Origin of the sequence: Aquariibacter albus, assembly GCF_014145335.1 — a bacterium.
Lineage (GTDB): Bacteria > Pseudomonadota > Gammaproteobacteria > Burkholderiales > Burkholderiaceae_C > Aquariibacter > Aquariibacter albus.
The window spans coordinates 55,987-236,642 of sequence record NZ_JACIVI010000002.1; the positions used below are offsets into that span (position 1 = coordinate 55,987).

The 180,656-nt window shown below is 72.4% G+C and carries 162 protein-coding genes, 1 tRNA gene, 2 pseudogenes and 2 riboswitches (1 of these 167 running past the window's edge); of the genes and pseudogenes, 74 read left to right on the forward strand and 91 right to left on the reverse strand.

The window, feature by feature from the left end:
• The 3 genes in view from H4F90_RS07745 to rsmA are tightly spaced (at most 17 nt apart) and all read left to right on the forward strand, a layout consistent with a single transcriptional unit that may run on beyond the window.
• On the forward strand, positions 1-1,113 hold the 3' portion of the coding sequence (locus H4F90_RS07745; protein ID WP_182663224.1) for an LPS-assembly protein LptD. The gene continues 1,392 nt to the left of window position 1, outside the view; the window shows 1,113 of its 2,505 coding nt (coding positions 1,393-2,505); its start codon lies off the left edge, out of view; its stop codon occupies positions 1,111-1,113.
• The gene (locus tag H4F90_RS07750) at positions 1,110-2,459 is read left to right on the forward strand and encodes a peptidylprolyl isomerase (protein ID WP_182663226.1); all 1,350 of its coding nucleotides are present in this window, start codon (positions 1,110-1,112) and stop codon (positions 2,457-2,459) included. The genes H4F90_RS07745 and H4F90_RS07750 overlap by 4 nt, the downstream gene beginning before the upstream one ends.
• Positions 2,460-2,476: 17 nt before the next feature.
• Positions 2,477-3,241: a 16S rRNA (adenine(1518)-N(6)/adenine(1519)-N(6))-dimethyltransferase RsmA gene (rsmA, locus tag H4F90_RS07755; protein WP_182663228.1), complete on the forward strand. Its 765-nt coding sequence runs from the start codon at positions 2,477-2,479 to the stop codon at positions 3,239-3,241.
• 235 nt (positions 3,242-3,476) lie between these two features.
• On the opposite strand, the pseudogene H4F90_RS07760 reads toward rsmA, so the two are convergent.
• The 3 genes and pseudogenes from H4F90_RS07760 to H4F90_RS07770 form a co-directional block, all read right to left on the reverse strand.
• A pseudogene (locus H4F90_RS07760) lies at positions 3,477-3,866 on the reverse strand (barstar family protein); the annotation flags it as partial.
• Between the two features lie 37 nt (positions 3,867-3,903).
• Positions 3,904-4,305: a ribonuclease domain-containing protein gene (locus H4F90_RS07765; protein WP_182663232.1), complete on the reverse strand. Its 402-nt coding sequence runs from the start codon at positions 4,303-4,305 to the stop codon at positions 3,904-3,906.
• Positions 4,306-4,511: 206 nt separating this feature from the next.
• On the reverse strand, positions 4,512-6,812 hold the full coding sequence (locus tag H4F90_RS07770) for an NADP-dependent malic enzyme (RefSeq protein ID WP_182663234.1): 2,301 nt from the start codon (positions 6,810-6,812) through the stop codon (positions 4,512-4,514).
• Between the two features lie 229 nt (positions 6,813-7,041).
• On the opposite strand from H4F90_RS07770, the gene H4F90_RS07775 reads away from it, so the two are divergent.
• The 6 genes from H4F90_RS07775 (at position 7,042) to H4F90_RS15575 (ending at position 14,475) form a co-directional block, all read left to right on the forward strand.
• Positions 7,042-9,219: a sensor histidine kinase gene (locus H4F90_RS07775; protein ID WP_182663236.1), complete on the forward strand. Its 2,178-nt coding sequence runs from the start codon at positions 7,042-7,044 to the stop codon at positions 9,217-9,219.
• 20 nt (positions 9,220-9,239) lie between these two features.
• Positions 9,240-9,908 (forward strand): response regulator transcription factor, encoded by a 669-nt coding sequence (locus H4F90_RS07780; RefSeq protein WP_182663238.1) that lies wholly within the window; start codon positions 9,240-9,242, stop codon positions 9,906-9,908.
• A 31-nt stretch (positions 9,909-9,939) separates the two neighbouring features.
• On the forward strand, positions 9,940-10,953 hold the full coding sequence (gene thiL / locus H4F90_RS07785) for a thiamine-phosphate kinase (protein ID WP_182663240.1): 1,014 nt from the start codon (positions 9,940-9,942) through the stop codon (positions 10,951-10,953).
• Between the two features lie 27 nt (positions 10,954-10,980).
• Positions 10,981-12,300: an OmpP1/FadL family transporter gene (locus H4F90_RS07790; RefSeq protein WP_182663242.1), complete on the forward strand. Its 1,320-nt coding sequence runs from the start codon at positions 10,981-10,983 to the stop codon at positions 12,298-12,300.
• A 62-nt stretch (positions 12,301-12,362) separates the two neighbouring features.
• Positions 12,363-12,926 carry a phosphatidylglycerophosphatase A family protein gene (locus tag H4F90_RS07795; RefSeq protein WP_182663244.1) on the forward strand — a complete coding sequence of 188 codons (564 nt, stop codon included), beginning with the start codon at positions 12,363-12,365 and terminating at the stop codon, positions 12,924-12,926.
• 4 nt (positions 12,927-12,930) lie between these two features.
• Positions 12,931-14,475: a nicotinamide-nucleotide amidohydrolase family protein gene (locus H4F90_RS15575; RefSeq protein WP_182663246.1), complete on the forward strand. Its 1,545-nt coding sequence runs from the start codon at positions 12,931-12,933 to the stop codon at positions 14,473-14,475.
• A 21-nt stretch (positions 14,476-14,496) separates the two neighbouring features.
• Here the strand turns inward: H4F90_RS15575 and holA are convergent, their stop codons facing one another.
• The 7 genes from holA to H4F90_RS07835 form a co-directional block, all read right to left on the reverse strand.
• Positions 14,497-15,570, reverse strand: coding sequence for a DNA polymerase III subunit delta (gene holA / locus H4F90_RS07805; RefSeq protein ID WP_182663248.1), 1,074 nt, complete (start codon positions 15,568-15,570; stop codon positions 14,497-14,499).
• A 24-nt stretch (positions 15,571-15,594) separates the two neighbouring features.
• Positions 15,595-16,152 (reverse strand): LPS-assembly lipoprotein LptE, encoded by a 558-nt coding sequence (locus H4F90_RS07810; protein WP_182663250.1) that lies wholly within the window; start codon positions 16,150-16,152, stop codon positions 15,595-15,597.
• Between the two features lie 16 nt (positions 16,153-16,168).
• The gene (leuS, locus tag H4F90_RS07815) at positions 16,169-18,883 is read right to left on the reverse strand and encodes a leucine--tRNA ligase (protein WP_182663252.1); all 2,715 of its coding nucleotides are present in this window, start codon (positions 18,881-18,883) and stop codon (positions 16,169-16,171) included.
• A gap of 109 nt (positions 18,884-18,992) precedes the next feature.
• Entirely contained in the window at positions 18,993-19,409 is a 417-nt protein-coding gene (locus H4F90_RS07820; RefSeq protein ID WP_182663254.1) for an ExbD/TolR family protein, read from the reverse strand.
• A 13-nt stretch (positions 19,410-19,422) separates the two neighbouring features.
• Positions 19,423-20,115, reverse strand: a complete 693-nt coding sequence (locus tag H4F90_RS07825; protein ID WP_182663256.1) for a MotA/TolQ/ExbB proton channel family protein — start codon at positions 20,113-20,115, stop codon at positions 19,423-19,425.
• Positions 20,116-20,132: 17 nt separating this feature from the next.
• Complete coding sequence (gene dapB, locus H4F90_RS07830; RefSeq protein WP_182663258.1) at positions 20,133-20,945, reverse strand: 4-hydroxy-tetrahydrodipicolinate reductase; 813 nt, start codon at positions 20,943-20,945, stop codon at positions 20,133-20,135.
• Positions 20,946-20,952: 7 nt separating this feature from the next.
• Positions 20,953-21,525: an outer membrane protein assembly factor BamE gene (locus H4F90_RS07835; RefSeq protein ID WP_235972111.1), complete on the reverse strand. Its 573-nt coding sequence runs from the start codon at positions 21,523-21,525 to the stop codon at positions 20,953-20,955.
• Between the two features lie 135 nt (positions 21,526-21,660).
• On the opposite strand from H4F90_RS07835, the gene fur reads away from it, so the two are divergent.
• Complete coding sequence (gene fur, locus H4F90_RS07840; RefSeq protein ID WP_182663260.1) at positions 21,661-22,101, forward strand: ferric iron uptake transcriptional regulator; 441 nt, start codon at positions 21,661-21,663, stop codon at positions 22,099-22,101.
• A gap of 13 nt (positions 22,102-22,114) precedes the next feature.
• On the opposite strand, the gene hprK is transcribed toward fur, so the two are convergent.
• The 3 genes from hprK to hpf all read right to left on the reverse strand — a co-directional run bounded on the left by hprK (position 22,115) and on the right by hpf (position 24,119).
• Positions 22,115-23,065, reverse strand: coding sequence for an HPr(Ser) kinase/phosphatase (hprK, locus tag H4F90_RS07845; RefSeq protein ID WP_182663262.1), 951 nt, complete (start codon positions 23,063-23,065; stop codon positions 22,115-22,117).
• A gap of 27 nt (positions 23,066-23,092) precedes the next feature.
• Positions 23,093-23,563 (reverse strand): PTS sugar transporter subunit IIA, encoded by a 471-nt coding sequence (locus H4F90_RS07850; protein ID WP_182663264.1) that lies wholly within the window; start codon positions 23,561-23,563, stop codon positions 23,093-23,095.
• A 211-nt stretch (positions 23,564-23,774) separates the two neighbouring features.
• Positions 23,775-24,119 (reverse strand): ribosome hibernation-promoting factor, HPF/YfiA family, encoded by a 345-nt coding sequence (gene hpf, locus H4F90_RS07855; RefSeq protein ID WP_182663266.1) that lies wholly within the window; start codon positions 24,117-24,119, stop codon positions 23,775-23,777.
• Positions 24,120-24,460: 341 nt separating this feature from the next.
• On the opposite strand from hpf, the gene corA reads away from it, so the two are divergent.
• From corA to H4F90_RS07870, 3 genes are all read left to right on the forward strand, one after another.
• Entirely contained in the window at positions 24,461-25,429 is a 969-nt protein-coding gene (corA, locus tag H4F90_RS07860; protein WP_182663268.1) for a magnesium/cobalt transporter CorA, read from the forward strand.
• Between the two features lie 178 nt (positions 25,430-25,607).
• Entirely contained in the window at positions 25,608-25,823 is a 216-nt protein-coding gene (locus tag H4F90_RS07865) for a hypothetical protein (protein WP_182663270.1), read from the forward strand.
• On the forward strand, positions 25,820-27,004 hold the full coding sequence (locus H4F90_RS07870) for an MFS transporter (protein ID WP_182663272.1): 1,185 nt from the start codon (positions 25,820-25,822) through the stop codon (positions 27,002-27,004). Before H4F90_RS07865 ends, H4F90_RS07870 begins: the two co-directional genes overlap by 4 nt.
• Positions 27,005-27,030: 26 nt before the next feature.
• On the opposite strand, the gene H4F90_RS07875 is transcribed toward H4F90_RS07870, so the two are convergent.
• The 10 genes from H4F90_RS07875 to H4F90_RS07920 form a co-directional block, all read right to left on the reverse strand.
• Positions 27,031-28,068, reverse strand: coding sequence for an NAD(P)/FAD-dependent oxidoreductase (locus H4F90_RS07875; protein ID WP_182663274.1), 1,038 nt, complete (start codon positions 28,066-28,068; stop codon positions 27,031-27,033).
• A gap of 13 nt (positions 28,069-28,081) precedes the next feature.
• Entirely contained in the window at positions 28,082-28,525 is a 444-nt protein-coding gene (locus H4F90_RS07880) for a nuclear transport factor 2 family protein (protein WP_182663276.1), read from the reverse strand.
• A gap of 4 nt (positions 28,526-28,529) precedes the next feature.
• The gene (locus H4F90_RS07885) at positions 28,530-29,318 is read right to left on the reverse strand and encodes an SDR family NAD(P)-dependent oxidoreductase (RefSeq protein ID WP_182663278.1); all 789 of its coding nucleotides are present in this window, start codon (positions 29,316-29,318) and stop codon (positions 28,530-28,532) included.
• A gap of 61 nt (positions 29,319-29,379) precedes the next feature.
• On the reverse strand, positions 29,380-29,961 hold the full coding sequence (locus H4F90_RS07890; protein ID WP_182663280.1) for a DUF3833 domain-containing protein: 582 nt from the start codon (positions 29,959-29,961) through the stop codon (positions 29,380-29,382).
• Positions 29,958-31,292: an MFS transporter gene (locus tag H4F90_RS07895; protein ID WP_182663282.1), complete on the reverse strand. Its 1,335-nt coding sequence runs from the start codon at positions 31,290-31,292 to the stop codon at positions 29,958-29,960. The genes H4F90_RS07890 and H4F90_RS07895 overlap by 4 nt, the downstream gene beginning before the upstream one ends.
• A 124-nt stretch (positions 31,293-31,416) precedes the next feature.
• On the reverse strand, positions 31,417-32,007 hold the full coding sequence (locus tag H4F90_RS07900; protein WP_182663284.1) for a chalcone isomerase family protein: 591 nt from the start codon (positions 32,005-32,007) through the stop codon (positions 31,417-31,419).
• Positions 32,008-32,011: 4 nt separating this feature from the next.
• Positions 32,012-33,271 (reverse strand): SAM-dependent methyltransferase, encoded by a 1,260-nt coding sequence (locus tag H4F90_RS07905; RefSeq protein WP_182663286.1) that lies wholly within the window; start codon positions 33,269-33,271, stop codon positions 32,012-32,014.
• Between the two features lie 26 nt (positions 33,272-33,297).
• Positions 33,298-34,152 (reverse strand): DUF1365 domain-containing protein, encoded by an 855-nt coding sequence (locus H4F90_RS07910; protein WP_182663288.1) that lies wholly within the window; start codon positions 34,150-34,152, stop codon positions 33,298-33,300.
• A 1-nt stretch (position 34,153) separates the two neighbouring features.
• Complete coding sequence (locus H4F90_RS07915) at positions 34,154-35,503, reverse strand: NAD(P)/FAD-dependent oxidoreductase (protein ID WP_182663290.1); 1,350 nt, start codon at positions 35,501-35,503, stop codon at positions 34,154-34,156.
• A 315-nt stretch (positions 35,504-35,818) separates the two neighbouring features.
• Positions 35,819-36,382 carry a glutathione peroxidase gene (locus tag H4F90_RS07920; RefSeq protein ID WP_235972112.1) on the reverse strand — a complete coding sequence of 188 codons (564 nt, stop codon included), beginning with the start codon at positions 36,380-36,382 and terminating at the stop codon, positions 35,819-35,821.
• A gap of 191 nt (positions 36,383-36,573) precedes the next feature.
• On the opposite strand from H4F90_RS07920, the gene H4F90_RS07925 reads away from it, so the two are divergent.
• The 5 genes from H4F90_RS07925 (at position 36,574) to rfaE2 (ending at position 40,707) form a co-directional block, all read left to right on the forward strand.
• Entirely contained in the window at positions 36,574-37,512 is a 939-nt protein-coding gene (locus H4F90_RS07925; protein WP_182663294.1) for a MerR family transcriptional regulator, read from the forward strand.
• Positions 37,503-37,679, forward strand: a complete 177-nt coding sequence (locus H4F90_RS07930; RefSeq protein ID WP_220486120.1) for a DUF2256 domain-containing protein — start codon at positions 37,503-37,505, stop codon at positions 37,677-37,679. The genes H4F90_RS07925 and H4F90_RS07930 overlap by 10 nt, the downstream gene beginning before the upstream one ends.
• A gap of 2 nt (positions 37,680-37,681) precedes the next feature.
• Positions 37,682-39,235, forward strand: coding sequence for a cryptochrome/photolyase family protein (locus H4F90_RS07935; protein WP_182663847.1), 1,554 nt, complete (start codon positions 37,682-37,684; stop codon positions 39,233-39,235).
• Between the two features lie 83 nt (positions 39,236-39,318).
• Complete coding sequence (locus H4F90_RS07940; protein WP_182663298.1) at positions 39,319-40,185, forward strand: ferritin family protein; 867 nt, start codon at positions 39,319-39,321, stop codon at positions 40,183-40,185.
• A gap of 27 nt (positions 40,186-40,212) precedes the next feature.
• A complete protein-coding gene (rfaE2, locus tag H4F90_RS07945) occupies positions 40,213-40,707 on the forward strand; it encodes a D-glycero-beta-D-manno-heptose 1-phosphate adenylyltransferase (RefSeq protein WP_182663300.1) in 495 nt (164 codons plus the stop codon).
• An 18-nt stretch (positions 40,708-40,725) separates the two neighbouring features.
• Here rfaE2 and rrtA read toward each other — a convergent pair whose 3' ends face one another.
• Entirely contained in the window at positions 40,726-41,439 is a 714-nt protein-coding gene (rrtA, locus tag H4F90_RS07950; RefSeq protein WP_182663302.1) for a rhombosortase, read from the reverse strand.
• Complete coding sequence (locus H4F90_RS07955) at positions 41,436-44,342, reverse strand: [protein-PII] uridylyltransferase family protein (protein WP_182663304.1); 2,907 nt, start codon at positions 44,340-44,342, stop codon at positions 41,436-41,438. The genes rrtA and H4F90_RS07955 overlap by 4 nt, the downstream gene beginning before the upstream one ends.
• A 194-nt stretch (positions 44,343-44,536) precedes the next feature.
• Here H4F90_RS07955 and H4F90_RS07960 point away from each other — a divergent pair, with 194 nt between their 5' ends.
• Complete coding sequence (locus tag H4F90_RS07960; protein WP_182663306.1) at positions 44,537-48,895, forward strand: YhdP family protein; 4,359 nt, start codon at positions 44,537-44,539, stop codon at positions 48,893-48,895.
• On the forward strand, positions 48,892-49,737 hold the full coding sequence (locus H4F90_RS07965; RefSeq protein WP_182663308.1) for a carbon-nitrogen hydrolase family protein: 846 nt from the start codon (positions 48,892-48,894) through the stop codon (positions 49,735-49,737). Before H4F90_RS07960 ends, H4F90_RS07965 begins: the two co-directional genes overlap by 4 nt.
• A gap of 22 nt (positions 49,738-49,759) precedes the next feature.
• On the opposite strand, the gene H4F90_RS07970 is transcribed toward H4F90_RS07965, so the two are convergent.
• The 9 genes from H4F90_RS07970 to purE all read right to left on the reverse strand — a co-directional run bounded on the left by H4F90_RS07970 (position 49,760) and on the right by purE (position 58,612).
• Positions 49,760-50,278 (reverse strand): cupin domain-containing protein, encoded by a 519-nt coding sequence (locus tag H4F90_RS07970; protein ID WP_220486109.1) that lies wholly within the window; start codon positions 50,276-50,278, stop codon positions 49,760-49,762.
• A 52-nt stretch (positions 50,279-50,330) separates the two neighbouring features.
• On the reverse strand, positions 50,331-51,098 hold the full coding sequence (locus H4F90_RS07975) for an SDR family oxidoreductase (RefSeq protein WP_182663310.1): 768 nt from the start codon (positions 51,096-51,098) through the stop codon (positions 50,331-50,333).
• 140 nt (positions 51,099-51,238) lie between these two features.
• Positions 51,239-52,882 carry a chaperonin GroEL gene (gene groL / locus H4F90_RS07980; protein ID WP_182663312.1) on the reverse strand — a complete coding sequence of 548 codons (1,644 nt, stop codon included), beginning with the start codon at positions 52,880-52,882 and terminating at the stop codon, positions 51,239-51,241.
• A gap of 70 nt (positions 52,883-52,952) precedes the next feature.
• Positions 52,953-53,243 (reverse strand): co-chaperone GroES, encoded by a 291-nt coding sequence (groES, locus tag H4F90_RS07985; protein ID WP_182663314.1) that lies wholly within the window; start codon positions 53,241-53,243, stop codon positions 52,953-52,955.
• A 242-nt stretch (positions 53,244-53,485) separates the two neighbouring features.
• Positions 53,486-54,688, reverse strand: a complete 1,203-nt coding sequence (gene ribA, locus H4F90_RS07990; RefSeq protein WP_182663316.1) for a GTP cyclohydrolase II — start codon at positions 54,686-54,688, stop codon at positions 53,486-53,488.
• Between the two features lie 61 nt (positions 54,689-54,749).
• On the reverse strand, positions 54,750-55,730 hold the full coding sequence (locus H4F90_RS07995) for an SGNH/GDSL hydrolase family protein (protein WP_182663318.1): 981 nt from the start codon (positions 55,728-55,730) through the stop codon (positions 54,750-54,752).
• 50 nt (positions 55,731-55,780) lie between these two features.
• Positions 55,781-56,791, reverse strand: coding sequence for an L-threonylcarbamoyladenylate synthase (locus H4F90_RS08000; protein ID WP_407926174.1), 1,011 nt, complete (start codon positions 56,789-56,791; stop codon positions 55,781-55,783).
• Positions 56,792-56,820: 29 nt separating this feature from the next.
• On the reverse strand, positions 56,821-58,011 hold the full coding sequence (locus H4F90_RS08005) for a 5-(carboxyamino)imidazole ribonucleotide synthase (protein ID WP_182663320.1): 1,191 nt from the start codon (positions 58,009-58,011) through the stop codon (positions 56,821-56,823).
• A 70-nt stretch (positions 58,012-58,081) separates the two neighbouring features.
• Positions 58,082-58,612 carry a 5-(carboxyamino)imidazole ribonucleotide mutase gene (purE, locus tag H4F90_RS08010; RefSeq protein ID WP_182663322.1) on the reverse strand — a complete coding sequence of 177 codons (531 nt, stop codon included), beginning with the start codon at positions 58,610-58,612 and terminating at the stop codon, positions 58,082-58,084.
• A gap of 159 nt (positions 58,613-58,771) precedes the next feature.
• Here purE and H4F90_RS08015 point away from each other — a divergent pair, with 159 nt between their 5' ends.
• Positions 58,772-59,716: a tetratricopeptide repeat protein gene (locus tag H4F90_RS08015; protein WP_182663325.1), complete on the forward strand. Its 945-nt coding sequence runs from the start codon at positions 58,772-58,774 to the stop codon at positions 59,714-59,716.
• 28 nt (positions 59,717-59,744) lie between these two features.
• Here the strand turns inward: H4F90_RS08015 and H4F90_RS08020 are convergent, their stop codons facing one another.
• The 3 genes from H4F90_RS08020 to fba are packed head-to-tail and all read right to left on the reverse strand — an operon-like array spanning position 59,745 to position 62,876.
• Positions 59,745-60,872 carry a hypothetical protein gene (locus tag H4F90_RS08020; protein ID WP_182663327.1) on the reverse strand — a complete coding sequence of 376 codons (1,128 nt, stop codon included), beginning with the start codon at positions 60,870-60,872 and terminating at the stop codon, positions 59,745-59,747.
• Positions 60,873-60,882: 10 nt separating this feature from the next.
• Positions 60,883-61,791, reverse strand: coding sequence for a phosphoribosylaminoimidazolesuccinocarboxamide synthase (locus tag H4F90_RS08025; RefSeq protein WP_182663853.1), 909 nt, complete (start codon positions 61,789-61,791; stop codon positions 60,883-60,885).
• Between the two features lie 20 nt (positions 61,792-61,811).
• Positions 61,812-62,876: a class II fructose-bisphosphate aldolase gene (gene fba, locus H4F90_RS08030; protein WP_182663329.1), complete on the reverse strand. Its 1,065-nt coding sequence runs from the start codon at positions 62,874-62,876 to the stop codon at positions 61,812-61,814.
• Between the two features lie 263 nt (positions 62,877-63,139).
• Here fba and H4F90_RS08035 point away from each other — a divergent pair, with 263 nt between their 5' ends.
• Entirely contained in the window at positions 63,140-64,462 is a 1,323-nt protein-coding gene (locus H4F90_RS08035; RefSeq protein ID WP_182663331.1) for a hypothetical protein, read from the forward strand.
• A 16-nt stretch (positions 64,463-64,478) separates the two neighbouring features.
• Here H4F90_RS08035 and pyk read toward each other — a convergent pair whose 3' ends face one another.
• The 7 genes from pyk to H4F90_RS08070 all read right to left on the reverse strand — a co-directional run bounded on the left by pyk (position 64,479) and on the right by H4F90_RS08070 (position 70,222).
• Positions 64,479-65,909 (reverse strand): pyruvate kinase, encoded by a 1,431-nt coding sequence (gene pyk / locus H4F90_RS08040; RefSeq protein WP_182663333.1) that lies wholly within the window; start codon positions 65,907-65,909, stop codon positions 64,479-64,481.
• 97 nt (positions 65,910-66,006) lie between these two features.
• On the reverse strand, positions 66,007-67,200 hold the full coding sequence (locus H4F90_RS08045; protein WP_182663336.1) for a phosphoglycerate kinase: 1,194 nt from the start codon (positions 67,198-67,200) through the stop codon (positions 66,007-66,009).
• Between the two features lie 57 nt (positions 67,201-67,257).
• Positions 67,258-67,617, reverse strand: a complete 360-nt coding sequence (locus tag H4F90_RS08050) for an AzlD domain-containing protein (protein WP_182663338.1) — start codon at positions 67,615-67,617, stop codon at positions 67,258-67,260.
• 7 nt (positions 67,618-67,624) lie between these two features.
• Entirely contained in the window at positions 67,625-68,407 is a 783-nt protein-coding gene (locus H4F90_RS08055) for an AzlC family ABC transporter permease (protein ID WP_182663340.1), read from the reverse strand.
• A gap of 84 nt (positions 68,408-68,491) precedes the next feature.
• The gene (locus H4F90_RS08060) at positions 68,492-68,926 is read right to left on the reverse strand and encodes a hypothetical protein (RefSeq protein ID WP_235972113.1); all 435 of its coding nucleotides are present in this window, start codon (positions 68,924-68,926) and stop codon (positions 68,492-68,494) included.
• A 98-nt stretch (positions 68,927-69,024) separates the two neighbouring features.
• Positions 69,025-69,483 carry an outer membrane lipoprotein gene (locus H4F90_RS08065; RefSeq protein WP_182663342.1) on the reverse strand — a complete coding sequence of 153 codons (459 nt, stop codon included), beginning with the start codon at positions 69,481-69,483 and terminating at the stop codon, positions 69,025-69,027.
• 181 nt (positions 69,484-69,664) lie between these two features.
• Positions 69,665-70,222: an HNH endonuclease gene (locus H4F90_RS08070; RefSeq protein WP_182663344.1), complete on the reverse strand. Its 558-nt coding sequence runs from the start codon at positions 70,220-70,222 to the stop codon at positions 69,665-69,667.
• A gap of 188 nt (positions 70,223-70,410) precedes the next feature.
• Here H4F90_RS08070 and H4F90_RS08075 point away from each other — a divergent pair, with 188 nt between their 5' ends.
• From H4F90_RS08075 to H4F90_RS08115, 9 genes are all read left to right on the forward strand, one after another.
• Positions 70,411-71,046: a TetR/AcrR family transcriptional regulator gene (locus H4F90_RS08075; RefSeq protein WP_182663346.1), complete on the forward strand. Its 636-nt coding sequence runs from the start codon at positions 70,411-70,413 to the stop codon at positions 71,044-71,046.
• Between the two features lie 54 nt (positions 71,047-71,100).
• Positions 71,101-72,903 (forward strand): acyl-CoA dehydrogenase C-terminal domain-containing protein, encoded by a 1,803-nt coding sequence (locus H4F90_RS08080; RefSeq protein ID WP_182663348.1) that lies wholly within the window; start codon positions 71,101-71,103, stop codon positions 72,901-72,903.
• Between the two features lie 38 nt (positions 72,904-72,941).
• A complete protein-coding gene (locus tag H4F90_RS08085) occupies positions 72,942-73,385 on the forward strand; it encodes a DUF2147 domain-containing protein (protein WP_182663350.1) in 444 nt (147 codons plus the stop codon).
• A gap of 35 nt (positions 73,386-73,420) precedes the next feature.
• Positions 73,421-75,829: a 3-hydroxyacyl-CoA dehydrogenase/enoyl-CoA hydratase family protein gene (locus H4F90_RS08090; RefSeq protein WP_182663352.1), complete on the forward strand. Its 2,409-nt coding sequence runs from the start codon at positions 73,421-73,423 to the stop codon at positions 75,827-75,829.
• A gap of 140 nt (positions 75,830-75,969) precedes the next feature.
• Entirely contained in the window at positions 75,970-77,196 is a 1,227-nt protein-coding gene (locus tag H4F90_RS08095; RefSeq protein WP_182663355.1) for an acetyl-CoA C-acyltransferase, read from the forward strand.
• Between the two features lie 97 nt (positions 77,197-77,293).
• Positions 77,294-78,058: an enoyl-CoA hydratase gene (locus H4F90_RS08100; RefSeq protein WP_182663357.1), complete on the forward strand. Its 765-nt coding sequence runs from the start codon at positions 77,294-77,296 to the stop codon at positions 78,056-78,058.
• A gap of 50 nt (positions 78,059-78,108) precedes the next feature.
• The gene (gene radA / locus H4F90_RS08105; protein ID WP_182663359.1) at positions 78,109-79,476 is read left to right on the forward strand and encodes a DNA repair protein RadA; all 1,368 of its coding nucleotides are present in this window, start codon (positions 78,109-78,111) and stop codon (positions 79,474-79,476) included.
• A gap of 51 nt (positions 79,477-79,527) precedes the next feature.
• A complete protein-coding gene (locus H4F90_RS08110; protein ID WP_182663361.1) occupies positions 79,528-79,983 on the forward strand; it encodes a hypothetical protein in 456 nt (151 codons plus the stop codon).
• A 40-nt stretch (positions 79,984-80,023) separates the two neighbouring features.
• Positions 80,024-80,935, forward strand: a complete 912-nt coding sequence (locus H4F90_RS08115; protein WP_182663362.1) for an esterase/lipase family protein — start codon at positions 80,024-80,026, stop codon at positions 80,933-80,935.
• A gap of 46 nt (positions 80,936-80,981) precedes the next feature.
• Here H4F90_RS08115 and H4F90_RS08120 read toward each other — a convergent pair whose 3' ends face one another.
• A complete protein-coding gene (locus H4F90_RS08120; RefSeq protein WP_182663364.1) occupies positions 80,982-82,070 on the reverse strand; it encodes a substrate-binding domain-containing protein in 1,089 nt (362 codons plus the stop codon).
• A gap of 154 nt (positions 82,071-82,224) precedes the next feature.
• On the opposite strand from H4F90_RS08120, the gene H4F90_RS08125 reads away from it, so the two are divergent.
• The 6 genes and pseudogenes from H4F90_RS08125 to H4F90_RS08150 all read left to right on the forward strand — a co-directional run bounded on the left by H4F90_RS08125 (position 82,225) and on the right by H4F90_RS08150 (position 90,280).
• On the forward strand, positions 82,225-83,946 hold the full coding sequence (locus tag H4F90_RS08125) for an NADH-ubiquinone oxidoreductase-F iron-sulfur binding region domain-containing protein (protein ID WP_182663366.1): 1,722 nt from the start codon (positions 82,225-82,227) through the stop codon (positions 83,944-83,946).
• Positions 83,943-86,834 carry a formate dehydrogenase subunit alpha gene (fdhF, locus tag H4F90_RS08130; RefSeq protein ID WP_182663368.1) on the forward strand — a complete coding sequence of 964 codons (2,892 nt, stop codon included), beginning with the start codon at positions 83,943-83,945 and terminating at the stop codon, positions 86,832-86,834. The genes H4F90_RS08125 and fdhF overlap by 4 nt, the downstream gene beginning before the upstream one ends.
• 471 nt (positions 86,835-87,305) lie before the next feature.
• Positions 87,306-88,211, forward strand: a pseudogene (locus tag H4F90_RS08135) (methyl-accepting chemotaxis protein); the annotation flags it as partial.
• Between the two features lie 226 nt (positions 88,212-88,437).
• On the forward strand, positions 88,438-89,292 hold the full coding sequence (locus tag H4F90_RS08140) for a PEP-CTERM sorting domain-containing protein (protein WP_182663371.1): 855 nt from the start codon (positions 88,438-88,440) through the stop codon (positions 89,290-89,292).
• Positions 89,289-89,570: a DUF1840 family protein gene (locus H4F90_RS08145; RefSeq protein ID WP_235972114.1), complete on the forward strand. Its 282-nt coding sequence runs from the start codon at positions 89,289-89,291 to the stop codon at positions 89,568-89,570. Before H4F90_RS08140 ends, H4F90_RS08145 begins: the two co-directional genes overlap by 4 nt.
• A gap of 2 nt (positions 89,571-89,572) precedes the next feature.
• Complete coding sequence (locus H4F90_RS08150; protein WP_182663375.1) at positions 89,573-90,280, forward strand: histidine phosphatase family protein; 708 nt, start codon at positions 89,573-89,575, stop codon at positions 90,278-90,280.
• Positions 90,281-90,302: 22 nt separating this feature from the next.
• On the opposite strand, the gene ruvB is transcribed toward H4F90_RS08150, so the two are convergent.
• The 10 genes from ruvB to H4F90_RS08200 all read right to left on the reverse strand — a co-directional run bounded on the left by ruvB (position 90,303) and on the right by H4F90_RS08200 (position 99,824).
• Positions 90,303-91,373: a Holliday junction branch migration DNA helicase RuvB gene (gene ruvB, locus H4F90_RS08155; protein ID WP_182663377.1), complete on the reverse strand. Its 1,071-nt coding sequence runs from the start codon at positions 91,371-91,373 to the stop codon at positions 90,303-90,305.
• A 30-nt stretch (positions 91,374-91,403) separates the two neighbouring features.
• On the reverse strand, positions 91,404-92,207 hold the full coding sequence (locus H4F90_RS08160) for a general secretion pathway protein GspB (RefSeq protein ID WP_182663379.1): 804 nt from the start codon (positions 92,205-92,207) through the stop codon (positions 91,404-91,406).
• Positions 92,208-92,224: 17 nt separating this feature from the next.
• Positions 92,225-93,877, reverse strand: coding sequence for an ExeA family protein (locus H4F90_RS08165; RefSeq protein ID WP_182663382.1), 1,653 nt, complete (start codon positions 93,875-93,877; stop codon positions 92,225-92,227).
• A 28-nt stretch (positions 93,878-93,905) separates the two neighbouring features.
• On the reverse strand, positions 93,906-94,562 hold the full coding sequence (gene pth / locus H4F90_RS08170) for an aminoacyl-tRNA hydrolase (RefSeq protein ID WP_182663385.1): 657 nt from the start codon (positions 94,560-94,562) through the stop codon (positions 93,906-93,908).
• A 106-nt stretch (positions 94,563-94,668) separates the two neighbouring features.
• Positions 94,669-95,283 (reverse strand): 50S ribosomal protein L25/general stress protein Ctc, encoded by a 615-nt coding sequence (locus H4F90_RS08175; protein ID WP_182663387.1) that lies wholly within the window; start codon positions 95,281-95,283, stop codon positions 94,669-94,671.
• A gap of 94 nt (positions 95,284-95,377) precedes the next feature.
• Positions 95,378-96,340, reverse strand: coding sequence for a ribose-phosphate pyrophosphokinase (locus H4F90_RS08180; protein WP_182663389.1), 963 nt, complete (start codon positions 96,338-96,340; stop codon positions 95,378-95,380).
• 86 nt (positions 96,341-96,426) lie between these two features.
• A tRNA-Gln gene (locus H4F90_RS08185) sits at positions 96,427-96,503 on the reverse strand.
• 71 nt (positions 96,504-96,574) lie between these two features.
• On the reverse strand, positions 96,575-97,432 hold the full coding sequence (gene ispE / locus H4F90_RS08190; RefSeq protein WP_220486124.1) for a 4-(cytidine 5'-diphospho)-2-C-methyl-D-erythritol kinase: 858 nt from the start codon (positions 97,430-97,432) through the stop codon (positions 96,575-96,577).
• Between the two features lie 2 nt (positions 97,433-97,434).
• Positions 97,435-97,983, reverse strand: coding sequence for an outer membrane lipoprotein LolB (locus H4F90_RS08195; protein ID WP_182663393.1), 549 nt, complete (start codon positions 97,981-97,983; stop codon positions 97,435-97,437).
• Positions 97,980-99,824, reverse strand: coding sequence for a tetratricopeptide repeat protein (locus tag H4F90_RS08200; RefSeq protein ID WP_182663395.1), 1,845 nt, complete (start codon positions 99,822-99,824; stop codon positions 97,980-97,982). Before H4F90_RS08200 ends, H4F90_RS08195 begins: the two co-directional genes overlap by 4 nt.
• Before the next feature lie 52 nt (positions 99,825-99,876).
• Here H4F90_RS08200 and mutM point away from each other — a divergent pair, with 52 nt between their 5' ends.
• Positions 99,877-100,713 (forward strand): bifunctional DNA-formamidopyrimidine glycosylase/DNA-(apurinic or apyrimidinic site) lyase, encoded by an 837-nt coding sequence (gene mutM, locus H4F90_RS08205; RefSeq protein ID WP_182663397.1) that lies wholly within the window; start codon positions 99,877-99,879, stop codon positions 100,711-100,713.
• 29 nt (positions 100,714-100,742) lie between these two features.
• On the forward strand, positions 100,743-101,858 hold the full coding sequence (gene mutY / locus H4F90_RS08210) for an A/G-specific adenine glycosylase (RefSeq protein ID WP_182663399.1): 1,116 nt from the start codon (positions 100,743-100,745) through the stop codon (positions 101,856-101,858).
• A gap of 8 nt (positions 101,859-101,866) precedes the next feature.
• On the opposite strand, the gene ruvA is transcribed toward mutY, so the two are convergent.
• From ruvA to H4F90_RS08225, 3 genes are read right to left on the reverse strand one after another with little or no spacing between them, the layout of a single operon-like run.
• Positions 101,867-102,460 (reverse strand): Holliday junction branch migration protein RuvA, encoded by a 594-nt coding sequence (gene ruvA, locus H4F90_RS08215; RefSeq protein WP_182663401.1) that lies wholly within the window; start codon positions 102,458-102,460, stop codon positions 101,867-101,869.
• A 49-nt stretch (positions 102,461-102,509) separates the two neighbouring features.
• Positions 102,510-103,169, reverse strand: coding sequence for a response regulator (locus tag H4F90_RS08220; RefSeq protein WP_182663856.1), 660 nt, complete (start codon positions 103,167-103,169; stop codon positions 102,510-102,512).
• 58 nt (positions 103,170-103,227) lie between these two features.
• The gene (locus H4F90_RS08225; RefSeq protein ID WP_182663404.1) at positions 103,228-105,000 is read right to left on the reverse strand and encodes a sensor histidine kinase; all 1,773 of its coding nucleotides are present in this window, start codon (positions 104,998-105,000) and stop codon (positions 103,228-103,230) included.
• Between the two features lie 248 nt (positions 105,001-105,248).
• Between H4F90_RS08225 and H4F90_RS08230 the strand changes: the two genes are divergently transcribed.
• The 6 genes from H4F90_RS08230 (at position 105,249) to H4F90_RS08255 (ending at position 110,999) form a co-directional block, all read left to right on the forward strand.
• Positions 105,249-106,211 (forward strand): PhoH family protein, encoded by a 963-nt coding sequence (locus tag H4F90_RS08230; protein WP_182663406.1) that lies wholly within the window; start codon positions 105,249-105,251, stop codon positions 106,209-106,211.
• Positions 106,212-106,223: 12 nt separating this feature from the next.
• Complete coding sequence (gene ybeY, locus H4F90_RS08235) at positions 106,224-106,703, forward strand: rRNA maturation RNase YbeY (RefSeq protein ID WP_182663408.1); 480 nt, start codon at positions 106,224-106,226, stop codon at positions 106,701-106,703.
• A gap of 105 nt (positions 106,704-106,808) precedes the next feature.
• A riboswitch (S-adenosyl-L-homocysteine riboswitch) is annotated at positions 106,809-106,900 on the forward strand.
• A gap of 86 nt (positions 106,901-106,986) precedes the next feature.
• On the forward strand, positions 106,987-108,423 hold the full coding sequence (gene ahcY, locus H4F90_RS08240) for an adenosylhomocysteinase (RefSeq protein ID WP_182663410.1): 1,437 nt from the start codon (positions 106,987-106,989) through the stop codon (positions 108,421-108,423).
• Positions 108,424-108,592: 169 nt separating this feature from the next.
• The gene (locus H4F90_RS08245; RefSeq protein ID WP_182663412.1) at positions 108,593-109,378 is read left to right on the forward strand and encodes a TlyA family RNA methyltransferase; all 786 of its coding nucleotides are present in this window, start codon (positions 108,593-108,595) and stop codon (positions 109,376-109,378) included.
• Positions 109,375-110,232, forward strand: a complete 858-nt coding sequence (gene metF / locus H4F90_RS08250; protein ID WP_182663414.1) for a methylenetetrahydrofolate reductase [NAD(P)H] — start codon at positions 109,375-109,377, stop codon at positions 110,230-110,232. Before H4F90_RS08245 ends, metF begins: the two co-directional genes overlap by 4 nt.
• Before the next feature lie 152 nt (positions 110,233-110,384).
• Positions 110,385-110,999, forward strand: a complete 615-nt coding sequence (locus H4F90_RS08255; protein ID WP_182663416.1) for an OmpW/AlkL family protein — start codon at positions 110,385-110,387, stop codon at positions 110,997-110,999.
• A 10-nt stretch (positions 111,000-111,009) separates the two neighbouring features.
• Here H4F90_RS08255 and H4F90_RS08260 read toward each other — a convergent pair whose 3' ends face one another.
• Both H4F90_RS08260 and H4F90_RS08265 read right to left on the reverse strand, forming a co-directional pair.
• Positions 111,010-111,849: a PPK2 family polyphosphate kinase gene (locus H4F90_RS08260; protein WP_328700864.1), complete on the reverse strand. Its 840-nt coding sequence runs from the start codon at positions 111,847-111,849 to the stop codon at positions 111,010-111,012.
• Positions 111,846-112,466: a 5-formyltetrahydrofolate cyclo-ligase gene (locus tag H4F90_RS08265; protein WP_407926175.1), complete on the reverse strand. Its 621-nt coding sequence runs from the start codon at positions 112,464-112,466 to the stop codon at positions 111,846-111,848. The genes H4F90_RS08260 and H4F90_RS08265 overlap by 4 nt, the downstream gene beginning before the upstream one ends.
• A gap of 184 nt (positions 112,467-112,650) precedes the next feature.
• On the opposite strand from H4F90_RS08265, the gene H4F90_RS08270 reads away from it, so the two are divergent.
• The 3 genes from H4F90_RS08270 to H4F90_RS08280 all read left to right on the forward strand — a co-directional run bounded on the left by H4F90_RS08270 (position 112,651) and on the right by H4F90_RS08280 (position 117,004).
• Positions 112,651-114,726 (forward strand): lytic transglycosylase domain-containing protein, encoded by a 2,076-nt coding sequence (locus H4F90_RS08270; RefSeq protein ID WP_182663420.1) that lies wholly within the window; start codon positions 112,651-112,653, stop codon positions 114,724-114,726.
• Positions 114,727-114,806: 80 nt separating this feature from the next.
• Positions 114,807-115,763, forward strand: coding sequence for a complex I NDUFA9 subunit family protein (locus H4F90_RS08275; protein ID WP_182663422.1), 957 nt, complete (start codon positions 114,807-114,809; stop codon positions 115,761-115,763).
• Between the two features lie 14 nt (positions 115,764-115,777).
• Positions 115,778-117,004 carry a multifunctional CCA addition/repair protein gene (locus H4F90_RS08280; RefSeq protein WP_182663860.1) on the forward strand — a complete coding sequence of 409 codons (1,227 nt, stop codon included), beginning with the start codon at positions 115,778-115,780 and terminating at the stop codon, positions 117,002-117,004.
• Positions 117,005-117,020: 16 nt separating this feature from the next.
• Here H4F90_RS08280 and H4F90_RS08285 read toward each other — a convergent pair whose 3' ends face one another.
• Positions 117,021-117,398: a hypothetical protein gene (locus tag H4F90_RS08285; RefSeq protein ID WP_182663424.1), complete on the reverse strand. Its 378-nt coding sequence runs from the start codon at positions 117,396-117,398 to the stop codon at positions 117,021-117,023.
• 71 nt (positions 117,399-117,469) lie between these two features.
• Entirely contained in the window at positions 117,470-117,850 is a 381-nt protein-coding gene (locus H4F90_RS08290; RefSeq protein WP_182663426.1) for a PEP-CTERM sorting domain-containing protein, read from the reverse strand.
• Between the two features lie 306 nt (positions 117,851-118,156).
• Here H4F90_RS08290 and arsS point away from each other — a divergent pair, with 306 nt between their 5' ends.
• From arsS to H4F90_RS08330, 8 genes are read left to right on the forward strand one after another with little or no spacing between them, the layout of a single operon-like run.
• Entirely contained in the window at positions 118,157-119,119 is a 963-nt protein-coding gene (gene arsS, locus H4F90_RS08295) for an arsenosugar biosynthesis radical SAM (seleno)protein ArsS (RefSeq protein ID WP_182663428.1), read from the forward strand.
• Complete coding sequence (locus tag H4F90_RS08300) at positions 119,116-121,329, forward strand: FAD-dependent oxidoreductase (RefSeq protein ID WP_182663430.1); 2,214 nt, start codon at positions 119,116-119,118, stop codon at positions 121,327-121,329. Before arsS ends, H4F90_RS08300 begins: the two co-directional genes overlap by 4 nt.
• Positions 121,326-122,228 carry a DUF547 domain-containing protein gene (locus H4F90_RS08305; RefSeq protein ID WP_182663439.1) on the forward strand — a complete coding sequence of 301 codons (903 nt, stop codon included), beginning with the start codon at positions 121,326-121,328 and terminating at the stop codon, positions 122,226-122,228. Before H4F90_RS08300 ends, H4F90_RS08305 begins: the two co-directional genes overlap by 4 nt.
• Complete coding sequence (locus H4F90_RS08310) at positions 122,225-122,935, forward strand: TIGR04283 family arsenosugar biosynthesis glycosyltransferase (RefSeq protein ID WP_182663441.1); 711 nt, start codon at positions 122,225-122,227, stop codon at positions 122,933-122,935. The genes H4F90_RS08305 and H4F90_RS08310 overlap by 4 nt, the downstream gene beginning before the upstream one ends.
• Positions 122,936-122,957: 22 nt before the next feature.
• Complete coding sequence (locus H4F90_RS08315) at positions 122,958-123,596, forward strand: TIGR04282 family arsenosugar biosynthesis glycosyltransferase (protein WP_182663443.1); 639 nt, start codon at positions 122,958-122,960, stop codon at positions 123,594-123,596.
• Positions 123,593-124,717, forward strand: a complete 1,125-nt coding sequence (locus tag H4F90_RS08320) for an FAD-dependent oxidoreductase (protein WP_182663445.1) — start codon at positions 123,593-123,595, stop codon at positions 124,715-124,717. Before H4F90_RS08315 ends, H4F90_RS08320 begins: the two co-directional genes overlap by 4 nt.
• Positions 124,718-124,737: 20 nt before the next feature.
• A complete protein-coding gene (locus tag H4F90_RS08325; RefSeq protein WP_182663447.1) occupies positions 124,738-125,583 on the forward strand; it encodes an MTAP family purine nucleoside phosphorylase in 846 nt (281 codons plus the stop codon).
• Positions 125,580-126,350 (forward strand): DUF3047 domain-containing protein, encoded by a 771-nt coding sequence (locus H4F90_RS08330; RefSeq protein ID WP_182663449.1) that lies wholly within the window; start codon positions 125,580-125,582, stop codon positions 126,348-126,350. The genes H4F90_RS08325 and H4F90_RS08330 overlap by 4 nt, the downstream gene beginning before the upstream one ends.
• Before the next feature lie 153 nt (positions 126,351-126,503).
• Here H4F90_RS08330 and H4F90_RS08335 read toward each other — a convergent pair whose 3' ends face one another.
• The 17 genes from H4F90_RS08335 to H4F90_RS08415 form a co-directional block, all read right to left on the reverse strand.
• On the reverse strand, positions 126,504-127,481 hold the full coding sequence (locus H4F90_RS08335; protein WP_182663451.1) for an HpcH/HpaI aldolase/citrate lyase family protein: 978 nt from the start codon (positions 127,479-127,481) through the stop codon (positions 126,504-126,506).
• A 90-nt stretch (positions 127,482-127,571) separates the two neighbouring features.
• Positions 127,572-130,310 carry a phosphoenolpyruvate carboxylase gene (locus H4F90_RS08340; RefSeq protein WP_182663453.1) on the reverse strand — a complete coding sequence of 913 codons (2,739 nt, stop codon included), beginning with the start codon at positions 130,308-130,310 and terminating at the stop codon, positions 127,572-127,574.
• A gap of 143 nt (positions 130,311-130,453) precedes the next feature.
• Positions 130,454-131,344 (reverse strand): succinate--CoA ligase subunit alpha, encoded by an 891-nt coding sequence (gene sucD / locus H4F90_RS08345; RefSeq protein WP_182663455.1) that lies wholly within the window; start codon positions 131,342-131,344, stop codon positions 130,454-130,456.
• A gap of 14 nt (positions 131,345-131,358) precedes the next feature.
• Complete coding sequence (locus H4F90_RS08350) at positions 131,359-132,528, reverse strand: malate--CoA ligase subunit beta (RefSeq protein ID WP_182663457.1); 1,170 nt, start codon at positions 132,526-132,528, stop codon at positions 131,359-131,361.
• 162 nt (positions 132,529-132,690) lie between these two features.
• On the reverse strand, positions 132,691-133,329 hold the full coding sequence (gene fchA, locus H4F90_RS08355) for a methenyltetrahydrofolate cyclohydrolase (RefSeq protein WP_182663459.1): 639 nt from the start codon (positions 133,327-133,329) through the stop codon (positions 132,691-132,693).
• A 115-nt stretch (positions 133,330-133,444) separates the two neighbouring features.
• Positions 133,445-134,320, reverse strand: a complete 876-nt coding sequence (locus H4F90_RS08360; protein ID WP_182663461.1) for an NADP-dependent methylenetetrahydromethanopterin/methylenetetrahydrofolate dehydrogenase — start codon at positions 134,318-134,320, stop codon at positions 133,445-133,447.
• A gap of 120 nt (positions 134,321-134,440) precedes the next feature.
• A complete protein-coding gene (locus tag H4F90_RS08365; RefSeq protein WP_182663463.1) occupies positions 134,441-135,394 on the reverse strand; it encodes a D-2-hydroxyacid dehydrogenase in 954 nt (317 codons plus the stop codon).
• Positions 135,391-136,608: an aminotransferase class V-fold PLP-dependent enzyme gene (locus H4F90_RS08370; protein WP_182663464.1), complete on the reverse strand. Its 1,218-nt coding sequence runs from the start codon at positions 136,606-136,608 to the stop codon at positions 135,391-135,393. Before H4F90_RS08370 ends, H4F90_RS08365 begins: the two co-directional genes overlap by 4 nt.
• Positions 136,609-136,977: 369 nt before the next feature.
• Complete coding sequence (folC, locus tag H4F90_RS08375) at positions 136,978-138,387, reverse strand: bifunctional tetrahydrofolate synthase/dihydrofolate synthase (RefSeq protein ID WP_235972115.1); 1,410 nt, start codon at positions 138,385-138,387, stop codon at positions 136,978-136,980.
• Positions 138,388-138,418: 31 nt separating this feature from the next.
• Positions 138,419-140,098 (reverse strand): formate--tetrahydrofolate ligase, encoded by a 1,680-nt coding sequence (locus H4F90_RS08380; protein ID WP_182663466.1) that lies wholly within the window; start codon positions 140,096-140,098, stop codon positions 138,419-138,421.
• A gap of 106 nt (positions 140,099-140,204) precedes the next feature.
• Complete coding sequence (locus tag H4F90_RS08385; RefSeq protein WP_182663468.1) at positions 140,205-141,473, reverse strand: glycerate kinase type-2 family protein; 1,269 nt, start codon at positions 141,471-141,473, stop codon at positions 140,205-140,207.
• Between the two features lie 136 nt (positions 141,474-141,609).
• A complete protein-coding gene (locus tag H4F90_RS08390) occupies positions 141,610-142,374 on the reverse strand; it encodes a fumarylacetoacetate hydrolase family protein (protein WP_182663470.1) in 765 nt (254 codons plus the stop codon).
• Positions 142,375-142,384: 10 nt separating this feature from the next.
• Positions 142,385-143,392, reverse strand: a complete 1,008-nt coding sequence (locus tag H4F90_RS08395) for a 2-dehydropantoate 2-reductase (RefSeq protein WP_182663472.1) — start codon at positions 143,390-143,392, stop codon at positions 142,385-142,387.
• 3 nt (positions 143,393-143,395) lie between these two features.
• A complete protein-coding gene (locus tag H4F90_RS08400) occupies positions 143,396-144,910 on the reverse strand; it encodes a tripartite tricarboxylate transporter permease (RefSeq protein WP_182663474.1) in 1,515 nt (504 codons plus the stop codon).
• 31 nt (positions 144,911-144,941) lie between these two features.
• Positions 144,942-145,448 (reverse strand): tripartite tricarboxylate transporter TctB family protein, encoded by a 507-nt coding sequence (locus H4F90_RS08405; RefSeq protein ID WP_182663476.1) that lies wholly within the window; start codon positions 145,446-145,448, stop codon positions 144,942-144,944.
• 117 nt (positions 145,449-145,565) lie between these two features.
• Entirely contained in the window at positions 145,566-146,555 is a 990-nt protein-coding gene (locus tag H4F90_RS08410; RefSeq protein ID WP_182663478.1) for a Bug family tripartite tricarboxylate transporter substrate binding protein, read from the reverse strand.
• 75 nt (positions 146,556-146,630) lie between these two features.
• Complete coding sequence (locus tag H4F90_RS08415; protein WP_220486111.1) at positions 146,631-148,154, reverse strand: acyl--CoA ligase; 1,524 nt, start codon at positions 148,152-148,154, stop codon at positions 146,631-146,633.
• Positions 148,155-148,520: 366 nt separating this feature from the next.
• Here H4F90_RS08415 and H4F90_RS08420 point away from each other — a divergent pair, with 366 nt between their 5' ends.
• Both H4F90_RS08420 and H4F90_RS08425 read left to right on the forward strand, forming a co-directional pair.
• A complete protein-coding gene (locus H4F90_RS08420; RefSeq protein ID WP_182663482.1) occupies positions 148,521-149,132 on the forward strand; it encodes an IMPACT family protein in 612 nt (203 codons plus the stop codon).
• A gap of 77 nt (positions 149,133-149,209) precedes the next feature.
• A complete protein-coding gene (locus H4F90_RS08425; protein ID WP_182663484.1) occupies positions 149,210-149,668 on the forward strand; it encodes a DUF4864 domain-containing protein in 459 nt (152 codons plus the stop codon).
• A gap of 19 nt (positions 149,669-149,687) precedes the next feature.
• Here the strand turns inward: H4F90_RS08425 and H4F90_RS08430 are convergent, their stop codons facing one another.
• Complete coding sequence (locus H4F90_RS08430; RefSeq protein ID WP_182663486.1) at positions 149,688-150,980, reverse strand: FAD-dependent monooxygenase; 1,293 nt, start codon at positions 150,978-150,980, stop codon at positions 149,688-149,690.
• A 227-nt stretch (positions 150,981-151,207) separates the two neighbouring features.
• On the opposite strand from H4F90_RS08430, the gene H4F90_RS08435 reads away from it, so the two are divergent.
• Positions 151,208-152,305, forward strand: coding sequence for a tartrate dehydrogenase (locus H4F90_RS08435; RefSeq protein WP_182663488.1), 1,098 nt, complete (start codon positions 151,208-151,210; stop codon positions 152,303-152,305).
• Between the two features lie 19 nt (positions 152,306-152,324).
• On the opposite strand, the gene H4F90_RS08440 is transcribed toward H4F90_RS08435, so the two are convergent.
• Positions 152,325-152,654 (reverse strand): hypothetical protein, encoded by a 330-nt coding sequence (locus H4F90_RS08440; protein ID WP_182663490.1) that lies wholly within the window; start codon positions 152,652-152,654, stop codon positions 152,325-152,327.
• A gap of 98 nt (positions 152,655-152,752) precedes the next feature.
• Positions 152,753-153,463: a DUF4197 domain-containing protein gene (locus tag H4F90_RS08445; RefSeq protein WP_407926176.1), complete on the reverse strand. Its 711-nt coding sequence runs from the start codon at positions 153,461-153,463 to the stop codon at positions 152,753-152,755.
• A gap of 90 nt (positions 153,464-153,553) precedes the next feature.
• Between H4F90_RS08445 and H4F90_RS08450 the strand changes: the two genes are divergently transcribed.
• Entirely contained in the window at positions 153,554-154,048 is a 495-nt protein-coding gene (locus H4F90_RS08450; RefSeq protein ID WP_182663493.1) for a TlpA disulfide reductase family protein, read from the forward strand.
• Positions 154,049-154,063: 15 nt separating this feature from the next.
• Here H4F90_RS08450 and H4F90_RS08455 read toward each other — a convergent pair whose 3' ends face one another.
• The 3 genes from H4F90_RS08455 to H4F90_RS08465 form a co-directional block, all read right to left on the reverse strand.
• Positions 154,064-155,200 (reverse strand): HPP family protein, encoded by a 1,137-nt coding sequence (locus H4F90_RS08455; protein WP_182663495.1) that lies wholly within the window; start codon positions 155,198-155,200, stop codon positions 154,064-154,066.
• A gap of 77 nt (positions 155,201-155,277) precedes the next feature.
• A complete protein-coding gene (gene lipA, locus H4F90_RS08460; RefSeq protein WP_182663497.1) occupies positions 155,278-156,258 on the reverse strand; it encodes a lipoyl synthase in 981 nt (326 codons plus the stop codon).
• A 13-nt stretch (positions 156,259-156,271) separates the two neighbouring features.
• Complete coding sequence (locus H4F90_RS08465) at positions 156,272-158,284, reverse strand: sigma-54-dependent Fis family transcriptional regulator (protein ID WP_182663499.1); 2,013 nt, start codon at positions 158,282-158,284, stop codon at positions 156,272-156,274.
• A 453-nt stretch (positions 158,285-158,737) separates the two neighbouring features.
• Between H4F90_RS08465 and H4F90_RS08470 the strand changes: the two genes are divergently transcribed.
• The 14 genes from H4F90_RS08470 to H4F90_RS08535 all read left to right on the forward strand — a co-directional run bounded on the left by H4F90_RS08470 (position 158,738) and on the right by H4F90_RS08535 (position 173,564).
• Positions 158,738-159,781, forward strand: coding sequence for an FAD-dependent oxidoreductase (locus H4F90_RS08470; protein WP_182663501.1), 1,044 nt, complete (start codon positions 158,738-158,740; stop codon positions 159,779-159,781).
• Positions 159,782-159,868: 87 nt separating this feature from the next.
• Positions 159,869-160,474 (forward strand): thioredoxin domain-containing protein, encoded by a 606-nt coding sequence (locus H4F90_RS08475; RefSeq protein WP_182663503.1) that lies wholly within the window; start codon positions 159,869-159,871, stop codon positions 160,472-160,474.
• A 128-nt stretch (positions 160,475-160,602) separates the two neighbouring features.
• On the forward strand, positions 160,603-161,658 hold the full coding sequence (locus H4F90_RS08480) for an ATP-NAD kinase family protein (RefSeq protein WP_182663504.1): 1,056 nt from the start codon (positions 160,603-160,605) through the stop codon (positions 161,656-161,658).
• A gap of 23 nt (positions 161,659-161,681) precedes the next feature.
• Positions 161,682-162,665 (forward strand): thiamine pyrophosphate-dependent dehydrogenase E1 component subunit alpha, encoded by a 984-nt coding sequence (locus tag H4F90_RS08485; protein ID WP_182663506.1) that lies wholly within the window; start codon positions 161,682-161,684, stop codon positions 162,663-162,665.
• Between the two features lie 35 nt (positions 162,666-162,700).
• Entirely contained in the window at positions 162,701-163,717 is a 1,017-nt protein-coding gene (locus tag H4F90_RS08490; protein ID WP_182663508.1) for an alpha-ketoacid dehydrogenase subunit beta, read from the forward strand.
• Positions 163,717-164,823, forward strand: a complete 1,107-nt coding sequence (locus H4F90_RS08495) for an acetoin dehydrogenase dihydrolipoyllysine-residue acetyltransferase subunit (protein ID WP_182663510.1) — start codon at positions 163,717-163,719, stop codon at positions 164,821-164,823. Before H4F90_RS08490 ends, H4F90_RS08495 begins: the two co-directional genes overlap by 1 nt.
• Complete coding sequence (locus tag H4F90_RS08500; RefSeq protein ID WP_182663512.1) at positions 164,810-165,580, forward strand: lipoyl protein ligase domain-containing protein; 771 nt, start codon at positions 164,810-164,812, stop codon at positions 165,578-165,580. The genes H4F90_RS08495 and H4F90_RS08500 overlap by 14 nt, the downstream gene beginning before the upstream one ends.
• Positions 165,581-166,019: 439 nt before the next feature.
• On the forward strand, positions 166,020-167,975 hold the full coding sequence (locus H4F90_RS08505) for a pyrroloquinoline quinone-dependent dehydrogenase (RefSeq protein WP_182663514.1): 1,956 nt from the start codon (positions 166,020-166,022) through the stop codon (positions 167,973-167,975).
• 78 nt (positions 167,976-168,053) lie between these two features.
• Positions 168,054-168,428, forward strand: coding sequence for a c-type cytochrome (locus H4F90_RS08510; RefSeq protein ID WP_182663516.1), 375 nt, complete (start codon positions 168,054-168,056; stop codon positions 168,426-168,428).
• A gap of 327 nt (positions 168,429-168,755) precedes the next feature.
• Entirely contained in the window at positions 168,756-169,886 is a 1,131-nt protein-coding gene (locus H4F90_RS08515; protein WP_182663518.1) for a porin, read from the forward strand.
• Between the two features lie 66 nt (positions 169,887-169,952).
• Positions 169,953-171,686, forward strand: coding sequence for a methanol/ethanol family PQQ-dependent dehydrogenase (locus H4F90_RS08520; protein WP_182663520.1), 1,734 nt, complete (start codon positions 169,953-169,955; stop codon positions 171,684-171,686).
• A 29-nt stretch (positions 171,687-171,715) separates the two neighbouring features.
• Positions 171,716-172,546 carry a type 2 periplasmic-binding domain-containing protein gene (locus H4F90_RS08525; RefSeq protein ID WP_182663522.1) on the forward strand — a complete coding sequence of 277 codons (831 nt, stop codon included), beginning with the start codon at positions 171,716-171,718 and terminating at the stop codon, positions 172,544-172,546.
• On the forward strand, positions 172,543-172,980 hold the full coding sequence (locus tag H4F90_RS08530) for a c-type cytochrome (RefSeq protein ID WP_182663524.1): 438 nt from the start codon (positions 172,543-172,545) through the stop codon (positions 172,978-172,980). Before H4F90_RS08525 ends, H4F90_RS08530 begins: the two co-directional genes overlap by 4 nt.
• Positions 172,981-173,048: 68 nt before the next feature.
• Positions 173,049-173,564, forward strand: a complete 516-nt coding sequence (locus tag H4F90_RS08535) for a GlcG/HbpS family heme-binding protein (protein ID WP_182663527.1) — start codon at positions 173,049-173,051, stop codon at positions 173,562-173,564.
• Between the two features lie 93 nt (positions 173,565-173,657).
• Here H4F90_RS08535 and H4F90_RS15750 read toward each other — a convergent pair whose 3' ends face one another.
• The 6 genes from H4F90_RS15750 to lipA (H4F90_RS08565) all read right to left on the reverse strand — a co-directional run.
• Positions 173,658-175,313 (reverse strand): bifunctional hydroxymethylpyrimidine kinase/phosphomethylpyrimidine kinase, encoded by a 1,656-nt coding sequence (locus tag H4F90_RS15750; protein WP_182663529.1) that lies wholly within the window; start codon positions 175,311-175,313, stop codon positions 173,658-173,660.
• On the reverse strand, positions 175,310-176,137 hold the full coding sequence (locus H4F90_RS08545) for a thiazole synthase (RefSeq protein WP_182663531.1): 828 nt from the start codon (positions 176,135-176,137) through the stop codon (positions 175,310-175,312). The genes H4F90_RS15750 and H4F90_RS08545 overlap by 4 nt, the downstream gene beginning before the upstream one ends.
• A gap of 37 nt (positions 176,138-176,174) precedes the next feature.
• A complete protein-coding gene (gene thiS / locus H4F90_RS08550) occupies positions 176,175-176,396 on the reverse strand; it encodes a sulfur carrier protein ThiS (RefSeq protein WP_182663533.1) in 222 nt (73 codons plus the stop codon).
• A complete protein-coding gene (locus H4F90_RS08555; protein WP_182663535.1) occupies positions 176,393-177,490 on the reverse strand; it encodes an FAD-dependent oxidoreductase in 1,098 nt (365 codons plus the stop codon). The genes thiS and H4F90_RS08555 overlap by 4 nt, the downstream gene beginning before the upstream one ends.
• 3 nt (positions 177,491-177,493) lie before the next feature.
• On the reverse strand, positions 177,494-179,380 hold the full coding sequence (gene thiC / locus H4F90_RS08560) for a phosphomethylpyrimidine synthase ThiC (RefSeq protein WP_182663537.1): 1,887 nt from the start codon (positions 179,378-179,380) through the stop codon (positions 177,494-177,496).
• 77 nt (positions 179,381-179,457) lie between these two features.
• Positions 179,458-179,563, reverse strand: a riboswitch (TPP riboswitch).
• 152 nt (positions 179,564-179,715) lie between these two features.
• Positions 179,716-180,656, reverse strand: a 941-nt coding sequence (gene lipA, locus H4F90_RS08565; protein WP_182663539.1) for a lipoyl synthase, incomplete at its 5' end; no start/stop codon positions are given.

The window sequence follows — 180,656 nt, forward strand, 5'->3', positions numbered from 1 at the left end:
GGCAGCCTGGCCCGGCCCTTCCGGCCCCTCGGCGTGAGCGGCTGGACGGTGACGCCGCGGCTGACGCTCAACAGCGCCAGCTACAACCTGGACGATCCGCTGGCCAATGGCCGCAGCAGTGCCTCCCGCACCCTGCCGACGGCCTCGCTCGACAGCGCCTGGGTCTTCGAGCGCGAGGCCAGCTACTTCGGCCGCGCCTTCCTGCAGACCCTTGAGCCGCGCCTGCTCTACGTCCGCACCCCCTACCGGCGCCAGGACCAGCTGCCGAACTTCGACAGCGCAGCCAACGACTTCAACATCACGTCGATCTTTGCCGAGAGCAGCTTCTCGGGCATCGACCGGGTCAGCGATGCGAACCAGCTCACCGCTGGCGTGACCAGCCGTTTCCTCGACCCCGCCACCGGGGCCGAGGCCCTGCGCCTGGGCGTCGTCCAGCGCGTGCTGTTCTCGGACCAGCGCGTCACGCCCGATGGCAATCCCATCACCCAGCGCCTGTCGGACGTCCTGCTGCTGGGCAGCACCAGCCTCGTGCCGCGCTGGTGGCTGGACGGCAACCTGCAGTACAGCACCCAGAACGACCGGGTGCAGCGCCAGGTCCTCGGCGTGCGCTATTCGCCGGGTCCGCTGCGCACGATCAATGCGGCCTACCGCTTCACCCGCGACGCGACCGACCAGCTCGAGGTCGGCTGGCAGTGGCCGCTGAACGCGCCGGGCCGCGAGCATGCGCAGATCCTGCTGGACCGCGAGCGCGATGCGGCCGAGCGGGGGGAGCCGATCGGCCTGTCGCGCTTCGGCACCGGCCGCAGCGGCGCGGGATGCGCAGGCGCCTGGTACACCGTCGGCAACCTGAAGTACAGCCGGCGCGACGACCGCCTGACCGACGCCATCGTCGGCTTCGAGTACGACTCGGGCTGCTGGATCGCCCGCATCGTGGCCGAACGCCTGTCGACCGGCCGCACCGAGGCCACCACCCGCCTGCTGCTTCAGCTCGAACTGGTCGGCCTGTCCCGCCTGGGCTCCAACCCCCTCTACGTGCTGCGCAACAACATTCCGGGCTACCGGCCGCTGCGCGACGAAGGCGCTTCCATCGGCAGCCTGCCGCTCACGCAATGACCCCTTTCCGTCCGGCGTCCATCGTGTCCATCTTTCGCCTTCCTTCCCTGCGTGCGCTGCGGCGCGCCGGTGCCGGCGCGGCCGGTGTGCTGCTGGCCGGCCTCGCGGCCGCCCAGACCGCGCCCGCCCCCCAGCTGAGCGACTACATCGTGGCCGTGGTCGGCCGCGAGCTGGTGACGAATGCCGAGATCCAGCGCCGGGTCGTCGCCCTCGAGCGCGAAGCCCAGCGCGCGGGCCAGGCCCTGCCGCCGGCCGCAGAACTGCGCAGCCAGGTGCTCGAGCAGATGATCCAGGAGCGCGCCCAGCTCGCCCATGCCCGCGAGAGCGGCGTGCGCGTCAGCGACGAGGAACTCGACCGCGCGCTGGCCAATATCGCGGCCTCCAACCGCCTCAGCCCGCAGCAGCTGCGCGAGCGCCTGCAGCAGGAAGGCACCGACCCCCTCCGCTTCCGCAGCCAGCTGCGCGACCAGATGCTGGTCGAGCGCGTGCGCGAGCGCGAGGTTCAGGGCCGCATCCGGGTCAGCGACGCCGAGATCGACCGCTACCTCGAGCAGCGCCAGGCCGAGTCGGTGCCGGAGTACCACATCGCCCAGATCCTGGTCCCGGTGCCTGAGGGGGCATCCGAGTCCGAGATCGCGCAGCGTCGCGCCGTCGCCGAGCGTGCGCTGGCCCGTGCCAAGGCCGGCGAGCCTTTCGCGACCCTGGTCGACGAGTACTCCGGCGGCAGCAAGGCCAATGGCGGTTCCCTGGGCGGCCTGCGCACGGCCGATCGCCTGCCCGACCTCTTCGTCGAGGCCGTCAAGCCCCTGCGCAGTGGCGCCCTGGTCCCGGCCGTGCTGCGCTCCGGGGCCGGCTTCCATGTGCTGAAGCTGGTCGAACGCAGCGAGGGGGGGCTCAGCGTGCAGCAGAGCCATGCCCGCCACATCCTGCTGCGCACCAGCCCGCAGCTCGGTCGCGACAAGGCCGTGGCCCGCCTGCGCGAGCTGAAGGGGCAGATCGAATCCGGCCGCCTGCCCTTCGCCCAGGCTGCGCGCGAGGTGTCCGAGGACAGCAGCGCCCCGCAGGGCGGCGACCTCGGCTGGGCCTCGCCCGGCCAGTTCGTGCCCGAGTTCGAGCAGGTGATGGATCGCCTGCCGATCGGCGCGGTGTCCGATCCGGTGGTCTCGCGCTTCGGCGTGCACCTGATCGAGGTGGTCGAGCGTCGCCGCGTGCCGGTGGACCGTCGCCAGTTGCGCGAGGCGGCCCGCAATGCGGCGCGCGAGCAGAAGTACGAGCCGGCCTACGAGGAGTGGGCCCGCGACATCCGCGCCCGCGCCTACGTCGAGATGCGCGAGCCGCCGCGCTGAGGCTGCCCGTCGCCCCGATGAAGCACATTCCGCGCAAGCGCTTCGGCCAGCATTTCCTGGCCGACTTCGGCGTGCTGCACGCCATCGTCGAGGCCATCGACCCACAGCCCGGCGAGCATCTGGTCGAGATCGGCCCAGGCCTCGGTGCAATGACCGATCCGCTGGTCGCACGCTGCGGCCGGCTGACCGTGATCGAGCTGGACCGCGACCTGGCCGCCCGCCTGCGCCGCCGGCCCGAGCTGGAGGTGGTCGAGTCCGACGTGCTGAAGGTCGATGTGGCCGCCCTGGCCGCCGGCCGCCGGCTGCGCATCGTCGGCAACCTGCCGTACAACATCTCCACGCCCATCCTCTTCCACCTGCTGGATGCCGTGGAGGTGGTCGTCGACCAGCACTTCATGCTGCAGAAGGAGGTCGTCGACCGCATGGCTGCCGCGCCCGGCAGCAAGGACTACGGCCGGCTCAGCGTGATGCTGCAGTGGCGCTACGCGATCGAGTCCGTGCTGGACGTGCCGCCCGAGGCCTTCGACCCGCCGCCGCGGGTCGACTCCGCCGTGGTCCGCATGCAACCGCTGAGCGCCCCGGCCGGGGTGGATGCCCGCCGCCTGGGCGCACTGGTCACCGCGGCCTTCTCCCAGCGCCGCAAGCTGCTGCGCCACAGCCTGGGCCGCTGGCTGGAGACCCAGGCCTACCCGGGCGACTTCGACCTGCAGCGCCGCGCCGAGGAGGTTCCGGTGGCCGAGTACCTGGCCCTGGCGGCGGCCCTGCCGCCCGCGGCCGATTGAAAGGCCGACGGGCCCCGCAGGGCCCGTCGTGCACGGCGGCCGGGCGCGACGCGCGCCCGGGTCCTCAGGCGGCGTCCAGCCAGCAGGCGGTGTCGAAGGCGCTGCTCATCAGCGGCATGTTCATGCCGAAGTTGTTCGCGTTCGACTTGCCCGGCGCCTTGGTCGGCTTGGCCTCCGGCGCGGGCACTTCGATCGCACGTTCGCCGACCGGCGCGCTGTCCTGCCGGGTGACCGCGAAGGAGTAGAAGCAGCGGAAGGCAATCTTGCGCTCGGCCCAGAAATCGGCCGCCTCGCGGAACACGTCGAGCAGCTGCTCGCGGGCTTCGCGGTCGAAGCGGGCATGGTCGGGCAGCTGGTCGAGCACCACCACGAAGCCCGGCTGTGTGCCGGCCTTGTGCACGATGTCGGTCATGCAGTCGTAGAGCGCGTCCAGGTTCTTCCCGAAATGCACCGGGAAGAGGAAGGAGGTCGCCAGCGTCTCCAGCACCTCCTGCTTGCTCTGGGCCTGCGCGAGGTTGGCGTAGAGGAAATGCTGGCCCAGGTCCTGGGCAGCCTGCATCAGCTCGTCCACGCGGAAGGCGCGGATCGCCTGGACGATATTGGGTCGGACGGTTTGCAAGAGCATGGTCACGTTCCCCCTCGGTGGCGGCGGATGCCTGGGCTCACTGCGCGACGAGGCGGAAGCTCGCGTAGTGGTCGTCGGTGTAGTAGCAAGCCTCGGGCAGGGTCGGGGGGCGACCACCGCACACCAGGCGTCGGGCCCCGCGATCGCGGGATCCCGGGGTGCGTACCGTGTATTCGCGATAGTGACCGCGCGGGCGGTCCGGCAGCAGGCGCTCGCGGTTGCCGAAGACGCTGCCGTCCTTGTCGTAGGGGAAGGGTCCGCCGGCCAGGATCAGCCGGTGGGTCTGGCGCGCCTCGGGCGGGAGCTGGGCCAGCAGGACCGTGCCGGCCGGAGCCGTCTGGGTCGTCGAGGCTGAATCCCCCCGGCCGAGGGCCGGGTGCCCGGAGAGGCCGCCCCACAGGGCGCCTGCACCGATCGCCACGGTCGCTGCGACACGCATCCAGCCGCTGAGGCGGGTGGAGCGACCGGAGCGACGGCCGGGAGGGCCGGAGATCAGCACGGGTTATCCCTGAGAACGAAAGGCGCGCATGGTATCGAATCGGCCCCGAAAGCTCAAGTCGACTGCATCAAATGGAGGCAGTTCGAGAAGGCCTTTACGGCCTGGAACCCGCTGCCTCGCCCTCCCGGGCGAGGCAGGACGGGACCTCAGCGCGCGGCGTTGGCGTCGGCCACGGTGAGGGCCGTCATGTTGACGATGCGCCGCACGGTCGCCGAGGGGGTCAGCACATGCACCGGCTTGGCTGCACCCAGCAGGACCGGGCCGATGGCGATGCCGCCGCCGGCCGCCGACTTCAGCAGGTTGTAGCTGATGTTGGCCGCATCGATGTTCGGCAGCACCAGCAGGTTGGCCTCGCCGCTCAGGCGGCTGTCGGGCACCAGCTCGTCGCGGCAGGAGGCGTCGAGCGCGGCGTCGCCATGCATCTCGCCGTCGATTTCCAGCCAGGGGGCGCGGGCACGCACCAGGCCCAGCGTCTCGCGCATCTTCAGGGCCGACGGGGCATTGCTGGAGCCGAAGTTGGAGTGGCTCAGCAGCGCGGCCTTGGGCAGCAGGCCGAAGCGCCGCATCTCCTCGGCGGCCATCACGGTGATCTCGCTGAGCTCCTCGGCGCTCGGGTCCAGGTTGACATGGGTGTCGACCAGGAAGATCTGCCGGTTCGGCAGGATCAAGCCGTTCATGCACGCGTAGGTGTTCACGCCCGCCCGCTTGCCGATCACTTGATCGATGAACTGCAGGTGCATGGCGGTGCTGCCCCAGGTGCCGCAGATCATCCCGTCGACCTCGCCCTTGTGCAGCAGCATCGCGCCGATCAGGGTCAGGCGGCGGCGCATCTCGATCTTCGCGAACTGCGCCGTCACGCCGTGGCGGGCCTGCATGCGGTGGTAGGTCTGCCAGTAGTCGCGGTAGCGCTCGTCGTGTTCGGTGTTGACGATGTCGTAATCGCGGCCCGCTTCCAGCCGCAGGCCGAAACGCTCGACGCGCTGGGCAATGACCGCCGGCCGGCCGATCAGCGTCGGCCGGGCGATGCCCTCGTCGACCACCACCTGGGCGGCGCGCAGGATGCGCTCCTCCTCGCCCTCGGCGTAGGCCACGCGCTTGTGCTGCGCGCGCTTGGCCAGGTTGAAGATCGGCTTCATCGCCGTGCCGGACGCATAGACGAAGGTCTGCAGCTTCTCGCGGTAGGCCTCCAGGTCGGCGATCGGCCGGGCCGCCACGCCGCTGTCGGCTGCGGCCTGGGCCACGGCCGGCGCGATCTTCATCATCAGCCGCGGGTCGAAGGGCTTGGGGATGAGGTACTCGGGCCCGAAGCTCAGGTTCGCGCCGGCGTAGGCCGCGGCCACCACCTCGCTCTGCTCCGCCTGGGCCAGCTCGGCGATGGCATGGACCGCCGCGATCTCCATCTCCACCGTGATCGTCGTCGCGCCGCTGTCGAGCGCGCCGCGGAAGATGTAGGGGAAGCACAGGACGTTGTTGACCTGGTTCGGGTAGTCGGTGCGGCCGGTGGCCATCACCGCATCGTCGCGAACCGCCTTCACGTCCTCGGGCGAGATCTCCGGGTTGGGGTTGGCCAGGGCGAAGATCAGCGGCTTGGCGGCCATCTTGGCGACCATGTCCTGCTTGAGCACGCCGCCGGCCGACAGGCCCAGGAAGATGTCGGCGCCCTCGATCACCTCGCCCAGGGTGCGCAGCTCGGTGGGCTGGGCGAATTCGGCCTTGTCCGGATCCATCAGCTCGGTGCGACCCTCGAACACCACGCCCTTCAAGTCGGTCACCCAGATGTTCTCGCGCGGCAGGCCCAGCTTGACCAGCAGGTTGAGGCAGGCCAGGGCCGCGGCGCCGGCGCCCGAGGCGACCAGTTTGACCTTGCGGATGTCCTTGCCGACGACCTTCAGGCCGTTGATCATCGCCGCGCCCACCACGATGGCCGTGCCGTGCTGGTCGTCGTGGAAGACGGGGATCTTCATCCGCTCGCGCAGCTTGCGCTCGACGTAGAAGCAGTCCGGCGCCTTGATGTCTTCCAGGTTGATGCCGCCGAAGGTCGGCTCCAGCGCGGCGATCGCATCGACCAGCTTGTCGAGGTTGTCCTTCTCGGCCAGCTCCAGGTCGAAGACGTCGATGCCGGCGAACTTCTTGAACAGGACGGCCTTGCCCTCCATCACCGGCTTGGCGGCCAGCGGGCCGATGTCGCCCAGGCCCAGCACCGCGGTGCCGTTGGTGACCACCGCCACCAAGTTGCCCCGGGCGGTGTAGCGGAAGGCGGTGGCCGGGTCGGCGGCGATCTCCTCGCAGGCGAAGGCCACCCCGGGCGAGTAGGCCAGGGCCAGGTCGCGCTGGTTGACGAGCTGCTTGGTCGCGGCGATGGCGAGCTTCCCCGGCACCGGGAACTCGTGGTATTCGAGGGCGGCCTGGCGCAGCTGGTCGCGCTTCTCGTCTTGGGGGCTGGACATGGGGAAGGTCTCCGGTCGGGATCGCGCGGGCGGGCGGGCTGGCGGGCGGAAAGGCTTGGGCAGGGCGGGTCGCCCTCTTGCCGCAGACCGGGCATTGTCCGCCCGGGCCGAGGCCCGCCCGGACGGGGCAGGCAGCGTGCCCGCAGTGTTTCCCAGCGCGGGGGGCAAGCTCATGCGCGAAACTGCGTAGCACTTTTGCGTTGGGGGTCCGAATACTGGGGCCCTGACCATGACCCGCGCCCGGCCCTTCACCCCCCCGACCGATGGCCCGCCTCCGGCCGCGCCCTGGCCCACCGGCCCCGGCCTTGCCGCGGCCCGGCCGCGCGCCTGGCGCCGGGCCCTGCCCTGGGTCGTGCTCGTCACCCTGCTCGGCATTGCCCAGACCCTGCTGATCGTGCTGAGCCTGCAGGCCGAGAGCACCCGCCTGCAGGAGGAATCCGAGCGCACCGCGGTCGCCGTCGCGGCCGACCTGCGGCTGCGCTTCGGTCGCCATCAGCAGGCCTTGCAGGCCCTGTCCTGGTCCGAGACCCTTGCGCCGGACGACGGCCCCGGCTCGCCCCGCGCCCTGCTGCGCGATCGTCGCGACATGCTGCGCATCGAGCAGCGCGATGCCCGCCTCGCGCTGCGGCAGGTGCTCGACAGCCCCTTCCGCGGCGTGCTGTTCGCGCCCGCCGGCAGCGAGCGCATGACCGACGGCCTGCTGCCGCGCGCCCAGCTCGACCTGGAACTGCAGCTGGCTTGCACCAGCGCGCGCCGCCTGATGCTGCCGCGCTGGTCGCGCAGCTACTTCGTGCCGCAGCCTGGTGGCCTGGGCCTGGAGGTGATCGATCTCTGCCTGCCGCTGGTCGGCCGCGACGACGACCCCGGCGGCTACGTGATCGCCACCGTCGCGCTCGGCCTGGCCATCGAGGAGGCGGTGCCGCCGGCCACGCTGCGCACCCACGAGCTGGCCCTGGTGGAGGGCGATGGCACCCGTCTCGTGCGCGTGGGCGGCCCGCGCGGCGCCGGGGTCTACCTGGCCGAGCGCCTGCTCGATCTGCCGGGCCTGGGTCTGGCGCTGCGGGTCGACACCGACCGCCGCGGCCCGCCCCTGATTCCCAACCTGTCGACCGGCCTGGTGATCGGCCTGTCGCTGGCGCTGGCCGCCGTCGTCGCCCTGCTGGTGCGCGATGTGCGACGCCGCGCGGCGGCCGAGCAGCGCCTGGCCGAGGAGCTCGCGCTGCGTCGCGCCATGGAGGACTCGCTCGTCACCGGCCTGCGGGCGCGCGACCTGCAGGGGCGCATCACCTACGTGAACCCGGCCTTCTGCGCGATGGTCGGCTTCCCCGCCCACGAACTGGTCGGCCAGCTGCACCCGCCCTACTGGCCGCCCGAGCAGCGCAGCCTCTACCAGGCCCGCTGGAGCGAGCGCCTGACCGGCCAGCTGCCGCCGCGCGAGGGTTTCGAGACCCTCTTCATGCGCGCCGACGGCGAGCGCTTCCCCGTGCTGGTCTTCGAGGCGCCGCTGGTCGATGCCCAAGGCCGCCAGGCCGGCTGGATGAGTGCCGTGCTCGACGTCTCGGCCCAGCGCCGCGCCGAGGAGCTGGCCCGCCAGCAGCAGGACAAGCTGCAGACGGCCGCCCGCCTGGCCACCGTCGGCGAGATCGCCACCCTGCTCAGCCACGAGCTGAACCAGCCGCTGGCGGCCATTGCCAGCTACGCGACCGGCTCGCTGAACCTGCTGGGCGGCCCGCCGCCCGCCGGCCCCCCCGAGGCGGCCGATGCCGCGACCCCGCCCGATGCCCCGACCTTCGGGATGATCCGCGAGGCCGTGCAGCGCATCGCCGAGCAGGCCGAGCGCGCCGGCCGCGTGATCAAGAGCGTGCATGACGTCGTCCGTCGCCGCGAGCAGCCGCGCGAGGCCCTGCCCGCGGCCGGCCTGTTCGAGGCCGTGCTGCCCCTGATCCACCTGCAGGCCCGCAAGAGCGGCACCCGGATCGCGCTCGACCTGCCGCGCCGCCTGCCCGAGGTGCGCTGCGACCGGACGATGATCGAGCAGGTGCTGCTGAACCTGACCCGCAATGCCGTGCATGCCATGGAGGCGGCCACCCCGCCCGAGCAGCGTGAACTGACCCTGCGCGTGCGCGAGGAGGCCGCCGCCGTGCGCTTCGAGGTCATCGACCGCGGCCCCGGCATCCCCGACGAGGTGGCGGCCCAGCTCTTCACCCCCTTCTTCACCACCAAGGCCGAGGGCATGGGCCTGGGCCTGAACTTCTGCCGCACCGTCATCGAGCAGCACGGTGGCACGCTGCGCCATGCCCCGGCCCCGGTGGCCGGCGCCGGACCGCGGGCCGTCCCGGGCTTGCGTGGCAGCTGTTTCTCGTTCACCCTGCCGCGCGTCGCGGCGCCGGAATCCTCCACGCCATGAACGTCGCGTCCCCCTCCGCCATGCGCTCCCCTTCGCCCGCCGCGGCGGCGCCGATCACCGGCCTGCCGGTGGTCCATCTGGTCGACGACGAACCCGTGGTCCGCGAGGCCCTGGGCTGGCTGCTGCGCACCCGTCGCCTGCTGAGCGAGGCCCACCCCTCGGCCGAGGCCTTCGAGCGCATGCTGCTGAGCCGCGGCGACCGCGCCTACGCCGATCCGGCCTGCCTGCTGCTGGACATCCGCATGCCGGGGCTCAGCGGCATCGAGCTCTTCGATCGCCTGGTCGCGCGCGGCGTGCTGCCGCTGATGCCGGTGATCTTCCTGACCGGCCACGGCGACGTGCCGACCGCGGTGGCCGCCATCCAGCGCGGCGCCTTCGACTTCGTCGAAAAGCCCTTCTCCGACAACGCCCTGGTCGATCGCATCGAACGCGCCCTGGAGGCCAGCCGCAGCGCGCTCGAAGCCCGCCAGCGCCGCGTGCACTGGGCCGCCCGGGAGGCCGAGCTGACCGAGCGCGAGCGCGAGGTCATGCGCCTGGTCGTCGACGGCCGGCCGAACAAGCTGATCGCCGATGCCCTGGCCATCAGCGTGCGGACGGTGGAGGTGCACCGCGCCCGCGTCTTCGAGAAGCTCGGCGTCCGCTCGGCCGTCGAACTGGCCAACATGCTGCGCGAGTCGGCCGCGGGCTGAGGGCCGGCCTGCGGCGGCCGACAATCCGCCCATGTCTGCTGCCGTCCCCTCGCCGCCGCCCGGCGAATTCGACCTGATCGCGCGCTGCTTCCACCGCCACCGTGCGCCGCGTCCCGGCGTGCCGCTGGGGCCGGGTGACGACTGCGCGCTGCTCGCGCCGCGGCCCGGCATGCAGCTGGCCGTGTCCACCGACATGCTGGTCGAGGGCCGGCATTTCCTCTCCACCGTCGCGCCCGAGGCCCTGGGCCACAAGGCCCTGGCCGTCAACCTCAGCGACCTGGCGGCCTGCGGCGCCACCCCCCTGGCCTGCACCCTGGCGATCGCCATGCCGCGCGGCGACGCCGACTGGTTGGGCCGCTTCGCCGACGGCCTCTATGCCCTGGCCGACCGCCACGGCATCGCCCTGGCCGGCGGGGACATGACGGCCGGCCCGCTGAACCTCAGCCTCACCGTCATCGGCGAGGTGCCCACCGGCCAGGCCCTGCTGCGCCACGGCGCGCGGCCCGGCGACACCTTGTGGGTCAGCGGCCGGCTCGGCGATGCGCGGCTGGCGCTGGAAGGCTTCCGCGGCACGGTCAGGCTGCCGGGCGAGGTCTTCGACCGGGTCCGCTTGGCCATGGAGCGGCCCGAGCCGCGGGTGGCCCTGGGCCAGGCCCTGCGCGGCGTGGCCAGCGCGGCGCTGGACCTGTCCGACGGCCTGCTGGGTGACGTGCGCCACCTGCTGGCCCGCAGCGCCGAGGCCCTGGGCCGGCCGCAGCCGCTGGGCCTGCGGCTGGATGCCGACGCGCTGCCGCGCAGCGCCGAGCTGGCCGCCCAGCCCCTGGCCCTGCAGCGTCTGTGCACCCTGGCCGGCGGGGACGACTACGAGCTGGCCTTCACCGCCCCGGCCGGCGCCGAGGCGGCCGTGCGCGAGGCCGCGGCTCAGGCGGGCGTGAGCGTCACCCCGGTCGGCCGCATCGAGGACGAGACCGGCCTGCGCTGCGTCGACGCCGCGGGCCGCCCGGTCGCGGCCGATTACCTCGCCTTCGACCATTTCCGCGGCTGAGGCCGCCCGCACCCTCCGATCCCCGCCATGTCCCTCCGTGCCCGCCTCTCCCCCGGCCTGCTCGCGCTGGCCCTGGCCGCGCTGCCCGCCGCCGCCACCAACGGCTACTTCGCCCATGGCTACGGCCTGAAGGCCAAGGGCATGGGCGGCACGGCCACCGCGCTTGCGCAGGACGCCTTCGGCGGCGCGAACAACCCGGCCTCCTTCGCCTTCGTCGGCGCGCGCTTCGATGTCGGTGGCGATGTCTTCCGTCCGGTGCGCGATGCCGAGCGCGAAGGGGCGGTCGGCCTGCCCCTCGGGCTCTTCCAGCTCGACGGCGCGAGCCGCAGCCGCCGCGAGACCTTCCTGATCCCCGAGTTCGGCCTGAGCCGGCCGATCAACGACCGGCTGGCCTTCGGCCTCAGCGTCTACGGCAATGGCGGCCTGAACACCACCTACGCGCAGGGCCGCTACAGCTGCGTGCTGACCGGCTTCTCGAACAACCAGCTCTGCGGCCAGGGTGGCCTGGGGGTGGACCTGATCCAGCTCGTCGTCGCGCCCTCGCTGGCCTGGCGATTCGCCGAGCAGCAGGCCTTCGGGGTTTCGCTGCTGCTGACGGCGCAGCAGTTCCAGGCCCAGGGCCTGCAGGCCTTCGACAACACCATTCCGCTCTTCGACTTCACCAGCCGCAAGGGCAAGGTCACCAACCGCGGCAAGGACCGCAGCTACGGCGCCGGCCTGCGCGTGGGCTACCTCGGCCGCTTCTTCGACGAGCGCCTGAGCTTTGGCGCGTCCTATGCCACCCGCACGCGGATGAGCCGCTTCACGAAGTACGAGGGCCTGTTCGCCGAGCAGGGCGATTTCGACATCCCGTCGAACTGGAGCCTGGGCCTGGCCTACAAGTTCGCCCCGCGCTGGACGCTGGCCCTGGACGTGAACCGCATCCGCTTCAGCGAAGTCCGCTCGGTCGGCAACCCCAGCGCCGCGCCGGCCCTGCTCGGCGAGGCCGGCGGGCCTGGCTTCGGCTGGCGCGACGTCGAGGTGATCAAGCTCGGCCTGGCCTGGCAGGCCACGCCCGACCTGGTGCTGCGCGCAGGGGTGAACGTCGGCGACAACCCGATCCGCAGCGCCGACGTGACCTTCAACATCCTCGCCCCCGGCGTGGTCCGCAAGCACTTCACCCTGGGCTTCACCCAGCGCCTGGACGCGGCCAGCGAGCTGACCGGCACCTTCATGGTCGCGCCGCGCGAATCGGTGCGCGGCACCTCCTTCTTCGACCAGGCCTTCGGGGTGCCCGGCATCGGCGGCGAGGAGACGATCCGCATGCGCCAGCTCTCGCTGGGCCTGGCCTACGGCCGCAGCTTCTGAGCCGCGCGCTGCGCAGCGGCTCCTCCCGGCCCGCGATCTCGACGTCCTGCCCCCTTGTTCCCATGTCTGATGCTTCCCTGCCCCCGATCGCACCGCGCCGTGCCGACGCCCGCTTCCTGCGCGGCCATCCGGCGCGCTGGATCGCGCTGGGCTTCGGCGCGGGGCTCAGCCCGCTCGCGCCGGGCACGGTCGGCACGCTCTGGGCCTGGCTCAGCTTCCTGGTGCTGGATGTCTGGCTCGACGAGGCGGCCTGGGGCCTGCTGATCGCCGCCGGCCTGGGGGGCGGCTGGTGGGCCTGCACCCGCTGTGCGCAGCACCTCGGCACGGCCGACCCGGGCGCCATCGTCTGGGACGAGGTCATCGCCTTCTGGATCGTGCTGTGGCTGCTGACGCCGGCCGGCCTGCTGGAACAGACCCTGGCCTTCGCCCTGTTCCGCTTCTTCGATGCCGCCAAGCCCGGTCCGGTGCGCTGGGCCGACGGCCTGTTCAAGCGCCGCGGCCTGGGCGCCGGCGGCCAGGCGCCCCGCATCGGCTGGGCCCAGGGTTTCGGCATCGTCTTCGACGACCTGGTGGCCGCGCTCTGCACCCTGGTCGTGCTGGCGCTGCTGCGCTTCGCCGGGGTCTGAGCCCATGGACGCCCCGGACCCGGGCCGGCCCGCCCTGCTCGATGCGCTGGCCGAGGCCCTGCGCGCGCGCGGCCTGCGCCTGAGCACGGCCGAGAGCTGCACCGGTGGCCTGATCGCCGCCGCCTGCACCGAGCAGCCCGGCTCCAGCGACTGGTTCGATCGCGGGGTGGTCTCGTACAGCAATGCCGCCAAGACCGAGCTCCTCGGCGTGCCGGCGGACCTGATCGAGGCCGAGGGCGCCGTCAGCGAGCCGGTGGCCCGCGCCATGGCCGAAGGCGTGCTGCAGCGCAGCGCCGCCGACCTGGCCCTGGCCGTCACCGGCATCGCCGGCCCCGGCGGTGCGCGCCCCGGCAAGCCGGTCGGCACCGTCTGGCTGGCCTGGGCCTGGCGCGTCGCCGGCACGCCGTGCAGCGCCGCCCTGCGCCTGCAGCTGCCCGGCGACCGCCGTGCCGTGCGCGAAGCCACGCGGCAGGAGGCCCTGGTCCGTGCGCTGGACTGGGCCCATGCACAGCCGCGGCCGTCCGGCGAGGGGGGCGGTACCGCGCCGGCCCATGCCACCGCCGTCGTGCCACGCCCCGAAGCCCCCGTGGCCCTGCTGGCCGGGCGCTTCACCGCCGTCGAGCAGGCCGTCTGGGCCGAGGCCCTGCAGGCCGAGCTGGCCACGCTCGACCCGCCCTGGCGCCTGGTGAGCGATCCGGCCCAGGGCCCGGCCGAGGCGATCCGCCTGGCCTTCGTCGCCAATCCGCCGCCGGGTGTGCTGGCCGGCCTGCCGGCGCTGGCGGCGGTGCAGTCGCTGTGGGCCGGGGTGGACCGGCTGCTCGCCGATCCCAGCCTGCCCGCCGGCCTGCCGCTGGCACGCATGGTCGATCCGGCGATGAGCGCCGCCATGGCCGAGACGGCGCTCTGGGCCGTGCTGGCCCTGCAGCGCGGCTTCTTCGACTACGCGGCCCAGCAGCGTGCCGCGCAGTGGCGGCCGCTGCCGCAGCGGCGGGCCGACGAGACCACGGTGCTTCTGCTCGGCCTGGGCCAGATGGGCCGGGCCGTGGCCTGCGCCCTCGCCCCGCTCGGCCACCGCCTGCTGGGCTGGCGGCGCAGCGCCGAGGCGCCGCGGCCAGCCGGCCTGCCGCCGGGCCTGCGGCTGCAGCCGGGCGAAGCCGGCCTGCGCGCCGCCCTGGCCGAGGCGGACCTCGTCCTCAATCTGCTGCCGCTGACGCCCGCCACCCAGGGCTTCTTCGACGCGGCCCGCCTGGCGCAGATGCGGCCCGGCGCCGCCCTGATCCACCTGGCGCGCGGGGCCCAGCTGGTCGAGCCGGACCTGCTGGCGGCCCTCGACACCGGCCGCCTGCGCCACGCCGTGCTCGATGTCTTCGCGACCGAACCGCTGCCGGGCGACCATCCCTTCTGGCGGCATCCGCGCGTGACCGTGCTCCCGCATGTCGCTGCGCTGACCGACCCGCGCAGCGCGGCCCGGATCGCCGCCGCCAATGCCCAGGCCCTGGCCGAAGGCCGGCCGCTGGCCCACCGGGTGGACCGCGACCGCGGCTACTGAGGCGCCGCGGCGGCCGGCCGCTCAGCCGCGCCGCGGCGCGGCAGCCCGTGCCGGCGCGGCCAGCGGCAGGGCCAGGCTCAGCGCCAGTTGCTCCAGCGCGGCCCAGGGCGAGGCGGGCCAGCCCGGCTGCGGCAGGCCCTTGACGATGCCGTCGCAGCGGTGCGCATCGGCCAGGGCGGCGTCGAGCCGGGCCGCGTCCAGCCGCGGCAGGGCGCGCTCGTAGAGCGCCTCCTTCGGGCCCCAGATGCGCTGCTCGCGCAGCACCGCCGCCAGCGGCTGGCCGGCATCCAGGGCCAGTCGGCAGCGGCGCAGCGCACGGATGTCGTCGGCGATCGCCCAGTGCACCAGCACGGCCGCCTCGCCCTCGGCCTCCAGCCCGGCCAGCATGCGGCGCAGGCGTGCGATCTGGCCGCCGAGCAGGGCCTCGCCGAGCTTGAAGATGTCGTAGCGCGCGACCGGCAGCACCGCGGCCTCGATCTGCGCGGCCGACAGGGTGCCGGGCGGATGCAGCAGCGCGAGCTTGCGGATCTCCTGCGCGGCGGCCAGCAGATGGCCCTCCACCCGGTCGGCGAAGCGGGCCAGGGCCTGCTCGCCCTCGGGGCCGGGCGCGACATGCTGGCCCTGCGCGGCCAGGCGCCGCGCCAGCCAGGCCGGCAGCGCGGCGCGGCCGACCGGCTCGACCTTCACCACCACCCCTGCCGCCTCCAGCGCGCCGAACCAGGCGCTGTTCATCTGCATGCGGTCCAGGCGCGGCAGGCTGACGAGGGTCAGCGTGTCCTCCGGCAGCCGCGCGGCATGGGCCTGCAGCGCGGCGCTGCCGTCCTTGCCGGGCTTGCCCGAGGGGATGCGGATCTCGATCAGGCGCTTGTCCGCGAACAGGCTCATGGCCTGCGCCCCGCCGAGGATGCCGGACCAGTCGACATGCGCGCCGGCCACGGTGTGCACCTCGCGCTCGGTGTGGCCGGCCGCGCGGGCCGCGGCCCGGATCGCGTCGGCGGCCTCCAGGGCCAGCAGCGGCTCGTCGCCGTGCACGGTGTAGAGCGGTGCCAGGCCGCGCTGCAGATGCGCGGCCAGCTGATCGGCGCGGACCTGCATGGCCGGGGCCTGAAGCCGCGCGCCTCAGCGCGCCGCGGAGGCCGGCGGTGCCGGCAGGCGCAGCACCGCCAGACGGCGCAGCACCTGGGCCGAGATGTCGTCCTCCATCGCGCGGTAGAGCAGGCTCTCTTCCTGCTCCTTGGCCAGCGCGCTGCTCTCGTTGAAGCTCATGTCGCGGGTCTGCACCAGCTCGGCATCGGGGGCCAGCAGGCGGCCGTCCGGCGTGCGCAGGCGGAAGGCCAGCCGGCTGCGCAGCGTGAACTCGCGCACCTGGCCGGACGAGGTCTGCGCCGCGACCACCCGCTCGCGCTGGGCGAGCAGCACCTCGATCACCACCTGCGCCTGGCTGGCCGCGTCCACGATGCGGCTGCGGCCGTCGGCTTCGATGTCGCGCTTGAGGGTCAGCGCCAGCTGCGTGCCGCGCTCGCGGAAACCCTCCAGCGCGATCCGCTCGAAGGGCAGGCCGGTGGCTGCCCCGCGCAGCTGGAAGCCGCAGGCCGAGGCCAGCAGGGCCAGGGCGGCAGCCGGGCCGGCGCGCAGCAGGCGGCGGCGGGTGAGGGGGGCGGGGGCAGCTGCGGACATCGTGGGGCCTTCGACTTCAGACGACCAGGTTGACGAGGCGGCCGGGCACGACGACCACCTTCTTCGGCGGCTTGCCCTCGGTGAACTTCAGCGCGTCGGGCGAGGCCAGGGCGGCGGCCTCGATGGCGGCCTTGTCGGCGCCGGCCGGCACGCGGATCGCGCCGCGCAGCTTGCCATTGACCTGCAGCACCAGCTCGATCTCGTCCTGCACCAGCGCGGCTTCGTCGACGGCCGGCCAGGGGGCGTCGAGCAGCTCGCCGATCGCCGCCGCGTAGCCCAGCTGCTGCCACAGCGCGTGCGTGAGGTGGGGGCAGGCCGGGTAGAGCGCGCGCAGCAGCACGGAGACGGCCTCGCACAGCACGGCGGCATCGCCGTCGGATGCGTCCGGCGCATAGGCGTCGAGCGCATTCAGCAGCTTCATGCAGCCCGAGACCACGGTGTTGTACTGCATGCGCTCGTAGTCGTGGCTGACCTGGCGCAGCACCAGGTGCAGCTCGCGGCGCAGGGCCTTGGCCTCGGCGCGCAGCGGCGCGGCGGACAGGTCCGAGGCCGTCGCGCGGACCAGCGTGGCGGCCTGCTTCTGCGCGTAGGACCAGACGCGCTTGAGGAAGCGGTGCGCGCCCTCGACCGCCGACTCGTTCCACTCCAGCGTCTGCTCGGGCGGTGCCGCGAACATCACGAAGAGGCGGGCGGTGTCGGCGCCATAGCGGTCGATCAGCTCCTGCGGGTCCACGCCGTTGTTCTTCGACTTGGACATCGTGCCGACGCCCTGGTAGTCGATGGCGGTGCCGGCGGGCAGGCCGTCCTTGTCGGCCTTGAGCCGCGCGCCGACCACCTTGCCGCCGGCGTCCTGCACAGGCTCGACCTCGTGCGGCCAGAAGTACTCGATGCCGCCCTGCTCGGTGCGGCGCGAGTAGATGTGGTTGAGCACCATGCCCTGGGTGAGCAGCTTCCTGAAGGGCTCGCTCACGCGCACCAGCTTCAGGTCGCGCATCACCTTGGTCCAGAAGCGCGCGTAGAGCAGGTGCAGGATCGCGTGCTCGATGCCGCCGATGTACTGGTCCATCGGCATCCAGTGCTGCGCGCCGGCGCCGACCATGGCCTGGTCGTTCGCCGGATCGCAGTACCGCATGAAGTACCAGGACGAATCGACGAAGGTGTCCATCGTGTCCGTCTCGCGCCGCGCCGCGGCGCCGCACACCGGGCAGGTGACGCCGGCGTGGAAGCCCTCGTGCTTGTGCAGCGGGTTGCCGCTGCCGTCGGGGATGCAGTCCTCCGGCAGCACGACGGGCAGGTCCTGCTCGGGCACCGGCACCGCGCCGTGCTCGGGGCAGTGGATGATGGGGATGGGCGTGCCCCAGTAGCGCTGGCGGCTGATGCCCCAGTCGCGCAGGCGCCAGGTGATCTTCTTCTCGCCCAGGCCTTTCGCGGCGAGCAGTTCGGCGACGCGGTCGACGGCGGCCTTGTGATCCAGGCCGTCCAGCTCGCCCGAGTTCACGCAGACGCCGCGCTGCTTGTCGCCATACCCCTCGGCCCAGGCGGCGTCGCTGAAGGTCTCGCCCGGCACGGCGACGACCTGCTTGATGCCCAGCCCGTACTTCTTGGCAAACGCGAAGTCCCGCTCGTCATGCGCGGGCACGCCCATCACCGCGCCGTCGCCATAGCCCATCAGCACGTAGTTGCCGACCCAGACCGGCACCTCGGCGCCGGTCAGCGGGTGGGTGACGACCAGGCCGGTCGGCACGCCCTTCTTCTCCTGCGTGGCGAGTTCGGCCTCGGTGGTGCCCCCGGCCTTGCATTCGGCGATGAAGGCGGCCACCTCGGGGCGGCCCTGCGCGGCATGCAGGGCCAGCGGATGCTCGGGCGCGACGGCGCAGAAGCTGACGCCCATGATCGTGTCGGCGCGCGTCGTGAACACGTAGAGCCGCCCGCCGCCGATCGGCGCGCCGTCGGCGCCGGCGAGGGTGTGCGGGAAGGCGAAGCGCACGCCGCTGCTCTTGCCGATCCAGTTCTCCTGCATCAGCCGCACGCGCTCGGGCCAGCCGCTCAGGTAATTGGGATCTTCGGGGTCGGTGACGGCCGAGAGCAGCTCCTCGGCGTAGTCGGTGATCTTCAGGTAGTAACCGGGGATCTCGCGCTTCTCGACCAGCGCGCCGCTGCGCCAGCCGCGGCCGTCGATGACCTGCTCATTGGCCAGCACGGTCTGGTCGACCGGGTCCCAGTTGACGACCTGGGTGCGGCGCTCGCAGATGCCGGCCTCCAGCATCTTCAGGAAGAGCCACTGGTTCCACCGGTAGTAGGACGGCTGGCAGGTGGCGAGCTCGCGCGACCAGTCGATGGCCAGGCCCATGGCCTGCATCTGGCCCTTCATGTGGGCGATGTTGGCGTAGGTCCAGGCGGCCGGCGGCACCTTGTTCTTCATGGCCGCGTTCTCGGCCGGCAGGCCGAAGGCGTCCCAGCCCATGGGCATCAGCACGTTCATGCCCTTCATCCGCAGCTGGCGGGCGAGCATGTCGTTGATGGTGTAGTTGCGCACATGCCCCATGTGCAGCTTGCCGCTGGGGTAGGGCAGCATGGAGCAGGCGTAGAACTTCGGCTTGGCCGTGTCCTCGGTGACGCGGTAGGCATCGCGCGCGGCCCAGTGTGCGCGGGCGGCGGCCTCGACGGCCTGCGGGTCGTAGCGGCTGCCGTCGGCAGCGGAATCGGCGGGGGCTTGCGGGACGGCGCTCATGCGGCAGGGGGCGCGGACGCGCCCTCGAGGAAACGGGGGAACAGCGGGGAAACCGCGGGGGAAAGCGGTCGCGGATTCTAGGTGGCGGGTCCGCGGCCGCCCGATCCCCTCAGGGCTGGGCCTGGGTGATGAAGGCGATGCGGCTGAGGCCGGCGGCCTGCAGCGCGGCGATCAGGCGGGCCACCTCGCCGTAGGCCACCTCGCGGTCGGCCTGCAGATGCACCTCGGTCGCGGGGTCGCGCGCGGCCACGGCCCGCAGGCGCGCACCGAGCAGGGCGGGGGCGACGGTCTCTTCGCCGATGCGCAGCACGCCGGCGGCGTCCAGCCGCAGCTTCAGCGCCCCGGCCTGCGGCGGCGCGGCCGGGGCATCGGCCTGCGGCAGCCGCAGGCCCAGGCGTCCGGTGAGCAAGGGCGCGCTCACGAGGAAGATGACCAGCAGCACCAGCATGACGTCGATCAGCGGCGTCATGTTGATGTCGCTCATCGGCCGGGCCGGTGCGCGGCGTTCGAGGCGGCCGAAGGGCATGGGACGGCGCGGCTCAGGCCTGCGCGGCGCCGCCCGGCCCCGCCGCGAGGTCGCGTGCGCCGGGGCGACCGAGGCGCCAGGCGCGCAGGTCGTGGGCCCAGCCTTCCAGCTCGGCCTCGCAGGCGGCCAGGCGCTGGCCGAAGATGTTGTAGGCCAGCACGGCCGGGATGGCCACGGCCAGGCCCGCGGCGGTCATCACCAGGGCTTCCCCGACCGGCCCGGCGACGGCATCGATGCCCTGCACCTCGCTGCCGGCCAGGCCCAGCAGGGCCTTGGTCACGCCCCAGACGGTGCCGAACAGGCCGACGAAGGGGGCCGTGGCGCCGATCGAGGCCAGCACGACCTGGCCGGTCTGCAGACGGCCCAGGACGGCGTGCAGCGTGTCGCGCAGGCGGCGGGTCAGGCGGTCTTCGGCGGGCGCCTCGGCCGCCAGGCTGCCGGGGCCTTCGTCAAGCAGGGCCGCCTCGAGCAGCGCGGGCAGCAGGGCCTCGCGGTCCAGCGCCTGCAGCCGCTGGCGGGCCTGGGCGAGATCGGTGGCCGCCCAGAAGGCCGGCAGGGCCTGCGCCAGGTCGCGCCGCACGCGGCCCAGCACGCGACCGCGCCAGAGGATCAGCACCCAGGAGGCGACCGACATCGCGAGCAGCATCAGGGCCACCGCCTGGCCGACGGGATCGCCCTCCTGCCACAGGCCGCTCAGGCTGTTCATGGTCGCGCCCGGACGGCTCAGCCGAGGCCGAGCACGGCCTCCATGTCGAACAGGCCGGCGTCGCGACCGGCCAGGAAGCGCACCGCGCGCAGGCTGCCCTGGGCGTAGGTGGCCCGGCTGCTGGACTTGTGGCTGATCTCGATGCGCTCGCCGGTGCCGAGGAACATGACGGTGTGATCGCCAACGACGTCGCCGCCGCGCACGGTGGCGAAGCCGAGGGTGGACGGGTCGCGCTCGCCGGTCACGCCTTCGCGGCCGTAGATGGCGCAGGTCTTCAGGTCGCGGCCCAGCGCCTCGGCGATGACTTCGCCCATCTTCAGCGCGGTGCCGCTGGGCGCATCGACCTTGTGGCGATGGTGGGCTTCGACGATCTCGATGTCGTAGCCCTGGCTCAGGGCCTTGGCGGCCTGCTGCAGCAGCTTGAGCACGACGTTCACGCCGACGCTCATGTTCGGCGCCATGACGATGGCGATCTCCCGCGCGGCCGCGGCAATCTCGGCCTTGCCGGCCTCGTCGAAGCCCGTGGTGCCGATCACCAGGGCGACGCCATGGCGGCGGCAGGCCTGCAGATGGACCAGTGTCCCGGCGGGGCGGGTGAAGTCGATCAGCGCGTCGGCCCCGGCCAGCGCGGCATCGAGGTCGGCGGTGATGGTCACGCCGCTGGTCTGGCCGAGGAAGGCCGTCGCGTCCTGGCCGAGGGCCGGGCTGCCCGCGACGTCGAGGGCGCCGGCCAGCAGGCAGTCGTCAGCCGCCAGCACGGCTTCGATCAGCATGCGACCCATGCGGCCGGAGGCGCCGGCAATGGCGATGCGGTGGGGACCTTGGCTCATCGGGGATTCAGGGCTGTTCCAGCGGGGGGAAGGTACGGGTCGGGCCGCTGGCGGGCTTGGCCGGCGCCAGCGTGGCGGCGGCGGCCGGCGCGGCGGCCTTCGGCGCGGGCAGGGCCCGCAGCTGGGCCTCGCTCAGCTCCAGCACCGGCGGCTTGCCGGAGACCTTGCCGGTGTCGATGCTCTCGACGAAGTCGCGCTCGCTCGGCAGCTCGTCGGATTCGAGGCTCTCCAGCGCATCGCCGCGGAAGATCGCGGTCACCCGGCGCTGCTGGTAGGCGGTGCCGGCGCGGCGGATGGTGAACACATAGTCCCAGCGGTTCTCGTGGAAGGCGTCGGCGATCAGCGGCGAGCCCAGCAGTTCACGCACCTGGCTGCGGCTCATGCCGGTGCGTACGCGCTCGACCATCTCGCGGGTCACGACATTGCCCTGCACCACGTCGATCCGGTAGGGCGTGATCACGCCGAGCACACGGTCGCTCATCCGCGGCCCGGTGGGGGTCAGGCCGCAGCCGGTCAGCACCAGGCCGAGGCCGGCCAGCATCAGCGTCTGCCCGCAGGCTCGGAGTCGGGGATTGCTCATCGCAGGAGGGCCCGCAGGCCAGGGAGACGGTCGCCGCCGCAGGGCAGGATCCGCAAGCCACGGCGCCACCCAGGGGGCGGCCCGATATCATCGATTCATTCTAGAGGAGCCCCCCGGGGCGTCATGGAGGCCCCGATGAATCACGCCGACGAACTCAAGAGCAGCGGGCTCAAGGCCACGCTGCCCCGCATCAAGATCCTGGAGGTCTTCCAGACCTCGCCGGTGCGCCACCTGACGGCCGAGGATGTCTACAAGGCCCTGCTGAACGAGGGCGCCGACATCGGCCTGGCCACGGTCTACCGCGTGCTGATGCAGTTCGAGCAGGCCGGCCTGCTCTCGCGCAACCACTTCGAGAGCGGCAAGGCGGTCTTCGAGCTCAACGAAGGTCAGCACCACGACCATCTGGTCTGCCTGGACTGCGGCGCGGTCGAGGAGTTCTACGACGCGCAGATCGAGCTGCGCCAGCGCGAGGTGGCCGAGTCGCGCGGTTTCCGCCTCCAGGAACATGCCCTGGCCCTCTACGCCCATTGCGACAAGAGCGACTGCGCCCGGCGCCGCGAGCGCGGCGGCCGCTGAAGCGCGCGCGGGTTCAGAGCCCGCGTTCCATGGCCGCCTGGTGGCGGGCGATGAACTCGCGGTAGGTGTCGATGCCGCGCAGCTGCAGCACGGTGTTGCGCACGGCGGCCTCGACCAGCACCGCCAGGTTGCGGCCCGCATCCACCGCGATCACCACCTTGCGCACCGGCACGCCCAGCACCGTCTCGTAGAGCGGCTCGTTGGGCAGCCGCTCGAACTCGCGGTCCATGGTCTCCAGCCGCACCAGGTGGACGATCAGCTTGAGCCGCATCTTCCGGCGCACCGCCGTCTCGCCGAAGATGGCCTTGATGTCGAGCAGGCCGATGCCGCGCACCTCCAGCAGGTTCATCAGCAGGGGCGGGCAGCGGCCCTCGATGGCAGTCTGGGAGATGCGGAACAGGTCGACCGCGTCATCGGCCACCAGGCCGTGGCCGCGTGAGATCAGCTCCAGGCCCAGTTCGCTCTTGCCCAGGCCGGACTCGCCGGTCAGCATCACGCCCAGGCCCAGGATGTCGAGGAAGACACCGTGGCGCGTCGTGCGCTCGGCGAAGTGCTGGGCCAGGAAGGTGCGCAGCACGTCGATCACGTGGCCGGCGGATTCCGCCGTCACGAACAGCGGGATCTCCGCGCGCTCGCACATGGCCACCAGGCGGTCGGGCGGCGTGACGCCGTCGGCCACGATCAGCACCGGCGGCTCCAGCGTGACGATGCGCGAGATGCGCCGCTCCTGGTCTTCCGCGCTGCTGTGGCCGAGGTAGCGGGCTTCGCGCAGGCCGACGATCTGCACCCGGTAGGGATGCAGGTAGTTCAGGTAGCCGACCAGGTCCGCCGCCGACTGCGCATCGCGCACCGCGATCTCGTCGAAGCGGCGCTCGGGATGGGCATGGCCGGCGATCCATTCCCAGCGAAGCGAGGCCCGGTGCGTCTCGAACAGCGCCTCCGCGCTGATGACATCGGCTTTCATGGCCCCGATCCTAGCGGGGCCGGCCGCTCAGGCCACCGTCTTCAGCGGCGCCCAGCCGTCGATGAGGGCATGCACCGCGACGGCCTCGGCTTCGGTTTTCAGGCGCTCACGCAGCTCGCGGTCGGACAGCAGCTCGGCAATCTCCGAGAGGATCTCCAGGTGCCGCTGGGTCGCGGCCTCCGGCACCAGCAGGAAGATCAGCAGGGTGACGGGCTCGTCGTCCGGCGCGTCGAAGGGGATGGGCTGGCGTGTGCGCAGCACCGCCGCGAGCGGGTTCTTCAGGCCCTTAATGCGACCGTGCGGGATGGCCACCCCATGGCCGAGGCCGGTGGACCCGAGACGCTCGCGGGCGAAGAGGTTGTCCGTCACGGTCGCGCGGGCGATCGCGTGGCGGTTCTCGAACAGCAGTCCGGCCTGCTCGAAGACGCGCTTCTTGCTGGTGGCGTCCACATCCACCAGCACATTGCTGATGGGCAGGATGGTCGAGAGACGGTTCATCGAAACGACGCGGCGGTTTTGACGCTGAAGCTGGGCCGACGCTGCTGCAAAAAGTGGAAACGATTATAGAAACGCGCCGACATCCTGCCGGCCGCGTGTCGGTTGCGCTCCGGCAACGGCGCGTGCAGCGGGCTTCGGACACGAAAACGGCCCCCGCAGGGGCCGTGCTGTTCGGTGCGCCGGCCCGTCGGAGGGCGCGGCGCGGCGGCGATCAGGCCACGCCGGAAAGCTGCTGCTTCTTGATCGATTCGTGGTGATGGTCCTGCAGGCGATCCTTGTGGCGGATCACCTGGCGGTCCAGCTTGTCCATCAGCTCGTCGATCGCGGCGTACAGGTCGGCATGGGCGGATTCGACATAGATGTCGCGTCCCTTGACATGCAGATTGACCTCGGCCTTCTGGCGGCGCTCCTTCTCCTTCAGCTTCTCCACGCTCAGAACCACGGTGACATCGACCACCTGGTCGAAGTGGCGGGTGATCCGGTCCAGCTTGGTCATCACGTACTCACGCAAGGACGGAGTCACCTCGAGATGGTGTCCGCTGATCGTCAGATTCATGGGAACTCCTTTCACGGGAAGGACGGAGGCTGATCGGCCCCCGGGGCCTGCAAGACCGGATGTCTGCAGGCTTGAGCCCAGACTACGCCTGCGGCTCTCGCCTGACAAGCCGATGTCCAGCCGCCGCCGGTGGACGCCCCGCCGCCGCACGGGACCCGGTGCGATACTGCACGCTGTTCCGACGCTACGGAGTCACCTTGGATCTTCCCTCGCATCCTCGGTGACCGCCGCTCCGACCGCAGGCACATGGCCCAGGGAGCGCGCGGTCGCCCCCTGACCGGCCCCCGCCGGGCTTCGCCCGCCGGCCGTGCCCGTTCCATCCGTTTGGTCGGAGCTCCCCCATGCTGAATGTCTTCACGCTGGCCCACGGCCGGCTGTTCCAGGAAGAGATCGAGAGCGCCGAGGCGCTGGCCCATGTCGAGCCCGTGTGGGTGGACCTGGAGAACCCCAGCCCCGAGGAAAAGGGCTGGATCGCCGGCCGCTTCGGTCTCGTCATCCCCGAGAACATCGTCGACGACGACCTCGAGGAATCGGCGCGCTTCTACGAGGACGACGAAGGCCAGCTGCACCTGCGGACGGACTTCCTGCTCGACGACGACGAAGAGCGCGGCTCGCGCAACGTCCGCGTCGCCTTCATCCTGCACCGCAAGGTGCTGTTCTCCGTCCATGCGGAGGACCTGCCGGTCTTCCGGCTGCTGCGCCTGCGCGCGCGACGCATCCCGGCGCTGATCGAGGACGCGAAAGATGTGCTGCTCAAGCTCTACGACGCCGACACCGAGTACTCGGCCGATGCGCTCGAGGGCGTCTACGACGCGCTGGAGCAGGTCTCGCAGCGCGTGCTGCGCTCCGCCGTCAACGACGAGGCCGCGGCCGAGGCCCTGGCCGCCATCGCCCGCCAGGAAGACCTGAACTCGCGCATCCGCCGCAATGTGATGGACACCCGCCGCGCGATCAGCTTCATGATGCGCAGCCGCATGCTGGGCGCCGAGCAGTTCGAGGAAGCCCGCCAGATCCTTCGCGACATCGACAGCCTCGACAGCCACACCGCCTTCCTCTTCGACAAGATCAACTTCCTGATGGATGCCACCGTCGGCTTCATCAACATCAATCAGAACAAGATCATCAAGATCTTCTCGGTGGCCAGCGTCGCCTTCCTGCCGCCGACCCTGATCGCCAGCATCTACGGCATGAACTTCAAGGTGCTGCCCGAGCTGGACTGGTCGCTCGGCTACCCCTGGGCCCTGGGCCTGATGGTCGCGAGCGCCATCGCCCCCTTCCTCTACTTCAAGAAGCGCGGGTGGTTGGGGTGAGGCCCGCGGCTCCAAGCCGGCTGGTGCCGGCTTGGACGGGCCGAACCGCCCGAGCGCTGCGAGGGCGTGGGGTGGGCCCGGGCGTCCCGCCCGGGCCTGGGGTGCGCATCGCTCCCCGCCGGTCCCGCCAGACTCGACCCCGGCCCCTGGACTCCGGCCTCCAATCCCGACCCGGCCCATGCCCCTCCGCACCCAACTCCGCCTCCTCGCCGCCGCCGCCCTGATCGTGCTGTGCGTCTTCCTGCTCTGGCTGCGCCATGCCGAGAGCCTCTGCCTGGCGCAGGGCGCCCGCTGGGCCGAGGGTGAGTGCCACTTCGACGAGCGTGAGCCGAGCCGGGCCGTGCCGCTCGGCCGCGTGCCCTTCCCCCCCGCCCCCGCGGCCTCCCGGTCGTGAGCCCACGCCCGCCCCTCGCGCCGCCCCGCACGCAGCGCACCGTGCTGCGCGTGGTGGCCGCGGTGCTGCTGCTGGTGCTGATGTTCAGCCTGGTCGGCCCAGTGCTGGCGGTGCGTTTGCAGGCGCAGGGCCACAGCGCAGCGGCCATCGGCTTCGTGCTGATGCTGCCTTTCGCGACCGTGGCCTGCGCGCTGCCGCTGCTGCCCCGGTTCTTTGCCCGCTTCGGCCTGGGCCCGATGCTGCGCGCCGGCCTGGCCCTGGAGACCCTGGCCACCGGGCTCTATCTGCTCAGCCCCGACTTCCGCTGGGTCTGCGCCGCCGGCGTGCTCTGCGGCCTGGGCGCAGCGGCGGCCTGGAACGGCACCGAAGCCCTGATCGCCCACCATGCGCCGCCGGCCGCCCGCGGCCGCTGGACCGGGCTGTACCAGACGGCCCTGGGCGGCGCCCTGGCGCTCGGCCCCTTTCTGCCCGGCCTGCTCGGCCTGGGCACGCAGGGCGCGCTGGGCCTGGCCCTGGCGGGGCAGATGGGGGCGGTGCTCATCTGCCTGGGCCCCGCCGTCGATGCCCTGGAGGCCGGCCCGCCTGGCGCGCCGGCGCATGGCAGTGGCTGGGCACTCCGGCAGCGGCCGGGCCTGGTCTGGTGTGCGCTGGTGGGCGGGGTCTTCGAAGCTGGCCTGGCCGCGCTCTCGGCGGCCCAGGGCGCGGCCCTGGGCTGGACGCTGGGCGCGGCCACGGCGCTTGCCGGGGTGCTGGGCATGGGCAGTTTCCTGCTGCAGTACCCGGCCGGGCATGCGGCCGATCGCTTCGGCGCCCGGCCCCTGCTGGCCGGTGCCGCCGCGCTGCTGCTGCTGGCGACCCTGCCGCTGGCCTTGGGCGCCCCGGCCGAGCCCTGGCTGTGGCCGGCGGTGGCGGCCTGGGGCGGGGTCGGCGGTGCGCTCTACACCCTGACCATGATCCGCACCGCCCAGGCCTTTGCCCGCCAGTCGGCCCTGGCCGGCACGGCGGCGGTGATCGGGGGCTACACGGTCGGCGGCGCGGTCGGCCCGCTGATCAGCGGCAGCCTGCTCGACCGGGCCGGCCTGCCCGGCCTGGCCAGTGGCCTCTGCCTCCTCGCCCTCAGCGTGGCCGTGCTCGCCTGGCGGGAGCGGCCGGCGGCCGCGGGGGACGGTCCGGCGGGCTGAGCGCGCGACAGACCGGGACGATCCCCTCAGCGCCCCAGCACGCGATCGGCCAGGGCCTGGGCGCTGAGCCAGGCCCGCTCCAGGCCGTCGAGCGGCAGGTCGGCCAGGGAGGTGCCCTGCCAGCCGTCGCCGCAACTGCCCAGGCCGCGCGCGGCCGACCAGCCGCAAGGTCCCGCGGCGGGCTGCAGCATCTGGGCGTAGCGCCAGCGGTGGACGACGGCATGCACCGGCGTCGCGTCCGGGGCCGCATCGCCCAGGGCCTCCCTCAGGGCCTGCAGCATGGGCGCGAGCAGGGCCTCGGCCGGCGTGTCGATGGCGCTCAGACTCCAGTCGGCCCGGGCGTGGGCGGTCCAGCGCGTCGGAGCGCAGCCGACGGCGCCTGCGTCGAAGGCGTCCTGGCGGAAGGCCAGGGCCAGCGGACCCGCGGCGGGTCGCAGCAGGCGTGGCCCGCCGGGCTGGGCGGCGGGCCAGGCCGCCATCAGGGTGATGCAGGCGGCGCTCGGGCAGGCGGCGAGCGCCGCGGCCTGGGCCGGGTCGTGCGGCTGCAGCAGGGGCACGGCCTGCTCGGCCGGCACGGCCAGCAGCACGGCCTCGAAGCGGGCGTCGCCCAGCGCGGCGCGCGCGGTCTCTTCGGCAAGCACGAGCTGCCAGCCCGCGGCCTCGCGCTGCAGGCCGCGCACGGTGGCTTCGGTCAGCAGCCGCAGGCCGCGGCCGACGAGTCGCTCGCGCAGGGCCTGGGGCCAGGCGTTCATGAAGGGGGCGCCGCGCCAGGCGGGTCGGCCGGAGGGCTCGGGGTCGAGCAGGCGCTGGCCGGCCGGCGCCGCCTGCAGCAGGCCTTGGGCCGCGGCCTCCGCCACGGCGGCCCGGAAGGCCGGCGTGCGGGCCTGGAAGGCCGCCGCCCCATGGTCGAAGGGGCCCACCGGGCTGCGCCGCGTCGCGCAGCGGCCGCCGGGGCCGCGGCTCTTCTCGAGCAGGGTGACCTGCAGGCCGGCGTCCAGCAGGCGGGCTGCGACCTGCAGGCCGGCCAGGCCGGCACCGACCACGGCGATCGTCTGGGGCGTCATGGGCCGCGATCCTTCAGCGATTGGCCTGGCGCTTGAGCCAGCGCATCAGCGCGCCGACGCCGGGCAGCTTCTCGTAGAGCTCTTCGGCCGCGTCCCAGTAGTCGCGGTGCAGCGCGATGCGGCCGTCCGGCGCGAACCGCAGGTGGCTGCCGCCATGCACGGTCTGAAGCGCCGGGCTGAAGCGGCGGAAGTGGAAGAGGAAATCCCAGACCAGGAAGCACTGGTCGCCCTGGACGATGGCTTCGCGCACGATGAAGCGCGGTTCGCGCAGCGCGACGAACATGTGCGTGAAGATCGCGCGGATGGCGGCTTGGCCCTGCACCTGGTTGAAGGGGTCCTTGAAGACCGCATCGGGCGCGTAGAGCGCGTCGAGGCGCTCGACATCGCCCGGCTGCAGGGCTTCGAAGGCCGCGATCACGCGGTGCACGCGTGGATCCGCGCAATCGGCGACGGGCATGGCTTCAGCCTCCGGTGGCGCGGCGCACGGCCGCGAAATAGGCGCCGTCGCCCAGCAGGCCCAGGACCTTCAGCACGCGGGTGAAGCGCTTGGGGAAGTGGATTTCGAAGCGGCCCCGGGCCCAGCCGTGCAGGATGGCCTCGGCGGCCTGCTCGGGGGTCAGCAGCGCGGGCATCGCGAAGGTGTTCTGCGCCGTCAGCGGCGTTTCGACGAAGCCCGGATTCACCAGCGAGACGCCCAGGCCGCGCGCATGCAGGTCCAGGTAGAGCACCTGCGCCAGGTTGATCAGCGCCGCCTTGGTCGGCCCGTAGGCCAGGGCCTTGGGCAGGCCGCGGTAGCCGGCCACGCTGGCCACCAGGCTGAGATGGCCGCTGCCCTGGGCCAGCAGCGTGGGGAGCAGCGCATCGATCATGTGCAGCGCCCCCGTCACGTTGATCTGCTGGTGCTTGAGCATCTCGTCGAGGTCGAAGGCCGTCGCGCGCTGCGGCTTGTAGTGGCCGGCGCAGTACATCGCCAGGTCCAGCGTGCCGCGCGGTCCGGAGGCCGCCAGGCGCCTGAGGGCCTGTGCGGCCATGGCCATGGCCGCGCGGTCGGTGGCGTCGAAGGGCAGCGCGACCGCGCCGGGATGCTGGCGGACGAACTCGTCCAGCGCCTCGTGGCGGCGTGCGGAGACCACGACGCGCGCGCCGCGCGCATGCAGCGCGCTGGCCGTGGCGCGGCCGATGCCGCTGGAGGCACCGACCAGCCAGACGAGGCGGTCGCTCCAGTCGCTCAGGCAGGGATTCAGGCTCATCGAAGGCTCCGGGGTACGGCGATCGGGTTCGATGCGAAAGGCCGGGGGACGGGGGGCAGGCTCAGCGCGCAGCCGGCTTGTGGAAGGCGAGGGTGACCTCGCCGAGGCGGATGCCGAACTTGCTCATCACCGCCTTGTTCAGCATGACCTGGTCGTCGATCAGGTACATCCAGTCGTCGAACTGAACCTCGTAGACCGTGCCGTCGACCGGCAGCTTGAGCGTGTAGCGCCACTGCAGGGCATTGCCTGCGGCGCGGCCCTCGGCCTCGCCCTTCACGTCGGCGGCGGTGCCGGTGTAGCGGCCGCCGCCGTGGTCGATCACGGTCCAGACGCGGCGTTCGGTGCTGCCGTCGCTGTAGGCGAAGCGCTCGTCCAGCGTGCCGCGCGGGCCGTCCCAGCGGCAGTCCATCGTCACCACGAAGCGGCGCTTGACCTTGCCGCCGCGGTCGGTGAACACGCCGTGGGCCAGCACCCGGCCGTCGAAGTAGCGCTTCAGGTCGAGCACCGGGGTCTCGGCGGCGTGGTCCGCCGGGCTCGGCGCACTCGCGCAGCCGGCCAGGCTGCCCAGGCCGATCAGGCCCAGGCTGCCCAGGCATCGCAGGGTGGCGCGCCGGTCGGGCGCAGGGGGCAGCGTGCGGTTCATGGGGCGGGACGCTTCTCGTCGAGTCGGATCAGGCGCTGCAGCGCGGCCGCGGCCAGCAGCTTCAGCAGGCAGGGGAGCAGGCAATAGGCCAGGGTCAAGGCGCCCAGGGCGGCGGGCTCGCGGGCGCCGGGCGCATAGCCCAGCAGCCCCAGCAGCGGCAGGGCCAGGCCGGCCGCCAGGGCCAGGTTCAGCTTGGTTGCGAAGGCCCACCAGCCGAAGTAGGCGCCTTCGGCCCGGTCGCCGTGGCCGGCGCGCTGGATCAGGCCGGCCAGCAGGGCGGCGGGCAGGGTCAGGTCGGCCCCCAGGGCCAGGCCGCTGGCCAGGCAGACGATCAGGAAGGCCGTGGTGTCGCCCGCGCCCAGCAGGGCCGCACCCGAGAAGGCGGCGATCGCCAGCCCCATGCTGAGCTGCCAGGCCCGCGCCAGGCCGAGACGGGCAACGGCCCGCACCCAGGCCGGGATGCTCAGCGCGCCGGCCAGGAAGTAGGCCGCCAGGAAGGCCGGCTCCCAGGCCGGGGCCTGCAGCCGGTCGCGGATGAAGAAGAGCACCAGCGTGGCCGGCAGGGCACTGGCGATGCCATTGAGCACGAAGACCTGCATCAGGCGCCGGAAGGCCGGCACCCGCCAGGGCAGGCCCAGCGGCACCATCTGCGTCGAAGCGGCGCGCCGTGCCTGCGGCTGCGGTGCGCGTGCCAGCAGCCCGATGCCCAGGGCCAGGGCCAGCAGGAAAACGGCCGTCATGGCCTGCAGGCCGGCCAGGCTGGGCAGCACACTGGCGACCACCACGCCGATCAGGGCGGCGCCCTCGCGCCAGGCCACCACCCGTGCGCGGCCCGGCGCGTCGCCGCCCAGGCGGGCACCCCAGGCGTTGTGGATCACGCCGACCGTGCTGTAGCCCAGGTAGGCCAGCACCAGCATGGCCGCGGCCCAGGCCAGCAGCGCGCTCCGGCCCTGGACCGGCGGAAAGAAGAGCCCGGTGAAGGCCGCGCCCAGGACGAAGGCCGCCAGGGCCGCGACGGTCCAGGCCCGCCGGGGCGACTGCGCGAACAGGCGGTCCGCCGCGCGGCCGATCCAGGGGTCGGCCAGGGCATCGACCAGCCGGGTCGCCAGCAGCAAGCCCCCCAGCAGGCCCAGCGGCATGCCGAAGGCCGCCGCGTAGTGGTTGGGCAGCAGCACGTAGAGCGGCAGCGCGACGAAGGCCAGCGGCAGGCCGAGCAGGCCGTAGCGCAGACCGGCGGCCGCGCCGTGCAGGGCGGCGCCTCCGGCCGGCACGGCCGCCGTCCGCGCCGGAGGGCGGTCGGACAGCGCAGGGGTGCGGGCGGGGGCGCTCATGGCGGATCGGGTGGCGTGGACGGTGTGGCGGGTGGGCGCTGAAGTCAGGGCGAGCGGGCCCGTGCAGGCGGGGCAGGATGAGCCGCCCCCGGGGCAAGCCGCCGCAAGGCGGATCGTGCCAGGCTCAGGCCTTGAGCCCGAGCAGCCTGGCCCTCAAGCCGGGCTGGGAGGTGGTGGGTGCGAGCCAGATGCCGAAGAACAGCCGGGCGAACTCCGCGTCGCGCAGCGTGGCGCGCGGCTTGCCGTTGAAGGCGAAGGCGGCCGCCTCGCCCGGGCGGTACAGGCCGGTCAGGCGATCGCCGTCCTGCACGTCGGGGAAGGCCTCGTTCATGAAGCGCAGCCAGGTGGCGGACTGCTCGGCGCTGAAGGCGCCGATGCGGCGCATTTCCTCGATCGAGCGCTCGGCGATCTTCGCCCCGTCCAGACTGCGCGCGTAGCGCAGCACCAGGGCCAGCGGCTGGCGGGCGTAGTCGGTGTCGCCCGCCGCCAGGCTGGGGCCGGCCCACAGCTCGGCGTCGTAGATGTGCAGGCCGAAGTAGCGCAGCCGCCCCTGGCCGACGAGCCGGGCCTCCGGCACTTCGCCCGCCACCTCGGGCGGTGCCGCGCCAGCGGCCTGCAGCCCCAGCGGGCCGGACAGCACGAGCCCGCCCAGCGCCCGCAGCAAGGCGCGGCGATGCGTCGTGCCGGATGCGCGGAGGCGGTGGGTGGGCGCCATGGCCTCAGCTCGGCTTGCGCAGCGTGAACTGCACGACGTCGGTGTTGCCCATCGCGAAGGCCGCCTCGCAGTAGGCCAGGTAGAACTCCCAGATCCGCATGAAGCGGGTGTCGAAGCCCAGGCGCCGCACCCGGCCGTCCTGGCCGAGGAAGGCTTCGCGCCAGCGCCGGAGCGTCTCGGCGTAGTCGGGCCCGAAGGCGAGCCGGCGCTCGACCTGCAGGCCGTGCTTGCCCGCCATCGCCTCGAACTGGCTGATGCTCGGCAGCAGGCCGCCGGGGAAGATGTACTGCTGGATGAAGTCCGTGCTCTTGACGTAGCGGTCGAAGAGGTCGTCGCGGATGGTGATGGTCTGGATGCAGGCCCGTCCGCCCGGCTTGAGCTGGCGCTGCACGGTGTCGAAGTAGCTGTCCCAGTACTCGCGGCCGACGGCTTCGAACATCTCGATCGAGACCACCGCGTCGTAGGGCCCGTCGTCGATGTCGCGGTAGTCCTGGTAGCGCAGCCGGGCACGTTCGCCCAGGCCGGCGGCCTGCATGCGGGCCTGGCCCCAGGCGAGCTGCTCGCGCGAGATGGTCACGCCGTGCAGCGTGGCGCCGAATTCGGTGGCGGCCACCTCGGCCAGGCCGCCCCAGCCGCAGCCGATCTCCAGCACGCGGCGCTGCGGCCCGGCCTGCACCTCGCGCAGCGCGCGCCGCACCTTGGCGCGCTGGGCCTCAGCCAGGGGCCGGTCCAGATCGCCTTCGAACAGCGCGCTGGAGTAGCTCATGGTTTCGTCCAGCCACAGGCTGTAGAAGCCATTGCCCAGGTCATAGTGGGCGTGGATGTTCTTCTCGCTGCCGGCCTTGGTGTTGCGGTTCAGCAGGTGCTTGAGGCGATAGAGCAGCGCGCCCCACCAGGAGCCGTAGACCACCGACTCGATCGCATCCCGGTTGGCGATGAAGACCTTGAGCAGCGCGGCCAGGTCGGGCGTGGTCCAGCGGCCGTCGATGTAGGCCTCGGCGAAGCCGATGTCGCCCGACTTCAGCGCGGCGCCGCAGGCCGACCAATCCAGCAGGCGCAGCGCGCCGTGGCGCTCGCGGGTGCTGGGATGCGGCTCGCCGAAGCGCAGCAGGCTGCCATCGGGCAGCTGCACGTCGAGCGTGCCGTGCTGGAGCTTCTGCAGCAGGCCGAAGACGACGCGGGCCGCGGCGGGCGCGCCCGCCGGGAGGGCGCTGAGGCTTCCGAAGGCCGGGGCGGTGGCGGAGGGGTCGTGGAGGATGCTCATCGGCAGGGTCCGGATCGGGTGGGCGCTCAGGAATGCAGCGGGGCGGCCTGGGCCGCGGCCGCGGGCCGGGTGTCCTCCAGGGCGCGGCCCTGGCTGAGGAAGCGGGCCGGCGCCTCGGGCTTGCGGAAGAAGGGCACGCGCTTGCGCCACAGCTTGAGGGCTTGCCAGTGGATGCGCGCCATCACGCCCAGCGTCATCAGCGGATGGCCCCAGAAGGCCCGGCGCAGGCTGGACGCATCCAGGGGCTGCAGGCGGCCGCTGAGGCAGGTTTCGAGCAGGGGGCCTTCGGCATCGTCATGGTCGACGCAGGCGATCAGATGCTCGGCGCCCTGGCGCTGCGCCGCCCGGCCGGTGCGCAGGAAGCGGAAGCGGTAGCGTCCCTCGACCTTGCAGAAGGGCGAGACATGGAAGACCTTGGCCGCCTGCAGCTCGCGGCCCCAGCCGAGTTCGGGCCCGTGCAGCAGGTAGGCGTGACGCTCGCCGAAGGTGTTGTTGACCTCGGCGAGCACGGCAGCCAGGCTGCCGTCGGCCCGGTGCGCGTACCAGAAGCTCACCGGCTTGAAGACGTAGCCGAGCACGCGCGGGTAGGTCTGCAGCCAGACCTCGCCATCGACCGCGTCGAGGCCGGCTTCGGCCAGCAGGCCTTCGAACCAGGCCAAGGCGTCAGGGCCACCCACGCCGTGGTCGGCGTCGTGGAAGCTGATCGGCGCCAAGCGGTTGCGCGCCAGCGCGGCATCGGGCTGCGCACGCAGGCTGCGCAGCGGCAGCACCAGGCTGTAGGTGGGGTAGCTGAAGGCGTGCGCCTGCGGCCGCAGCCGACGGTGCTTGACCCAGCCGAAGGCGATCTGCGGCCGGGCGGTCGAGGGCGTGCCCGCGTCCATGTCAGGCGGCTTGCACTTCGCGGGGAGGCTCGGTCGCCGCGAGGCCGGCAGGGTCGAGCAGCTGTCGGGCAACGGCCAGGCCGGACTTCAAGCCGTCTTCGTGGAAGCCGTAGCCGGTCCAGGCGCCGCAGTACCAGGTGTTGCGCCGCCCCTGCAGGGCCGGCAGCTGGCCCTGGGCCTGCACGGCGGCAAGGTCGAAGACCGGGTGGGCGTAGTCGTACTCCCCGATCACCTGCAGCGGCTCGCGCACCGGGTTCAGGGAGACGATCACCGGCTGCGCGAAGGGCAGCGGTTGCAGCTTGTTCAGCAGGTAGTGCAGGCAGACCGCAGCCTGCTCGCGCGGGCGGCTGCGGGCGCGCTCGTAGTTCCACGCCGCCCAGGCCTTGCGCCGCTCCGGCAGCACCGCCGTGTCGGTGTGCAGCACGGCACGGTTGCGGTGGTAGCGGATGGCCCCGAGCACGCGGCGCTCCTCGGCGCTCGGGTCGGCCAGCAGGGCCAGGGCCTGGTCGCTGTGACAGGCCATCACGACATGGTCGAAGTCTTCGCTGCCCTGCTGCGTCCAGAGCCGAACGCCGCCGGGCACGCGGGCGACCTTCTCGACAGGGGTGCCGAGCCGGGCGTCCGGCAGGCGGGCCAGCATGCGCTGGACATAGTGCTTGGCACCGCCGCGGACGGTGAACCATTGCGGCCGCTTCGTCACCTGGATCAAGCCGTGGTTGTGGCAGAAGCGGATCATCGTGCCGATGGGGAAGCGCAGCATCTGGTCGGTCGGGCAGGACCAGATGCAGCCGATCATCGGCAGGAAATACCAGTCGCGGAACGGCGCGTCGAAGCCCTCGCTGTCGAGGAAGTCGCCGATAGGCCGCGCCATCTCGGCATCCTCACCGCGCTCGGCCAGGGCCGTGCAGAGCTGGTTGAAACGCAGGATCTCGCGCAGCATGCGCCAGAAGGCAGGCCGCACCAGGTTGCTGCGCTGGGCAAAGACGGTGTCGAGGTCGCTGCCGTTCCACTCGAGCGCGCGGCCGGGCCCGAAGGCATCCGGCACGCGCACGGAGAAGGACATGTCCGACGCTGCGGTCGCCACGTCCAGCTGCGCGAACAACTGGATGAGGTTCGGGTAGGTCCGCTCGTTGTAGACCAGGAAGCCGGTGTCGACCCCATGGCTGACCATCTGGCCCCGGGCGTCCGGCAGGCGGACGTCGACGGTGTGGGTGTGGCCGCCGAAGTAGTCGCCGGCTTCGAACAGCGTGACCCGTGTCTCGGCCGAGCGGCCTGGCTCGGCCAGCGTCCAGGCGGCCGACAGACCGGCGATGCCGGAGCCGATGACGGCGATGCGCCGGGCGGGCCTCAAGCGCGGGCTCCGGCAAGCGGGAAGGAAAGTGCCGCGAAGCAGCTCCGAGCGAAGGAGGGAGGGAGGAGGGAGGAGGAGAAACGCTCGGAACAGGCAGGAGCCCTGACGGCCCCCGGGCTTCGCGACGGAAAACGAATCAGCGGACTCGGCACCGTGCCGACCGCATCGGAGTGCCCGCTTCGTTCGGACGGGCTCCGGAAAAGTTCCTCGTCCGCCCGGGCAAGGGGTCGCGCGGTGCGGGGGCAGGGCGAGGACATGCGGTAAAGGCTCACGGCGTCAGGGGTTGCTGTGACTTGTTGGTCTTACTATAACCAATCAGTCTCGTTTTGCATCAAGTAGTTTTTCCAATTGGGTCACAAAGCCCGGATCCATCGGCTCGACGCGCGTCGACACCCCCTGCACCGTGCTGCCGTCCCGGGCGATCAGGTACTTGTGGAAGTTCCAGGACGGCGCGCCGCCGCCGCGCCGGGCCAGCTCCTGGTAGAAGGGATCGGCCTGCGAGCCGCGGACCGACAGCGGCCCCAGCATCGGGAAGCGCACGCCGTAGGTGCTCTGGCAAAAGCTGGCGATGGCCTCGCGACTGGCCAGCTCCTGCCGGAAGTCATGCGAGGGAACCCCGATCACCACGAGGCCGCGGCTTGCGTAGCGCTGTTGCAGGGCTTCGAGCTGCTCGAACTGCGGCGTGTAGCCGCAGCGGCTGGCGGTGTTCACGACCAGCAGCACCTTGCCGGCGTACCGGCAAAGGTCCTGCGGCTGTTCGTCCTGCAGCCGCGGCAGCTTGCGGTCCAGCAGGGCCGGACAGGCGGCCGGGGCGGCGAGGGCCGCCCCGCTGGCCAGCAGGGCCAGGCCGGCAAGCAGGCCTCGACCGCGACGCCGCAAGGGGGTCTCCGGCCGGGATGGGGTTCCCGTGTTGACAGCAAGGTCGGTCATTTGTCTTGGGCAAAGGTGGGAAAGTGGCCGCTACTATGCGTCTCCAACGCTCTTTCAAGTCTTTGTCCAGGTCAGGACAATGCAAGCATCCCGGATTTCAACAGGGCATCACCCGATCCGGGCGAGCCAGGGTGCCCGTCATGGCTGAGCGCGGCGACATCCCGCCCTTGAGCCTGTCGATCGCGGCGGTCGAGCGCGACACCGGCCTGTCCAAGGACACCCTGCGCGTCTGGGAGCGGCGCTATGGGTTTCCCGTGCCCGCGCGCGACGGCACCGGCGAGCGTGCCTACCCCCTGGACCAGGTCGAGAAGCTGCGCGTGATCAAGCGTCTCATGGACGCCGGCCACCGGCCCGGTCGCATCGTGCCCCTGCCGATCGAGGATCTGCAGCTGCTGGCCGACAGTGGTTCCGGCAGCCCCCAGCGGCCCGGTGAACTGCACCTTGCGCCGGATCTGCGGCCCTATGTCGAGCTGATTCGCGGTCACGACGTGGACCGTCTGCGCCGCCAGCTCTCGCAGGCCCAGGCCCGGCTCGGCCTGGGCAGTTTCGTGCTGGAGCTCCTGGCCCCGCTCAACACCCTGGTGGGCGACACCTGGATGCGCGGTCACCTGGAGATCTTCGAGGAGCACCTCTACACCGAGTCCGTGCACGTGGTGCTGCGCCAGGGCATCGCCAGCGTGCCGCAGCCTGAGGCTGGCAGTGCCCGCCCGCGCGTGCTGCTGACCACGGTGCCCAATGAACCGCACAGCCTCGGCCTGCTGATGGCCGAGGCCCTCTTCCTGCTGGACGGCGCGCGCTGCGTCAGCCTGGGCACCCAGACCCCGATCTGGGACATCGTGCTGGCGGCCACCGCCCACCGCGCCGACATCGTCGCCTTGAGTTTCACGGCCGCGCAGAACCCGAATGTCGTTGTCGACGGCCTGGCCGAGCTGCGCGAGAAGTTGCCCAAGTCGACGGAGATCTGGGCCGGCGGCGCGGCACCCGTGCTGCACCGGCGGCCGACCCCCGGGGTGCAGGCCCTGGCCGCGCTGAGCGACATCGCCCCCGAGCTGCGCCGCTGGCGCCGCACCTGGCTGTGAGCGCCGGATTCCGCGGCAACAAAGCCGCGCTGCCGAGCAAACCCTGCCAGCACTGCAAGCGGCCGATGAGCTGGCGCAAGGCCTGGGCGAAGAACTGGGACGAGGTGAAGTACTGCTCCGAGCGCTGCCGCGGCGAGGCCCGTCGCGCACCCGGGGTCCGGCCGTGAGCCTGCGCCATCTCGTGCTGGTCCTCGGCGACCAGCTCAACCTGGACAGCGCGGCCTTCGAGGGCTTCGATCCCGCCCAGGATCGCGTGCTCATGATCGAAGCCCGCGGCGAGGCCGACGGCGTCTGCTGGAGCCACAAGGCGCGCATCGCGCTCTTCCTGAGCGCGATGCGCCACACCGCCGAAGCGATCCGCGCCCGCGGCTGGCCGCTGCGCTACCTGCGGCTCGACGAGGCCGTCGGCGCGGCCGACGAGACCCCGCTGGCCGCCCGCCTGGCCGCGGTGCTGGCCGAGCAGCCGCCCGAGGGCCTGCTCGTCGTCGAGCCCGGCGAATGGCGACTGGCCCGGGCCATCGAGTCCGTGGCCGCCGCGGCCGGGGTGCCGCTGCGGCCGCGGCCCGACCGCCACTTCCTCTGCAGCCGGGCCGACTTCGCCCGCTGGGCCCAGCCCATGAAGGGCAGCCTGCGGATGGAGTTCTTCTACCGCGAGCAACGCCGCCGCCATCGGGTGCTGCTCGATGCCGAGGGCCAGCCCGAGGGCGGGGCCTGGAACTTCGATGCCGACAACCGCAGCGCCTACCCCAAGAGCGGCCCGGGTACGATTCCGCCGCCGGCCGGCTTCGCGCCCGATGCCCTGACGCGCGAGGTCTTCGACCTGGTCGAGCGCGTCTTCCCCGGGCACCCCGGCCGCCTCGAGCACTTCGCCTGGCCGGTCACCCGCGAGCAGGCGCTGGAGGCGCTGGATCGCTTCATCGCGCATCGGCTCGCCCATTTCGGGCCCTACCAGGACGCCATGTGGGAGGCCACGCCCTTCGGCTGGCATTCCCTGCTGTCGACCAGCCTGAACCTCAAGCTGCTCGACCCGCGCGAGGTGATCGCCGCGGCCGAGGCCGCCTACCGCGCCGGCCGCGCGCCGCTGGCCGGGGTGGAAGGTTTCATCCGCCAGATCCTGGGCTGGCGCGAGTTCATCCGCGGCGTCTACTGGCGCTTCATGCCGGAGCTCGCCGAGGCCAACCACTTCGCCCACCATCGGCCGCTGCCGCGCTGGTGGTGGACCGGCGACACGCAGATGGCCTGCGCGCGCGACGTGATCCGCCAGACCCTGGACCACGGCTACGCCCACCACATCCAGCGCCTGATGGTCACCGGCCTCTTCGGCCTGCTGGCCGGGCTGGACCCCCAGGCCGTCGCGGCCTGGTACCTGGCGGTCTATGTGGATGCGGTCGAATGGGTCGAACTGCCGAACGTGGCCGGCATGGCCCTGTTCGCCGACGGCGGCCGCTTCACCAGCAAGCCCTACCTGGCTTCGGGCGCCTACATCCAGCGCCAGAGCAACCACTGCACCGGCTGCCGCTACCGCCCCGAGCGCAAGACCGGACCGGACGCCTGCCCCTACACCGTGCTGTACTGGGCCTTCCTCGACCGGCACGAAGCCGCGCTGGCCGGCAACGCCCGGACGGCGCTCATGGTCAAGAACCTGCAGCGCCTGGACGCTGCCCAGCGGGCGGACCTGCGCGCATCGGCCGAGGGCGTGCTGGCCCGGCTCGACGAGCTCTAGGCTTCCCGGCCGGGGCGGCGGGGCTTTGTGGCCGGTCTGTCATGCGGCCCGCCTAAAATTCAGGCAGCCGCGAAGGACACGTCATGCTCTACCCCGAACTTTTCAAGCAGCTCGAAGCCGTCCGCTGGAACATGGACACCGACATCCCCTGGGACCGCTTCGATGCCAGCCAGCTCAGCGACGAGCAGGCCCAGACCATCAAGATGAACGCGATCACCGAGTGGGCGGCGCTGCCGGCCACCGAGATGTTCCTGCGCGACAACAAGGACGACAGCGACTTCAGTGCCTTCATGTCGGTCTGGTTCTTCGAAGAGCAGAAGCACTCGCTGGTGCTGATGGAGTACCTGAAGCGCTTCCGGCCCGACCTGGTGCCGACCGAGCAGGAGCTGCACGATGTGCGCTTCGACTTCGACCCCGCGCCGGCGCTCGAGACCCTGATGCTGCACTTCTGCGGCGAGATCCGCCTGAACCACTGGTACCGCCGCGCGGCCGAGTGGCACACCGAACCGGTGATCAAGGCCATCTACGAAACCCTGGCCCGCGACGAAGCGCGCCACGGCGGCGCCTACCTGCGCTACATGAGGCGCGCCATGCAGAAGTTCGGCGACGAGGCCAAGGCGGCCTTTGCCAAGGTGGGCGTGCTGATGGCCAGCGCGCGGCGCACGGCCCAGGCCCTGCACCCGACCAATCTGCACGTCAGCGAAAAGCTCTTCCCGCGCGACACCATCCAGAGCCGCCTGCCCGACCCGGAATGGCTGGAGCAGTGGCTGGACAAGCAGATCCAGTTCGATGCGGTCTGGGAGAACAAGGTCGTCGAGCGCATCCTGCACAACCTCAGCCTGCTGATGGAGCGCAGCTTCTCGACCGTGCAGGAGCTCAACCGCTTCCGCAAGGAAATGAGCCAGCGTGTCGCCGCCGCGACGCCGGGTGCGGCCCAGCCGACCGCCTGAAGCGACGGGCGGGACACAATCCGCGGCATGCCTGACCTTGCCGCCCCGCCGCCCGATTTCCTCGACAAGCTCTGCCCGCGCGAGGAGCTGCCCGCGCGGCTCGCGGCCCTGCCGCGGCCGGTCGTCTTCACCAACGGCGTCTTCGACATCCTGCACCGCGGCCATGTGCAGTACCTGGCCCAGGCCCGGGCGCTCGGCGCCAGCCTGGTGATGGGCCTCAACAGCGATGCGTCGGCCCGCCTGCTGGGCAAGGGCCCGGACCGGCCGATCAACGGCGAGGCCGATCGCGCCACCGTGCTGGCCGCGCTCGAGAGCATCAGCCTCGTCACCCTGTTCGACGAGCCGACGCCGCTGGCGCTGCTGGCCGTCGTCCGCCCCGACCTCTACGTCAAGGGGGGCGACTACGACATCGAGACCCTGGCCGAGACCGCCCTGGTCCGCAGCTGGGGGGGCGAAGCCCGGGCCCTGCCCTTCCTCGAAGGCCGCTCGACCACCTCGCTGATCCGCCGCATCCGCGGCTGAGCCTGGCGCGCGGCGTGCTCAGCGCCGCATCGTCGCCAGCAGCAGGGCCAGCACCGCGCCCAGGCCCGCGCCCCAGGCGTGGGCGGCAACGACGACCGGGAAGTCCCACTCGCTGCTGTCGCTCATCGGGCCGCGCCACGGCATTTCCAGCCCGATCTTCAGCAGCAGTCCCACGGCCAGCGCGAGGCCGATGCGGCGCAGTGCGCGAGGCTGTTCCAGGCCGGTGATCATGCGCACCGCCATCACCGCCACGCCCGCGTGCAGCACCCCGGACAAGCCCGCGTAGTGCTGCAGCAGCGGCGCGTGCACCAGCAGGGCCAGGTGCGTGGCCGGCCAGGCCAGGCTCCAGGCCACCACCGCACCGCGGTTCACCCGTCCGGCCCAGCCGAGGGCGGCGACCATCAGGCCCCCGATCAGGTTGGCGCTGAGGTGGTCCGGGGTCAGGTGCACCCAGGCCGCGCTCCACAGGCGCCAGGGCTCGGCCAGCACGACCGGAGCCTGCCAGGCCAGGGTGGCGTCGGACAGCCGGTCCAGCCGCGGCGAGCCGCCGATCAGCAGCGCCGGCAGCAGCAGCAGCGCGGACATCATCAGCCACAGCGTCAGCGCCGCCCGCGCGCCGCCATCGCGCCGCGGCAGCGGCTCCTGGGACGCCGGGCCCGCCGTGCGCGGCCGGAAATGCGCGGTGATGCCGGCGCCCCGGCGCCGGGCCGGGGCAGGGACCGGCGGGCTCATGCGGAGGCGGTCCCGGGCGCGGGGTCGAACACCGCGCGGACGAGGGCGCGGACGGCCTGCTGTTCGCCGGCCAGATCGCGGGCCTCGAAGCGGGTCGGGGCTTCGTCAAGCCGGGCCCGGTGCTGCACCTGCCGCAGCCGGCGGTAGGCGGCTGCGGCCGCCTCGCCCACCCCGCGCGGCAGCAGGCCGGCGGCCTCGGCGCGATGCAGCAGGGCGATGTTGCCGGCGTCGTCCTGCAGCGGCCCATGCCGCGCGCTGTGCGCAAGCACCAGGTACTGCACCGCGAACTCCACGTCCATCATGCCGCCCGGGCTGTGCTTGAGGTCGTAGCGCCCCGTCGGCACCGGGTGGGCGGCCTGCACGCGGTCGCGCATCGCGGTGATCTCGCCGGCCAGGGCCTGCGCATCACGCGGCGCGGTGATCACGCTGCGCCGGACGGCTTCGACCCGCGCGGCCAGGCCCGGGTCGCCCGCACACCAGCGGGCGCGGGTGATGGCCTGGTGCTCCCAGGTCCAGGCGGTGTTGCTGCCGCGCTGGGTCTGGTAGCGCTCGAAGGCTTCGACCGAGGTCACCAGCAGACCGGAGTTGCCGTTGGGCCGCAGCGCGGTGTCGATGTCGAAGAGCTCGCCCTCGGCCGTGCGCAGCGTCAGCCAGGTGATGAGCTTGCGGACGAAGGCGGCATAGACCTCGGCGGCGGTGTCGGCATCGGGTTCGTCCGCCGGGTCGAACAGGAAGACGACGTCGAGGTCGCTGCCGTAGCCCAGCTCCTTGCCGCCGAGCTTGCCGTAGGCGACCACCGCGAAGCGCGGGCGCTCGGGCCGGGCCAGCCGCAGCCGCGGCTTGAAGATCTGCCAGCTCCAGCGGATGGCCACATCCAGCGTCGCGTCGGCCAGGGCGGAGAGGTCGTCGGCGACCTGCTCGATGCTCAGCAGGCCCTCGACATCGCGCACCAGGGTGCGGAAGACCTCGGCATGGTGGGCGCGCCGCAGGGTGTCGAGCAGGGCCTCCTCGCTGGCCTCGCCCCCGCGCGTCCAGGCCTCGTGGCGGTCCTGCATCTCGCGCAGGAAGGCGCCGCGGTCGAAGCGGCCGGCCATCAGGCGCGGGTCGGCCAGTTCGTCGATCACGCCCGGATGCTTCATCAGGTAGCGCATCGGCCAGCGCGCCAGGCCCAGCAGGCGCAGCAACCGGGTCAGCACCTCGGGCCGTTCGGACAGCAGGGCGAGGTAGCTTTCGCGGCGCAGCAGCGGCTCGATCCAGTCGACGAAGCGCAGCACCGCCGACTCGGGGATGGTGGCCTGCGGCGTCGCCACCAGGGTGGCGCGCTCGCCCTCGGTGGCCTCGGTCTCGCGGACCGCTGCGGGTTCCGGGCCGCTGACGCTGGGGCAGATCTCGGCCGTGCCGCTGCTGCCGACGCAGCGCGCCGCCCGCGCGATCAGCGTGGCCAGGCGCAGCTTGCTTTCGTCGCGCAGCAGGGCCACGCGCGGGCTGGCGGCAAAGCTGCGCACGCGTTCGGCCAGCGCCGTCGGCAGCTTCTCGGCGAAGCCCGGCGCGTCGACCGGCAGCGGCGGCCCGCCGCAGTTGCGGCAGCCGCCTGCACTGCCGCCCGCAGCGGGGCTACGGCCGTCGTGCAGCAGGGCGTCGAATTCGTTGGCGACGAACTCGCGGTGCGCGACCAGGCCTTCCAGCAGCTCGCAGGCGTCCGCCGTGCAGCGCAGGCCCATGCTGCGGCCGATCCAGGCCAGGTCCTCGTCCACGGTCGGCAGCAGCTGGGTCTGCTGGTCGTCCAGGTACTGGATGCGGTGCTCGACGCGGCGCAGGAAGGTGTAGGCCTCGCCCAGGCGGCGCGCGGTCTCGGCCGGCATCAGGCCGACGGTGACGAGGCGCTCCAGCGCACTGAGCGTGCTGCGCGTGCGCAGCTCGGGAAACTGCCCGCCGCGCACGACCTGCAGCAGCTGCACGATGAACTCGATCTCGCGGATGCCGCCGCGCGAGAGCTTCACATCGTTGGCCCGCTGGGGCCGCCCGGCGGCACGGCGCGCGGCCTCGTCGCGCACCTTGCGGTGCAGCTGCCGCAGGCCTTCGAACACGCCGTAGTCCAGGTAGCGCCGGAAGACGAAGGGCACGACGACCTCGCGCAGGGCGAGCGGACCATCGCCGCAGTCGGCCACGGCCGGCGCGACCACCCGGCTCTTCAGCCAGGCGAAGCGCTCCCATTCGCGACCCTGCACGAGGAAGTACTCCTCCAGCATCGCCAGGCTGACGACGGCCGGGCCCGAGTTGCCGTTGGGCCGCAGCGCGAGGTCGACGCGGAACACGAAGCCGTCCTCGGTCGTCTCGCCGATCAGGGTGTAGAGCTGGCGCGCCACCGAGGCGTAGTACTCGTGGTGGCTCAGCACGCCCCCCCCGTCGGCGCGGCCGGCGGTCTGGCCGTCCTCGTCGTAGACGTAGATGAGGTCGATGTCGCTGGAGACGTTCAGCTCGCGGCCGCCGAGCTTGCCCATGCCGATCACCCAGAAGGCCGAGCGGCTGCCGTCGGCACGGCGCGGTGCGCCATGGCGTGCGTCGTGGTCGGCCAGGGCCCGGGCCAGCGCACGCTGCAGCGCGACCTCGGCCAGCGTGCTCATGGTCTGGGTCACGGCCTGCAGCGGGGCGTCCTGCTCGGTGTCCAGCACCACCAGGCGTTCGAGCACCAGCTGGCGGGTGATGCGCAGTGCGGCGGCCAGGCCATGACCGGCCGCCAGGAGCCGGTCGATCAGGGCATGCAGGGTCTCGGCCTCGGGCCAGCCCGGCGGAAGCTGGTGCCGCAGCGCCTCGTAGCGGCGATGGATGCGCTGCACGAAGCGCGAGTGCAGGGCCAGGCCGTCACGTGCAAGGGGCTCGGCGGCAGGGTGGGTGAAGCCCATGGGGCGTTCAGCTCTGTGCTAGGGTGATTGGGCTCAGGGAGACCGCCGTCGGGCGGACCCGGCGGCCCGCAGGACGGGGCAGGGCGGGCCGGCCCCGGGCCGGCGCCTCGGCCCGAGCCCAGCAGGATTCAGGCCGCTGGGCGGCCGGATGGCCCCGGTGATCTGCCCACTGCCTGAGGCGCCCTCTCTCCGTCATGCCTTCCGCTCCGACTGTCCCTGCCGATTCGCCCGAAAAGAAGCCGCCGAAGGTCCGGTTTCGCACCGGGCCGGCCCGACTGGGGCGCTGGCTGCTGGGGCTCCTCATCCTCGTCGCCAGTGTGCTGGGCCTGCTCTGGCTTGTGCTCCAGTGGGGCATTCTGCCCCGGATCGACCATTGGCGACCCTGGGTGGAGCAGCGCGCCACCGAGGCCCTCGGCCGGCCGCTGCGCATCGGCGCGATCAGCACCCAGGGTGGCCGCGCCTGGCACCAGGAGCTGCGCATCGAGCGCCTGCAGCTCTTCGACGCGCAGGGCCAGGTGGCGCTGGAACTGCCGGCGCTGCGCGCGACCGTCTCGCCCACGTCCCTGCTGCACTGGCCGCCGCGGCTGAGCTCGCTGGAGCTGGAGGCGCCGCGGCTCGACGTCCGCCGCGACCGCGCCGGCCGCCTGTGGATCGGCGGTCTCGCCCTGAGCGACGCCCGCCCGGCCCCCGCCGCACCGGCCGACGACCGTCTGGCCGACTGGCTGCTGCGCCAGCCCCTGCTGCGCATCGTCGGGGGCCAGCTGCGCTGGCTGGACGAGCTGCGCGCCGCCCCGCCGCTCAGCCTCGACCGGGTCGACCTGCAGTGGCACAACGGCGTGCGCCACCATGCGCTGCGCATCGATGCCAGCCCGCCGGCCGACTGGGGCGAGCGCTTCAGCCTGCGTGCCGACTGGACCCGCCCCCTGCTGCTGCCGCTGGGCCATGTCGGCGAGTCCGGCCGCCTGCTCGCCTCGCCGGCCGACTGGCGTCACTGGCGCGGCAGCCTCTACGCCGAGTTGCCGCGGGCCGATGTGCAGCAGCTCTCGCGCCATCTCAGCCTGCCCGTGGACCTGCAGCGCGGCGATGGCGCGCTGCGCGCCTGGCTCGATTTCGCCGACGGCCGGGCGGAGGACCTGACGCTCGACCTCGCCCTCGATGCCGTCACCCTGCGCCTCGCACCCGATCGGGCCGCGCTGGACCTGCGGCGCGTCCGCGGCCGCCTGCGCGCGGTCGATGGTCCGACCGGCGGCCGCCTGCGCCTGGAGGACTTCGCCTTCGACACCGCCGAAGGCGAGGCCTGGCCGGCCAGCACCACCGCCCTGGACTGGCGCTATGCCGCGGCTACGCCGGTGGCAGCGGCTTCCGCCGCGGCGGCGGAGGGTGCGGCATCGGCCCCGGCGCCGGATCTGCTGTTCTTCGGCCAGCGCCCGCTCGCCGGCGGCAGCCTCACGCTGAGCCAGGTCGACCTGGCCCAGCTGCGCGGCCTGGCCGAGCGCCTGCCGCTGCCGGCGAACTGGCAGGCCTTGTTGGCCGAGCTGGCGCCCGAAGGCCAGCTGCGGGGCCTGGACCTGCGCTGGGACGGTCGCCTCGCGGCCCCCGAGCACCTGCAGGTCGAGGGCAGCGTCGAGGGGCTGGCCTTGGCCGCCCGCGCGCTGCCCACCGACCCGATCGGCCGTGCCCTGCTCGCCGAAGGCCACTGGCTCGGCCGCCCCGGCCTGCGCGGCCTGCGCGGCCAGTTCAAGGCCACCGAGCGAGGCGGGCAGGCCCGGCTGTCGATGCGCGAGGGCCGGATCGAGCTGCCCGGGGTCTTCCCCGAGCCTGTGCTGCCCCTGCCCCAGCTGGAGGCCCGTCTCGACTGGCAGCGCGAACCGGCCGGCTGGCGGGTGGATTTCGGGGAAGTCGATCTCGCCACGCCCGACTGGCAGGGTCGCTTCAATGGCCGCTGGCACCGGGCCGACGTCGAGACCGGTCCCGGCCATCTCGAACTCGATGGGCGCATCGACAAGGTCGCCATCGAGCGCGTGCCCCGCTACCTGCCGCTGGTGCTGCTGCCCGAGCTGCGCCGCTACCTGCAGGACGCCATGCTCGGCGGCCAGGGCGAGAACGTCCGCCTGCGCCTGGCCGGGCCGCTGCTGCACTTTCCCTTCACCGACGCCGAGGGCAAGCCGGCGGGCGGCGAGTTCCGCGTCAGCGCCACCCTGCGCGAGGCCCGTTTCGATTACGTGCCCTGGGACCTGTGGATGGGCGCCGGCCCCGGTCTGGGGCCGAAGCGGCGCTGGCCGGCGCTGGCGGCGATCGACGGCGAGCTGCGCGTCGACGGGCGGCAGTTCAGCGTACGCAAGGCGCGCGCGCGGCTGGCCGATCCGGCCCTGGGCCAGATCGCGCTGGAGGGCGGGGAGATCGAGATCCCCCGGCTCGGCCCCGAGTCCCGGCTGGGCGTGAAGGCCAAGGTCCGCGGCCCGGCGGCGGAGTGGCTGCGCTTCGTGGCGGCCACCCCGATCGGCGACTGGCTCGGCGGCAGCCTGGCCGAGGCCACGGCCGGTGGCGAGCTGGGCGGCGACTTCGCCCTTCAGCTCCCGCTGCACGACGTGGCCCAGGCCAGCGTGCGCGGCCAGCTTCAGTTCGCCGGCGGCAGCCTGCGCCTGCGACCCGAGTTGCCGATGCTCCAGGCCCTGCGTGGCGGCCTGGGCTTCACCGAGCAGGGCTTCACCCTGCAGGGCGCGGCCGGCCGCGCCCTGGGCGGTGAGCTCAGTGCGGAAGGCGGCCTGCCGCCCGGCGGTCGCGCGCGCATCGTGCTGCAGGGCAGTGCCACGGCCGAGGGCCTGCGCCGGGCGCCCGAGCTGGGCGTCTGGTCGCGCCTGGCCAGCCGCCTCGACGGCCAGACCGCCTGGCGCACCCAGCTGGCCTGGGGTCCGGCCGGCCTGGACTGGGAGATCCAGAGCAATCTGCTCGGCCTCGCCGCCCAGCTGCCGGCCCCGCTGGACAAGCGGGCCGACCAGGTCTGGCCGCTGCGCGTGCGCAGCCGGCCGCTGGAGGGCGTGAGCCCCGCGCAGGACTGGCTCAGCGTGGACCTGGGACCCGCCGGGGCCCCGCCCCGGCTGCAGGCCCGGCTGCTGCGCGAGACCGATGCCCAGGGCCGCAGCGAGCTGCGTCGCAGCGCCTTCGGCCTGGGGGGGGCGGCCCCCGAGCCGCGCCCCCGGGGCATCGCCGAGCTGCGTATCGACCGCCTGGTGCTTGACGAATGGCAGGCCGTGCAGCGCCTGCTCAGCGGCACGGAGACCGTGCAGGTCGCGGGCGGCCTGCTGCCGGCCCAGGCCCTGCCGCCGCTGGAGGCGCCGCCCGGCAAGCCGATGGGGGCCGGGCCGGCCCCGGCCGCCGGCCTGTCGGGCCTGGATCGTCCCCCGGCCCAGATCGAGCTGCGCGCCGGCGAACTCGCCTGGGGCGCGCGCCGGCTCAGCGGCCTCAAGCTTTCGATGAGCCAGGGCGCCGGGGCAGGTGAGGACAGTGGCTGGCGCGCACGCATCGACGCCGACCAGGCCAGCGGCAGCCTGGCCTGGCGGCCCGAGCAGGGCCCGACCGGCCGGCTGCAGGCCCGCTTCGAGCGCCTGCTGCTGCCGCAGGCCGAGGCCCAGGCCGTCAGCGAGCTGCTTGGCGACGCGCCGGCCGAGGGGCGCGAGGCCTTGCCCGCGGTCGATCTGGTCGCCGAGGACTTCGTGCTGCGCGGCAAGCCGCTGGGGCGCCTGGAGATCCAGGCCTCGCAGCGTGCGGCCGAGAGCAGCTGGCGGCTCGACCGCCTGAGCCTGGCCACGCCCGAGGCGCGTCTGGAGGCCCAGGGCGAATGGAGCCTGGCCCGGCCCGGCGGTGGCGGCCGCCGCACCGAGCTGCAGCTCGATCTGGACGCGCGCGACGGCGGCCGCCTGCTGGCCCGCCTCGGCCAGGGCGAGGTGCTGCGTGGCGGCAGCGCGAAGCTGGTCGGCCGGCTCGGCTGGCGGGGCTCGCCGCTGGATTTCGACCACGCCAGCCTCGACGGCGAGCTCAAGCTCACCGTCGGCCGCGGCCAGTTCCTGCGCGCCGAGCCCGGCGTCGGTCGCCTGCTCGGCGTGCTCAGCCTGCAGTCGCTGCCGCGCCGCCTGCTGCTCGACTTTCGCGATGTCTTCGCCGAGGGTTTCAGCTTCGATGCGATGGACGGCCACGTCAGCATCCGCCAGGGCATCGCCAGCACGCGCAACCTGCGCACCCGGGGCCCGCAGGCCCTGGTGCTGACCGAGGGCGAGGCCGACCTGGCCCGCGAGACCCAGGACCTGCGCGTCTGGGTGGTGCCCGAGTTCAATGCCGGCGCGGCCTCGCTGGCCTATGCGGCGATCAACCCGGCGGTCGGCCTCGGGTCCTTCCTGGCCCAGTGGTTCCTGCGCCGGCCACTGGCCGAGGCCGGCACCCGCGCCTTCCACGTGACCGGCGGCTGGGCCGATCCGCAGGTCGAACGCCTTGAACAGGCCCCGCCCACGCCGCAGGCCGGTGCGTCGGACCCCCCTACGTCGCGGAGCACGCCATGAAGATCGCCGCCCTGCAGCTCTGCGCCGGCCCGCGCCGGGACGAGAACCTCGCCCGCGCCCGGGCCCTGATTGCCGAGGCCGCCGCGGCCGGCGCCGAACTGGTCGCCCTGCCCGAGTATTTCTGCCTGATGGGCTGGCGCGACCAGGACAAGCTCGACATCGCCGAGCCCCCCGGCGAGGGACCGATCCAGGCCATGCTGGCCGAGGCCGCGCGCACGCACGGCCTGTGGCTGGTCGGCGGCAGCCTGCCCCTGCGCGAGGGGCTGCCGGCTGCACCCGGCGAGCCGCCGCGCCGTGCCCGCAACACCACCCTGGTCCACGGCCCCGACGGCCGGCAGGTGGCGCGCTATGACAAGGTCCACCTCTTCCGCTTCGACGACGGCGAGCGCCGCTACGACGAGTCGGCCACCCTGGAGTCCGGCGACGCACCGGTGGCCTTCACCGCCACCGACCGGCGCGGCCGGGCCTGGCGCATCGGCCTGTCGATCTGCTACGACCTGCGCTTCCCCGAGCACTACCGAGCGCTGATGCAGCCCGCCCCCTGCGATCTGTTGCTCGTGCCGGCGGCCTTCACCGTGCCCACCGGCCGCGCGCATTGGGAGTTGCTGCTGCGCGCCCGCGCGGTCGAGAACCAGTGCTACGTGCTCGCCCCCGCCCAGGCCGGCCGCCACGAGAACGGCCGCAGCACCTGGGGCCACAGCCTGGCGGTCGACCCCTGGGGCGACGTGCTGGGCTCGCTCGGGGCCGAGGGCGAGGGCCTGCTGCTGGCCGAGCTGTCGGCCGAGCGCATCGCCGAGGTCCGGCGGCAATTACCGGCCCTGGACCACCGCCGGCTCGGCTGAGCCGCGGCGGCGGCCTGGATCTTCAGCGCGCCGCGGCGGCGGCCGGCGGCGGTGCCAGGAAGCGCGTGGCCGTCGGCCCGGCGCCGTGTTCCTGGTAGCGCACGGCGCCTTCGCGCGCCCACACCCAGTGCGGCACGCCGGCCGGCGCGAGCAGGGAAGAGCCGGCCGGCACGGCCACGGCCTGTGCCGGATCCGCCGTCGCGCCGAAGCCCACCCAGAGCGTGCCCTCCAGCACCGTGGTCAGGCGCGCATCGGGATGGGTGTGCGGCGGCAGGCGGGCGCCGGCCTCCAGTTCGACGCGCAGGGCATACAGGCCGGGCGCGGCCTCGGCCCCGCTCACCCAGCGCGCGCGGATGGCCGGCTGGCCCGGCGGCGAGAAGGCCGGCAGGGCGGCCGGATCGATCACCTGCGGCCGGGGGGGCTCCGCCGCGGCACCCTCGTCGGCCCGCAGGCCGGCGGGCGCCAGCAGGGCGAGGATCAGCAGGCGGGTCCCCAAGCCGCGCGACAGGGGAAGGGGGAAGGACGGCATCGAGGCGGGCATCGGGAGCACGGGAAATCGGGTGGGAGGGGGCGTGTTCAGGCCGGGGGGCGACTCAGCGGCCCCCCGCCACGTCGAGCACGCTGCCGGTCACGTAGGAAGCCGCTTCGGACAGCAGCCACAGCACCGCTTCGGCCACCTCCTCGGGCTGGCCGCCGCGGCCCAGGGGCACGGCGGACTGCAGGCGGGCGATGCGGCCGGGCTCGCCGCCGCTGGCATGGATCTCGGTGTCGATGAGGCCCGGGGCCACGGCATTCACGCGGATGCCCTCGGCGCCGACCTCGCGCGCCAGGCCCAGGGTCAGCGTGTCCACCGCGGCCTTGGCCGCCGCGTAGTCCACGTACTCGTTCGCGGCGCCCAGCCGGGCTGCGCGCGAGGACAGGTTGACGATGGCCCCGCCGCGCCCGCCGTGGCGGGTCGAGAGGCGCCGCACCGCTTCGCGCGCGCACAGGAAACTGCCGACCACATTCGCGCCCAGCACCCGCTGAAGGCGCGCCGCGTCCATCTGCTCGACCCGGGCCTGGCGTTCGAGCAGGCCCGCGTTGTTGACCAGGCCGTCGAGCCGGCCGAAGTGCGCATCGACGGCCGCGAACAGGGCCAGCACCTCGGCCTCGACTGCGACATCGGCCTGCTGGGCGAAGACCTCGGCCCCGGCGGCGCTCAGCTCGTCGACCAGCGCCCGGGCCGCCGCTTCGCGCTCGCGCCAGCTGAAGGCCACGGCCCAGCCCCGCGCGACCGCGCCGCGGACCACGGCGGCCCCGATGCCGCGCGAGCCGCCGGTCACCAGCAGCACGGGGCGGTCTGAGCGGGGGGAGAGCTTCATGCCGCGATGGTCGGTGGCGGCGGCGGAAAAGGAAAGGGCTCCCCGAGGGGAGCCCTTCTGAAGCGACATCCACCCGGGACAGGGCCCCGGGGTGCAAGTCGGCACGGTGCCCGGCGCGGGCCGGGCACTCCGTGTCCGACTTACATGTCCATGCCCATGCCGCCCATGCCGCCCATGCCCGGAGCGCCGCCGGCCGGGGCCTCGTCCTTCGGGGCTTCGGCGACCATGCATTCGGTGGTCAGCATCAGGCTGGCGACCGAGGCGGCGTTCTGCAGCGCGGTGCGGGTGACCTTGGTGGGATCCAGGATGCCCATCTCGATCATGTCGCCGTAGGTGTCGTTGGCGGCATTGAAACCGTAGTTGCCCGAGCCGTTCAGCACGGCGTTGACGACCACGCTGGGTTCGCCACCGGCGTTGTAGACGATCTCGCGCAGCGGGGCTTCGATGGCCTTCAGGACCAGCTTGATGCCGGCGTCCTGGTCGGCGTTGGCGCCTTCGATCTTGCCGGCAGCTTGCTTGGCACGCAGCAGGGCGACGCCGCCACCGGCGACGATGCCTTCTTCCACGGCGGCACGGGTGGCGTGCAGCGCGTCTTCGACGCGGGCCTTCTTTTCCTTCATCTCGACTTCGGTGGCGGCACCGACCTTGATGACGGCCACGCCGCCGGCCAGCTTGGCCACGCGCTCTTGCAGCTTCTCGCGGTCGTAGTCGCTGGTGGCTTCCTCGATCTGGATGCGGATCTGCTTGACGCGGGCTTCGATGTCCGCGGCAGCGCCGGCGCCGTCGATGATGGTGGTGTTTTCCTTGCCCACTTCGACGCGCTTGGCCTGGCCCAGGTCGGCCAGCGTGACCTTCTCCAGCGTCAGGCCGACTTCCTCGGCGATGACCTTGCCGCCGGTCAGGATGGCAATGTCTTCCAGCATGGCCTTGCGGCGGTCGCCGAAGCCCGGGGCCTTGACGGCGACGACCTTCAGGATGCCGCGGATGGTGTTGACCACCAGGGTGGCCAGCGCTTCACCGTCCACTTCTTCCGCAATGATCAGCAGCGGACGGCCGGCCTTGGCGACCTGTTCCAGCGTCGGCAGCAGGTCACGGATGTTGCTGATCTTCTTGTCGAAGAGCAGGACGAAGGGGTTGTCGAGGATCGCGGCCTGCTTCTCGGGGTTGTTGATGAAGTAGGGCGACAGGTAGCCGCGGTCGAACTGCATGCCTTCGACGACGTCCAGCTCGTTGTTCAGGCTCTTGCCGTCCTCGACGGTGATCACGCCTTCCTTGCCGACCTTGTCCATCGCGCTGGCGATGATCTGGCCGACGTCGCTGTCGCTGTTGGCCGAGATGGTGCCGACCTGGGCGATTTCCTTGCTGGTCGTGGTGGCCTTCGAAGCCTTCTTCAGCTCGGCGACCAGGGCCTGGACGGCCTTGTCGATGCCGCGCTTCAGGTCCATCGGGTTCATGCCGGCGGCCACGTACTTCATGCCTTCGCGCACGATGGCCTGGGCCAGCACGGTGGCGGTGGTGGTGCCGTCACCGGCGTTGTCCGAGGTCTTGGAAGCGACTTCCTTGACCATCTGGGCGCCCATGTTCTGGAGCTTGTCCTTGAGCTCGATCTCCTTGGCCACCGAGACACCGTCCTTGGTGACGGTGGGGGCGCCGAAGGAGCGCTCCAGGACCACGTTGCGGCCCTTGGGGCCCAGGGTGACCTTGACCGCGTTGGCCAGGATGTTCACGCCTTCGACCATGCGGGCGCGGGCGTCGCCGCCGAAGATGACGTCTTTAGCTGCCATGTTGGATCTCCGAATTCAGTGTGTGGGATGGGTCGTGAGCGGCGCGGAAGCGGAAGGCTTGCGGCGCGGCTTACTTTTCGACGACGGCGAAGAGGTCCTCTTCGCGCATCACCAGCAGTTCTTCGCCATCGACCTTGACGGTCTGGCCCGAGTACTTGCCGAACAGCACGCGGTCGCCGACCTTGATGTTCAGGGCGACGAAATCGCCCTTGTCATTGCGCTTGCCCGGGCCGACGGCCAGGACTTCGCCCTGGTCCGGCTTCTCGGCCGCGTTGTCGGGGATGAAGATGCCCGAGGCGGTCTTGGTTTCTTGTTCGAGGCGCTTGACGATCACGCGGTCGTGCAGGGGACGAAGCTTCATGGTGGCTCCTCTACGGAAGTCGTGGTGGACGCGGCGGCGCGATGAACGGACCACCGCAAGGCAAGAGAGGCTGCGGCGGCTCGGGGGCCCCCGGCAGCGTTAGCACTCATGCTGGATGAGTGCTAGCAAATGGATTATAGGGACGGGTCCCGGGCTTTCAAGAGGGGGTCTTCCGCCCTGCGTCCCGCGTGGCGCGGCCCCCGGGGCCTGCGGGCGCGGCCGCCGCCGGCCGGCGGCGCCGCTCAGGCCTGCTCGTCGTCGCGCAGGTGGCCGGCGCGGTCGCGCTTGGTGGCGAGGTAGCGGGCGTTGTGCGGATTGCTGGGCACGACCAGGGGCAGCCGGTCGACCACGTCGATGCCGGCGGCGCGCAGGGCCTCGATCTTGGCCGGGTTGTTGGTCAGCAGCCGGATGCGGGCGATGCCCAGCGCGTCGAGCATGGCCGCGGCGGCCTGGAAGTCGCGCTCGTCGGCGCGGAAGCCGAGGTAGCGGTCGGCATCCAGCGTGTCCAGGCCGGTGTCCTGCAGGCGGTAGGCCCTGAGCTTGCTGGCCAGGCCGGTGCCGCGGCCCTCCTGGGCCAGGTAGAGCAGCACGCCGCCGTCTTCGGCCAGGCGCTCGATCGCACCCTGCAGCTGGTCGCCGCAGTCGCAGCGCAGGCTGCCGAGCAGGTCGCCGGTGAAGCAGGAGGAGTGCAGCCGCACCGGCACCGGCTGGCTGCGATCGGGCTGGCCGACGACCAGGGCGAGATGCTCGGTCTCGCCGTGCAGTTCCCGGAACAGCACCAGGGTGCAGTCCTCGTGCGCGGTGATCGGCACATGGGCATCGCTCAGCCGGCGCAGCAGCGCACGGGGCGCACCGCGTGCGGCTTCGATGTCCTGCGGGGCGATCTCGACCAGGCCGTCCGCCACGGCGGCGTCCAGCGTGTCGGCGGGCAGGGCCAGGCGCAGCAGGGCCGGGCTCAGCGGGCCGAGCTTGGCCAGGCGCAGGGCGGCCTGCTCCGCGGCGTCGGCGGGCTGGGCGCTGGCCAGGAAGGCGCGCCGGCGCTCGGCCGGCCAGTCCAGGCCCCAGGCGCCCCCGGGGGCCTGGTCGGGCCGGGCCTGCACGGCCGCCAGGGCCTGCAGGCCGGCGAGGTCCAGTTCCGTCGGCACCGGCAGGTGGGCGGCCTCGGCATCGCCGCGCTGGCTCAGGGCCTGCAGCCGTTCGGCACTCAGCAGCAGACGCAGGGCCCCGCGGCCGCTCTGCCAGCGCGACCAGCCCGCCGCCCCCAGGGTTTCGACCGCGGCGATCAGCAGGCCGGGCTGGCCCGGGCCGGCCCGGAGGGCCAGCGGCCGGCCGTGCTGGAGCTCGGTGCGGGCGCGGTCCATCCGCAGCGCGCGGCGCTCGACGGCATCGAAAGACCAGCCGGGCAGCGACGGGGCGGGGGAGGCGGAGGGCGGAGGAACGCTCATCGGTCAGACGCGCCCGGCCGTCCCGCCCCTGGGGCAGCCGGCAGCCGGGGGGCGGGGAAGGTCAGAAGGGGTTGGTGCGCACGCGGTTGATCGCGCGCAGGCCGACGATGTCATGCGCCGTCACGCCGAAGTGGCGGTCGCTGGCCCAGAGATGGTTGGTCTCGGTCGCGCCGCCGATCAGCGTGGTGTTGTAGCAATCGGGCAGCGCCGGCGTGCAGGCGGCCACGGTGGCGTTGCCGCCGCTGCCGAGGTTGCCGGGGCGGTCGGCCAGCAGGCCGACGCGGTCGCCGATGTCGACCAGGCCGATCAGGCGGCCGTCGTTGATCACCGTCGCGCGCAGGCCGGTGTTGAAGGCTTCGGTGAGGCTGCGCAGCACGGTCTGCGGGTTGAAGGCCGAGGACGTGCGGCTGCGGCCCCAGGGCGTCAGGTCCAGGTTCGGCAGGGTGCCGAACAGCACGCGCACGTCGGCCGTGGCGAGGCGGTTGATCTGGCGGGCCACCCGGTTGCCGAGTTCGCGGGCGGTGGCCTCGGCGGCGGTGGCCTGGGCCGCCGTGCTCAGCGTGCCGTAGAGCGCGATCAGGTCGTTCTGGCCGGTGTAGACCGTGGCCAGGTCGCCCGTTGCGACCGTGGTGCCGGCCAGGAAGGTGTTGACCTTGGCTTCAAGGTCCGCCACGCCGCTGTTGGCCGTGGCGAGGATGACGCCACGCGGGCTGGCTTCCTCGGCGACCGGCAGCGGGCAGCCGCTGAAGCCGATGCCCAGCTCGCGGCCGAGCTGCTGGATCCAGATCGGGTTGTCGAGGCAGTTGACGGTCACGCCGTCGGTGTTGCGCGTGTTGACGGTGTAGCGCAGGCCGTTGCGGCTGCTGCTCGAGCCGGTGACGATGACATTGGTCTCGTCGCCGAAGACGAACAGCCGCTGGGCGTCGAAGCGCTCCACCAGGCTGCCGCCGCCGCCACAGGCGACCAGCAGTGCCGCACCGGCCGTGGCAAGGGTGGCGACGAGCCCGGTGCGCGCGCGGCGCAGGGGGGTGTTGGCTTGCATGGGGGTCTCCAGCGGAAAAAGGGGGGCCGGGGCGGGGGGGGCGTTTGGGGTCAGGCGGCGGCGCGCCGCAGGCGGTCGCGCACGCCCGCCCATTCAGCGTGGTCTGGTGGGGTTTCGACCCAGATCGCCGGCGGGTGGCCTGCGTCCAGGCGGCGCAGGTCGGCGAACAGGGCCTGGGCGGCCGCAGCCGCTTCGGCCGGCATCCGCAGCCCGGGAAGTTCCGCGGGCAGGGCGAGACCGGCGCGAGCATAAACCGCGGGCGCCGGTCCGCCCGGGGACAGGGCGTCGAGCGCGGCTTGCAGCTGGGCGCGCGACATCAGCTGGACACGGGCGCGCGGGGCGTAGTGCTGCTCCAGCGTGCCGGAAGCGCGCGGCGCGGCGGCATCCGGGGGCTGCACGGCCTCGCCGGCGACGGCGGCCACGGCGTCGGCCCCCAGCATGCCGGGGCGCAGCAGCACCGGCCGGCCGCGCGACAGATCGATGATGGTCGACTCGATGCCGACCGCGCAGTCCCCGCCGTCCAGGACCAGCAGGGCCTCCGGACCGAGGCCGGCGAATTCGTCCAGCACGTGGGCTGCGCGGGTCGGGCTGATGCGGCCGAAGCGGTTCGCGCTGGGCGCGGCCACGCCCGGCACGCCGCGTGCGGCCGCGGCGCGCAGCAGCGCGCGGGCCACCGGATGGTCGGGGCAGCGCAGACCCAGGCTGTCCTGGCCGCCCGCTGCGGCCTCGGCCAGTCCGGGGCGACGCGGCAGGATCAGGGTCAGCGGGCCGGGCCAGAAGGCCTTGGCCAGGCGCTGCGCGAGCGGCGGCCAGTCGCGGGTGAAGGCCGCGGCCTCCTCCGGTTCGGCCACATGGACGATCAGCGGATGGTCGGCGGGCCGGCCCTTGGCCGCATAGATGGCGGCGACGGCTGCGGCATCGTCGGCCCGCGCGCCCAGGCCATAGACGGTCTCGGTCGGGAAGGCGACCAGGCCGCCGGCGGCCAGGCGCGCGGCCGCTTCGGCCACGGCCTCGGCGGACGCGCCGGCGCGCAGCAGGGGGCCGGGGGCAGCGGCGTTCACGGCAGGCGACAGGGCGGGGGCGGGACGGCTCAGAAGGCCGGCAGGCCCAGCAGCGTCGCCGCCTGCTGCGCGGCGGCGCGGGCCTCGGCCGCGGTGGCGGCGGTGAAGGTCAGGTGGCCCATCTTGCGGCCCTTGCGGGCGCTGGACTTGCCGTAGAGGTGCAGGTGCGCGCCCGGCAGGGCCAGCACGCCGGCCCAGTCGGGCGTACGTTCGCGGCCCTCGGCATCGAACCAGAGGTCGCCGAGCAGGTTCAGCATCACGGCCGGCGAGTGCAGGCGCGGCGCGACCAGCGGCAGGCCGGTCATGCAGCGCACCTGCAGCTCGAACTGCGACACGTCGCAGCTGTCGATGCTGTGGTGGCCGGAGTTGTGCGGCCGCGGCGCCATCTCGTTGGCCACCAGCTGGCCGCCCTGGAGCACGAAGAACTCGACGCACAGCACGCCGACGTAGCGCAGCCCGTCGGCGATCTTGGCCGCGGCGGCCACCGCCTCCTCGGCCAGGGCGGCGGAAACGCCGGGCGCCGGCACCTCGGTCACGGCCAGGATGCCGTCCCGGTGCAGGTTGCGCTGCACCGGCAGGTGCACGACGCGGCCGTGCGCGTCGCGGGCCAGCACCACGCTGATCTCGAAGTCCAGCGCGAGCATCTGTTCGAGCACGCAGGGCACGCCCTTCAGCGTGGCCCAGGCGGCCTCCAGCTCGGCGCGGTCGCGCACGCGGATCTGGCCCTTGCCGTCGTAGCCCAGGCGGGCGGTCTTGAGGATGCCGGGCAGCAGGCCGTCGGGCACGGCGGCGAGCTGGGCGGGCGTCTCGATCAGGGCGTGCGGCGCACAGGGCACGCCGCAGCGCACGATGTGGGCCTTCTCCTTGGCGCGGTCCTGGCACACGGCCACCGCCTCGGCATCCGGTGCGGTCGGCAGGTGGGCACCCAGGGTGTAGAGCGCGCCGGCCGGCACGTTCTCGAACTCGGTGGTGATCGCCGCACAGCGCTTGAGCATCTGGGCCAGGCCCTGCTCGTCCAGGTAGTCGGCCTGCACATGCACGTGCGAGACCAGGCCGGCCGGGCTGGCCACGTCCGGATCCATCACCGCGGTGAAGTAGCCCAGGCGCTGCGCGGCGTGCGCGAACATGCGGCCGAGCTGGCCGCCGCCCATCACGCCCAGGGTGCTCGACTGCGCGCCGACATCGGCGGCCGCAGGCAGGAGGGTCTTGGAAATCGGCATTCGGGGACTCGCAATCGGGATCTGCGGGGCCGGCGTGTCGCGCGGACCCCGGGGGCGCAGGGGGGCGGATTCAGGCCGGCGGCAGGGTCATGGCCTCGGCGGCGGCGGTCTGGCGGGTGCGGAAGGCGTCCAGCCGGGCGGCCAGCTCCGGGTCCTCGCTGGCCAGCATCGCGACGGCGAACAGCGCGGCATTGGCCGCGCCGGCCACGCCGATCGCGAAGGTGGCCACCGGCACGCCCTTGGGCATCTGCACGATGCTGTGCAGCGAGTCGACGCCCTGCAGGTGCTTGCTCGGCACCGGCACGCCGAGCACCGGCACCGGGGTCTTGGCCGCCAGCATGCCCGGCAGGTGGGCAGCGCCGCCGGCCCCGGCGATGATGGCCTTCAGGCCGCGCGGGCGGGCCGATTCGGCATAGCTGAAGAGCGTGTCGGGCATGCGGTGGGCCGAGACGACGCGTGCCTCATGGGCCACGCCGAACTCGGTGAGAATCGCGACCGCGTGCTGCATCACGTCCCAATCGCTGCTGGAGCCCATGACCACGCCCACCGTCACCGCAGGATCGGCGGCGGGCGGGATGGGGGAGACGGCGGACGGGACCATGGCTCGGAGACTCCTCGACGCGACCGGGCGAGGGCCCGGCATCAGCAGCGGCCCGGCGCCCAGCGCGCCCGACCGACCCGCGATTGTAGGGAGCGCCCCTTTCCCGGCGGGTCGGGCCTCCGCCCCACCCCGCGCCGACCCCGCCTCACCCCGGACACCATGATCGACATCACCCTCGAGAATTTCCAGGCCGAGCTGATCGAGGCCTCGCTCGCCACCCCCGTGCTGCTCGACATCTGGGCGCCCTGGTGCGCCCCCTGCAAGGCCCTGGGCCCGGTGCTCGAAAAGCTGGAACGCGACTACGCCGGCCGCTTCACCCTGGGCAAGCTCGACAGCGACCAGGAGCCCGAGATCGCCGGCCAGCTCAGCCAGGCCTTCGGCGTGCGCTCGATTCCCTTCTGCGTGATGTTCGTCGGCGGCCAGCCGGTCGACGGCTTCGTGGGGGCACTGCCCGAGGCGCAGATCCGTGAATTCCTCGACAAGCATGTGCCGCCCGGCCCCGCGACGGTCGAGGACGCGCGGCCGACCACGGCCGAGGCCCTGCTCGACGACGAGCCCGGCCCCGCGGCCGAGGCCGATCGGCTGTCCGTCGCGGTGGCTGCCGAGCCCGGCAACGACAAGCTGCGCGCCGACTGGGTCTTCAAGCTGATCGAGGCCGGTCGCCTGGCCGAGGCCCGCCAGGCCCTGGCGCCGCTGCAGCCCAAGCTGGCCTTCGATGCGCGTGCTGCCGCCCTGGCCCTCTGCCTGGAGGCGCATGAGGCCGCGCCCGCCGCTGACCCCGAGGCCCTGGCCGCGGCCATCGCCGCCAACCGCCGCGACTTCGCCGCACGCCATGCGCTGGCCCAGTTTCATTGGGCGGCCGGTCGGCCGACCGCGGCGATGGACGAACTGCTCGAGATCCTGCTGCGCGACAAGACCTGGAACGGTGAACTGGCGCGTCGCAGCTATGTCGCCATCCTGGAGCTGCTGAGCAAGCCGGCACCCGCGCCGACGGCTGCGGCGCCGGCGGCCGGCGCGCTGGAGATCGCCGGCCGTGCGGCCGTGACGCCGGCCGATCCCTTGCTCGACCAATACCGCCGCAAGCTGTCGATGGCCCTGTTCTGACCCGCCGGCCGGCCAGGCCGGCCGTGCCTCACATCACCGTCTGTCGCAGCGCGGCATCCAGGGCCTTGAGCACCCGGGCCTGGTTCTCGCCGAAGCGGGCCAGCTCCATTTGCGCCTCGGCCTCGTGCTGCTGCGCGAGTTCGACCTCGCCCAGGATGGCGCGCAGTCGGGCCAGGCGGCCGAGCACCACGGTGCGGTCGTCCTGCGCGCAGTCATGCTCGGCGAGCGCGGTGGCCGAGCGCGTCGCCAGGCGGCGCGCGTCCCCGGCATCGCCCAGCTGCAGCCGGCACCAGGCCCAGTCGCCCAGCAGCAGGGCCAGGTAGCGCTGCACGCCGTCCAGGCTGTTCTCGACCTCCAGGTGGGCGGAGAACAGGGCATCGGCCTCGGCCCAGCGCCCCTGGGTCGTCAGCAGCTGGGCTTCCAGCAGCGGCGTGAGCTGCTGCAGGGCCTGGGCGCCGGTGCGGCGGTCGAAGTGCTCGCTGGACTGGGCGCTCAGCACCGCCTGGCGGATCGCGTCCGAGCTTTCCGGCATGGGCGTGCCGAAGATCGAGGCCATGCGGCACTGATTGCCGCTGGTCCAGGCGCGCGCATACATCAGCGCGCTCAGGGTCTGCACGTCGCCGTCCGCGCTCGCGTGCTGCTGGGCCCGCTGGTACCAGGGCTGGGCCAGGTCGACGCGGAAGGCGTAGTGGTAGTTCAGCGCGATCAGCATGGCCACCCGCGCCCGCACGCTGTGCTGTTGCGGGCTGGACTCCTGCAGGGCCTGGCTGAGCAGGCGCACCATCGGCTCGATCTCGTCGTCCACGAAGGCCATCTGTGCCAGCCAGATCGCGCTCAGCGCGATCAGCGGCCGCAGCCGGGCCTGGTGCGCGAGGTCCATGGCCTGGGAAAAGGCCGCGCGGTGGCTGGTGTCGGCGCCGCGGTAGTAGCCCAGCGTGCCCTCCAGCAGCTTCAACCAGACGGCCAGGCCAGGGGCCGGATGACGCAGGGCCTCGGCCCCGAGCGCCTCGCGTTCCGCGGCGGCGCCCTCCAGGTCCCCGTGACGGGCCAGCAGGCAGGCCCGCTCGGCCCGCAGCATCGCGCAGGTCACCGGGTCCCGGGCCTGGAGGATCTCGGTCTCCAGCCGCTGCTGCAGCCGCGAGGTCGGGGCCGTCATCGTGCCTCGCTCAGCGCGGACCGGTCAGCCGTTCCAGGGCCTCGCGGTAGGTGGCCGCCGTGGCTTCGGCCACCGCTGCCGGAAGCGCGGGCGCCGGGGCGCGCTTGTTCCAGGGCTGGCCGTCGATGCGCACCGATTCGAGCCAGTCGCGCACACCCTGCTTGTCGTAGCTCGGCGGGTTGCTGCCCTCGGCGTAGCTGGCCAGGGGCCAGAAGCGCGAGGAGTCGGGCGTCAGCACCTCGTCCATCAGGGTCAGGGTGCCGTGCTCGTCCAGGCCGAACTCGAACTTGGTGTCGGCAATGATGATGCCGCGGGTCAGCGCGTAGTCGGCCGCCTCGCGGTAGAGCTGGATGGCGACACGCCGCACTTCCTCGGCCCGCTCGCGGCCGATCAGGCCGGCCATGGTGTCGAAGTCGATGTTCTCGTCGTGGTCGCCCACCGCCGCCTTGGTCGCCGGGGTGAAGATGGGCTCGGGCAGCTTGCTGGCGTTGCGCAGGCCGGCCGGCAGCTTCACGCCGCACACGGCGCCGCCCTGCTGGTATTCCTTCCAGCCCGAGCCGGCCAGGTAGCCGCGCACCACGGCCTCGACCGGCAGCGGCTTCAGGCGCTTGACCAGCATCGAGCGGCCGCGCACCTGGGCCACCTCGTCGGCCGCCACCACCGCTTCCGGCGCTTCGCCGGTCAGGTGGTTGGGCACGACATGGCCGAGCTTGTCGAACCAGAACAGGGCCATCTGCGTGAGCAGCGCGCCCTTGCCCGGAATGGGCTGGTCGAGGATCACGTCGAAGGCGCTGAGCCGGTCGCTCGCCACCATCAGGATGCGGTCGTTGCCGACCGCGTAGTTGTCACGCACCTTGCCGCGCGCCAGCAGCGGCAGCGAATGCAGGGTGGAGGCGTGGACGGTGGTCGAGTCGGACAGGCTCACGCGCAGCGCTCCGGTCAGGCAACGACCTGGGCCAGCTCGCCGCGGGCGTAGGCGGCGGCGATGTCGACCAGGCTGCGAGCCTTGATCTTGCCGGCCTGGCCTTCGCAGCCGAACTCCAGGTAGCGCGCCTTGCAGACGGCCTTGGCCGCTTCGCGGGCCGGCTTCAGCCATTCACGGGCGTCGAACTTGTCCGGGTACTCGGCCATGAACTTGCGCACCGCGCCGGTCATCGCCATGCGGATGTCGGTGTCGATGTTGATCTTGCGCACGCCGTGCTTGATGGCTTCCTGGATCTCGGCCACCGGCACGCCGTAGGTCTGCTTCATCTTGCCGCCGTACTGGTTGATGATGGCCAGCAGCTCCTGCGGCACGCTGGACGAGCCGTGCATCACCAGGTGGGTGTTGGGGATGCGGGCGTGGATTTCCTTCACGCGGCTGATCGCCAGGATGTCGCCGGTGGGCGGGCGGCTGAACTTGTAGGCGCCGTGGCTGGTGCCGATGGCGATGGCCAGCGCGTCGAGCTGGGTGGCCTTCACGAACTGGGCGGCCTCTTCCGGGTCGGTCAGCATCTGGCTGTGGTCCAGCTTGCCTTCGGCGCCGATGCCGTCTTCCTCGCCGGCCTCGCCGGTTTCCAGGTTGCCCAGGCAACCCAGTTCGCCTTCCACGGTGACACCGACCTTGTGCGCCATCTCGACGACCTTGCGGGTCACCTCGACGTTGTAGTCGAAAGAGGCCGGGGTCTTGCCGTCTTCCTGCAGCGAGCCGTCCATCATCACCGAGCCGAAGCCCAGATCGATCGCGCCGGCACAGACCTTCGGCGAGGTGCCGTGGTCCTGGTGCATGACCAGCGGGATCTCCGGATAGGCCTCGACGGCGGCCTGGATCAGGTGCTTGATGAAGGGCTCACCCGCGTACTTCCGTGCGCCGGCGCTGGCCTGCAGGATCACCGGCGCGCCGACTTCGGCGGCCGCGGCCATCACGGCCTGGACTTGTTCCAGGTTGTTCACGTTGAAGGCCGGGATGCCATAGCCGTTTTCGGCGGCATGGTCCAGCAGCTGGCGCATCGAGACGAGAGGCATGAGGACTCCGGAAGTCGAAAGAAAACGAAAGGGAATTGGACGGAGACGGGGATCCGCGGGATTTTAGGCGGCCCGCCCCCGGCTCACGGGCCCCGCCGGGGCGGGGGCGACGACGGCCACCCGTCCCGGGGGAGAGCCCCTGCCCACATTCCAACCGGCGCCGCTGAGGAGGGCCTGACGGCCCCCCCAAAAGGTCGGGTCCGGGAACCCGCCGCGCCTCGGTCCGCTCCTGACCTCTGTCCTCGCTTCTAAGGAGCCCCGCTGTGAACGATGTATCCGCCCCGGCGCTGCCCGACCCCCTCGAGGCCTGGCGTGCGCCCGGCCCTTTCGCCCCCCCACCCCCTGCGCTTGGCGATGAAGCGCCGCAGGCTGCCGTCCACCGGCTGGACCGCTGGGCCCTGCGCCTGGGCGCCGGCCTCTGGGGCCTGCTCTTGCTGGGCACGGCCGGTGGCGTGCTGCTGCCCCTGGCCCTGGGCCTGCTGATCGTGGCCCTGCGCCGCAGTGCGCGGCTGGACCGTGCGGCCCGCGAGGGGCTGCGGGTCGATGCGCACACCCTGCCGGCCCTGCATGCACGCTGGCAGGCCCTGGCCGGTCCCGGCAGTCTGCGCCGGCCGCAGCCGGCCCTCTGGCTGCTGCCGGCCGTGGCGCCCGAGCCCGGGGCCACCTGCCCCGCAGCCCAGGTGCTGCGGGGGCCCGACGGCGGTGCGGTGCTCCTGCCGCGCGCCCTGCTCGAGGTGCTCGCCGACGATCCACAGGCCCTCGATTTCCAGCTCGGCCGGGCGCTCGCCTGCCTTCGCCACGCGTCTCCCTGGGCCGAGCTGCTGCGCCTGCCGGCGCGTGTCTTGCCGCTCCTCGGCCCGGCCCTCGACCGCGAGCGCGAAGCCGCCGCCGACCGTGCCGGCCTGCGCGCGGCCGGCGGCGACCCTGCGGCCGCTGCGCGCGCCCTGCTGCGGCCGGTGCTGGGCGCGACGGCGCCCGCCGTGGTCCGGCCCGGCGCCTCCGGGCCGGCGCCGGGCTTGCTCGCGGCCTACCAGGCCCTGCGCGCGCCCGGCCGCCCGCTGAGCGCCCGCGTGGCGGCTTTGCAGCAGGATGAGGAGCTCGTGCCTGCCGCAGTCCAGCCGCTGGCCTGGGCCCTGGCCCTGTTCACGCCGCATCCGGGCCGGGCACCGGCCTGGGCCAGTCTGGCCGTCGGCGCGGCCGCCTTGCTGCTGCTGGCGGCCGCGCAGCCGGTGCTTGAGGACCGGGGCGTGCGCCAGCGCCTGGCGGTCGCGCACGAGGCGGCCAAGCCGGTGGCGGCGGCCGTCAGTGCCTACCACCGCCGCCATGGCCAGGGGCCCGCCGGCCTGGGCACGCTGGGCCTGCCCGCGGAGCTGCCGGGCGGCCTGGGCCGGATCGAGCTCGATGCCGTCAGCCTGGTGCTGACCCTCCGCACCCCCGACGGCGTGCTGCTGCTGGAGCCGCGCCTTCGCACCGCCCAGGGCCTGCGCTGGTTCTGCGTGCCTGGCCCCGGTCTGGCGCTGCGCCAGGCGCCGGCCGAATGCCGCGGCGAGGGCCCGGTCTGGCCGGCCACGCCGCCCGGCCGCTGAACCCCGGGGACCGGCCTCAGGCCACCCGCATCACCTTGAGCATGTTGGTGCCGCCGGGGCGGCCCATGGGTTCGCCGATGGTGATGGCGTAGGTGTCGCCCGAGCTCAGCAGCCCGCGCTCGACCAGGATCTGCTCGGCCTGGGCCAGGGCCTGGTCGCGGTCGGTGCAGGCTTCCATCAGGATGGGCTGCACATTGCGGAAGAGCGCCATGCGGCGCTGGCTGGCGAGCTGCGAGGTCAGCGCGACGATCGGCACCTTGATCTTGTGCCGGCTCATCCAGAGCGCGGTCGAGCCGGATTCGGTCAGCGCGACGATGGCCCGGCAGTCCAGGTGCTCGGCGGTGAACAGCGCGCCCATGGCGATGCTCTGGTCGATGCGGGTGTAGTGGCGCTGGCTGAAGTCGGTGTCGAGCTGCGCCTCCTCGGCGCGCTCGGCCTCGGCGGCGATGGCGGCCATCTGCTCGATGGTCTCGAGCGGGAACTTGCCGGCCGCCGTCTCGGCGCTCAGCATGACCGCGTCGGTGCCGTCGAGCACGGCATTGGCCACGTCGCTGACCTCAGCCCGCGTCGGCACCGGGTTGACGATCATCGACTCCATCATCTGCGTCGCGGTGATGACCAGCTTGTCCAGCGCGCGGGCGCGCTTGATCATCTTCTTCTGCAGGGCCGGCACGGCCGCGTTGCCGACCTCGACCGCCAGGTCGCCGCGGGCGACCATGATCCCGTCGCTGGCCTTGAGGATCTCGTCGAGCAGCGGAATCGCCTCGCTGCGCTCGATCTTCGCGATCAGGGCCACGCGGTGGTCGATGGGTTCGCCGGCCACGTCGGCGAGCTGGCGGGCCAGGATCATGTCGGAGGCGCTCTTGGGAAAGCTGACCGCCAGGTAGTCGCAGCGGATCGCCACCGCCGTCTTCAGGTCCTCCATGTCCTTGGCCGTCAGGGCCGGCGCGGTCAGGCCACCGCCGAGCTTGTTGATGCCCTTGTTGTTCGACAGCTCGCCGCCGACCTTCACCACCGTGTGCACGGCCTCGCCGACCACCCGCTCGACCCCCAGCACGATCAGGCCGTCGTTCAGCAGCAGGGTGTCGCCGGCCTTCACGTCGCGCGGCAGGTTCTTGTAGTCCAGGCCCACGGCCTGCACATCGCCCGGCACCTTGCGGCCGGCGTCCAGCACGAAGGCGGCGCCCCGCTCCAGCATGACCTTGCCCTCGGCGAACTTGCCGACACGGATCTTCGGCCCCTGCAGGTCTGCCATGATGGCCACCTCCTTGCCGACGCGCTGCGCGGCTTCGCGCACCAGGCGGGCCCGGTCGATGTGATCCTGCGCCGTGCCGTGCGAGAAGTTCAGCCGCACGATGTCCACCCCCCCGCGCAACATGCTCTCAAGCACTTCGGGCGAGGACGAGGCAGGGCCGAGGGTGGCGACGATCTTGGTGGCGCGGGTCATGGGGCTTGTCTCCGTTCTTCGATGTTCTGTCCGCGGGCCAGGGGGGCGATCGATCCTCCGGCCGGCCCGCGGCGGGCCGGAGGACATGCGCATGGCTTCAGCCGGCCGCGCGCTTCTCCAGGATCTCGAAGGCCGGCAGGGTCTTGCCCTCCAGCACCTCCAGGAAGGCGCCGCCGCCGGTCGAGATGTAGCCGATGTCGCGCTCGATGCCGTACTTGGCGATGGCCGCCAGCGTGTCGCCGCCGCCGGCGATGCTGAAGGCCGAGGAGTGGGCGATGGCCGCGGCCAGGGTGCGCGTGCCGCCGCTGAACTGGTCGTACTCGAACACGCCGACCGGGCCGTTCCAGACCACCGTGCCGGCGCGGGCGATGATGCCCGCCAGCTCGGCCGCCGTCTTGGGGCCGATGTCGAGGATCAGGTCGCTGGGCTGCACCGCGTCGGCGGCCACCTTGTTCGCGCGCGCCAGCGCCGAGAACTCGTCGGCCACCACCACGTCGACCGGGATCGGCACCGCGGCGCCGCGCTCGCTCATCATCGCGATGATGGCCTTGGCGTCCTCGACCAGGTCGGGCTCGGCCAGGCTCTTGCCGATCGGGTGGCCCGCGGCGAGCAGGAAGGTGTTGGCAATGCCGCCCCCCACGATCAGCTGGTCGACCTTGCCGGCCAGCGACTTCAGGATCGACAGCTTGGTCGACACCTTGCTGCCGGCGACGATGGCCACCAGCGGCCGGGCGGGCTCGGCCAGGGCCTTGTTGATCGCATCGATCTCGGCGGCCAGCAGCGGTCCGGCGCAGGCCACCGGCGCGTACTGGGCGATGCCGTAGGTGCTGCCCTCGGCGCGGTGCGCGGTGCCGAAGGCGTCGTGCACGAAGATGTCGCAGAGCGCGGCCATCTTGCGGGCCAGCTCCTCGTTGTTCTTCTTCTCGCCCTTGTTCAGGCGGCAGTTCTCCAGCAGCACGACCTCGCCGGGCTTGACCTCGACGCCGTCGATCCACTTGGCCACCAGCGGCACCGGACGGCCCAGCAGCTCGGCCAGCCGCTCGGCCACCGGGGCGAGCGAATCCTCGGGCTTGAACTCGCCCTCGGTCGGGCGGCCGAGGTGGCTGGTCACCATCACCGCGGCACCGGCATCCAGCGCCTGCTGGATGCAGGGCACGCTGGCGCGGATGCGGGTGTCCTCGGTGATGCGGCCGGCCTCGTCCTGCGGCACGTTCAGGTCGGCGCGGATGAAGACACGGCGGCCGGCCACGCGGCCTTCGGCGATCAGGTCGGTGAAGCGAAGCACATTCATCGGAGAACCTCTTTCGATTGGATGGAAGGGATGGAGGGAAGAAAAGGGAAGGGGCGGCTAGCTGCCGAGGCCGAAACCCAGGCGCAGCAGCAGCATCACGGCCATGCCGACCACGATGGTGCCGAGCAGGCCGCCGCGCAGCAGGAACCACAGGGCCGCAGCCAGCGCCGCCCAGAGCTGGGGCTCGCGCCAGGGCTCGGCGACCCACTGCCCCTGGCGCATCAGCACTTCGGGCAGCACCACCGCGGCCAGCGCGGCCACCGGCGCATAGCGCAGGCCGCGCTGCACGCGGTCGGGCAGACGCAGCTCGCGCTCGGAGAGAAAGAAGAAGCCGCGCGTGATCACCGTGATCAGCGTCAGGCCCCCGAAGGCCAGCAGGGCCTCGCCCAGGCTCAGCAGATGCACGGAGCTGTTCATGTCCGAGTCATTGCGGCCCCGGCCCGGCGGGGCGGGATACCAGACGCTCGGCCAGCAGGCCCAGGGCCACGGCCGCGAAGATGGCCGTGACGATGTTCAGCCGGAAGGGCAGGGCATGGGCCGCGACGGCCGCCAGGCCCGCGGCCCCGGCGGCCAGGCCGGTGGCCCAGTCGCGCACCAGGCCCATCAGGAGACCGAACAGGGCCAGCGTCCCGGCGAATCCCAGGCCCCATTCGGACGGGATGCGGTCGGCCAGCAGGATGCCGGTGATCGACGCGCCCTGCCAGAACAGGTAGTTGGTGAGCGCGGTGCCGGCGAAGTAGGCGCGGGCTTCGTCCCGCGCGGCCGGATCCTCGGGCCGGATCGGCCGGCGTTCGAGCTGCTGCATGCACAGCACGTAGTTCACGTCGCCGGCGAGGTAGGCCGCCAGCAGCCGGAGGCGCAAGGGCAGGCCGAGAAAGATCGGCCGCCAGCCGGCGCTGAAGATCACGAAGCGCAGGTTCACGCACAGCGCGGTGGCCCAAAGCACCCCCAGCGGCGCACCGGCCGCCAGCAGCGGCAGGGCTGCGAGCTGCGCGCTGCCGGCAAAGACGGTCAGGCTCATCAGCAGGGCCAGCGGCACGCCCAGGCCGCCCTTGACCATCGCCACCCCGGTGACCAGCGCCCAGGCGGCGATGCCGAGTTGCGGGGTCACCATGTCGCGGATGCCGGCGCGCAAGGCCGGGTGGCGCCATCCCCCGGCCCAGGGCAGCGACCCGGTCGCGACGGGAGGGGCGGCGTGCGGCGGCATCCCGTCATTGTCCCATCGGGCCCGCCCGCCTTCCGCCGCGCCCGGGCGGAAGGGGCGGGCGTCGAGGGGCTGCCCTGCGGCGGTTCAGGACGCGTGACGGCTGGCCTTGCTGCCCTGGGCGTCCGGGCGCTCGTCCGGCGCCGCCGGCCCTTCGCCCGCAGCGCCGGGCTCGGCCCGCGCTGTCTCGGCCTGTCGGCTGCCCGGGCGCGGCAGGGTCGGTGCGACGGCCTCGATCTTGTTCTCGCGCATGTACTCGTCCATCTCGCGCCAGCCGGCAAAGACGGCCGCCCGCTGGGCCTTGGGGTTCAGCACGAAGCAGTCCTCCAGCGCCCGGCCGGCATGCCGGCAGGCGCTGCCGATGGCCTGGCCGTCGGCCGCCTTGGCCTGATGCTGCTGTTCGGGCGATTCGATGCCCAGCCACTGGCAGCCCCCCAGCAGCAGGCTCGCGCCGAGCAGCGCGAGGCCGGCCGCGCCGGGGCGGCGCAGGCTGCGGACAGAAGGCGTGGGGAGGGGGGGCATGGGCGGTGCGCAAGCTCAGGGGGTTCCTGGCTATCGGCCGCCCCGCCGGAGGCTTGAGGGGGCTGCCGCGTGGGCGGGGGCGCCACGCGGCAGGGGGCTCAGTTCGGCGTGCGCGACACGCGGGTCGTGCCGCCGCTGCTCACCAGCACCACCCGGTCGCCGGGCTTGAAGTTCTCTTCGCCCTGGGCCTGCACGATCGCGCGGCGCTCGCCGTTCTTCAGCTGCACGATCAGCTCGACGGCGGTCTCGCGGGTGCCGAAGCGTTCGGCCGCATTGCCGGCCACGGCACCGACGACCGCCCCCAGCACGCCGACGGCCACCGATTCACGCCGTCCGCCGACCGAGCTGCCGGCCACGCCGCCGATCACCGCCCCGGTGGCGGCGCCGACGCCCGACTGGCTGCCCTCCACCGTCACCGGTCGGCTGCTGATGATCGTGGCGTCCTGCACCGAGGACAGGCGTTGCGCATCGCCGCGCTGGACCACGTCCGGGCTGGTGGTCGAGCAGGCGGCCAGGCTGAGGGCCAGCACGGAGGCGAGCAGGAGGGGGTGACGCATGACAGGTTCCGATCGTGGGTGTTCTGGACAGCCGTTCAACGCGATGCGGGCCGGGTCGGCTGACGGTGCGCGTTGCGAGACCCGGGTGCGACCCGGGTCGATCGGCGAAGTTTCCGTCCGTCGGACCGGCGGCGCGACGGATCGAAGCGCAAAGAAGTGTGAAAGCCGCCGCGTCGGCCGCTCAGCCATGCAGCCGGCTGTTGCGGGGCACGCTGGCGAGCAGGAACTCCATCTGGTCGCTCAGGATGCGGCGGCCGCGCAGGATCATGTCCTCGTGCAGGCTGGGCACGTAAGGCAGGTAGAGCAGGCTCATGCGGGCCTCCTCCGGCATCCGATTGCCCTTGCGGCCGTTGCAGGCCTTGCAGGCGGTGATGCAGTTCATCCAGCTGTCGGCGCCGCCGCGGGAGGTCGGCACGATGTGCTCGCGGGTCAGGTCGTCCAGGCTGAAGTGGCCGCCGCAGTAGGCGCAGATTTGCCGGTCGCGCAGGAAGAGCTTGGGATTGGAGAGCGCCGGGGTGTTGCGCCAGGCCCGACTGGGCACCGCGCCGCGCACGGCGACGATGGCATGCACCTCGATCCGCGATTGCCGGCCACTGCTGCGCTGGATGCCGCCGCGCAGCGCCAGCACCGCCGGCCCCAGTGTCCAGGCGACGGCATCGCTGGCGTAGAGCGTGGCCGCCTCTCGCACATTGATCCAGGCCTGGGGCCGACCGGACACATCGAGCTGTAGCACATCCATCGGGAGCACTCCAATCCCTTGGAGGATAGACGAAGCACCGTGACGGCCTCAAGCGCCGGGGTCAAGCCCGAGCGCTCCGGGTGGGCCCGGCCCCGCAAATCAGGGGCGGCAAGAAATTTCAGCGACAGATCGGCTGGACTCGGGTAAAAATAGAACGATCGTTCGTTTTATTGCGGCCCGTCCTCGCCATGTCCTCCAGCAGCCCGATCTCTGCCGCCAGCCGTGCCTACGGTCCGCCCAAGGGCCAGCAGACCCGCCTGGTCATCCTGGAGGCGGCGCTCGGCCTCGCCTCCCAGATCGGTCTGGAGGGCTTGTCGATCGGCGCCTTGGCCGAGGTCACGCAGATGAGCAAGTCCGGCGTCTTCGCGCACTTCGGTTCACGCGAGGAGCTGCAGATTTCGGTGATCCGGGAGTACCACCGCCGCTTCGCCGAGGAGATCTTCCAGCCGGCCTTGCGCGAGCCGCGCGGCCTGCCCCGGCTGCGCGCGCTCTTCGACCGCTGGGTGCAGCGGGTGGCCGTCGAGGTCGATTCGGGCTGCATCTACATCAGCGCGGCTGTCGAGTTCGACGACCGGCCCGGCCCGGTCCGCGAGGCCCTGGTCGGCATGGTCCGCACCTGGCACGAGGCCCTGATCCGCGCCGCACGCCTGGCCATCGCGGAAGGCCATCTCCGCGCCGACACCGAGCCCGAGCAGCTGCTGTTCGAGCTGCACGGCTTGATTCTCGCCCTGCACCACGACGCCCGGCTCCTGCACAGCCCGGGCTCGGTCGAGCGCGCCCGGCGCGGTTTCGCCCGTCTCATCGCTTCGCATGCCGCGGCCTGAGCCGGTGGCCTGCTTCTTCCCGCCTGTTCCAACCCGCCCCCACGGAGGCCTGTCATGCCGACCTACACCCCCCCGCTGCGCGACATGCAGTTCGTCCTGCACGAGGTGCTGGATGTCACCGCGGCCCTGCAGGCCATGCCGGCCCATGCCGAGATCGACGCCGACACGGTCAATGCCGTGCTGGAAGAAGGCGGCAAGTTCGCTGCCGGCGTGATCCAGCCGCTCAATGCCCCGGGCGATGCCGAGGGCTGCACGCTCGACAAGGCCACCCACACCGTGCATGCGCCGCAGGGTTTCAAGGAAGCCTATGCGCAGTACGTGGCTGGCGGCTGGCCGGCCCTGAGCTGCGACCCGGCCTACGGGGGCCAGGGCCTGCCGGTGACGCTCAACCAGTGCCTCTACGAGATGCTCAACAGCGCCAACCAGGCCTGGACCATGTACCCCGGTCTGACCCACGGTGCCTATGAGTGCCTGCATGCCCACGGCACGCCGGAGCAGCAGGCCCTGTACCTGCCCAAGCTCACCAGCGGCCACTGGACCGGCACCATGTGCCTGACCGAGCCGCACTGCGGCACCGACCTCGGCCTGCTGCGCAGCAAGGCCGAGCCGCTGGCCGACGGCAGCTACCGCATCACCGGACAGAAGATCTTCATCAGCGCCGGCGACCACGAGCTGGCCGAGAACATCATCCACCTTGTGCTGGCCCGCCTGCCCGACGCGCCGGCCGGCAGCAAGGGCATCAGCCTTTTCGTCGTGCCCAAGTTCCTGGTGCATGCGGATGGCTCGCTGGGCGCCCGCAACGCCATCGTCTGCACCGGCCTCGAACACAAGATGGGCATCCACGGCAACGCCACCTGCCAGATGGCGCTCGACGGCGCGCTCGGCACCCTGGTGGGTGAGCCGAACAAGGGCCTGGCCGCGATGTTCGTGATGATGAATGCTGCCCGCCTGGGCGTGGGCATGCAGTCGCTGGGCCTGACCGAGGTCGCCTACCAGAACGCCGTCGCCTACGCCAAGGACCGCCTGCAGATGCGCAGCCTGACGGGCGCCAAGGCGGCCGACAAGCCGGCCGACCCGATCATCGTGCACCCGGACGTGCGCAAGATGCTGCTGACGGCGCGCGCCTATGCCGAGGGTGGCCGTGCGCTGGCCGTCTACACCGCGCTTCAGCTCGACCATGAGCTGAGCCATCCCGACGAAGACGTGCGCCGCGCCGCCGCCGACGAAGTCGCCCTGCTGACCCCCATCGTCAAGGCCTTCCTGACCGACAACGCCTGGCTGGCCACCAGCCACTGCCTGCAGGTCTACGGCGGTCACGGCTACATCCGCGAGTGGGGCATGGAGCAGTTCGTGCGCGACGCGCGCATCAACATGATCTACGAGGGCACCAACACCATCCAGAGCCTGGACCTGCTGGGCCGCAAGGTGCTGGGCGATGGCGGCAAGAAGCTCAAGGCCTTCGGCCGCAAGGTGGCCGCCTTCGTCGAGGACGAGGGCGTCGACGAGGCCATGCAGGAATTCGTGAACCCGCTGGCCGATCTGGGCGACAAGGTCACCAAGCTCAGCACCGAGCTGGGCTTCAAGGGCATGGGCAATGCGGACGAGGTCGGCGCCGCGGCGGTCGACTACCTGCGGGTCTGCGGCCACCTGGTCTTTGCCTACTTCTTCGCGCGCATGGCCAAGGTCGCGCTGGCCAAGCAGGCCGACCCCGCCACCGCCGGCGACCCCTTCTACACCGCCAAGCTGGCCACCGCCCGCTTCTACTTCGCCAAGCTGCTGCCCGAGACGGCCAGCCTGATCCGCAGTGCCCGTGCCGGCAGCGCCTCGCTGATGGCGCTGGACGAAGCCCTGTTCTGAGTCCCGCCGCACGACGGCCCCCCGAGAGGAGACAGTCCATGATCCGCCCCCTGATGATCAGCCTCGCGCTGCTCGCGTGCAGCGGCCTTGCCGCCGCCCAGTCCACCCCCGTCGGCCTGTGGAAGTCGGTCGACGACAAGACCGGCAAGGAGCGCTCGCTGGTGCGCATCGCCGAGACCGGCGGCCATCTGGTCGGCCGCATCGAGAAGCGCCTGGACCCGACCGCCAAGCCCGATGCGGTCTGCGGCAAGTGCAGCGACGACCGCAAGGACAAGCCCATGGACGGCCTGGAGGTCATCCGTGGCGTGCAGGCCGCCGGCGACGGCAAGGTCTGGACCGGTGGCCAGATCCTCGACCCCGAGGAGGGCAAGACTTACCAGGTCAAGCTGACCCCGGTCGAGGGGGGCAGCAAGCTGGAGGTGCGCGGCTTCATCGGCTTCTCCCTGCTCGGCCGCACCCAGACCTGGCTGCGCGTCGAGTGAGCGCCGTCCCATCCCCTTTTCCGCTGGAGCAAGCCATGCCCCGATTCCCCATCCGCCAGGTGGCCGTGCTCGGCGCCGGCGTGATGGGCGCGCAGATCGCCGCCCATCTGGTCAATGTCCGCGTGCCGGTCGTGCTCTTCGACCTGCCGGCCAAGGAGGGCCCGAAGTCGGGCATCGCCCTGGGCGCCATCGAGAAGCTCAAGAAGCTCAAGCCCGCGCCGCTGGGCCTGGCGGCCGAGGCCGGCCGCATCCGCGCGGCCAACTACGAGGACGACCTTGCCCTGCTCGGCCAATGCGATCTGGTGATCGAGGCCATCGCCGAGCGCATGGACTGGAAGCGCGACCTTTACGCGCGCATCGCCGACCACGTCGCGCCGCACGCCATCCTGGCCAGCAACACCTCGGGCCTGTCGATCAATGCGCTGGCGCAGGCCCTGCCCGAGGCGCTGCGCCCGCGTTTCTGCGGCGTGCACTTCTTCAACCCGCCGCGCTACATGGCGCTGCTGGAGCTGATCCCCACCGCCGGCACCCAGCCCGAGGTGCTGGACGCGCTGGAGAGCTTCGCCACCACCTTCCTCGGCAAGAGCGTGCTGCGCGCCAGGGACACGCCCAACTTCATCGCCAATCGCGTCGGCGTGGCCGGCATGCTGGCCACGATCAAGGAAGCCGAGACCTACGGCCTGACGTATGACGTGGTCGACGACCTGACCGGCAAGAAGCTCGGTCGTGCCAGCAGCGGCACCTTCCGCACCGCCGACGTGGTGGGCCTGGACACCTTGGCCCACGTCATCAAGACGCTGCAGGACAACCTGGCCGACGACCCCTTCCACCCGAGCTACGCCACCCCCGAGGTCGTGGCCGGCCTGATCGCCCAGGGGGCCCTGGGCCAGAAGAGCGGCGCCGGCTTCTACAAGAAGGACGGCAAGGCCATCCTGCGCCTGGACCCGGCCCAGGCCAGCTACGTGCCGGCCGGCGGCAAGGCCGACGAGCTGGTCGCCCGCATCCTCAAGAAGGCTCCGGCCGAGCGCCTGAAGCTGCTGCGCGAAAGCAAGAACCCGCAGGCCCAGTTCCTGTGGGCGCTGCTCCGCGACGGCTTCCACTACGCCGCCGTGCACCTGGGCACCATCGCCGAGACCGCGCGCGACGTGGACTTCGCCCTGCGCTGGGGCTTCGGCCACCAGCAAGGCCCCTTCGAGCTCTGGCAGCAGGCTGGCTGGACCCAGGTGGCGGCCTGGGTGGCGGCCGACATCGAGGCCGGCCTGGCCCTGTCCAAGGCCCCGCTGCCGGCCTGGGTGACGAGTGGCCCGGTCGCCGAGCGCGGTGGCGTGCACCAGCCCGAGGGCTCCTGGAGCCCCAGCGCCGGCGCCTTCGTGCCGCCGCGCAGCCTGCCCGTCTACGACCGCCAGGCTTTCCCCGAGACGGTGGCCGGCAGCGGTTTCCTCCCGGCGCTCCAGAGCGGCACCGAGGTCTTCAAGAACGAGGAGCTGCGCGTCTGGACGCTGGACGGCGAGGTGCTGATCGCCAGCATCACCGCCAAGCTGCACCTCATCAGCCCCACCGTCACCGCCGGCCTGATGCAGGCGGTCGAGATCGCCGAGCGCGAATTCCAGGGCCTGGTGATCTGGTCGCCCGACGAGATGTTCTCGGCCGGCGCCAACCTCGAAGCCCTGATGCCCGTCTTCATGAAGCACGGCAGCAAGGGCATCGATCCGGAGGAGAAGAAGCTGCAGGACCTGATGCTGCGCCTGCGCTACGCCCAGGTGCCGGTGGTGGCCGCGATCCGCGGCATCGCCCTGGGCGGCGGCTGCGAACTGCTGGTGCACTGCGCCCGGCGCGTGGCGGCGATGGAGAGCTACATCGGCCTGGTCGAGGTCGGCGTGGGCCTGCTGCCCGGCGCGGGCGGACTCACCTACATCGCCCGCCGCGCGGCCGAGCGGGCGTTGGCCGTGCACGGCAGCGTCACCCCGGGCACCGACCTGCTGCCCTTCCTGAAGACCGGTTTCGAGGCCGCGGCCATGGCCAAGGTCGGCACCAGCGCGCTGGAAAGCCGCGAGCTGGGCTACCTGCTGGACAGCGACCTGATCGTGCCGCACAAGGACGAGCTGCTCTTCGTGGCCAGCCAGCAGGTGCGCGCCCTGGCCTCGGCCGGCTACCGCCCGCCGGTGGCCCAGCCCTTCCCGGTGGCCGGCCGCAGCACCCTGGCCACGATCCGCGGCCAGCTGGCCAACCTGCGCGACGGCGGGATGATCAGCGCCCACGACCAGCACATCGCCACCCTGATCGCCGAGGTGCTGTGCGGTGGCGACGTGGACCCGGGCAGCCTTGTCACCGAGGCCTACCTGCTGACCCTGGAGCGCCAGCGCTTCTGCAAGCTGCTGGACCATCCCAAGACCCAGGAACGGATCATGGGCATGCTGAGCACCGGCAAGCCGGTCCGGAACTGACCCACCCCCGAAGCGCCTGCGGCGCTCCCCCTCCAAGGGGGCGCCGCGGGCGGACCGGCGGAGCCGGATCCGCCGCGGCCGCTGGAAGCCCTTTTCCGCGAGATGCACAGCCGGGTTGAAGCCCCGGCGAGGAGCTCACGATGAAACAACTGCAAGACGCCTACATCGTCGCCGCCACCCGCACCCCGATCGGCAAGGCCGGCCGCGGCGCCTTCCGCAGCATGCGGCCCGACGACCTGCTGGTCGCCGCGCTGCAGGGCGCCCTGCGCCAGGTGCCGACGCTGGACCCGAAGGCCATCGAGGACGCCGTGATCGGCTGCGCCATGCCCGAGGCCGAGCAGGGCCTCAACATGGCCCGCCTGGCGGTGATGCTGGCCGGCCTGCCGCACTCGGTCGGCGGCGTCACCGTCAACCGCTTCTGCGCCAGCGGCCTGACCGCCATCCAGATGGCCGCCGACCGCATCCGCGTCGGCGAGGCCGACCTGATGATCGCCGGCGGCGCCGAGAGCATGAGCCTGGTGCCCATGAGCGGCCACAAGCCCTCCTTCAATCCGGCCGTGTTCGAGAAGGACGAGAACCTCGGCCTGGCCTACGGCATGGGCATGACGGCCGAGAAGGTGGCCCAGCAGTGGAAGGTCAGCCGCGAGGCGCAGGACGCCTTCGCCCTGGCCAGCCACGAGAAGGCGCTGAAGGCCCAGGCCGCTGGCGAGTTCGCCGACGAGATCACGCCCATCGAGGTGGTCGAGCGCCTGCCCAATCTGGCCGAGGGCAGCGTCACCGTGCGCACCCGCAGCGTGAGCCTGGACGAAGGCCCGCGCGCCGACACCACGCTGGCCGGCCTGGCCAAGCTCAAGCCGGCCTTTGCTGCGCCCAAGGACCCGAGCGGTCAGGCCACCGGCCTGGGCAGCGTCACGGCCGGCAACAGCTCGCAGACCAGCGACGGCGCCGGCGCCCTGATCCTGGCCAGCGAGGCCGCGATCAAGACCCACGGCCTGACCCCGCTGGCCCGCTTCGTCGGCTACGCCAACAAGGGCGTGCCGCCGGAGATCATGGGCATCGGCCCCATCGAGGCCATCCCCGCGGTGCTCCAGCGCGCCGGCCTGACGCAGGACCAGCTCGACTGGATCGAACTGAACGAGGCCTTCGCCGCGCAGTCCCTGGCGGTGCTGGACACGCTCAAGCTCGACCCGGCCAAGGTCAACCCCCTGGGCGGCGCCATCGCCCTGGGCCACCCGCTGGGCGCCACCGGCGCGATCCGCGCGGCCACCGTCATCCACGCCCTGCGCCGCCATCAGCTCAAGTACGGCATGGTGACCATGTGCATCGGCACCGGCCAGGGGGCGGCGGGCATCTTCGAGCGCGTCTGAACCCCGGCGCCCGGCCCGGCCGGGCGACACTCCGTCCCCCCCAGCCCGCCCCGCGCGGGCTTTCCGTTTCCGCCCGGCCCGGGCCCAAGGACCCTCCATGAGCGAGCTGCTGCGCCACACCGAAGACGGCGTCCTCACCCTGACGCTGAACCGACTCGACAAGAAGAACGCGCTGAATGCGGCCCTCTATGCCGCCCTGGCCGACGCGCTGGACGAAGCGGCCGCTGCGGCCGACACCCGCGTCGTGCTGATCCAGGGGCATGAGCAGGTCTTCTGCGCCGGCAACGACCTGTCCGACTTCCTGCAATCGCCCGAGATCGGCAGCGACACGCCGGTGCTGCGCTTCCTGCACGCCCTCGCCACCTTCCCCAAGCCGCTGATCGCTGCGGTGGCCGGCCCGGCGGTGGGCGTGGGCACGACGATGCTGCTGCACTGCGACCTGGTCTACGCCGGCGACAACGCCGTCTTCAGCCTGCCCTTCGTCAACCTGGGCCTCTGCCCGGAGGCGGCCTCCAGCCTGCTGCTGCCGCGGCTCTGGGGCCACCCGCGCGCCGCCGAGGCCCTGCTGCTGGCCGAACCCTTCGGCGCCGAGCAGGCCTTCGAGCGCGGCCTGGTCAACCGCATCGTGCCGCCCAATGAGCTGAATGCCTTCGCCGCCGTGATGGCGCGCAAGCTGGCCGCCAAGCCCCTGGCCTCGCTGGTCGAGACCAAGAGTCTGCTGAAGGCCGCCGACGCGCCGGCGGTGCAGCAGCGCCTGGCCGAAGAGATCGCCGTCTTCGGCCGCATGCTCAAGGAGCCGGCCGCGAAGGAGGCCTTCACCGCCTTCCTCGAAAAGCGCAAGCCCGACTTCAGCCGCTGCTGAGTCCCGGTCCGGCCGCTGCCCCGGGGGTCCCCGGGCCGACAATGGCGCGCATGGCCCGCGACAAGACCGTCTACACCTGCCGCGAATGCGGCGGCCAGAGCCCGAAGTGGCTCGGCCAGTGCCCACACTGCAAGGCCTGGAACACCCTGGACGAGGGCCCGGCCGAGCCGGCCGCCGGCGCCCCGCGCAACCGCTACCAGGGCCTGGCCGCAGCCCAGCCGGTGCGTGCCCTGGCCGAGATCGAGGCCAGCGAGGTCGATCGCCGTCCGACCGGCCTGGGCGAGCTGGACCGTGTCCTCGGCGGGGGCATCGTCGAAGGCGGCGTGGTGCTGATCGGCGGCGACCCGGGCATCGGCAAGAGCACCCTGCTGCTGCAGGCCGTCGACGCGCTTTCGGCCGGCTGGCCGGTGCTCTACGTGAGCGGCGAGGAATCCGGCGCCCAGGTCGCCCTGCGCGCCCGCCGCCTCGGCCTGGCCGGCACGGCGGTGCAGGTGCTGGCCGAGATCCAGCTGGAGAAGATCCTCGCGACGCTGGAGCAGCTGCAGCCGCGCTTCTGCGTGATCGACTCGATCCAGACCGTGTTCTCCGACGCGCTCAGTTCGGCGCCCGGCTCGGTCGCCCAGGTGCGCGAATGCGCGGCCCAGCTCACCCGCGCGGCCAAGGCCAGCGGCTGCGCCATCGTGCTGGTCGGCCACGTGACCAAGGAAGGCGCGCTGGCCGGCCCGCGCGTGCTGGAGCACATGGTCGACACCGTGCTGTATTTCGAGGGCGACACGCACAGCAGCTTCCGCCTGATCCGCGCGATCAAGAACCGCTTCGGCGCGGTCAACGAGATCGGCGTCTTCGCGATGACGGACAAAGGTCTCAAGGGCGTCAGCAACCCGAGCGCCATCTTCCTCTCGACCCAGGGCGAGCCGGTGCCCGGCGCCTGCGTGCTGGTCACGCTGGAGGGCACGCGGCCGCTGCTGGTCGAGATCCAGGCCCTGGTCGACAGCGGCGGCCCCAGCCCGCGGCGCCTGAGCGTGGGCCTGGACCGTGACCGCCTGGCCATGCTGCTGGCCGTGCTGCACCGCCATGCCGGCGTGGCCTGCATGGACCAGGACGTGTTCGTCAACGCCGTCGGCGGCGTGCGCATCGCCGAGCCGGCGGCCGACCTGGCCGTGCTGCTCGCCATCCAGGGCAGCCTGCGCGGCAAGGCCCTGCCGCGCGGCCTGATCGCCTTCGGCGAAGTCGGCCTGGCCGGCGAGGTGCGGCCCGCGCCGCGTGGCCAGGACCGGCTGCGCGAGGCGGCCAAGCTCGGCTTCACCGCCGCCGTCGTGCCGCAGGCCAATGTGCCGCGCCAACCCATCGAGGGCCTGAGCGTGCACGGCGTCGAGCGTGTCGAGCAGGCCATCGAGCTGGCGCGCAGCCTGGGCTGAGCGGCCGGGTCGCCAGTCCTCCTTCCTCATGTTTCCAGGAGCCCCGTTTCCATGAACCCCCGCATCGGCTGGCTGCTGGCCGCCCTGTTCAGCGTGCTCGCCATCGTCCAGTTCGGCTGGCAGGGCGCGGTCTTCGCGACCACCCTGGTCGTGTTCTGGCTGCTGCTGCAGTTCAGCCGCACCGTGCGGGCGCTGAAGGTGGCGTCCGGCCGGCCGGTGGGTCGCATCGTCAGCGCCACCGAGCTGCTGCCGCGCCTGCGCCCCGGCCTGCCGCTGGCCGACCTGCTGCTGCGCACCCGCAGCCTGGGCGCCAAGGCCGACTGGCCGGTCGCCGCCGGCGAGTCGGCCGGGCCGGAGGGCCCGCTGCCGCCCGGCGCCGGTGTCTACCTGTGGACCGATGCCTCCGGCCACCGTCTGCGTGTGGCGCTGGAGAAGGGCCGGGTCAGCCGCTGGCGGCTGGAGCCGGCAGGCGAGGGGGCCGAGACCGCCGCCCCGCCCGCGGCCTGAGGCGTCGGCGGGCTGGGTCGGGCCGTCCGAGGGGGCTTCCGTGATCGCCCGTCTGCTGCGTCTTGCCCTGGCCCTGCTGCTGCTGGCCATGCTGGCGCTCGCCCTCGGCGGCCTGGCCGCGGGGCGGCCGCTGGCCGGGCTGGTGGCGGCCCTGGCCCTGCCCCTGGGCCTGCTTCTGCTCGGGCTCGGGGCCTATGGGCTGGAGATGATGCTGGCCGCGGCCGTCCACGGCGACGATCCCTGGCCGCGCCCGCGTGCCATCGACCGACTGCGGGCCGTCCTGGGCGAGCTGGGCCTCGCCCTGCCGACCTTTCTCTGGCACCAGGCCTTCCGCGCTGCGGCCTGGCCCGACCGCCCCGGCCTGGCCGGCCAGCGCGGCGTGGTGCTGGTGCACGGCCATGTCTGCAACCGCGGCTTCTGGAACCGCTGGCTCGCGCGCCTCGCGGCCGAGGGCCGGCCGGTGCTGGCCGTCACGCTGGAGCCGCCCCTGGCCGGTGTCGAGGCCGGCGTGCCCTGCCTCGAAGCCGCGGTGGCCCGGTTGGAGGCCGCCACCGGCCGCCCGCCGCTGCTGGTCGCGCACAGCATGGGGGGCCTGGTGTGGCGCGCGTGGCGCGTGGCCGCGCCCGGCAATGCCGCGCGGCTGGCCGGGGTGATGACGATCGGCACGCCGCACCACGGCACCTGGCTGGCCCGGCTGGGCCTCAGCCGCAATGCCCGCGACATGCGGCCCGGCAGCGACTGGCTGCAGGCGCTGGCCGCCGCCGAGGCCCGCCTGCCCGAGCCGCCGGGTGCGCGCTGCTGCTGCGTGCTGGGCACGGCCGACAACGTCGTTTTCCCCCCGGCCTCCGCCGTGCTGGCCGGCGCCGAGACCCTGCACCTGCCGGCCACCGCGCACATCGCGCTGGTCCATCACCCGGCCTGCCTGGCTTGGCTGCGCGCGCGGCTGGACTGAGCGGGTGTGAGCGAAGGGCTGAGCCGGCCGCTGCGGCGCGCCCGGCTCAGCGTCCGCCGAAGGCCTCGTCGACGCGCAGCACCCGGCCGGTCTCGGCTGCTTCGTAGCCCGCCATGGCCGCCACGGTGGCCCGGTAGGCCGGGCTGCCGAGCAGGGCCAGCAGGCTGCGCATCGCGGGCTGCTCCAGGGCCTCGGCGCGCACCGCGAAGAAGTAGCGCTCGCGCAGCAGCGGCAGGAAGGTCAGGCCGAAGCGCTGGGCCGCGGTCTGCACCCCCAGGCCGACATCGGCCATGCCGCTGGCGATGAAGGCGGCCACGGCCGCATGCGTGAATTCCGTGCTCTCCCAACCGCGCAGCGCGGCCGGTGTGAGGCCGTGCTTGTCGATCAGCAGCTCGGTCAGCATGCGGGTGCCGGAGCCCTGGGGCCGGTTGACGAAGCGCAGGTCCTCGCGGCCCAGGTCCTCGACGCCACGCACGCGCTTGGGGTTGCCGGGCGCGACGAACAGGCCCTGCCAGCGCACGGCCAGATGCACGAGGCGGTGCTCCTCGTCGCGCAGCCAGGCGCGGTAGCGCTGGGCGGCGCGGGCCTCGAAGTCGCCGATCGGCACGTGGAAGCCGGCCAGGTCGCATTCGCCGCGTGACAGGGCGGCGACGGCCTCGATGCTGTGGCGGTAGCGCAGCTCGACCGACTGCGGCACGGCTTCGAGCTGCTCGACCAGCGCCGCCACCGCGAAGCCGTGGCTGGCATGCAGGCGCAGCGGCTGCGGTGCGCGCGGCAGGCTGCGCTCGATCTCGGTCTCCAGCTCGGAGGCCAGGCTGTCGAGCAGCGGCGTCAGCCGGGCCTGCACGCGGCGCTGGGCCCAGATCAGCTTCTCGGCCAGGGGACTGAGGGTGGAGCCGCGGCCGCGGCCGGCGTCGATCAGCGGATGGCCGAACAGGGCCTCGGCGGCCTTCACCTGGCCCCAGGCGTGGCGGTAGGACACGCCCAGGCTGCGTGCGGCCTGGGCGATCGCGCCGGTTTCCTGCACGGCCGCCAGCAGGGCCAGCAGGCTGGCGATGTCCAGGCCGGCCAGGTCCTCGCCGCTGCCGTTGCCGCCGGGGCTGATCGACCACTGGGGCCGGATGTGAACGCGCATGCCTGTCCTTCGATGTGGAAGTGCCTTGCATATTTTGCAGGCCCTGGATGGCTAATCTTTCAGGGTTCGCAGGGGCAAGCCGTCCCGCATCAAATATGTTGAATCAAGCGCATGCTGGCGGCAGCTTCTGCTGAAGCCTGCGCGGAGACCGTCGATGAACGCCCCCGTCATTCCCATCCTGCCGGTCGGCAAGGCCCGTGCGCCACGCAGCTCCGGCCCCCGGCCGGTCCCGGCCCAGGCCCTGGCCGACGTTCGCGAGGCCCTGGGCCCTGACGCCGATCTGGGCCGCCGCGACCTGCTGATCGAGCATCTGCATGCCATCAACGACCGCCACCGCCAGCTGCGCAGCGACCACCTCGCCGCCCTGGCCGAGCTGATGCGCTTGTCGGTGACCGAGGTGCACGAGGTCGCGAGCTTCTATCACCACTTCGAGGTCGTGCGTCCCGGCGCCGACGGCCACTACCCGGTGGCTGCCGCGCTCACCGTGCGCGTCTGCGACGGCCTGGCCTGCGAGATGGCTGGCGCGCAGGAGCTGCTGGCCCGCTTGCCCGAGATCCTCGGCCGCGAGGTGCGCGTGATCGCCGCGCCCTGCATCGGCCGTTGCGAGCAGGCCCCGGCCGTGGCCGTGCACCAGCATCCCATCGCGAAGGCCACGGTCGAATCGGTGCAGGCGGCTGTGCAGGCGGGGGCCACCACCCACGAGCCCGCGCCCTACCAGGACCTGGCCGCCTACCGTGCCGCCGGCGGCTACACCTTGCTGGCCGAATGCCTGACGGGCGTGCGCGACGTCGAATCCGTCCTCCAGACCCTCGAACATTCCGGCCTGCGCGGCCTGGGCGGCGCGGGCTTCCCGGCCGGCCGCAAGTGGCGCATCGTGCGCGGCGCGCCCGGCCCGCGCCTGATGGCGGTCAACATCGACGAGGGCGAGCCCGGCACCTTCAAGGACCGGACCTACCTGGAGCAGCATCCGCACCTCTTCCTCGAAGGCCTGCTGATCGCCGCCTGGGCGGTCGGCATCGAGGCCTGCTACATCTACCTGCGCGACGAATACCACGGCTGCCGCGCCCTGCTCGAACGCGAACTGGCCGCGCTGAAGGCCGCGCCGCCGCTGCCGGAAGGCCATGCCCTGCCGGCGATCGAATTGCGCCGCGGGGCCGGGGCCTACATCTGCGGCGAAGAGTCCGCGATGATCGAATCCATCGAGGGCAAGCGCGGCATGCCGCGGCTGCGGCCGCCCTATGTGGCGCAGGTGGGCCTCTTCGGCCGGCCCACGCTGGAGCACAACTTCGAGACGCTCTACTGGGTGCCCACGCTGCTGCAGCGCGGCGCCGCGTGGTTTGCCGGCCAGGGCCGCCACGGCCGCAAGGGTCTGCGCAGCTTCTCGGTCAGCGGCCGGGTCGCGAAGCCCGGCGTGCACCTGGCGCCGGCCGGTATCACCCTGCAGGAGCTGGTCGACGAGTACTGCGGCGGCATGCTGCCCGGCCACACGCTCTACGCCTACCTGCCGGGCGGCGCCTCGGGCGGCATCCTGCCGGCCTCGATGGCCGACATCCCGCTGGACTTCGACACCCTGCAGCCGCACGGCTGCTTCATCGGCTCGGCCGCGGTGATGGTGCTGTCCGACCAGGACCGCGTGACCGATGCCGCACGCAATCTGATGGCCTTCTTCGAGCACGAGAGCTGCGGCCAGTGCACCCCCTGTCGCGCCGGCACGGCCAAGGTGCGCGAGCTGATCGCCCAGCCCGTCTGGGACCGCGAGCTGATCGCCGACCTGTCCCAGGTCATGCGCGACGCCTCCATCTGCGGCCTGGGCCAGGCCGCGCCCAACCCGGTGGACTGCGTCATCAAGTACTTCCCGCAGGAGCTGTCCGCATGAACGCCCGCACCCCCGACACCGTGCTGAGCGAAGCCCTGCCCACGGTCGAGTTCAGCCTGAACGGCCAGACCGTGCAGGCCAAGGAAGGCCAGACGATCTGGGCCGTCGCCCAGGCCCAGGGCGTGACCATCCCGCACCTCTGCCACAAGGAAGGCCTGGCCCCCGCCGGCAACTGCCGCGCCTGCGTGGTGGAGGTGGCGGGCGAACGCACCCTGGCCGCGTCCTGCTGCCGCGCCGTGGCGCCCGGCATGAAGGTCGAGACCGAGAGCCCGCGTGCGCTCAAGTCGCGCGCCCTGGTGCTGGAGCTGCTGCTCAGCGATGCCGGCGCCACGACCGATGTGCACACCCAGGCCTCCGAGCTGAGCGCCTGGGCCGCCAGGGTCGGCGTGACGGAAAGCCGCTTCCCGGCCCGCAACCCGCACTATGCGGCGCCCGACCTCAGCCACGCCGCCATCGCCGTGAACCTGGATGCCTGCATCCAGTGCACCCGCTGCCTGCGCGCCTGCCGCGACATCCAGGGCAATGACGTGATCGGCCTGGCCCTGCGCGGCCCGCACGCCAAGATCAGCTTCGATGCCGATGCGCCGCTGGGCGAATCGTCCTGCGTCGCCTGCGGCGAATGCGTGCAGGCCTGCCCCACCGGCGCGCTGATGCCGGCGCGCGGCGCCGGCCTGGCCACCATCACGAAGGAGGTCGATTCGGTCTGCCCCTTCTGCGGCGTCGGCTGCCAGCTGCGCCTGCACGTGGGCCCGGCCCAGGAGAGCGCGCCCGAGGGGCCGCAGAAGGTGCACTACGTGACCGGCCTGGACGGCCCGGCCAACCACGGCCGCCTGTGCGTGAAGGGCCGCTACGGTTTCGACTACATCCACCATCCGCGCCGCCTAAGCACCCCGCTGATCCGCCGCGAGGGCGTGAAGAAGGACCCGGCCGACATCGACCGCGTCAAGTCCGGCGAGGTGGCGCTGGAGGCCCTGTTCCGCCCCGCGAGCTGGGATGAGGCGCTGGACTTCGCCGCCGGCGGCCTGAAGGCGATCCGCGACGAGGCCCTGGCCGCCGGCCTGCGTGGCCGCGCCATCCCCCTGGCCGGCTTCGGCTCGGCCAAGGGCAGCAACGAGGAGGCCTACCTCTTCCAGAAGCTGGTCCGCCAGGGCTTCGCGACCAACAACGTCGACCACTGCACCCGGCTCTGCCACGCCAGTTCGGTGGCGGCGCTGCTGGAAGGCGTGGGCTCGGGCGCGGTCAGCAATCCGGTGGCCGATGTCGAGCAGGCCGGGCTGATCTTCCTGATCGGCGCCAACCCGGTGGTCAACCACCCGGTGGCCGCGACCTGGATCAAGAACGCGGTCGACCGCGGGGCCAAGCTGGTCATCGCCGATCCGCGCCGCAATGCCCTCAGCCGCCGCGCCACCTGGCACCTGGCCTTCCGCCCGGACACCGACGTGGCCCTGCTCAACGGCCTGCTGCACGTGATCATCGCCGAGGGCCTGGTCGACGCCGGCTTCATCGCCGAGCGCGTGCGCGGCTACGAGGCGCTGCAGGCCGCGGTGGCCGAAGCCACGCCCGAGCGCATGGCCGAGATCTGCGGCATCGATGCCGACACGATCCGCGCCGTGGCCCGCGCCTTCGCCACCAGCAAGGGCTCCATGATCCTGTGGGGCATGGGGGTCAGCCAGCATGTGCACGGCACCGACAACGCGCGCGGCCTGATCGCCCTCTCGATGATCACCGGCCAGATCGGCCGGCCCGGCACCGGCCTGCATCCCCTGCGCGGCCAGAACAATGTGCAGGGTGCCTCGGATGCGGGCCTGATCCCCATGATGCTGCCCAACTACCAGCGCGTGGCCGAAGCCGGCGTGCGCGCCAGCTTCGAGCAGCTCTGGGGCGAGGGCCTGCTGCCGCGGCTGGAGGCCGAGCCCGGCCTGACCGTGGTCGAGATCATGCATGCCGCCAGCGCGGGCAGGATCCGCGGCATCTACGTGGAGGGCGAGAACCCGGCGATGTCCGACCCGGATCTCAACCATGCGCGCGCGGCCCTGGCCAGCCTGCAGCACCTGGTGGTGCAGGACATCTTCGCGACCGAGACCGCCCTCCTGGCCGACGTGATCCTGCCCGCCTCGGCCCATGCCGAGAAGTGGGGCAGCTACACCAACACCGACCGCCTGATCCAGCCCGGCCGTCCGGCCACCCGGCCGCCCGGCGAGGCCCGCCAGGACCTCTGGGCCATCGAGCAGATCGGCCGCCGCCTGGGCCTGCCCTGGGCCTACTGGACCGCCGCCGATGGCGATGGCCAGGCCGCGGCCGAGGCCCCGGTGGCCCGCGTCTACGAGGAAATGCGCCAGGCCATGGAGCCGCTGGCCGGTGTGCCATGGAGCCGTCTGGTGCGCGAGAACGCGGTCATGACCCCGGCCGCGCGCGAGGATGCGCCCGGCGAGGCCATCGTCTTCATCGACCGCTTCCCGACCGACGACGGCCGGGCCCACCTGGTGCCCACCACCTTCGCCGCCGGCCCCGAGACCCGCGACGCCGACTACCCCCTGGTGCTGACCACCGGCCGCGTGCTGGAGCACTGGCACACCGGCGCGATGACCCGCCACGCCAGCATGCTGGAGGCCATCGCCCCGGCGCCGCTGGTGCAGATGCACCCGCTGGATGCCGAGCCGCTGGGCATCGCCGACGGCGCAGCCATCCGCATGGCCACCCGCCACGGCGAGGTGCAGGCCGTGGCCGTGCTCACGCCCGAGGTGCAGCGCGGCCAGGTCTTCATGGCCTTCGCCTACTGGGAGGCCGCCGCCAACCGCCTGACCGGCGACGCGCTGGATGCCGTCGCCAAGATCCCGGGCTTCAAGGTGACGGCGGTGCAGGTGCAGCCGGTGGCGGCTGCCCGCTGAACCCGGGGCCGGGGTGGGTGGGCCGCACGCGCCCGTCCGCCCCCGGGCAAACCCCTGAAGACGACATCTGCGCGGGCTGCGCGGCTCAAGTCTGCCGATGGTCCGGTCGATGAGCCGCCTACGCTTCACGCGTCCCCGTCCCCCTGCGGCCGATGCGTTCCGGGGGGGCAGGTCCGTCGTCTTCACCATCCGGACTGCCGCCGCGGCAGGGGGAGCCCCGCCATGTTTCATCTGCATCACTACCGCCTGACCGTCCGCATCGGTTCGGGCTTCCTGATCCTGACCCTGCTTTTCGCCCTGCTCGGCGGCCTGGGCCTGCTGGCCCTCGGCCGCATGGAGGCGGCCTTGCTGGCCGGCCAGACGGCCGCGGGCGTCGAGCTGGCCGCCACGCTGCGGCCGCTGATCGCGGGCGTGCTGGCGCTGGCCATGCTGACCGCCCTGGGCATGGCCTGGGCGACCCATGTCAGCTTCAGCCGTCCGGTGGAGCGGGTGGTGCAGGTCGTCAGCCGCATCGCCGGCGGCGACCTGGCCAGCCGCATCGAGGCCCAGGGCCGCGACGAGTTCGCCTGGCTCAACCACGAGTTGAACGCGATGCGCAAGAAACTGCAGCAGGCGCTCAGCGAGGTGCGCAGCTCCGCCGAGCAGGTCGAGGCCGCGTCCAGCGAGATCGCCTCGGGCAACAACGACCTCTCGGCCCGCACCGAGACCCAGGCCGGCAGCCTGCAGCAGACCGCCAGCTCGATGATGCAGCTCACCGGCACCGTCAAGCAGAACGCCGACAGCGCCCGCCAGGCCAATGAGCTGGTGATGGCCGCCAGCGACGTGGCCAGCCGCGGCGGCCAGGTCATGAGCCAGGTCGTCGCCACCATGCAGGCCATCAATGGCAGCGCGCAGAAGATCAACGACATCATCGGCGTGATCGACGGCATCGCCTTCCAGACCAACATCCTGGCGCTCAACGCCGCGGTGGAGGCGGCCCGGGCCGGCGAGCAGGGCCGTGGCTTCGCGGTTGTCGCTGGCGAGGTGCGCAACCTGGCCCAGCGCAGCGCGCAGGCGGCCAAGGAGATCAAGACCCTGATCGGCGACTCGGTCGACCGCGCCAGCGACGGCGCCCGCCAGGTCGACGAGGCCGGCGCGACCATGCAGGAGATCCTGCGCAGCGTGCAGAAGGTCACCGCGATCATGGGCGAGATCCGCCATGCCAGCGAGGAGCAGTCGGCCGGCATCCAGCAGATCAACCAGGCCATCGACCAGATGGACGGCGTGACCCAGCAGAACGCCGCGCTGGTCGAGCAGGCCGCGGCGGCCGCCGGCTCCCTGCGCGAGCAGGCCCAGAAGCTCACCGGCACCGTCGCCGTCTTCCGCCTGGCGGCCTGAGCGGCCCGTCCCGGGGGACAGGACCCGGGGCATTGGCCCCAGGGCTGGGGTAAATGCCCCAGCCGACTCCCCCGGCGCGACCCGCGGACAGCGCGGCCGCCGCCCGGTCGGCGGGGCCGGTCCCCTGGGCGCCCGCCGCGGCCCTGGGCCGATGCCGCAGCCGGGGGCGGCCCGGGCCGTGCGCCTGCATCTTGCGACATCGGGGCATCCCGTCCCGGAGTCCATCATGCCCCTGATCCTTTCCAAGACGCCCGCACGCGCCGGCCGACGCGTCCAGCCCCTGCCGGGCCGCGCCCTGCTCGCCGCCCTGGGCCTGAGCCTGGCGGCCCTGGCCCTGCAGGTCCAGGCAGCGCCGATCGCCAGCCTCTCGGCCACCAGCGACTGCCCGGCCCTGGCTGCGGGCTGCAACCTGTCGACCATCGACGAGATTCCCTTCGGCAGCCTGATCATCCAGGCGCCGGGCAGCCCCGGCGACCGCAATCTGGACGTGTTCGCCCTCGACCTGGACCTCTCGCTGAGCGCCACGCCCGATGCCCAGGCCCTGATCGACAGCGACCAGGCCAACTTCACCGTCTCGATCTCGGCCGCGCTGCAGACGACCGACCCGATGGCCCCCGAGACCTACTTCAGCAGCTTCGCCTACACCGTGTCCGCCTTCCCCGGCGCCCCGGCCTTCACCTCGGCCAATGTCTTCACCGTGGCCACCCAGGGCAGCACCGTGCAGACCGATTTCGTCGACCTGGCGCCGCTGGGCACGCTCAGCCTGCCGCTGCGCATCGAGCTGCCGGCCCTGTTCGGCCAGCTCGCCGGGACCGACTACCAGGTCGATGCCTCGGTCTTCGTCCAGTCGGCCACGCCCGGCCTGAGCCTGACGGCCAAGCTGGCCCTGCTGGGCTTCCAGGCACCTGCCGCGCCGGTGCCCGAGCCGGGCCGCTGGGCCCTGATGCTGCTGGGCCTGGTCGCGCTGATGGCCGTCCCGAAGCGGGCGGCGCTGCGCCGCACAATCGACGGTTTCCGGACCGCCGAGGAGCCCGCATGCTCTATGTCTTCAAATCCGCCGCGACCGCTGACCTGCGGATGACCCAGGCCCATGGCGAGGGGGTGCTGCGCGCCCTAGGCCGCGAGCCCGCTCCCCAGGGCATCGTGCTGCCCGAGCAGGTGCCGGCGGCCCTGGCGGCGCTGGATGCCGCGATCCTCGGCGAGGAAGCCGCCTTCGCCGCGCTGGAAGACGCGGCCCGGGCCGAGGACAGGCCGCTGCCGACACGCCCCGCGGTCATGCTGCGCCAGCGCGCCTGGCCGCTGCGCCAGGCGCTCGAACGGGCCGCCGCGGCGGGCAAGCCGCTGGTGTGGGGGGTCTGAGCATGAGCGCCCGTGAACGCTGCGAGACCGAGCGCAAGCCGCGCCCTCCGGTGCCTGGCGAGGCCTGCCGGGTGCTCGTCATCCGCCATGGCGAGACCGACTGGAATGTCGGCAACCGCATCCAGGGCCAGCTCGACATCGGTCTGAATGCACAGGGCCGCTGGCAGGCGGCCCGGCTGGCCGAGGCCCTGGCCGACGAGCCCCTCGACGCGATCTACGCCAGCGACCTGCAGCGTGCCTGGCACACGGCCGAGGCCCTGGCCGCCGTCGGCCAGCCCCTGCCGCAGGCCGAGCCCGGCCTGCGCGAGCGCCATTTCGGCGTCTTTCAGGGCCTGGCCTGGGACGAGATCGCCCAGCAGCATCCCGAGGCGCACCGCCGCTGGAAGGCCCGCGACCCGGCCTTCGGCCCCCAGGACGGCGAGACCTTGAACAGCTTCTATGCGCGCGTGGTCGGCGTGGCCGAGCGCCTGCTGGCCCGGCACCCGGGACAGACCGTGGCCCTGGTGGCCCACGGCGGCGTGCTGGACTGCCTCTACCGCGCTGCCGCCCGGGTGGCGCTGGAGGCGCCACGCAGCTGGACCCTGCCCAACACCGGGGTCGGCCGCCTGCTGCACAGCCCGGAGGGCCTGGCCCTGGTCGGCTGGGCCGACACCCGCCACCTCGACGACCAGGTCGGCGCGGACGACGCGACGGTCGGCCCCGCGGCCTGAGGCCGCGCGGGCGGCGCCGGTCTCAGGCGCCGCCGCCCTCGGCGAACAGGCCACCGGTCGCGGCCGGCGGCGTCAGGCCCAGGTGGCGCCAGGCCGCGAGCGTGGCCACCCGGCCACGCGGCGTGCGCTGCAGATAGCCCTGCTGGATCAGGTAGGGCTCGATCACATCCTCGATCGTGCCGCTCTCCTCGCCGATGGCCGCGGCCACGTTGTCCAGGCCGACCGGCCCGCCGTCGAAGCGGTGGATCACTGCCTCCAGCAGCTTGCGGTCCATCAGGTCGAAGCCCTGCGGGTCCACGTCGAGCATGGCCAGGGCCTTGTCGGCCAGCGGCGCGTCGATCCGGCCGTCGCCCTTGACCTCGGCGTAGTCCCGCACCCGGCGCAGCAGGCGGTTGGCGATGCGCGGCGTGCCGCGGCTGCGGCGCGCGATCTCCTGCGCGCCAGCCGCATCGATCGGCGCATTCAGCAGGCCGGCCGAGCGGGTGACGATGCGCGCGAGCTCCTTGGGCGTGTAGAACTCCAGCCGCGCGACGATGCCGAAGCGGTCGCGCAGCGGGTTGGTCAGCATGCCGGCGCGGGTGGTGGCGCCCACCAGGGTGAAGGGCTGCAGGTCGAGCTTGATGCTGCGTGCGGCCGGGCCCTCGCCGATCATGATGTCGATCTGGTAGTCCTCCAGCGCCGGGTAGAGGATTTCCTCGACCACCGGGCTCAGGCGGTGGATTTCGTCGATGAACAGGACGTCGTTGGCCTCCAGATTGGTCAGGATGGCCGCCAGGTCCTTGGGCTTCTCGAGCACCGGGCCGCTGGTCTGGCGCAGCTTCACCCCCAGCTCGGCCGCGATGATGTGGCTCAGCGTGGTCTTGCCCAGGCCCGGGGGGCCGAACAGCAGCACATGGTCCAGGGCCTCGCCGCGCTTGCGGGCGGCGTCGATGAAGATCTCCAGCTGCTCGCGGGCCTTGGCCTGGCCCACATAGTCCTGAAGCAGGCGCGGGCGCAGCGCGCGCTCCAGCGCTTCCTCCTGCCGCGAGGCCGGGGCCGGCGTGATCAGGCGCCCGGCCGGGGCCGGCGCAAAGTCGTCGGTGTGGATGCTCACGAGGGTTCCGGGTGGCGAGACTGCAGTGTCTCAGGGCCGCAGCGCATGCACGCCGCCCTGCCAGCGCAGCAGCACGGCGCCGGGCTCGATGCGCTCGATGCGCACGCCTTCGGCCACCGGCTCGCCTTCGTGCCGGATCTGGCCGTTGACGATCAGCAGGCGGCTGGCCGGATCCTCCGCATGCACCACGCCATCGATGCGCTGGCCCTGCAGGGCCGCCTGCAGGCCGGCGGGCTGCTCGCGCAAGGGCCGGGGGACCGGGCTCGGGGCGGGGGCGCTGTCGGCCACCGGGGCCGGCGGCACGGCGGCACGGGCCCCCGGGCGGGCGGCCGGTTCGTCCGCTTCAGCACCCCGGGGGCGGGAGGCGGGCGGGCGCGGACTCGGTCGGTTGGCCAGCCGGGGCGGGGCATCGGCCACCTCGCCGGGGGGCCGGATGGGGGGGGCGGCGCGCGGCACGGCTGGCGGTGGCGCGGGGGGCAGCTCGAAGGGCAGGGCCTGGAAGCCGACGCCGGCCCCGGCCACGGTGCCGGGCGGGCGGGCGGGCGGCTCGAGGGTTTCCGCTGGGGCGGGCCGGGCCACGCCGGGCGACGGGGCTGGCGGCGGCGGGGACGCGGCCTGCTGCGGGGCGGGGCTCGGCGCGGGCCAGAGGGCCCAGGCGAGCGCACCGGCCAGCAGGGCACCGCCCAGACTGGCCAGCAGCAGAAGGGGGCGGCGCCCCCGCTCGTCCCCGGCCGCGGGCGGCGGGGCGAGGCGGGTCACGGCCTCTCGGCTGGGGGCCTGGCCGCGCTGGCGTTCGGCATCGGCGCGGCGCAGGGCATCGAGGATGGTGGACATGTCGAGGGGCTCCGGCCTCAGGCGCCGGGGCGGCGGTCGAGCCGGGGCTCGGGGGCGCCCAGGGCGCGGTTCAGGTGCATCAGGGTCAGCGGGCCGACCAGGCCATCGACCGGCAGGCCGTGCTGGCGCTGGAAGGCGCGGATCCGCTCCCGCAGGCTGCTGCCCGCCGGCAGGCCGCCGCCCTGCGCAGGGCCCAGCCGGGCGAAGGCGCGCTCCAGCAAGGCTTCGTCGACCGCCCGGCCGGGCCCGCGGTAGCCTGGGGTCGGTCGCCACAGGGTCAGGAAGACCAGGCGGCCGGCCGAGGCCAGGCGGGGGGCGGGCAGGATGCGGGGACCGGCGGCATCCTCGACGTCGGCCCCGGCGGGCGACCAGCCGCGCAGCAGCACGGGCTGGCTGCTGCGGCCCTCGGCGTCGCGCCAGTCGAGCAGGCCCGGTCGGTCCAGGCGGCGCAGGGTGTCGGCCCGCAGTTCCAGGCGCTGGCAGCGCAGGCCGTGGGCGGCTGCGGCCTCGCAGGGCTCGGGTCCGACCAGGCTTTTGGCAGGCAGACCCCAGCGCCGGGCGAGGGCGGCCCACAGCGCATCTTGGGGCGACACCGCGGCGGGGGCGGAGGCCGCCCTGGCGGCTGCGCTCGCTTCGCCGGGCGCGGCGGCCGGGGCCGAATCGGGGGCCTGCGGCGCCGAGGTCCCCGCCGGGGTGGTGGGAGCCTCGCGGGCGGCAACGGGCGGGGGCGGGGCGGCCACGGGGGCGGCGACAGGGTCGGCCGGCCCGAAGCTGCGGCCCAGGCCCCAGCCCAGGGCCAGCGTCAGCAGCAGGCCGAGCCCGGTGAGCAGCCGCCGCCGGCTCGGGCGGCGTGCGGGGCGGGCCAGCGCCTCCTCGGCCGCTTGCGCCACGGTCCGACGATCGACCCGCGACCGGTCCGCCGCGTAGGCGGCCAGCAGCGCGCGGTCGGCCAGCAGGTTGATGCGGCGTGGCACGCCGCCACTGCGGCGGTGGATCAGCCGCAGGGCCTCGGCGTCGAAGGGGCTGCCGCCGCGTGCGCCGGCGATGGCCAGGCGGTGGGCGATGTAGTGCCGCGTCTCGGCCTCGGTCAGCGGGCCGAGGTGGTAGCGGGCGATCACGCGCTGCGCGAGCTGCTCCAGCTCGGGCCGCGCCAGCAGCTCGCGCAGCTCGGGCTGGCCGATCAGCACGATCTGCAGGAGCTTGCGTTCGCGCGTCTCCAGATTGGTGAGCAGCCGCAGCTGTTCCAGCACCGCGGCGTCGAGGTTCTGGGCCTCGTCGATCACCAGCACGGCCTGGCGGCCGGCGGCATGGCCTTCGAGCAGGAAGGCATTCAGCGGGTCGACGCAGCCCTTGACCGTGGCCTCGCCCGCGGGCGGATGCGGCAGGCCGAATTCCTCGCAGACCGTGGTCAGCAGTTCGACGACGCTGAGCTTGGGGTTGAAGATGTAGGCGACCCGGCAGTGCGCCGGCATCTGTTCGAGGAAGGCGCGGCAGACGGTGGTCTTGCCCGCGCCGATCTCCCCGCTGAGCAGCACGACGCCGCCGCCGCTGTCCAGGCCGTAGAGCAGGTGGGCCAGGGCCTCGCGGTGGTGGTCGCTGAGGTAGAGGAAGCGCGGATCGGGGGCGATCGAGAAGGGCGGGTGCTCAAGCCCGAAATGGCGCGCGTACATGGGCCCGAGCATAGCGAGCCCGCGCGACTCAGCCCGCCGGGCCCTCGCCGGCCTCAGGGCCCTTGCCGGCGGCCGGCCGCGGCGGCTTGGGCCGGGGCGGCTTGCTGGTGTGCAGCAGCTGGGTGGCCTTGGCCATGTCCCCCCCGAGCAGGGCCGGCAGGGCCAGGGTCGCGCGGATCACCGAGGCTTCGATGGCCTCGCGCTGCGGCGAGGGCGGCTTGCCGAGCACATAGCCCGCCACCGCGGCCTTGTCGCCGGGGTGGCCGATGCCGATGCGCAGCCGCCAGTAGTCGCCCGTGCCCAGCTGGGCGTGGAGGTCGCGCAGGCCGTTGTGCCCGGCATGGCCGCCGCCGAACTTGAGCTTGAGCTCGCCGGGCGGCAGGTCCAGCTCGTCGTGGGCCACCAGGATCTCGGCCGGGGCGATCTTGAAGAAGCGAGCCAGCGCGCCGACCGACTTGCCCGAGAGGTTCATGAAGGTCATCGGCGCGAGCAGCCAGACCGGGCCTTCGAGGCCCGGCAGCGGCCGGGCCACCCGCGCGACATTGCCGAAGTAGCCGCGCTCGGGCACCAAGTGGGCCTTGAGCTCGCGCGCCACCGCGTCCAGCCACCAGAAGCCGGCGTTGTGGCGGGTGGCCTCGTACTCGGGGCCGGGGTTGCCCAGGCCGACCAGCAGGCGGATCGTCATCGGAGGACCTTTCAGGGGAGGGCGGTGGGCCGCAAAGCAAGAAGCCCCGGCGGGCCGGGGCTTCTGGTGGGGCGAAGGATCGCAAGGGCCCGCAGGCCGCTGTCGATTACTTCTTGCCCTTCTTCTTCTCCGGGGCCGGGGCGGCGGCCACGACGATGACTTCCTCGACCGGCTCGACCACCGACAGGATCGGGGGGTTCTTCTTGCCGTGGGTCAGGACCTTGGCATCGGCCGGCAGCTTGACGTCCTCGACGTGCAGGGTCTGGCCCTTGACCACGTTCGACACATCGACTTCCAGGAACTCGGGCAGCTTCTCGGCCAGGCACTCGATCTGGAGCTCGTGGACGATGGGGTTCAGCGTGCACTTGTCCAGCTTCACGGCCGGCGAGTTCTCGCCACCGACGAAGTGCAGCGGCACCTTCTTCTTGAGGCGGGTGGTCGCATCGACGCGCTGGAAGTCCACGTGCAGGATCAGCGGCTTGAAGGGGTGGTACTGCACGTTGCGCAGCAGCACCTTGGTGGTGGCGCCGGCCAGTTCCATGTCCAGGATGGACGAGTGGAAGGATTCCCTCTTCAGCGCGTGGAACAGCGCGTTGTGGTCCAGCTCGATGGTGGCGGGCTCGCCGGCACCGTAGACGATGCCGGGGGTGCGGCCGGTGTTGCGCAGGCGGCGGCTCGCTCCGGTCCCCTGCTTCTCGCGCGCGAAGGCAACGAAGTTCATGGTGATGCTCCAGTGTGGAAGGGGGCCCGCGACCAGGTCCCCCGGGTGATGCGACGGCGCGGCAGGCTGCCGTGCCGTCGCGGATGCAGCCGGATCAGAAGTTGTTGTTCTGTTCCGAGAAAAGGGAGGTCACCGACTCGCCGTCGGTGATGCGGCGGATGGTCTCGGCGAAGAGGAAGGCCACCGAGAGCTGGCGGATCTTGGTCGTGCCCAGGGCCTCGGGACGCAGCGGGATGGTGTTGGTGATCACCACCTCGTCGAGCTGCGACCCCTTGATGCGCTCGATGGCCGCGCCCGAGAAGACCGGGTGCGTGCAATAGGCCAGCACGCTCTTGGCGCCACGGCTCTTCAGCACCTCGGCGGCCTTCACCAGCGTGCCGGCCGTGTCGATCATGTCGTCCATGATCACGCAGTTGCGGCCCTGGATGTCACCGATCACATGCATGACTTCGGACACATTGGCGGCCGGCCGGCGCTTGTCGATGATGGCGAGATCGGTTTCGAGCTGCTTGGCCAGCGCACGGGCACGCACCACGCCGCCGACGTCCGGCGAGACGACGATCAGGTTCTCGTACTGCCGGCTGCGCAGGTCGGACAGCAGGACCGGCGAGGCGTAGATGTTGTCGACGGGGATGTCGAAGAAGCCCTGGATCTGGTCGGCGTGCAGGTCCATCGTCAGCACGCGGTTCACGCCGACGACTTCGAGCATGTTGGCGACGACCTTCGCGCTGATCGGCACGCGGGTCGAGCGCGGGCGCCGATCCTGGCGAGCGTAGCCGTAGTAGGGAATCACCGCGGTGATCCGGCCCGCCGAGGCGCGCTTGAGCGCATCGACCATGATGCAAAGCTCCATCAGGTGCTCATTGGTCGGCGCGCAGGTGGGCTGCACGACGAAGACCTCGCGGCCACGCACGTTCTGCTGGATCTCGACCGTGACTTCGCCGTCGGAGAAATGGCCGACCGCCGCCCGGCCCAGCTCCAGGCCCAGGTGGCGAGCGATCTCCTGCGCGAGCGCCGGATTCGCGTTGCCGGTGAAGATCACGGTGTTCGAGAGCATCGCTTCTCCGATCGGTGCGGGTGAGACCACATCTAGGCCCTCAGCAACGACAAAGCGCCCCGAAGGGCGCCGTGTCGGATGAACTCTGGCAGGGGAGGAAGGACTCGAACCCTCGCATGTCGGAATCAAAATCCGATGCCTTGACCAACTTGGCGACTCCCCTACACCGGTCCGCGCTTGCGCGTGAACCTGAAACTGTCGCCGGCCTGGAACCTGTCCCGTGCGACCGGCGGCTTACACCGCGAAGTCGGACAAGGGATGACGCTCCAGTCCCCGGCCCAGCCACCCTGTCCACCCCTCCGGCAGCGATCTGAGCTGCTGCCGGGCCTGGATTGCCTGGGCTTCTGAACCGATTTCCGCAAACACCGCGCTGCCTGAACCTGTCATGCGGCTGTGATCACCGCACCGGGCTGCAAGCGCCACGGCTTCCTGCACTTGAGGGCTGTAGGCCGTCGCCGGCTGCTGCAGATCGTTGTGCTTGAACCCGTCGGGGTCTGCAAGAAAGTCCAAGAGTGTAGCCGGTTTCGTGTCTCGGCCCAAGAGGGGGCTCGCAAAAATTGCGGCGGTCGGCACGGCGATGGGGGGTTTAAGCAACAGCCAGCGCTGGGGTCGCAGGTCGACCGGCTGCAGCGCCTCACCAATGCCTTCGACCCAGGCGTTGCGGCCGCCGATGAAGAAGGGCACATCCGCGCCGAGTCCCAGGGCCAGCCTGGCCAGCCTTGCGCGCGGCCAGTGCAGGCCCCAGAGCTGGTTCAGGCCCAGCAGCACGGTGGCGGCATCGGAGCTGCCGCCACCGAGGCCGGCGCCCCAGGGCACGTGCTTCTCGATCGTGATGTCGACGCCGCGCCGCGTGCCGCTGGCCTGCTGCAGGGCCCGCGCGGCACGCAGGCAGAGGTCGTCGGCCGGGAGGGCCGGGCCGAGGTCATGGCGCTGCAGGCGGCCATCGTCGCGGGTCTCCAGATGCAGCAGGTCGCACCAGTCCACCAGTGCAAAGACCGACTGGAGCAGGTGGTAGCCGTCCTCGCGCCGGCCCGTCACGTGCAGGAACAGGTTGAGCTTGGCCGGAGCCGGGAGGTCCAGGAGGGTGCGCAGGCTCACGGGGCGGTGTCGGTGTCCAGCCGCACGCGCAGACGCAGCAGCGGCGGGTCGATGCGTTGCAGTTCGATCCGGCCCTCGGCCTGGCGGCTCAGGTCGATGCGCCAGCCCAGCTGCCGGAATCCGCCGGGCACCGGCTCGCTGAGGCCGAGCCGGCTCGGCCGGCCACGCAGCCAGTCGGGCAAGGCCTCCAGCGGCACCGACTCGCCCAGCGCATGCCGCGCGAGGTCGTCGAGGTCGTCGTAGTCGTGCTCGCCCTGGGCATCGCGCAGCCAGACACGGCCCGGTCGCCAGCGTGCCTCGGCCAGGCGGCTGCCCAGCGGGCTGTTCAGGATGAAGAGGCCCTGGTCCGAGCCGCCCTCCAGCGCAAAGCTGGCGCTCAGGGACTGAGGCGGCTCCCCTTCGCTGAGCAGCGCGAAGCGGCCGCTCAGGCTCTGCGGGGCGGTCAGCCGTGGCGGGCTCGCACAGCCGGCCAGGGCCGTGGCGGCCAGCAGGGCGAGCAGGCGCCGCCGGGGGCCATGGCCCCGCACATCGCGTCGGGGCCTCACAGGCGGATCTTCAGGCGCTGCAGGGTCTCCTGCAGCACTTCGTTGGCGGCATCGCGCTGCTGCACCTCCCGCCAGACGCGCGCGGCCTCGTCCTTCCTGCCCATCACCCACAGCACTTCACCCAGGTGGGCGCCGATCTCGGGATCGGGCCGCGAGGCGTAGGCCGTCTGCAGCGCTTCCAGCGCCTCCTGATGGCGGCCCATGCGGTAGGCCACCCAGCCCAGGCTGTCGAGCAGGTAGGGCTCGCCGGGGGCCAGTTCCAGCGCCCGCTGGATCAGGGCACGGGCCTCGGGCAGCCGCACATTGCGATCGGCCAGCGTGTAGCCCAGCGCGTTGTAGGCATGGTGATGCTGGGGTTGGAGCTGGATGACCTTGCGCAGCAGGACCTCCATCTCCTCGTAGCGCTGGCGCTTCTCCGCCAGCATGGCGCGCTCGTAGAGCACGTCGACATCGTTCGGGAACAGTTCCTCGGCCCCTTGCAGCACCGCGTCGGCCTGCCCCCAGCGCTTGGCCTCGCGCAGCAGGGTGGCCTCGGCCATCAGCTTGCCGCGAGCGGCCTCCGGCGTGTCGGCCGGCAGATCCTGGAGCAGCCGGCGTGCGCCGTCGACGTCGCCGCGCTGGGCCATCAGCGTCGCGCGCCGGCTCTGCAGCAGCAGGGCCGGCGCCTCCTCGATGCGGTCCAGCCAAGCCTCCGCGGCGCGGAGGTCGCCGCGCTTCTCGGCGGCCTGCGACAGCACCATCATGGCCTGGCTTCGCTGCCGGCGCAGCTCGCTCTGGGGATCGGGCCGGCCGTCGGGGCGGTCGGCGTCGTCGGCCTCGACGGTGTCCGGATGGCCGCTGGCAAGCGCCCCTGCGCGCTCGCTGCGAACGAGGAACTCCCCCAGCGTCTGCTCGGATTCCGTGTACTGGCGCAGCTCGAACTGCAGCGCACCCAGGGTCAGCCAGGCCTCGGTGAGGTCGGGCGCCTCACGGGTCACGGTCTGCAGCAGGCCCAGGGCTTCGCCATGACGTTCCTGGCCCGCGAGGCCGCGGGCGTAGATGAGCCGAACCGCGTTCAGGGTCGAGCCGCCGGCCGGGCCCTGGGCCTTGAGGTAGCGCTGCACCATCGGCTCGGCCACCGGCTGGGCCTTGCTCATCAGCTCGAGGGCCAGCAGCACGGCCGCCTCGCTCTGGGGTTGGACTTGCTGGGCCGATTGCAGGGCAGCCAGGCTCTCGTCGACCCGCTCGGCAGCCAGGCGAGCGCGAGCCAGCGCGACCCAGGCCGCGGCCGCGACGGCCGGATCGGCGTCCTTCTGATAAGGCGCGACGACGCGCTCGACCACCCCGACGATGGCCTCCGGCTTCGCACCGCGGCCGAGCGTGCGGGGCAGGGCGAGCAGGCCCCCGGCGCGGTCCGCCGGCGGGATCAGGCCCAGCAGGGTCTTCAGCGGCTCGACGGTGTCGCCCACCCGGTTCAGCGCAATCAGCAACTGCACCTCGTAGCGGAGTGCATCGAGCGACTTCGGCGCCGCAACCCGCCAGGCCTGGACGGCGCTGAGCGCCTGGTCGCCCGCCCGTGCTTCCACGGCGATGTCGGTGGCGCGGCGGAACAGGGCCTCCTCCTTGCTGCGCCGTGCGGCGTCGAGCAGCAGCTGGTAGGCCGCCCCGGGGTTCTGGGCCCGCAGCTCGAGCTCGCCGATCAGGATCAGGTGGAAGAGCTCGCCGCTGAGCGCCGAGTTCTGGGCGGTGGACGGCTTGGTGCTTGTGCCAGCCCAGGCCGGCATCAGCCCGGACGCGGCCCCCACCCCCAGCGTGGCACCGGCCATCAGCAAGGCAAGGACGGGACGGCGCAGCTTCTGCATGGGGACTCCAAGGGTTCCAAATCGATTCTAGGTGGGCCGGGATAATCCCCCGATGCCCGAGTTGCCCGAGGTCGAGACCACCCGCCGAAGCCTGCTCGGCGCCCTGCCCGGGGCCCGGATCGAGGCTGTCCGCCTGGGCCTGCCCCTGCGCTGGCCGCTGGGCTGCGCGGCACAGGAACTGGTCGGTCGCAGGCTGCTGGACGTGCGGCGGCGCGGCAAGTACCTCTGGCTGCCGCTGGCCGTCCCCCCCGGCGCGGTGGAGGACGGCTTGTTGATCCATCTCGGCATGTCCGGTTCACTGGCCTTCGGCGCGCTGCCGCCCTCCGGGCCCTGGGACCATGTCGAGATCGCCACCGACCGCGGCCTGCTGCGCCTGACCGACCCGCGCCGCTTCGGCTCGGTCTGCTGGTCGCCGGCGATCGACCGGGGCCTGGCCGGCGAGCGCCTGGCCGACCTGGGCATCGAGCCCTTCGACCCCGGCTTCGGCGGTGCGCTGCTGCGCGCGCGCTGGAAGGACAAGCGGGTCGCCGTCAAGCAGGCCCTGCTGGCCGGCGATGCGGTCGTCGGCGTGGGCAACATCTATGCAAGCGAGGCCCTGTTCGCCGCCGGCATCGACCCGCGCACGCCCGCCGGCCGCCTCGGCCCGCTGCGCTGCGAGCGCCTGGCCGGCGCGGTGCGGGCCGTGCTCGGCCGCGCGCTGGACCTGGGCGGCAGCACGCTACGCGATTTCAAGGACGCGCACGGCATGGACGGCGCTTTCCAGGACGAGGCCCAGGTCTACGGCCGCGAGGGCCAGCCCTGCACCCGCTGCGGCCCGGCCCGGCGCGTGCTGCGCATCGTGCAGGGCCAGCGGGCCACCTACTTCTGCCGCGGCTGCCAGCGGCCCTGAGCCGCGCGCCGCCCGGCCCGAGCCTGTCCATGTCCAAAGACCGCCCCGCCGTCGGCCGCCTGCGCGAAGCCGCCGCTCCCTTCGAGCCGACCGTCAGGGCGGACTGGCCGGCCACCGTCGTCGCCTGGCAGCGCCGCCACGGCCGCCATGCCCTGCCCTGGCAGGCCACGCGCGATCCCTACCGCGTCTGGCTGTCGGAAGTCATGCTGCAGCAGACCCAGGTCAAGACCGTGCTGGCCTACTACGGCCGTTTCCTGCAGCGTTTCCCGGACGTGCAGGCCCTGGCCGCCGCGCCGCTCGACGAGGTGCTGGCCGCCTGGGCCGGCCTGGGCTACTACCGCCGTGCGCGCCTGCTGCATGCTGGCGCGCAGGCCGTGGTCGCCGAGCATGGGGGCTGCTTTCCCGCCACCGCCGCGGGCCTGCAGGCCCTGCCGGGCATCGGCCGTTCGACGGCCGCGGCCATTGCCGCCTTCTGTTTCGGCGAGCGGGCCGCCATCCTGGATGGCAATGTCAAGCGCGTGCTGGCGCGCGCCTTCGGCCTGGGCGAGCCGCTGCAGGGGGCCGCGGCTGAACGCCGGCTCTGGGCCCGCGCGGAGGCCCTGCTGCCGGACGCCGCGGAGGACATGCCGGCCTACACCCAGGGCCTGATGGATCTGGGCGCCACCGTCTGCACGCCACGCTCGCCGGCCTGCGTTCTCTGCCCGCTGGCCGATCGCTGCGTGGCCCGTGCCGAGGGCCGGCCCGAGGCTTATCCCCTGCGCGGCCCACGCCTGCAGCGCGGTCGCCGCGAGCACCACTGGCTGTGGCTTGTTGCACCCGACGGCGCGGTCTGGATGCAGCAGCGCCCTGCCGCGGGGGTGTGGGCGGGGCTCTGGACCCTGCCGCTCATCGAGGGCGAAATGGGGCTTCAGCAGCAGATCGAGGCCCTGGCGGCAGGCCTGGGCCTCGATCTGCAGGTCGAGCTGCAACCCACGCTGCAGCATGCGCTGACCCATTTCGATTGGGTGCTGCATCCGCGCCGCCTGCTGCTGCCGGCCCGGCCGGCGGCCCTGCCAGAAGGCCTGCTGCCCGGCCGCTGGCAGCCGCCTTCGGCCTGGGCCGGCCTGGCCCTGCCGGCCCCCCTGAAGAAGCTGCTCGGTGCCTGAGCCCGGCCTCAGCCGGCCAGGCTGCGCAGTGCGCGGCGGATGCCGTCGGCCACGCTGCTGCCCGCGGGCAGGGCCTTCACGGCGGCCTGGGCTTCGCGCTCGCTGTAGCCCAGCGCGATCAGGGCCTGCAGGATGTCGGCCTGGGCCTCGGCCGAGCCGTCGCCGCTTGCGGCCGGGCTGCCTGCGGGCAGGTCCAGCGCCGGGGCGATCTTGCCCTTGAGCTCCAGCAGCAGGCGCTCCGCCGTCTTCTTGCCGATGCCCGGCACCTTGACCAGGCGGCTCGCATCCTGGCGGGCCACGGCCTGGGCCAGGTCCTCGACCGACAGGCCCGAGAGCAGCGCCAGCGCCATCTTCGGCCCGACGCCGCTGATTCGGATCAGCTGGCGGAAGCTGCTGCGCTCGGCTTCGCTGAGGAAGCCGAACAGCAGCTGCGCGTCCTCGCGGACGATGAAATGGGTGCGCAGCGTCACCGGCTCGCCCAGGCCGGGCAGCAGGTAGAAGCTGGACATGGGCACGTCGACCTCGTAGCCGACGCCCTGCACCTCGACGAGCACCTGCGGCGGCGTCTTGGCCAGCAGCAGGCCGCGGAGCTGGCCGATCATGAGGACACTCCCCCGGCAGGCGGCCGGCGGCGGACAGGGGCCGCGCGCATCAGCGGCGGAACAGGCCCAGGCGCTGCGCCTCCAGCGCGGCCTCGGCGCGCGAACTCACGTTGAGCTTGCGGTAGATCTGCTTCACGTAGTCGGCGATGGTGTGGCGCGACAGGCCCAGCTGCACGCCGATCTCGGGCAGCGTGAAGCCCTTGGCCACGCGCAGCAGCACCTCGGTCTCGCGCTCGGTCAAGGACACATTCGGCATCGGGTTGGCCGCCTGCGTGACCGCGCTCTGGGCCTGCTTGGTGAAGTACTGGATCACCCGCCGGGCAATCGACGGCGACAGGGGCGGCTCGCCCTGGGCGATGCGCTGCAGCTGTTCGGCGATCTGCTGGCGGGACTGCTCCTTCAGGATGTAGCCGAAGGCGCCGGCCTGCAGGGCGGGAAAGAGGTGCTCGTCGTCGTCGTGGATGGTGACGACCACCGAGCGCGCGTCGGGCTGCACGTCGCGCAGCACGCCGACCACGTCCGTGCCCGAGCCATCGGGCAGGCCCAGGTCGATCAGTGCCAGCTCGAACCGGTGCGTGCCGATGAGCATGCGCGCGTCATGCACGCGGGCGGCCTCGCTGATGACCGCGTCGGGGTAGACCTGGGCGACCAGCGCCTTCATCCAGGCACGGATCTCCGGCAGGTCTTCAAGCAGCAGGATGCGGTGCACGGTGTCCATGCGCCTGACTCTAGCAGCCGGGGCCGGCGCCGCGGCCGCCCCGTGCATCTCACAGGGGGATGGTGAGACGGATCGCGGTGCCGTAGCCCGGCCCGGTCTCGAACAGGCACTGCCCCTGCATCTGCTTGGCGCGGTTCTTCATGCTGCTGATGCCGTGGCCGCGGTCGAGGGGGCCATCCATCTCGGCCGGCATGCCGCGGCCGTTGTCATGGATGACGATGTGCAGGTCCGCATCCAGGCTGCAGCGCACCTTGCACAGCGAGGCACCGCTGTGCTTGATGATGTTGCTGACCGCCTCGCGCAGGATGCGGGTGGTCTGCACATAGGTCCGGGCCGACAGCGTACGCGGCAGCTCGGGCTCGTCGCCGACCCAGTCCATCTCGATGCCGGCCTCGCCGAGCCGGCCGACCGTCTCGGAGCGCCAGTCGGCCAGCGCATCGCCGAGCTGCACCGGCTTGCCGGCCAGGCCCCGCACCGAGAGCCGCATTTCCTCCAGGGCTTCGCGTGCGAGTGTGGAGATGCGCTCGTCGCCGCTGGTGTGGACGATGGTCAGCAGCTTGGCCCCCAGGTCGTCGTGCAGGTCGCCGGCGATGCGCTTGCGCTCGCGCTGGGCCATCTGCTCGGCGCGCTGGTCCGCCTCGATCGCATGCTGTCGCTCGGCATCAACGACCGCCTCACGGATACGTTGTTCAACGCTCCGGCGGGTCTCGTCCAGTGCGCGCACGACGGTCAAGAAGTTGGTGGTCCCGTGCATGACCAGGGCCAGCAGCAGCGGCGGCAACGCCAAGTGCACCGGTTGCACGGTGGGCACGCTCAAGACCCGGTCCTGGATGCCGACCTCGATCAGCAGCGCGGCGACCAGTGTCCCCAGGCCCAGGGCCAGGCCGAGGAAATCCCGTCCCTGCACCAGCCAGCTGGCCCGCAGGCAGATCACTGCCGCCCCGATCACCTCTGCGACCAGCAGCGCATATGCGGCGGCGGCCACCGCAAATCGATGCTGGGGTCCGGCAATCGCGAAGGCGATGGGGACCAGCAGTACCTGCAGCCACAGCAGGCCGTCGCGTCGAGACGGTCCGATGCCGGCGTGGCGCAGAAGAAACTGCACGCCGCAGACGCCCACCGGTACGTAGGCGCAGGTCCAGGCAGTTTCGGACCACAGCAGCGGCATTCCGGACTCGGTCCAGCCCGGTCGCGCGCTCACCACAGCCGCCCCAATCCCGACCAAGCCGAGGTACGTGGCTGCGGGCAGGCGCTGGGCCCAGCCCACACCGAAGAGGAAAACCCCCGTGAGCAATAACATCAGCGCGACGGACTGGCCCAGCGTGACGTTCCAGAACATCTGGCGATCCCGCAGCTCTGCCATCAGATTCTGCGGGCCGAGGTACATCTCCGACAGGCCCCCCGCGCGCTGACGCGCCGTTACCTCGCCCAGCGCGTAGCCAGCGACCGCGATGTCCAGCCGGTTGCCGCGCTCGCGTAGCAAGGCAGGCGGCAGGCTGACCAGCTGCGCGCGATAGCACAGCATCGTGTAGGGTTCTTGCAGGTCGCCTCCCTGATGAAGCAGCGTGCCGTTCAGCCAGATGGAGTAGGTCGAGCACACCCGAGGGATGTAAACAGCGGGTAGCTTCGGCAGGATGCCAGCCAGCGAGGGCAGGTCGATCCGGTACCACGCCGTGCCGCTGTGCCCGGGACGGCTGCCGGCCCATTCGTCAGGCAGCTCGACGGCCGCGTAACGAGCCTCGGCGGGGGGCGGCGAGTTACCCGGCCAGCGCACGCCCTCCCCGGGGCCATGGGGCACGGTCAGCGATTCGGCCGCCTTCAAGGAAATTAGGGGTTCGGATCGGAATGTCCCTGGCCGGCTCCCGCCCCCAGGGGCTGCGTGTGCAAGCTGTGCGAGGGTGAGTAACAGGACCATCGCCAGCCCTGCAAGTCCTCGGCGCGTCCCGCAGGCGGCATGCCGCAGCGGGCACCTGGGGCCGGAAGGAAGACGCACGGACATCACCACATTGTGCCCACCGCCCGTACTGCCGGACGCCGACAATTGGCTTCCGTTTCCGTTCATACCCCCCCGTGATCCTGCGCCACGCCTTCATCCCCCCGGACAACACCCGGCTGGCCCACCTCTGCGGCCCGCTCGACGAGCATCTGCGCCGCATCGAGTCCGCGCTGGGCGTGCGGATCAGCCGGCGCAACGAGAGCTTCCGCGTCGAAGGCCCGCGTGCGGCGGCCGAATCGGCGGTGGCCCTGCTGCAGAGCTTCTACCCGCGCGCGGCCCGCCCGATTCCCCCGGAGGCGCTGCAGCTGGCCCTGGTCTCGGCCCAGCGCGGCGAGGCCGCGCCCGACCCGGCCGAGGATCCGGACGCCCTGGTGCTGCGCACCCGCCGCAGCGATCTGGCCGGCCGCACGCCCAACCAGATCCTCTACTTGCGCAACATCCTGGCGCACGACCTCAGCTTCGGCATCGGCCCGGCTGGCACCGGCAAGACCTTCCTGGCGGTGGCCTGCGCGGTCGATGCGCTGGAGCGCAACCAGGTCCAGCGCATCGTGCTGACCCGCCCGGCCGTCGAGGCCGGCGAGCGCCTGGGCTTCCTGCCGGGCGATCTCGCGCAGAAGGTCGATCCCTACCTGCGGCCGCTCTACGACGCGCTCTACGACCTGATGGGCTTCGAGCGGGTGAGCAAGGCCTTCGAGAAGGGCACGATCGAGATCGCCCCGCTGGCCTTCATGCGCGGCCGCACGCTCAACCATGCCTTCGTCATCCTCGACGAGGCGCAGAACACCACGCCCGAGCAGATGAAGATGTTCCTGACCCGGCTGGGCTTCGGCAGCAAGGCCGTGGTCACCGGCGACGTCAGCCAGATCGACCTGCCCAAGGGCACCGAGAGCGGCCTGATCGAGGCCGAGCGCGTGCTGCGTCGCGTGCGCGGCCTGGCCTTCACCCGCTTCGGCTCGGCCGATGTCGTGCGCCACCCCCTGGTCGCGCGCATCGTCGAGGCCTATGAATCCGAGGGCCGGCTCGGCCCTGCCGTCTGAGCATTGCCCCCCATGCCCCGTCCGCCTGCCCGCCCGCCGCTGCAGCTCTCGCTGCAGTTCGCCGATGCCCGTCACCGCGCGCTGCTGCCGCGCCACCTGGTGCAGCGCTGCCTGCGCGCGGCGTTGGAGGCGCCCGCCGCGCTGACGGTGCGCATCGTGGATGCCGAGGAGGGCCAGGCCCTGAACCGCGACTACCGCGGCAAGGACTACGCGACCAACGTCCTGACCTTCGCCTATGGCGAGGACGAGGTGGATCCGGACGGCCCGGCCCTGAGCGCCGACCTGATCCTCTGTGCGCCGGTCGTCGAAGCCGAGGCCGCCGCCGCCGGCCGGCCACTGCTTGCGCACTACGCGCACCTGCTCGTCCATGGCGCCCTGCATGCCCAGGGCTGGGACCACGAAGTCGAGGCCGAGGCCGAGGCCATGGAGGCGCGAGAGACCGCCATCCTGGCGGCCCTGGGCTGGCCCGACCCCTACGCCGCCGCCCGCTGAGCCAGCCGGCCTGCCGCGCGTGCAAGCTGACACGAAGCCGGCCGGCCCGCCGCGGGGACATTCGGGATTTCACCCAGGCCGGCGCCGAGGCCCCTAGAATCCGCGTCGTCCGAGGAGCGTTGCAACCGTCCCCCCGCCATCCAGGCGAGCGGCGGCCAGGCTCGGATCCTTCTTCAAGGCAACGGCGCTCACCCGCAGACCCCTGCCTGGTGAGTGTCGGTCCCGCATGCTGCGGGTCGGGCCCCGAGGGCAGCTGTCGCGGTGAATTCCACCGGAGCTCCCCATGAACGCACCCGTCAACACCGCCATCCTCCAGAAGGATTTCCACGTCGCCGACCTGTCGCTGGCCGACTGGGGCCGCAAGGAAATCAAGATCGCCGAGACCGAGATGCCCGGTCTGATGGCCATCCGCGAAGAGTTCGCGAAGAGCCAGCCGCTCAAGGGCGCGCGCATCACCGGCTCGCTGCACATGACCATCCAGACGGCCGTGCTGGTCGAGACCCTGCAGGCCCTGGGTGCCCAGGTTCGCTGGGCCTCGTGCAACATCTTCTCGACCCAGGACCACGCCGCCGCCGCGCTGGTCGCCGCCGGTACCCCGGTCTTCGCCTACAAGGGCGAGACCCTGGCCGACTACTGGGACTACACCCATCGCATCTTCGATTTCGGCGCCGCCGGCACCGAGGGCGAAGGCCCGAACATGATCCTCGACGACGGGGGCGACGCGACCCTGCTGATGCACCTGGGCAAGAAGGCCGAGAAGGACCTGTCGGTGCTGGCCAACCCGGGCAGCGAGGAAGAGATCTGCCTGTTCACCGCGATCAAGGCCAAGCTGGCCCAGGATCCGACCTGGTACTCGCGCAAGAGCGCCCAGATCCTCGGCGTGACCGAAGAGACCACCACCGGCGTGCTGCGCCTGAACGAAATGTCGGCGAAGGGTTCGCTGATGTTCCGCGCGATCAACGTCAACGACAGCGTCACCAAGAGCAAGTTCGACAACCTCTACGGCTGCCGCGAATCGCTGGTCGACTCGATCAAGCGCGCGACCGACGTGATGATCGCCGGCAAGGTCGCCGTGGTGGCCGGCTACGGCGACGTGGGCAAGGGCTCGGCCCAGGCCCTGCGTGCGCTGTCGGCCCAGGTCTGGGTGACCGAGATCGACCCGATCAACGCCCTGCAGGCCGCGATGGAAGGCTACAAGGTCGTCACGATGGAGTACGCCGCCGACAAGGCCGACATCTTCGTGACCGCCACCGGCAACAAGAGCGTGCTGCGCTACGAGCACATGGCCGTCATGAAGGACGAGGCCATCGTCTGCAACATCGGCCACTTCGACAACGAGATCGACGTGGCTTCGCTCGAAGGCCTGGTCTGGGACGAGATCAAGCCGCAGGTCGACCACATCACCTTCCCGGACGGCAAGAAGATCACCCTGCTGGCCAAGGGCCGCCTGGTCAACCTGGGCTGCGCCACCGGCCACCCGAGCTTCGTGATGTCGTCGAGCTTCGCGAACCAGACGATCGCCCAGATCGAGCTGTTCACCAAGCCCGAGGCCTACGAGGTGGGCAAGGTCTATGTGCTGCCCAAGCACCTCGACGAGAAGGTCGCCCGCCTGCACCTGAAGAAGGTCGGTGCCCAGCTGACCGAGCTGACCGACGAGCAGGCCGCCTACATCGGCGTGAAGAAGGAAGGCCCGTACAAGGCCAACACCTACCGGTATTGAGCTCCCCCCCTACGGCCTTCGGCCGCCCCCTCGAGGGGGCGACGCGGGTGGACCGGCGGAGCCGGATCCACCGCGTCTGCTGGGGGCTTGCTGGGGTAAGCGTGCTTTGTTGCCGGCTCCGAGGCGTCCGCTGGAATCGTGCCGGAGTCTGAGTCGTCCTTCATGCGTCATGCCGCGAATTGATCAGTTGCTCGTGCAGCGCGGGCTGGCCCCGAGCCGCTCGGCTGCGCAGCGGCTGATCGAGCATGGCGCGGTGCGCTGGCGGCTGGCGCCCGACCTGTCCTGGCAGCTCCCGCGCAAGGCCGGCGAGGCGCTGGCGGAGGACTGCGAGCTGCAGGTCACCGACGATGCCGAGACCCGCTGGGTCTCGCGCGGCGGGCTGAAGCTCGAGGCGGCGCTGGCCCACACCGGGCTGGATCCGGCCGGGCTGCAGGCCCTGGATGCCGGCCAGAGCACCGGGGGCTTCAGCGAGGTGCTGCTGACGCGCGGCGCGGCGCGGGTGGTCGGTTTCGACGTCGGCCATGGCCAGCTGCATCCGCGGCTGGCCGGGCACCCGCGTCTGCTCGCGCTCGAAGGCCTGCATGTGCGGCAGCTGGTCGGATCGGCCCTGGCGGATGCGGCGCCGGCCGGCGGCTTCGACCTGCTGGTCGGCGACCTGTCCTTCATCCCGATGAGCCGCTCGCTGGTCGACCTTGCGCCCTGGCTGCGTCCGGGCGGCCAGGCCCTGCTGCTCATCAAGCCGCAGTTCGAGCTGGGGCCGGAGCATGTCGGCCGCGGCGGCCTGGTCAAGGACGCCAGCCGCTACCCGCTGCTGGAGCAGGCCGTGCGCGAGGCCTGCCAGGCCCTGGCCTGGACCGTGCGTGACTACTTTCCCAGCGCCCTGGCCGGGGGCGATGGCAATCAGGAATTTTTCGTCTGGGCGGTGGCCTCGCCGCCCGAGGAGTCCCCTTCATGAGTTCCCCCCCTTCCGAAGGCCGCAGCCTGCCGCTGCCGGTCAGTTTCGAGTTCTTCCCGCCCAACACCGAGGCCGGCGCCGAGAAGCTCAAGACCGTGGTGCGCGAGCTGGCCCCTGTCTCGCCCGAGTTCTTCAGCGTCACCTACGGCGCCGGCGGCTCGACCCGCGAGCGCACGCTCTCGACCGTGGCCGACATCGCCGCGCTCGGCTACGAGGCCGCGCCGCACCTGTCGTGCATCGGCTCGACCCGCGAGAACATCGCCGAGATCCTGGCGACCTACCGCAAGCAGGGCATCCGGCGCATCGTGGCGCTGCGCGGCGACCTGCCCAGCGGCACGGGCACGGCCGGCGAGTTCCGCTACGCGAGCGAGCTGATCGAGTTCATCCGCGAGAGCGAGGGCCCCGAGCTGAAGATCGAGGTGGCCGCCTACCCCGAGTACCACCCGCAGCAGCGCTACGCGCGCCGCGACATCGACTACTTCGCGCAGAAGGTGAAGGCCGGTGCGACCGCGGCCATCACGCAGTTCTTCTACAACGCCGACGCCTACTTCCATTTCGTCGAGGAAGCGCGCGCCCGTGGCGTGGACGTGCCGATCGTCCCCGGCATCATGCCCTTCCACAACTACGCGCGGATCGCGCAGTTCGCGCAGCGCGACGGCATCGAGATCCCGCGCTGGGTGCAGCTGAAGATGGAGGGCTACATGGACGACGTGGCCTCCATCCGCAGCTTCGGCCTGGAGGTGGTGACCCGGCTGTGCGAGCGCCTGCTCTCGCACGGGGTGCCGGCCCTTCACTTCTACACGCTGAACCAGTCGGCCCTGTCGCTGGAGATCTGCAAGCGCCTGATGCGCTGAGGCCCTGCCGTGCGCGCCGGGCAGCCGGCGTGCACGGCCCTTGATCTGCGACAAACCCGCCGCATGCCGCGCTTGATGCGGCGCAAGGCCCGCCGCGGGCCCGGGCTCTCCAATGGATCCATCCCAGCGATGGTTTCCAAGGAGAGTTCACCATGACCCGCACCCCCGCCCAGGCCCTGGCCCCCCTGCTGCTCGCCGCCTGTGCCGGCCTGGCCGCCCTGCCTGCCGCAGCCGCCCCGGCCGACACCGGCGACTGGATCGTCCGGGGCCGCGCCACCCGGCTCGACCCGCGCAACCACGACACCACCGGCCTTGACCTGTCGATCAACGCGCGCTGGCTGCCCGAGCTGGACGTCACCCGCTTCCTCACGCCCAACTGGGCGGTCGAACTGGTGCTGACCACGCCGCAGAAGCAGCATCTGCGCTCGGCCGGCAGCGACATCGGCAGCCTGCGCCACCTGCCGCCGGTGCTGAGCCTGCAGTACCACGTGAGCGGCCTGGACGGCTGGCGGCCCTATGTCAGTGCCGGTCTCAACTTCACCCGCTTCTCCAGCGTCGAGCTGCCGGCCGGCGTGAAGATCGACCGCAGCAGTGTCGGCCCGGCCCTGGGCGCGGGCGTGGACCTGCCGCTCGGCGGGGGCTGGCTGCTGAACCTGGACGTGAAGAAGGTCTGGCTCGACACCGAGGTCTCGGCCGGCGGTGCCCGCCTCGGCACGCTGAATGTGGACCCGACGCTGTGGAGCGTCGGTCTCGGCTACCGCTTCTGAACGCGGGCCTTCAGTCGCCGTCGATCCGCAGCCCGGCCAGGGCCGGGTCGGTCGGCGGTGCCTGCAGCTTCAGCGCGCGCAGGGCCTCGACCACCCGCTCGGCCACCATGAGGTTGCGGTTGCTCTTGCTGTCGGCCGGGATCAGCTGCCAGGGCGCCTGGGCGGTGGACGTGGCGGCCAGCGCGGTTTCGTAGGCGGCTTGGTAGGCATCCCACTTCGCGCGGGTGGCCAGGTCGCTGGCCTGGAATTTCCAGCGCTTGTCGGGGTCGTCTAGCCGCGCCTGCAGGCGCCTGGCCTGCTCGGCCTTGGACAGGTGCAGGAAGCACTTGAGCAGCGTCGTGCCGCTTTCCACCAGCAGGCGCTCGAAGGCCTTGATCTGCGCCAGGCGGCGGTCGCGCTCGGCCGCGTCGATGCCGCCTTCCACCACCGGCACCAGCACGTCCTCGTAGTGGCTGCGGTTGAAGATCACCAGCTCGCCGGCGCGCGGCACCTGGGCGTGCACGCGCCAGAGGAAGTCGCGGGCGCGCTCTTCCTCCGTCGGGGCCTTGAAGGCCGCCACCCGCACGCCCAGCGGGCTGCAGCGGCCGAAGACGGCCCGTGCCGTGCCGTCCTTGCCGCTGGTGTCCATGCCCTGCAGCACCAGCAGCAGGCGCGGCGCACGCGCGGCCTGCGGGCCCGGCGCCTGGCCCTGGGCCCACATCAGGGTCTGGAGGCGGTCGATTTCCAGTGCCAGGGCCTCGAGCCGGGCCTGGTCGGCCTCGCGGCTGCTGCTGCGTGCGGGCCGGGCGCCGGGGTCGTGGTCGGCCAGGCGCAGCGGGCCGCGCACCGTCCAGGCGGCGTCGGCCTTCACGCGCCGTCCCGCTGCCAGATCACGCCTTCCTCGGTCAGCAGGGTGTCGAGGGGAATGTCGTGCGGCTCGGCCTCCAGCCAGGGGATGTGGCCGTGCGCATAGCCGATGCCGACGGTGTAGGGCCGCGGGCTCAGCGCGGCGAGGGTGCGGTCGTAGAAGCCGCCGCCATAGCCCAGGCGCAGGCCGCCAGGGCCGTAGCCCACGCAGGGCACGATCAGCAGCGTCGGCGTGACCAGGTCGGTCCCCTGCGGCTTCGGGATGTCGTAGGCGTCGTGCTCCATCGGGCAGCCCGGGTACCACTGCAGGAAGCGCAGTTGCTTGGTCTCGCGGTTCATCACCGGCAGGCCGATGCGGCGCGGCGGCCCGTCGCCGGTGCCATGGCCGCTGCCCTCCGTCCAGCGGTGCAGGGCGGGCAGGGGGTCGAACTCGCCCTTGATCGGCCAGTAGGCGCCGATGGTGTGGTCCGGGCGGGTGGCCAGCCAGATCCGCAGCACGCTCTGCAGCTGCACCGCGCGCTCCAGGCGGTCGGGCAGGGCCTGGCGCTCGGCCTGCAGCAGGCGGCGCAGCTGCTTCTTGTCGCGCGGCAGGGACAGCGGGTCGAAGGGCAGGGGCGGCATCGGCATCCTCGGCAAGGTCGGGGCGGCTGCACCGGGGGTGCGTCCGTGAAATCGGCATTGTCCACAGGGCCGCGACCGGCCGGCCGGCCCACCCCCCGCCCACCTGTCGCCGGAGGGCCTCGGGTACAGTGATCCGCACTGGGGGGCGCCTGCCGTGCCGCCCTGTCGCGATCCGGTGTTCCGCATGCTCCCGAACGTCCTTCTTTCCTGGCCGCTGGCCCTTGGCCGGCTGGGGTCGGTCGGCCTGTCCGGTCTGCTGCTGACCCTCAGCCTGGGGGCGGCCGGGGCCCCCCTCAGCCCCCCCGCCGCGCCGCCGGCGGCGACGCGCGTGGCCCCTGTGCCGCAGGATGTCGCCAACCTCGTCACCGAGGCCCGCGAGGCCGCCCGCCGCCGGGATCGGGCCCGTCTGCTTGCGCTGCGCGGCAGCGCGGCGGCCACCGGCCATCCGCTGGCCATCTGGCCCGACTACTGGGAACTCGCCAACCGTCTCGACAGCGCCAGCCAGGCCGACCTGGATGCCTTCTACGCGCGCTGGCCCGGCAGCTACCTCGAAGACCGCTTGCGCAACGACTGGCTGCTGGAACTGGGCCGTCGCCGCGCCTGGCCGGCCCTGCTGGCCGAATACCCGCGCTTCGTGCTCGACGACGACCGCCGCGTGCACTGCCACGTGGCCCTGGCCCGGCTGCAGACCGGCGCGCCTGCATCCGGCGACCCCCTGCGCACCTGGTGGGCGCAGAAAGACGCCGACGAGGCCTGCCACGCCCTGGCCCGCGGCCTGCGCGAGGCCGGCCAGCTGCCCGACAGCGCGATCTGGCACAAGCTGCGCCTGAGCACCGAGGCCAACCGTCGCGCGGCCGCCGTGCAGGCGGCCGGTCTGCTGGACGCCGAGGCCGCGCTGGAGGCCCTCTTCGACAACCCGGCCCGCTACCTGGCCCGCCACGCCGGCCCGGTCGGTCCGCGCGGGCAGGAGCTCGCCGCCCTGGCGCTCATCCGCCTCGGTGCCCGCGACGTCGACGAGGCCGTGCGCGCCATGCACGCCCGCTGGACCGAGGACCTGCCGCCGGCCACCGCCGGCTGGGTCTGGGCCAGCCTCGGCAAGCAGGCTGCGCTGAAGCTTTCGCCCGAGGCGCCCGACCACTACCAGCGCGCCCAGCGCCTGGGGGTGGGCCCGCACGGCACCGCCGACGACACCTATGCCTGGCAGGCGCGCGCGGCGCTGCGCGCCAACGGCGGCAAGGGCCGCTGGCAGCAGGTGCTGCAGGCCATCCAGGCCCTGCCGGCCGAGGACCAGAACGATCCGACCTGGGTCTACTGGAAGGCCCGCGGCCTGCAGGCCATCGCGCCCGACAGCCAGGATGGCGCCATGCTCGACGCCGAGGCCCGCCGCCTCTACGCCAGCATCGCCAGCCCGCTGAACTACCACGGCAAGCTCGCGCTGGAGGCCCTCGGCCGGCCGACCGTGCTGCCGCCCGCGCCGCAGCCGCTGACCCCCGCCGAGCGCCAGGCCGCCGCGGCCCGCCCCGGCCTGCAGCGTGCGCTGGGCCTGATCGAGATCGGCCTGCGCAGCGAAGGCGTGCGCGAGTGGAACTACAGCATCCGCGGCCTGGACGACCGCGAGCTGCTCGCGGCCGCCCAGCTGGCCTGCGATCGCGAGATCTGGGACCGTTGCATCAACACCAGCGAGCGCACGCGGGTCGAGGTCGACATGCAGCAGCGCTTCCCCATGCCCTTCCGCGGGGAGGTCGTGGCCCGGGCGCGCGAGCAGGGCCTGGACCCGGCCTATGTCTACGGCCTGATCCGGCAGGAATCGCGCTTCATCCTGGACGCGCGCTCCAGCGTCGGCGCCTCGGGCCTGATGCAGATCATGCCGGCCACCGCCAAGTGGACCGCCCGCAAGCTGGGCCTGAACCTCGATCCGCAGGCCCTCACCGACCGCAGCCTCAACCTGCGCCTGGGCACCGGCTACCTGAAGCTGGTGCTCGACAGCTTCGAGGGCTCGCACCCCATGGCGGCTGCCGGCTACAACGCCGGCCCGAGCCGGCCGCGCAAGTGGCGCGAGGGCCCGCCCCTCGATGCCGCCGTCTGGACAGAGAACATCCCCTTCAGCGAGACCCGCGACTACGTGAAGAAGGTGCTGTCCAACACCACCGCCTATGCCGCGCTGCTCAGCGGCCAGCCGCAGTCGCTGCGCAGCCGCCTGGGCCTGACCATCGGCCCGCGCGTGTCGGCCGAGAAGCCCGGCGAGGCCGAGCTGCCCTGAGTCGCTGTGCACCCCTCCGCCCTGCCCGCGCAGACCGCCCCGCGGCCTGTCCCCGCCCCATCCCTGACCTGGAAGCTGCCATGCCCAAGCTGCTGATCCTCGGGGGCACCGGCTTCGTCGGTACCGCCCTCTGCGAAGCCCTGCTGCGCCGCCACGGCCCGGCGACCGTGCTGCGCGTGCCCAGCCGCCGGCCCGAGCGCGCGAAGGGCCGCATCGGCACCCTGCCCTCGGTCGAGCTGCTCGCGGCCGATGTCCACGACGAGGCCCAGCTCGTCCGGCTGATGCAGGGCTGCGAGGCGGTCATCCACCTCGTCGCCATCCTGCACGGCCGCCCGGCGGACTTCCAGCGCGTGCATGTCGAACTGCCGGCCAAGGTCGGGCGGGCGGCGCGGGCGGCCGGCGTGGGCCGGCTCCTGCATGTCAGCGCCCTGGGCGTGGCGGCCGATGCGCCCTCGCACTACCTGCGCAGCAAGGCGGCCGGCGAGGCCGCGCTGCGCGAGGCCGGCGCCCCCGGGCTGACCGTCCTGCGGCCCTCGGTCATCTTCGGGGCGGGCGACCGCTTCCTGAACACCTTCGCCGCCCTCCAGACCGTGGCGCCGCTGCTGCCGCTGGCCGGCGCCGACGCGCAGTTCCAGCCGGTCTGGGTGCAGGACGTGGCCGAGGCGCTCGTGCGTTGCCTGGACGACGCCAGCACCGCCGGCGAGACGATCGAGGCCGCCGGCCCGCGCGTCTGGACCCTGGCCGAGCTGGTGCGACTGGCCGGCCGCCTGGCCGGCGTGCCGCGCCCGGTGCTGCCCATGCCCGACCCGGTCGGTCGCCTGCAGGCCGCCGTCATGGGCCTGCTGCCCGGCGAACCGCTGATGAGCGCCGACAACCTCGATTCCATGAAGGCGCCCAACATCGCCAGCGGCCGGCTGCCGGGCCTGGCGCGCCTGGGCCTCGCGCCGACCGCGCTGGAGGCGGTGGCGCCGGGCTACCTCGGCGGCGGCGCCTCGGCCAGCCGGCTCGACGCCTGGCGCTCCCTGGCGCGTCGCTGAGCGGCCGCGTGGCGATGCAGCGCTACGAGGTCGGCGGCGCGGTCCGCGACGCCCTGCTCGGCCGGCCGGTACACGACCGCGACTGGGTGGTGGTGGGCGCCACGCCCGAGCAGCTCCTGGCGGCCGGCTACACCCCGGTCGGCCGCGACTTCCCGGTCTTCCTCGATCCGCAGACGCGCGAGGAAGTGGCCCTGGCCCGCACCGAGCGCAAGACCGCGCCCGGCTACCACGGCTTCCTCGTGCATGCCGCGCCGGACGTGACGCTGGACGAGGACCTGCTGCGCCGCGACCTGACCATCAACGCCATGGCCCGCGCGGCCGACGGCACCCTGATCGACCCCCACGGCGGCCAGCGCGACCTGGCGGCCAAGGTGCTGCGCCATGTCTCGCCGGCCTTTGCGGAAGACCCGGTGCGCATCCTGCGCCTGGCCCGCTTCGCGGCCCGCTTCGACGATTTCAGCGTCGCCCCCGAGACCCTGGCGCTGATGCAGGCCATGGTCGCCGCGGGCGAGGTCGATGCCCTGGTGCCCGAGCGCGTCTGGCAGGAACTGGCCCGCGGCCTGATGGAAGCCCGGCCCTCGCGCATGTTCACCGTGCTGCGCGAGGCCGGTGCCCTGGCCCGCCTGCTGCCCGAGCTGGACCGGCTCTGGGGCGTGCCGCAGCGGGCCGAGCACCACCCCGAGGTCGACACCGGCGTGCACGTGATGATGGTGATCGACCATGCCGCCGGCCTGGGCGTGCCGCTGACCGTGCGCTGGGCGGCCCTGGGCCACGACCTGGGCAAGGGCACGACGCCGCCCGACATTCTGCCGCGCCACCTGGGCCACGAAGGCCGCAGCGTCGAGCTGCTGCGCGCCGTGCACGCCCGCCTGCGCGTGCCCCGGGACTGTGCCGAGCTGGCCGAGCGCGTGGCCCGCGAGCACGGCAACGTCCACGCCAGCGGCGGCTTCGGCGCCGCGGCCCTGCTGCGCCTGCTGGAGCGCTGCGACGCCTTCCGCAAGCCCGCGGCCTTCGCCGAACTCCTGCAGGCCTGCACCTGCGATGCACGTGGCCGCCTCGGCCGGGCCGAGGCGCCCTATCCGCAGGCCGAACGCCTGGCCGCGGCGCTGGCCGCGGCCCAGGCGGTCGACACCGCCGCGGTGGCCGCGGATGCCGCGGCCCGCGGGGCCCGCGGGCCGGCCGTCGGCGCGGCCATCGCGGCCGCGCGCGAAGCGGCCGTGGCCCAGGCGCTGGCGGCCTGAGCCCGGCCGCGCCGGATCACTTCGCGGCCGCGTCGGCCACGCACTTCTTCACGAAGCTGCTGCGCGCGGCGCCCGCCAGCTTCTTGCCCTCGGCCTGCGCCTGGCAGGCGGCTTCGGGGGCCGGCGCCGGGGCGGCGCCGGCCTCGGCCTCGCACTTCTTGAGGAAGCTGGTCTTGGCGGCGCCGGCCAGCTTCTTCTCGGCCGCCTGGGCGGCACAGGCGCTGGGGCCGGCTTCGCGTTCGCACTTCTTGAGGAAGCTGGTCTTGGCGGCACCGGCCAGCTTCTTCTCGCTGGCCTGGTCGGCGCAGCTCGGGGCGGCCTGGGCCCCCCCGCTGAACAGGGCGGCGGCCAGCAGGCCGGCCAGGGCGGGGCGGGAGAGGGCGATCCGGGTCATCGGGGGCCTTTCGGGCAGAGGGGGATGAAACCCGACTCTAGCCGCCGCGCATGGCGTGAAGGCGGCTCGCCTCAGTCCCGGTCGCGGGCTCGCGTGAGCCGCCGCCAGGCCAGCAGGGCCACCCCGCCCAGCAGGGTCAGGGCCGTGGTGCTGGGCTCGGGCACGGGCGTGCCCAGGCCGGCGGGCGCAGGGGCCGGGCGTGCCGGAGCGGGCGTGCCGCGTGCGGCCACGGCCAGCCCCTGCCCGGCGGGCAGGTCCAGGTGGGCGCCGGGGCGAGACCCACCCCCCGGCTTCGGGGGGCTGGAGGCCGAAGCGGTCCAGGGACCGCCTGGACGCGGCGCGGGCAGCTCGGACTCCGGCGGCATCGTGGTCGCGCTTGCCCCCTGGGCCGCCCCGGCCAGCAAGGCGGCGGCCAGCAAGCGGGGGCCCGGGGGCTTGGGAGAGGGTTTCATGGTCAGGCGGCGGTCGTGGAGGGCGACGCGCGGGGCTGCGGGCCCGAGGCCCCGCCCCTCGCATGCCCGGGATATCGGCCGTCGCGCGCCGCAGATCAGCCGCTGGGCGTGATCGTCTTCACGCGCCGCCGACCCCGAGGGGGGCGGCTGCGGCGGGCTGCCAAGTTCCTCACGCCGGCCCGACCCGGTCGGCCGGATGGGGGGCTGCATCCGATTTCGCATGCCGCGTGTAACGATGCGACGACTTCTCCGACGGAGCCCCCGTGGCCCTCGTTCCGGCCTCGCCTTGCCCGAAAGACCCGCCCGATGCACGCCACCCTCCCGCTCCTCGTCGCCACCGATTTCCCGCCGGTGCGCCGCGCTGCGCTGCAGACCCTGCAGGTCAATCTGGGCTACCGCTGCAACCAGAGCTGCCTGCACTGCCATGTCAATGCCGGCCCGAACCGCAGCGAGATGATGGAGGCGGCCACCGTCGACCAGGTGCTGGCCGTGCTCAAGGCCCGCCGCGTCGAGACCCTGGACCTGACCGGCGGCGCGCCCGAGCTGAACCCGCACTTCCGCCGCCTGGTGGCCGGCGCCCGCGCCCTGGGCGTGAAGGTGATCGACCGCTGCAACCTCACCATCCTGTCCGAGCCCGGGCAGGAGGATCTGGCCGAGTTCCTGGCCGCGCAGGGCGTGGAGGTGGTGGCCTCGCTGCCCTGCTACTCGCCGGCCAATGTCGACCGCCAGCGCGGCGACGGCGTCTTCGAGGCCAGCATCGCCGGGCTCAAGCGGCTCAATGCCCTGGGCTACGGCCAGGACGGCAGCGGCCTGGGGCTCAACCTGGTCTACAACCCGCAGGGCCCCGTGCTGCCGCCGCCGCAGCAGAAGCTGGAGGCCGACTACAAGCGCGAGCTGGCCGCGCACTTCGGCATCGTCTTCAACCGGCTCTATGCCCTGACCAACATGCCGATCCAGCGTTTCGGCAGCACCCTGGTCTCCAAGGGCAGCTTCGCCAGCTACATGGCCCTGCTGCGCGGCGCCTACCAGGCCGAGAACCTCGACACCCTGATGTGCCGCAGCACGGTCAGCGTGGACTGGCAGGGCGACCTCTACGACTGCGACTTCAACCAGATGCTCGGCCTGCGCGCCCGGTTGAAGGGGCGTGAACGACCGCAGCTGGCCGATCTGCTGGGCGAGGACCCGGACGGCGAGGCCGTCCACATTGCCGACCACTGCTACGGCTGCACCGCCGGCCAGGGCAGCAGCTGCGGCGGAGCCCTCGCATGAGCGCGCCCGCCCCCGTGCCTGGCCCCACCCCGCCGCCAGCCGCTGCGCCGCACCGCCGCCTGCCCTTGCTCATCGGCCTGGCCCTGGTGGCCGGCCTGGCGCTCTGGGCCTGGCAGCATTTCGGCCTGGCCGAGCTGCTCACGCTCGACGCCCTCAAGGCCCGCCGGGCCGAGCTGGACGCCCTGGTCGCCGAACGGCCGCTGGCCACGGCGGCGGTGTATTTCGGCGTCTACGTCCTCGTCACCGCCCTGTCCTTCCCGGGCGCGGCCGTGCTGACCCTGGCCGGCGGCGCGATGTTCGGCCTGGGCTGGGGCCTGCTGCTGGTGTCCTTCGCCTCCAGCCTGGGCGCGCTGCTGGCCTTCCTGGTCGCGCGCTACCTGCTGCGCGACCTGGTGCAGTCGCGCTTCGGCGCGCAGCTTGCGCCGATCAACGAGGGCATGCGCCGCGATGGCGTGCTCTACCTGCTGACCCTGAGGCTGGTGCCCGTCTTCCCCTTCTTCCTGGTCAATCTGCTGGCCGGCCTGACGCCGATCGGCGCCGGCCGCTTCTACGGGGTCAGCCAGCTCGGCATGCTGGCGGGCACGGCCGTCTTCGTGAACGCCGGCACCCAGCTTGCGAGCATCAGCGCGCCGGGCGATGTGCTGTCGCCGGGCCTGCTCGGCTCCTTCGTGCTGCTGGGCTGCTTCCCCCTGCTGGCCAAGGCCCTCGTGGCGGGGCTGCAGCGGCGCAAGGTCTATGCGGGCTGGACGCGGCCGCGCCGCTTCGACCGCAACCTGGTCGTGATTGGCGCCGGGGCCGGCGGCCTGGTGAGCGCCTACATCGCCGCGGCGGTCAAGGCCAAGGTCACCCTGGTCGAAGGCCACAAGATGGGCGGCGACTGCCTGAACTTCGGCTGCGTGCCGAGCAAGGCCCTGATCCGTTCGGCCAAGGCCGCCCAGGCCCTGCGCAAGGCCGAGGCCCTGGGCCTGCGTGGCGTGCAGGGCCGGGTGGACTTCGCGGCGGTGATGGAGCGGGTGGCCGGCGTCGTGCGCGAGGTCGAGCCGCATGATTCGGTCGAGCGCTACACCAAGCTGGGCGTCGAGGTGCTGCAGGGCCATGCCCGCATGCTCACGCCCTGGACGGTCGAGGTGCGCGGGGCCGATGGCCGCACCCAGGTGCTGAGCACCCGCAGCATCGTGATCGCCGCGGGCGCGCGGCCCTTCATGCCGCCCATCCCCGGCCTGGCCGAGGTCGGCGCGCTCAATTCCGACACCGTCTGGAGCCTGCGCGAGCTGCCGGCCCGGCTGCTGGTGCTGGGCGGCGGGCCGATCGGCTGCGAGCTGGCGCAGAGCTTCGCCCGCCTCGGCGCCGAGGTGACCCAGGTCGAGCAGGGCGAGCGCCTGATGGCGCGCGAGGATGCCGACGCCGCCGCGCTGGTCACCGCCTCGCTGCAGGCCGACGGCGTGCGCGTGCTGACCGGCCACCAGGCCCTGCGCTGCGAGCAGGATGCCCAGGGCAAGCGCCTGATCGTGCGGCAGGGCGGGCAGGAGATCGCGCTGCCCTTCGACCAGCTGCTCTGCGCCGTCGGCCGCACGCCGCGGGTCGAGGGCTATGGCCTGGAGGAGCTGGGCATCCCGCTGACGCCGCGCAAGACCATCGTCACCAACGGCCTGCTGCAAACCAAGTACCCGAACATCTACGCCGTGGGCGATGTGGCCGGGCCCTACCAGTTCACCCATGCTGCGGCCCACCAGGCCTGGTATGCCGCGGTCAACGCCCTGTTCGGTCGCTTCAAGACCTTCACCGCCGACTACCGCGTGATGCCCTGGACCACCTTCACCGACCCCGAGGTCGCGCGGGTCGGCCTGTCGGAGGACGAGGCCCGCGCCCAGGGCGTGGCCTACGAGCTGACGCGCTATGGCCTGGACGATCTCGACCGCGCCATCGCCGACGGCACCGCCCACGGTTACGTCAAGGTGCTGACCGTGCCGGGCAAGGACCGCATCCTCGGCGTGACGATCGTCGGCGAGCATGCCGGCGACCTGCTCGCCGAATTCGTGCTGGCGATGAAGCACGGCCTGGGGCTCAACAAGATCCTCGGCACCATCCACACCTACCCCACCCTGTCGGAGGCCAACAAGTACGCGGCCGGCGAATGGAAGCGGGCCCATGCCCCGCAGGGCCTGCTGGCCTGGGTGGCGAAGTACCACGCCTGGGAGCGCGGCGCATGAAGCCCGACCTTTCCGTCCTCGCCCACCCGCCGCGCCCTGCGGTCCAGGCTCAGGCCCTGAGCCCGGCCCGCCGCCGCCTGCTGGGTGGCGCGATCGGTGGCCTGGCCCTGGCCGGCCTGGGGCCGCTGGCCGCCGGCCCGGCCGCGGCCGCCGAGGCCTTCGACCACGGGCCCTGGACGGCGCTGCTCAAGCGCCATGTCGTGCTGCTGCGCGGCGGCCAGGCCTCGCAGGTCCGCTATGCCGGCTTCGCGACCGACCGGCCGGCGCTCAAGGCCTATCTGGCCAGCCTGTCGGCCCTGCCGCGCGCGCGCTTCGAGGCCTGGACGCCGGCCGCGCAGATGGCCTTCCTGATCAATGCCTACAACGCCTGGACGGTCGAGCTCATCCTCGGCCGCTACCCACGCCTGGCCTCGATCAAGGACCTGGGCAGCCTGCTCAGCAGCCCCTGGAAGCCGGCCTGGATCCCGCTGCTCGGCGAGACCCTCTCGCTCGACGCCATCGAGCACGGCCGCCTGCGCGCCCGCGGCCGCTACGACGACCCGCGCATCCACTTCGCGGTCAACTGCGCCTCGGTCGGCTGCCCCATGCTGCGCGAGGAGGCCTTCCTGCCCGAGCGCCTCGACGCCCAGCTCGACGAGCAGACCGCCCGCTTCCTGGCCGACCGCAGCCGCAACCGCTACGACGCGGCCAGCGGCCGGCTCAAGGTCTCGAAGATCTTCGACTGGTATGGCGAGGACTTCCGCCTCGGCCACCGCGGCATCCGCAGCCTGGCCGGCTTCTTCGCCAGCCACGCCGAGCGCCTGACCGAGGCCCCGACCGACCAGGCCCGGCTGCGCGCCGGCACGGTGCCGATCGACTTCCTCGACTACGACTGGGCGCTGAACGACGTGCCGGCATGAGCTTGAGCCCCGCCGAGGCCGCCGCGGCCCGGCCGCGCCTGTCCATCGTCCTGCCCATGCTGAATGAGGCCGCAGGCATCGAGGCCACGCTGCGCGCGCTGGCGCCGCTGCGGGCGGCCGGGCAGGAGCTGATCGTCGTCGACGGCGGCAGCCAGGACGACAGCCTGGCCCGCGCCCGACCGCTGGCCGACCGCGTGCTCGAAGGCCCGCGCGGCCGCGCCCGGCAGATGAATGCCGGCGCGTCCTGCGCGCGGGGCGAGCACCTGCTCTTCCTGCATGCCGACACCCGCCTGCCGCCCGGCGGGGCCGAGGCCCTGGGGGCCGCGCTCGACGCGGGCGCGCACTGGGGCCGCTTCGACGTGCGCATCGAAGGCCGCTCGCGCTGGCTGCCGGTGGTCGCCGCGCTGATGAACCGGCGCTCGCGCTGGACCGGCATCGCCACCGGCGACCAGGGCATCTTCCTGCGCGCCGAGACCTTCCGCGAACTCGGCGGCTTCCCCGAGCAGCCGCTGATGGAGGACATCGAGCTCAGCCGCCGCCTGCTGCGCCGTGGCCTGCGCCCGGCCTGCCTGCGCCTGAAGGTGCAGACCGCCGGCCGGCGCTGGGACGAGCGCGGCGCCTGGCCGACCATCCTGCTGATGTGGCGGCTGCGCTGGCGCTACTGGCGCGGCGCCTCGCCCGAGGCCCTGGCCCGCGCCTACCGCTGAGCCCGAGCCCCTTCCCGACCCCATGCCCCCCCGCTTCCACCTGACCGTGCTCGCCAAGGCCCCCGTGCCGGGCCGGGCCAAGACCCGCCTCATCCCGGCGCTGGGTGCGGACGGCGCCGCCGCGCTGGCCGAGCGCCTGCTCGACCTGGCCCTGGACCAGGCCCTGGCCGCCGGCTTCGACACGGTCGAGCTCTGCGTCACCCCCGACGCCGACCACCCCGCCGTGCAGCGCCAGGCCGCCCGGCCCGGCCTGCGCCTGAGCCTACAGGGCGAGGGCGATCTCGGGGCCCGCATGGCCCGCGCGCTGGACCGCGCCCTGGCCGGCGGCGCGGCCGGGGCCCTGCTGATCGGCACCGACGCGCCGGCCCTGGACGCCGCCCGGCTGCGCGCCGCCGCCCAGGCCCTGGCCCAGGCCGATGCGGTGACCGTGCCCGCGCACGACGGCGGCTATGCCCTGATCGGCCTGCGCCGGCCGGCGCCCGCGCTCTTCGAGGGCATGGCCTGGAGCACGGCCGGCGTGCTGGCCGCCACCCGCGCCCGCGCCGCCGCGGCCGGCCTGCGCCTGGCCGAGCTGGCGCCGCTGCACGACATCGACGAGCCGGCCGACCTCGTCCACCTGCCGCCCGGCTGGCTGCCGGCGGGCCGGGAGGTGGGCGCATGAGCGATCTCGTCCTCGTCGGCGGCGGCCATGCCCATGCCGAGGTGCTGCGCCGCTGGGCCCTGGCGCCGCTGCCGGGCGTGGCCCTGCACCTGGTCACGCCCGAGCCGCTGGCGCCCTATTCCGGCAGCGTGCCGGCCTGGCTGGCGGGCGAGGAAAGCAGCGCCTCCATCAGCATCGACATGGCCGCCCTGGCCCGCGCGGCCGGCGCCACCCTGCACCTCGACAGCGTGCAGGCCCTGGATCCGGTGGCGCGCCAGCTCACCCTGGCCAGCGGCGCGCGGCTGGGCTGGCGGCATCTCTCGCTGAACGTCGGCTCCACGCTGGAGCCGCCGGCCCCGGCCGGCGTGCGCGTGCTGTCGATGCGCCCGCTGGGCGCCCTGCGCGCCGCCTGGCAGGCGTTGCGCGCCGAGTTGGCCGTCTGGCCGCTGGACCGTCCGCTGCGCCTGGCCGCCGTGGGCGGCGGCGCGGCCGGCTTCGAGACCGTGCTGGCCGTCAGCGCCCGGCTGCGCCGCGAGCGGCCCGGCCTGCACCTGCAGGCCAGGCTGCTCAGCCGCGGCCCGCTGCTGCCCGGCCTGGCGCCCGGCGCGCGGCGGGCGGCGGCGCGGGCCCTGGTACGGGCCGGCATCGAGCTGCAGCTCGGCCGCAGCTGGACCGAGGCCGAGGCCGCCGGCACCGATGTGATGCTCTGGGCCACCGGCGCCCGCGCCCAGGCCTGGCAGCGCGACCCGGCCCGCCGCGGCGGCCTGGCGGTCGACGAGGGCGGCTTCCTGGCCATCGACCGCCGGCTCCGCTCGGTCTCGCATCCGCAGCTCTTCGCGGTGGGCGATTGCGCCGCCTGGTCACCCGCCCTGCCCAAGGCCGGCGTGCATGCCGTGCGCATGGGCCCGGTGCTGTCGGATAACCTGCGCGCCGCCTGCGGCGCCGGCGTCTGGCGCGAGCACGAACCCCAGGCCCGCGTGCTGGCCCTGCTGGCCACGGCCGACGGCCGCGCCATCGCCGCGCGCGGCGGCCTGGCCGCCGAGGGCCGCTGGGTGCTGGCCTGGAAGCGCCACATCGACCGGGCCTTCCTGCAGCGTTACCGTGTCGCCGGCGCGCCGCGTCCCGCCCCCCTGGACGCCTGAACCCTTCGGGAGAACACCCCATGCTTGCCGTCGTCGGAGGCACCGGCCTCTACGGGCTCGAGGACTTCGAGCTGATCACCCGCCACGAGGGCGACACGCCCTTCGGCCGCCCTTCCGGCCCGGTGCTGCACGGCCGCTTCGGCGGGCGCGAGCTGCTCTTCCTGGCCCGCCACGGCGACGGTCACCGCCTGCTGCCGCATGAGGTGAACTACCGTGCCAACGTCTTTGCGCTGAAGGCCGCGGGCGCCACCCACCTGCTGGGCTTCTCGGCGGTCGGCAGCCTGGTCGAGCCGGTCGCGCCGGGCCAGCTGGCCGTGCCCGGGCAGTACATCGACTGGACCCGCGGCGGGCGCGAGCGCAGCTTCTTCGGCGGCGGGGTGGCCGCGCATGTCTCCACCGCGCGGCCGGTGAGCGCGGCCATGGTCGACTGGATCGCGGCCGGCGCCGCCCGGCTCGGCCTGCCCCTGCATCGCGACCTGACCTACGCCTGCGTCGAAGGCCCGCGCCTGGGCACCCGGGCCGAGAGCTTCATGCTGCGCCAGCTCGGCGGCCAGCTGGTCGGCATGAGCAATGTGCCGGAGGTCTTCCTGGCCCGCGAGGCGCAGATGGGCTATGCCACCGTCGGCCTGGTCACCGACTACGACTGCTGGATGGACGACCCCGCCCACCATGTCAGCGTGGCCGAGGTCTTCGCCCGCTACGGCGCCACCCTGGCCCAGGCCCGGCAGCTGCTTCACACCCTGCTGAGCCTGCCGCAGCCGGAGATCGAGCCCGAGTCCCGCCAGGCCCTGGCCAGCGCCCTGATCACCCCGCCCGACCGGCTCGACGCCGCCCAGCGCGCCTGGCTGGCCGTGCTGCAGGCATGAACCTCGGCCCGGAGGCGGCCGCCCGGCAGACGCTTGCCCCAGCGCTCGCGTTGCTCGGGCTGCTCGCGCCAGGGGCGCTGGCCGGCCCGGTGGCGGCGGCCGAGCCGGTCTGGGTCGGCCGCTTCGACGCCGGCCTCGCGCCCTGGCGCGAGCAGGCGCTCAAGCCCGGCCTCACGCCCAACCGCCACCGCCTGCGCGCCTGGGACGGCCGCGCGGCGGTCGAGATCCGCTCGGCCAAGAGCTTCTCCCTGCTCGCCCGGCCCCTGGCGATGGACCTGGCCGCCACGCCCGTGCTCTGCTGGGCCTGGCGCATCGACGCGCCGCTGAAGACCGCCCGGCTCGGCGACAAGGCCGGCGACGACTATGCCGCCCGGCTCTACATCAGCCTGGCCATCCCGCCCGAGGACCAGGGCTTCGCCCTGCGCGCCAAGCTGGCCCTGGGCCGTTCGATCTTCGGCCCCGAGCTGCCCGATGCCGCGCTGAACTATGTCTGGGACGGCCAGGCCGCGGTCGGCACCGCCCAGCCCAATGCCTACACCGACCGGGCCATGATGATCGTGCAGCGCAGCGGCGCCGCCCAGGCCGGCGCCTGGGTGCAGGAGCGCCGCGACATCGCGGCCGATGCGCGCCGCCACTTCGGCCCCAGCGCCCGGCCGGTGCAGATCGCCCTGGCCGTCGACACCGACAACACCGGCGAATCGGCCGAGGCCGGCTTTGCCGACCTGCACTTCGTCGCCGCCGACCAGCCCTGCGCGCCGCCGCCCTGAGCGGCGGCCGAGAAAAAGCCCCCGGCCACGGTCGTGGACGGGGGCGGGTCGGGCGGGCCGGGTGCGGCGCCGCGCCGGAGGCGGGGGCGATGGGCTCCCACCCCGAGGCCGTGGCGCGATGCGCGCCGCGGAACCTGGGGCCGGACGCGCGCTTCAGCGCGCCGCGGCGATCTGGTCGGCCTTGGCCAGCAGGGCCTCGGCCATGCGGATGGAGGCGATGTCGATCAGGCGGCCGTCGAGCGAGACGGCGCCCTTGCCCTCCCGGGCCGCCTGGGCCATGGCGTCGAGGATGCGGCGGGCCTTGGTGACTTCGGCGTCCGAGGGCGTGAACACCTGGTTGGCCAGCTCGATCTGCGAGGGGTGGATGGCCCACTTGCCCTCGTAGCCCAGCACGGCGCAGCGGTTGGCGGCGCTGAGGTAGCCGTCCGGGTCGCTGAAGTCGCCGAAGGGGCCGTCGATGGGGCGCAGGCCGTAGGCGCGGCAGGCCACCATCATGCGGGTCTGGGCGGCATGCCAGGGGTCGGTCCAGAAGGCCTGGCGCTGGCCGTCGGCATCCTTGTCGCTGAGCACCACGCTGTCCTTGTTCACGCCGCCGATCACGGTGGTGCGGGCGCGGGTGGAGGCGGCGTAGTCGGCCACGCCGAAGCTCATGGCCTCCAGGCGCTTGCTGGCCTGGGCGATGGCCTCGACATTGGCCATGCCCAGGGCGGTCTCGATCAGCACCTCGAAGCCGATGCGCTTGGTCCGCTTCTTCGAGTTCTCCAGCTGCGTGACCATCATGTCCAGCGCATACACGTCCTGCGGCACGCCGACCTTGGGGATCAGGATCATGTCCAGGCGCGGGCAGGCTTCGACGATGTCGACCACGTCGCGCACCATGTAGTGCGTGTCCAGGCCGTTGATGCGGACCATCATCGTCTTGCTGCCCCAGTCGATGTCGTTGAGGGCCTCGACGATGTTCTTGCGGGCCTGCTCCTTGTCGTCGGGCGCGACGGCGTCCTCGCAGTCGAGGAAGACGATGTCGGCCGCGCTCCTGGCGGCTTTCTCGAACATGCTGGGGTTGGAGCCGGGCACGGCGAGCTCGGAACGGTGCAGGCGCGGGGTGGCTTGTTCAACGGCGTAGAAGCTCATGGGTCGGGTCTCCTCCGGGGTGGCCGGCTGGGGGTGGGGTCCGGGGTCGGACCGGGTGGTCGAAAGCGGATGGCGGCAGCGGCCCGGGGCTCAGCCCGTGGCGCCCAGGCCGGCGGAGGCGCAGTTGATGGACAGCAGCAGGGCATGGCGCACGTCCTCGGCGCCGCTGGCGCGCCAGGCGCGCAGCAGCTGCACCTGCTCCAGGCTGACCTGGTTCATGGTCCTGAGGCGACGGGCCAGGCGGCGGCGGTATTGCGGGAAGCGCTGGGCCAGCACGGGATCGCCGGAGATCGTGCAGACCATCTCGCGGGTGAGGGCATGCTCGGCCGCGATGGCGCCGAAGATGGGTTCGCGGATCTCGGCGTCCTCGCACAGGCCGGCGAACGCGCGTGCGATGTCCAGGTCGACCATCAGCAGGGTCTTCTCGACCTCGTCCATCACCAGGCGGAACAGCCGCGATTCCTGGAACATGCGCTGCAGCAGCTCCAGGCCGCGGGCCTTGCGCACGTCGAGGAAGGCCTTGATGCCGCTCCCCACGCCGTACCAGCCGGTCAACATGTGGCGGTTCTGCGCCCAGGCGAAGACCCAGGGGATGGCACGCAGGTCGGCCAGCGTCCTGGCCTGCGTGCGGCGTGCGGGCCGGGAGCCCAGGTTCAGCAGGGCCAGCTCCTCCAGCGGGCTGGCCGCCTGCAGATAGGCCAGCATGCTGGGCGATTCCATCAGGCGGCGGTAGGCCGTCCAGGAGGTGCCCGACAGGGCTTCCAGGGCCTCGTCGTATTCATGCCGCGGGATCAGCGCGGTCTCGCGCTCGGACTTGAGCATGTGCTCGATGACCGAGGCGCTCAGCAGCTCGACCTGGTAGGCCGCCGTGCCCTTGTTGGCGTACTTCAGCGAGACGACTTCGCCCTGCTCGGTGATGCGGAACTGGCCACGGATGGAGCCGGCCGGTGCCGCGGCGATGGCGCGACCCGTCGGCGCGCCACCGCGGCTGACCGAGCCGCCCCGGCCATGGAAGAAGGCGATCGCCACGCCCAGCTCGGACCCCAGCCGGGTGAGCTGGGCCTGGGCCTTGGACAGCTCCCAGTTGGCGGCCAGGTAGCCGCCGTCCTTGTTCGAGTCGCTGTAGCCGACCATCACCTCCTGCACATTGCCCTGGCGGCGCAGGCTGCGCTGCACCAGGGGCACGGCGATCAGTTCCTTGAGGATGGCCGAGGCGCCGCGCAGGTCGGGGATGGTCTCCAGCAGCGGCACGATGGGCAGGGTGCAGGCCTCCACCGCCAGCGCGTCGGCGAAGAGGCCGGCTTCCTTGGCCAGCAGGTAGACGCCCAGCACATCGGCCGCGCTGTGGGTCATGCTGAGGATCAGCGCCCCGAAGGCCTCGCGGTCGATCTGCATGCGCATCTCGCCGATGGTGCGGAAGGTGGCCAGGGTCTCGGCGGCCTCGGCCGACAGCTCGGGGTAGTCGTAGGGCTGGGCCCGCGGGCTGCCCAGCTCGGCCAGCAGCCAGGCCTTCCAGGCCGGGCTCTCGATCGGCGGCGGCTCCTCGCCGCGCAGGCTGCGGTACATCTCCCCCAGGGTGGCGTTGATGCGGATCGTGTTCTCCCGCACGTCCAGCCGCAGGGTGCTGAAGCGGAAGATGCTGACCTCGCGCCACATCGGCTTGATGAGCGACTGCGCGAGGCGCGCCGCGCCAGCCTCCACCAGCGCGGCCTGCACCAGATCCAGGTCGACCAGCATCTGGTCGGCATGCTGGTAGCCGCCCGCGGTGGTGGCGGGCTCCTGCTCCTCGCTGCGGGCCAGGGTGACGTCCAGCCGGGCCAGCATCACGGCCAGGTACTGGCGGCAGAGCTCGCCCGGGTTGCGGGCGGCGATCTGCGCCCCGTCGGGGATCTGGTCCAGGGCGGCCTGCACCGCACGCTTGAAGGCGGCGGGGAAGTCCAGCGCGTGCTCGGCGATGCTGAGGTTGCGGATCAGCTCGACGATGCGGCTGCGGTAGCGCCGCAGGCAGGCCACGCGGTTCTGCCACAGGGTGCGGCGGGTGACCTCGCTGGTCACGTAGGGGTTGCCGTCGCGGTCGCCGCCCACCCAGGAGCCGAAGGTGAAGAAGGGCGGCAGCTCCAGCGGGGCCTCCTCCGGGAACTGGCGTGCGAAGGCCGCCTCGACCTTCGCGTAGAGCGCCGGCACCGTGTCGAACAGGTTCTCGTTGAAGAAGTAGAGGCCCCAGTTGACCTCCTGCTCCACCGTGGGCTTCTCCAGCTTCAGCTCGCCGGTCAGCCAGAGCAGTTCGATCTCGTCGCTGATCGCGCGCAGCAGCTCCTCGCGCTCGCGCTCGGTCCAGCGCGGCGACTCCAGGTCGACCAGGCGCAGGTAGATGCGGCGGTGCCGCTCCAGCACGGTGATGCGCTTGGACTCGGTCGGGTGGGCGGTGATGACCGGCCGGATCTTGATGCTGGCCAGGGCCTCACGGATCTCGCCGGCCGGGATGCCACCGGCCGCCGCGCTGCCGATCACGTGCGCGAAGGTGCCGAGCAGCTGTGCGTAGCCGCGCTCACGCTCGACATTGCGGCGCCGCCGCATGTCGCGGTTCTGCTCGGCGATGGCCAGCAGCTGGAACCACATGGCCTGGGCCTGGATGGTGCGGGCCAGCAGACGCGGGCTCAGGCCCTCGCCGGACAGGCCCTCGCGGCGCAGCAGGGCCGCGACCTCGGGCTCGTGCCGGTCCAGTACGCCCAGCATGGCTTCGCGCAGCAGGTCGGCGCGGGAGAAGCCGTCGTTGGCCCCTTCCTCGGAGACGAGCTCCGCAGCTTCGGCGGTGATGACTGGGCTCATGGTGGCTCCCGCAGGTGGACGGACCGGTTCGGTGGGCCGCCCCCGCAGGGGCGGCCGGACGCCGACCGCGGGGCTGGGCACCGCGGTCGCTTCAGGATCGAGGCAGGAGGCGCGCGGCCCGCCGGGCCGCGCGCCTCGGGGGCTTACAGCACGCGCGACAAGGCCAGGGCGACGGTCTCGCCGAGCTGTGCGGCGCTGGGCGCCACATGCAGGCCGTAGGAGGCCATGATCTCGGCCTTCTCGGCCGCGGTGTCGCCAGCGGCCGAGACGATGGCGCCGGCATGGCCCATGCGGCGGCCCTTGGGCGCGGTCAGGCCGGCCACGTAGCCGACCACCGGCTTGCTCATGTGGGCCTGGACCCAGGCCGAGGCCTCGGCCTCCTGCGGGCCGCCGATCTCGCCGATCATGATCACGGCCTTGGTCTCCGGGTCCTGCTCGAAGCGTTCGAGGTGATCCAGGAAGGAGGAGCCGTTGATCGGATCGCCGCCGATGCCCACGCTGGTCGTCACGCCGATGCCCAGGGCCTTCATCTGCGCCGCGGCCTCGTAGCCCAGGGTGCCCGAGCGCGAGACGATGCCGACGTTGCCGCGCTGGTAGATGTGGCTCGGCATGATGCCCAGCATGGCCTTGCCCGCGCTGATGATGCCGGCGCAGTTGGGGCCGACGATGGTCGTGCGCTGGTCCTTGGGATAGCGGCGCAGGTAGCGCTTGACGCGCATCATGTCCTGGGCCGGGATGCCGTCGGTGATGATGCAGACCAGCTTGAGGCCGGCGTCGGCCGCCTCCATCAGCGCATCGGCGGCGTAGGGCGGCGGCACGAAGGCCAGGCTGGCTTCGGCGCCGGTCGCATGCACCGCGTCCTTGACGGTGTTGAAGACCGGGCGGTCCAGATGCTTCTGGCCGCCCTTGCCGGGCGTCACGCCGCCGACCACGTTCGTGCCGTAGGCGATCATCTCCTTGGCATGGAAGGTCGCCTTGTCGCCGGTGTAGCCCTGGACGATGACGCGGGTGGTTTCGTCGATGAGGATGCTCATGTTCTCTCTCCTGCTCAGGCGCTGAGTTCGCCACGGGCGGCGGCCACGGCCTTGTGGGCAGCACTCGCCAGGTCATCGGCCAGGATGATGGGCAGGCCGGAGTCGCGGACGATCTTCATGCCCTCGTCCACATTGGTCCCGGCCAGGCGGACGATCAGCGGCACGCGCAGGCCCTTGGCGGCCTGCACCACGCCCTGGGCCACCCAGTCGCAGCGGTTGATGCCGGCGAAGATGTTGACCAGGATGGCCTTCACCCCCGGGTCCGAGAGGACGAGGTTGAAGGCCTGGCCGACGCGCTCGGGCGAGGCGCCGCCGCCGACGTCGAGGAAGTTCGCCGGCTCGCCGCCCGCGTACTTGATCATGTCCATGGTCGCCATGGCCAGGCCGGCGCCATTGATGATGCAGCCGATGTCGCCCTGCAGGCCGACATAGTTCAGGCCGTGCTTGCCGGCCTGGGCCTCGCGCGGGTCCTCCTCGGCCACGTCGCGCATCTCGGCGATCTGCGGGCGGCGGAAGAGGGCGTTGTCGTCGAAGCTCATCTTCGCGTCCAGCGCCAGCACGCGGTCGTCCTGGGTCACGACGAGCGGATTGATCTCGACCATGGTCGCGTCGAGGTCGCGGAAGGCGCGGTAGCAGCCGAGGATGGTGGTGACCGCCTGGCTGACCTGCTTGATGTTCAGGCCCAGGCCGAAGGCCAGCTCGCGGGCCTGGAAGGGCTGCAGGCCGACGGCCGGCTCGACCTCGATCTGCAGGATGGATTCGGGCTTGTCATGGGCGATCTCCTCGATCTCCATGCCGCCTTCGGCGGAGGCGATCACCCGCACCCGTTCGGCCTTGCGGTCGAGCACGAAGCCCAGGTAGATCTCGCGGACGAAGGCCGTGGCCTGTTCCACGTAGAGGCGGTTGACCACCTTGCCCTTGGGGCCCGTCTGGTTCGTCACCAGCGTCGCCCCCAGCATGGCCTTGGCGGCCGCGGCCACCTCGCCATAGGTGCGGCAGAGCTTCACGCCGCCCGCCTTGCCGCGGCCGCCGGAGTGGATCTGGGCCTTCACCGCCCAGTGCCAGCCGCCCAGTTCCGTGGCGACGTAGACCGCCTGGTCGGGGCTGTAGGCCACGCTGCCGCGCGGCACGGGCACGCCGAAGCCGGCAAGCAGCTCCTTGGCCTGGTACTCGTGGATGTCCATGGGATATCTCCTTCTCTCTTGCTTCCGAATGCGTGGAACTCGGCGTGGTGGGCCGCCGCCAGGGCCCGGGCGGCGGATCGCGCCGCTCCGGGAGACCAAGAGTCGCTCGTGTGTCCGAGCTTGGAATCGTCTGGAAATCGCGCGGCCAGGCCGCGGTGGGACTCAGCCCAGCTTGGCCTTGACCGTGTCGTGGACCTGCTCGGCGAGCGGCCCGCATTCATCGAGCAGGGCCTGCAGCTCGGCCAGCTTCGCGTCGGCGAAGGCGCGGTCCTTGAGCTGCGGGGCGTTGATGTGCACGTTCAGCGCCGCGCTGCGCAGCGCCGCCCAGGCGGCCAGCACGCCGACGCCGGCATCGCTGATCACGTTGAGGTTGCCGACCGCCGCGGCGCGGGCCGACAGGCGCACGACCTCGGCGCAGGCCTTGGCGCAGTCCAGCGGCACGACGGTCGCGCCCTTCAGGCCGGCCTGGATCGCGGCGCTGCGCGCGGCCTTCTCCTCGTCGCTGGCCTTGGGCAGCTTGTAGCTGGCCATCAGCGCGTCGAAGGCGGTCTTGTCGTCCTCGATCATGCGGGTCAGGCGGCTGCGCACGTCCTCGGAGGCGGCCAGCACGGCCTTCATCTCGTCTTCGACGGCTTCGTAGTTCTTCTTGCCGACGGTCAGGTTGCAGACCATGGCGACCAGGGCTGCGCCCATGGCGCCCATCACGGCGGCGGCGCCCCCGCCGCCCGGGGTGGGCGCGGCGCTGGCGAGTTCGTCCAGGAAGGTCTGGACGGGCAGGGATTCGATGCGTTCGTTGCTCATGGCGGACAAGCCTCCGGCCGGGGTCGCGGATGCAGGCATCCGGACCGGCTGTTCATCAGTCGGGGGGGGGGGAGGGGCTGCGGCGGCAGGCCGCCGCAGCCCGGGCGGGCGGGGTTCAGCCCACCATCGTCTTGGCGATCGCGAAGATCTCGTCGGCGTCGAGCACGAGATCGTTCTGCTCGAACATCCGGCCCACGCAGGCGCGGTGCAGGGCGATCTTCAGCGCGCCGAAGCCGAGCGCGCCGAAGACGATCTTGCCGTGGCGCTCGACCCCCTTGTCCATCATGTCGATGCCCTCGATGCCCAGCGGCGGCGTCGCGTTCGCGTCGGCCAGCAGTTCGAGCGTCGGGGAATCCTTCCACTGCGCCTCGCTCAGCAGCTGGGCGCTGGCCGCGCCGGCCGAGAAGACGATCTGCGCGCCCTCGATGGCGGCACCGAAGCCGGCCGGGTCGCGGGCCACCACGGCCTTCACGCTCAGGCCGAAGCGGGTCTGGATGGCCTCGGCGGCGGCACCGCCCTTGGTGGCGTCGCGCGAGGTGATCGTGACCTCCGCGCCTTCGCGGGCCAGCATCACCGCGGCGCGCTGGCCGACCGGGCCGCTGCCGGCCAGCACCACGGCCTTCTTGCCGGCCAGGCTGCCGCCGCGCTTGGCCGCCGCATGGGCCAGCCAGGCCACGCCGGCCGCGGCGGTGGTGTTGGAGCCGTTGCTGTCGAGCATGACCGAGACCCGGAAGCCGGCGAAGAACTTCTTGCGCACGGCCTTGAACAGGGCCTCGCCCTCGACCATGTTGCCGCCGCCGACGAAGATGGCGGTCAGCTTCTTGTCCTTGGGCGCGCGGGTGAAGATGGCCCCGTCGACCAGGCCGCCGACGTTGGCGGGGGTCACGCCGCCGTAGGCGGTGATGTGGTCGGCGCCACCGTCGTAGCCCACGACGTTGTCGAAGACCGAGGGCATCGGGTCGGTGTCGAACTGGTACAGCAGTTTCTTCATGCTCTTTCTCCGGGAGTCGGGCAAGGGGTCTGCGAGATCGCAGCCGCGAGTTTGCCCGCCGCGGAGCCCGAAGGCCCCGCGTTCACGCCCCCGCGGGGGCGTGGCCAGGGATGGGATCGCTCAGGTGACCAGGTGCTGCGGCGTGCCGGCGGCCCAGAGCTCGACGTTGTCGATCAGCTGGTCGGCCAGGAACTGCATCGCGCCGTCCGAGGCCCAGGCCACGTGCGGCGTCAGGATGAAATTCGGGCGGCGGACGTCCAGCAGCGGATGGCCGTTGCGCGGGGGCTCCACCGTCAGCACGTCGAAGCCCGCCCCGGCGATCAGGCCTTCGTCCAGCGCGGTGATCAGCGCCGCTTCGTCGACCAGACCACCACGTGCGGTGTTGATCAATAGCGCGTTGCGCTTCATCTTGCGGAACTCCGCGAGGCCGATCAGGTTGCGCGTGCTGGGCGTCAGCGGGCAGTGCAGGCTGATGACGTCCGAGCGGGCCAGCACCTCGTCGAGCGGGGTGAACTCGACCCCCGGCATCTTGGGCGGCTCGTGGTCGGCGAACAGCACCTCCATGCCGAAGCCGCGCGCGATCTTGGCCGTGCCCTGGCCCAGGGCGCCTTCGCCGATGATGCCCAGCGTCGCGCCGTGCAGGTCGCCGATGTCGTGGGTGAAGAAGCAGAACTGGTCCGACTTCTGCCACACGCCCGCCTCCACATCCTGGCGGTAGGCCAGGATGTTCCGCCGCAGGGCCAGGATCAGCGCGAAGGCATGCTCCGGCACCGTGTGCACCGCGTAGTTGCGGATGTTGGCCACGGCGATGCCGCGGGCGCGGCAGGCCGGCACGTCGATCACGTCGTAGCCGGTGGCGGCCACGGCGATCATCTTGAGGTCGGGCAGCTGGGCCAGCACCTCCTCGCGCAGTGGCACCTTGTTGGTGATGGCCACGGTGGCGCCCTTGAGGCGTTCGACGACCTGCTCCGGCGCGGTCTTGGCGTGTTCGACGTAGCGACCGCCGAAGGATGGCGTGCGGACCTTGGCCTTCAGCGAGGCGCGGTCCAGGAAGACGACGTGGTGGGCGCTCATGCTGCGTTCCTCCCGGCGATCCACTGGGCCATGTGCGCCGGCACCTGGTCCGGATCGCGCAGGAAGTTGCTGGCCGCGGCGACGCCGCTGCCGGGCTCGACCTTGATGCCCACATCCAGCATGGCGGCCTCGGCCCCCGCGATGGCACCCAGCAGCATGCACTCGTTCATGTCGCCGATGTGGCCGATGCGGAAGACCTTGCCCGCCACCTTCGACAGGCCGGCACCCAGCGCCAGGTTGTAGCGTCGGAAGGCCCGGGCGATCACGTCGGCGCCGTTGAAGCCCTCGGGCACGACGACCGCGCTGACCGTGTTCGAGTACCACTTCGGCGCCTTCGCGCAGACGTCGAGCTTCCAGCCCTGCTGCACCGCGGCGCGGGTGGCGCCGCCCAGGTAGGCATGGCGGGCGAACACGTTCTCCAGGCCCTCCTCCTTCAGCGTGGCGATCGCCTCGCGCAGGCCGTAGAGCAGCGGCAGCGAGGGGGTGTAGGGGAAGTAGCCGGTCTTGTTGGCGTTGACCATGTCGAGGTAGTCGAAGTAGCAGCGCGGCGCCTTGGCCGTCTTGCGCGCTTCGAGCGCCTTCTCGCTCACGCAGGTGATGCCCAGGCCGGCGGGCAGCATCAGGCCCTTCTGCGAGCCGCTGACGCAGACGTCCACGCCCCACTCGTCCATGCGGAAGTCCACGCTGGCCAGCGCGCTGACCGAATCGACGAAGAGCAGGGCCGGGTGGCCGCAGGCGTCCAGGGCCTTGCGCACGCCGGCGATGTCGCTGTTCACGCCGGTGGCGGTCTCGTTCTGGGTGGCCAGCACGGCCTTGATCTTGTGGCCCTTGTCGGCGGCCAGGATCTCGGCATAGCGCTCCAGCGGCACGCCGGTGCCCCATTCGCAGTCCACGGCCTCGACGTTGAAGCCCAGGCGCTGGCACATGTCGATCCACAGGTGGCTGAACTGGCCGAAGCGCGAGGCCAGCACCGTGTCGCCGGGGTTCAGGCAGTTCGTCAGCGCGGCCTCCCAGCAGCCGGTGCCGCTGGACGGGAAGATGATCGGCGTGCCGGTGGTGGTTTTGAAAATGTCCTTCAAGCCCTGGATGCAGTCGAAGGTGAGCTGCGAGAAGACCGGGGAGCGATGGTCTTCCGACTGCACCGCCATCGAACGCAGCACGCGGTCGGGAATGTTGGTGGGACCCGGGACGAACAGGAAATTGCGGCCGGCCATGGTGTGTCTCCTCAGAGGCGGATCGGGATGAAGCCCCCAAGCCGGCGGCCGACAGGCTGCCGTGCGCTGGGGCGACGGGGCGTGAGGGACCGGATCAACGGCTGCCAGGCTGGCCGCGTCGGGCCAGAACAAGACACCGCGAGGCCTGGGGCGCGCGATCTGCGGCGCCCTGGCGCGGTCCAAACGTGCAGGCGGCTCGGAGGATCAGGGGATGAGCCTGAAGGGCCGGAGCGGGCCTGCGCGCAGGGGGTTCAGTGCCGTGCGGCGTGTGAAGCCGCACTGGGGATCGCGGGCTTGGTCAGCGTGCTGCGATCCGATGAATCCAGTCTAGGACGCAGCCCCTGCGGCGTGGGTTGGACTTTCTGACGCTCAGACAAAGATCGCCTTATCCGCAGCGCGACGCTCGCCTGCCGCGGCGGCCATCGTCCCGACGGCGGCTTCGGCAATCAGCTGCTGCAGCGCGGTTCCGACGGTCACGAAGGAGCCGCAGACGATCACGCGGTCCTCCGGCCCGGCGTCGGCGCGGGCAGCAGCCAGGGCGGCTGCAATGTCGGTGCAGGCGGTCACCGGCCCCTGGGCACCCCCGGCTTGCAGCGCGGCGCTGAGCTCCTCGATCGAGGCGCCGCGGCGCTCGGTGATCGGCGCGATGCACCAGCCCTGCACTTGCGCGGCGAGGGCCTGCACGACGCCTCGCATGTCCTTGTCCCGCAGCATGGCTAGCACGGCCAGCGTGCGGCCGGCAAGCGGCTGGCCGGCCAGGGTGGCGGCCAGGCGCTGCGCGGCATGCGGGTTGTGGGCCACGTCGAGGATGATGTCGGGTCGCGTGCCCAGGCGCTGGAAGCGCCCGGCCAGCTGCACGCGGCGCAGGCCGGCACGCAGGGCTTCGTCGGGCAGCGGCAGGCGATCGCGCAGGCGGTCCAGCGCCATCAGGGCGGTGGCCGCGTTGTCGAGCTGGATCTCGCCCTCCAGGGCCGGCAGCGGCAGCGGCTCGATCACGCGGCAGGCGTCCGGCAGCCCGGCATCCACCCGCCAGAAGCGCCAGCCCGGTGTGCCGTCGGCGCAGGGGCAGGCCGACCAGCCATAGCCCGCACCCTGCGACCACAGCGGTGCCCCCAGGGCCTGGGCCTGCTGCAGCAGGCCCAGAGGCGGATGCGGGTCGCCACAGAGGGCCGGCCGGCCGGGTCGGAAGATGCCGGCCTTCTCGAAACCGATGGCATCGCGGGTGTTGCCCAGGAACTCGATGTGATCGATGCCGATGCTCGTGACCACCGACACGTCGGCGTCGACGACATTGACCGCATCGAGCCGGCCTCCCAGGCCGACTTCCAGCACCAGCGCGTCGAGTGGCGTCTCGTCGAACACGCAGAGCGCGGCCAGGGTGCCGAACTCGAAGGGCGTCAGCGGCAGCGTGCCGCGGGCCGACTCGACCCGCGCGCAGGCTGCGGCGAGGCGTTCCTCGGCCACCGGCACGCCGTCGATGCGGACCCGTTCGGTCGGGTGCAGCAGATGCGGCGAGGTGTAGCAGCCGACCCGGTAGCCGCCCGACTGCAGCAGGGCCGAGAGCATGGCGCAGGTCGAACCCTTGCCGTTCGTGCCGCCGACCGTGATCACCGGCACCCGCGGCACCAGGCCCAGGGCCTGATGCACCGCGCGCACGCGGTCCAGGCCCATCTCGATGGGCTGGGGATTCAGGCGCTCGGCCCAGGCGAGCCAGGCGGCCAGATCGTCCGGCCGGGGCGGAGAACCCAGCGCCGCATCCATGCAATCCGGCTGGACCATGCCGTGCTCCCGGGGCCGCCGTGCCGGCCGGTCAGAACAGGCCGACGACCTTGCCGTCGACCAGGTCGATCTTCTCGGCCGAGGGTACCTTGGGCAGGCCGGGCATGGTCATCACGTCGCCGCAGACCATGACGATGAATTCGGCGCCCGCGGCCAGCCGCACCTCGCGGATGTTCAGGGTGTGGCCGGTCGGCGCACCCTTGGCATTGGCATCGGTGGAGAAGCTGTACTGCGTCTTGGCCACGCAGACCGGGTAGTGGCCGTAGCCGGCTTCCTGCAGCTCGGCGATCTGTTTCCTGACCTTGGCATCGGCGCTGACGCCGGCCGCGCCGTAGATCTTGGTCGCGATGGCGGTGACTTTCTCCATCAGCGGGGCGGCCTCCTCGTAGACGAACTTGAAGCCGCTCCGGCCTTCGTTCGCCTCGATGATGCGGACCACTTCGTGCGCCACGTCCTCGGCGCCCTTGCCGCCTTCGGCCCAGTGGCGGGCCACCACCACCGGCGCGCCCAGGGCGGCCATGCGCTCCTGCAGAAGCTTCAGCTCGGCCGGGGTGTCGGCGGTGAAGTTGTTGATCGAGACCACGCAGGGCAGGCCGTAGTGCTCGCGCACGTTCTGCACATGCTTCTCGATGTTGGCGATGCCCTTGGCCAGCGCGTCGAGGTTCTCGGTGTTGAGGTCTTCCTTCTTCACGCCGCCGTGGAACTTGAGCGCGCGGATGGTCGCGACGATCACCACCGCATCCGGACGCAGGCCCGACTTGCGGCACTTGATGTCGATGAACTTCTCGGCGCCCAGGTCGGCGCCGAAGCCGGCCTCCGTCACCACGTAGTCGGCCAGCTTCAGGCTGGCCTGGGTGGCGATGACGGAATTGCAGCCGTGGGCGATGTTGGCGAAGGGGCCGCCGTGCAGGATGGCGGGGTTGTTCTCCAGCGTCTGCACGAGGTTGGGCTGGATCGCGTCCTTGAGCAGCACGGTCATCGCGCCGTGGGCGTTCAGCTCGCGGGCCGTGACCGGCTTGCCGGCGCGGGTGTAGGCGCAGACGATGTTGCCCAGGCGCTGCTTCAGGTCGTCGAGCGAGGTGGCCAGGCAGAAGATGGCCATCACCTCGGAGGCCACGACGATGTCGAAGCCGTCCTGGCGCGGGTAGCCGTTGGCCGTGCCGCCCAGGGCGATGGTGATGTCGCGCAGGGCGCGGTCGTTCATGTCGAGCACGCGCTTCCAGGTCACGCGGCGCACATCGATGTCCAGTGCGTTGCCGTGGTGGATGTGGTTGTCGATGACCGCCGCCAGCAGGTTGTTGGCGAGCTGGATGGCGTTGAAGTCGCCGGTGAAGTGGAGGTTGATGTCCTCCATGGGCACGACCTGCGCGTAGCCGCCGCCCGCGGCGCCGCCCTTGACGCCGAAGACCGGGCCCAGCGAGGGCTCGCGCAGGCAGACCAGGGCCTTCTTGCCGATGCGGTTCAGCGCATCGCCCAGGCCGACGGTGGTGGTGGTCTTGCCCTCGCCGGCCGGCGTGGGGCTGATGGCGGTCACCAGGATCAGCTTGCCGTTGGGGCGGTCCTTCAGGCTGTCGAGGTACTTCAGCGAAATCTTGGCCTTGTAGTGGCCGTAGGGCTCCAGGTGCTCGTCGGCGATGCCGAGCTTCTCGCTCGCGACCTGGGTGATGCGCTGGAGCGTGGCCGCTTGGGCAATGTCGATGTCGGACGCCATGGTGTTGTCTCCTGGGGAATCGCAAGAAAGGGGTGGGGCAGGGCGGCCGTCCCGCCCGCGGGTGGCGGGCCTGGGGAGCGGCGGCCGGGGCGCGGCCGGCGGCGGGTCAGCCGATCAGGATCGCGCGGAAGTCGTTGACATTGGTCAGCGTGGGCCCGGTGAAGACCAGGTCGTCCACGCCGGCGAAGAAGCTGTAGCCGTCGTTGTTCGCCAGATGCGCCTTGGCGCTCAGGCCGCGGGCGGCGGCGCGGGCCAGGCTGTCGGGGCTCAGCACGGCGCCGGCGTTGTCCTCGGTGCCGTCGATGCCGTCGGTGTCGCAGGCAATGGCGTGCACGCCGGGCGCACCGTCCAGGGCCACGGCCAGGGCCAGCAGGAATTCGGCACAGCGCCCGCCGCGGCCTGCGCCGCGCACGGTGACGGTGGCCTCGCCGCCCGAGAGCAGCACGCAGGGTGCCGGCGCCGGCTGGCCGTGCTGCAGCACCTGGCGGGCGATGCCGGCATGCATCAGGGCCATGTCGCGGGCCTCGCCCTCCAGGGCGTTGCCCAGGATCAGCGGGGTGTAGCCGGCCGCACGGGCCACGTCGGCCGCAGCTTCCAGCGACATCTGCGGCGTGGCGACCATGTGCGTCTCGGCCCGGGCCAGGCGCGGGTCGCCGGGCTTGGGCGTCTCGTCGTGGCCGCGGCGGATGTAGTCCACCGCCACCTTGGGCTCGGTGATGCGGTACTTCTCCAGGATGGCCAGGGCGTCGGCGCAGGTGCTGGCATCGGGCACGGTGGGGCCGGAGGCGATGACCGAGGGGTCGTCACCGGGCACGTCGGAGATCGTCAGCGTCACCACCCGGGCCGGCGCGCACAGGGCGGCCAGGCGACCGCCCTTGAGCGCGCTCAGGTGCTTGCGCACGCAGTTCATCTCGGTGATGTTGGCGCCGCTCTTGAGCAGGGCCTTGTTCAGGGCCTGCTTGTCGGCCAGGCTCAGGCCCTCGGCCGGCGCGGCCAGCAGGGAGGAGCCGCCGCCCGAGATCAGGCAGAGCACCAGGTCGTCTTGCGTCAGGCCCTGCACCATGCGGGCGATGCGGATCGCCGCTTCGGCGCCGGCGGCGTCGGGCACGGGGTGGGCGGCCTCGACGATCTCGATCTGCTTCGTCGGCGCCCCGTGGCCGTAGCGGGTGACGACCAGGCCGCTGAGCGGTCCGCCGGTCCAGTGCGCCTCCACCGCGGCCGCCATCGCGCCGCTGGCCTTGCCGGCGCCGATGACGATCGTGCGGCCTCTGGGCGGCTCCGGCAGGTGGGGGCCCAGCACCCGCATCGGATCGGCCGCCGCGACGGCGGCATCGAACATCGAGCGGAGCAGGGCGCGGCGGTCGGCAGCAGTCATGGGCAGGGGCGTCGGGGTGGAAGGGCGGGGCCTGCAGCAGGCCGGACCCGAGTGAAAATTCTAGGAAGCCCCCCACGAGGCGGCCGATGCATTTTCTGATCCGAAACCAAAGAAGCGCTGACGGCCCGGGCGGGCTTCAGCCGTAGCGGTGGACCAGGGTGCCGAGGCCGTCGATCGTCACCTCGACCTCGCTGCCCGGCTTCATCGGCAGCACGCCCAGCGAGGTGCCGCAGAGGATCACGTCGCCGGGCTCCAGCGGCAGGTCCTGGGAGATCCGCGCCACCAGCTCGGCCGGCGGAAAGAACATGTCGGCCAGGGGGTAGGCCTGACGTTCGCGGCCCCCGACGCGGGTGCGCAGCATGGCGGTGGACAGGTCCAGCGAGGTCTCGATCACCGGCCCCAGCACGCCGAAGCCGTCGAAGCCCTTGGCGCGTGTCCATTGCGGGAAGGCCGGGTCGCGGTGCAGCAGCTCGATCGCCGTCACATCGTCGGCGCAGGTGTAGCCCAGGATGTGGTCCGGGGCCTGCGCCAGGCTCACCCGGTGGGCCCGCCGGCCGATGACCACGGCCAGCTCGCCCTCGAAGGCCACCCGGCCGATTTCCGGCGCCACCGCCGGCGTCACGCTGCCGTGGGGCGCCAGGCTGTTGGGGCTCTTGAGGAAGTAGAGCGGCTCGGTCGGCGGGGCCCAGCCGTTCTTCTCGGCCGCGGCGCGGAAGTTGTTCCACAGGGCCAGCACCTTGCCCACGCGGCAGGGCAGGCCCAGGCAGACCTCGTCCAGCCGGAGCGTGGTGCCGGTGGGCGTGGGCGTGTCGAAGAGCTCGCCGGTGTGGACGTGGATGGTCTCGCCGTCCAGGGTGCCGAAGCCCTCGATCCCGGCATGGGTGTAGCGCAGCCACTTCATCGCGCGGCGCTCAGAGGGGCTGCACCGCCACGCGGCCGCGCTGGCTGGTGACGGTGTCGCTCAGCAGGCGCGCCGCGCCGTAGATGGCGTCCAGCCGGGGCGTGGGCGTGCCGGTGATGCGGCCCAGCTCGACGACGCTGCCGACCAGGGCCTCCAGCTCCAGGGCGCGGCCGGCCTCGAGGTCCTGCAGCATGGAGGTCTTGTGCGCCCCCACCGCCTCGGCGCCGGCCAGGCGCTGCTCCAGCGTGATCTTGAACTTCACGCCCAGGGCTTCGGCCACGGCCTGGGCCTCGGCCATCATGGCGCGGGCCAGCTCGCGGCCGGCGGGGTGGCGGCAGATCTGCTCCAGGGTGGCATGGGTCAGCGCGCTGATCGGGTTGAAGGTGGCGTTGCCCCAGAGCTTGACCCAGATCTCGCCGCGGATGTCCTTGCTGACCGGACTCTTGAAGCCGGCGCCGATCATGGCCTTGGACAGGGTCTCGATGCGCTCGCTGCGCGAGCCGTCGGGCTCGCCCAGGGTGAAGCGGTTGCCCTCGATCACCTTCACATGGCCCGGGGCCAGCAGCTCGGCGGCCGGATAGACCACGCTGCCGATCACGCGCTCGGGCTCGATGTGGCGGGCGATCACGCCGCCCGGGTCCACGCTCTCCAGGCCGCGGCCCTCGTGCGCGCCGCCGAGCTTGTGGAAGTACCACCAGGGCACGCCGTTGATCATGCTGACGACCAGGGTGTCCGGTCCGAACAGGCTGCGCAGGCCCGGCAGCAGGTCGGCCACCTGATGGGCCTTGACCGTCAGCAGCACGGCATCCTGCGGGCCGGCCTCGGCCGGGTCCTGCACGGCCTTCACGTCCGGGGCATGGACGGTCTCGCCCTGCTCCAGCGTCAGGCGGAAGCCCTCGCGGCGGATGACCTCCAGGTTCTTGTTGCGGGCGATGAAGGTGACCTCTTCGCCCGCCCGCGAGAGCTGGGCGCCGAGGTAGCCCCCGATGGCGCCGGCCCCGACCACGGTGATCTTCATGTCTCAGGCTTCCTTGGGTTGCACGGCCCGGGCGGCCAGGCGCGATTTCACCGCACCGAACAGCGGCCAGACCAGCATCAGCAGCGCGAGGCTGAAGATGGAGCCGACCAGCGGATTGGCCCAGAAGATGGACAGCGAGCCCTGCGAGAGCAGCATGGCCTGGCGGAAGCTGGACTCGGCCATGTCGCCCAGCACCAGGGCCAGCACCAGCGGCGCCAGCGGGTACTTGAGCTTCTTGAACAGATAGCCCATCACGCCGAAGACCATCATCAGCGCGACATCGAACATCGAGCTGTGCACGGTGTAGGCGCCGATCGCGCAGATCACGATGATCACCGGCGCGATCACGGCAAACGGGATGCGCAGGATGGCCGCCCACCAGGGCACGGTCGACAGCACGACGATCAGGCCGACGATGTTGCCGAGGTACATCGAGGCGATCAGGCCCCAGACGAAATCCTTCTGCTCGATGAACAGCATCGGGCCGGGCTGCAGGCCCCAGATCAGCAGGCCGCCCAGCAGCACGGCCGCGGTGGGCGAGCCCGGGATGCCGAGGGTCAGCATCGGCAGCAGGGCCGCGGTGCCGGCGGCATGGGCCGCGGTCTCGGGGGCGACCACGCCTTCCAGCTCGCCCTTGCCGAAGTTCTGCGGGTTCTTCGAGATGCGGCGGGCCATGCCATAGCTCATGAAGCTGGCCGGGGTGGCGCCACCCGGGGTGATGCCCATCCAGCAGCCGATGGCGGTGGAGCGCAGGAAAGTCTTCCAGTGCTTGAACAGCAGGCCCCAGGTCTGGAACACGACCCGCGGGCTGATCTTCGCGCTCTTGCCCTTGAAGGCCAGGCCCTCCTCCATGGTCAGCAGGATCTCGCCGATGCCGAAGAGGCCGATCACCGCGATCAGGAAGTCGAAGCCGCGCATCAGGTCCGTCACGCCGAAGGTCATGCGCAGCGTACCTGTCACCGCATCCAGGCCGACCGCGGCCAGGGCGAAGCCCAGCATCATCGCGGCGATGGTCTTGGCCGGAGGCTCCTTGCTCATGCCGACGAAGCTGCAGAAGGTCAGCAGCTGCACGGCGAAGAACTCCGCCGGCCCGAACTTGAGCGCGAACTTGGCCAGCAGCGGGGCGAGGAAGGTGATCACCACCACCGCGAACAGCGCGCCGACGAAGCTGGAGGTGAAGGCCGCCGTCAGGGCCTGCGCCGCCTTGCCCTGCTGGGCCATGGGGAAGCCGTCGAAGGTGGTGGCCACGCTCCAGGGCTCGCCCGGGATGTTGAAGAGGATGGAGGTGATCGCCCCGCCGAACAGCGCACCCCAGTAGATGCAGCTCAGCATGATGATGGCCGAGGTCGGGTTCATGCTGAAGGTCAGCGGCAGCAGGATCGCCACGCCATTGGCGCCGCCCAGGCCGGGCAGCACGCCGATCAGCACGCCCAGCACGATGCCGATCAGCATGTAGAGCAGGTTGGGCCCGGTCAGCGCAACGCTGAAGCCGCCCATCAGGTTGCCGAGTTCTTCCATGATGTTCTCGTGTCGGGAAGGGGTCGGAGGCTCAGAAGCCGAGCAGCTGCTCGATCGGGCCCTTGTGCAGCGGCACCAGGAACCAGCGTTCGAAGACCAGGAAGAAGAACAGCGGCACGCCGACCGACACCGCCGTGGTCAGCGGCCAGCCGTAGCGGCCGTGGCGGCGCATGAAGTAGCCGATCAGGCCGATCGAGGCCACGTAGAGCCCGAGGACCCAGACGAAGCCGACGTAGATCACCATGGGCACGGCCATCTGCATCACGCTGCGAAGCTGGCCGTGCTCGGCGAAATCGCCGTTCTGCGTGGCCCAGCGCCGGATCTGGCGCAGCAGCACCGAGCCGCTCGACAGGAACAGCGCGACGCCGATGTAGAAGGGGAAATAGCCCGATTCGGGGCCGTCATCGGCCCAGCCGATGCCGACGCGCAGGCTGTCGCCGATCACGATCAGCGACAACAGCACGAGGAAGGCGGCCACGATCAGTTCGGGCCAGCGGGTGCCGACCACCCGGTCGGCTTGAGGGGACGCGTCGGACATGAGCATCTCTCCAGGAAAGGTCCTGCCAAGGGGCCTGGGGCCCCCCGGGCAGGGCATGATCGATCGAAGGGAGGAGCCGGCCCGGCCGCGCACCTGCAGCCGCCGGCCCCGCGGGCCTTACTTCGCGAGGAAGCCGGCCTCCTTCATCAGCACGCGGTGCATCTGCTCGTTCTTGCCGAGCCAGTCGAAGAAGGCCTCGCCGGTCAGCGCGGTCTGGTTGAAGGCGCCCTTCTCCATGAATTCCTTCCACTCGGCCGTCTCGCGGATCCGCTTGAACAGGTCCAGGTAGTAGGCGACTTCGTCGGGCTTCACGCCCGGCGGCATGAAGATGCCGCGCAGCATCACGTACTCGATCGGCACCCCGGCCGAGGAGCAGGTCGGGATGGCTTTCCAGCCCTCGTAGGGCAGGGCCTGCTTGTCCATCACGCACAGCGGCCGCAGCTTGCCGCCCTTCCAGTGGCTCTCGGCCTCGATCGGGTTGTTGACCGTCGAGTTCACGTGGCCGCCCACCAGCTGCACCGCCACGTCGCCGCCGCCCTTGAAGGGCACATAGGTGACCTTCTTGCCCGCGGCCTTCTCGAACATCACGGTGATGATCTGGTCTTCCTGCTTGGAGCCGGTGCCGGCCATCTTGAAGGCGTTGTTGTCGCCCTTCTTGACCGCCTCGAAGTACTCCTTGGCGGTCTTGTAGGGCGCCTCGGCATTGACCCACAGCACGAACTGGTCGAGCGCCAGCATCTGCACCGGCGTCAGGTCGCGCCAGTTGAAGGGCACGCCGGTGGCCAGCGGGGTGGTGAACAGGTTGGACAGGGTGATGATGATCTTGTGCGGATCGCCCTTGTCGCCCTTGACGGCCAGGAAGCCCTCGGCCCCTGCGCCGCCGGACTTGTTGACCACCACCAGCGGCTGCTTCATCAGGCTGTGCTTGGCCACCACGCCCTGGATGAAGCGGGCCATCTGGTCGGCGCCGCCACCGGTGCCGGCCGGCACGATGAATTCGACGGGCTTGGCCGGTTCCCAGGCCTGGGCCGCCGGGCTGGCCGCCAGACCCAGCAGGGCGCAGGCAGCCGCGATCGCGGAACGCAGCGGAAGTGCGTGCTTGAACATGGTCTTGTCTCCTCGGGGGATGGTGGATGGATGGGCGGTCTGTGCCGCCTTCTCGCGTACGCTGAAATCCGGTGCTCAGCCCGTCAGGCCCAGCTTGGCGGCCAGGCCGATGCGCTGCAGCTTGCCGGTGGCCCCCTTGGGGATCTCGTCCATGAACAGGATCTTCTTGGGCACCTTGAAGTCGGCGGCGCGCTGGCCGATGAAGTCCTGCAGCTCGCGCTCGCTGAGGGCGGCGCCCTCGCGCAGCACCACGCAGGCGGCCACCTCCTCGCCCAGCTTGGGGTGGGGCATGGCGAAGGTCACGACCTGGGCCACGGCCGGGTGGTCCATCATGATTTCGTCGACCTCGCGCGGGCTGATCTTCTCGCCGCCGCGGTTAATGATCTCCTTGAGGCGGCCGGTCAGGCTGATGTAGCCGTCGCTGTCCTTGATGCCCTGGTCGCCGGTGCGGAACCAGCCGTTGGTGTAGGCCTCGGCGTTCGCCTTGGGGTTGCTTTCGTAACCGGCGGTCACGTTGGGGCCGCGGATGACGATTTCGCCCACGGTGTTGGCCGGCAGGATGCGGCCTTCCTCGTCCATGATCTCCACCTCCGGACCGCCGGGCAGGCCCACCGCACCGGGCTTGCGCACCCCGGGCGGCAGCGGGTTGCTGGCCATCTGGTGGGTGGCCTCGGTCATGCCGTAGGCCTCGATCAGCGGGGCCTTGAAGACGGCCTCCAGCTCGGTGATGACCTGCGGCGGCATCGAGGACGAGGACGAGCGCAGGAAACGCAGCGGGTGGCGCGCGATCACGTCGGCGTTCTTGCCGGCCCGGGTCAGGATGGCCTGGTGCATGGTCGGCACGGCCGTGTACCAGGTGGGCTTGGCCTCGTCCATCCAGGCGAAGAACTTCAGGGCGTTGAAGCCCGGGGTGCAGAAGACCTGCGAGCCGGCCGACAGCGGCGCCAGCACCCCGGCGATCAGGCCGTGGATGTGGAAGAGCGGCATGATGTTCAGGCCGCAGTCGGTGGCGGTGAACTGCAGGGTGGCGCGGATGTTCTGCGCCGAGGCCGCCAGGTTGCGCTGCGACAGCGGCACGATCTTCGGCCGCGAGGTGGTGCCCGAGGTGTGCAGCACCATCGAGACATCGTCGGGCTCGGCGTCGCCACCGTGGGCGGCCGGGGGGCCGCCTTCCACGCCGTCGCGCGGCTGCAGGGTGAAGCTGCCGGCGGCCTCGCCGGCGATCAGGTCCAGCACGCGCACGCCGAGCTTCAGGGCCACCTCGATGGCCGGGGAGCTGCTGCCCTGCTCGACGATCAGCGCCTTGGCCTTGAGGTCGGAGAGATAGAACTCGAACTCATCGGCGCGGTAGGCCGGGTTCAGCGGCGCGCTGGTCACGCCACGGGCGCAGGCCATGTAGCAGGCGGCCATCTCGGGGCCATTGGCCAGCACGATGGCGACGCGGTCGTTGCGGCCGATGCCCAGGCCGTTGAGACGGGCGATCGTCGCATCGATCAGGCTGCGCAGCCCGCCGAAGCTCAGCGGCGGCCGGCCGGGGGCGGAGAGGGCGGGGGCGGTGTCGGCGCCGGTCGCGAGAAGCGACTTCAAGGTCGTTTGCATGGTCATCCCGTGGAAGTGCGCGGAAAGGATGGCCCAGCGGTCAGCCTCCTCGGACACAGAACCTGGACCGCCGCGAGGGCGGTCTGCTCATCTGGCGCCCCGCGGGCCGGCGGTCGGGCCGGTGCGGGGCTGGGGCGGATCGCGCCCTCCCGCCGCGCAGCACGCGGGTCTCGGTGCCGGGGACGGGGTCCGTCGTGTGTCGCCCGGGGCGGCCGATGCACGACGAGTCGGGTGGCGGGCGTTCCCGCGACCCTGAGGTCAGGTTTATAGCGAAAGGCCGCCGATTCAGGGATCAGGAAAGCTAGCGCAGGCCTTCAGCAAGATTGACGGGCTCGCCGCGCGAGCCCGCCCGCATAAGCTCGGGCCATGCCGCTCAGCCTGTCTGCCGCCGTCCACAGCGAATTGCTGATCCAGAAGAGCCGCTTCCTCGGCTGCGTCGAGCCGGTGACCGACCGCCGGGAGGCCCAGGTCCGGGTGGCTGCACGCTGGGCCGAGCATCCCGGCGCCAGCCATGTCTGCTGGGCCCTCCTGGCCGGCGGCCAGTCGGCCGCGGTCGATGACGGCGAGCCCGGCGGCACCGCCGGCCGGCCGATGCTGGAGGTGCTGCGCCACCAGGATCTGGACGGCGTGCTCGCCACCGTCGTCCGCTACTACGGCGGGGTCAAGCTCGGGGCGGGCGGCCTGGTGCGGGCCTACACCGACGCGGTCGCCCAGGCCCTGCTGCGAGCCGTGAAGGTGCCGCGGCTGCGCTGGCTGCCGCTGGGCTGCAGCCTGCCCTATGCCCTGGAGGGCCGGCTGCGTCGCGAGCTGGCCGCCGCGGGGGCGCGCGGCCTGCAGGTGCAGCACGGCAGCGTGATGGTCGATTGCCGTTTCGAACTGCCCGACGAGCGCCTACCCGCCCTGCGTGCCCAGCTCGATGCCCTCGGCCAGGGCCGGCTGCTGTGGCATGCGGAGGGGGAGCCCCCGGTCCACGGGTGACCCAGGCCGCTCCTCGGCCGCGCTTTGCTGTCATATTGGCCGCACAAGCCACCGCCCCGGGTGGCGCCGGAGGCTCTATGCGACATCTTCCCGCCCTGCTCGTGGCCGGTCTGCTGCCCTTGCTGGCGGTGCCTGCGCTGGAGGCGGCATCCCGCGTCCGCGAGACCCCGCCCGAGGCCCTGGCCGGTGCCGAGGCGGGGGCGGTCCGTGCGGTCATCCAGGCCCAGCTCGACGCCTTCGCGGCCGACGATGCCGAGGCCGCCTTCAGCTTCGCGACCCCCGCGATCCAGCAGCGCTTCGGCAGCGCCGAGCGCTTCCTGTTCACCGTGCGTGAGGCCTACCCGGCCGTCTACCGACCGGCCTCGGCCCATTTCATGGCGCCGATGCGGGTGGGCAGCGAGGTGGTCCAGCAGGTCCGTCTGGTGGACGCCGACGGCGCGGTCTGGGTCGCGCTCTACACCCTGGAGCGCCAGCCCGACCGCACCTGGCGCATCCAGGGCTGCCAGCTCAGCCGCAGCCCCGGCCAGATGATCTGAGCCGGGCGGTCGGCGCGCCTCAGCGCCAGCCGTACATCATCTGCCGCGCCAGCGCCCGCCGCACCGGCGCGAACTGGCCGACGGCGGCCAGGCCCAGCCCCCGCAGCGTCGACAGCGCCGGACCGGGCCAGGTGAAGCCCCGCGCCAGCAGGTCGGTCGTCGCGATCAGGCTCCAGCGGTCGGGCGCACGCTGCCACTCGATGCGACGCAGCGCGGCCTTCAGGTCCAGCGGGCTGCCGCTGCGGTGGGCCCGCTCCTCGGCCGCGACCAGGGCAGCCACCAGGGCCTGGGCATCGCGCAGGCCCAGGTTCAGGCCCTGGCCGGCCACCGGGTGCAGGGTCTGCGCGGCATTGCCGATGCGGATCTGCCGGCCGGCCACCAGGCTGCGCTCGGCATTCAGGCCGAGCGCGAAGCTTTTCAGCGGGCTCAGGCCGGTCAGCGGGCCGACGGCCTCCGGGAAGAGGGTGTTCAGCAGGGCCAGGCGGCTGGCGCTGTCCAGCGGCGCCACCGGATCCTCGGCACTTGGCACACACCAGACCAGGGCGGCGCGCGGCTGGCCGTCGTCGGCCGAGGGGGTGGCGCCGCCGGCCACCCCGGGCGGCAGCGGCAGCAGCGCCGCCGGGCCGCTGGCGGTGAAGCGCTCCACCGCCATGCCGTCCAGCGGCCGGGCCAGGGTGACGGTGCCGACCCAGGCCGTCTGGCCGTAGTCGTGGCGCAGGGCCTTGCGGGCCTGCTCGGCGAAGACGCCGCCCTCGGCGATCACCGCCAGGTCGTGGCGCTCGACGATGCCGCAGTCCAGCTCGACCCCGTCGGCCTGCTCGCGCACCGCCGCCACCGGCGTGCCCAGTCGCAGCGTCAGGCGCTGCGGTTCGCGTGCGCAGGCGGCCTCCCACAGGGCCTGCAGCGGCGCGACCAGGGCGCCGTGCCGCATCACCGTGCCGAGTGCGGGCACGCCCAGCTCCTCGGCGGCGATGCGCACCACCGGCTCGCCCTCGGGCAGCAGCAGCGCGGCCAGCGGTCGCGGCAGCAGGCCGGGGCCCAGGGTCGGCGTCTGCTGCGAGACATGCACGCTGCGGATCGGCGTGCCGTGCGCGGCCATCGCCGCGCCCAGGCCCAGGGCCTCCAGCACCTGCACGCTGCCGAGCGAAAGCGCAAGCGTGCGCGGGTCGCGGCCCGGGTCGGCGCCGGGCGGTCGCGCATCGAAGACGGTGATCGCAGCCTGCGGCAGCGCCGCGGCGAGCTGCAGGGCCAGGCTCAGGCCGACCGGGCCGGCGCCGACGAGGGCCAGGGAAAGCGGGGCGGGGGCGGACATGCGGGCGGCGTGCGGGGCAGGGCGGACCTGCGGAGACGGGAGAAGGCCAGGTGCGGATGATGCCTGCGCGCGCGGGGGCGGGCTGGCCGCGCGCCCGGTGCCCTGCGGCGCACGGGGTCGGACGGCGTCGTGCGGGGGCGGGCATGCTGGCGGCCTACGCAATCCCCGCAGGCCGGTCGTCGGCCGGTCTGCCTAGCATCGGGGCCCCCAATGCGCCGAGACCTGCCATGAACCGACCCTTCCGCATTGCCGTCCTGCCCGGCGACGGCATCGGCACCGAGGTGATGCCCGAGGGCCTGCGCGTGCTGAAGCTGGCCGCCGCGCGCCACGGCCTGCCGCTGGAACTGCAGGCCTTCGACTGGGCCTGCGCCGACCACTGGCTGCGCCACGGCCGCATGTTGCCGGAGGACTGGTTCGAGACCCTGCGCGGCTTCGACGCGATCTACTTCGGCGCGGTCGGCTGGCCGGCGGTGGTGCCGGATCACGTCTCGCTGTGGGGCTCGCTGCTCAAGTTCCGGCGCGACTTCGACCAGTACGCCAACCTGCGCCCGGTGCGCCTGCTGCCCGGCGTGCGCGGCCCGCTGGCGGGCAAGCAGCCGGGCGACATCGACTTCCTCGTCGTCCGCGAGAACACCGAGGGCGAGTACAGCAGCGTCGGCGGCCGCATGTTCGAGGGCAGCGAGCGCGAACTGGTGCTGCAGGAGGCGGTCTTCACCCGCCACGGCGTCGACCGCATCCTGCGCCACGCCTTCCGCCTCGCACAGCAGCGGCCGCGCAAGCGCCTGACGGCCGCGACCAAGAGCAATGGCATCGCGATCTCCATGCCCTACTGGGACGAGCGGGTCGAGGCCATCGCCGCCGAGTTTCCCGATGTGCAGTGGGACCGCCAGCATGTCGACATCCTGGCCGCGCGCTTCGTGCTGCAACCCGAGCGCTTCGACGTGGTCGTGGCCAGCAACCTCTTCGGCGACATCCTCAGCGACCTGGGCCCGGCCTGCACCGGCACCCTGGGCATGGCGCCCTCGGCCAACCTGAACCCCGACCGGCGCTACCCCAGCCTCTTCGAGCCCGTGCATGGCTCGGCGCCGGACATCGCCGGCCAGGGCATCGCCAACCCGATCGCGCAGATCTGGTCGGCTGCGCTGATGCTGGACTTCCTCGGCCAGGCGCCCGGCGCCGATGCGGCAGCCGGCCGGGCGGCGCACGACGCCATCGTCGCAGCCATCGAGCAGGTGCTGCGCACGGGGCCGCGCACGCGCGACCTGGGCGGCCATGCCTCGACCCGCGAAGTCGGCGAGGCCATCGCCGCCGCCCTGGGCGGCTGAGCGCGGCGCAGGCGCCGACTCAGTGCAGCGGCGGGCGCGGGGCGCAGGGGGCGGCCTCGGCCGGGGCGCCGCGGGCGCCCTCGCTCAGCAGGCGCTGCCAGTGGCCGCGGATGCGCGCCAGGCTCAGGCGGAAGGTCGGGCTCAGTGCGGGGTGGGCGCAGAGCTGATCGAGGTTGTGCCGCAGCTTGCCGAGCATCAGCCGGCTCTGGGCATGGCAGGCCGGCGGGTGGCCCAGCGCGCAACGCTCGGCCACGGCGGTCATCAGGGCCAGCGTGCCGGCCATCAGCGGCTCGACGGCGGGCAGGCGGTCCTCGGCGAGGGCGACATCGGGGGAGAGGCAGGCAGGCATGGCACGCGCTCCGGCAGGGGGTGGGTCACCATGCTAATGCGAACCATTCTCATCTTATGCATGACCCTGCCCCGGGCAGGGCGCCTGCGCGCCCCGGCTCAGAGCCCGCCGAAGACCTTCTTCAGGATCGCGCTGCCGGTGGCCACCGGGTCCTTGCGGATCTTCTTCTCCTCTTCGCCGATCATGAAGTAGAGGCCGTCCAGCGCCTTGCCGGTCACGTACTGCTCGATGTTGGCGTCCTCCTTCTTGACCAGGCCGAAGCCCGAGGCCTTGGCCGCCACCGCGTTGTACTTGGCGGCCAGGTCGACCTTCTCGGTCTCGCGGCTGACGATGGGCAGGAAGCGGCCGTTCAGCGGCGTGCGCGTCTTGTCGGCGAAGAAGGCGGTGACCGAGGTGTCGCCGCCGCTCAGGATCTTCTTCGCGTCGGCCACGCTCATGTCGCGCACGGCCTGCTTCAGCAGGGTGACCGATTCCGGCACGGCGCTCTCGGCCGCGCGGTTCATGGCGGTGACCAGGCCCTCGACCCGCTCGCCCTGGCCCAGCTTCTTCAGCAGCTTGGCCCCGCTTTCCAGCGCGCCCGGCAGCGGGATGCGCACCTTCGGGTTGCCGAGGAAGCCGTCGGTCTTGCCCAGCAGGCCGACCGCGACTTCGGCCCCCCGCTCCAGCGCAGCCTTCAGGCCGGCGCTGGCGTCGGCGTCGCTGAAGGACAGCGCACGCGCCTGCGCCGCCCAGAGGCCCAGCAGCGCAAGCGCCGCCCCCCGGCTCATACACTGCCGGCGCAACACGTCGCTCGGGTCGATGGAACGCATGGTGGTCTCCTGGTTCTGAGGGCAGCCTGCCCGGTGGATCCGGCGCAGCGCCCGACCCGAAAGCGCCCAGCCTACACAAAGCCCGCGACCATGTCCCTCCGCCCCCGCTTCGCCGCCGTTCTGTTGGCCCTGGGCCTTGCCGCCACCGTCCTGCCGGCCTGCAGCCCGCAGTTGGCTCCCGAGGTCGGCTACACCTTGATCGATGGTCGCCAGGAACAGCTCAGCGCTTTGCGCGGCAAGGTCGTGCTGGTGAATTTCTGGGCCACCAGCTGCGCAAGCTGCGTGAAGGAGATGCCCGATCTCGCCGCCACCTACGGCAAGTACGCGGCCCGCGGCTACGACACCGTGGCCGTGGCCATGGCCTACGACCCACCCGCGTACGTGCTGAACTTCGCCAAGAGCCGCGCCCTGCCCTTCAAGGTCGCGCTGGACCACGATGGCGAACTGGCCAGGCGCTTCGGCGACATCCAGCTCACGCCGACCTCGGTACTGATCGACAAGCAGGGCCGCATCGTCAAGCGCTATGTCGGCCCGCCGAACTTCGACGAGCTGAACGCACTGGTCGAGAAGCTGCTGACGGCCTGAGGCCGCACGCGCGGCTCAGCGCCCGGGCCGAGGGGGCGTTCCGTCGGGGCCGGCGTCGGCGAGCGCCGCGACCACGTCGGACTGCGTGAGGATGCCGAGCAGCCGGCTGCCCGGCCCGACGATCGGCAGGTGATGGTGGCCGCCCTGCGCGAACAGCGGCAAGAGCTCGGTCAGCGGCCGGTCTGCACTGGCCACCCGCACCTGGCGGCTCATCACCTCCCGCACGGGCCGCCAGGGTTCGCCGGCCCGCGGAAGCGGCGTCCCGCGGATCTCGGCATCGCGGACCAGGTCGGCCAGCGTGACGATGCCGACCAGCGTCCCGCCCGCGTCCACCACCGGCAGGGCCTTGATGCGGTGCTGCCGCAGCAGTCCCCAGGCTGCATCCAGCGGCGTGTTCAAGCCCACGGTGATCGGCGGCCGGCGCATCAGGTCGCCACAGCGCAGCGCGCCCAGCCGCCGGCGGTGAGCCTGCCAGCGCGCGCTGCGCAGCAGATCCAGCAGCAGGTCGCGGGGGGCGTCGAGCACCTCGTTGTGGCGGGCCAGCAGCGCCTCCAGCTCGGCAGCGTCCAGCGCATCTGGGCTGCTTGCGGCCCCCGCCGCGGGCCGCGCCGCGCCACCCTGCGGATGCGGGTAGCGCTTGCCGGTGGCGTGGTTCCAGGCCACGCCGGCCAGCACCAGCAGCAAGGAGTTCAGGGCTGCCGGCATCCAGGCGAAGGCCGGATCCCGCATCCCGATCAGCACCATCAGCAAGGCCATGGCCCCGCCCGGTGGATGCAGGCAGCGCAGCAGCAGCATCAGCCCGATGGCCGTCCCGACACCCAGGGCCGCGGCGGGCACTGGTGCATCGAGGGCATGGACCGCCGCGATGCCGACCAAGGCCGACACCGTGTTGCCGCCGACCACGGCCCAGGGCTGGGCCAGTGCGCTGGACGGCAAGGCGAAGACCAGCACCGCGCTGGCCCCCAGCGGCGCGACCAGCCATAGCCCCGGCCCCTGGCCCCAGGGGCCGGCCCCGGCCAGCATGCTGCAGAGCAGGCCGGTCAGGCCGAGGCCGACGGCTGCCCCGAGCGCGGCGCGCAGCTGCTCGCGCCGGTCCACGGCTTGCGGCGCCGGGCGCAGCAGAGCCCACAGGGTGATCAGGCGGTCGGACATCCGGAAGCGGGGGTCAGCGGCAGGCTGGTCAGCCTACACCGCGACCGCTCCCCTGGGCCTGCGAGCCCGCAGACCGATCAGCCGTGCAGGCTCTCGCCGACCCCGGCGGCATGGGCCTGCTGGTCGGCGTGGTAGCTGCTGCGCACCATGGCGCCGACGGCGGCGTGGGAAAAGCCCATGGCGTAGGCCGCGTCCTCGAAGCGCTTGAAGGTGTCCGGGTGCACGTAACGCCGGACCGGCAGGTGGTGGCCGCTGGGGGCCAGGTACTGGCCCAGGGTCAGCATGTCCACATCGTGCGCGCGCAGGTCGCGCATGACCTCCAGGATCTCCTCGTCCGTCTCGCCCAGCCCGACCATGATCCCGCTCTTGGTCGGCACCTTGGGGTGCAGGGCCTTGAACTTCTTGAGCAGGTTCAGGCTGAAGGCGTAGTCGCTGCCCGGACGCACCTCCTTGTACAGGCGCGGCACCGTCTCCAGGTTGTGGTTCATCACGTCCGGCGGGGCCTGGGTGAGGATGCCCAGGGCGCGGTCGTCGCGGCCGCGGAAGTCCGGGGTGAGGATCTCGATGGTCGTGGCCGGGGAGAGGGCGCGGGTCTGGCGGATGCAGTCGACGAAGTGGGCGGCGCCGCCGTCGCGCAGGTCATCGCGGTCGACGCTGGTGATGACGACGTACTTGAGCTTCAGCGCGGCGATGGTCTTGGCGAGGTTGGCGGGCTCGTCGGCGTCGAGCGGATCGGGGCGGCCGTGGCCGACGTCGCAGAAGGGGCAGCGCCGGGTGCACTTGTCGCCCATGATCATGAAGGTGGCCGTGCCCTTGCCGAAGCACTCGCCGATGTTGGGGCAGGAGGCTTCCTCGCAGACGGTGTGGAGCTTGTGCTCGCGCAGGATCTGCTTGATCTCGTAGAAGCGGGTGCTGGGCGAGCCGGCCTTGACGCGGATCCAGTCGGGCTTCTTGAGCACCTCGGCCGGGACGACCTTGATGGGGATGCGGGCGGTCTTGGCCTGGGACTTCTGCTTGACCGTCGGGTCGTAGGCCGGGGGAAGGATCGATTCGGGCACGAAAGTCTCGGGTTCAGAGCAGGTTCGGGGGCGTGATGCCGTGGCGCTTCATCTGCCGGTAGACGGTGGCGCGGCAGATGCCAAGCTCCTGCGCGGCCGAGGTCACGCACCATTTGTGCCGGCGCAGGGCCTGCAGCAGCAACTGGCCGCCGTCCGACAGGCCGGCGGCCTCGGCCGGCTGTTCGCTTGCCGCCGTCGCTCCAGCGAGGGCGATGGGCGGGGGGGCGGTCCGGTCCGCCTCGCGCACTTCGCCAGGCAGGTCGTCCAGCGTCACCGGCGCATCGCCGCTCAGGGCCACCGCGAAGCGCAGGGCGTTGCGCAGCTCGCGCACATTGCCGGGCCAGCGATGGCGCAGCAGGGCGGCCACGGCCTCGGGGCTGAGCTCGGCGGCCTCCAGGCCCTGCGCCCGGGCTTCCTCGTCGAAGAGGGTCTCGATCAGGAAGAGCTTGTCCTCGCGCTCGCGCAGCGGGGGCAGCCGCAGCGTGGTGCCGGCCAGGCGGAAGAAGAGATCCTCGCGGAAATGGCCCTGCTCGACGCTGCGGCGCAGGTCGCGGTGCGATGCCGCGATCACGTTGAGCTTGACCGGGATGGGCTGGTCCGCGCCCAGCGGCAGCACCTCGGATTCGGCCAGCACGCGCAGCAGCCGGGTCTGAAGGTGCAGCGGCATGTCGCCGATCTCGTCGAGGAAGAGCGTGCCTTCGTCCGACTGCGCGATCAGGCCCTTCATGCCCTTGCTGCGGCCGCCGGTGAAGGTGCCGGGCGTGTAGCCGAAGAGCTCGCTCTCGATCAGCGATTCCGGGATGGACGCGCAGTTGACCGCCACGAAGGGCTTGGCCGCACGCTGGCTGTGGCCGTGCAGCGCCCGGGCCAGCACCTCCTTGCCCGAGCCGGTCTCGCCCTGGATCAGCAGGTTCACGTTGCGGTCCACCAGGCGCTTGGCCTGGCCGATCAGGCGCTGCATGGCCGGGTCGCTGCCGGCCAGGCCGTCCAGCGGACCGTCGATCGGGCGCGTGTCGCCAGCCCGCGCCGGCCGGCGCGGGCGCTGCGGCAGCACGATGGCCTCGGGCCCGCCGGCCGTGCGGCCGCGCGGCGGCACCAGCGCCGGATAGAAGTGCTCCTGCTGATGCGACCAGACGCTGCGCAGCTCGCCCGCCCCGCTGCGGGCCAGGGCCCAGACCGCGTCGACCGGCGTGTCCAGCACCTCGGAGAGGTTCAGGCCGACCAGCTGGCTGTCGGTCGCGCGCAGCGCGCCACCGTGGCCCAGGCGGCGCCGCGCGCCGGTGTTCGCGCCGATGATGGTGCCGTCCTCCTCCAGCGCGAGCATCACCTCGCTCGACACGTCGACCAGGCCGGCCGACTTCCCCAGCCGCAGGATCCAGTGCCGGGCGAAGTGACGCACGAAGTTCGCATCCTCGATGGTCTGCGCATACATCTTCGTCATCTGCAGGATCAGGTGCTGGCTCTCGCGCGCCTCGGGCGAGCGCAGGGCCGAGACGTCCAGCGCGCCCAGCAGCTGGCCATCGGGCGCGAACAAGGGGGCCGAGGTGCAGGTCAGCGCGATGTGCGTGGCATCGAAATGCTCGGTCTGGTGGCAGGTGATCGGCGTCTGCTCGATCAGGCAGGTGCCGACGCCGCAGGTGCCGGCATGGGCCTCGTTCCAGTCGGCGCCCAGGTAGAGGCCGGCGGCCTTCAGCAGCGGTTCGGTGGCGGGGTTGCCGATGTAGTCCACCGTCACGCCGTCGGCATCGGTCAGCAGCAGCATGTAGCCGAGGTCGGCCACGCGCCGGTACATCTCCTCCATGCCGGCCCGGGCCACGCGCAGGAAGCCTTCCATGCGCTGCTGGTGCTCGCGCAGCTGGGTGGACGGCAGGATGCGCGCCGGGCTCGGCCGGGCGGGGTCCAGGCCGTGCTGCTTCATGCAGCGCGACCAGGACTTCTGGAACAGGGTCTCGGCCCCGGCGGCAGGGCCGCCCAGCATGCCGACGGACAACACATGGTCGATGTGCTGACTGACCAGATTGGGCATCACGTGTCTCCTCGTCGCGGTCGCTTCAAGGCGACCGTCTGCCATGGTCCGGATCATGGTCCGGCCTGAGCCTGCGATCTTGCGGAGTCCCTGGCCCGGCCCGGCTCCGCGTTTGCCCTCCTAGCGCCGGAACCTGGTCGGGCTCCTGGAACACGACGCGGCGGGCGCCGTCTCCAGCCCTGCGGTTCCGGTCGACGCAGGCTTGCAGTCTGGCTGCGAGGTCCGTGCCAGGCCGAAAGGCCGGTCGAGCTGCGTTTTCCGGGGCCTGGCCTCCGGAGCAACCCGCGGTTCCGGGCCGGCGTTGCGCAACAGTTGTCGCAAAGAGCCTGTTCCGCATGCGACACCTGTCGCAGGCCGCGGGGCTGGCGCTCGCCTGCCGCGCAAGCACTGTTCTTGCTGCATGGCGGCCATGTCCGATGAACTCTCCCGCCCCGTGCCGGCGTGCCGGGTCGCATGAAACCGCCCGTGCTGCACCTCGGCATCGCCGGCGCCGGCCTGGTCGGCCGCCTGCTGGCTCATGGCCTGAGCCGGGCCGGGCACCGGGTCAGCGTCTTCGCCCGCTCCTCCGGCCCCGAGCCGCCGGCCAGCGCACGCGCCGCAGCCTCCTTCGCCGCGCCGGGCTTCGTCGGCCGGCAGGGGCGCAGCGGCTCGCCGCATGCGCGCAGCCAGGTGCTGATCGACTGGCGCCGGCTTGACGGCGAACTCCAGGGCGCGCCCTGCCTGCGGGCCCGCGGCACCCTCGCGCTCGGCGAGCGGCCGCCGCCGGGAAGCCGCGGCGGGCCGATCGACGAGGCGGTGCCGCTGAGCCCGGCCCAGCTGGTCCGGCTCGAGCCCCGGATCGGCCGGCGCGAGGACGCCTGGCTGGTCACCGACGAGGCGGTGGTCGATGCCCCGGCCACCCTGCGTGCGCTGCATCGTCTCGGCACCGGGGTGCAATGGCACTGGGGCTGCGAGGCCCTGGCCGTCGAGCCCGGGGCGCTGGCCCTCAGCGGCAGCCGCCGCGGCTGGCGGCACTTCGACGCCGTCTTCGACAGCCGCGGCGTCGGCGCACGCGATGAGCTCGGCCTGCGCCTGCTCCGCCACGACATGATGACGCTGGACCTGCCGTCCCATGGCCTGCGGCGGCCGGTGCGCTGGTGCGCCGCGGAGATGGATCCCCTCGTGCCCTGGGCGCCGGTCCGGGTGCTGCTGCCGCAGGGCCCGGACCAGCTCGTTCTCGTCAGCAGCCGTGAAACCCCGAAGGATGACGGCGCGCCGCTGCCCCTCCTGGCCCTGCGACATCACCTCGACGCCGCCTGCGCGCTGATGCCCAGCCTGAAGCATGCGAGCCTGCGGCAGACCTCGCATGTCCTGAGCGCCGACGGTCGCCAGGGCCTGCCGTGGATCGAGGTCGAGACCCGGCGTGTCCGCATCAACGGCCTGGGGGCCGAAGGCTGGCGTCATGCGCCCGGCCTGGTCGACGAAGCCTTGAGCCGCTGGCAGACCCACCTCAGCTGACCGGGGTGGCCGCGCGGTCGCGGCATGCGCTTTGCACCCTCGGGCCATCGGCCCCCGCGACGGTGGCCTGGCTTGCGAGGATCTGCGATGACCCGATTGACCCTGCACGGAGCCCCGGTCTACACCGAGGGCAGCCTGCCGCCGCTGGGCCGGCGCCTGCCGCGCCTGGAGCTTTGCGGACGGGACCTGCTCGAGCACCCGCTCGACGCGCTGCCCGCCGTGCCCACCGTGCTTCATGTGCTGCCGAGCCTGGAGCTGCCGAGCTGCCAGGCCGCGCACCGCGCGGTCTGGGCGGCCGTCGCCGCGCAGCCGGGCTGGCAGATGGTGGCGATCTCGGCCGACCTGCCCTTCGCCCTGGCGCGCCTGGCCGCCGCCGACGACGCGAGGCTGCATCTGCGTTCCTGCTTCCGCCATCCCGGCTGGGCCCGAAGCCTGGGCCTGGACCTGGTCAGCGGCCCGCTGAAGGGCCTGCCGGCCCAGGGTCTGTTCGTGCTGGATGCCGGGCATCGCCTGCGCGCCAGCGAGCTGGTGCGCGAGCTCAGCGAGCTGCCGCAGCTGGGCCTGCTGCAGCGTGCGGCCGAGGCGCAGATCCTCCCGGCCGGCGCCCGGCCGCATCGGACCGCGGCGGGTCGATGCGACGCGACGCGAGCGACGGTCGTCGCATCGACGGATGTCGCATCTGTCGCGGCCTGATCGCGGGTTTCTCCGGAGCAAAGCACGCCTTCCAGGCGTTGAGGCGGGCCGGAGCCCCAGGCTCAGGCCGTGAGATCGGTGGCACGGGCTTTGCCCTTCAGGCTTCAGAACCTGAACGGAGACCCTGCATGCATGCCGCCCCCGATCCCGCCGATGTCTGTGTCGGGATCATCGCGAACCCGGTGTCCGCCCGGGACATCCGCCGCATCATCGCGAACGCCGGCAACCTGCAGATCGCCGAGCGGGTCAACATCGTGATGCGCCTGCTCAGCACGCTGGGCGCCTGCGGCGTCGGTCGCGTGCTGATGATGCCGGACAAGGCCGGCATCCGCGCCATGCTCAGCCGCAAGCTGGACGCGGAGCGCCGCATCCAGCGCGCCTTCCCGCAGCTGGACTTCCTCGACATGGACCCGCAGTCCACCGTGGAGGACACGCACGAGGCCACGCGCCGCATGGTCGACGCTGGCGTCAAGGCGCTCATCGTGCTGGGCGGCGACGGCACCCACCGCGCCGTCGTGCGGACCAGCACCGCGCTGCCCATCGCCGGCCTGTCCACCGGCACGAACAACGCCTTTCCTGAGATGCGCGAGCCGACGCTCAGCGCCATGGCCGTGGCCCTCTACGCCACCGGCCGGCTCGGCCCCGACGACGCGCTGATGCCCAACAAGCTGCTGGAGATCACCGTCGACGGCGGCAGCCGGCCGCCGCGGCACGACATCGCCCTGGTCGATGCCGTCATCTCCAGCAGCCGCACCGTCGGGGCCCGTGCGCTGTGGACGCCGGAGAGCCTGCATGCCGTCTACCTGGCCTTCGCCGATCCCGAGGCCATCGGCTTCTCGGCCATCGGCGGGCTGCTGGAGCCGGTCGGCCGCCGCATGCCCTTCGGCCTGGCCATCGAGCTGGCGCCCGAGGCGGCCCGGCCGACGCTCCACCTGAGCGCCCCGATCGCCCCCGGCCTCATGCACAGCCTGCCGGTCGCGAGCTGGCAGGCCATGCCCCCCGGCATGCCGAGCACCGTGGCGCTGGACGCCGGCATCGTCGCCCTCGACGGCGAGCGCGAGCTGCCCTTCGAGCGCGGCGAGCGCGTGCAGATCACCGTGCGCGAGCAAGCCTTTTTCACCGTGGACGTGTCCCGTTGCCTGCAGCTTGCTGCGCGCCGCGGGCTCTTCCATCACGCCCCCTGAGCCATCCAAGAGGAGACACCACCATGGCCCAAGCCCCCCTGCCCCTGAGCCGCGAGGACCTGCTCGCCTGCTACCGCCGCATGCGGACCATCCGCGAGTTCGAGGAGCGGCTGCACGTCGACTTCAGCCGCGGCGACATCCCCGGCTTCGTCCACCTCTATGCCGGCGAGGAAGCCACGGCCGTCGGCATCATGAGCCACCTGGGCGATGGCGACCGCATCGCCTCCACCCACCGCGGCCACGGCCACTGCATCGCCAAGGGCGTGGACGTGGTGGACATGATGAAGGAGATCTACGGCAGGAAGGGCGGCTGCGGCAACGGCAAGGGTGGCTCCATGCACATCGCCGACCTGTCCAAGGGGATGATGGGCGCCAACGGCATCCTGGGTGCCGGCGCGCCGCTGGTCTGCGGCGCGGCGCTGGCCGCCAAGGTCAAGGGCACGAAGGAAGTGGCCATCTGCTTCGTCGGCGACGGCGCGTCCAACCAGGGCACCTTCCTGGAGAGCCTGAACCTCGCGGCGGTGTGGAACCTGCCGGCGATCTTCGTGGTGGAGAACAACGGCTACGCCGAATCCACCTCGCGCGACTACGGCACGGCGGTCGACAGCTATGTGGACCGCGCCGCCGGCTTCGGCATCCCCGGCATCACGGTGGACGGCACCGACTTCTTCGCGGTGCACGAGGCGGCCGGCGAAATCATCCGCCGCGCCCGCGAAGGCGGCGGCCCCTCGCTGCTGGAATGCAAGATGGTCCGCTTCTTCGGCCATTTCGAGGGCGATGCGCAGACCTACCGCGCCCCCGGCGAGAACGAGCACAACCGTGCGCACAAGGACTGCCTGAAGCTCTTCGGCGCCGCCGTGACCGGCAGCGGCCTCGTCAAGGCCGCCGAGCTGGAGGCCATCGACCGGGAGGTCCTCGGCCTGATCGAGGACGCCGTCGTCCAGGCCAAGGCCGCGCCGCTGCCGAGCGCCGCCGACCTGCTCACCGATGTCTATGTCTCCTACTGAGACCCGCACCCCGAACCCCATCTGAGGAGACTTCCATGGCACGAAAAATCAGCATGAAGCAGGCCATCAACGAGGCCATCGACCTGGAGATGACGCGCGACCCGCGCGTCATCATGCTGGGTGAGGACATCGTCGGCGGCGCCGGTGGCGAAGGCGAGATGGACGCCTGGGGCGGCGTGCTCGGCGTCACCAAGGGCCTGTATGCCAAGCACGGCAACCGCCTGATGGACACCCCGCTGTCGGAGAGCGCCTACGTCGGCGCGGCCATCGGTGCGGCCAGCTGCGGCCTGCGCCCGATCGCCGAACTGATGTTCATCGACTTCATGGGCGTCTGCTTCGACCAGATCTTCAACCAGGCGGCCAAGTTCAAGTACATGTTCGGCGGCAAGGCGGAGACGCCGGTGGTGATCCGCGCGATGGTCGGTGCCGGCTTCCGCGCCGCGGCCCAGCACAGCCAGATGCTGACCCCGGTCTTCACCCACATCCCGGGCCTGAAGGTGGTCTGCCCCAGCAATGCCTACGACACCAAGGGCATGCTCATCCAGGCCATCCGCGACAACGATCCGGTCATCTTCTGCGAGCACAAGGCCCTCTACGGCGCCGAGTGCGAGGTGCCGGAGGGCAGCTACACCGTGCCCTTCGGCGAGGCCAACGTCGTGCGCGATGGCAAGCACGCCACCCTCGTCACCTACGGCCTGATGGTGCACCGCTCGCTGGAGGCTGCGGCCACCCTGGCCAAGGAAGGCATCGAGGTCGAGATCATCGACCTTCGCAGTCTGTCGCCGATCGACTGGGACACCGTGCTGGAGAGCGTCGAACGCACCGGCCGCCTGGTCTGCGTGGACGAGGCCAGCCCGCGCTGCAACATCGGCACCGACGTGGCCGCCCAGGTCGCGATGCAGATCTTCGGCGCGCTCAAGGGCCCGATCCAGCAGGTCGCCCCGCCGCATGTGCCGGTGCCCTTCTCGCCGACGCTGGAGGACCTCTACATCCCCAGCGCGGCCCAGATCGTCGAGGCCGTGCGCCGCACGAACGCCGGAGGCAAGCGCTGATGTCCGCCATCACCCCCATCGTCATGCCCAAGTGGGGCCTCTCCATGAGCGAGGGCCGCGTGATGGCCTGGCTGGTCGAGGACGGCGCGGACATCGAGGTCGGCCTGCCCATCCTTGATGTCGAGACCGACAAGATCGCCAATGCCGTCGAGGCCCCGGACCCCGGCCTGCTGCGCCGCCGCCTGGCGGTCGAGGGCGAGGTCTACCCGGTCAAGGCCCTGCTCGGCGTGATGGCCGATGCCTCGGTCAGCGAGGCCGAGATCGACGAATACATCGCCAGCTATGTGCTGCCGGCCGCCGAGGACGAGGGGGCCGACGCCGGCCCGCAGTACCTCTGGGCCGAGGTCCAGGGCTTCAAGCTGCGCTACGCCCGGCGCGGCGCCGAGACCGGCACGCCGGTGCTCTTCCTGCACGGCTTCGGCGGCGACCTCGACAACTGGCTGTTCAACCTCGACGCCCTCGGCGAGGCCCATCCCGTCCTCGCCCTGGACCTGCCGGGCCACGGCCAGTCCAGCCCGCGCCTGCCGGGCACCGGCCTGGCGGCGCTGGCCGGCGTGGTGGCGGCCTTCCTCGCGCAGCTCGATCTCGGGCCGGTGCATGTCGTCGGCCACTCGATGGGCGGGGCCATCGCCGCGCAGCTCGCGCTCGACCATCCGGCCGCGGTGCGCAGCCTCAGCCTGATGGCGCCGGCCGGCTTCGGCCCGGAGATCAACGTCGGCTACACCGGCGGCTTCGCGCGGGCCAGCAGCAAGCGCGAGCTCAAGCCCCTGCTCGAACAGCTCTTCCAGGATCCGGGCCTGGTCAGCCGGCAGATGATCGACGACGTGCTGAAGTACAAGCGGCTCGACGGCATCGAGGACCTGCTGGTCGCGCTGAACGAGGGCCTCTTCCCCGGCGGCACGCAGGCCGCGCTGCCGGGCCGGGCCCTGGCCGGCAAGCCCTTGCTGGTGGTCTGGGGCGCGGACGACCGCATCGTGCCCGCCGCCCACGCGGCCCATGTGCCGGCCGGTGCGACGGTGGAGATCTTCCCCGCCACCGGGCACATGGTGATGATGGAGAAGGCGAACGAGGTCAATCGCCTGATCCGCCAGCATGTGGGCGGCTGAAGCCCGTGCGGAGGAAGGCCCCGGGACGGGGCCTTCGCACGATCACGCCGGTCCCCCGGCCGACGCGGCGGAGGCCGGGCTGGCCCCCGCCGTCGAAGCGCGCCTGCTGGAGCGGGCGCAGGCGGCCGGGGGCCTGGTCGTGGGCGTCTGGGAGCCGCCCTGCTCGCTGGTCGTGCCGGCCAGCTACCAGCGCTACGAGCGCTTCGAGGCCCTGGGCGCCCGCTTCGCGGCCGCGGGCTGGCCCGTGGCCGTGCGCCGCAGTGGCGGCGGCCTGGTGCCGCAGGGCCCGGGCGTGCTGAACCTCAGCCTGGCCTGGCCGACCGCGGCCGAGCTGGGCACGGTGATGGAGTCGGTCTATCTGCGGCTGGGCGCGGTGCTACAGCAGGCCGTGGCCCCCTGGGGCCGGCGTGCCGGCCTGCAGCCGGTGGAAGGCTCCTTCTGCGACGGCCGCTTCAACCTGGCCATCGCCGGCCGCAAGATCGCCGGCACGGCCCAGGGCTGGCGCCGCCTGGCCGATGGCCGCTCGCTGGTGCTGGCCCACGCCTGCCTGCTGGTGGCGGCCGACCTGCCCGGCCTGGTCGACCAGGCCAACCGCTTCGAGGCCCACCTCGGCAGCGACCGCCAGTACCGCCTGGACACCCTGGACAACCTGCTGCCGCCGGCCGTGCAGGCCGATGCGGCCGCGCGGGCCGCTGCGCTGCGCGCCGTCGGCCAGGCCCTGCGCCAGGCGGCCGAGGCGGCCGGGCCGCTGGCCTGAGAGCGGGGCGGCTGGCGCGCCGCCGGCTGTTGGCTAGATGCGTTCCACGGTCCTCGCGCGATGCGACGTCCGTCACGCCGAAGGCGACATTTGGACGGTGACATCTGTCGCACACGGTGCGACGGCCCGGACATCCCGGCGTCAGGCTATTGGGGAGTGTGTTGTGCAAGGCCCCAGCCACGGAGATATCCGCTGCGGCCTCGGTCCAAGGGGTTGATTTCCTTCGGTTCAGCCCGGGGAGCGGAGAAATCGCTCATGGCGGAGAGTCCTTGGCAAGGTGTCCATGCTGCGCGATTGGCAGTGGCATATGTCTTGCGGAACACGCACAGCTCGAGAGCCTAGGCTCATCGTGCGAGACCGTGTAGAGCAATGCACGGATGTGGAGACAAAAGCAGCCCCTGGTCGCAGGCCGGCTGTTCAGAACCCCGAGGAGCAAGCAATGATTCTTCAGAAGACCGCCCTTGCTGTGGCTGCGCTGGCAGCTGGAATCGCAGCCAGTGCCGCCGACAACGGCAACTGGCGTGAGTACAACGGCGACAAGTCAGGCTCGCGTTTTGAGCCAGGTCTTGGCGTCACCGCGCAGAGCGTCAAGAACATGAAGGTGGCTTGGCGCATTCCGTTGCCTGGCAACCAGATCTCCGCAGACAACCCGGAGCTGCGGACCTGGGTCAACCAGTCGACGCCGTTGGCGATCGACGGCGTGCTGTACTCCAGCTCGCCGCTCGGCATCGTCACGGCGCTCGACGGTACGACCGGCAAGACCCTCTGGACCTGGGACGGTGGCGGCTGGGTCGACGGTACCCCGCCGAACCTGGGCTTCATCAGCCGCGGCGTCAGCTACTGGTCGGACGGCAAAGACAAGCGGCTCTTCGTCGGCACGCCCGACGCCTACATGGTCGCGCTGGATGCCAAGACGGGCAAGCCTGTCGAGAGCTGGGGTGACAAGGGTCGGGTGGACCTGACCAAGGGTCTGCGCCGGCCGATCGATCGCTCCCTGGTCAGCCCGACCACTCCGCCGATCATTTGCGGCGGGCAGGTGATTCCGAGTCTGGCCATCCTCGATTCCTTCGCCATCGGCCGTGATCCGCTGAAGTTCCACCCGCCGGGCGACGTGCGAGGCTTCGATGTCAAGACCGGCAAGCCGAACTGGACCTTCCACGTGCCGCCGCAAGAAGGCGAACTGGGCCATGAAACCTGGGAGGGCGGCTCGGCCAAGTCGACCGGCGGCGGCAACATGTGGACGCGCGCCAGCTGCGACGACGAGCTCGGTCTCGTCTACCTGCCCTTGTCCACGCCGGCCAATGACTTCTACGGCGGTCACCGCAAGGGCGACGGCCTGTTCGGCGAATCCCTGGTGGCCCTGAATGCCAAGACCGGCAAGGTCGTCTGGTACTTCCAGGTGGCGCACCACGGCCTCTGGGACTACGACTTACCGGCCGCGCCTAACCTGATGGACCTGACGGTTGATGGCCGCAAGATCAAGGCCGCTGTGCAGGTGACCAAGCAGGGCTTCGTCTTCGCCTTCGATCGCACGAACGGCAAGCCGATCTGGCCGATCGAGGAGCGTGCCGTGCCGCAGTCCACGGTGCCGGGCGAGAGATCCTCGCCGACCCAGCCCTTTCCGACCAAGCCGCGGCCCTTCGAGCGCCAGGGGGTGAATCTTGACGAGCTGATCGACTTCACGCCCAAGCTCCGCGAGGACGCCCTGAAGATCGCCGGTCGCTACAACCATGGCCCACTGTATTTCCCGCCGACCCTGGACAAGGCCGGCACCCTGCAGGTTCCGGGCGTCCTCGGCGGTGCGAGCTGGATCGGTGCGGCGCACAACCCCAAGACCAACATCCTCTACGTTCCTTCCTTCACCATCCCCTTCGGTATCAAGCTGAAGAAGGGCTCGACCGGGGTGTATGACTACACCGGCACCTGGGCCGGGGTGGGCGGCCCCGATGGCTTGCCGCTGTTCAAGCCGCCCTTTGGCAAGGTGACTGCGATCGACATGAACACCGGCGAACACCTGTGGGCCATTCCGGCTGGCCGTGGGCCCGTCGACCACCCGGCCCTCAAGGACCTGAAGCTCGATCGACTCGGCGTGCCGCGCCAGAGCCATATCGCGCTGACCGAGCAGGTGCTCTTCGTCGCGCCCGAGGGCACAAACAGCGTGATCGGCTTGTCGGCCCGCGGCAATGCGCTGATCACGCAGGCCACCAAGGACGAGCCGGAGCCTTTCCTCTACGCCCATGATGCGAAGACGGGCGCCTTGCTGGCGGAGCTTCGCCTCCCCGGCGGGGTCTTCGGCAACCTCATGACTTACTCCGCGGGCGGCAAGCAGTACGTCGTGGCACCGATCGGCGGTGCTGGCCTGCCAGCCGAGCTGGTGGCCGTGCAGGTCAATTGAGGTCTGGCTCGGCTGCGGCTTCCAGCACGCTGGGTCACCGCAGCCGGGCTGCAAGCTCCCAACCCCTCCCCCGACAGCATGAAATCCAATCTCGTTCGCGCCGGACTTTTGATCAGCTCGGTGCTGCTGCTGGCCCAGGCGATGGCCGGTGGCTCGCCGCCGCCCGATACCGAGAGCGGCCCTGGCTTCGCCCCCTTCGACCTGAGCGATCCCGTGCGGATCGATGCCGGACGCAAGCGCTTCGACTCGACCTGTGCCGCCTTCTGCCATGGCCATGCGCCGCCGCTGTTCATCGGGCGCAAGGATCTCGCGCCTGAACATGCGTTCAAGACGATCACCGATGGCGGGGGCGGTGCGACGCCCATGCCGCCCTGGGGGGACGTCTTCACCCGCGAGGAGATCTGGGAGCTCGTGGCCTACATCAAGCATCTGGGCACTCTGAAGCCAGAGTGATTCCGCCCGGGCACTTGGCCCGGATCACCAGTCCCCCAAGGGCTCACGGCAGACTCACGCCGTGAGCCCTTCTTACTTGGTGGGCATTTCCTGAGCGACTTCAGACCGGGTGCCGGCGTGTCGCAGTTGCGACATTTGCGACGCGTCATCTGCCGCGTGAACTGTCGCATTCACGCCCTGGTCCTATCTGCCGATGAGCGTAAGTCGTTCTTCCGGGCTTGGCACGGATGCTGCGCCAGCGCCTCTGCGAGGCCATCCAGGTCGCCGCGCAGCAGCGCACGGGTCGCAAGAGGCCCGTGCATCGACCTACAAACTGGAGGAGACACCATGAAACCCATCGCCAAGCACCTTTCGGCCGCCTGTCATCCACGCGTCCTGGCCACCGGCCTGCTCGCCACCGCGATGGCCGCCCAGGCCGAGACGACGGTGCAGATCTACGGCATCGTCGACACCGGCATCCAGGTGCAGAACAAGACCGCAGGCTCCAACGACGGCCGGGTCAGCATGAACACCTCGAACCTGCGCCAGAGCGTGTGGGGCCTGCGCGGCAGCGAGGACCTCGGCAACGGGCTGAAGGCCTTCTTCAACCTGGAGTCGCACATCGCCGTCGACACCGGCGGCCTGTTCGGCGATGGCCAGGGCGAGTCTCCGCTGTTCCGGCGCCAGGCCAATGTCGGCCTGTCGGGAAGCTGGGGCTCGATCACGCTGGGCCGCCAGTACGGCCCGGCCCTGCTCGCCCATGTGGCCACCGAGCCGCGTGCGTTCAAGGAGCAGTTCTCCAGCCTCTACACCTGGGCCTACAACCAGCTCGAGTCGATCAACGGCGGCGGTGCGAACAACACCAACGACGACGTCGGCATCTTCATGAAGAACGCCATCCAGTACCGCGGCAGCTACGGCCCGGTGACCGGCGGCATCCTCTATGCGCTCGGCGAGCAGGCCGGCGACACCTCGGCCAACAGCATCCTGGCGCTGGGCCTCACCTACACCGGTCCGGTCACGCTGTCCTTCTCGCACGAGTACATGAAGGACGCCAACACCGGCGAGAAGGTGGTCGAGCACACGGGCCTGGGCGCCGCGGTGAGCCTGGGCGACTGGGCCTTCAAGGGCAACTTCCACCGCTCGGACAACAGCGCCGAGGACGGCAGCCGCGTGTCCAAGGTCGATGTGCTGGGCCTGGGCGTGGACTGGAAGTGGAACCCGAACAACATGGTCACCGTCGCCTACTACGACGCCCGCGACAAGGAGAACCGCTCGAACCACACCAAGAACCTGGTGATCGGCAACGAGACCTACCTGTCGAAGCGGACCACGCTGTACGCGACCCTGGCCGTGGTCGATGCCGACACCGGGGCCACCGGCACGCAGGCGCTGCGGACCAGCATCGTCAACGACGCCAGCTTCCGCGCCGGCTCGACGACGAGCTTCTTCAACTTCGGCATCCATCACAACTTCTGAGTCCCGCCGGCCCCGCCCGCCGCGGGCGGGGCCGAAGCCGGGCACCGTCCCCACGAGGAGTCCACGATGAGCGTTTCATTCCGCACGCCGCTGCTGCTGGCTGCTGTGCTGGCCGCGCTGGCCGGTGCCCGGGCCCAGGAGGCCGCCGAGCCGCCCCTGGGCGTCAATGTGCTGGAGGCCACCTTCAAGTGGCGGCCCAACTACGTCAGCGACGACATGCTGATCCACGCCGACAAGGACGCCAACAACTGGCTGCACTACGGCAAGGACTACCAGGGCACGCGCTTCAGCGCACTCGGCCAGATCACGACCGACAACGTGAAGAAGCTGGTGCCGAAGTGGAATCTGTCCTTCGGCGTGAACGAGGCCCAGGTCAGCCAGACCACGGTGGTCAACGGCCGGGTCTATGTGACGTCCAGCCAGAACCGCGTCTTCTCGGTCGACGGGCTGACGGGCAAGATGCTCTGGAAGTACGAGCGCTCGCTGCCCAGCGACCTCGGGCCCAAGCTCTGCTGCGATGCTGTTAACCGCGGCGTGGCGGTCTACCGCGACATGGTCTACATGGCCACGCTCGATGCGCATGTCGTCGCGCTGAACAACACCACCGGCCAGGTCGTCTGGGAGAAGAAGCTCGGCGACTACCAGACCGGCCTGATCTACACCTCGATGCCGCTGGCTGCCAAGGGCCTGATCATCGTCGGCAGCTCGGGCGGGGACGTCGGCGCCAATGCCGGCCGCATCACTGCGCTGGATCCGGCCACCGGCAACGTCGTCTGGGAGACCCTGACCCGCCCGACCCGCGCCGACCACCCGCAGGCCAAGACCTGGGCCAACGAGTCCTGGAAGACCGGCGGTGCCTCGGCCTGGCTGACCGGCACCTACGACCCGACGACGGACTCCATCCTGTGGGGCGTCGGCAATCCGACGCCGGACTTCGACGCCAGCGTGCGCAAGGGCGACAACCTCTACAGCAACTCGACCCTGGCCCTGGACCCGGCCACCGGCAGGATCAAGTTCCACTTCCAGTACACGCCCAACGACGCCTGGGACTACGACGGCAACAACGAGGTCATCCTCGTCAACGACGAGAAGGGCCGCAAGGTCTGGCTGCACGGCGACCGCAACGGCCACCTGTACTCCATCGACCGGACCAGCGGCAAGTGCCACTGGGCGGTGCCCATCGCCCGGGTGAACTGGGTGACCGGCTTCGGCGAGAACTGCCGGCCGATCGTGAACCCGGACAAGGTGCCGCGCTACGACAAGGTGGTGACCGACATCGCCCCCATCCTGGACGGCGGCAAGGAGTGGCATCCCGCGGCCTACAGCCCGCGCACCAAGCTCGTCTACGTGCCCTTCATCGACAGCTCGATGGACATCCAGGCCAAGAAAACGGAATGGAAGAAGGGCGAATGGTTCCTCTCCTCGCGCGTGCTCAAGGCCAACCCCTACACCGGGGGCGTGAAGGCCTTCAACGCGACCACCGGCGAGCAGGTGTGGTCGCGCCCGCAGAGCACGCCGGCCACCAGCGGCCTGCTGGCCACCGCCGGCAAGCTGGTCTTCAGCGGCGACGCGGAAGGCTGGTTCAGCGCCCTGAAGGACGACAGCGGCGAGGAGCTGTGGCGCTTCAACGTCGGCTCCGGCATCCACGGCAACCCCACCACCTTCACCGTCGACGGCAAGCAGTACGTGGCCATCGTCTACGGCCCGGGGGGCGGCAGCCTGTGGCCGCTGGTCTACGACGAGCTGTTCAAGCGCAACAACCGCGGCGGCGGGATGATGGTCTTCGGGCTCGCCGAGTGAGCCCGGGCTGCCGCGCCAGGACCGTGGCGATGCGCCTTGCCCTGCGCGCCGGCCGCGTCGCCGCCGCGGTCGCCCTGGCGGCCGCGCTGGGGGGCGCGGCCGCCGAGCCGGCGCCGGCGCTGCGGGCCTGCCTCGACGCCGACGATCCGCCCTTCAGCCAGGCCGACACGCCGGCCGCGGCGGCCCATGGCCTGCACCTGGACCTGGCCCGGGCCCTGGCGGCCCGGCTCGGCCGGCCGCTGCAGCCGGTCTGGGTCGAGGTGCCGAACCGCGGCGGGCTGAGCAAGGCCTTGCGGACCCAGCTGCTGGCCGGCCGCTGCGAGCTCTGGTTCGGCCTGCCGCTGGAGCCGGCCCTGCGCGCCGAGCTGGCCGGCCTCGGCCTGCAGCTGAGCCCGGCCTACCTGGGCCTGGGCTACCACTGGCTGGCCGGACCCGGGCAGCCGGCCCCGACGGCCGAGCAGGTGGCCCGGGCCCGCCGCATCGGCGTGGTCTCGGCCACGCCGGCCGACCTCCATCTGCATCGCCGGCAGCTGCCCCGGCTGCCGCACGGCGACGCCGATGCGCTGCTGGCCGGCCTGCACGCCGGCACGCTGGACCTGGCGCTGATCTGGTCGCCGGCGCTCAGCCGCCCGGCGGCCCGGGGGCTGGCGTCGAGCCGGGTTGATCTCGGCGACGACGCGTCGCTGCGGGTCGGCCTCGGTCTCGCCCTGCGCGCGCAGGACCGCGCCCTGGCCGAGGCCCTGGCGCCAGCCCTCGACGCACTGCGTGCCGACGGCACCCTCGAGGCCCTGCGCCGCGCGCACCGGCTGCCCGACACGCCCCTTCCCCCTTCCGTCCCTGAACCGACGCCCGACCGATGACTGCCCTGCCTTCCCTGATCGGCCCGCTGCTGCTGGCCCTGCCGCTGGCCGCCGCGGCCTTCGGCCCCGCGCCCGAGGGGGCGCCCGCCCCGACGGCCGCGCCGCCGGCCGCCGCCCCGCCGCTCAGCCCCGAGCGCGAGCGCCTGGGCGAGGAGCTCTTCGGTCGCAACTGCCAGCTCTGCCACAACTCGCGCGGCAAGGGCGGCAAGGGCCCGCAGCTGGTCCGGGGCGCCTGGGGGCCCGGCGGCGCGAACGGCGACGAGGTCATGGTCGAGATCATCCGCAAGGGCCGGCCCGGCACGCAGATGGGCGGCTTCGGCGGCGCCCTGAGCGACGAGGAGATCCGCACCGTGGTCGCCTTCCTGCGTGCCGAGTCGCGCCGCGTGCAGGCTGCCGAGCGCAAGGCGGCCGATGCCGATTTCGTGCCCTGGTGAGCGGCCTGCCCCGTCCCCTGCGTCGCGCCGTCCCGATGCCTTCGACCCCTTCCCTGGAGTGCCTTGCCATGCCCCCGATCCGTCCCCTCCTGCGTGCGCTGGCCCTTGCGCTGCCCCTGGGCACCGAAGCCGCCGCCCCGCCGCCGGCCGCCCTGCCGCGCCAGCCCGTGCTGAACCTGGAGGTCGCCCGCACCATGGTGCAGGCCTGCGTGCGCCTGGCCGAGCAGCAGGGCTGGCGGATGAATGTGGCGGTGGCCGATGCCGGTGCAGGCCTGCTGAGCTTCGAGCGCATGGATCGCGCCTTCCTGGGCAGCGTCGAGGTGGCGCTGGACAAGGCCCGCTTCTCGGCCCGCTTCCCCTTCAGCACCCGCTTCGCGGGCGAGCTGGCCCATGGCGCCGGGGGCCAGGCGCCCAAGGTGCCGGGCCTGCAGGACATTCCGGGGGCCATCACCTTCGCGGGCGGCCTGCCGGTGACGGTCGAGGGCGTGCAGGTGGGGGGGATCGGCGTCAGCGGCGGCACGCCTGACGAGGACGAGCGCTGCGCGCAGGCCGGCCTCGACGCGGTCCAGGCCCGCTTGCGCTGAGCCGGCCACGCCAGCCCGCGCCGCAGCGCGCCGGGCCGGCACGGCGCAGGGCTCGGTGCATGCGCCGGGCTCCGGAGGCGCTCGGCCCTGGCCTCAGGCGCCGGGGGGCGCGTCGGCCCGCAGCGCGGCGACGGTGGCCGCCGGATCCTCGGCCAGCATCCGCACCAGGCAGATGCCGTCGACCCCGGTGGCTGCGGCGGCCCGGGCCTGGGCCAGGTCCAGGATGCCGCCGATGGCCAGCACCGGCCGCCCGGCCATGCGCTGCCACCACTGCAGATTGCCCAGGCCCTGCGGCCGCCAGGGCATGGCCTTGGTCTGCGTGGCCCAGACCGGGCCGCAGGCCACATGGTCGGGACCCAGCGCCCGGGCGCGGGCCAGCTCCCACAGGCTGTGGCTGCTGAGGCCGAGCCGGCCGCCGCCCGCCATCCAGTCGCGCAGCGCGGCGCGGCCCGCCTCGCCCAGGGCCAGCACGTCCTCCTGGCCCAGGTGCAGGCCGGGTGCGCCGAGTCGTCGCGCCAGCGCCAGGTGGTCGTTCACCACCAGGTGGGCGCCGGCCGCCCGGCAGGTCGCCAGGGCCTCGCGCAGCCCGGCCTCCAGCCGGTCGACCCAGTCGGCCTCGGCCTCGGCCGGGGCCTTGATCCGCAGCTGCACGGTGCGCAGGCCGGCCTCCAGCAGCGGCCCCACGCGCTCCGGCCGGTCGACCACCGCATAGAGCCCGATCGGGGCCCGGGCCGCCGGCCGGTCGGCCAGGCCGGGGAAGTGCGGCGCCTCGCCCCAGCTCAGCGCCGGCAGCAGGCTGGGATCGGCCGCGAAGCCCGGGCCGGCCTGCACCTGGCCGGCGCCGCGGCCGGCGCGGTGGCCGTTCCGCAGGGCCTGGGCCGTGGCCATCTTGGCCAGCACGCCGGCATCGGCCGGCACGAAGCCCAGGGCCAGGGCGGCGGCCGCGCTGGCGGCCAAGCAGCAGCCGCTGCCGTGGCTGCCGTCCACCGCCTGGCGGGGCGCGGCCAGCCAGCCGCAGGCCTCGGCGCTGTCCAGCCAGTCCAGGGCCAGGCCGGCGGCCTCCTCGGGCGCGTCGCCGCCGGTCAGCAGCACGGCCGTGGTGCCCAGGGCGTGCAGGGCGCGGGCCTGGGCCGGCACGCCGGTCGCATCGGCCTCGGCCTGGCCGAGCAGGGCGGCGGCCTCGCGGCGGTTGGGGGTGATCAGGGTCGCGCGCGGCAGCAGCTCGGCCCGGACGGCGGCCAGGGTGTCGGCGTCGGCGAAGCGGGCGCCGGTGGTCGCGGCCAGCACCGGGTCGACGACCACCGGCAGGGCCGGATGGCGTTCGCGCAGGCGGTCGATCCAGCGCGCGACGGCCCGCACCTGCGCCACGCCGCCGAGCAGGCCCAGCTTGAGCGCGGCGGGCGGCATGTCGGTCTCCAGCGCGGCGAGCTGGGCATCGATCCAGGCCGGGTCCAGGGCATGAATGTGAGTGACCGCTTCTGAGCTTTGCGCCGTCAGCGCGAGGGGCAACAGGCAGGCGTGCAGGCCGGGGAAGGCCTCGACGGCGCGCTGGTCGGCCGCCAGCCCGGCGCCGCCGCTGGGGTCGACGCCGCCCAGGCACCAGACGGCGCGCGGCGCGGCCGTGTCCGGCAGCTCGTCCGCGCAGCCCCAGGGGGGGCGCAGGCTGGGGCGGGGGAAGCGTCCGGCGGCCTGCTCGCGGCGCAGCTGGGCCAGGTGGGCGCGCGGCAGCGGGGGGGCGGGCGTGCTCATCCGAGCAGCAGGGCTTCGCTGCCGACCGGGGTGCTCGGTACGGCATGGTCCTGCGGCGCCATCACGCCGGCCCGGTAGGCGGCGCGGCCGGCGGCCACGGCATCGCGGAAGGCGCCGGCCATCCGCACCGGGTCGCGTGCCTGCGCGACGGCCGAGTTCAGCAGCACCGCGTCGTAGCCCATCTCCAGTGCCTGCGCGGCATGCGAGGGCGCGCCCAGGCCGGCATCGACGATCAGCGTCGCATCCGGCAGGCGCTCGCGCAGCGTGCGCAGGGCCCGCGGGTTCAGCAGGCCCTGGCCGGAGCCGATCGGCGCGCCCCAGGGCATCAGCACCGCGCAGCCGGCGTCCAGCAGGCGGCGGCCGAGCACCAGGTCGTCGGTGCAGTAGGGCCAGACGACGAAGCCTTCGCGCACCAGCTCGGTGGCGGCGGCCAGCAGCTCGAAGGGGTCGGGCTGCAGCAGCTGCTCGTCGCCGACCACCTCCAGCTTCAGCCAGGGCGTGTCGTAGAGCTCGCGCGCCAGCCGGGCCAGCTGCACCGCCTCGCGCGCGCTGCGGCAGCCGGCGGTGTTGGGCAGCAGGCGGGCGCCACGCTGCTGCACGGCCTCGCGCACGGTGGCGACGAAGCCGTTGTCGCCGGCGCCGCCGGCCAGCGCGCGCTTGAGGCCGACGGTGATCACTTGGCTGCCGCTGGCCGCCAGGGCCTGGCCCAGCAGCTGCGGCGAGGGGTAGCCGGCGCTGCCCAGCAGAAAGCGGCTGTGCAGCCGGGTGCCGGCGACGGACCAGCTGTCCGCGTCGTCGGTGGGGGCGGGGGCAAGGGAGGGCATCGGGAAGCTTCCTGGGACGGGCGGGAGGGGGGGCGGCTCAGCCGCCGACGATGGCCTGGAAGCGCAGCACGACATCACCTGGCTGCAGCAGCAGGCCGGCACGGGCGGTGCGCGGCACGAAGCGGCCGTTGACGGCCGTGGCGATGGCGGTGGCCGGCGGGCCCTCGGCCTCCAGCAGCGCGGCCAGGGTGGTGCCGGGCACCAGCGGGCGGGGTTCGCCGTCGAGCAGGACGAGGGCGGCTTCGGGCAGGGGGCTCATGCCATCTCCTCGGGTTCCGGCATGCCGGCCCAGGCGGCCAGGGCATCGTCGACCAGGGCCGGTGCCATCAGCCAGCCGTGGCGGAAGAGGCCGTTGATCCGCACGCGGCCGGGCTCGGCCTCGATCCGCGGGCGATGGTCCGGCAGGGCCGGGCGCAGGTTGCGGTCCAGCCGCAGGATGCGGGCTTCGGCCAGGCCCGGCATCACGCTGTGCGCGGCGCTCATCAGCTCGACCGCGCTCTTCAGCGAGACGGGGCTGCGGTCCTCGCTCTCGATCTCGGTCGCACCCAGCAGCAGGCCGTCCGGCCCGCGCGGCACCAGGTAGACGCGGTGGCGCGGATGCAGCAGCCGCAGCGGCCGCTGCAGGCCGTGGCCCGGGGCCTGCAGCCAGACGGTCTCGCCGCGCACGCCGCGCAGGCGGCCGGGCCAGTCGGCCACTGCGCGGCCCTCGGCCGGCGGGCGTGCGCCCAGGCCGCGCACGTCGAAGACGGTCGCATAGCGTCGGGGGCCGTCGTCGAAGTGCAGGCAGCCCGGCTCGACCTGCCGCACCGGCCGGCCCCAGTGCCAGGCCACGCCGGGCGCCCGGGCCTGCAGCGCGGCCAGGGTGGCGAGCGGGTCGATCAGGCCCTCCTCCGGCAGCAGCCAGGCGGCGGCCACCGGGGCCAGGCTGGGTTCCAGCGCGGCCAGTTCGGCGGCCGTCAGGCGCTGCGGCCGCGGGCTGCCGGCGGGGGCCTCCGGCGGATCGATGCGCGCCAGCGCGCGCTGCGCGCTGCCGAGGTCGCCGCGATGCGCGAGCAGCAGGCTGCCCTGCTGGCTGAAGCGCGGGCGGGGCGCGCCGAGCTGCTCGACCAGCGCCCGCCAGCGCGGCAGTGCACGCCAGCCGAGCGCGACCACCTCGGGCGGCGCATGCTCGCGCTCGGCCAGTGGGCAGAGCATGCCGGCTGCGCTGAAGGCGGCGGCGCCCTGGCCGTCGAAGGCCGGCGCGGGGCCGGGGGCCGGATCGAAGACCTCGACCCGGTGCCCGGCCCGCGCCAGCGTCCAGGCCAGCAGGCGGCCGAGCAGGCCGGCGCCGGCAATGCCGATGTCGGCGGCCATGGCTCAGGCCGCCGGCTGGATCGGGATGTAGAGCTCGCCGCCGGCGGCCTTGAACTCCGCCGACTTGGCGGCCAGGCCTTCGCGCAGCACCTCGCCCTCGCCCAGGCCCTGCTGCGCGGCGTAGTCGCGCACCTCCTGGGTGATCTTCATCGAGCAGAACTTCGGCCCGCACATCGAGCAGAAGTGCGCCACCTTGCTGCTGTCCTTGGGCAGGGTCTCGTCGTGGAAGTCGCGTGCGGTGTCCGGATCCAGGCCGAGGTTGAACTGGTCGCTCCAGCGGAACTCGAAGCGCGCCTTGCTGAGCGCCTCGTCGCGTGCCCGCACGCCCGGATGGCCCTTGGCCACATTGGCCGCATGGGCGGCGATCTTGTAGGCGATCAGGCCCTGCTTCACATCCTCCCGGTCCGGCAGGCCGAGGTGTTCCTTGGGCGTCACGTAGCAGAGCATGGCCGTGCCCATCCAGCCGATCATGGCCGCGCCGATCGCGCTGGCGATGTGGTCGTAGCCCGGCGCGATGTCGATGGTCAGCGGGCCCAGCGTGTAGAAGGGCGCCTCGTGGCAGTGCTTGAGCTGCTCGTCCATATTGGCCTGGATCATGTGCATCGGCACATGGCCCGGGCCCTCGATCATGGTCTGCACCTCGTGCTTCCAGGCTCGCTGCGTGAGCTCGCCCAGGGTGCGCAGCTCGGCGAACTGGGCCTCGTCGTTCGCGTCGGCGCCGCTGCCGGGCCGCAGGCCGTCGCCGAGGCTGAAGCTCACGTCATAGGCCTTCATGATCTCGCAGATCTCGTCGAAGTGCGTGTACAGGAAGCTCTCCCGGTGGTGGGTGATGCACCACTTGGCCATGATCGAGCCGCCGCGCGAGACGATGCCGGTGCGCCGCCCGGCCGTGAGGTGGATGAAGGGCAGGCGCAGGCCGGCGTGGATGGTGAAGTAGTCCACCCCTTGCTCGGCCTGCTCGATCAGGGTGTCGCGGTAGATGGCCCAGCTGAGGTCCTCGGCCACGCCCCCCACCTTCTCCAGCGCCTGGTAGATCGGCACGGTGCCGATGGGCACCGGGCTGTTGCGCACGATCCAGTCGCGCGTGGTGTGGATGTTCTTCCCGGTGGACAGGTCCATCACGTTGTCGGCGCCCCAGCGGATCGCCCACACGAGCTTCTCCACCTCCTCCTCGATGCTTGAGGTGACGGCCGAATTGCCGATGTTCGCGTTGACCTTGACCAGGAAGTTGCGGCCGATGGCCATCGGCTCCACTTCGGGATGGTTGATGTTGGCCGGGATGATGGCCCGGCCGCGGGCCACTTCGTCGCGCACGAACTCGGGGGTGATCGGGCCTTGCGGCAGCGCGGCGCCCATGGCGTTGCCCCGCAGGCGCTGTTCGCGCTCGGGCTGCGCCAGGTACTCGGCCATCCACTCGCGGCGGCCGTTCTCGCGCAGGGCGACGTACTCCATCTCCGGCGTCACGATGCCGCGGCGCGCGTAGTGCATCTGGCTCACGTTGCCGCCGGCCCGGGCGCGGCGCGGCAGGCGCTGCAGCGCGGCGGCCTCGGCCCGCAGGCGGGCAATGCGCTCCGAGGCCTGAAGGTCGCTCCTGTCGCCGTCGTCGAGCGGCAGGCGGTCGCGGCCGGCATAGACCTCGGTGTCGCCACGTTCGAGGATCCAGGGCGTGCGCACGGTCGGCAGGCCGCGGCGCACGTCGATGGGGGCCTCGGGGTCGGTGTAGGGGCCGGAGGTGTCGTAGAGCGCGATGCGCTCGCCGTTCGTCAGCAGCACCTCGCGCTGCGGCACGCGCAGGTCGGGCCGGGAGCCTTCGAGGTGGATCTTGCGCGAGGCGGGAAAGGGTTCGCGCGTCAGCGTGAGCAGCTGGGCCAGCTTGTCGGGGGCGTTCATCGGAGCTCCTTGAAAGACATCGAAGGTGCTCCGTGCGCCACGCCGGACACGGTCGCGCCCATCCATGGGCGCACCTGCCTGGGCAGTGCAGCTCTTCTTACGCCGGTACGAGCCGGATCAAGTTCGCGGGTTCGGTTCCAACCGTCTCAGCCTGCGTCGACGCAGGCACCCCGGAGCGGGGCCGATTCTGCGGGCCCTCAGAGCCCGCGTCAACCGCCGCGTGTTTCGAGGCGCTTCACCAGGCTCATGGTCTGAGCCTGGTGAAGCGCGGATCAGGTCAGCTCCCGATCGTGGGGCGCCGCCTCCCGGCGTCGCCCCGCCGGGCTCGTTCCCGCTCAGCCGCGCAGCACCTCGCCGACCCCGGCGGCATGGGCCTGCTGGTCGGCGTGGTAGCTGCTGCGCACCATGGCGCCGACGGCGGCGTGGGAAAAGCCCATGGCGTAGGCCGCGTCCTCGAAGCGCTTGAAGGTGTCCGGGTGCACGTAGCGCTTGACCGGCAGGTGGTGGCCGCTGGGGGCCAGGTACTGGCCCAGGGTCAGCATGTCCACATCGTGCGCGCGCAGGTCGCGCATGACCTCCAGGATCTCCTCGTCCGTCTCGCCCAGCCCGACCATGATCCCGCTCTTGGTCGGCACCTTGGGGTGCAGGGCCTTGAACTTCTTGAGCAGGTTCAGGCTGAAGGCGTAGTCGCTGCCCGGACGCACCTCCTTGTACAGGCGCGGCACCGTCTCCAGGTTGTGGTTCATCACGTCCGGCGGGGCCTGGGTGAGGATGCCCAGGGCGCGGTCGTCGCGGCCGCGGAAGTCCGGGGTGAGGATCTCGATGGTGGTGGCCGGGGAGAGGGCGCGGGTCTGGCGGATGCAGTCGACGAAGTGGGCGGCGCCGCCGTCGCGCAGGTCATCGCGGTCGACGCTGGTGATGACGACGTACTTGAGCTTCAGCGCGGCGATGGTCTTGGCGAGGTTGGCGGGCTCGTCGGCATCGAGCGGATCGGGGCGGCCGTGGCCGACGTCGCAGAAGGGGCAGCGCCGGGTGCACTTGTCGCCCATGATCATGAAGGTGGCCGTGCCCTTGCCGAAGCACTCGCCGATGTTGGGGCAGGAGGCTTCCTCGCAGACGGTGTGGAGCTTGTGCTCGCGCAGGATCTGCTTGATCTCGTAGAAGCGGGTGCTGGGCGAGCCGGCCTTGACGCGGATCCAGTCGGGCTTCTTGAGCACCTCGGCCGGGACGACCTTGATGGGGATGCGGGCGGTCTTGGCCTGGGACTTCTGCTTGG

Coding starts and splice junctions, on each gene's coding strand:
- H4F90_RS07750 (WP_182663226.1), top strand. CDS start 1,110: ATGACCCCTTTCCGTCCGGCGTCCATCGTGTCCATCTTTCGCCTTCCT.
- rsmA (WP_182663228.1), top strand. CDS start 2,477: ATGAAGCACATTCCGCGCAAGCGCTTCGGCCAGCATTTCCTGGCCGAC.
- H4F90_RS07765 (WP_182663232.1), bottom strand. CDS start 4,305: ATGCGTGTCGCAGCGACCGTGGCGATCGGTGCAGGCGCCCTGTGGGGC.
- H4F90_RS07770 (WP_182663234.1), bottom strand. CDS start 6,812: ATGTCCAGCCCCCAAGACGAGAAGCGCGACCAGCTGCGCCAGGCCGCC.
- H4F90_RS07775 (WP_182663236.1), top strand. CDS start 7,042: ATGACCCGCGCCCGGCCCTTCACCCCCCCGACCGATGGCCCGCCTCCG.
- H4F90_RS07780 (WP_182663238.1), top strand. CDS start 9,240: ATGCGCTCCCCTTCGCCCGCCGCGGCGGCGCCGATCACCGGCCTGCCG.
- thiL (WP_182663240.1), top strand. CDS start 9,940: ATGTCTGCTGCCGTCCCCTCGCCGCCGCCCGGCGAATTCGACCTGATC.
- H4F90_RS07790 (WP_182663242.1), top strand. CDS start 10,981: ATGTCCCTCCGTGCCCGCCTCTCCCCCGGCCTGCTCGCGCTGGCCCTG.
- H4F90_RS07795 (WP_182663244.1), top strand. CDS start 12,363: ATGTCTGATGCTTCCCTGCCCCCGATCGCACCGCGCCGTGCCGACGCC.
- H4F90_RS15575 (WP_182663246.1), top strand. CDS start 12,931: ATGGACGCCCCGGACCCGGGCCGGCCCGCCCTGCTCGATGCGCTGGCC.
- holA (WP_182663248.1), bottom strand. CDS start 15,570: ATGCAGGTCCGCGCCGATCAGCTGGCCGCGCATCTGCAGCGCGGCCTG.
- H4F90_RS07810 (WP_182663250.1), bottom strand. CDS start 16,152: ATGTCCGCAGCTGCCCCCGCCCCCCTCACCCGCCGCCGCCTGCTGCGC.
- leuS (WP_182663252.1), bottom strand. CDS start 18,883: ATGAGCGCCGTCCCGCAAGCCCCCGCCGATTCCGCTGCCGACGGCAGC.
- H4F90_RS07820 (WP_182663254.1), bottom strand. CDS start 19,409: ATGCCCTTCGGCCGCCTCGAACGCCGCGCACCGGCCCGGCCGATGAGC.
- H4F90_RS07825 (WP_182663256.1), bottom strand. CDS start 20,115: ATGAACAGCCTGAGCGGCCTGTGGCAGGAGGGCGATCCCGTCGGCCAG.
- dapB (WP_182663258.1), bottom strand. CDS start 20,945: ATGAGCCAAGGTCCCCACCGCATCGCCATTGCCGGCGCCTCCGGCCGC.
- H4F90_RS07835 (WP_235972111.1), bottom strand. CDS start 21,525: ATGAGCAATCCCCGACTCCGAGCCTGCGGGCAGACGCTGATGCTGGCC.
- fur (WP_182663260.1), top strand. CDS start 21,661: ATGAATCACGCCGACGAACTCAAGAGCAGCGGGCTCAAGGCCACGCTG.
- hprK (WP_182663262.1), bottom strand. CDS start 23,065: ATGAAAGCCGATGTCATCAGCGCGGAGGCGCTGTTCGAGACGCACCGG.
- H4F90_RS07850 (WP_182663264.1), bottom strand. CDS start 23,563: ATGAACCGTCTCTCGACCATCCTGCCCATCAGCAATGTGCTGGTGGAT.
- hpf (WP_182663266.1), bottom strand. CDS start 24,119: ATGAATCTGACGATCAGCGGACACCATCTCGAGGTGACTCCGTCCTTG.
- corA (WP_182663268.1), top strand. CDS start 24,461: ATGCTGAATGTCTTCACGCTGGCCCACGGCCGGCTGTTCCAGGAAGAG.
- H4F90_RS07865 (WP_182663270.1), top strand. CDS start 25,608: ATGCCCCTCCGCACCCAACTCCGCCTCCTCGCCGCCGCCGCCCTGATC.
- H4F90_RS07875 (WP_182663274.1), bottom strand. CDS start 28,068: ATGACGCCCCAGACGATCGCCGTGGTCGGTGCCGGCCTGGCCGGCCTG.
- H4F90_RS07880 (WP_182663276.1), bottom strand. CDS start 28,525: ATGCCCGTCGCCGATTGCGCGGATCCACGCGTGCACCGCGTGATCGCG.
- H4F90_RS07885 (WP_182663278.1), bottom strand. CDS start 29,318: ATGAGCCTGAATCCCTGCCTGAGCGACTGGAGCGACCGCCTCGTCTGG.
- H4F90_RS07890 (WP_182663280.1), bottom strand. CDS start 29,961: ATGAACCGCACGCTGCCCCCTGCGCCCGACCGGCGCGCCACCCTGCGA.
- H4F90_RS07895 (WP_182663282.1), bottom strand. CDS start 31,292: ATGAGCGCCCCCGCCCGCACCCCTGCGCTGTCCGACCGCCCTCCGGCG.
- H4F90_RS07900 (WP_182663284.1), bottom strand. CDS start 32,007: ATGGCGCCCACCCACCGCCTCCGCGCATCCGGCACGACGCATCGCCGC.
- H4F90_RS07905 (WP_182663286.1), bottom strand. CDS start 33,271: ATGAGCATCCTCCACGACCCCTCCGCCACCGCCCCGGCCTTCGGAAGC.
- H4F90_RS07910 (WP_182663288.1), bottom strand. CDS start 34,152: ATGGACGCGGGCACGCCCTCGACCGCCCGGCCGCAGATCGCCTTCGGC.
- H4F90_RS07925 (WP_182663294.1), top strand. CDS start 36,574: ATGGCTGAGCGCGGCGACATCCCGCCCTTGAGCCTGTCGATCGCGGCG.
- H4F90_RS07940 (WP_182663298.1), top strand. CDS start 39,319: ATGCTCTACCCCGAACTTTTCAAGCAGCTCGAAGCCGTCCGCTGGAAC.
- rfaE2 (WP_182663300.1), top strand. CDS start 40,213: ATGCCTGACCTTGCCGCCCCGCCGCCCGATTTCCTCGACAAGCTCTGC.
- rrtA (WP_182663302.1), bottom strand. CDS start 41,439: ATGAGCCCGCCGGTCCCTGCCCCGGCCCGGCGCCGGGGCGCCGGCATC.
- H4F90_RS07955 (WP_182663304.1), bottom strand. CDS start 44,342: ATGGGCTTCACCCACCCTGCCGCCGAGCCCCTTGCACGTGACGGCCTG.
- H4F90_RS07960 (WP_182663306.1), top strand. CDS start 44,537: ATGCCTTCCGCTCCGACTGTCCCTGCCGATTCGCCCGAAAAGAAGCCG.
- H4F90_RS07965 (WP_182663308.1), top strand. CDS start 48,892: ATGAAGATCGCCGCCCTGCAGCTCTGCGCCGGCCCGCGCCGGGACGAG.
- H4F90_RS07970 (WP_220486109.1), bottom strand. CDS start 50,278: ATGCCCGCCTCGATGCCGTCCTTCCCCCTTCCCCTGTCGCGCGGCTTG.
- H4F90_RS07975 (WP_182663310.1), bottom strand. CDS start 51,098: ATGAAGCTCTCCCCCCGCTCAGACCGCCCCGTGCTGCTGGTGACCGGC.
- groL (WP_182663312.1), bottom strand. CDS start 52,882: ATGGCAGCTAAAGACGTCATCTTCGGCGGCGACGCCCGCGCCCGCATG.
- groES (WP_182663314.1), bottom strand. CDS start 53,243: ATGAAGCTTCGTCCCCTGCACGACCGCGTGATCGTCAAGCGCCTCGAA.
- ribA (WP_182663316.1), bottom strand. CDS start 54,688: ATGAGCGTTCCTCCGCCCTCCGCCTCCCCCGCCCCGTCGCTGCCCGGC.
- H4F90_RS07995 (WP_182663318.1), bottom strand. CDS start 55,730: ATGCAAGCCAACACCCCCCTGCGCCGCGCGCGCACCGGGCTCGTCGCC.
- H4F90_RS08005 (WP_182663320.1), bottom strand. CDS start 58,011: ATGCCGATTTCCAAGACCCTCCTGCCTGCGGCCGCCGATGTCGGCGCG.
- purE (WP_182663322.1), bottom strand. CDS start 58,612: ATGGTCCCGTCCGCCGTCTCCCCCATCCCGCCCGCCGCCGATCCTGCG.
- H4F90_RS08015 (WP_182663325.1), top strand. CDS start 58,772: ATGATCGACATCACCCTCGAGAATTTCCAGGCCGAGCTGATCGAGGCC.
- H4F90_RS08020 (WP_182663327.1), bottom strand. CDS start 60,872: ATGACGGCCCCGACCTCGCGGCTGCAGCAGCGGCTGGAGACCGAGATC.
- fba (WP_182663329.1), bottom strand. CDS start 62,876: ATGCCTCTCGTCTCGATGCGCCAGCTGCTGGACCATGCCGCCGAAAAC.
- pyk (WP_182663333.1), bottom strand. CDS start 65,909: ATGACCCGCGCCACCAAGATCGTCGCCACCCTCGGCCCTGCCTCGTCC.
- H4F90_RS08045 (WP_182663336.1), bottom strand. CDS start 67,200: ATGAATGTGCTTCGCTTCACCGACCTGATCGCCGAAGGCCGCGTGGCC.
- H4F90_RS08050 (WP_182663338.1), bottom strand. CDS start 67,617: ATGAACAGCTCCGTGCATCTGCTGAGCCTGGGCGAGGCCCTGCTGGCC.
- H4F90_RS08055 (WP_182663340.1), bottom strand. CDS start 68,407: ATGCCGCCGCACGCCGCCCCTCCCGTCGCGACCGGGTCGCTGCCCTGG.
- H4F90_RS08060 (WP_235972113.1), bottom strand. CDS start 68,926: ATGCCCCCCCTCCCCACGCCTTCTGTCCGCAGCCTGCGCCGCCCCGGC.
- H4F90_RS08065 (WP_182663342.1), bottom strand. CDS start 69,483: ATGCGTCACCCCCTCCTGCTCGCCTCCGTGCTGGCCCTCAGCCTGGCC.
- H4F90_RS08070 (WP_182663344.1), bottom strand. CDS start 70,222: ATGGATGTGCTACAGCTCGATGTGTCCGGTCGGCCCCAGGCCTGGATC.
- H4F90_RS08075 (WP_182663346.1), top strand. CDS start 70,411: ATGTCCTCCAGCAGCCCGATCTCTGCCGCCAGCCGTGCCTACGGTCCG.
- H4F90_RS08080 (WP_182663348.1), top strand. CDS start 71,101: ATGCCGACCTACACCCCCCCGCTGCGCGACATGCAGTTCGTCCTGCAC.
- H4F90_RS08085 (WP_182663350.1), top strand. CDS start 72,942: ATGATCCGCCCCCTGATGATCAGCCTCGCGCTGCTCGCGTGCAGCGGC.
- H4F90_RS08090 (WP_182663352.1), top strand. CDS start 73,421: ATGCCCCGATTCCCCATCCGCCAGGTGGCCGTGCTCGGCGCCGGCGTG.
- H4F90_RS08095 (WP_182663355.1), top strand. CDS start 75,970: ATGAAACAACTGCAAGACGCCTACATCGTCGCCGCCACCCGCACCCCG.
- H4F90_RS08100 (WP_182663357.1), top strand. CDS start 77,294: ATGAGCGAGCTGCTGCGCCACACCGAAGACGGCGTCCTCACCCTGACG.
- radA (WP_182663359.1), top strand. CDS start 78,109: ATGGCCCGCGACAAGACCGTCTACACCTGCCGCGAATGCGGCGGCCAG.
- H4F90_RS08110 (WP_182663361.1), top strand. CDS start 79,528: ATGAACCCCCGCATCGGCTGGCTGCTGGCCGCCCTGTTCAGCGTGCTC.
- H4F90_RS08120 (WP_182663364.1), bottom strand. CDS start 82,070: ATGCGCGTTCACATCCGGCCCCAGTGGTCGATCAGCCCCGGCGGCAAC.
- H4F90_RS08125 (WP_182663366.1), top strand. CDS start 82,225: ATGAACGCCCCCGTCATTCCCATCCTGCCGGTCGGCAAGGCCCGTGCG.
- fdhF (WP_182663368.1), top strand. CDS start 83,943: ATGAACGCCCGCACCCCCGACACCGTGCTGAGCGAAGCCCTGCCCACG.
- H4F90_RS08140 (WP_182663371.1), top strand. CDS start 88,438: ATGCCCCTGATCCTTTCCAAGACGCCCGCACGCGCCGGCCGACGCGTC.
- H4F90_RS08145 (WP_235972114.1), top strand. CDS start 89,289: ATGACCCAGGCCCATGGCGAGGGGGTGCTGCGCGCCCTAGGCCGCGAG.
- H4F90_RS08150 (WP_182663375.1), top strand. CDS start 89,573: ATGAGCGCCCGTGAACGCTGCGAGACCGAGCGCAAGCCGCGCCCTCCG.
- H4F90_RS08160 (WP_182663379.1), bottom strand. CDS start 92,207: ATGTCCACCATCCTCGATGCCCTGCGCCGCGCCGATGCCGAACGCCAG.
- H4F90_RS08165 (WP_182663382.1), bottom strand. CDS start 93,877: ATGTACGCGCGCCATTTCGGGCTTGAGCACCCGCCCTTCTCGATCGCC.
- pth (WP_182663385.1), bottom strand. CDS start 94,562: ATGACGATCCGCCTGCTGGTCGGCCTGGGCAACCCCGGCCCCGAGTAC.
- H4F90_RS08175 (WP_182663387.1), bottom strand. CDS start 95,283: ATGAACTTCGTTGCCTTCGCGCGCGAGAAGCAGGGGACCGGAGCGAGC.
- H4F90_RS08180 (WP_182663389.1), bottom strand. CDS start 96,340: ATGCTCTCGAACACCGTGATCTTCACCGGCAACGCGAATCCGGCGCTC.
- H4F90_RS08200 (WP_182663395.1), bottom strand. CDS start 99,824: ATGCAGAAGCTGCGCCGTCCCGTCCTTGCCTTGCTGATGGCCGGTGCC.
- mutM (WP_182663397.1), top strand. CDS start 99,877: ATGCCCGAGTTGCCCGAGGTCGAGACCACCCGCCGAAGCCTGCTCGGC.
- mutY (WP_182663399.1), top strand. CDS start 100,743: ATGTCCAAAGACCGCCCCGCCGTCGGCCGCCTGCGCGAAGCCGCCGCT.
- ruvA (WP_182663401.1), bottom strand. CDS start 102,460: ATGATCGGCCAGCTCCGCGGCCTGCTGCTGGCCAAGACGCCGCCGCAG.
- ybeY (WP_182663408.1), top strand. CDS start 106,224: ATGCCCCGTCCGCCTGCCCGCCCGCCGCTGCAGCTCTCGCTGCAGTTC.
- ahcY (WP_182663410.1), top strand. CDS start 106,987: ATGAACGCACCCGTCAACACCGCCATCCTCCAGAAGGATTTCCACGTC.
- H4F90_RS08245 (WP_182663412.1), top strand. CDS start 108,593: ATGCCGCGAATTGATCAGTTGCTCGTGCAGCGCGGGCTGGCCCCGAGC.
- metF (WP_182663414.1), top strand. CDS start 109,375: ATGAGTTCCCCCCCTTCCGAAGGCCGCAGCCTGCCGCTGCCGGTCAGT.
- H4F90_RS08255 (WP_182663416.1), top strand. CDS start 110,385: ATGACCCGCACCCCCGCCCAGGCCCTGGCCCCCCTGCTGCTCGCCGCC.
- H4F90_RS08265 (WP_407926175.1), bottom strand. CDS start 112,466: ATGCCGCCCCTGCCCTTCGACCCGCTGTCCCTGCCGCGCGACAAGAAG.
- H4F90_RS08270 (WP_182663420.1), top strand. CDS start 112,651: ATGCTCCCGAACGTCCTTCTTTCCTGGCCGCTGGCCCTTGGCCGGCTG.
- H4F90_RS08275 (WP_182663422.1), top strand. CDS start 114,807: ATGCCCAAGCTGCTGATCCTCGGGGGCACCGGCTTCGTCGGTACCGCC.
- H4F90_RS08280 (WP_182663860.1), top strand. CDS start 115,778: ATGCAGCGCTACGAGGTCGGCGGCGCGGTCCGCGACGCCCTGCTCGGC.
- H4F90_RS08285 (WP_182663424.1), bottom strand. CDS start 117,398: ATGACCCGGATCGCCCTCTCCCGCCCCGCCCTGGCCGGCCTGCTGGCC.
- H4F90_RS08290 (WP_182663426.1), bottom strand. CDS start 117,850: ATGAAACCCTCTCCCAAGCCCCCGGGCCCCCGCTTGCTGGCCGCCGCC.
- arsS (WP_182663428.1), top strand. CDS start 118,157: ATGCACGCCACCCTCCCGCTCCTCGTCGCCACCGATTTCCCGCCGGTG.
- H4F90_RS08300 (WP_182663430.1), top strand. CDS start 119,116: ATGAGCGCGCCCGCCCCCGTGCCTGGCCCCACCCCGCCGCCAGCCGCT.
- H4F90_RS08305 (WP_182663439.1), top strand. CDS start 121,326: ATGAAGCCCGACCTTTCCGTCCTCGCCCACCCGCCGCGCCCTGCGGTC.
- H4F90_RS08310 (WP_182663441.1), top strand. CDS start 122,225: ATGAGCTTGAGCCCCGCCGAGGCCGCCGCGGCCCGGCCGCGCCTGTCC.
- H4F90_RS08315 (WP_182663443.1), top strand. CDS start 122,958: ATGCCCCCCCGCTTCCACCTGACCGTGCTCGCCAAGGCCCCCGTGCCG.
- H4F90_RS08320 (WP_182663445.1), top strand. CDS start 123,593: ATGAGCGATCTCGTCCTCGTCGGCGGCGGCCATGCCCATGCCGAGGTG.
- H4F90_RS08325 (WP_182663447.1), top strand. CDS start 124,738: ATGCTTGCCGTCGTCGGAGGCACCGGCCTCTACGGGCTCGAGGACTTC.
- H4F90_RS08330 (WP_182663449.1), top strand. CDS start 125,580: ATGAACCTCGGCCCGGAGGCGGCCGCCCGGCAGACGCTTGCCCCAGCG.
- H4F90_RS08335 (WP_182663451.1), bottom strand. CDS start 127,481: ATGAGCTTCTACGCCGTTGAACAAGCCACCCCGCGCCTGCACCGTTCC.
- H4F90_RS08340 (WP_182663453.1), bottom strand. CDS start 130,310: ATGAGCCCAGTCATCACCGCCGAAGCTGCGGAGCTCGTCTCCGAGGAA.
- sucD (WP_182663455.1), bottom strand. CDS start 131,344: ATGAGCATCCTCATCGACGAAACCACCCGCGTCATCGTCCAGGGCTAC.
- H4F90_RS08350 (WP_182663457.1), bottom strand. CDS start 132,528: ATGGACATCCACGAGTACCAGGCCAAGGAGCTGCTTGCCGGCTTCGGC.
- fchA (WP_182663459.1), bottom strand. CDS start 133,329: ATGAGCAACGAACGCATCGAATCCCTGCCCGTCCAGACCTTCCTGGAC.
- H4F90_RS08360 (WP_182663461.1), bottom strand. CDS start 134,320: ATGAAGAAACTGCTGTACCAGTTCGACACCGACCCGATGCCCTCGGTC.
- H4F90_RS08365 (WP_182663463.1), bottom strand. CDS start 135,394: ATGAGCGCCCACCACGTCGTCTTCCTGGACCGCGCCTCGCTGAAGGCC.
- H4F90_RS08370 (WP_182663464.1), bottom strand. CDS start 136,608: ATGGCCGGCCGCAATTTCCTGTTCGTCCCGGGTCCCACCAACATTCCC.
- folC (WP_235972115.1), bottom strand. CDS start 138,387: ATGGTCCAGCCGGATTGCATGGATGCGGCGCTGGGTTCTCCGCCCCGG.
- H4F90_RS08380 (WP_182663466.1), bottom strand. CDS start 140,098: ATGGCGTCCGACATCGACATTGCCCAAGCGGCCACGCTCCAGCGCATC.
- H4F90_RS08385 (WP_182663468.1), bottom strand. CDS start 141,473: ATGACTGCTGCCGACCGCCGCGCCCTGCTCCGCTCGATGTTCGATGCC.
- H4F90_RS08390 (WP_182663470.1), bottom strand. CDS start 142,374: ATGAAGTGGCTGCGCTACACCCATGCCGGGATCGAGGGCTTCGGCACC.
- H4F90_RS08395 (WP_182663472.1), bottom strand. CDS start 143,392: ATGAAGATCACCGTGGTCGGGGCCGGCGCCATCGGGGGCTACCTCGGC.
- H4F90_RS08400 (WP_182663474.1), bottom strand. CDS start 144,910: ATGGAAGAACTCGGCAACCTGATGGGCGGCTTCAGCGTTGCGCTGACC.
- H4F90_RS08405 (WP_182663476.1), bottom strand. CDS start 145,448: ATGTCCGACGCGTCCCCTCAAGCCGACCGGGTGGTCGGCACCCGCTGG.
- H4F90_RS08410 (WP_182663478.1), bottom strand. CDS start 146,555: ATGTTCAAGCACGCACTTCCGCTGCGTTCCGCGATCGCGGCTGCCTGC.
- H4F90_RS08415 (WP_220486111.1), bottom strand. CDS start 148,154: ATGCAAACGACCTTGAAGTCGCTTCTCGCGACCGGCGCCGACACCGCC.
- H4F90_RS08420 (WP_182663482.1), top strand. CDS start 148,521: ATGCCGCTCAGCCTGTCTGCCGCCGTCCACAGCGAATTGCTGATCCAG.
- H4F90_RS08425 (WP_182663484.1), top strand. CDS start 149,210: ATGCGACATCTTCCCGCCCTGCTCGTGGCCGGTCTGCTGCCCTTGCTG.
- H4F90_RS08430 (WP_182663486.1), bottom strand. CDS start 150,980: ATGTCCGCCCCCGCCCCGCTTTCCCTGGCCCTCGTCGGCGCCGGCCCG.
- H4F90_RS08435 (WP_182663488.1), top strand. CDS start 151,208: ATGAACCGACCCTTCCGCATTGCCGTCCTGCCCGGCGACGGCATCGGC.
- H4F90_RS08440 (WP_182663490.1), bottom strand. CDS start 152,654: ATGCCTGCCTGCCTCTCCCCCGATGTCGCCCTCGCCGAGGACCGCCTG.
- H4F90_RS08445 (WP_407926176.1), bottom strand. CDS start 153,463: ATGCGTTCCATCGACCCGAGCGACGTGTTGCGCCGGCAGTGTATGAGC.
- H4F90_RS08450 (WP_182663493.1), top strand. CDS start 153,554: ATGTCCCTCCGCCCCCGCTTCGCCGCCGTTCTGTTGGCCCTGGGCCTT.
- H4F90_RS08455 (WP_182663495.1), bottom strand. CDS start 155,200: ATGTCCGACCGCCTGATCACCCTGTGGGCTCTGCTGCGCCCGGCGCCG.
- H4F90_RS08465 (WP_182663499.1), bottom strand. CDS start 158,284: ATGCCCAATCTGGTCAGTCAGCACATCGACCATGTGTTGTCCGTCGGC.
- H4F90_RS08470 (WP_182663501.1), top strand. CDS start 158,738: ATGAAACCGCCCGTGCTGCACCTCGGCATCGCCGGCGCCGGCCTGGTC.
- H4F90_RS08475 (WP_182663503.1), top strand. CDS start 159,869: ATGACCCGATTGACCCTGCACGGAGCCCCGGTCTACACCGAGGGCAGC.
- H4F90_RS08480 (WP_182663504.1), top strand. CDS start 160,603: ATGCATGCCGCCCCCGATCCCGCCGATGTCTGTGTCGGGATCATCGCG.
- H4F90_RS08485 (WP_182663506.1), top strand. CDS start 161,682: ATGGCCCAAGCCCCCCTGCCCCTGAGCCGCGAGGACCTGCTCGCCTGC.
- H4F90_RS08490 (WP_182663508.1), top strand. CDS start 162,701: ATGGCACGAAAAATCAGCATGAAGCAGGCCATCAACGAGGCCATCGAC.
- H4F90_RS08495 (WP_182663510.1), top strand. CDS start 163,717: ATGTCCGCCATCACCCCCATCGTCATGCCCAAGTGGGGCCTCTCCATG.
- H4F90_RS08500 (WP_182663512.1), top strand. CDS start 164,810: ATGTGGGCGGCTGAAGCCCGTGCGGAGGAAGGCCCCGGGACGGGGCCT.
- H4F90_RS08505 (WP_182663514.1), top strand. CDS start 166,020: ATGATTCTTCAGAAGACCGCCCTTGCTGTGGCTGCGCTGGCAGCTGGA.
- H4F90_RS08510 (WP_182663516.1), top strand. CDS start 168,054: ATGAAATCCAATCTCGTTCGCGCCGGACTTTTGATCAGCTCGGTGCTG.
- H4F90_RS08515 (WP_182663518.1), top strand. CDS start 168,756: ATGAAACCCATCGCCAAGCACCTTTCGGCCGCCTGTCATCCACGCGTC.
- H4F90_RS08520 (WP_182663520.1), top strand. CDS start 169,953: ATGAGCGTTTCATTCCGCACGCCGCTGCTGCTGGCTGCTGTGCTGGCC.
- H4F90_RS08525 (WP_182663522.1), top strand. CDS start 171,716: ATGCGCCTTGCCCTGCGCGCCGGCCGCGTCGCCGCCGCGGTCGCCCTG.
- H4F90_RS08530 (WP_182663524.1), top strand. CDS start 172,543: ATGACTGCCCTGCCTTCCCTGATCGGCCCGCTGCTGCTGGCCCTGCCG.
- H4F90_RS08535 (WP_182663527.1), top strand. CDS start 173,049: ATGCCCCCGATCCGTCCCCTCCTGCGTGCGCTGGCCCTTGCGCTGCCC.
- H4F90_RS15750 (WP_182663529.1), bottom strand. CDS start 175,313: ATGAGCACGCCCGCCCCCCCGCTGCCGCGCGCCCACCTGGCCCAGCTG.
- H4F90_RS08545 (WP_182663531.1), bottom strand. CDS start 176,137: ATGCCCTCCCTTGCCCCCGCCCCCACCGACGACGCGGACAGCTGGTCC.
- thiS (WP_182663533.1), bottom strand. CDS start 176,396: ATGAGCCCCCTGCCCGAAGCCGCCCTCGTCCTGCTCGACGGCGAACCC.
- H4F90_RS08555 (WP_182663535.1), bottom strand. CDS start 177,490: ATGGCCGCCGACATCGGCATTGCCGGCGCCGGCCTGCTCGGCCGCCTG.
- thiC (WP_182663537.1), bottom strand. CDS start 179,380: ATGAACGCCCCCGACAAGCTGGCCCAGCTGCTCACGCTGACGCGCGAA.